General features: G+C 60.1%; 143 protein-coding genes, 1 pseudogene and 2 riboswitches. Of the genes and pseudogenes, 115 read left to right on the top strand and 29 right to left on the bottom strand.

Annotation, left to right across the window (positions count from 1 at the left end; all coding sequences use genetic code 11):
• The 15 genes from IDH44_RS04280 to IDH44_RS04210 all read left to right on the top strand — a co-directional run.
• A partial coding sequence (locus tag IDH44_RS04280; protein ID WP_190915019.1) for a hypothetical protein occupies positions 1-3,612 on the top strand: 3,612 nt, incomplete at its 5' end.
• A 121-nt stretch (positions 3,613-3,733) separates the two neighbouring features.
• Positions 3,734-5,914 carry a helix-turn-helix domain-containing protein gene (locus IDH44_RS04275; protein ID WP_190915017.1) on the top strand — a complete coding sequence of 727 codons (2,181 nt, stop codon included), beginning with the start codon at positions 3,734-3,736 and terminating at the stop codon, positions 5,912-5,914.
• 118 nt (positions 5,915-6,032) lie between these two features.
• Positions 6,033-7,010, top strand: a complete 978-nt coding sequence (locus IDH44_RS04270) for an ABC transporter permease (protein ID WP_317890107.1) — start codon at positions 6,033-6,035, stop codon at positions 7,008-7,010.
• Between the two features lie 67 nt (positions 7,011-7,077).
• Positions 7,078-7,917 carry a carbohydrate ABC transporter permease gene (locus IDH44_RS04265; protein ID WP_223869360.1) on the top strand — a complete coding sequence of 280 codons (840 nt, stop codon included), beginning with the start codon at positions 7,078-7,080 and terminating at the stop codon, positions 7,915-7,917.
• A gap of 36 nt (positions 7,918-7,953) precedes the next feature.
• Positions 7,954-9,606 (top strand): extracellular solute-binding protein, encoded by a 1,653-nt coding sequence (locus tag IDH44_RS04260; RefSeq protein ID WP_190915014.1) that lies wholly within the window; start codon positions 7,954-7,956, stop codon positions 9,604-9,606.
• A 54-nt stretch (positions 9,607-9,660) separates the two neighbouring features.
• On the top strand, positions 9,661-12,708 hold the full coding sequence (locus IDH44_RS04255; protein ID WP_190915012.1) for a right-handed parallel beta-helix repeat-containing protein: 3,048 nt from the start codon (positions 9,661-9,663) through the stop codon (positions 12,706-12,708).
• 50 nt (positions 12,709-12,758) lie between these two features.
• Complete coding sequence (locus IDH44_RS04250; protein WP_190915010.1) at positions 12,759-14,165, top strand: sulfatase family protein; 1,407 nt, start codon at positions 12,759-12,761, stop codon at positions 14,163-14,165.
• Between the two features lie 520 nt (positions 14,166-14,685).
• Positions 14,686-16,674, top strand: a complete 1,989-nt coding sequence (locus IDH44_RS04245; protein ID WP_190915008.1) for an AraC family transcriptional regulator — start codon at positions 14,686-14,688, stop codon at positions 16,672-16,674.
• Positions 16,675-16,748: 74 nt separating this feature from the next.
• A complete protein-coding gene (locus IDH44_RS04240; RefSeq protein WP_190915006.1) occupies positions 16,749-17,774 on the top strand; it encodes a FecCD family ABC transporter permease in 1,026 nt (341 codons plus the stop codon).
• A complete protein-coding gene (locus IDH44_RS04235) occupies positions 17,771-18,784 on the top strand; it encodes a FecCD family ABC transporter permease (protein WP_190915004.1) in 1,014 nt (337 codons plus the stop codon). The genes IDH44_RS04240 and IDH44_RS04235 overlap by 4 nt, the downstream gene beginning before the upstream one ends.
• A 181-nt stretch (positions 18,785-18,965) precedes the next feature.
• Positions 18,966-20,690, top strand: a complete 1,725-nt coding sequence (locus IDH44_RS04230; protein ID WP_190915002.1) for an ABC transporter ATP-binding protein — start codon at positions 18,966-18,968, stop codon at positions 20,688-20,690.
• 87 nt (positions 20,691-20,777) lie between these two features.
• A complete protein-coding gene (locus tag IDH44_RS04225) occupies positions 20,778-21,839 on the top strand; it encodes an NAD(P)/FAD-dependent oxidoreductase (protein ID WP_190915000.1) in 1,062 nt (353 codons plus the stop codon).
• A gap of 369 nt (positions 21,840-22,208) precedes the next feature.
• Complete coding sequence (locus IDH44_RS04220; RefSeq protein WP_190914998.1) at positions 22,209-23,834, top strand: helix-turn-helix domain-containing protein; 1,626 nt, start codon at positions 22,209-22,211, stop codon at positions 23,832-23,834.
• Between the two features lie 116 nt (positions 23,835-23,950).
• Positions 23,951-24,955, top strand: coding sequence for an ABC transporter substrate-binding protein (locus tag IDH44_RS04215; RefSeq protein ID WP_190914997.1), 1,005 nt, complete (start codon positions 23,951-23,953; stop codon positions 24,953-24,955).
• A gap of 15 nt (positions 24,956-24,970) precedes the next feature.
• Positions 24,971-25,993, top strand: a complete 1,023-nt coding sequence (locus tag IDH44_RS04210) for an NAD(P)/FAD-dependent oxidoreductase (RefSeq protein ID WP_190914995.1) — start codon at positions 24,971-24,973, stop codon at positions 25,991-25,993.
• Between the two features lie 94 nt (positions 25,994-26,087).
• Here the strand turns inward: IDH44_RS04210 and IDH44_RS04205 are convergent, their stop codons facing one another.
• Entirely contained in the window at positions 26,088-26,459 is a 372-nt protein-coding gene (locus IDH44_RS04205; RefSeq protein ID WP_397326741.1) for a hypothetical protein, read from the bottom strand.
• 294 nt (positions 26,460-26,753) lie between these two features.
• On the opposite strand from IDH44_RS04205, the gene bcp reads away from it, so the two are divergent.
• Entirely contained in the window at positions 26,754-27,224 is a 471-nt protein-coding gene (gene bcp, locus IDH44_RS04200; protein ID WP_190914993.1) for a thioredoxin-dependent thiol peroxidase, read from the top strand.
• A 109-nt stretch (positions 27,225-27,333) separates the two neighbouring features.
• Positions 27,334-28,188, top strand: coding sequence for an alpha/beta hydrolase (locus IDH44_RS04195; RefSeq protein ID WP_190914991.1), 855 nt, complete (start codon positions 27,334-27,336; stop codon positions 28,186-28,188).
• 16 nt (positions 28,189-28,204) lie between these two features.
• Here the strand turns inward: IDH44_RS04195 and IDH44_RS04190 are convergent, their stop codons facing one another.
• Complete coding sequence (locus IDH44_RS04190; RefSeq protein ID WP_190914990.1) at positions 28,205-29,038, bottom strand: helix-turn-helix domain-containing protein; 834 nt, start codon at positions 29,036-29,038, stop codon at positions 28,205-28,207.
• A 230-nt stretch (positions 29,039-29,268) separates the two neighbouring features.
• Between IDH44_RS04190 and IDH44_RS04185 the strand changes: the two genes are divergently transcribed.
• The 11 genes and pseudogenes from IDH44_RS04185 (at position 29,269) to IDH44_RS04135 (ending at position 46,212) form a co-directional block, all read left to right on the top strand.
• Positions 29,269-30,057, top strand: a complete 789-nt coding sequence (locus IDH44_RS04185) for a phytanoyl-CoA dioxygenase family protein (RefSeq protein ID WP_190914988.1) — start codon at positions 29,269-29,271, stop codon at positions 30,055-30,057.
• A gap of 25 nt (positions 30,058-30,082) precedes the next feature.
• Positions 30,083-30,862: a LamG domain-containing protein gene (locus tag IDH44_RS04180; protein ID WP_223869359.1), complete on the top strand. Its 780-nt coding sequence runs from the start codon at positions 30,083-30,085 to the stop codon at positions 30,860-30,862.
• A 973-nt stretch (positions 30,863-31,835) separates the two neighbouring features.
• Entirely contained in the window at positions 31,836-33,482 is a 1,647-nt protein-coding gene (locus tag IDH44_RS04175) for a polysaccharide deacetylase family protein (RefSeq protein ID WP_223869358.1), read from the top strand.
• Between the two features lie 60 nt (positions 33,483-33,542).
• Positions 33,543-34,859, top strand: coding sequence for a nucleotide sugar dehydrogenase (locus IDH44_RS04170; RefSeq protein ID WP_190914987.1), 1,317 nt, complete (start codon positions 33,543-33,545; stop codon positions 34,857-34,859).
• Between the two features lie 24 nt (positions 34,860-34,883).
• Entirely contained in the window at positions 34,884-36,779 is a 1,896-nt protein-coding gene (locus IDH44_RS04165; RefSeq protein ID WP_397326739.1) for a glycosyltransferase, read from the top strand.
• A gap of 36 nt (positions 36,780-36,815) precedes the next feature.
• Positions 36,816-38,591 (top strand): polysaccharide deacetylase family protein, encoded by a 1,776-nt coding sequence (locus IDH44_RS04160; RefSeq protein ID WP_190914985.1) that lies wholly within the window; start codon positions 36,816-36,818, stop codon positions 38,589-38,591.
• A gap of 18 nt (positions 38,592-38,609) precedes the next feature.
• On the top strand, positions 38,610-39,929 hold the full coding sequence (locus tag IDH44_RS04155; protein WP_190914984.1) for a glycoside hydrolase family 18 protein: 1,320 nt from the start codon (positions 38,610-38,612) through the stop codon (positions 39,927-39,929).
• Between the two features lie 934 nt (positions 39,930-40,863).
• The gene (guaA, locus tag IDH44_RS04150) at positions 40,864-42,402 is read left to right on the top strand and encodes a glutamine-hydrolyzing GMP synthase (protein WP_190914982.1); all 1,539 of its coding nucleotides are present in this window, start codon (positions 40,864-40,866) and stop codon (positions 42,400-42,402) included.
• Between the two features lie 36 nt (positions 42,403-42,438).
• Positions 42,439-42,633, top strand: a pseudogene (locus tag IDH44_RS27330) (type II toxin-antitoxin system RelE/ParE family toxin); the annotation flags it as partial.
• A 227-nt stretch (positions 42,634-42,860) separates the two neighbouring features.
• Positions 42,861-42,961: riboswitch (purine riboswitch) on the top strand.
• 215 nt (positions 42,962-43,176) lie between these two features.
• Positions 43,177-44,571 (top strand): NCS2 family permease, encoded by a 1,395-nt coding sequence (locus IDH44_RS04140; protein WP_190914980.1) that lies wholly within the window; start codon positions 43,177-43,179, stop codon positions 44,569-44,571.
• 213 nt (positions 44,572-44,784) lie between these two features.
• Positions 44,785-46,212, top strand: coding sequence for an alpha-D-ribose 1-methylphosphonate 5-triphosphate diphosphatase (locus tag IDH44_RS04135; protein WP_223869357.1), 1,428 nt, complete (start codon positions 44,785-44,787; stop codon positions 46,210-46,212).
• A gap of 58 nt (positions 46,213-46,270) precedes the next feature.
• On the opposite strand, the gene sspI is transcribed toward IDH44_RS04135, so the two are convergent.
• Entirely contained in the window at positions 46,271-46,492 is a 222-nt protein-coding gene (gene sspI, locus IDH44_RS04130; RefSeq protein WP_190914978.1) for a small acid-soluble spore protein SspI, read from the bottom strand.
• Between the two features lie 111 nt (positions 46,493-46,603).
• Between sspI and IDH44_RS04125 the strand changes: the two genes are divergently transcribed.
• From IDH44_RS04125 to IDH44_RS04100, 6 genes are all read left to right on the top strand, one after another.
• Positions 46,604-47,269 carry a potassium channel family protein gene (locus IDH44_RS04125; RefSeq protein ID WP_190914976.1) on the top strand — a complete coding sequence of 222 codons (666 nt, stop codon included), beginning with the start codon at positions 46,604-46,606 and terminating at the stop codon, positions 47,267-47,269.
• Positions 47,270-47,279: 10 nt separating this feature from the next.
• Complete coding sequence (locus IDH44_RS04120; protein ID WP_190914974.1) at positions 47,280-48,089, top strand: TrmH family RNA methyltransferase; 810 nt, start codon at positions 47,280-47,282, stop codon at positions 48,087-48,089.
• 979 nt (positions 48,090-49,068) lie between these two features.
• A complete protein-coding gene (locus IDH44_RS04115; protein WP_190914972.1) occupies positions 49,069-51,375 on the top strand; it encodes an alpha-amylase family protein in 2,307 nt (768 codons plus the stop codon).
• Between the two features lie 167 nt (positions 51,376-51,542).
• A complete protein-coding gene (locus IDH44_RS04110) occupies positions 51,543-53,150 on the top strand; it encodes an extracellular solute-binding protein (protein ID WP_190914970.1) in 1,608 nt (535 codons plus the stop codon).
• Between the two features lie 36 nt (positions 53,151-53,186).
• Positions 53,187-55,496, top strand: coding sequence for a helix-turn-helix domain-containing protein (locus tag IDH44_RS04105; protein WP_190914968.1), 2,310 nt, complete (start codon positions 53,187-53,189; stop codon positions 55,494-55,496).
• Between the two features lie 120 nt (positions 55,497-55,616).
• Positions 55,617-55,698, top strand: a riboswitch (ZMP/ZTP riboswitch).
• Between the two features lie 71 nt (positions 55,699-55,769).
• A complete protein-coding gene (locus IDH44_RS04100; RefSeq protein ID WP_190914966.1) occupies positions 55,770-56,627 on the top strand; it encodes a bifunctional 5,10-methylenetetrahydrofolate dehydrogenase/5,10-methenyltetrahydrofolate cyclohydrolase in 858 nt (285 codons plus the stop codon).
• Between the two features lie 155 nt (positions 56,628-56,782).
• On the opposite strand, the gene IDH44_RS04095 is transcribed toward IDH44_RS04100, so the two are convergent.
• Positions 56,783-57,256 carry a ribonuclease H-like YkuK family protein gene (locus IDH44_RS04095; RefSeq protein WP_190914964.1) on the bottom strand — a complete coding sequence of 158 codons (474 nt, stop codon included), beginning with the start codon at positions 57,254-57,256 and terminating at the stop codon, positions 56,783-56,785.
• Between the two features lie 460 nt (positions 57,257-57,716).
• Here IDH44_RS04095 and yunB point away from each other — a divergent pair, with 460 nt between their 5' ends.
• The gene (yunB, locus tag IDH44_RS04090; protein WP_223869356.1) at positions 57,717-58,700 is read left to right on the top strand and encodes a sporulation protein YunB; all 984 of its coding nucleotides are present in this window, start codon (positions 57,717-57,719) and stop codon (positions 58,698-58,700) included.
• Between the two features lie 98 nt (positions 58,701-58,798).
• Here yunB and IDH44_RS04085 read toward each other — a convergent pair whose 3' ends face one another.
• The gene (locus IDH44_RS04085) at positions 58,799-59,827 is read right to left on the bottom strand and encodes a M23 family metallopeptidase (protein ID WP_190915035.1); all 1,029 of its coding nucleotides are present in this window, start codon (positions 59,825-59,827) and stop codon (positions 58,799-58,801) included.
• Between the two features lie 232 nt (positions 59,828-60,059).
• On the opposite strand from IDH44_RS04085, the gene lipA reads away from it, so the two are divergent.
• Entirely contained in the window at positions 60,060-60,956 is an 897-nt protein-coding gene (lipA, locus tag IDH44_RS04080) for a lipoyl synthase (protein ID WP_190914962.1), read from the top strand.
• Between the two features lie 49 nt (positions 60,957-61,005).
• Positions 61,006-62,091 (top strand): YutD-like domain-containing protein, encoded by a 1,086-nt coding sequence (locus IDH44_RS26385; protein WP_223869355.1) that lies wholly within the window; start codon positions 61,006-61,008, stop codon positions 62,089-62,091.
• A 133-nt stretch (positions 62,092-62,224) separates the two neighbouring features.
• Here the strand turns inward: IDH44_RS26385 and IDH44_RS04070 are convergent, their stop codons facing one another.
• Both IDH44_RS04070 and ylbJ read right to left on the bottom strand, forming a co-directional pair.
• On the bottom strand, positions 62,225-63,022 hold the full coding sequence (locus IDH44_RS04070; RefSeq protein ID WP_190914960.1) for an NAD kinase: 798 nt from the start codon (positions 63,020-63,022) through the stop codon (positions 62,225-62,227).
• Positions 63,023-63,098: 76 nt separating this feature from the next.
• Positions 63,099-64,160 carry a sporulation integral membrane protein YlbJ gene (ylbJ, locus tag IDH44_RS04065; protein WP_190914958.1) on the bottom strand — a complete coding sequence of 354 codons (1,062 nt, stop codon included), beginning with the start codon at positions 64,158-64,160 and terminating at the stop codon, positions 63,099-63,101.
• Positions 64,161-64,706: 546 nt separating this feature from the next.
• Between ylbJ and IDH44_RS04060 the strand changes: the two genes are divergently transcribed.
• The 17 genes from IDH44_RS04060 to IDH44_RS03980 all read left to right on the top strand — a co-directional run bounded on the left by IDH44_RS04060 (position 64,707) and on the right by IDH44_RS03980 (position 81,009).
• The gene (locus tag IDH44_RS04060) at positions 64,707-65,444 is read left to right on the top strand and encodes a DeoR/GlpR family DNA-binding transcription regulator (protein ID WP_190914956.1); all 738 of its coding nucleotides are present in this window, start codon (positions 64,707-64,709) and stop codon (positions 65,442-65,444) included.
• Positions 65,445-65,653: 209 nt separating this feature from the next.
• The gene (locus IDH44_RS04055; protein ID WP_223869354.1) at positions 65,654-66,712 is read left to right on the top strand and encodes an amidohydrolase family protein; all 1,059 of its coding nucleotides are present in this window, start codon (positions 65,654-65,656) and stop codon (positions 66,710-66,712) included.
• A gap of 31 nt (positions 66,713-66,743) precedes the next feature.
• The gene (locus IDH44_RS04050) at positions 66,744-67,097 is read left to right on the top strand and encodes a Rieske (2Fe-2S) protein (RefSeq protein ID WP_190914952.1); all 354 of its coding nucleotides are present in this window, start codon (positions 66,744-66,746) and stop codon (positions 67,095-67,097) included.
• Between the two features lie 28 nt (positions 67,098-67,125).
• Positions 67,126-67,953, top strand: coding sequence for an ABC transporter ATP-binding protein (locus tag IDH44_RS04045; RefSeq protein ID WP_190914950.1), 828 nt, complete (start codon positions 67,126-67,128; stop codon positions 67,951-67,953).
• Positions 67,950-68,714 (top strand): ABC transporter permease, encoded by a 765-nt coding sequence (locus IDH44_RS04040; protein WP_190914948.1) that lies wholly within the window; start codon positions 67,950-67,952, stop codon positions 68,712-68,714. Before IDH44_RS04045 ends, IDH44_RS04040 begins: the two co-directional genes overlap by 4 nt.
• A gap of 7 nt (positions 68,715-68,721) precedes the next feature.
• Positions 68,722-69,495, top strand: coding sequence for an ABC transporter permease (locus IDH44_RS04035; RefSeq protein WP_190914946.1), 774 nt, complete (start codon positions 68,722-68,724; stop codon positions 69,493-69,495).
• A 32-nt stretch (positions 69,496-69,527) separates the two neighbouring features.
• Entirely contained in the window at positions 69,528-70,589 is a 1,062-nt protein-coding gene (locus IDH44_RS04030) for an ABC transporter substrate-binding protein (RefSeq protein WP_190914944.1), read from the top strand.
• 52 nt (positions 70,590-70,641) lie between these two features.
• Positions 70,642-71,577, top strand: coding sequence for an acetamidase/formamidase family protein (locus IDH44_RS04025; RefSeq protein WP_190914942.1), 936 nt, complete (start codon positions 70,642-70,644; stop codon positions 71,575-71,577).
• A 13-nt stretch (positions 71,578-71,590) separates the two neighbouring features.
• Positions 71,591-72,889 (top strand): Rieske 2Fe-2S domain-containing protein, encoded by a 1,299-nt coding sequence (locus tag IDH44_RS04020; protein WP_190914940.1) that lies wholly within the window; start codon positions 71,591-71,593, stop codon positions 72,887-72,889.
• Positions 72,823-74,496 carry an FGGY-family carbohydrate kinase gene (locus tag IDH44_RS04015; protein WP_317890104.1) on the top strand — a complete coding sequence of 558 codons (1,674 nt, stop codon included), beginning with the start codon at positions 72,823-72,825 and terminating at the stop codon, positions 74,494-74,496. Before IDH44_RS04020 ends, IDH44_RS04015 begins: the two co-directional genes overlap by 67 nt.
• Complete coding sequence (locus tag IDH44_RS04010) at positions 74,493-75,275, top strand: SDR family NAD(P)-dependent oxidoreductase (RefSeq protein WP_190914938.1); 783 nt, start codon at positions 74,493-74,495, stop codon at positions 75,273-75,275. The genes IDH44_RS04015 and IDH44_RS04010 overlap by 4 nt, the downstream gene beginning before the upstream one ends.
• Positions 75,276-75,347: 72 nt before the next feature.
• Positions 75,348-76,985: a gamma-glutamyltransferase family protein gene (locus IDH44_RS04005; protein ID WP_190914936.1), complete on the top strand. Its 1,638-nt coding sequence runs from the start codon at positions 75,348-75,350 to the stop codon at positions 76,983-76,985.
• Between the two features lie 29 nt (positions 76,986-77,014).
• Entirely contained in the window at positions 77,015-77,809 is a 795-nt protein-coding gene (locus tag IDH44_RS04000) for an HAD family hydrolase (protein ID WP_190914934.1), read from the top strand.
• Positions 77,806-78,654: a BtpA/SgcQ family protein gene (locus IDH44_RS03995; RefSeq protein ID WP_190914932.1), complete on the top strand. Its 849-nt coding sequence runs from the start codon at positions 77,806-77,808 to the stop codon at positions 78,652-78,654. Before IDH44_RS04000 ends, IDH44_RS03995 begins: the two co-directional genes overlap by 4 nt.
• The gene (locus IDH44_RS03990; protein WP_190914930.1) at positions 78,651-79,613 is read left to right on the top strand and encodes a VOC family protein; all 963 of its coding nucleotides are present in this window, start codon (positions 78,651-78,653) and stop codon (positions 79,611-79,613) included. Before IDH44_RS03995 ends, IDH44_RS03990 begins: the two co-directional genes overlap by 4 nt.
• Positions 79,614-79,904: 291 nt before the next feature.
• Complete coding sequence (locus tag IDH44_RS03985; protein ID WP_190914928.1) at positions 79,905-80,291, top strand: globin domain-containing protein; 387 nt, start codon at positions 79,905-79,907, stop codon at positions 80,289-80,291.
• A 4-nt stretch (positions 80,292-80,295) separates the two neighbouring features.
• Complete coding sequence (locus IDH44_RS03980; RefSeq protein WP_397326738.1) at positions 80,296-81,009, top strand: DUF2225 domain-containing protein; 714 nt, start codon at positions 80,296-80,298, stop codon at positions 81,007-81,009.
• A 10-nt stretch (positions 81,010-81,019) separates the two neighbouring features.
• Here the strand turns inward: IDH44_RS03980 and IDH44_RS03975 are convergent, their stop codons facing one another.
• Together IDH44_RS03975 and IDH44_RS03970 are read right to left on the bottom strand one after the other, a co-directional pair.
• A complete protein-coding gene (locus IDH44_RS03975) occupies positions 81,020-81,256 on the bottom strand; it encodes a hypothetical protein (RefSeq protein WP_190914924.1) in 237 nt (78 codons plus the stop codon).
• Positions 81,253-81,462, bottom strand: a complete 210-nt coding sequence (locus tag IDH44_RS03970) for a YycC family protein (protein ID WP_190914922.1) — start codon at positions 81,460-81,462, stop codon at positions 81,253-81,255. Before IDH44_RS03970 ends, IDH44_RS03975 begins: the two co-directional genes overlap by 4 nt.
• 130 nt (positions 81,463-81,592) lie before the next feature.
• Between IDH44_RS03970 and IDH44_RS03965 the strand changes: the two genes are divergently transcribed.
• Positions 81,593-83,410: a M3 family oligoendopeptidase gene (locus tag IDH44_RS03965; RefSeq protein ID WP_223869352.1), complete on the top strand. Its 1,818-nt coding sequence runs from the start codon at positions 81,593-81,595 to the stop codon at positions 83,408-83,410.
• 94 nt (positions 83,411-83,504) lie between these two features.
• Here the strand turns inward: IDH44_RS03965 and IDH44_RS03960 are convergent, their stop codons facing one another.
• Complete coding sequence (locus IDH44_RS03960) at positions 83,505-85,127, bottom strand: NAD(P)H-hydrate dehydratase (RefSeq protein WP_190914918.1); 1,623 nt, start codon at positions 85,125-85,127, stop codon at positions 83,505-83,507.
• Between the two features lie 220 nt (positions 85,128-85,347).
• On the opposite strand from IDH44_RS03960, the gene IDH44_RS03955 reads away from it, so the two are divergent.
• From IDH44_RS03955 to IDH44_RS03885, 15 genes are all read left to right on the top strand, one after another.
• Positions 85,348-86,016, top strand: coding sequence for a CBS domain-containing protein (locus tag IDH44_RS03955; RefSeq protein ID WP_190914916.1), 669 nt, complete (start codon positions 85,348-85,350; stop codon positions 86,014-86,016).
• Positions 86,017-86,031: 15 nt separating this feature from the next.
• Positions 86,032-86,898, top strand: coding sequence for a pyruvate, water dikinase regulatory protein (locus tag IDH44_RS03950; protein ID WP_190914914.1), 867 nt, complete (start codon positions 86,032-86,034; stop codon positions 86,896-86,898).
• Positions 86,899-86,911: 13 nt separating this feature from the next.
• Positions 86,912-87,880: a class II fructose-bisphosphatase gene (glpX, locus tag IDH44_RS03945; RefSeq protein WP_190914912.1), complete on the top strand. Its 969-nt coding sequence runs from the start codon at positions 86,912-86,914 to the stop codon at positions 87,878-87,880.
• Positions 87,881-87,895: 15 nt separating this feature from the next.
• Positions 87,896-88,297: a nucleoside-diphosphate kinase gene (gene ndk, locus IDH44_RS03940; protein ID WP_190914910.1), complete on the top strand. Its 402-nt coding sequence runs from the start codon at positions 87,896-87,898 to the stop codon at positions 88,295-88,297.
• 165 nt (positions 88,298-88,462) lie between these two features.
• The gene (locus tag IDH44_RS03935; RefSeq protein ID WP_190914908.1) at positions 88,463-89,644 is read left to right on the top strand and encodes a P-loop NTPase family protein; all 1,182 of its coding nucleotides are present in this window, start codon (positions 88,463-88,465) and stop codon (positions 89,642-89,644) included.
• On the top strand, positions 89,586-90,836 hold the full coding sequence (locus tag IDH44_RS03930) for a CpaF family protein (RefSeq protein ID WP_190914906.1): 1,251 nt from the start codon (positions 89,586-89,588) through the stop codon (positions 90,834-90,836). Before IDH44_RS03935 ends, IDH44_RS03930 begins: the two co-directional genes overlap by 59 nt.
• On the top strand, positions 90,833-91,783 hold the full coding sequence (locus tag IDH44_RS26380; RefSeq protein WP_223869351.1) for a type II secretion system F family protein: 951 nt from the start codon (positions 90,833-90,835) through the stop codon (positions 91,781-91,783). The genes IDH44_RS03930 and IDH44_RS26380 overlap by 4 nt, the downstream gene beginning before the upstream one ends.
• 13 nt (positions 91,784-91,796) lie before the next feature.
• Positions 91,797-92,648: a type II secretion system F family protein gene (locus IDH44_RS03920; protein WP_190914905.1), complete on the top strand. Its 852-nt coding sequence runs from the start codon at positions 91,797-91,799 to the stop codon at positions 92,646-92,648.
• Positions 92,649-92,715: 67 nt separating this feature from the next.
• Entirely contained in the window at positions 92,716-92,940 is a 225-nt protein-coding gene (locus IDH44_RS03915; protein ID WP_190914903.1) for a Flp1 family type IVb pilin, read from the top strand.
• 9 nt (positions 92,941-92,949) lie between these two features.
• Positions 92,950-93,645 carry a TadE/TadG family type IV pilus assembly protein gene (locus IDH44_RS03910; RefSeq protein ID WP_190914901.1) on the top strand — a complete coding sequence of 232 codons (696 nt, stop codon included), beginning with the start codon at positions 92,950-92,952 and terminating at the stop codon, positions 93,643-93,645.
• A 22-nt stretch (positions 93,646-93,667) separates the two neighbouring features.
• Positions 93,668-95,890 carry a TadE/TadG family type IV pilus assembly protein gene (locus IDH44_RS03905; RefSeq protein WP_190914899.1) on the top strand — a complete coding sequence of 741 codons (2,223 nt, stop codon included), beginning with the start codon at positions 93,668-93,670 and terminating at the stop codon, positions 95,888-95,890.
• A complete protein-coding gene (locus tag IDH44_RS03900) occupies positions 95,856-96,818 on the top strand; it encodes a TadE/TadG family type IV pilus assembly protein (protein WP_190914897.1) in 963 nt (320 codons plus the stop codon). Before IDH44_RS03905 ends, IDH44_RS03900 begins: the two co-directional genes overlap by 35 nt.
• A gap of 3 nt (positions 96,819-96,821) precedes the next feature.
• The gene (locus IDH44_RS03895) at positions 96,822-97,430 is read left to right on the top strand and encodes a prepilin peptidase (protein ID WP_190914895.1); all 609 of its coding nucleotides are present in this window, start codon (positions 96,822-96,824) and stop codon (positions 97,428-97,430) included.
• A gap of 30 nt (positions 97,431-97,460) precedes the next feature.
• Positions 97,461-99,281: a DUF6382 domain-containing protein gene (locus IDH44_RS03890; RefSeq protein WP_190914893.1), complete on the top strand. Its 1,821-nt coding sequence runs from the start codon at positions 97,461-97,463 to the stop codon at positions 99,279-99,281.
• Positions 99,282-99,343: 62 nt separating this feature from the next.
• Entirely contained in the window at positions 99,344-100,777 is a 1,434-nt protein-coding gene (locus IDH44_RS03885) for a serine hydrolase (protein ID WP_190914891.1), read from the top strand.
• Positions 100,778-100,879: 102 nt separating this feature from the next.
• Here the strand turns inward: IDH44_RS03885 and IDH44_RS03880 are convergent, their stop codons facing one another.
• Entirely contained in the window at positions 100,880-101,983 is a 1,104-nt protein-coding gene (locus tag IDH44_RS03880; protein WP_190914889.1) for a stalk domain-containing protein, read from the bottom strand.
• Between the two features lie 214 nt (positions 101,984-102,197).
• Between IDH44_RS03880 and IDH44_RS03875 the strand changes: the two genes are divergently transcribed.
• The gene (locus IDH44_RS03875) at positions 102,198-105,317 is read left to right on the top strand and encodes an ATP-binding protein (protein ID WP_190914887.1); all 3,120 of its coding nucleotides are present in this window, start codon (positions 102,198-102,200) and stop codon (positions 105,315-105,317) included.
• 115 nt (positions 105,318-105,432) lie between these two features.
• Here the strand turns inward: IDH44_RS03875 and IDH44_RS27090 are convergent, their stop codons facing one another.
• The 4 genes from IDH44_RS27090 to IDH44_RS03855 all read right to left on the bottom strand — a co-directional run bounded on the left by IDH44_RS27090 (position 105,433) and on the right by IDH44_RS03855 (position 109,446).
• Positions 105,433-106,236 carry a CPBP family intramembrane glutamic endopeptidase gene (locus tag IDH44_RS27090; RefSeq protein ID WP_317890103.1) on the bottom strand — a complete coding sequence of 268 codons (804 nt, stop codon included), beginning with the start codon at positions 106,234-106,236 and terminating at the stop codon, positions 105,433-105,435.
• Positions 106,237-106,513: 277 nt separating this feature from the next.
• Positions 106,514-107,875 (bottom strand): sensor histidine kinase, encoded by a 1,362-nt coding sequence (locus IDH44_RS03865; protein WP_190914883.1) that lies wholly within the window; start codon positions 107,873-107,875, stop codon positions 106,514-106,516.
• Positions 107,872-108,546 carry a response regulator transcription factor gene (locus IDH44_RS03860; protein WP_190914881.1) on the bottom strand — a complete coding sequence of 225 codons (675 nt, stop codon included), beginning with the start codon at positions 108,544-108,546 and terminating at the stop codon, positions 107,872-107,874. Before IDH44_RS03860 ends, IDH44_RS03865 begins: the two co-directional genes overlap by 4 nt.
• Before the next feature lie 222 nt (positions 108,547-108,768).
• Positions 108,769-109,446, bottom strand: a complete 678-nt coding sequence (locus IDH44_RS03855) for an S-layer homology domain-containing protein (protein ID WP_190914879.1) — start codon at positions 109,444-109,446, stop codon at positions 108,769-108,771.
• A gap of 543 nt (positions 109,447-109,989) precedes the next feature.
• On the opposite strand from IDH44_RS03855, the gene IDH44_RS03850 reads away from it, so the two are divergent.
• The gene (locus IDH44_RS03850) at positions 109,990-111,003 is read left to right on the top strand and encodes a phosphotransferase (protein WP_190914877.1); all 1,014 of its coding nucleotides are present in this window, start codon (positions 109,990-109,992) and stop codon (positions 111,001-111,003) included.
• 106 nt (positions 111,004-111,109) lie between these two features.
• Here the strand turns inward: IDH44_RS03850 and IDH44_RS03845 are convergent, their stop codons facing one another.
• Both IDH44_RS03845 and IDH44_RS03840 read right to left on the bottom strand, forming a co-directional pair.
• Positions 111,110-112,150, bottom strand: a complete 1,041-nt coding sequence (locus tag IDH44_RS03845; protein ID WP_190914875.1) for a copper amine oxidase N-terminal domain-containing protein — start codon at positions 112,148-112,150, stop codon at positions 111,110-111,112.
• Between the two features lie 72 nt (positions 112,151-112,222).
• A complete protein-coding gene (locus IDH44_RS03840) occupies positions 112,223-112,933 on the bottom strand; it encodes a helix-turn-helix transcriptional regulator (protein ID WP_190914873.1) in 711 nt (236 codons plus the stop codon).
• Here IDH44_RS03840 and IDH44_RS03835 point away from each other — a divergent pair.
• The 7 genes from IDH44_RS03835 to IDH44_RS03805 all read left to right on the top strand — a co-directional run bounded on the left by IDH44_RS03835 (position 112,898) and on the right by IDH44_RS03805 (position 119,818).
• Complete coding sequence (locus IDH44_RS03835; RefSeq protein ID WP_190914871.1) at positions 112,898-113,632, top strand: type 2 periplasmic-binding domain-containing protein; 735 nt, start codon at positions 112,898-112,900, stop codon at positions 113,630-113,632. The genes IDH44_RS03840 and IDH44_RS03835 overlap by 36 nt on opposite strands.
• Positions 113,633-113,704: 72 nt before the next feature.
• Positions 113,705-114,598, top strand: coding sequence for an ABC transporter permease (locus IDH44_RS03830; protein WP_190915029.1), 894 nt, complete (start codon positions 113,705-113,707; stop codon positions 114,596-114,598).
• Positions 114,592-115,449 carry a carbohydrate ABC transporter permease gene (locus IDH44_RS03825; protein ID WP_190914870.1) on the top strand — a complete coding sequence of 286 codons (858 nt, stop codon included), beginning with the start codon at positions 114,592-114,594 and terminating at the stop codon, positions 115,447-115,449. Before IDH44_RS03830 ends, IDH44_RS03825 begins: the two co-directional genes overlap by 7 nt.
• Positions 115,450-115,478: 29 nt before the next feature.
• Positions 115,479-116,705: a hypothetical protein gene (locus IDH44_RS03820; RefSeq protein WP_190914868.1), complete on the top strand. Its 1,227-nt coding sequence runs from the start codon at positions 115,479-115,481 to the stop codon at positions 116,703-116,705.
• A 53-nt stretch (positions 116,706-116,758) separates the two neighbouring features.
• Entirely contained in the window at positions 116,759-117,787 is a 1,029-nt protein-coding gene (locus IDH44_RS27085) for a Gfo/Idh/MocA family protein (protein ID WP_190914866.1), read from the top strand.
• Positions 117,784-118,761, top strand: a complete 978-nt coding sequence (locus IDH44_RS03810) for a Gfo/Idh/MocA family protein (protein WP_190914864.1) — start codon at positions 117,784-117,786, stop codon at positions 118,759-118,761. The genes IDH44_RS27085 and IDH44_RS03810 overlap by 4 nt, the downstream gene beginning before the upstream one ends.
• 37 nt (positions 118,762-118,798) lie before the next feature.
• Positions 118,799-119,818 (top strand): SGNH/GDSL hydrolase family protein, encoded by a 1,020-nt coding sequence (locus IDH44_RS03805; RefSeq protein ID WP_190914862.1) that lies wholly within the window; start codon positions 118,799-118,801, stop codon positions 119,816-119,818.
• A gap of 84 nt (positions 119,819-119,902) precedes the next feature.
• Here IDH44_RS03805 and IDH44_RS03800 read toward each other — a convergent pair whose 3' ends face one another.
• The 5 genes from IDH44_RS03800 to IDH44_RS03780 all read right to left on the bottom strand — a co-directional run bounded on the left by IDH44_RS03800 (position 119,903) and on the right by IDH44_RS03780 (position 124,996).
• Positions 119,903-120,961 carry a stalk domain-containing protein gene (locus IDH44_RS03800; protein WP_190914860.1) on the bottom strand — a complete coding sequence of 353 codons (1,059 nt, stop codon included), beginning with the start codon at positions 120,959-120,961 and terminating at the stop codon, positions 119,903-119,905.
• Between the two features lie 210 nt (positions 120,962-121,171).
• Positions 121,172-122,761: a hypothetical protein gene (locus tag IDH44_RS03795; RefSeq protein ID WP_190914858.1), complete on the bottom strand. Its 1,590-nt coding sequence runs from the start codon at positions 122,759-122,761 to the stop codon at positions 121,172-121,174.
• 192 nt (positions 122,762-122,953) lie between these two features.
• Positions 122,954-123,853, bottom strand: coding sequence for a TIGR01777 family oxidoreductase (locus IDH44_RS03790; RefSeq protein ID WP_190914856.1), 900 nt, complete (start codon positions 123,851-123,853; stop codon positions 122,954-122,956).
• A gap of 19 nt (positions 123,854-123,872) precedes the next feature.
• Positions 123,873-124,469, bottom strand: a complete 597-nt coding sequence (locus tag IDH44_RS03785) for a hypothetical protein (RefSeq protein WP_190914854.1) — start codon at positions 124,467-124,469, stop codon at positions 123,873-123,875.
• 89 nt (positions 124,470-124,558) lie between these two features.
• Entirely contained in the window at positions 124,559-124,996 is a 438-nt protein-coding gene (locus tag IDH44_RS03780; RefSeq protein ID WP_190914852.1) for a DUF2621 domain-containing protein, read from the bottom strand.
• Positions 124,997-125,138: 142 nt separating this feature from the next.
• On the opposite strand from IDH44_RS03780, the gene IDH44_RS03775 reads away from it, so the two are divergent.
• From IDH44_RS03775 to IDH44_RS03765, 3 genes are all read left to right on the top strand, one after another.
• Positions 125,139-126,266, top strand: coding sequence for a deoxyribonuclease IV (locus IDH44_RS03775; RefSeq protein ID WP_190914850.1), 1,128 nt, complete (start codon positions 125,139-125,141; stop codon positions 126,264-126,266).
• Between the two features lie 243 nt (positions 126,267-126,509).
• Positions 126,510-127,418, top strand: coding sequence for a formyltetrahydrofolate deformylase (gene purU / locus IDH44_RS03770; protein WP_190914848.1), 909 nt, complete (start codon positions 126,510-126,512; stop codon positions 127,416-127,418).
• A 119-nt stretch (positions 127,419-127,537) separates the two neighbouring features.
• Positions 127,538-128,056: a hypothetical protein gene (locus IDH44_RS03765; protein ID WP_190914846.1), complete on the top strand. Its 519-nt coding sequence runs from the start codon at positions 127,538-127,540 to the stop codon at positions 128,054-128,056.
• Between the two features lie 65 nt (positions 128,057-128,121).
• Here the strand turns inward: IDH44_RS03765 and IDH44_RS03760 are convergent, their stop codons facing one another.
• From IDH44_RS03760 to IDH44_RS03750, 3 genes are all read right to left on the bottom strand, one after another.
• Complete coding sequence (locus tag IDH44_RS03760) at positions 128,122-128,877, bottom strand: hypothetical protein (RefSeq protein ID WP_190914844.1); 756 nt, start codon at positions 128,875-128,877, stop codon at positions 128,122-128,124.
• Between the two features lie 879 nt (positions 128,878-129,756).
• Positions 129,757-130,452, bottom strand: coding sequence for an AIM24 family protein (locus IDH44_RS03755; RefSeq protein WP_317890102.1), 696 nt, complete (start codon positions 130,450-130,452; stop codon positions 129,757-129,759).
• 186 nt (positions 130,453-130,638) lie between these two features.
• Positions 130,639-131,184 carry a hypothetical protein gene (locus tag IDH44_RS03750; protein ID WP_190914842.1) on the bottom strand — a complete coding sequence of 182 codons (546 nt, stop codon included), beginning with the start codon at positions 131,182-131,184 and terminating at the stop codon, positions 130,639-130,641.
• A 421-nt stretch (positions 131,185-131,605) separates the two neighbouring features.
• Here IDH44_RS03750 and tkt point away from each other — a divergent pair, with 421 nt between their 5' ends.
• From tkt to IDH44_RS03705, 9 genes are all read left to right on the top strand, one after another.
• Positions 131,606-133,621, top strand: coding sequence for a transketolase (tkt, locus tag IDH44_RS03745; RefSeq protein ID WP_190914840.1), 2,016 nt, complete (start codon positions 131,606-131,608; stop codon positions 133,619-133,621).
• Between the two features lie 103 nt (positions 133,622-133,724).
• A complete protein-coding gene (gene ppnP / locus IDH44_RS03740) occupies positions 133,725-134,042 on the top strand; it encodes a pyrimidine/purine nucleoside phosphorylase (protein ID WP_190914838.1) in 318 nt (105 codons plus the stop codon).
• Positions 134,043-134,249: 207 nt separating this feature from the next.
• Complete coding sequence (locus IDH44_RS03735) at positions 134,250-135,599, top strand: glucose-6-phosphate isomerase (protein ID WP_190914836.1); 1,350 nt, start codon at positions 134,250-134,252, stop codon at positions 135,597-135,599.
• 31 nt (positions 135,600-135,630) lie between these two features.
• Positions 135,631-136,263: a YigZ family protein gene (locus tag IDH44_RS03730; RefSeq protein ID WP_190914834.1), complete on the top strand. Its 633-nt coding sequence runs from the start codon at positions 135,631-135,633 to the stop codon at positions 136,261-136,263.
• A 216-nt stretch (positions 136,264-136,479) separates the two neighbouring features.
• Positions 136,480-136,851: a DUF4383 domain-containing protein gene (locus tag IDH44_RS03725; protein WP_190914832.1), complete on the top strand. Its 372-nt coding sequence runs from the start codon at positions 136,480-136,482 to the stop codon at positions 136,849-136,851.
• Between the two features lie 904 nt (positions 136,852-137,755).
• A complete protein-coding gene (gene cysT / locus IDH44_RS03720) occupies positions 137,756-138,565 on the top strand; it encodes a sulfate ABC transporter permease subunit CysT (RefSeq protein WP_397326740.1) in 810 nt (269 codons plus the stop codon).
• Complete coding sequence (locus tag IDH44_RS03715; protein WP_190914828.1) at positions 138,562-139,356, top strand: sulfate ABC transporter permease subunit; 795 nt, start codon at positions 138,562-138,564, stop codon at positions 139,354-139,356. Before cysT ends, IDH44_RS03715 begins: the two co-directional genes overlap by 4 nt.
• Before the next feature lie 3 nt (positions 139,357-139,359).
• On the top strand, positions 139,360-140,424 hold the full coding sequence (locus tag IDH44_RS03710; RefSeq protein WP_190914826.1) for a sulfate/molybdate ABC transporter ATP-binding protein: 1,065 nt from the start codon (positions 139,360-139,362) through the stop codon (positions 140,422-140,424).
• Positions 140,425-140,452: 28 nt separating this feature from the next.
• A complete protein-coding gene (locus IDH44_RS03705; protein WP_190914824.1) occupies positions 140,453-141,511 on the top strand; it encodes a sulfate ABC transporter substrate-binding protein in 1,059 nt (352 codons plus the stop codon).
• A 388-nt stretch (positions 141,512-141,899) separates the two neighbouring features.
• On the opposite strand, the gene IDH44_RS03700 is transcribed toward IDH44_RS03705, so the two are convergent.
• Positions 141,900-142,712 carry a Cof-type HAD-IIB family hydrolase gene (locus IDH44_RS03700; protein ID WP_190914822.1) on the bottom strand — a complete coding sequence of 271 codons (813 nt, stop codon included), beginning with the start codon at positions 142,710-142,712 and terminating at the stop codon, positions 141,900-141,902.
• Positions 142,713-143,146: 434 nt separating this feature from the next.
• Here IDH44_RS03700 and IDH44_RS03695 point away from each other — a divergent pair, with 434 nt between their 5' ends.
• Positions 143,147-143,761 (top strand): hypothetical protein, encoded by a 615-nt coding sequence (locus tag IDH44_RS03695; RefSeq protein WP_190914820.1) that lies wholly within the window; start codon positions 143,147-143,149, stop codon positions 143,759-143,761.
• A gap of 306 nt (positions 143,762-144,067) precedes the next feature.
• Positions 144,068-145,165 (top strand): ABC transporter substrate-binding protein, encoded by a 1,098-nt coding sequence (locus tag IDH44_RS03690; protein WP_190914818.1) that lies wholly within the window; start codon positions 144,068-144,070, stop codon positions 145,163-145,165.
• 112 nt (positions 145,166-145,277) lie between these two features.
• On the opposite strand, the gene IDH44_RS03685 is transcribed toward IDH44_RS03690, so the two are convergent.
• Positions 145,278-146,294 (bottom strand): Gfo/Idh/MocA family protein, encoded by a 1,017-nt coding sequence (locus tag IDH44_RS03685; RefSeq protein WP_190914816.1) that lies wholly within the window; start codon positions 146,292-146,294, stop codon positions 145,278-145,280.
• Between the two features lie 153 nt (positions 146,295-146,447).
• Between IDH44_RS03685 and IDH44_RS03680 the strand changes: the two genes are divergently transcribed.
• From IDH44_RS03680 to IDH44_RS03640, 9 genes are all read left to right on the top strand, one after another.
• On the top strand, positions 146,448-147,173 hold the full coding sequence (locus tag IDH44_RS03680) for a M50 family metallopeptidase (protein WP_190915025.1): 726 nt from the start codon (positions 146,448-146,450) through the stop codon (positions 147,171-147,173).
• Positions 147,174-147,177: 4 nt separating this feature from the next.
• On the top strand, positions 147,178-148,164 hold the full coding sequence (locus tag IDH44_RS03675) for an ABC transporter ATP-binding protein (protein ID WP_190914814.1): 987 nt from the start codon (positions 147,178-147,180) through the stop codon (positions 148,162-148,164).
• A complete protein-coding gene (locus IDH44_RS03670; RefSeq protein ID WP_190914812.1) occupies positions 148,161-149,252 on the top strand; it encodes an ABC transporter permease in 1,092 nt (363 codons plus the stop codon). Before IDH44_RS03675 ends, IDH44_RS03670 begins: the two co-directional genes overlap by 4 nt.
• Positions 149,253-149,334: 82 nt before the next feature.
• On the top strand, positions 149,335-150,834 hold the full coding sequence (locus IDH44_RS03665; RefSeq protein WP_190914810.1) for a stalk domain-containing protein: 1,500 nt from the start codon (positions 149,335-149,337) through the stop codon (positions 150,832-150,834).
• A 233-nt stretch (positions 150,835-151,067) separates the two neighbouring features.
• Positions 151,068-153,053, top strand: coding sequence for a B12-binding domain-containing radical SAM protein (locus tag IDH44_RS03660; protein ID WP_223869350.1), 1,986 nt, complete (start codon positions 151,068-151,070; stop codon positions 153,051-153,053).
• A 90-nt stretch (positions 153,054-153,143) separates the two neighbouring features.
• The gene (mgrA, locus tag IDH44_RS03655) at positions 153,144-154,139 is read left to right on the top strand and encodes an L-glyceraldehyde 3-phosphate reductase (protein ID WP_190914808.1); all 996 of its coding nucleotides are present in this window, start codon (positions 153,144-153,146) and stop codon (positions 154,137-154,139) included.
• A gap of 256 nt (positions 154,140-154,395) precedes the next feature.
• Positions 154,396-155,208: an ABC transporter ATP-binding protein gene (locus tag IDH44_RS03650; protein WP_190914806.1), complete on the top strand. Its 813-nt coding sequence runs from the start codon at positions 154,396-154,398 to the stop codon at positions 155,206-155,208.
• 16 nt (positions 155,209-155,224) lie between these two features.
• Positions 155,225-156,205: an ABC transporter substrate-binding protein gene (locus IDH44_RS03645; protein WP_190914805.1), complete on the top strand. Its 981-nt coding sequence runs from the start codon at positions 155,225-155,227 to the stop codon at positions 156,203-156,205.
• Positions 156,206-156,209: 4 nt separating this feature from the next.
• The gene (locus IDH44_RS03640; protein ID WP_190914803.1) at positions 156,210-156,971 is read left to right on the top strand and encodes an ABC transporter permease; all 762 of its coding nucleotides are present in this window, start codon (positions 156,210-156,212) and stop codon (positions 156,969-156,971) included.
• A gap of 59 nt (positions 156,972-157,030) precedes the next feature.
• Here IDH44_RS03640 and IDH44_RS03635 read toward each other — a convergent pair whose 3' ends face one another.
• Positions 157,031-157,483 carry a winged helix-turn-helix transcriptional regulator gene (locus tag IDH44_RS03635; RefSeq protein WP_190914801.1) on the bottom strand — a complete coding sequence of 151 codons (453 nt, stop codon included), beginning with the start codon at positions 157,481-157,483 and terminating at the stop codon, positions 157,031-157,033.
• A gap of 127 nt (positions 157,484-157,610) precedes the next feature.
• Between IDH44_RS03635 and IDH44_RS03630 the strand changes: the two genes are divergently transcribed.
• The 12 genes from IDH44_RS03630 (at position 157,611) to IDH44_RS03575 (ending at position 168,202) form a co-directional block, all read left to right on the top strand.
• The gene (locus IDH44_RS03630) at positions 157,611-158,150 is read left to right on the top strand and encodes a DUF4242 domain-containing protein (RefSeq protein WP_190914799.1); all 540 of its coding nucleotides are present in this window, start codon (positions 157,611-157,613) and stop codon (positions 158,148-158,150) included.
• A complete protein-coding gene (locus tag IDH44_RS03625) occupies positions 158,147-159,223 on the top strand; it encodes an acyl-CoA dehydrogenase family protein (protein ID WP_190914797.1) in 1,077 nt (358 codons plus the stop codon). Before IDH44_RS03630 ends, IDH44_RS03625 begins: the two co-directional genes overlap by 4 nt.
• A complete protein-coding gene (locus IDH44_RS03620; RefSeq protein ID WP_317890101.1) occupies positions 159,210-160,220 on the top strand; it encodes a LysR family transcriptional regulator in 1,011 nt (336 codons plus the stop codon). The genes IDH44_RS03625 and IDH44_RS03620 overlap by 14 nt, the downstream gene beginning before the upstream one ends.
• Before the next feature lie 116 nt (positions 160,221-160,336).
• Positions 160,337-161,224, top strand: coding sequence for a transporter substrate-binding domain-containing protein (locus IDH44_RS03615; protein WP_190914795.1), 888 nt, complete (start codon positions 160,337-160,339; stop codon positions 161,222-161,224).
• A 48-nt stretch (positions 161,225-161,272) separates the two neighbouring features.
• The gene (locus IDH44_RS03610) at positions 161,273-162,058 is read left to right on the top strand and encodes an amino acid ABC transporter permease (protein WP_190914793.1); all 786 of its coding nucleotides are present in this window, start codon (positions 161,273-161,275) and stop codon (positions 162,056-162,058) included.
• Entirely contained in the window at positions 162,055-162,768 is a 714-nt protein-coding gene (locus IDH44_RS03605) for an amino acid ABC transporter permease (protein ID WP_190914791.1), read from the top strand. The genes IDH44_RS03610 and IDH44_RS03605 overlap by 4 nt, the downstream gene beginning before the upstream one ends.
• On the top strand, positions 162,765-163,517 hold the full coding sequence (locus IDH44_RS03600; RefSeq protein ID WP_190914789.1) for an amino acid ABC transporter ATP-binding protein: 753 nt from the start codon (positions 162,765-162,767) through the stop codon (positions 163,515-163,517). Before IDH44_RS03605 ends, IDH44_RS03600 begins: the two co-directional genes overlap by 4 nt.
• 23 nt (positions 163,518-163,540) lie before the next feature.
• Complete coding sequence (locus IDH44_RS03595; protein ID WP_190914787.1) at positions 163,541-164,593, top strand: LLM class flavin-dependent oxidoreductase; 1,053 nt, start codon at positions 163,541-163,543, stop codon at positions 164,591-164,593.
• Positions 164,584-165,804 carry an amidohydrolase gene (locus IDH44_RS03590; protein ID WP_317890100.1) on the top strand — a complete coding sequence of 407 codons (1,221 nt, stop codon included), beginning with the start codon at positions 164,584-164,586 and terminating at the stop codon, positions 165,802-165,804. Before IDH44_RS03595 ends, IDH44_RS03590 begins: the two co-directional genes overlap by 10 nt.
• The gene (locus tag IDH44_RS03585) at positions 165,801-166,313 is read left to right on the top strand and encodes a DinB family protein (RefSeq protein WP_190914785.1); all 513 of its coding nucleotides are present in this window, start codon (positions 165,801-165,803) and stop codon (positions 166,311-166,313) included. Before IDH44_RS03590 ends, IDH44_RS03585 begins: the two co-directional genes overlap by 4 nt.
• Positions 166,314-166,316: 3 nt before the next feature.
• Entirely contained in the window at positions 166,317-166,886 is a 570-nt protein-coding gene (locus IDH44_RS03580) for a GNAT family N-acetyltransferase (protein WP_190914783.1), read from the top strand.
• Positions 166,883-168,202: an LLM class flavin-dependent oxidoreductase gene (locus tag IDH44_RS03575; RefSeq protein ID WP_190914781.1), complete on the top strand. Its 1,320-nt coding sequence runs from the start codon at positions 166,883-166,885 to the stop codon at positions 168,200-168,202. Before IDH44_RS03580 ends, IDH44_RS03575 begins: the two co-directional genes overlap by 4 nt.
• Before the next feature lie 246 nt (positions 168,203-168,448).
• Here the strand turns inward: IDH44_RS03575 and IDH44_RS03570 are convergent, their stop codons facing one another.
• Positions 168,449-168,994 (bottom strand): VOC family protein, encoded by a 546-nt coding sequence (locus tag IDH44_RS03570; protein WP_190914779.1) that lies wholly within the window; start codon positions 168,992-168,994, stop codon positions 168,449-168,451.
• A 109-nt stretch (positions 168,995-169,103) separates the two neighbouring features.
• Here IDH44_RS03570 and IDH44_RS03565 point away from each other — a divergent pair, with 109 nt between their 5' ends.
• Entirely contained in the window at positions 169,104-169,325 is a 222-nt protein-coding gene (locus IDH44_RS03565; protein ID WP_190914777.1) for a hypothetical protein, read from the top strand.
• The last annotated feature ends 660 nt before the right edge of the window (positions 169,326-169,985 follow it).

Here is a 169,985-nt window from a genome sequence, read left to right as displayed (position 1 = left end):
GCGGCCAGCACCCCGGCGCCGGCCGCAGCAGCGCCCTCGATGGTGCCGCGCACCGCGACGGCGGCTCGGCTCGAGCTCGTCTGGGACGGGCTCGAGCCGGACCGGCGCTATGCCCGCTATCGGGGCGACGAGGCGGCGCAGGCGTACATCGAGCCGGACGGCATGCTGCCCTTCGCGGTATTGCCCTTCGACAGCTGGCGCTCCTGGCACCGCTGCAAGACCGCCGCGTTCACCGATACGCAGCGCGGTGTGACGGCGGGCGTATTTGCCGCGGATGCGGCGCAGTGGCAGGATGGGGAGTATGCGCTCTGGCGCTCCTCCGACACGCTGGCGCTCCGCTTCCGCTTCCAGGTGCCGACCGCGTCGTCTGCGTCGCAGGCCGAGGCCTTCCCGCCAGCGCTTCAATCGGGCGCACCTGCCCGCTCCGGCGCGACCGGAGACGCCGGAGCGGGCGGCTGGATCGGCGCGACCGGCGATATGGGCGAGGCTATACCGCGGCTGAGCTGGATCTACCCGCTGGCGTCGGGCAGCCGCAGCACGATCGTCGCGCTGTATGCCGAGGCGGATGAGCCGCGCGCATCGGGCGCAGCGCCCGGCGGTCAGCGGGCCGACTTCGAGTCGCGGATCGACGAGCTGTACCTGTGGCACGCCTATCTGCCGCTGGACAAGGTCAAGGACTGGGTGCTCGCCTGGGACGAGCCGCGGGAGGCGTACCCGCGCCTGTTCGATCCAGGGGCGCTGCCGGAGCCGACGCACTGGTGGTATTTCACCCGTCACGGCCGCCCGCAGCCGTCGGATATCGACGCGATGCTGGATGAGCTGTCCTACAGCTTCAACCGGCCGGTCGATTCGGCGCCGGTGTCGAGCCGCGAGTTCGCCTCCTGGCTGCCGATGCTCGACCTGGCCGCCGCGGACATGACGCCTGAGCAATTCCGTCGCGCCCAGGCGGCGAGCGCCATGATGGCCTACATGCGGGAGGATGAGAACCTGATGCCGACGCGCACGATGCTGGCCGGTCATCCGAACTTCCTCGCCGATATCAAGGCGGTGCCCGGCTATATGGCGGCCCTGTTCCCCAATCATCCGCATGCTGCGCGCTGGATCGCGGACGTGGAGCAGTCGTTCGCGCTCAATCTGAAGTATCACACACGCCCGAGCGTCGAGGCTTGGGGCGCCGAAGGCGGACGCTGGACCGAGAATCTCGGCTGCTATGTCTGGGCGGCGCTCGTGCCGCTGGTCCGCACCGCGTGGGTGCTGCGGCGCGCGCATGGCGCGGACGTGCTGCTCCATCCGAATCTCCGGGCGCTCGGCCGCTACTTGCTGGGGACGCTGAGCGCGCCGCTGTCAGGCGGACGCTCGTATCCGCCGCAGGGCGCGCACTCCGGCGTGCACGACGATCCGCAGCATCCGCCGTATGTGCTGCGCGTGCTGGGGGAGCTGCTGTTGCGCTACGATCCGCTGCTGGGCGAGCAGCTGCTGTCGGTGTGCCCGGTGGATTCGAAGGGCTTCGAATCGAGCGGCGGCGACGTATGGCGGCAGATGCTGTCCGGTCCGCAGCGAGACAACACCGGCACGCCGCCGCAGCTGCGCTCGCGCAAGTTCACGGGCTATGGCTATGTGCTGCGCGGCGCGGCGAATACCCCGAGCGAGCTATCGGTCTATCTGCAGCAGATCGACGAGGGGCCCAATTACCGCTGGGGCCGTGCGAGCGACGGCGGCAACGGCAACATTTATTACTACGCCGAAGGCAAGCGCTATTCCTACAATCGTCCCGAGGATGTCGGCGACGACAATATGGGAACCGGCGAGGGCAGCACGTCCTTCGGGGTGCTGTGCGGTCACGAATACCGCGGCATCGGCCGCAACGAGCTGACCGTACCGCTGCAGACGCTCGGATGCGCGCAGTATGCCAAGCTGCTGGCCGGGCCCCAGGGCGGACGAGGCTATCGCTCGCGCAGCGTCATCCTCTCCGGCAACGACTATATCGTCATCTACGACGAAGTGGCGGATATGCGGGTGAAGGGGCGCTTCTCCTGGTTCAACCACAAGGACGATCCGATGCCGGGCATCTATCAGATCAAGCCAGGCGCCCCGGCGGCGGCGGTCGTACCGGCCGCGCCGATCGATCATGCGCCGATGCTGCCGGGCACGTATCGCGGCCGCGGGTCCAATGGCTATCCCGACGGCTCGCGCGGGGTCTACTACGACGGGCAGGGCGACTTCCTGACGATCGTCACCCATCGGGAGCGGTGGCAGCCGCAGGTGATCGACGTGCGGCGGACGTCGTACGGGGCGATCGTGGAGCTGGGCAGCCGCATCGACCACGTGTTCCGCGACGCTTCGCCGATCCGCCATGCCGACCGCGACGGCCTGTGCTTCGACGGGCGTGCGGGCATCGTACGGATGTATGGACAGAGCCGGTTCGAGGCGGCCCTGCTGGAAGGGACGCGGATCGGCGCGGGCGGCGTGATCGCCGAGCTGCTGCCGGCGAGGCTCGACTCCGCTGGCGATTGGTCAGCTGAAGGAGATGCTGCGGCCCAGTCTGGAGCGGTATCGCCGGACGACAGTGTGCAAGCGGCTGTCTCCGAGACCTCGTGGGGTGGAGAGAGGCATGCGGCAGGCATAGAATTGTCGTCGAATCGAGCCGTGCGTGCGGCTTCCACGAAAGCATCGCTGAATCAAGCCGTGTATGCGGCTGGCACGAAGACAGCGCCGGGCGGGTTCGCCTTTGAATGCGCCGGCGGCCGACTGCACGGCCGCAGCAGCTCGCCGAGCCCGCTGCGCGTGAGGCTGACGCTGCCGCCGCTCCTGCGGGACGAGTCGTACCGATTGGTGGCGGACGGCGCCGATGTGCCGTTCGAGCGGAGGAGCGAGCCGGAAGGCGCGGTCGTGTTCGAGCTGCCAGCGGGCGACTGCCGCTGGGCATGGACGGATAGCGCAGCGACGCCTGCTGCGACGAGCTTCGCCGGCAGCGAATCGGCGAGCGGCGCGGTAAGGCTGCACTGGGCAGAGGCCGCGGGCGCGAGTGGCTACGCCGTCGCGCTCAGCCGCGACGGCGGTCGGAGCTGGCAGCCCGCCTGGGAGGGCGGCGGCTGCTCTTGCGAGCTGAGCGGTCTGGCGGACGGCGTCAAGCTCCATGCGCGCGTGCGCGCTGTGCATGGCGATGCCGCGGGCGAGTGGAGCGCGCCGTATCCGGTCTGTCCGACCGCAGACGCTCCGCCTGCCCCGGAGGGGCTCAGGCTGGCTCGCACGGACCGGGGCATTCGCGCCTCCTGGGGCGAGGTGCTCGGCGCCGGCCGCTACCGCTTGTATCGCAGCGTGGACGGGACCGACGGGGAGACGCTCGTCTACGAAGGGACCGCGCGTGCGTATGAGGACAATGATGCTGCCGCGCCCGCGCCCGTCTGCCGCTACCGGATCAGCGCATGCAACGGCAACGGCGAAGGTCCGAGCTCCGCGGCCCGCAATACGGAGCGCGGCGGCGCGATCGATTGGGACCCGCGGCCAGGCGAGGGCTTCCGGCGCTACATTCGCAGCCACGAATACGGCTTCGACGGCTTCGACTACTGGGCCAATGCGGCTCTGGGCGCGCTTCTGCCTTATCCGCGTTGAGATCTGCCCCTGCCTATTTTGATTAGGCAGGGGCTATTTTTATGCTTACGCGGCGGCCAAAAGTATGGGATAATGAAAGAGAAAGCGCTATCTTATAAAACTTTTGAAGGGGCGGTCCGGTTTGAACAAAAGCAGGACACCGACATTTGCGAAATTTTTGGTCTCCTATATGGTTGTTCTCCTGCTGCCCTTTTTGGTCGTCTGGTTTTTTTTGTATGCTCATTTCGAGCGGGTGCAGACCGAGCAGGTGTACGGCTCTGCGTTGAACGATCTGAACCAAATGAAAAATATCATCGAGTCCAACATAAACGAGACCTACAACATGGCTGCCAGAATTGCCGCGGAGGAAGAGCTGAGCCCGCACTATCTGCAAGAGTTTTATCATGTATACCGCTCGCAAAAATTGTTGAATTATACAACGGACAATGAATTTTTTTATAATGTGACCTATTACGTCAGAAATACCGATTATATGTATTCGGCCAGGACGACGTATACGCTGCCGATCTATTATCAGCTGCATGCGTATAAAAACTGGAGCTATTCTGAATTTGCGAGCGATATCAATGAATTGAAGCATCCCGTCCTGCGCCCTTCGGAAGAGGCCGTGATCGACGGAAGGAACGAAAACGTTGTGACGTATCTGGTCCCGATTCCGAATAACAGCGCTTCTCCATACGGCACGGCAGTATTTACGATTCGCGAGCAAAGCGTACGCGAGCTGTTCGCGCCGATGGTAGGGGAGGAAGGCGGCGATGTCGTCATTCTCGATGCCGGAGGGCGAGTCGTCATGTCGATGGCTGATACCTCTTATGTCGCCGAGGGCGTGCCGGAACAGCTGCTGCCCGAGAGTGGCAAGCAATTGGTTCAGCCATGGCAGGACGGAGACCGGAGGCTGATCGTTGCTTCCAATCATTCGGGAGAGACGGGCTGGACATTCATCCGATTCGTGTCGGCAGAGCAATTGATGAGCCCGATCAGTAAATTAAGAGAGCGGTCCACGGTTATTTTCGTTCTTATTTTGGTTCTGGGCAGCGCAATCGTCTATTCAATGATGTATATGAATTACAACCCTGTAAAAGCGTTGAAGCTTCAATTTCAGGATGTAAAGGGAAGACTGGACAAGCAGCGAGAGTTGAATCTGCCGGCGCTGCAGCAGTATTTTGCCAGAGGCTTGTTAAAGGGGAAATTTGACAGTCGGGCGATGTTTAACGCATCCGCGGTGGAAGCGGGTATGACGCTGCGCAGCGCGTCTTATTACGTCATCGTGCTGCAATGGGACCCGGGTGGCGTTAACGAGGCTTTCTTGTCGAGCGATTATGCCAAGCAATGGTTGGCGGTACTGACGGAACAAGAAGAAGGCTATTATGTGGAAATATTCGAGCACTACAAGCTGGCTTTAATCGTCTCAGAGCCGGCAGAGGCGTGTACGAGGGCGGGCTGGGAGTCCCGCCATCTTACGGTGTTTAATCGGACAAACGTTCAGGTTGCCATTGGGCTGGGCAATCCGTATCGGGAGCTGTCCGACATCGGCAAGTCGTACTTCGAGGCGTCTACCGCCTTGCAGCATCGGTGGATCAAAGGCAATCACAGCGTTATTATGTATCGTGAGATCGATCGGGATCAACCGGCGATCACCTGGTATCCGCAGCAGGAGCTCGAGCTGCTAACCGCTTCAATCAAGCAAGGTAGCACAAAAGCGATCCTGTCGTCGGTGGAGGCTTGTCTGGATAACATCAAGCGGAACAGCAGCAGCTTGTTCATGGCCAGATCGCTGTGCTACGAGGTTGTGAATACGTTGCTGAAAACGGTAATCGCCGTGCAGCCGAACCGGCTGCAGTCGGTCGTGCTGCCCGGCGTCTTGTCGCTGACCGATCTGGAAACATTCGACAAGCTGGAACAGACGGTCATGGATATTTCCGAAGAAGTATGCGCACAGTTGTCGGCCGCTATAGAAGACACGCCTTCGCAGGATGCTGACAAGCTGCTGCAGGCAATCTACGAGTATATCGGTCAGCGCTACTGCAGCTATGATTTTTCCGTACAACGAATGGCGGAGCACCTGTCGTTGTCGAGCAAATATGTGAGCAGCTACTTCAAGGAACGGTCGGGACAGACGGTAAGCGAATATGTGAATGAAATGAGACTGGCGAAGGCGAAGGAATTGCTGCGGACGACCAACAAACGAATTCAAGACGTTGTAATGGCGGTCGGCTTCTCGGATTCGTCCAGCTTCATCCGCAAGTTCAAGCAGGAGGTCCGATTGACGCCGGGAGAATACCGCAGGCTGCATGCGCGATAATTGAAGAAAGACGCTAAAATCTCCGGCAGCGCCGGAGATTTTGCATATTCCATATGCGTGGCGCCTGCATATCGTCGGTTCGGGCTTGTCGCATGTCCGCTTCCTGAATCACATATTGATGGCGGGGCGCGCGTGCTGTCATACTCAGAGTGCGATCGCTGCCGTACCGACAACCTGTGTCTACGAACCGAGGGGGAATGAAATGAGACGTAAGCTTACCCGGCAGTACGAGTTGTACGTCTTTCTGCTGCCGACTCTCCTGTACTTTGCTCTGTTTCAATACGGGCCGATGTACGGGATTCAGATTGCTTTTAAAAACTATCAACCGGTCAAAGGTTTCCTGGAAAGTCCATGGGTTGGATGGAGCCATTTTATTCGTTTTTTTCGCTCGTATCAATTCGAGCTCGTTATTAAAAACACACTGGTGATCGGCTTGTATGAATTGCTCCTTTTTCCGATTCCGGTGGCGATGGCAATCCTGATCAACCAGCTGACAAGCTCGAAATTCAAACGGTTTGTGCAAACGGTTACGTACGCGCCGCACTTCATATCACTGGTCGTTGTGGTCGGGATGCTGTACATCTTCCTTTCGCCGCACACCGGACTTCTCAACCATGTCATTGTCGGATTCGGGGGAGAACCCGTTTTTTTTCTGGGGAGTGCGGAATGGTTCAAGCCAATTTTTGTTTTGTCCAGCGTCTGGCAGAACGCAGGATGGGGCGCCATCATCTATTTGGCTGCGCTGGCGGGCATTCATCCCGAATTGCATGAGGCGGCCGTCGTTGACGGTGCGACCAAGCTACAGCGCATACGGCATGTCGACATACCGGGCATCCTGCCTACGGTCGTGATTATGCTTATTTTGAATATGGGACAGTTTATGAACGTCGGATTTGAAAAGGCGTTTTTGATGCAAAACTCGCTCAATGCGGTTTCGTCGGAGGTCATCCAGACGTACGTATACAAATCCGGCTTGCAAAGCGCGCAGTACAGCTACTCGGCAGCCATCGGTTTTTTTAATTCGCTTGTCAATTTTGTTTTGCTTGTCATTGTGAATGCGATTGCAAGACGAACGAGGCAGGCTAGCTTATGGTAGAAGGGAGGGAACCGGGCTGGAACAATGGAGCAGAAGCAGAGCAGACCGCCTCTTCGATATCGTCAATATGTTGATCTTCGTTCTCGTCACATTGATCGTGCTTTACCCGCTTTACTTTATTCTGATCGGGGCCTTCAGCGATCCGAATTTAGTCAGTCGCGGCGAGGTATGGCTCTACCCGAAGGGGTTGAATTTCGACGGCTTCGAGCGCATCTTTTCTAACGGGTATATTTGGACCGGCTATCGCAATACGATTGTGTACGCCGCACTGGGTACCGCGATCAGCGTCGCTTTGACGATTACGGCGGCATACGCTTTGGCGCGCAAGGATTTGATCGGTCGCAACGTCATCATGTTCGCCATTACGTTTACGATGTTTTTCAGCGGCGGCTTAATCCCGACGTACCTCCTTGTGAGAGAGCTCGGGATGGTGAATACGATGTGGGCGCTGGTCCTGCTGCCGGCGGTATCGGTGTATCAATTGATTATTGCCAGGACGTTCATTCAAGCGACGATACCGGAGGAACTGTTCGAGGCGGCTTCAATCGACGGCTGCAATCATACGACGTTTTTCTTCCGGATGGTACTGCCGTTGTCGCAAGCGATTATTGCGGTCATCGTATTGTTTAATGTGGTGTTCCACTGGAATTCATACTTCCCGGCTCTGATTTATTTGCGGGACCGGGAATTGCAACCGCTGCAATTGGTGCTGCGAGAGATCTTGATCCAGAGCCAGTCGTCGGACATGAGCGGGGGATACTTCGAGGATACGGCGGAGCAGCAAAAGTTGGCGGAGTCCATCAAGTACGGCATGGTGATCGTAGCCAGCTTGCCGATGCTGGTCTTGTACCCGTTCCTGCAAAAATATTTCGTAAAAGGCGTCATGATCGGTTCCATTAAAGGGTAGGTCGAGTCGTGCTACAAAATGAAAAGGGGAGTTGGAATGTTGAAAAGAAAGACTGTTCGGACGTTGCTCTTCGTCGTGTTGATTGGCGCCATGCTGATGGCTGCCGCCTGCACGAAGCAGGACGCGTCGCCTTCGTCGTCGGATACGGACAACGTGCAGCCGGAGCCGGCCGATGAGGAGGCGCTGCGCGAGGCGGTGACATTCCCGCTTGAGAAGCCGATTACATTGACCGCTTTTGCCAATCGGCATGCGGATGCCAAGGCGTACAACGAGATGGCCTTCTTTAAAAATGTGGAGGAAAAAACCAATATCCGTATCGAGTGGGATCTGGCGGTGCAAGCCTCCTTGGTAGAAAGACGTAACTTGCTGCTCTCAAGCAATGATTTACCTGATATTTTTTATGGCGCAAGCATCCTCCAAAACGACGATATGTTACGGATGATCAATCAGGGACAATTGATTCCGATTGACGACATGATTGAACTATATGCTCCCAACTTCAACAAGATATTGAAGCAGCGCCCGGACATTCGCAAGGTCATTACAGCAGCCGACGGTCACATCTATACGATTCCACACATCTATGAATCGATGGTCAATACGGCTCCGGACGCGATGTTCATCAATAAAGAATGGCTGGATGCGCTGGGCCTGGCCGTACCGGAGACGACGGAGGAGCTCTACAACGTGCTGCGAGCGTTCAAGACGCAAGATCCGAACGGCAACGGCAAGGCGGATGAGCTCCCGATGAGCTTCCGTTACCAAAATGCGAAAAATCAGAGCGCCATCCAAAGCGCGGCCTCCTTGTCGGGGTCCTTCGGGCCTATCGATCAACAACAACACAAGCATATCGCGATCGAGGACGGCAAGCTGGTCTTCGTGCCGATGACGGAGGGGTATAAGACATACGCGAATTACATGCGAACGTTGTATCAGGAAGGGCTAATTGATCCGGAAGTGTTTACACAAGACAACCAGGTGTACAATGCCAAGATAGAAGCCGAGGAGTCGCTAATCGGCGTCTGGTTCGGCTGGAACGTGACAGGTCGATTCGGGTCGGTGGAGCAATCGCCATATATCCCCGTTGCGCCGCTGAAAGGGCCGGCTGGCCGCCAGGAATGGAATCGGGTGGAGCCGAGGGTGGCCATCGGCAGCTTTGCGATCACAAGGGCCAACTCGCATCCTGAAGCTTCCTTGGCGTGGATGGATCAGATGCTGACGGAAGAGAGCAGCATGGAGGCATTCTGGGGGCCGTTCGGAATCAATCTGGTGAGAAATGAGGATGGCACGATCGACTTCGCTCCGAAGCCGGAGGGGATGACAAATCCGCAGTTCCGGCATTCGGATGCGCCGGGCACGAACGCTGTACCGATTCTGCTAAGCGATATGCTGGAGAAGGTCGTTCCGAATCCGGCGGAGGCGGAGAAGTTCGAGCTCTTAGAGCTGTACCGGCCTTATCAGTCCAAGGAGATCTTACCGGGCATGCTGCTGTCGAACGAAGAGAGCGAGACGCTCGCCTTGATCGAGTCGGACATCGTGAACTATGTGGAAGACAAGCTGGCGCAGTGGATATTCAACGGGAATATCGAGGCTGAATGGAACGCGTATGCGGAGCAATTGAAGCAGATGAATGTGGAAGAATACGTGACGATCTATCAACAGGCGTACGACCGTTATACCAGTCAGTAATCGCTAGAATCCGGGAGGGCCGCTTGAGGGCGGCCCATATAGGAGGAGATACGGATGAGCAAAAATAGGAGAAGCATGTGGCGGACGCTCTTGTTAACAGCAGCGTGCCTGGCGACAATTGCGACGCCGAGTGCGATGGCGGATCATGATCCGCCGCCGGGATTGTATAACAATGACGGTAGCCCGCGCCCCATTCACAGCTTGCCCAAGCCGACGAACACGATCGATATCGTTGCCGACTACGGCGCCGACCCAGCGGACAACGGCAGCGATGACGCGGCGATCATTCGGCAGGCGATCGCCGATGCGCAGCCCGGGGACGAGATCTTCTTTCCCGAGGGCACCTACAACCTGAACACCGCGCATCCGAACGACGCCAAGACTCACCTGCTGATGAAGAGCGGCGTCTACTTGCGGGGAGAGAGCCAGGTTGGGGTGGTGCTCAAGTCCAACTTCGACAATGTGGCGAACTCCGCCGTGATCCGTGGACGAGATGTGTTCGACGTGTTGCTGACGAACTTTACGGTAACCTCCACCTGGGACCGTAATTATCCCGTCGGGACGCAGACGAATCCGGACGCAGGCGGTCCTGATTTCGGCGTGCATTTTTTGTACGGAACGACGAGCACCTACAATATTACCGTTGATCGGCTGATTGTCGAGAAATACAAGAAGCACGGCTTCAGCTTTGCGAATACGCGGGATGTCGTGCTCCAGAATTCCCTGTTCAGAAATGCGACGAACAATGGCGGAGGAGGAATGGGCTACGGCATTAATATCCGCGGGACGATGAAAATCGACAAAAACGGACTGCCGGACGATTCCGCCTATCATGTCGTGCAGAATAATACGTTTCAGGGTCCGCATTTACGACATGGCGTTCTACTGATGAGCTATACCCACAACAATGTCATTCGCAACAATACCATTGCAACTACCAAGCTCGCCGGCATAGACATGCACGGGCAAGACGAGTACTTGAATGAAGTGTACGGCAATACGATCTCCGGTCAACTGGGCCCGGGAGCGGGGGGAGGCGGCATCTCCCTCGGGCATCTCGGGGGTACGCACGATGCGACTGGCCGCAAAAACTACATCCATGACAACGAGATCAGCCAGTTCAATCGAACGAATACCGCCGCCAGACAAGTCGGCATCGATGTAATGTATGGTACGCCGGATACGCTCATTGAGCGCAATACGATCCATACCGCGATTGGCTCTCCAGGGGCGGGCATCTATCTGGGGCACGCGCCGCGCACGATTATTCGCGGCAATGTGGTCACGGGTCTGACGGGCGCGGATGCCTGGGGGATCTACCTGGCCGGCGACGACGGGGTCAACGATTCTCCGCCGGGCAATCCGGACGACTCGGAATTATACAACAATACCATCACGCACAATAGCGGCGGGTTAAAGCTGGAGGCAGGAAGCGGGATCAAGCGGGCGGGCAATACAGTCAGCGACAATGGCGTCAATTATGACTACAGCGTGCCTGTCACTACAATTCCAATCGACAGAGTCGCGCCGGTCGCTCCGACCGGACTTGCCGCAACGTCCGTGACGGATGCACGCGTGCAATTGACTTGGGATGCGGTGCCGGACAGCAGCGTGAACGGATATTTAATCTATAACGGGGCGCAGGTGGTCGGCTCGACGGCCGGACAGACTGACTTCGAGGTGGTCAATCTGCTGCCGGATACGAGCTACGCGTTCACGGTGAGAGCGAAGGATGACGGAGCCCACCTGTCGCCGCCGAGCGCCGTCTTGACGGTCACGACCGATGACGGCGTCGAGCCGGTGAGCGGGATCGAGGTCGCAGCGCCGCTGACGACAGTGGCGACGGGTACCAGCATGCGGCTGCAAGCCCATGTCGAGCCGGCCGCGGCAACGAATCCGTCGGTTACCTGGTCGGTGACGGGGGGCAATGGCGAGGCGACGGAACTGGCGTCGATCGATCCGGACGGCCAGTTGACGCTCCATGCGGCAGGCGAGGTGAGGGCGACGGCCACTGCGAACGACGGCTCGGGCGTGACGGGCAGCATCGCGATTCAAGCCGTGCCGCCGCTCGCCACAGGTGCGCCGGCGCGGGCGGTGCTGAGTGATAACAGCGGTCATGGCACCGGCCTGCGAGACGGCAGCTATTCGTTGACGATGAATATGTGGTGGGGCAATAATGGTAGCGTATACAGGCTGTATGAGGACGGAGCGCTGATCGACACGCGAGTGCTGGCGGACGAATCGCCACATGCCCAAGCGGTGAGCGTGGACATAACGGGCCGGAAAAACGGGACATATACGTATACCTGCGAATTGAGCAACGGCTTCGGAACGACTGTATGCGAGCCCCATCACGTGACCATAACCGACGCCGAGCCGGGCCGACCGGTGTTGGAACACGACAATTGGGACGGAGACCATAGCTACGCCATCGCGATGAATATGTGGTGGGGGACCAACGGCACAATCTATCGGCTGTATGAGGACGACATCCTGATTGATACGCAGGAGCTGGGAGACGATACGCCCACCGGCCAGCAGGCGGTCACGGAGATCTACGGCAAGCCTTCTGGCAGCTTCGAATATCGTGCAGAGCTGGAAAATGCGGCGGGAATCACAGCGAGCGACACGATCACTGTACAAGTGACCGATGGAGCGGCGCAACCGGAGCCGGGCGTCGTGCTTCTGGAGTTCGAGGATATGGTCGTGAGCGGGTCGTGGCCGGAGGGTCAGTATGAAATCGTGCACGATCCGAATCTGAGCGGCGGTGCAGGCGTGCGGCTGTATGGCGAGCAGGTGCAGGATTACATTCAATTCGTGCCGCATATGGAGGCAGGTCCACAGCTGATCGAGCTAGGCGTACGCAAAGGGCCAGATCAGGGGATCGTGCAACTGTGGACGCTCGGAGGCGATCTGGGACAGCCGATCGATCTGTATGCCGCTTCGGAGGGAGCCGCGGTCATCGACGATCTCCCGATGATATCGCCGGGCGTCGCCGGTGACAAGATCCTCCGCTTCACACTGATCGGCCAGCACGAAGAGAGCGCGGGACTGGCGTTGACGATAGACTATATCAAGCTGACTATGCAGCAGCCGGAGTAAGGATGCGGGTGAGGTGTACCCATAATAGTGAGGATGCGGGGGGAATAGCAATGGTGAAGAAAAAGCCGAATATCGTCTTCATTACAACCGACCAACAGCGAGCAGATACGCTGCAGATGAAGCAATGCGGTATCGAAGTTACTCCGAATCTGAATGAACTGGCGAAGGAGAGCTGTGTCTTCAGTCGGGCGTATACGAGCACACCGCTCTGTGTGCCCGCCAGGACAGCGCTCGCGACCGGGAAATATCCGACGCGTACCGGTGTCGTCCTGAATGGGAGAGAGGATAACCCCGGGGAAGATCATAAGCCAATCCATCAGATGTTGTCGGAGGCGGGGTACAGCGTAGGGCACTTCGGCATGAATCATATCCGGGTGCAGCCGGAGCTGAACGAGCGCGTCTCGTTCGAGCGGTATATCGATCAGCGGGATTACACGGACTATGTCGCATGCGGCGGAGCCGCCGTCCGGGAGCATCCGCGCGGCAAGACGAAGGTGGAGGAGCTGTGCGGCGGCGTATACAAGGAGAGACAATACTCCAGCGCTCATGCGCATGTGTGGGAGCATCCGCTGACGTTATTCCGGGACGTATATTATACCGACGAGGCGGTTCGATTCGTCGATGAGTCCGCGGCCCGTGCCGATCAGCCGTTCGCGCTGTTCGTGAATCTGTGGGCGCCCCACCCTCCGCTGGCTGTCCCGGAGCCCTACCATTCCCTATTCGATCCGGATGCGCTGGAGTTGCCCGCGAATGTAGGCGCAGTCGCTGCGGGCGAGCCGGCGAACCGGCGGAGGGGAGCCGCGGCCCGGCTTGCGGAGGGGATCAGCCCTCCGCAATGGCGGCAGACGTGGGCGGCCCACCTGGGTCTGACCCGTCTGGCGGACGATTGCATCGGCAGGCTCCTGGCGGCATTGAAGCGTGCCGGGATCTACGACGACACGATGCTGCTATTCATGTCGGATCACGGGGAACTGCTCGGCCAGCATAATATGTATCAGAAGATGGAAATGTACGAGCCGGCTGTGAAAGTCCCGATGCTCATCAAAGCGCCCTCTTGCCCGCCGCGAACGGTGGACGAACTGGTGTCGCATCTGGACATCGTCCCGACCATACTGGACTGGCTGGGCAGACCCGAGATGCTGCCGGAGGAGGAGGCGGACGGCATCTCGCTGCTACCGGTCTTGCGCGGGGAGGCCCCGCTGCCGGAGCGGTCGATGTTCAGCCAGTATTCCGGCAACCAGCGGATCGGCGACATCCGCCGCGCGGTCATTACGAAGCAGTTCAAATACATCTTCGATCCCCGTGATGAAGAAGAGCTCTATGATCTGTCGCAGGACCCGCTGGAAATGACGAATGTGGCGAGGCTGGAAGCCTATGCCCCGCGCAGGCAGCAGTTAAAGGAACAATTGCTCGCGTGGAGCGCGTCCAGGGGCGATTGGATTCGTCGAGACGAATAACGATGCTCGCCCTATCATACGAGCATCAGTGGCGCTCATGATTCGCCGTTGAGCCAACGGTTTGGGGCTATGCGTCTTCGCTATCCGTATTATTGCAGAAATCAAGTTCCAGTAGCCTTCAAACCGAAAAGTGAGCGAACCCGCTAAACGGGTCTGTCAAGTATTTTGTAAATAAATCAATGGATGAACGATGAACCGGGTTTTGGGTGCAAGGAAACACTGTCTTGGGAGTGAGGCAGATAGAAGTGGGAATTAACCGGGAGATCCGGGCCTATACGGAAAGCTTATTTTTTGGACTGTCCTTGCGGCAGTTTTTTTTTCTGTACGGGCATTTCTTGCGTCTGACGGGTCCTGGTGAGTCGGTATAAACCAAATAGAACGACTGGATTAAATGGCCGGAGGCGTCCAATCGTTCTCCGATCTTTCAAAGTAGTAGTCATTTTCATCTTTATGAGATTGATAATCAAATTCATTTAGATTACGATACAGAGTAAGTGGCTTTGCAAAGGAGTGCTGACAGATGCGAGAAGGGAACAATCAAGTATTCACACCAGAGATGGTCGAAAAAATGGCATATATATGGACACGTTCCTCTATTTCATTCATGGATGTGCGTCACCAAACCATTTATCCGAATCAGCCGCTAAGGCAATATAAAATGCCGAGCAGCACGCTGGTTTATGCTTACGGTGGAAGCGCTCATGTTCAACTAAACGAAACAGCTTTTGCAATGGAGCGGTTTGGTCTATTTCATGGCGGAAAGGGAACGATGCTGAGTATCACTCCTGAAGAAGCGGTACTCAGAAGTTACATGGTGTTGTATAAGGCTGAGACGCCGCACTTCTTCAAGAGGGATTTGCAGCGCTTGCTGGAGCAGGTGAATCCATTTGTGCAGCAGTTTGGATATGCGCCGAGCAATCCGGTGTGGCTGATTCATTTATTTGAACAGATGATGGACAGTTGGAGACGTGCAACAGCGCTTAATCATTTTCACACTAAAAACTTGTTTTACCAATCCATGTATGAAGTTTATGAAGATTTGGAACAAGAACAGGCAATGTTTCTTCAACCAGATCCCGTGATATCGGCTAAACGGTATTTGGATGAACACTATACGCAGCCGATCATGTTTCAGGAAATTGCGGGTATGTTTGCGATTAGTGGAGGGCAATTGACAAGGCTATTCAAAAAAAGAGAAGGCCAAAGCCTGCAGGAGTATTTAACTATGAAGAGGCTGGAAGCCGCTCGACACCAATTGGAGAATACAACTGCAACAATTAGGGAAATTGCCAATGGATGTGGTCTTGTTGATGAAAATACGTTGTTTCGGATGTTCAAAAAGTACTATAAAGTTTCACCGGGGGACTACCGGAAAAAATTAGTGGTCATGATGCAGGGTTATACAATTGATAATGATTATCATCATCTTTACAATGAGATAGGACTAGAAAACCTAGCCAAATCTCAAAGAGACGGGGAGTACACCATGTTTGGACAAGTAAGAAGCAAACAAATGATATTGGCGGCGGCAATGAGTTTGATGCTGTTGCTATCGGCATGTACGTCTGCAACGCCATCAAATACTGGGGGAGCGACAAATCAGGTGCCGACGCCAACCCAACAGGTTCAAACCACCGCCGATTCTGGGTCGAAGGGAGCGGAAGCTGCTGCCCGCACACGAACTGTGAGCACGGTCATGGGGGATGTTGAAGTGCCTGCTGATCCGCAGCGCGTGGTAGTGAATTGGTATGCGGGAGACGTCATAACGTTAGGATTAAATGTAGTGGGATCGACAATCGGTCTTAAAAATGATTCATACAAAAAATTACCTTACGCGGAACAACTAGAGTATATCCCCTTTATTGAAAAGTGGGAGCCTGAAGAGATAATGGCGCTCGATCCCGACTTGATCGTGACCTATCAACAGGAGGACTTCGAGAAGCTGAAGGGGATCGCGCCGGTTCTGGTGATTACAGGGGATGAAAAGTCGGCGTTGGAGCGTCTGCTTTTTTTGGGAGAGGCTACCGGACGTAGCGATAAGGCACTTCAACTGATTGATGAGTTTGAAGCAGAGCTTGCAGACGCCAAAAAATTGATTGCGAGTGAGCGATTTAACGGTAAAACGTTCACGATCAATCAGGACTGGGGGGCTACAGGCGAATGGGCAGGCATTGCATTTGAGACAGAATCACGAGGTGGAACAGTGTTGTATGAATATTTGGGGATGACTCTTCCCGATCAAGTAACGTCATTATTAAAGGGTGATGGGAACATACTTAGTTATGAAGTCGCTCATCAGTATTTCGGCGATTATATAATCTGGATTGAAAATCCTCAGATGGAATCGGAATATCAGAAGACAGCATTTTGGAGCAGTATTCCCGCCGTGTCCAATCAACATGTTGTGACGGTTCCAAAAGAGCAATACGGTTTATTTTTCTTCGCCGATGTAGCGAGCATGACTGCGCAACTATCCTATATAACGGAATTGCTTCGTTCGCTGGATTAAAACATATCCTGAATGTAGATGTCTTCCGCGTATCCATGTTAACTTGAACTTGAACGTATGGAAAGGATATCGTTATGAGAAGCAAGCCTGCACAAAAGCGCCGTGGCGCGGTTACCTTTACAATGTACATGGCGATCGGGCTTGGATTAACGGTTCTAATGTCGGCGGCGTCGATTAGCTTCGGCGCCGCCGACATGCGATTAGCGACTGCATGGGAGGCTATATTCCACTTTGATCCAATGCTCACTGATCATCACATTATTCAAACGCTTCGCCTGCCGCGCACCGTGGCCGATCTTATTGTCGGCTGTTCTCTTGCGGTTTGCGGAGCGATTATGCAAGGCACGACGCGCAACCCACTGGCCGACTCGGGTCTAATGGGCATCAGCTCAGGCGCAGCCTTTGCGATTGCACTTTGCCTGGCGTTTATGCCGGGATACACGTACGGTGAGATGATGCTGTTTGCCTGCCTCGGAGCCGCGCTGGCGACGGGGATGACCTATTTCATTGCTTCACTTGGCAAGCGCGGCATGACTCCACAGCGTCTGGTACTCGCCGGACTGTCGATCTCGATGTTGTTTGGCGCCTTTAGTCAATATTTGGCGATTAACTACAATCTTGGTCGTGCTCTGGCGTTCTGGACCGCGGGCAGTACCGCTGGAGCAAAGTGGGGGGAGCTACTGCTGATTTCACCGTTCTTTGTCGGCGGGGTACTGTTAGCATTGGCATTGTCGCCTTCGGTGACAGTGCTCAGCCTGGGTGAAGAGGTCGCCGGAGGGTTGGGAATTCGTAGCGGGCTCGTCAAGGGACTCTCTACAGTTATTGTGTTGCTGTTGACCGGTCTTGCAGTCGTGGTTGTCGGACCGGTCGGTTTTGTTGGCCTGATCGTGCCTCACATCGTGCGCTACATAGTCGGTGTCGATTACCGTTACATCATTCCGGCAGCAGCGGTCTATGGGGCGTTGCTGACGGTGTCGGCTGATTTGGTTGGACGTTTGATCAACAAGCCTTTTGAGACGCCGATAGGGATTATCTTTTCGATTATCGGGGTGCCGTACTTTCTCTTTTTGGCTCGGAAGCAAAGGAGGGAGTTCGAATGAACAACCAGCGATTTACCGTGCAGCGCGGGATTTTCATCAATGTGCTGCTGTTGGTGTTGATTGCGGTCTTCGCTGTGATCAGTGTGAACGCCGGGAAAATGAATTTATCGCCGATGGAAGTATTCAATGTGCTGCTGGGCAACGGTACGGAGCGGCAGAATCTGATCGTGTTTGACTTTCGTTTGCCACGCATCGTATTAGCGATTTTAGTCGGCATGGGCATGGGAGCAGCGGGTGTAGTGATGCAGAGCTTGCTGCGCAACGATATGGCAAGTCCGGGAACGCTGGGGATTAGCTCAGGTTCTGGTTTGTTCGTGTTGTTCTTTGTGGTCTATATGGCTTCGGCAGGGGCGAGTTCCTTTATTGCGTTGCCCCTGCTGGCATTTGTCGGGGGAATGATGGCGACTGCGCTGATTTTCTTGCTATCGTATCGGCGGGGACGAGAACTCTCGCCGATTGCCCTGATTTTGACCGGTGTAGCGCTGGGGAGTGGCTACGGGGCGCTGACGACCTTCTTAACGCTCAAGCTCGATGACTCACAGATGGATTTCATGCTGCGATGGTTGGCGGGGAGCCTGTGGGGCGATGACTGGCGGTACATTGCGATCCTGGCTCCGTGGATTTTGATATTGCTAGCATATATTTTTTACAAGGCAAGAATTCTCAATACGCTTCATCTGGGGAACCAGACGGCGGAAGGGCTAGGGTTGGCGGTGAAGCCGGAGTTTCTCGGGTTGTCGGTCGCGGCGGTGGCGCTCTCATCGGGAAGTGTGGCGCTCGGCGGCAGTTTCTTCTTTATTGGTCTGATCGCCCCGCATATGGCAAGGAGATTGGTCGGTCCGGATCACAAGTTGCTGATTCCAGCAGCCAGTTTAGCCGGCGGCCTGATCGTCATTTTGGCGGACACGATTACACGGACGATGAGTCTGGGCGGCGATGTACCGACGGGGATTGTGATTACGGTGATTAGTGTGCCGTATTTTCTCTATTTATTAGCCAAAGAGAATTAGTCGAACGCGCTGCATGGCGTATACAGCGCTGATCCTCACGCGAGGTGTCGGGGGTCATCACCTGCATAGAGGCGGATATTATGCACGAGCCCCGCACGGGACGCCCGGTGTATGTGACGTATCAACTGCTGCGTGGGGAGTCTGCACATCGAACTATGCAAAAACAGAAGGTGGTAGCGACATGAAGATTGCATGGCGCGTGTTAAAAAGCGCAAGGCCGTATTGGAAGTATTATGCGTTTGGTTTTCTGGGAATGGGGATCGCAACGGCCGCGGGCTTTTACTTGCCGTGGGCTTTGCGTACGTTAACCCAACTGGCGACCAAAGGCACAGAAAACTTTGCCGCAGAGGCGTTAACGATTGGGTTATTGCTGCTGGGTGCGACCACCTTGCAAGCGGCGGGGTCCTCCTTGTCGGGGTATATGAACCACTACACCGCATTGCATGTGGTGGCGGATTTGCGGAAACAGTTGTACCGCAAGTACCAGCAGATGAGCCTGCGTTATTTCAACCGCAGCCGCACCGGAGATTTGACGGGACGAGCGGTCAATGATGCGATGGAGGCGGAAATTTTCATCGCGCATGCGATCCCGGAGTTTGTCGTCAGTGTGTTGACGTTTTTCGGGGTCGGGGCGCTGCTAATGGCGATCAATTTGAAGCTGGCGTTGATTAGTTTGGTCACGATTCCGATCCTGCTGGCGATTACCGTGTGGCAGAGCAAGTTTTTAGCACCGTTGTGGGGGGAGAACTCGAGGGTGCGCGGGGAGATTTCCGGTAAAGTGCAGGAGAACTTGTCGGGGATGAAGGAGATCCAAATCTTCAACCGTCAGGCAGAAGAACAATGCAAGGTGGACCACTTGGCGATGAAGCATGCGAAGACGTATTTGCGTGCAAGTAAATATTACGAAACGTCTGTTCCAGTGTTGGCATTGGTGACAGCGTTAGGCACGGTGCTGGTTGTAATCTTTGGCGGACGCTTGATCAGCACCAGAGAAGCGACGATTGCGGATATTGTCGGTTTTATCGCGTACTTGGGGATGTTCTACGGTCCGGTGCGTTCGTTCTCGGGATTAGTGGAAATGGCCGGCCGTGCCGCGGCGGGGTTGCGCCGGGTGTATGAGGTGTTAGATGAGGAAGAGGAGGTTCAGGAGAAGCGGAATGCGACCGTGCTTTCGCGTGTGCAAGGCGAGATCGCATTTAGCAACGTATCGTTTTCGTACCAGGACGGCACACAGGTGTTAGAACAAGTGAACTTGACAGTGCGTCCAGGTCAGACGGTAGCTTTGATAGGGACAACGGGAGTCGGGAAGACAACGCTGGCGAGCCTGGTGAATCGGTTCTATGATCCGCAAGGAGGTTCAATTATGGTGGACGGGATCGATATACGGGATGTGACGCTGAACAGCTTGCGCAATAACATCTCGATGGTGCTGCAGGATACGTTCTTGTTTGACGGAACGGTGTACGACAACATCGCATACGGATGGCAAGATGCGAAGCGCGAAGATGTGCTGGCGGCAGCGAAGGCGGCGAAGGCCCATGACTTTGTTGCGCAGATGGAGCAAGGGTACGATACCATCGTCGGAGAACGTGGTGTGCGGCTATCGGGGGGCCAAAAGCAACGGATCTCGATTGCGCGAGCGATCTTGCGCAATACGCCGATTCTTATCTTGGATGAGGCAACCTCGGCGCTGGATACGAAGACGGAGCAGGAGATTCAGCAGGCGCTCGATGAGATATCCAGGGATTGCACGACACTGGTGATTGCCCATCGGTTGTCGACGATCCGACATGCTGATCTGATCGTGGTGTTGGAGGGAACGGGCATCGCGGAGGTCGGTACGCATGAGGAACTGTTACGGCACAGCGGTATTTATGCCCGCTTGTATTCGGCGCAGGCCTCTTAACGATATGAATTGTACAATGTGGACATAGAAAGCGCAAGTATCCAAGTGGCGCCAGATAGATAGATAGATTAAGAGGAGGAAGAGTGTATGAATATGGAATTGGATTTATATGATTTGACGATTATTGGCGGCGGCCCGGCAGGATTATACTCGGCCTTTTATAGCGGAATGCGTGATATGAAGGTGAAGTTAATTGAGGCGAAAGAAGAACTGGGAGGCAGGTTGCTGCTCTACCCCGAGAAAATGATCTGGGATGTGGGCGGTGTGACGCCGATCCGCTGTGAGCAATTGATCCGTCAATTGATCCAGCAGGCGAAGACGTTTGATCCTGCGATTGTCCTCGGGCAAGAGATAAGCTACCTTGAACGCTTGGACGACGGCACGATGATTGTGACAGCAATCAACGGGGAGCGTCATCATACTCGCACGCTCATTCTAGCAATCGGTTATGGCGTATTAAAGCCGGTCAAACTGGACATTGAAGGCGCAGATCGTTACGAGGTGACTAACCTTCATTATACGGTGCAGGAGCTGGATTGTTTCAGAGGGAAAAGGGTGCTTATATCCGGCGGTGGCGATTCCGCTGTCGATTGGGCAAATGAGTTGGGGCCGATAGCGGCTCATGTAACTATCGTTCATCGTCGAGAGCAATTTGGCGGACACGAAAAAAATGTAAAGCGGATGTACGAATCGACGATTGATGTGCGTACTTCCTATGCATTAACTCAATTGCATGGCAACGAGGTCGGTGACGCTATAGCGGCAGTATCGCTTGCTCCTGTTGACGAGGAAGGACAATTGGGAATTGAAAAAGAGCGGCTGGAAGTGGACGAGGTCATTATAAGCCACGGATTTCGCGGCGATTTTGGCCCGATTATCGATTGGGGCATAGAGGTGGGGAAATGGGATATTCCAGTTAACGAGCATATGTCCACGAAGCTTCCTGGAATATTTGTCGCTGGGGATTCCGTTAATTTTTCTGCTAAAGTAAAGTTGATCGCCGGGGCGTTTAACGATGCTGTGCTGGCAGTGAACAGCGCCAAGAAATATATCGATCCGGAGGCCTGGGGGATGGCCCGGGTATCCTCTCACAACAGCATTTTCAAGGAACGAAACAAGTCGCTTGGTGTTGCCGAGGAGGATGCGTGATCAGGGGGATAACCGCCCGCGAATTGCGCTGGCTGCTCGACGGACTTTCGTTGGGCCAACGGCAAGCGCATCCGGCCGTCCAGGCCGAACGTATTCTGTAGCCAGGGATTTCCTTCCTTTTATCGACACATCTGCCGGGAGGGATTGGGCTCGAGGCCCGTCTATCCCTGGAGCTTGGCATCCCCCTCCATTCTGTCGCATGTCATCCTCCAAGCAACGTGATCATACCAAAAAAGCCGCCGGTTTATTGACGACTGTGGGATAACATAAATTGGAATCCGTGCACCGGGAAAAAGCTGCCTTTCTTCAACAGAAAGCCCAATCTGATATACTTGAAGCGAGTTCATCGTAGGAGGAGGCCTCATCAAGATGCAACACAAACCGCGCATCGTTTGGGAATGGCAACTGACGCCTTTTCAAACGGTGCAACAAGCAATCGGCTCCGGCACACAGCTTGATGACAATACCCTGTTCGTCATTACAGGTGGACGTGCAGACTGGCAAGTTAACCGCCGCGTCTGTCATCTCGAACGCGGGAGTCTGCTTGCTGTAGAAGCATACTGTCCGATAGAATCGATCAGCCCGGACAGCCCCGCCTTCCAAGGCTACAAGCTGACCTATGATCTGCTGAATCTTTCAGCCCTACAACAACCTGGTGAAGAAGCGCTTCGCGTCCAGTGGAAAGCCCCCTCCGGCTACGGCTTCAGTACAGCCCTGTTGGATCAAACGGATTTGTGTCAAGTAGAAGCGCAGTTAAGCGAACTTAAGGACTGGCAGCCAGAACGTGATATTTTCCTTCAAGCCGCAGGCAGCACATTATTGGTGCAATTGTACAATGAACAAAACATACAAGAGAAGCAACCGGCGATCGAACGTGCGATGACTCATATCAAACAACATTATCGCTCCACTCTGACACGCGAACAATTAGCCAACCAGGCCGGCATGAGTCCTTGGCATTTTTCGCGTAAATTCAAGGAGCAATCCGGCTATTCGCCGATGGACTACTTGCTGCGCTATCGGATGAATCGGGCACAGGAGCATCTGCTGCAGGGCATGCGTGTACAAGAAGCATCGCGACTCAGCGGATTTGACGACGTCTTCTACTTCAGCAAGCGGTTCAAGGCCACCGTTGGCATTACCCCCGCCCGCTTCGCCGAACACGCTGCAGATCGCAGGATCGCTGCGGGTCTGCCGCGTATAGCCGAAGCGCTCCTTGCGCTGGATATCATCCCTTGCTGTGTGCTGGCCTACCCGCCGCTCATTGCCGAGCATCAGCAACGACTGTTCGATCAGTACAAGGTTCCCGTCATTCCCGTGCCGCAATATGCATTGCCTGCAGGAGCTCTGCTGCCCTATCGCCCGCAATGGATCATCACCCAACGTATCCCCGAAAGCGACAGGGATCGTCTGCGTGATATTGCGCCTACGCTAAGCGTTGTCGATATCGATTCTCGACACTTCATCGCCGATCTGGCACCGCTGCTCGGTCGACAAACGCAAGCCGATGCTTGGCGGCAAAGCTACGATCATTATCTCATGTCAGCTCGGCGGCGATTGGCGCCGCATCTGGATGCCCGCGCGACAGCGCTAATCATTCGAGTCGAAGGCCACGGCTACCGCTATATGAACAGCAAGTCACATATCAGTCCGGCAAGCCTGCTCTATGATGAACTGGCACTGCGTATGCCGGTCGGTCTGGCAGACGCCAGCAATTGGTGCAGCACATTGGATATTGCTCGTTTGGCGGAGGCTGATCCGAATTATGTATTCATCGAAAACCGCGTCTTCGAAGGCGGTTCATCGGATGCCTACATGCAGCGTTTGCTCGAAGATCCACGCTGGCTAGGCCTCAAAGCAGTCCGGCACAAGCGGGTATTCCCGATTACAACGCGCACTTGGATTACAGGTTGCGGCGCATTTGGTTATCAACAAGTTGTCGATCAGATGGTCGATTACTTAATCCAGTCCGAAAGTGGTAACGAATTGTCCTGAGCGCGCACAATCCTCCATCCGCTTGCGCACAGACAAACATGGAGACGGCTCCCCGCATTTGCTATACTCTTAAACGATAACGATTATCATTATTATTAAAGGGGAGAACGACCATTATGTTTCGCAAAATGTCCATTGTGTTAGGAGTCACACTTGCACTGCTGCTAGTAGTAGCGGGCTGCGCTTCCAACGAATCAGTAAATGAACAGACAGAAGCTGCGGATAACGAATCCAAAGTACCCGCAACAACGGATGAACCTCAAACCCGCATCGTCACCGATATGTTCGGAGAAGTGGAAATTCCGACGAACCCCGAGCGTATGATCGTTACGAACACACGCTATGCCGAGTATATGATTGAGTTGGGCATCGTTCCATCCGGCGTACTCTATGTCGCTGATGTTGAACCGGACTATCGCTTGGATTACTTCGCCAATCATGGCGTGGAATTAATCGAATACCCGCAATACGAGCAAAACTATGAACTGCTGTTGACGCTCAACAGTGACATGATCGTGGCCTATGGCGCGACCGTCGGAGACGGCATCTACGAGCAACTGAGTAAGATCTCCCCAACTGTCGCGGTGCCCGGCACGATCTTTATGAGCGATGCCATGCCTGCTTTGGCTGCCATTTTCGAACGTGAGGAACAATTGGAAAGTGTGACCGCCGCTTTTACAGCAAAAGTTGAAGCAGCCAAAGCGCAATTGGCCCCTTACGCTGAAGGAAAAACCGTGCTCGTCTTGCGGGTCGACCCCAATCAGTATCGTTTCCTGGGCAGTAAGAGTCAAGGCGCCAGTGAATTGTTCTATCAACAGTTAGGCCTGCAAATTCCTGAAGTTCTCAAGGACGGAGAAGCTTGGTTCAATCCGTTCTCCCTGGAAATTCTCCCAGAAATCAATCCGGATTACATCTTTATTGAAAAACGTGTGATGGAAGGTGGCGACAGCGACCAGTCATGGGAGGATCTGATGGGGAATTCATTGTGGAAAAACCTTGATGCGGTGAAGAACAATCGCGTATTCCCTGTGGGAACCAAAGATCTTGTACAAGGAGAAGGACCGATCGGCTCCGCATATCTGATCGACTTCATCGTGGAATCGATTATCTCGGTAAAATAAGGAGGAGATGTACGTATGTCTGAAGACATCTACGACTTGACGATCATTGGTGGCGGCCCCGCGGGTATGTACGCTGCGTTCTATAGTGGGATCAGAGCGATGAAAACCAAACTGATTGAGGCCAAGCCACAGTTGGGCGGATTCATGTGGCGCTATCCGGAGAAGATGGTTTGGGACGTCGGAGCAGTCGGTCCGACCCGCTGTGAGTCGCTGATCCATGCATTGGAGAAGCAAGCGCGCACATTCGATCCAACCGTCGTACTCGGTCAGGAGATTAACGATCTGACGCGACGGGAAGACGGCGTACTGATCGTGCGCAGCAATTGCGGAGCTGTTCACTATACCCGCACCGTGCTGCTGTGTGCAGGACGCGGCATCACCGAATTGGAGAAACTACGGCTCGAAGGCGAGCCGCAGCAGGATTGGAACAATCTTTATTACACCGTTAACGATTGCGCTGTCTTCGCCGGCAAACATGTTCTTGTTTCCGGCGGCGGCAATGCTGCCGTGGATTGGGCCAACGATCTGCACGATCATGGCGCTCATGTGACCATCGTTCATCGCCGGACGCAATTTGACGCATTGGAACGCAACATCGAACGACTATACGAGCATGCAGCCATCCTCACCCCATACGCGCTGCATCAATTGCAAGGACAAAACGACGATATTACACATGTGAGCTTGTCCCACAGCGAAAATGGCAGCATGCAGCAATTTACAGTCGATGCCGTACTGATCAATCATGGATACAAGCGCAATTATGACGCCTTGCAGGCATGGGGTCTACATATGGGGGATTACGGCATCATCGTCAATGAAAGTATGCATACCGGCATTCCCGGTGTCTTCGGCGCCGGAGACTGTGTCAGCTATGGCAGCAAGGTTCGCCTGATCGCCGGTGCATTCAATGATGCGGTACTCGGCGTGAATAGCGCTATGCGCTATATCGACCCGAATGCGACTAAAATGGCTGGTGTTTCTTCCCACCATGAACGTTTTCGTGAACGCAACTTGCAACTGCGATCCCTGTCATAGACGCATTGACATACCAAAAAGACATGGCTGTCCAAAAGTCAGTAAAAACTGACGATTTGAGCAGCCTCGTTCCAATGAATATACATATACATTTTTATCGTGATCGCTCAGATTCACGATGCTTTTCCGGTTCAAAGTCAATCCCGCTGATTGCATGTTCGTATAAAAACTGCTTGATTTCGCTCATATCGTTCGTCGTATAGTAGGCTGACAACAATTCGTTGAACCGCTCCATATTTTTCTCTGTAATGGTTAGCATACCATGTCCATTGCCGACAAGAAGCTTGTTTGCGAGCAGAAGAGAGGTTCGCTTGTTTCCATCCCAAAACATTTGCCGCCGCGCTCCCCACAGGAAAGAAGTGATGGCTTTCTCCGTTAGGGTCATGTCCGTAGCCAGCAAGTCCGCCAATTCTTGTTCGATCTCGCTCTTCACCGGGAGCGGCGGCGCATAATCCGTGCCTGAAATTCCGACACGCCCGGCTTTTAAAACGCCCCATTCCAGCGCTTCATTCTTATCCTGAATACAGGCCGTTAAGCCGGCAACTCGATGCTATGACTGAAAAATGGAGAAACGAACTCCACGCTTGCTAAACGCTCAATAATATTTCTACCATTTGTCTCTCTTTTGGCCGTGAGGTAAAATGAGGAGCGAATCCCAAGCGCTGCAACAAGCCTTCGTCTTGTAGCAACTGTATCCTTTCAGCGAGCAGCTGTACCAATTGAACCAGTCGATATCATTAGACAACAAGGAGGAAAAACAATGGCGGAACTGACAGTCGGGCGGGTCGTCCCGGATTTCAAGCTGCCCGCTTCGAGCGGCGAGGAGGTGGCGATTCGCGATTTTCGCGGCCGCAATGTCGTGCTGTATTTCTACCCGAAGGACAATACGCCTACCTGTACGCAACAGTCGTGCGCCTTCCGCGACACGACCGACGATTTTGCAGCGTCCGATACGGTCATCGTCGGCATCAGCACGGACGATATCGCTTCGCACCAGAAATTCATCGCCAAGCACAACTTGCCGTTCGTGCTGCTCGCCGATACCGAGCACAAGGTATGCGGGAAGTACGGGGTGTGGCAACTCAAGAAAAACTACGGCCGCGAGTACATGGGCATCGTGCGCTCGACGTTCCTGATTGACAAGAAGGGCAAGCTCGTCCAGGAATGGCGCGGCGTCCGGCTGAAGGGCCATATCGAGGCAGTGCTGGAGGCGGCCAGCGAGCTGAAGTAGCACACGAACGCGGGGATGAAAGGCAACTCCTATCCTAATGCAAAGACAAGCGTAACTGAACAAGCTGGCAGGGGAGCCAGTAATGATCTGGCAGGGGGAGCGATCAACGATGGAAAAAGAGACAGAAAAACGAATCTACAAGCGGGTCGGCGCGCATGAACTGGAGCTGCTCGTAACGAAGCCGGAGGGCTGGCGCGCGGACGCCGGCCTCCCGGCGATCGTCTGGATTCACGGGGGCGGCTGGAAGTCCGGCTACCCGGAGCGGTTCGTGCCGCACAGCGTCCGCTTCGCTGCGCGCGGCGCGGTCTGCTTCAGCGTGCGCTACCGGCTCGTCGGGCAGCCGCTCGGTGCGGATGCGGACGGGGAGACGGCGACCGTCGAGCATTGCGTCGCCGATTGCCGCTCGGCGGTTCGCTACATCCGCATGCATGCCGTCGAGCTTGGCATCGATCCGACGCGCATCGCGGCCTGCGGCGATTCGGCAGGCGGCCATCTGGCGTCCTGCCTCGCCACGCTGAATGAATTCGACGAGCCGGGCGAAGACACGTCGGTGCCGGCGCTGGGCGACGCGGTGATCAACATGAACGGGGTCGTGGACCTGACGCGCGCCTTTCTCGATCTGCCGATGCAGTCCGACCGCGACGCGAGCGGCGACGAGGTGGCGCGGTACTTGCGCCGCGATGCGCAGGCGAAGCGGCTGTCGCCGGTGTTCCACAGTCGGCCGGGCGGTCCGCCGATGCTGCAGCTGCACGGCCTGCTGGATACGGTGGTCTTACCGGATCATGCGGTGCGCATGCACGAGGCGCATCTGGCGGCGGGCAATCATTCGGAGCTCGTGCTGTACCCGGATGCGAAGCACGCTTTTGTCCTGTACGACTATACCGCCACCGAGGCGCAGGTCGAGCGCGCAGTTGCCGACATCGACGCCTTCCTGACGAGGCTGGGCTGGCTGGACGAAGCCTAGCCCCGCGCCAACCGGGCTACACCCGATTCGCACGACGATACGCCGACGGACTCGCGCCCGTATGGGCGGAGAAGACGCGACTGAAATAAAAGCCGTTCTGGTAGCCGCAGCGCACGGCGATCGCCTCCACCGTCAGATCGCTCTCGAGCAGCAGTGTGCGGGCACGCTGCAGCCGCAGCTGCGTCAGATAGACGATCGGCGAGATGCCGACCGCGGCCTGGAAGCGCCGGGTGAACTGAGATTGGCTCAGTCCGGCCGCGGCCGCGATGGCGCGCATCGAGCAGTCCTCCCCGCAGCGGCGCTCGAGCTCGGCCAGCGCACTGCGGACGAGCGGGTCGGCGACGACGCGCGCCGAGGCGGCGTCGCGCTCGTAGCGATGGAGTCGCAGCAGGTCGAGCACCAGATGCGCGGCGTAGGCCCGGGCGGCCGGCGAGAGGCCGTCGGGCGCGCTCTGCACGCCCTCGAGCAGCTGCAGCGTCGACCGCGCCCGCGCGGCATGACGGAAGACGAGCTTGCCGTCAGGCGCCGGCGTCCGCGCCGCCGCGACGGGCGCGCCGCCGATCTGCCAATCGAACTCGATAAAGTGAAACAGCAGCGGCCGCGCCGCGCGCCGATGCAGCGTCGTCTGCGGCGGACAGAGCACGAGCTCACCGGGCTGCGCTTCCTTCCAATGCGGCTCATCCGCGTCCATTGCGTCCGCCCCCAGCGCATACGCGATGGGCTGCTCCTCCGAATAGAGCAACGCCCAGAAGGCATACGTGTCCTGCGGCAGCATATGCTTGCGCCGCTCCCCGCTCTGATGGTGATGGCGAATGATCCGCACCGTTTCTGACATCTCGTTCTTTTCCAAGCCTTCTTTCTCCAAGGCTTTCTTATCGGATGCCTTTCTTTCCATCGCCTCTTCATTCCGCATCGCCTGCGCCCTCCCGTACTTGGTATCTTCACGTCCCGACTGCTATCCGACTGGAATACAAAAAAGTATATGTATTATAGTAAGCAACTGCATGGCCTTTGTAAACTCGGTATACTAAAATGAATTAAGATTCATCATTCGCAAAAAAGTGAAGGGAGACGAAGGGGATGCAGGAAAAACAAGCGCTGCGCATGCTTGATAATGCGCAGATGGAGCAGTATAATCGGGATGGCTATCTGGTGCTTCGCGGCGTGTTTACAAAATCGGAGATGGAGGTCGTTCAGGCTGAATGCTCGCGTTTTCTGACGCTCGAGGACTATCTCGACCCGCTGAATATGCGCGTCGGCTATCGCAAGCTGGAGGACGAAAGTCGGGTGGTCGAACGCTTTGACCCTGTGCACGATATCTCGCCGGTATTCGCCGCCTTGACGCAGGATGAGCGCTTGTTGACGCCTCTGCGTGACATCTATCTCGACGAGCCGCAACTCTTCAAGGACAAGCTGATCTTCAAGTTGCCGGGCGTGAGCGGATACACGATGCATCAGGACGCGCCGTATTGGCAGGGCTTCCCTTACGAGCAGCTGATCTCGGCGATGGTCGCGATCGATGGCGCCAGTGCCGCCAACGGCGGACTGGAGCTGTTCAGCGGCTACCACGACCGCTTCCGCACGACGCCGGGCGAGCTGCGCAATATGAATGAGGCCGAGATCGCCGAGATCGATCCGCAGCGCGGCACGATCGTCGAGACGGAACCGGGCGACGTCATCCTGTTCCATTCGCTGACCCCGCATCAGAGCGGGCCCAATACGGCCGAGGTGAGCCGCAGGCAGCTCTATCTGACCTATGCTCCGGCTGCGGCGGGGCAGTTGTACCGCGCGCATTATCAGCACTATCAGCGCTACAGTCTCGGCTTCCGCGCAGGCGGGGACCGGGCACAGGGCCATTATTTCAAATAAAGATTGGTCGGGAGGATGCGACAAAATGAGCATGAAAGTTAAGCAGGCAAGGCAAGCGGCAATGGAGGTCCCCGGACTGATCAGCCTGTGGGAGATGCAGGAGCAGAGCGGTCCACGCGAGTCGAGCGGTCCCGGCCGCTACCGCCTGCGCGAAATGGCCGGCACGGTCGGCAGCGCCGAGGAGGGCGTCTTCGGTCCGCGGGCTGCGCGCTTCGTGTACGGCGATTGGCTGGCAGTGCCGCGCAGCGAGTGTCCGGCGCTGGACTTCCACGGGAACGCAGCCTTCACGCTTGCGGCGTGGATCAAGCGCGGCGAGGAGAAGGGCGAGTGCCAGGCTGTCGCGGGCATGTGGAACGAGACCGGCCGCAGCCGCCAATACTGCATGTTCCTCGATCTGAGGATCTGGGAGAGTGCCAATCAGGTGTGCGGGCACGTGTCCGCCGAGGGCGGTCCCACACCCGGCTACAAGTATTGTATGAGCGCGGCGATCGGCGCGACGCCGGTGACGAGCGGACGCTGGCAGCTGGCGGTCTTTACCTACGATGGCCAGAATGCGCGCGTGTATCTCGACGGCCGGCTCGACGTGCGGGAGGGCTTCAATCCATACCCGTATCCGGAAGGGCTGCATGACGGCGGTAGCGGCGGATCGGATTTTACGGTCGGCGGCGTAGATCGCTCGGGCACGCCGGGCAACTTTTACGAAGGCTTGCTGGGCGGCCTGGCCGTATACGACCGGGCGCTCGGGGACGAGGAGATTGCGCGGCTTTACCGCGACACGATCCCGACGCCTTTGCAGGATGCGTAAGCCACTATACACGACCATACACGAGGCTGTGCCTATAATTCATTAAAACCGCCCTTCTCAGGGCGGTTTTTTTGCATTCGCGTGGAACGCCAATTGGCTTGGAAGAGAGCGGCAGAACGGCTGGGCACGTTGCGGAGCGAGCGGGTCGCGGGATGGCGAGCTCAGACGGCAAGTGACAGACGTGACAGACGGCTGGCAAGCGACAAGCGACCGGTGGCAAGTGGCGAGGCGACATGCGGCAGGGGCAAGCGGTAGGCGGCAAGCAGGTAGCAATCGGTAAGTAGCGAGTGGCAGGCGGCAGATAGCCAGCGGTAAGTGACAGGTGGGGAGCATCAGGCGATAAGCCACAGGTTGGGGGTGGCAGATGGCAAGCGGCAAGTGAAAGGTAGCTATTCTAATGGACACCAGCGAAGCTTAGCGGTCATTTCCGCCCCATCTCCCCCGCTAAGTGTCGCTCATGACCGTTACAGCAGACAGCCACGTGTCGCGGAACCGCGAATGGAGCGAATGGAGGCAGTCCTCACGGATTCGCCCAGGTCATGCATTTCGATGTGCTAATTTGACGTGCTAACGGAAATAAATGGATAATAATTACATTCATCATATTACAACAAATATTTTTATACTTTCGACAAAACGATTCGAATTTCCATCCATTATCTCTTGTTTCGACACGTTTATTTTGACACAATAGGTAGCATAAATGCTGTATAATCGCAAGATATCATTTTTTATGGTCCAGAATTACGTTGAGTACGTTGTATATAGGTGATTGATACGATTTATATAGGTATAGAGAACGATAGCTGAGAACGATAGCGGTTTTGCCTCATATTTGACACGCTGCGGTGTTTAGATATTGTACAGATGGCTTCGCTACACTGAAAGCAAAGTCGCGGCCAGCAAGCGAGAAAATCGCCGGTCGTATGGTCGACTTCATACCAATTGCGGAGATAAGGGAGAAGCGAAAATCATGCTGCAAATGAAGCAAAAAGACCGCATGCGTTCGGAGCCGGTACGATCCCGCAGACCGCTAGCCGACGCTAGTCTTGCAATGGCGCGATTCCGCACACGGCCGGGTGTCGCTGGTCTTGCGATGGCGCGATTCCGCAGGCAGCTAGCCGACGCTCTGCTTGCAAGGATGCGATCCCGCGCGACACCTGGCGCCTCGGTGCGCAGGGCGGCACGATCCGGTGCGCATGCGCTGCCGGCCGTCGCTATGCTCGCGGCATTGTTCATGCTGGCCGGCTGCGGCTGGTTCGAGGGCGGCAGCGGCCCGGCTGCAGGGGGGACGGGGCCGGAAGCGGCGCCCGTGCTGTACACGGGCGAGCCGAGTCCGGCGATCCAGTCGGTCTATACGTCGTCGAGACAGCTCAGTCTGACCTTCAACGGGCTGGCCGATGCCCAGACGATGCACGCGCTGCTTGACGAGCTCGACCGGCTCGAGCTGCGGGCGACTTTTTTCGTGCCGGGCATGCGCGTGGCGGAGGAGCCGGACCTCGCCCGCCTGATCGTCGAGCGCGGGCACGAGCTGGAGAACAATACGCTGAGCAGTGTCAATCTCAGCGAGCTCGATTACGCGCAAGTGCATCGGGAGATCGCGCTCAGCCAAGAGGTGATCGAGCGGGAGACGGGCGTCGTGCCGAGCTATGTACGCTCCAGGTCCGGGGATATCACGGCGAACATGCAGCTGGCGGCGGCGGACCTCGGACTCGACGCTGTCGTCGGATATTCGATTAATCCCCGCGATACCGATATGCAGAGCGCCGAGGAGATCGGGGCGTATGTGGAGCGCTACTTGTCGCGCGGCGGGATCGTCCTGCTGCATACCGACTACAACCCGGAGATCGTGTCGGCCATCCGCTATATCGCCGAGGCCGCGCACGAGCTGCGCTATGAGCTGGTGACCTTGCGCGAGCTCGTCTCCGGTGGGGAGACGCGGCTGGCGCCGCAGGAGATCCCGGGCTACGATGCCGTCAGGCTCAATCCGGACTACGCCGATCAGGACTACGAGCTGATCTACCAGTTCGAGACCGAGGAGCGGGAAGTCGCGCTTACGATAAATAACTGGGCGAGCGATCAGACGATGACCGCCATTCTGGATATATTGGACGAATACGACGTCAAGGCGACCTTTTTCCTTCGGATGAAGGGCGTGGAGGCCAATCCGAATATGGCGCGCGCACTCGTCGATGCGGGCCACGAGGTGGCCAATCATTCATACAATCACGAGGTCGTGACGACGCTCACGCCCGAGCAGCTCCAGGCGGACGTCGTCAAGGCGCATCAGGTGCTGACCGAAGCGATCCAGGAGCAGCCGCTCATGCTGTATCGGCCGCCGACCGGTGCGATCAGCGAGGAGTCGGCGCGCATCATCGCGGCGACCGGCTATCACCGGATCGCGATGTACGATGTGACGACGATGGATTGGGATGTGGCCAACGACGCCGAGACGATCGTCTCCCGCATCATGGCGAAGACCAAGAGCGGCAGCATCATCCTGCTCCACGCCTTGGACGGGACGCATGTGCTGGAGGCGCTCCCCGAGGCGATCCGGCTGCTCCGGCAAGAGGGGTACCGGTTCGTGCTCATGTCCGAGGCGCTGGGCCTGGAGCCATGACTCGACGGGCGGCAAGCGGAATTTTGTATACATGGATTCGTATAGATTGCGAGGTATGAGATGGAACACTTATGGAATGAACTGCGAGCCCGCCGCGCCAAGGTGGCGGTGATCGGCATGGGCTATGTCGGCTTGCGTCTGGCGGTCGCTTTTGCCGAGCACCTGGAGGTCGTCGGCTTCGACGTCAACGCAGCCAAGATCGAGGCGTACAAGCAGGGCAACGACGTCACCGGCGACATCGGCGACGACGCGGTCGCGCGCAGCGGCGTCGCCTTCACGGCGGATCCGGCCGAGCTGGACGGCGTCGAGGTGTTCGTCGTCGCCGTGCCGACCCCGGTCGGCCGGGGCAATGTGCCGGACCTCGAACCGGTGCGCAGCGCCAGCCGGCTCGTCGCGGCCAAGCTGACGCCGGGAGCGGTCGTGTTCTACGAATCGACGGTCTATCCGGGCGTGACCGAGGAGGAGTGTCTGCCGCTGCTGGAGCGGGGCTCGGGTCTGCGCTGCGGCGCCGATTTCAAGATCGGCTACTCCCCCGAGCGCATCAATCCGGGCGATCGCGAGCATTTGCTTGCCAACATCGTCAAGGTCGTCTCCGGCATGGACGAGGAGACGCTGGAGTTTGCAGCGAGGCTGTACGGGCTCGTCGTGGAGGCGGGCGTGCACCGCGCGCCGAGTATCAAGGTCGCGGAGGCGGCCAAGGTCGTGGAGAACGCGCAGCGCGACATGAACATTGCCTTTATGAACGAGCTTGCGGTGCTCTTTGACCGCATGGAGCTCGATACCCGTTCCGTGCTGGCGGCGGCGGGCACGAAGTGGAATTTCATGCCCTTCTCGCCCGGACTGGTCGGCGGGCATTGCATCAGCGTCGATCCGTACTATCTGACGTACCGCGCGGCAGCGCTGGGCGTTCCCCTGCGGCTGATCAACACGGCCCGCGAAGTGAACGAGGAGATGGGCGGCTATGCGGCGCGTCAGGTGATCAAGCGGCTGGCGCGCGGCGGCGCCGCGCTGCGGGAGGCCCGGGTCGCGGTGCTGGGCTTCACCTACAAGCCGGACTGTGCGGATACGCGCAACACCAAGGTGCAGCACCTGCTGCTGGAGCTGGCCGAGTACGGAATCCGGCCGCTGGTGGCCGATCCGCATGCCGATCCCGCGCAGGTCAGCGCAGCGTACGGCGTGGAGCTCGTCGATCCGGACGCGCTGACCGAGCTGGACGCCGTCATCCTGGCCGTGCCGCACGCGGCGTACCTCGCGCATGCGTCCTCGCACTACGCCGGACTGCTGCGTCAGTCGGGCGCACGCGTAGTGGCGGACCTGAAGGGCGCCCTCGACAAGGCGGAGCTGGTAAGGCTGGACGTAGACTACTGGCGCTTGTAATGTTATGCGATAGGAGACGCTGCTGTGATCAAACGTAAAAAGCGAGTCGGCAAAAAGCTGCTGCGATGGCGGCAACGTCCACAATCGAATGAGGAAAAGCTGACCCTGCCCCGGGAGGATCGGCGCGCGCTGTCGCATGTGCCCGATCCGGAGCACATCCGCGTGCAGTCGGACCGCAGGGGGCAGCACCTGGAGCACCGCGAGGTCGGGCATATCCCGGATATGACGGAGCTTAACAAGCAGCGGATGCTGAGCTTGCGCTACATGGCGAGTTTTCGCGTCGAAGTGGCCATGCCCGGACAAGGCTTCAAGCAGCGCTGGCGCGGACGCGCGATCGACGTTTCCGCCACCGGCATTCTCCTGAAGCTGGACGTCACCCACTGTCCGCTGCAGGTCGGCGATCAAGCGCAGATGCGTTTCAAAATTCCGCCGGGCACGATGCCGGAGGGGTTTGAGTCCTATGTCAATACGACCGCAAAGTTGGTGCGCATTTTTACAGTCGAGGAGGACCCCGAGGGGGTGCAGCGGTATGCGTTCGAATTCGACCGTCCGCTGACCAGCTATTTTCAAAAAAAGCGCTGGGGCTATTCGGTCTATACCGCGAGCTTGCTGCTATTCATCGCTGTCGGGCTGATCATGCTGCTGCGGGTGGAGAGCATCATCTACTTCAAGTTTCATTTTTGGCTGTATTTGTACAGCATGATTGCCGCCACCTTCCTGCTGTCGCGGTATTTCTTCGGCGCCCTGTACCGACCCGTGCCGGTTGATCCGGAATATACGCCCGGGGTGTCGCTCATTATTCCTTGCTTCAATGAGGAGCAGTGGATCCAGCGCACGATCATCAGCTGCATCAATCAGGACTACCCGGTCGACAAGCTCGAGGTGATCGTCGTCGACGACTGCTCGACGGACCATTCGCCCGCGCGCATCCGCGAGGTCGTGGCGAACATTCACAAGGAAGTCGAACGCTTCGGGACGCGCGAGCGCGTGAGCTTCATTCTGATGGAGGAGAACGGCGGCAAGCGCGAAGCGCTCATGCGCGGCGTCGCGCGCGCCAAGCACGATCTGGTCGTATTCGTCGATTCGGACAGCTTTCTCGAGCCGTCGGCGATCCGCAATCTGGTGCAGCCGTTTCGCGATCCGGCGATGGGCGGCGTGGCGGGCCGCACCGATGTGGAGAACAAGTACACCAATAATGTAACGAAGCTGCAGACGGTGCGCTATTACATCTCGTTTCGCATCATGAAGGCCGCCGAATCGTGGTTCGACAGCGTCACCTGCCTCTCCGGCCCGCTTTCCTGTTACAAGAAGAGTCTGGTCGTCAAGCATGGCGCGGCCTGGCTGGATCAGAAGTTTCTGGGACAGCCGGCGACCTTCGGAGACGACCGCAGCATGACCAATTTTATTCTCAAGACACATCGCACCGCCTATCAGGATACGGCGATTTGTTCGACTATCGTGCCGTCGAGCCTGAAGGTGTTTTTCAAGCAGCAGATGCGCTGGAAGCGCTCCTGGCTGCGCGAGTCGCTGCGTGCCGGGGCCTTTATTTGGCGCAAGGAGCCGATGATGGCGCTCTTCTTTTACGTCGGGCTGATCGTGCCGATCGCGGCCCCTGCGGTCGTGACGTACAATCTCGTTTACGTGCCGCTTGTGCACCAGGTTTTTCCGAGCACCTTCCTGCTCGGTCTGCTGCTGATGGCGCTGCTGATGAGCTGCGCCCATCTGATGTTCAGACGCAGCAAGCTCTGGGTGTTCGGTCTGATCTTCTGTGTCTTCTATTCCTTCGTGCTCGTGTGGCAGATGCCGATCGCGATGGTGACGTTCTGGAAGTCCTCGTGGGGGACGCGCGAGACGCCGCAGGATATCGAGGAGCGCAACCGCAAGGCGATGCGGCGCAAGCGCACAGGCTTGCCGTTCTGATGGCATTTCATTCAGGTTGGAAGGTGATGGTTGAGCATGCGGGTTCGTAGAGATCGTATTCATACCGGGCACAAGGCGCTCAGCCGCAAGGATCGCTTCAAAATTTTCAAGACGATCGTGCAGGCGATCGTCCTGCTCGGCGCGCTGCTGCTGCTGATCAACGCGATCGTGGATATTCGCAGCTACCGGGAGCCGGACCGGGCGCAGTGGTCGAGCGACCGCGGCTTTGTCGCGCTCTCTTATTTTGGCGTCGGGCGCAGCGGCACCGCCAAGCTGATCGCGCGGCGCGAGCTGGAGCGCCAGCTCGGCGCGCTGCATGAACAAGGATATCGCACGATCAGCCAGGCGGATATTGTGCGCTACTACCGCGACGGACAACCGCTGCCGGACAAGGCGCTGTTCCTTGCCTTCGAGGACGGGCGCAACGACTCCGCTCTGTTCGCCCAGTCGCTGCTGGAGAAGTACAACTTCAAGGCGACTATGCTGTCCTACGCCGACAAGATGGGCGACGGCCAGCGCAAGTTCCTGCAGCCGCGCGACTTGACCGGGATGAAGAAGACAGGATACTGGGAGCTCGGCAGCGGCGGTTACCGGCTCAGCTACATCAACGTGTTCGACCGGGAGGGCCGATTCGTCGGCGAGGTCAATGAGGTGGACAGCAACAAGCAGGAGATGGCCTATTACAACCATTATCTGATGGACTTCGTCCGCGACGCGAACATGATTCCGACGGAGGACAAGGAGGAGATGGAGGCGCGCATCGGCGCTGACTACGAGGCGATGCGCAGCATCTACACCGGCCGCTTCGGCGAGGTGCCGGGCTTGTATATGATCATGCATGCCAATGCGCTCTACGAAGGCATGAATCCGCTCGTCGGAGCGGCCAACGACGAGGCGATCCGGGAGCTGTTCGAGATGCACTTCAACCGCGAGGGCGAGGCGTACAACGGGCCCGAAGGCGAGCTGTACGATCTGACCCGGCTGCAGGTCTCGCCGTATTGGAGCACCAATCACCTGCTGATGAAGATCCGCAAGGATAGCGGGCAAGCTGTCGCCTTCGTCACTGGAGACGAGGCGCAGGCGCAGGCGTGGCGCACGCTCGCGGGCGCGGCGGAATACGGCGCGCAGCGGCTCGTGCTGACCGCTCCGCCCGGCGCGGAGGGGCGGCTGGTGCTGGCGGACGGCGCAGAGGCCCGCGATGTGCGCATTCGCGCGGAGCTCCGCGGCAATGTCGTCGGCCGGCAATCCGTATACGTGCGACTGGACGAGGCGCAGCAGCGCTACGCGCGGCTGACGCTGGACAACAACGTGCTGCTGCTGGAGACGCGCGACGGCCCGGACGATGAGCTGCAGGCGGCTCTGGAGGTCATGCTGGACGAGGTGAAGTGGAAGGAAGAGGACATCACCTACGACAGAGCCTCGGTCTATTCGCTGGAGCAGGCGCTCGGGGGCAAGACGGAGGACGAAGGCTACCCGCCCAATATCGCCGACACGCGTCAATTGGATATTCGCCTGACCGGCGACCGGCTGTCGGTGCGCGTGGACGGCGACCTGCTCATCGCCGATCATCCGCTCGCGTCCGACCTGCCTGCCGGGATCGGACTTGGCGCCGAGGCGAGCGAGCTGCATCCGGACGACGACATCTACGACGGCGTATTTGCCGACGTGCGTATCGAAGCGCTCACGGACGAGCAGGGGGGCGAAGGCGTCCGGCCGCTTTTCACCCAGCGCCGCTCGGGGCTGGCAGGCGTGGGCGCCGCGGTGCGCAAGGCGTACAATGCAGTCATTGATTGGTCGATCGAGACTTTTTAGGACGAGGAGCGGGCGTACTTGGGACGAAGGCGAAAAAACAAGCGCGGCTATTCCGCCGCAATCGCTGTGCTGGCGACGGCAGCGATCGTGCTCGCGGCGACGGCGATCGTGCTCGTCGTGCTGCTGATGCGCAGCGCCCCGGACGAGCCGGACGACGCGCACGCTGGCGGCGATCCGGGTGCGGGCGGAGCGCCCGAGCTGTCGGCCTGGCTGGCCGATTGGGACCAGGACGAGGGGCTGACCGACGCCGAGCCGCTGCTGGACGCCCTGACGAGCGTGCAACTGTTTGCGGCCTACTTCGGACCGGATGACGAGCTGTACTTTACGGATGCCTTCCCGGCGATGCTGACCCGAATGAACGAGGCCGCGCAGCGGCAGGAGTCTTCGGAGCAGGCGGAGCGGGGGCAGTCGGAGACAACGGGGCGGTCGGCGCAGGCGGAGCGGGGGCGGTCGGAGACAACGGGTCAGCCAGCAGGGCAGGATAGAGAGCAGGCGGAGCCAGCTGGGCGGTCAGAGCAGCAGGAGCGGGGGCAGTCGAAGTCAGCGGAGCGGTCAGAGCAGCAGGAGCGGGGGCAGCCGTCGACAAGGCTCGACCTGACGGTGGTCAACGACCGCTATGCCGCAGACGGAACTGCCGTCCAAAAGGACCCCGAGTTGCTCTCGCGTCTGGTCGCGAGCGCAGAGAGCCGGTCCCGGCATACCGACGCGATCGCGGAGGCTGCGTTGTCCCGCGGCTTCGGCGGCGTGGAGATCGACTACGAGCGTGTCAAAGACGAGGACTGGCCGTCGATGTGCCTGTTCTACGCCGAGCTGTACGAGCGGCTGCAGGCGGTCGGGCTGGAGCTGCGGGTCGTGCTGGAGCCGCGCGCTCCGGTGGAGCGGCTGGATCTGCCGGAGGGCCCGGTGTACGTCATGATGGCGTACAATCTGTACGGCACGCACAGCGGACCCGGACCGAAGGCCGATCACGCCTTCGTCGCCGAGCTGGCAGAGCGGCTCGCCCATGTGCCGGGCCAGCCTTACATGGCGCTGGCGACGGGCGGCTTCGTCTGGCAGGCGGGCGGACAGGCTGCGGCGCTGACCGAACGCGAGGCGGCATCGCTCGCAGCCGAGGCGGAGACGACGCCGCAGCGCGACGAAGCGAGCGGGGCACTGCACTTCGCATATACGGACGCGGAAGACGGGCAGCCGCGTACCGTCTGGTATGCGGACGGACGCACCTTGACCGGCTGGGCGGAGACTGCCAGCCGCGCCGGCGTGCCGCGCATCGCGTTATGGCGCCTGGGCGGCCTGGAGCCCGACACGCTTGCACAGCTGCGCGGCCTGGCAGGGCCGTGAGCCCCTGGAGGCGACGAGATCCGGGAGGCGCGGCGGGAATCCGAGAGGCGTGCCGGGGATCCGGGGTGGCGTGACGGGAATCCCGGAGGCGTGACGAGGAGCCGCGGGGGGCATGACGGGAATTCGGGGAAGCGTGCCGGGAATCCGGGGTGGCGTGACGATGAGGCTGGCTAGGGACGGACGGCGAGAATGTGCTATAGCATGCCAGCCATCCACCGTAGCCAGCGGTAGTGAGGAGCAGTCAAATGCCGAATGCCAAATGCCATTTGCTAAATTTCAATCGTCAAATGTAAATGTGCAGTTCGTTTTGTGCGCGCCTCCTGGTACATCGTGCTGAACTGTAAAAGTACAGTTAAATAGGCTCGTTTTCGCGAATATCCCGAAATTCGCTGATTTAAACTGCACTTTTACAGTTCAAAGGCTAAAAATGCTTTATTCGCCTTCAAACAACTGCACTTTTACAGTTCGCAAGCCTTGCGGATAAAAGCAGCAACTGTGAATTAGGCAGCCGGGGCAGGCGAGTCGCCAGACCACCCGCGAATCGAGCAGTCGTGGCAGACGGCGGGGCGCCAGAGCGCCCACGAATCAGGCAGCCGTGTCCAGCAGCGAGTCGCCAGAGCACCTGGGAATTGAGCAGCCGGGGAGACAAGGCGCCAGAGCAGCTACTCTTCTAATGTAGCCGGGCAGGAGCCTTGGCCGTGTGTTGCGGGCGCAGGCGTCCCCCGAAAGATCCGATTGGCCGGAGCTCGACGAACGCTTCCTAGTCCCACTGCTGCGGATGGATTCTGGTCTGTGTGCCGGAGGACGGCCTTGCCGGTGCCGGCATTGGCGGATGTCAGGCCGTTATTGGGCGACTCCCTCCTCTCAAACGTTGCTTGACTCGCTTAAATCCCGTTAGCTATAATTAGCGTTATGAATTGAGGGAGGCACGGGAATGAACATTACGAATGAACAGATCGTCGTCCTGGACTTCGGAGGACAATACAACCAGCTGATCGCTAGACGAATCCGCGATCTGGGCGTCTACAGCGAGCTGCTGCCGTACAATACGCCGGTCGAGCGCATCCGCGAGCTGCAGCCCAAGGGCATCGTCTTCTCCGGCGGTCCGGCCAGCGTCTACGCCGACGCGTCGCCGCTCGTCGATCCGGCGGTATACGAGCTCGGCATCCCGATCCTCGGCATCTGCTACGGCATGCAGATGATGTCGCATCAGCTCCAGGGCAAGGTGCAGCGCGCCGGCAAGCGCGAGTACGGACGCGCCGATGTGGAGTTCCGCGAGGATTGTCCGCTGATCGAAGGCCTGGACAAGCGCCAGATGGTGTGGATGAGCCACAGCGACCTCGTCGTCGAGCCGCCGGCAGGCTTTGGCATCGATGCGAGCAGTGGACACGCGCCGATCGCGGCGATGAGCGATCCGGAGCGCCGTTTTTACGCGGTGCAATTCCATCCCGAGGTGCGCCATTCGGCCTACGGCAACGACATGATTCGCAACTTCCTGTACGGTATCTGCGGCTGCGCGGGCGAGTGGAGCATGGAGACATTCGTGGAGGATACCGTGCGCGAGATTCGCGAGCAGGTGGGCGACAGCAAGGTGCTCTGCGCGCTCTCCGGCGGCGTCGATTCGTCCGTCGTGGCGGCGCTGATTCACAGGGCGATCGGCGATCAGCTGACGTGCATGTTCATCGATCACGGGCTGCTGCGCAAGGGCGAGGCGGACAGCGTCATGGAGACGTTCGTCGGCAAGTTCGACATGAAGGTCGTCAAGATCGACGCGCGCGAGCGCTTCATGGACAAGCTGCACGGCGTCTCCGATCCGGAGATCAAGCGCAAAAACATCGGCAACGAGTTCATTCGCGTCTTCGAAGAGGAAGCGGCCAGGTTCGACGACTTCGAATATCTGGCGCAAGGCACGCTCTACACCGATATCGTCGAGAGCGGCACGGCGACCGCGCAGACGATCAAGTCGCATCACAATGTCGGCGGCCTGCCGGAGGATATGAAGTTCAAGCTGGTCGAGCCGCTCAAGGCGCTGTTCAAGGACGAGGTCCGCAAGGTCGGCGAGGAATGCGGCCTGCCCGAGGCGATCGTCTGGCGTCAGCCGTTCCCGGGACCGGGACTGGCGATCCGCGTGCTCGGCGAGGTGACGGAGGACAAGCTGGAGATCGTGCGGGAGTCCGACCAGATTCTGCGCGACGAGATCGCGGCGGCCGGACTGGATCGCGACATCTGGCAATACTTCACCGCCCTGCCGGGCATGCGCAGCGTCGGCGTCATGGGCGACGCACGCACCTACTCCTACACCGTCGGCATCCGCGCCGTGACATCGATTGACGGCATGACGGCGGACTGGGCCCGCATCCCGTGGGAGGTGCTGGAGAAGATCTCCAACCGCATCGTCAACGAGGTCGACAACGTCAACCGCGTGGTGTACGACATCACGTCGAAGCCGCCGGCGACGATTGAGTGGGAATAGAATTTGCAACTCTAGGCCCGCAATGGATTTGCTGGATGCTTCGATGAATCCATATCCAGGCTCGCGCAGTTTCCTTATTCATGCAAAGTATATCAACCGTCCAGGGATTTCGAGAATCAATACAGGATTTTACCCGTCAAGAACTATCTTGTCTTTTATGTGGTGAAGGAACAGATTGTGGAAGTTCACCGCATACTGTATGCTAAAATGGATCTAACAAAGCAACTTTGATCATCGTGATATTTGATCATAGTGATATATGGGAAATCAGGCGTGCTGAGCAGGCGCTTGGCTTAACCCACTGACTTCTAGTCGGTGGGTTTTCACTTGTACTTGTCTAAATAACTAGGTGTGTTTCGCGAGTTAAAGCTTTGGCACTGCCTGTCGGTTGTAAGATCACAAGGCGATCAGAGAAAATATCATTGACAACCCGGCGGGCCTGTCATTAGAATAAGTGTGACAAACAATCGAATATGTGTCGTATAATCCCGGGAATCGGCCCGGGAGTCTCTACGAGATCACCGTAAATGATCTGGCTACGAACGATGGAACCCTGCAGCATGAAGCCGGCGTGCAGGGGGCCATCCGCGTTTCGCGGCCGCCCTGCAGTGCAAAAAAGGGCGGCCGTTTTTGAGTCGATCGCACATAGGCGAGTTCGCCTATCATGCGCTCGACTTCGGGAACGAAACGAACTGACGCATCCAAAGGATGACGCAGCACGCTTCCCTTGACGCGCAAACTCGATTTCATTTTGATGAGAGGGGTTATGTAGCAATGGATCGTTTTTTTCGTTTGAAGGAAAACGGCACCAATGTCCGCACGGAGATCATGGCCGGGCTGACGACATTCATGACGATGGCGTACATTCTCGCCGTCAACCCGAGCATTCTGAGTCCCGCGGGATTAAGCTGGGATTCGGTGTTCCTCGCCACGGCGCTGGCCGCCGGCATCTTCACGATCGCGATGGGACTGTTCGTCAATTTTCCGGTCGCGCTGGCGCCCGGAATGGGGCTCAATGCGTACTTCGCAGCGACGGTGCTCGCCTCGCAGGCGACCGGCACGCCGATCTCGCCTGCGATGGCGCTGACGGCGGTCTTTATCTCGGGGATTATCTTCCTCATCCTGACGGTCACGCAGGTGCGGCAGATGCTGATCGTCGCCGTGCCGGATAGCCTGAAGCACGCGATCACGGTCGGCATCGGCCTGTTCATCACGATCATCGGGCTGAAGAATAGCGGTCTGCTCGCCGTGTCCGTAGAGACGCTCAATCCGGTCGAGAGCGGCACGTACACGACGCTATTGGGCTTCGAGACGGTGTTCCACATGGGCGATCTGCGTACGATGGACGTCTGGCTGACGGTGCTCGGCATCTTGCTGATCGCGGTCATGATGGTGCTGCGCGTGCCGGGCGCCATTCTGTTCGGCATTCTTGCGACGACGGTGGTGGCCATTATCGCGGGCGGCGTAGACGTCGGCGCTACGCTGAGCGGACAGACGTGGGTGCCGGATTTCGGTGAGTTGAATTTCTGGGCGTTCGACTTCGCCGGGGTCATCGAGGTCGGCCTGATCACGGTCATCCTGACGTTCACCTTCGTCGAGCTGTTCGATACGTTCGGCACGCTGGTGGGCACGGCGACGCGGGCCGGCTTCATGAAGGACAAGGACAAGGGCAAGAAGAAGGTCGGCAAGGCGATGCTCGTCGACGCGATCGGCGTCAGCGGCGGCGCCATGCTCGGCACGAGTACGGTGACGGCCTATGTCGAGAGCTCCTCGGGCATCGCCCAGGGCGGACGGACCGGCCTGACCGCGGTAACGACCGGCGTCTGCTTCCTGCTGGCGCTGTTCCTGGCGCCGCTGATCGCGCTCATCCCGGGCTCGGCTACGGCGGCGGCGCTCATTATCGTCGGCGTGCTGATGATGCAGTCGGTCAAGGAGATCGACTTCGGCGACATGGTGTACGCGATTCCGTCGTTCCTGACGATTGCCCTGATGCCGTTCACCTACAACATCGCCAACGGCATCTCGTTCGGCATCGTCTTCTACGTCGTCCTCGCCGTCGTGGCGAACCTCACGGGCAAGGCGGACAAGGCGAAGTATCCCGTGCATCCGCTCATGTGGATTCTGGCGATTCTGATCGTGGCGCGTTATTTGTTCATGGAGGGGCACTGACAGCGGAGGATTCGCAGCCCATTCTACACTCTGCATAGGTCTCTGACTCAAAGAGCGGGAGCAGTGCCGGCCGGACCGGTGCGGCTCCCGCTTTTGCGCGTTGTGCAGCGGCTGGAGGAAGGCTACAATAAGAGCATGGATTACAGATCGGTAGATGGTCAAGCTTAGATTACAGCGTGTATATACGGGATTGAAGAGGGGGAGTCTGACAAAATGGCATACTTGATCATCTGGGACGGCCGGCTCGTGCTGCCAGAACGGGTAGCGGAGGCCGATCTGGTGGTGCGGGGCGATACGATTGTGCGAATTGTCGAAGGCAAGGAAGAGCGAGCGGCGCTGCGCAGCGATCCGGCTCGCGTGCTCGGGCAGTGGATGGAGCCGGAAGCGGCGCGCACCGATATCGAATCGACAAAAGCGGCAGCGCCCGCGGGGGTAACGTCCAGCGTCGCAGTCCGAGCAGTCTTGGCAGCGTCGCCTGAGTTGTCGTCAGAGCCTCAGCCAGCTGTGCTACCGGAGTCATCCGAATCGCCAGAGCCCCAATCGCCCGAGTTGTCGAAGTCATCCGAGTCGCTCAAGTCACCCAAATCCTCCGCGATTCGCGAGATCGAAGCGCGCGGGCGATTCGTGTTGCCCGGTCTGATCGATATTCACTGCGATGCGATCGAGAAGGAGATTCAACCGCGCCCGAATACGCTGCTTCCGCTGGAGATGGCCTTGCTCGAATTCGAGCGCAAGCTGCCGGTGCACGGCATCACGACGATGTATCATTCCGTGTCGCTCGGAGTCGGCATCAGCCTGCGGGGCGATCATCTGCTCACCGGCATCATCGAGCTGATCCACCGCTACAGGAGCCGTCGGGCGATGGTGCGGCACGGCGTGCATCTGCGCTACGAGGTGTCGCATCTGGACGGGCTGCCGATCGTCGAGCGCTATATCGCGGATCGCAAGATCGACTATTTGTCGTACATGGACCATTCGCCGGGACAAGGCCAGTATCGCGAGCCGGGCTCATTCGAGCGCTATGTCATGAAAAACCAGGGCGTCGACGTCGTCGAGGTGCGGGGCATCGTGGACGACCTGCTGACACGCCAAAAACGCGTCGACTGGACGCAGCTGCGCAGTCTGGCCAGACTGGCGGCGCAGCAGGGCATCGCGGTCGCCTCGCATGATGACGATACGCCGCAGCGCGTCGACCAATTTGCATCCTACGGCGTGAGCGTCTCGGAATTCCCCATCAATCTCGAGACGGCGCATCATGCGCGCCGCAGCGGGATGCGCGTCTGCGTCGGTGCGCCCAATGTGGTGCGCGGCGCCTCGCACGACCGCAATCTGCGCGCGGTCGATGCGATCGCAGACGGTGCGGCGTCGATCATCTGCTCGGATTATTACCCGGGCGCCCTGCTGCCGGCCGCCTTCAAGCTGGCTGATGAGCAGGTTGTCCCGCTGCCTGCGGCGGTGCGCATGGTCACGCTGCATCCGGCGGAGGCGCTCGGCGTAGGCGCAGTGCGCGGATCGATCGAGCCAGGCAAGCAGGCGGACCTGATCATCGTCGACTGCTTCGACGGCTACCCCGGGGCCACGCACACGATCGTTGACGGCGTCGTGGTCTATGAGAGCGGAATGTATTGGTCGGCGCCCTGAAGTGCGGCGAAAAAAGTGCGGGAGTGGTCGAAATGCACAACACTTCAAGCCTTCATCGTTATCTGGCGCCGGCGCCGCTCAGCTGCTGATGGAGCGTGGCGACCATGGATTGGCGTGCTGCAGCGTCGCTGCCTTGCCAGATGAGCTCGAACAGCACGCCGAGACCGGGCAGGGCGCGCTCGTCGCTGTCGATCGAGTCCTCGATCACTTCGGTCAGCTCATTGCCGGGCTTGTTGTGTACGCGTTGCTTGATCGCTTGCCGCAGATCCAGATTGTCCAATTCGATCCCTCCGTATGTTGTGGTGTCGCCTTACTATTCCCGCGGCTTGGCCTTTTCATCCGACGTTGCTATACTTAAGGACAGATCAATGCACAGAGGGGAAGGGCACTTATGGCCAAAAAGCAATACGCGGTCATCGGCATGGGCCGGTTCGGGACCAGCGTAGCCAGCGAACTGACAGAAATGGGCTTTGAGGTGCTCGCGATCGACGAAGACGAGGACCGCATTCAGGATGTTGTTGCCCGCGTCACCCACGCGGTGACCGCCGATTCCACCGACGAGGAGGCGCTGCGCTCATTGGGCATCCGCAACTTCGACGTCGTCGTCGTGGCGATTGGCCAGGACATCCAGGCGAGCATTCTGACCACCCTGATCCTCAAGGACCTGGGCGTGCCGACGATCATCGTCAAGGCGCAGAACGAGCTGCATGGCAAGGTGCTGGAGAAGACGGGCGCGGACAAGGTCGTCTACCCGGAGCGGGACATGGGCTTGCGCGTCGCGCACAACCTCGTCTCGCCGAATATTCTCGACTTCATCGAGCTGTCCGACGATTACAGCATTGCCGAGATCAAGGCGCCCTCGGCGATGATCGGACTGAATCTGCTGCAGCTCAATATTCGCGCCAAATACCGCTGCAACGTCATGGCCATCAAGACGAACAACAAAATGAACATCTCGCCGTACGCCGAGGATGTCATCAAGGAAGGCGACATCCTGATCGTCGTCGGCAAAAATACCGATCTGACGGGCCTGGAGCTCGCCTACTCCGAGGAGTGACGATATCGACATGGCAGGCGAACATGCGCAAGCGCAATTAACCTCTGTACATAATCCACGCGTCAAGCAGTGGGCTGCCCTGCTGGACAAAAAAGGCCGGGCCAAGCAGGGCCAATTCCTCGCCGAGGGCGTGCATCTCGTGCAAGAAGCGCTGCTCTCGGGCGCGGCCGTGGACTGTGTCGTCTATGATGCCGAGCGCGGCGTGCCGCACGAGCTGGAGCCGCTGCAGGCGGGCTCGTCCGCGCAATGGATCGCCGCGACGGAGCCGATCCTGGCCAAGTGCACAGGTACCGATACCCCGCCGCGGGTATTCGCCGTCGTGGCGATGCCGCATCTGCGTCCGGAGCAGCTCTACGGCGCGGAACGGCCGGTCGTGGTGCTCGATGCGGTGGCCGATCCGGGCAATGTCGGCACGATCATTCGCGCCGCCGACGCCGCGGGCGCGGCGGGCGTCGTGCTCGGCAGCGGGTGCGCCGATCCGTACAATCCCAAGACCGTCCGCTCCACGATGGGCTCGCTGCTGCATCTGCCGGTGATCAAGGCGCCGCTCCCCGAGCTGCTGGGGGAGGCGCGCCGCCGGGGCGCCCGGCTCGTCGGTACGGCGCTGGACGCCGAACGCGACTGCTATGCCGCAGACTGGACGGGCCCGGTGTGGCTCGTGCTCGGCAGCGAGTCGCGCGGCATGTCGCCAGAGGTGCGCGAACTGGTGGACGAGAGCGTGCTGATCCCGATCGAGGGGCGGGCCGAATCGCTCAATGTGGCGATGGCAGGGACGATCCTGCTATACGAGGCGCTACGGCAGCGGACAAGGACGCTATGAGCCCCTTGTCCGCTGCGCCAGTCCTCGGGGGCGCTGCAATCGCCGCTTAGTTGCTGCGATCGAGGCGTAGACGCTCCGCTAGTCGCGGGATTAGACGCCGCGCTATTTGCTGTGCAGTCGCTGCGCCAGTCGCCGGGCTACGAGCCGCTTAGTCCCCGCGGTCGCGGCGTAGACGCAGTGCAATTACGGGATTAGTCGCCGTGTTATCGCCGCTGTCTCGGCATAGACGCCGACGCCGCGAAGTCGCTGGGCTGGACGCCGTGCAGTCGCGGAGCTAGTCGGCCCCCCCGCGGAGCTATAGCGTAATGAACCATGTTGCTAGCTGGGCTAAGTGTCCATTACAGAATAACCTGGTGCGATTGAAACCGTCCTTATCCCTTCACCATCGACCAACGAACCTAACGGTTGCCACAGCGGCTATTGCGCCCAAAAAAGCGCCGATTGAATTGTAACGGTTGCCACAGGTCTTATTTTCTTGAAATCCATTGAAAAGACGCGATTGAGGCCAAATAAGCGCTGTGGCAACCGCTAGCCTGGAAATCGCCTGAAATCGATCGAAATAAGCGCGCTGGCAACCGTTAGCTGAGGTGAGGTGCGTCCGTTTGCCCACCTGGTGGATGAGCTGTCTTTGGTTATTTCGAGAAAGATCCTAAAGCCTCAAGAAGATGGCACGAGCCAAAATCGTCAAGCCAAAGTCGTCAAGCCATAATCGCATGGCAACATTGACACTGGCGGAGACAGCGGCATATCCGCCTGACGCTTGAGCTAGCGGTAGGAAGCCGCAATTAATTTGGCATGGGGCGCAGCAGCGCCGCATACGCACCGCATATGCACCGCAGGAGGGAGCGCGCTCCCTGCTGTGGTTTTTTCTGTCTCTGGCAGCGATCGCAGCGCTGTACAAGAAATGTCCGTAGGAGGCCGGCGTCGTTTTCTTTACAATGAGAAAGGAGAAAAGGGACAAAGGAGGACACGGGTAACGATGAGCGAACCGATATGGCCGAGTGAAACGCAGGCCCGCACGGGCTCCGAACGAAATGGTCAAAAAGAGGCGTCGTTCTGGAGCCGGCCGTTCCGCCTGCTGCAGCCGAATCTGCGCAGCATCGACGCGCGCGGGCTGGACGTGAAGGCACTGGTGCGGGAGACGGCCGCTTATGGCGCCAATGCGATCCTGGTCAACGGTGGCGGCATTCTCGCATGGTATCCGACGAGCCATCCGTACCAGAGCGTCAATGCGGAGATGAAGGGCGATTATCTCGGCGAGGTCATCGCCGCTGCACATGCGCAAGGCCTGAAGGTGCTGGTGCGCATGGACGTGAGCAAGAGCTTCCCGCATGTGCTGGAGCGGCATCCCGACTGGTTCCGCCGCGATGCGAAGGGCGAGGTGAAGCGGCATTGGGAGATGCTGATGACGTGTCCGACCGGGCCGTATTGGGAGCAGTACAATTTCGAGGTGGTCGGCGAGCTGCTGCGGCGCTATCCGGCGGACGGCCTCTTCTTCAATGCGTTCAATTACTTGCAGTGCCATTGCGAGCGCTGCCGGGGATTGTTCCGCGAGACGACGGGGCTGGCGCTGCCCGAGGAGGAGGACTGGGACGATCCGGCCTGGCAGGCGTACGTACGCTACCGCTACGAGCGCTTCGCGGATTACAATCGTCGTCTGGCCGCGTATATCGAGCGGATTGCGCCGGGCACGGTGCTGACGATCGATACGAATCTGACCTCGGACACGTACCGCGGCATTCGCGAGAGCGGCTGGTACGCGCCGCAGTTCGCGCAGGGCAGCGCCTGCATCACGAGCGAGGCGTTCAACTTCTACGACCGCCCGGCGCCGAGATGGCCCTACTGGGCGGGAGAGGAGACGATGCTGGGCAGTCATATCAAGCACACCTGCATCATCCTGAGCTACAGCAAAACGATCTACAGCCGCCGGTCCGCCCAGCCGGCCGCCCAGCTCGGCTACGATCTGATGCAGATCGCGGCCTGCGGCGGCTCGCCCGCCGTGGCGCTGAGCGGCCAGTTCGATCAGGACGATCGGCAGGGCCTGCCGATCGTTCGCCGGCTGTTCACCTATCTGCAGCGGCACGAGCGCGAATACGCCGAGCTCTCGCCCTGCGCGGAAGTCGCGATCCTGTATTCGCAGCGGACTGCCGACGTCTATGGCCGCGACGACCCGGCCGGTCGCTGGCAGAGCCACTACCGCGGCATGTACGAGATGCTGGCGGAATGCCATCTGCCGTTCACGGTGCTGCACGAGGGCAGTCTGACGGCGGAGCGGCTACAGCGCTATCGCTGCCTGCTGCTGCCCAATATTGCCGTGCTGACGGAGGACGAGGCGCGGTTGATCGACGACTATGTGGCCGCCGGCGGCCATGTCATCGCGACGCATGAGACCGGCCGCTACGACGCGAGCGGCCGGCTGCGCGACACGCTGGCGCTGCGTTGTCTGGACCGGCGCGTGCCGGACGAACCGCCCGTCGCCTGTACGTACCTGCAACTCGGCGACGCGCGGCTGCGGGCGGCGCTGGGGGGCGAGATCGATCTGCTGATGGCCGAGGGAGGTCTGCTGCGTACCGTGCCATTGTCGGAGAGGCCCGCCTCGCATGAGGCGCTGCGCACAGGCAAGGGGCTCCAGCGAGCGGATCGATCCGGAGCTCCGGAAGGGGCCGGGGCGGCAGCTCCGCAGCCGGCACGTCCCGAGAGGTCGGAGGCACTGGACAGGCTGGAAGAACTCGATGCTCTCGATGAGCGGGATGAGCGGGATGAGCGCGATGAGCTGCATGATCTGCAGGACCTGTACGGCATCCCCGCCGTGCGCAATACGACCCCGGAGTTCGCCTATTGGACGGATACGACCGACGTGCCCGGACTGATTCGCCGGCGCTGGGGCGCGGGGACGAGCACGTATTTGCCTTGGGCAATCGATCGGCTGTATCATACGAGCGGTGTGCCCGAATACCGAGCGCTCATCGGCCACCTGGTGCGGTCGGTCACGGGGACGCCGCTGCTGCGGACGGACGCCCCGGCAGGCGTGCAGGGTCTGATCGGCAAGCGCGCTGCGGGCGGCTATCTCGTCCATCTGCTCAACGGCGTTGGCACGCCGGGCAAGCCGCTCACCGAGACGGTGCCGCTGGGCGAGCTGACGGTGGAGGTGCGGGGCGAGGCGGCGAAGGCCCGCTCGCTTTTGCACGGAACGGCGTACCGCGTGGAGCGAAGCGCCGCTTACAGTCGCATTCGCGTGCCGGCCTTGGAGCTGTTCGACGCCATAGTAGTAGAGCCTGCACAATAATCGCATGCCCCAGGGCGGCGCGGCGGGGACAATTATTGACCACGAGCGGCAAGGCCCCGAGGCGTCAACGATTGTCTCTAGTGCGCCCCGGTGCGGGGCGCCTACGATGAAGAGGAAGCGGCACGGCAAGCTGTATCCGCTTACACCTATTAGATGGAGCGTGAAGCATGATGAACAAGAGAGGGCCTGCACGCAAGCACTGGATCGTATTGCTCTGCCTGACGCTGCTGCTCGGCACGGCGGCGGCTTGCTCGAGCGGATCGGACGCAGGCGGCAATAGCGGCATCGGAGGCAATGGCGCAGGGGGATCCGGCGGGGCCGGCACGAACAACGGCAATGGCGGGAACGGCGGCGACGACGGTCAGGATTCGTCCGCAGCGGACGAGCCGCTGCATATTCAGATGTTCGCCGGGCTGTACAACGAGCTGCCGCGCATGGACAATGCGTACTGGACCGAGTGGCAGGAACGTACGAATACGGTGCTGGACATCGAATGGGTGCCGTCCGGGGATCTCGATACGAAGATGGATCTCGTGCTCGCCTCGGGCGATCTGCCGGAGGTGCTGTCCTCGCCGAATATGCGGCCGCCGCTCATCAGCGCGATTAAGAACGGCGCATTCTGGGACCTGACGCCGCTGCTGGGCGACTTCAGCGATTATCCCAATCTGGCGAACAACCTGGCGCCCAACTGGGAGAAGTACGTCTCCGTAGACGGCAAAATCTACGGCCTGCCGCGCTCGCGCTCGCGCATGGACATCGGCATCAAGATGCGCAAGGACTGGCTCGACCAGCTCGGCCTGCCGGTGCCGAAGACGCTGGACGAATACAAGGACGCGCTCAAGGCGATCGTCGAAGCCGACCCGTCCGGCATGGGCACCTTTGGCCTGATCGGCCACGGCGTCATCGTCGACGACGGCGACGATGCGTTCGCCGGCGCCTTCGGCGCGCTCGACCCGTACTTCAACGAAGCTGGCGGCTACGTCCCCAAGGAGCTGACGCCGATGTACGGCGACATGGTGGAGTGGTTCCGCGGACTGTACAGCGAGGGGCTGTTGGCACAGGAATTCTCGGTCATGAAGAAGACGCAGGCGGAAGAACTGTATAAGTCGGGCCGGGCCGCTTCGTATCCGCGCAGCATCTGGTGGGACAAGGAATACGAGGATGCGATCTCCAAGACACAAGCCGATCCAGAGATCGTCAATCTCGCGCTCGAGGGTCCGGGCGGCGTCAGCGTCAATCTGGCGACCGGCGTATCCGGCGGCTACTTCATCTCCAAGAAGGTGCCCGAGGCCAAGGTGAAGCAGATCCTGGATTATCTCGAGCTGACCGCGTCCGAGGAGCTGACGGAGCTGGCGTACTATGGGCTCGAGGGCGTGCATCACGAGGTCATCGACGGGCAGAAGGTGCTCAACGACCTGGGCCGCGAGGAGATCAACACGACGTCCAAGGGCGCTGGCGTGCTCGCCTACGCGAAGTGGGGCAAGGTCGAGAGCGCCTCGGGCAGCAAGGAATATAACGACGCGAAGAAGGAGTCGGTGGCGCATTTCGACGAAGTCGGCAAAATCGAGCCGAAAACCGGCCTGAATTCCGACAAGTGGCTGACCGAGTGGGCGAAGCATTCGAGCGAATGGCAGGCGATGGTGACGCGCGCCATCGTCGGTCAGATTCCGATGGAGGAGTACCGCGCCTACGTCGAGGAGCTCAACGAGCTGCCCGCGATGCAGGCCGCCTTTGACGAGCTGGCCGAGGAGTACGAAGCCTTTCACGCCGATTAACCCGCTCGCCGCATCAATGGCAAGGAGGAGATGAACATGAAGCTGCGCCGCCGCTTGTTCGGCGTCCCGGCGAATCGCTCGGGCTATTTTCGCAAGCTGATCTGGCTCGTCTGCCTGCTGATCTATATCCCGATCCTGCTGGCGGGCATCGCTTACTACCAGCTCTCCGTGCCCCGGCTCACCGAGGAACTGAAGGCGCGGCAGCTGGCCGGTCTGGGCGATCTGATGGCCCGGATGGAGGACCAGCTGGCGGCGGTGGAGTACGGCTCGCTGCAGTTTTCCAGCAGCGCGCTCGTGCGCGACTCGTTTTTGAGGCCGGATTTTGACCGCGATTATCTCTACCACGGCGACATGCTGGACAGCATGACGATTCGCAAAAATACGCACGCCGCCGTGCACGAGCTGATCTATTACAATGCGGCGTCGGATCTGGTCCTCTCCAACGAATACGGCTACGTGCCGGGCGAGCGCTATCCGCTACGCGGCGATCTCGCGGCGATCATGGCGGGCGGCCGCCCGGCCGGATGGACATACTTGCCCGAGGCGGGCAAGCAGGGTCTCGTCTCGTTCGTGCGGCTGCTGCCGGTGCATCGCACCGGCGCGGCCGAGGGCGCCGTGATCATTCAGATCAAGGAGGCGGACATGGCCCGCGAGCTGCGCGGCCAGTCGGTGCTGCAGGAGCAGGCGCGCTACCTGATCGCGGACGCGGCCCGCAAGGTGCTGTTTCATTCGAGCGACAAGTCGCTGCCGGGCACCGATCTGAGCGGCGACCCGGTCTTCGCCCGGATTGCCGGGACGCCGGGCAGCGCCGGGCTGATTCATGCGCAGGACGCGTCAGGCGAGGAGACGCTGGTTTTCTTTCGGCGTACGGTGCAGGACCGGCTCTACGTCGCGATGGTGCCGGAGGCGGTCATCGCCGCCCAGCTCGGCTGGGTCAAGACGATGATCGGCTATACGACGGCGATCGTGCTGTTGCTCGGCGGGCTGCTCTCGTACATCGGCTCCCGGGTCGTATACAATCCGGTCGAGCGTCTCATCCGCCAGGGCCGCACCGTATTCGCGCGTCGCGATGCCGAGGTCGGCGGCAATGAATTCGATTATCTCTCCGAATGCCTCAGCTACATGCATGAGCAATCCGAATCGCTGCGGCGCCATCTGCACAAGCTGGAGCCGACGCTGCGCGAGCAGTTCCTGGCGCGGCTGGTGAAGGGGCGGATCCCGCAGGCGCGCGACATCGAGCGGGAGCGGGAGCGGCTTGGGCTGATCGGGCGCGCCCGCTATCTCGCGCTGGTCGTCATGCCGGAGAAGCTGTACAAGGAGACGCGCTTCCTGCCGGAGGAGGCGCCGGTCGTCGCCTTCGCCATCGCCAACGTGGCCAAGGAGCTGCTGGCCAAGCATCAGCTGCAGGGCGAGGTCATCGTCGGCGACGAGGCGGAGTCGATCGTGCTGCTGCACGACGACGACCTGGCCGAGCGCGACGCGCAGGCGGCGGCCATTCACCGCTATGCCGAGGCGGTGTGCGAGGCGTTGGAGCAATACATGTCCTTCTCCGTGTCGATCGGGGCGGGCGGCTGGAAGGAGGGGCTGCTGCAGGTGCCCGCCTCTTATCGCGAGGCGCTGCTGGCGTTGCAGTGCCGGCTGTTCCGCAGCGGCAATTCGGTCAATTACTACGACGGCGATTCGCCCAAAAAGCAGCCGCTCTTCGCTTATCCGCGCGAGCTCGAGGGCGAGCTCCTGGACCGGCTGCTGCGCGGCGACGGGGAGGGCGCGCGGGCGGCGATGCACGCTTTTGCCGAGGCGATCCGCGTCACCGAGTCGTACAATCTCATACACCAGAGCTGTCACGTGCTGCTCTCCTCGATCATCCGCTCGCTGGAGGCGCAGGGGATCGGCCTGCTGGACATCATGGAGAACAACTGGTTCGAGCAGCTCAAGAGCCGCCAGACGATGGACGAGATCGTCGACTGGTTCCTCGACGTGCTGTTCCCGCTCTACGGCGATATTCTCGCCCAGAGCCGCAAGCTGAGCGGCCGCGCCGCCGTACAGAAGGTATGGCAGCATGTCAAGGACAACATCGGCGAGACGGTGTCGCTGACCGAATGCGCCGAGCTCGTCGGCATGAGTCCGTCCTACCTGAGCCGCCAGTTCCGCAAGGAGGCGGGCATCGCCTTCGTCGACTTCGTCATGTCCTGCAAGGTGGAGGAGGCGAAGCGGCTGCTGCGCGACACCGAGCGCAGCGTCCAGGACATCGCCCAGGAGGTGGGCTATTCCGAGCGCAATCTGAATCGCGTCTTTCAGCGGCTGGCCAGCATGTCGCCGGGCCAATTCCGGGCGAGCGAGCGCTGACGCGGGGAATGGCGTAACGAAGGCGATCCGGCGCAGCGGCCGTATCTCGAGGTTCGGCTGGCGCAGATGCCGTAGACCGTAGACATTGCGGCAGGATTTTGCTACCATAGGGGCATCAGTACCGCGGCACGCGACTGGCGGAGCATGGGCGACCATGGGGGAGCGTGCGCAGCGTCATATGCCGTACGCCTGGGCGAGAGGTAAGGGAGCGTGACTCCTTTGCCTCTTTTTGTGTATACGTACACTTCCAAAGTGCAGAGAGGATGGATGGGAATGAACAAGAACGAGACGCCGACGATTCTGGATGGAACGGCCCTGGCCGCCGAGTTGCGGCAGCGTGTGCAAGAGCGGGCGGAGGCGCTGGCCTCGACAGGGACCGTGCCGACGCTGGCGACGATCCTCGTCGGCGACGACCCGGCCTCGGCCACCTATGTACGGATGAAGGCGAATGCCTGCCGCAAGGCGGCAATGGCCTCGCGCATCGTGCGGCTGGACGCGCAGACGACGACGGAGGAGCTGCTGGCGTGCATCGCGCAGTTGAACCGTGACCCGCAGGTGCACGGCATCTTGCTGCAGCATCCGGTGCCGCCGCAGATCGACGAGCGCCGCGCGTTCGACGCGATCGCCCCGCTCAAGGACGTGGACGGCGTCACGACGCTCGGCTTCGGCCAGACGGCCTTCGGATTCGCCCGCTACCCTTCGTGCACGCCTGCGGCGATCATGGCCCTGCTGGAGCATTATCGCATTGACCTGCGGGGCCGCCACGCCGTCGTCATCGGGCGCAGTCCGATCCTCGGCAAGCCGGCCGCCATGCTGCTGCTGGAGCGCAATGCCACGGTCACCGTCTGCCACTCGCATACGTCCGAACTGGAGCGGCACGTGGGCATGGCCGACATCGTCGTCGCTGCGGTCGGCCGGCCGCGCTTCGTGCAGGGGAGCTGGATCAAGCCCGGCGCGGCCGTGCTCGACGCCGGCTACAATCCCGGCAATGTCGGCGACGTCGACTATGCCGCCTGCGCGGCGCGCGCAGGCGCGATCACGCCCGTGCCCGGGGGCGTCGGTCCGGTCACGATCGCCAAGCTGCTGGAGCATACGGTGGCTGCGGCAGAGGCGCAGGTTGCAGAGACGTAGGTGACAGAGGCGATGGTCTACAGAGGCGCAGAAGGCGCGCGCAGAGCGCGGCCCTCATCCGGACCGCTGAGCAGGTGCGCAGGCGACAAAAAGTCCCTCAGTCCGCAGCGGCGTGAACGCCGCCCGGACTGAAGGACAGGAAAAACTGAAGACCATTATTCCGCAAAGCGGTCCGCCACCGAGCTGGCGCCGTACGACAGCGGCTTGATGCGCGCCTCGTAACCGACCGAGGTGACCCAGCCCATGATTTCGTTGATCAGCACCTTCGTATCGCCCTGCTGGCCGATGTCGATGTGGATCTCGAGCGGCAATTTTTCGGTCAGGGCGTTGAGGCCGCGTTTGTTGAGCGCGTCGACGAGCTCCAGGCTGAGCTCGGTCTCGCGGTAGATGCGCTGGCGCAGATCCATCAGCGGCCGATTGCGCGTCTTGCGATAGAAGAAGCGGGCGCCTTGGCCGATGCGGTGCACGAGGATGACCGAGACCATCATCGTGTAGGTGCGTGTAGTATGCGAATCGGTGCCGATGACCAGCTTATATTGATTGTCGGGCGCCTGTTTGACATACTGATGTAATTCGGTTACCACCTGTTCCATCGACAGGTTGCCTTGCGTCGGGCTCACAAAGTTCATCTTTCGACTTCCTTTCATGCTCCGCCGTTCCCTTAACCTTATACGACGGGGCGATTGCGCGCAAGCAGCAGTTGCCCCCTTTTTGCGTAAGCCTTTGTAAAGGCTTGAAATATAGAAAGTAGATGACCGTTTTAAAGGCGTAACGGTTGTCACAGCGGCTAATCCGCCTCAAAATGTGCGATTTCACTTTTAACGGTTATGACGGTGCTTATTTCATTGAATTCGTCTGAAAAAGCGGGTTTTTGGCGAAATAAGCTTAATGATAACCGTTAGCTTCCATATGGGCCGATTTTGGCCCAATTAAGCGCGCTGGCAACCGTTAGCGCTTTGTCGAGTCAGCCGTTGGATTGGGCTTGGTGTCTGAGCAAGTCAGCCGCACGGTCGGCCCCTTTCCTTCTTTTTGCGGACTTGCCCGCATATGCTGAATAACAAACGCGGCTACGGGCAAGGAGGGACCACGATGGCAGGATGGAAGCAACGGCGCTGGCGCAAGCCGCTGCAGCTCAGGCTGCCGCGACTGCGTCTGTCCGCAGTGCAACGCCCGCGCCGCATGCGCGTGCAAGCGCCTCATAGCCGCCCTCGAATGCGTAAGCACTCGCCCCAGCGCCGCCCCCGGATGTGGCTCAGCCGGCCCCAGGCGAGGTCCGGGCCGCGTCTGCGCAGCCGCAAGCCGCCGCGGCAGCCGCGCATGTCCTCCCGTCGCAAACTGCTGCTTGTTACCCTGCTGGGGCTGGCACTGGGCACGGTCCTGTTTTTTGCCTTCGTGGAGCGCAATCTGCGCGAGCCGCTCATGCATATCGCCCAGCTGCGGGTCAAGCAGATCGCCACGGAGGCAATCAATCGCTCCATTAGCGAGCAAGTCGCGCAAAAATCCGACGCCGAGGCGCTGATCAATTGGAAGATGGACAACGCAGGCAAGGTGTCCGGCTTCATGATCGACTACAATGAGCATATGCGGATCACGTCGCAGACGATCCAGACCGTGCAAGGCACGATGAACGAAATTAATCATGTGCCGGAGCATGTGCCGATCGGGCAGGCGCTGGACAGCGCGATTCTGGCCTCATTCGGTCCTCGTGTCCCGGTGCGCTTCGAGATGATCGGCGCGGCGCAGGTCGACCTCAATACGCGTCAAAAAGCGGTCGGCATCAACAACATGCTGATCGAGGTCTATATTCGCATCCGGGCCGAGGTGGCCGTCTACATCCCCTTCGACACCCGGCCGCAGCTCGTGGAGACCGAGATTCCGATCTCCTATCTGCTCGTCGTGGGCGATGTGCCGATGTACTATTACGACAACAAGGGCAATCCGGTCGGCGACAGCGCCGGCGGCGCGCCCAGCATCGCGCTCCCGCTCCCCGATGGCGGTTCGCAGCAGGACAGTAACGCTGAGGGAGCGGCAGGGGGTTCGCCGGATGAAGCGCTCCCTGCGCCCGCGAACTGATCCGGCCGGCATTCGCTACGATCCCGATTATGGCGCCGGATGCAGCGGCCGCCGGGTCCGCGAGCTCATGCCACTCACGGCGACCGTTCGGCGGCCGTTCAGCGGCTGCTTTTGCGCGCTCGGCGCTCGGCCTGCTCCCATTGATGCAGCATCGGATAGGGGTCGAAGGCCCACTCGGTCAAGCCGCGGTCGCGGTAGACGCCGTAATGCAGATGCGGCGGAAATTTGCCCTGCGTGCCGGGCTTGCCGTAGCCGGAGCTGCCGACCCAGCCGACGATCTGGCCGGGCTTCACGACCTCGCCGATCTCCAGCGTCTTGTCATACCCGGACAAGTGCGCGTAGTAATGATAGATATTATCCAGATCGCGAATGCCGATCCGCCAGCCGCCGTAGCGGTTCCAGCCCTTGATCTCGACGATGCCGTAGCAGGTGCTGCGCACCGGCAAGCCGTATGGCGCAAAAATATCGGTTCCCTCGTGAATCCGGTATCCGCCCCAGCTGCGCGCCGTCCCCCACGTGCTGCGATAGGAATAGTTGCTGCCTACCGGGACCGGGAAGGCATGCTCCGACAGCTCCAGCCTGTCATAGGTCGCATAGATGGCGGCGAATTGCCGGACGCGCTGTACCGCCCGCGTGTTGTGGTAGTACTCCCACAGGCCGATGGCAAAGTCCTGCTCCGACGTGCCGTGCTTCAGCAGGTGACGGGCGACGGTATAGAGCAGATCGGCGTCGCTCGCGCGATCCGCCAGCCCGTCGCCGTTGCCGTCCCTGCCGATGCCGCCGAATAGACGCAGCGAGGCCGTCTCCTTGTCCTCCGGATCGGGATTCAGCGGTCCGGCCCAGCGCTCCGGGGCGATGGCGATGGCGATGGCGCCCTGCGGCGCCGGCCTGGTTTTGGAATTGGCTCGCGTCAAGGTGCGCTCGTACTGATCAATCGCGGCCAGATAATGCCACGGGATGCCGGTCAGAGCGCTCATTTCCTCAAAAAGCCCGCGCCGCTGGCGCATCAAGGCTTGCGGGTCGGGGGCAGATTGCGCTGCAAGCGAGGTTCGGGGCGCATGAGTCGCTTGCGCCGCCTGCGCCCCTTGCAGAGGCGATTCGTATGCTGCGGCTGCATCCGGCAGCATCAGGAGCAGCAGCAATAAGGCCGCCGCGGCCCGCCTGATCGGTCGTCCGTTTTTCACGCGACCTCTCCCTCCTTATCAATGGACATGGTTGGACATGCATCACATTTTGTTCCCGTGTCGTTATCATTCGCAGATCATTGGAATTTATCCGATTCATGTTATAATGATACCAATGATGATGAGGCAGACGGGCACGAGGGTCTGTTTTATGAAGAAAGCAGGGATGCCTTCCATGGGAACGAAGCAAGCGTCGCAGCAGCCGAAACCGGACTGGCTTCGCATCAAGCTGACGACGGACGGCCATTATAAGGAAATCAAAGACATGATGCGCTCCAAGACGCTGCACACCGTGTGCGAAGAGGCGCGCTGTCCGAATATTTACGAATGCTGGGCCAATCGTACCGCTACTTTTATGATTCTCGGCGATATTTGCACCCGCGCCTGCCGCTTCTGCGCGGTGAACACGGGCATGCCGACGGAGCTCGATCTGCAGGAGCCGCAGCGCGTGGCCGAGGCGGCCGAGCAGATGGGGCTTAATCATTGTGTCGTGACGTCGGTGGCGCGCGACGATCTGCAGGATGGCGGGGCCATGATTTTTGCCGAGACGGTCAAGGCCATTCGCGCCAAGCTGCCGCTGTGCAGCGTCGAGGTGCTGATTCCCGACTTCATGGGCAATCGCGATGCGCTCCAGATCGTCATGGATGCCAAGCCGGATATTCTCAATCACAATATCGAGACCGTCGAGCGCCTCTCTGACCGGGTGAGGGCCAAGGCGAAGTATGCACGCTCGCTGGAGCTGCTGCGCCGGGCCAAGGAGATGCAGCCGCGCATTCCGACCAAGTCGAGCATGATGCTCGGCGTCGGCGAGACGCGCGAGGAGATCCTCGCGGCGATGGACGATCTGCGTGCAGTCGATTGCAATATTCTGACGCTGGGACAGTACCTGCAGCCGACACCGAATCATCTGGCGATCGAGCGCTATGTGCACCCCGACGAATTCGCGTCGCTCAAGGAAGAAGGGCTGCGACGCGGCTTCAGCCACGTCGAATCGGGCCCGCTCGTGCGCAGCTCGTATCACGCCCACGAGCAGACGAAGTCTGCCGCCCAGGCGCAAGCGGCGACGAACTAACGCAAGCGCGGCGAATGAACAGGGTGTGTTCCAAAAAGGAGTGGGTAGCTTGATTCAGATCGGCGGCAGAAGCTATGAGCTCGTGCACGAGCATCGCAACGGATGGAACGTCGAGGTGTTTCGCAGCCGCTACAGCGATATACTGGACAAGTACGACTATATCGTCGGGGACTGGGGTTACAGCCAGCTTCGGCTCAAAGGTTTTTTTCGTGAAAATCATCCGAAGGCGAATAAGGATACCATGTACACCAGTATGGCGGATTACATCAATGAATACTGTAACTTCGGCTGCGCTTATTTCGTCCTGCACAAACAGCTCGGCAAAAAAAGCGACGGCGAGCAGACTAACGATGCGCCGGTGCGGGAGGAAGGGGCGGTAGCCGGCGAGCTCTCGGAGCGCGGCGAGCAGTCGACCGGGGCAAGGGGCGTAGAACAGGCAGCGCGCGAAGCGGGTCCGGAACGTCAAGCGCATAGCGAACGCACCGGGCGCCTCGAGCATCGGGAGCGCGGCGACTCGCTGGATGGGGATGGCTCGGATCAGTCGGAACGTCACCAGCGTCCGGTCCGCTCCGACCGCCAGGGGCGCAGCGAACGTCCGGATCGATCCGGACGGCAAGAGCGTACTGAGCGCTCTGATCGCAATGGCCGGCAGGATCGCGCCGACCGCCCGGGACGCGGCGAGCGCAATGGCCGCTCCGAACGTGGAGAACGTGCCGAACGGCTCGATCGCCCCGAGCGTGAAGAGCGCTCCCATAGCCGGACACCGACGGACAATTCGCACCGCGATCCAGCCGGCAGAGGCGACTCGCCTGCATCCGGGACGGATCGTCAAGAGCGGGCGGACAAGCCGCAACTCCATCCGGAGCGTCAGGAACGCGCGGAGCGCCATCCGCGGGAGCGACAGGGACGTCCGGACAAGCCGTCGCGCAGCGAACGCGGAGCGCGTCCGGGAACGGATCGGGGATCGCGCCCGAGCGCGGACCATGGGGCGCGCCCGGACAGGGCTTCAGCACAAGCAAACAGACCGTCGGCGGACGGGCGGACAGATAAATCGCAAGTGGACAAGTCCAGAACGCATGCACGAGACGCGCGCGAGCCCGTGTCCGCGAATCGCGCGCAAGGAAAAGACGAGTAGTCAGGCGTAAGGCCACAACTTGCAAATTATGTCGAATCGAGATGCAGTAATTATGAGGCGAATGAGCCACCGCCTGCGCTTTCAAGTGCAGGCGGTGGCTTTTTTGATTGGGAAGGTAGAGCGGCATGAGCAGCTATTTCACATCGTAGCCGAGGAACGCCTCGCGCACGCGCGTCCAGAACGGGAATGAGCGGTAGCGGGCGAAGCACACGCGCAAATCCGATACGCTGCAGCGGATGGCGCGAATATCGTCGCGCTCGATGTTGACGTGATCGATCGTCAGCAGCAGCTTCTGCTCCTTGCGGGAGAGGATATCGCAATGGTGATGCTCCGGCAGCAGCACCGAGGAGCCGAGCGTTCGGTATACACGATTGTTGATCGACGCGATCTCGGCGATCTGCAGCGACGGGATCGAGGGGTGAATGATGGCGCCGCCCAAGCTTTTATTGTAGGCCGTGCTGCCGGTCGGCGTCGAAATGACGATGCCGTCGCCGCGGAACATCTCGAACATCTCGTCGTTGATGTTGATCTGGGCCACCAGCGTACCGTTCACGCCCTTGAGTGCGAATTCGTTGAGCGCCAGATAGGTCGATACGCCCTCCGCGGTGTCCAGGTCGATCTGTGCGAGCGGATAGCGGACGCGCTGCGGCTCGTGCTTGGTCATCAGCTCGGCGAGCTCCTCCAGCTCCTCGGCCTGCCAGTCGGCATAGAATCCGAGGTGTCCGGTATGCACGCCGACGAAGGCGACGTCGTGCATCCGGTTCATATAGAGATGGAAGGCCTGCAGCAAGGTGCCGTCTCCTCCGATCGAGACGACGATTTCGGGCGATTGATCGTCTTGCACCAAGCCTTTATTGCTGACTAGGGTATGGAATTGTTCGGCCAGCTTCTTGGAAAGCGGGTCTCCGCGGTCGATTACAGCATATTTCAAGCAGGCTAGCTCCTTCCGGGTCGTGGTTGACGTGAGTCTACGTAGATGATATCGAAAAAAGCCGCCGCTGACAATGTTAACCCGCCGGTCCCATCCACCACCAGAGCGTATATACGAGCAAGACCGCCAGCACGCAGTGCACCGTTCTGGCGAGCACGAACGGGCGATAGCGCAGTGGCGTGCGGCCCAGCAGGCTGGCGACCTGCGCATGCACCGACAAGCCGCCCCACGAGAGGACGGCCGCCGCCGCCGCCGCCTGATGCACGAGGCCGCCGCCTTCGGCCGCGGCCTTGGCGCCGAGCGTCACCTCGAAGAGGCCGTTCACGATCGCGCCGGACAGCTGCTCGGGCAGTTGCATGGCGCCGAGCAGCTCTTGCAGCAGCAGGACGAGCACGCGCAGGATGCCGGCATGGGTGAGGACCTCCATGAGTACGGAAAAAAACACCACAAGTCCGCCTACGACCATCATGAGCCGCAGCGCCGAGCCGATCGCGTCCTCGATCAGTCGTCCGAGCGTTCGTCCGTCGGCCAGACGCGCGGCGTGCATCGCATGGAGCGCTCGCCCGGCGCGCGTGCGGCCGGGAGGTTGCGCTTCGACCTTGGAAGCGGTCATTGGCGCCTTGCGGTCATGGAAGCGCATCAGCAGCCCAATGGCCATTGCGCTGCCATAGTGCGCGGCGGCGAGCAGCGGCGCCAGTGCCGCATTATGGAAGAAGCCGACTGACACTGCGCCGATCAAAAAAATCGGATCGGACGAGGTGGTAAAGGCGACGAGCCGTTCACCCTCGGCGCGGCCGATCAGCTTTTGCTCCCATAGCTGCGCGGTCAGCCTCGCACCAACCGGGTAGCCGGACACAAAGCCCATCGTCACGACGAAGCCGCCGATGCCGGGAATGCGAAAAAGCGGCCGCATCAGCGGGTCGAGCAGCGTGCCGAAAAAATGGACGATGCCAAAGCCCAGTAACAGCTCCGAAAGAACAAAAAAGGGGAACAAGGCCGGAAACAGCACCTCCCACCAGATTGAGACACCGCGCAGCGCCGCGTCGAGCACGGCGGTGGGAAATACTGCGAGCAGCAGCGAAAGCGCAAGCAGGGAGCTCGCAGCAAGCAGCAGCGGGTGAATGCGTTTATGCGCCATGGTCCATGCCTCCCGTTCAACCACTCTTATTTATTCAGATGTATGCGGCAGGCTGGACAATCATCCCACCGCACACGCTTTTTAAAAAAAGTTATTCAGAAAGCGCTTGCAGAAGGGACTGATTTTCGGTTCGGGGTATGATACACTATATCTATACTGAGATGGGCAACCATCAGGGAGTGATGAGGATGAGCTTTGTCAGTATTGTCGCCGGTTTTCTGGCCGTTCTGTTCGTCTATGTCATCCGTCAATCTTTGACTGCGCCTGGCGAAGAGGACTGGAGCAGCTACTGAGCTACGAGTTGCACGCGCGCCAAGACCCGAGGTACGGGATGTGGCGTTTTTCATAGCAGCGTTCAAAATACAAAGCGGCCCCGCTGCCATCAGGCGGTGAGGCCGTTTTTGTGCGTCTTTCTGTTCGGAACGCATCCTTTCTTGCATACCGACTTGCTATTTTTGATCATTATATGATCAAAAATAGTTATTTTGATCACAAAATATGGTACAATAGATAACATTCAAATCTAACGAAGGGAGAAGGAGGATATTGCTGAGAGAGCAAAAAATATTGACGCTGTTGCAGGAAAAATCTCCGCTCACGATTGAGGAGCTCGCAGAGCGGTTGCTTGTCTCAGAGCCGACTGTTCGACGGGATCTGTCCGCGATGGAGGAAAAGGGCTTGATTCTCCGTCCCAGAGGCGCTGCGTCGTTGCCGGGCCTGGGGTTTGAGCCGTTGTTTGACCAGCGGCAGAAGCACAATCGTGAAAACAAAAAAAAGATCGCACGATATGCCGCGAGCTTGATTTCGGAAGGCGAGGTCATTGCCCTTGATGCCGGTACAACCAACGCCGAGCTCGCCAAGGAACTGCTTAAAGTCTCGAATCTAACAATTTTCACCTATTCGCTCCAGATTGCTTTCATATTGTCCCGCAGCAAGCATAATGTGTACGTTATAGGTGGGCAATTGCGTAAATCGGAGCAATCTATGGTTGGTTCCATTGCCAAGGATACGATTCGACAGTTTAATTTCGACCGTTTTTTTATGGGGTTGGCCGGCTTTAACAAGGAGCAGGGCGTGACGGATATTATTTTGGAAGAAGTGGAAATTAAGCGATGGATAATCGAGCGTTCCCAAAAAACATATGCGCTGGCCGATCACTCCAAATACGAATCCTCGTCCCTGGTGAAAATTTGCGATTATGAAGCGATTACTGAATTGATTACCAACCCGATTCCGATTTCGGCGGAGGAATTGGGGATGAAAGGAAGACTTACGTTTGTGTAAAGAAAACTAACGTTTCAGTATAAAATAAACACTTCCCCTTTGATTTCCAATGGGAGAGTGTTTATTTTTTTGATCAATAATGATTGAAATGTGAATAAAAACAATAATTTTATGATCTATATTGACTTAAAGGGATTGGATGCTATAATCAAACGTAACCGGTTATTATTGTGTTAGATAAAATAACATATAGGTAGGGGGAATTGAATTTGGGCTCTTCAACTGAGGGTAAGCACACAACGTTTCCGCTCATCGATACGGATGTTCACGAGCGCTTCGCTTCAATCGAACAGTTGTTGCCCTATATGAAGGAGCCGTTCCGGAGCTATATGAGCAACTGGACAGGCTGGGGGGAATTGAAGTACACCCATCCGATCGGTGGTTCGCGGCTGGATGCGCTGTTGCCTAACGGCGCGGTGCCTGGATCGGACTACGATGTGCTGCGGGAGCAGCTCCTGGATCGCTACGACATGAAGTATGCGATGCTGACGGGGTTATTCTACCCGGCGACAATGGAGGCGCAGTTCGAGCTGGCTGCCGCGCTCGCAAGTGCGTACAATGACTGGATGATCGAGCACTGGCTCGAGCGTGACGAGCGCTTCCTCGGTTCGATCCATGTGGCGCCGCAGATGGTCGAGACGGCTGTGCGCGAGATTGAACGGCTCGCCGATCACCCGCGCATTGTACAGGTGCTGCTGCCGATTGGCACCGCGCCTTATGGCGATCCGCACTATCATCCGATCTTCGAGGCGGCCGAGCGGCATAATCTGGTCGTGGCGATGCATCAGGGCAATTCGGTTCAGAGTCCGTTCGGCACACCGCGATATTATATCGAATGGCATATTGTTCTCTCGCAAGCCTTCATGTCCATGGCTGTCAATCTGATTATGAATGGCGTCTTCGATAAGTATCCGCGCACACGAATCGCGATGCTGGAGGGGGGCTTCTCGTGGGTGCCTTCCTTGATGTGGCGTATGGATCAGAACTACAAGTCCTTGCGAATGGAAGTTCCATGGGTGAAGCGTATGCCCAGCGACTACATCAAGACACACTTTCGCTTCGCGACACAGCCGATCGAGGACCCGAGTCCTGCCGATATGCTCAAGATGGTTGAGCTGATGGGCAGCGACGAGTTGCTGCTATTTTCTACCGATTATCCGCACTGGGACTTTGATTCGCCGGAGCGCTCACTGCCTACTTCGTTCCCAGATTCGCTGAAACGCAAAATTTTCTACGAAAATGCCCGCGACTTCTATCAATTGACGTAAGGAATGCCCGATGACGAGGAGGCCGGATACCGTGAAGCATGTCGTATGCAAAGTGGAGGAAATGGAGCCGGGCAGCAAGCGCAGCATCCGCATCGGAAGCCGCGAGGTCGTGCTGGTCATGACCGGGAGCGGTGAATACTGCGCGATGCGCAACGTATGCCCGCATCAGGGGGCCAGGTTGTCAGATGGCGAATTGACCGGGACGACTCTGCCCTCCTGCGCAGGCGAATATACGTATGGCAAAGAAGGCGGCGTGTTGCGCTGTCCATGGCATCGTTGGGAATTTGACGTGTCGAACGGCCAGTCGCTGTTCCCCGATCCGAGATCACGCGTGAAATCATATGAAGTGACGGTGGAAGACGGACATATCGTATTGCACGACTAACCCAATCGTTCAAAGGAGAGATGATGCGATGACGGCCATGGCTTCACCTAGTCTGAGCGCTGCTTCCGAAGAGCAGGAAATCGCACTGGAATGCCGCAATGTCGGGAAGGACTATTTCCGTCACAACGGAGAACGGGTTCGGGTCGTAAGGGAAGTGGATCTCAAGCTGCGCAAGGGCGGCTTCCTGTGCGTGCTCGGGCCGAGTGGCTGCGGCAAAACGACACTGCTTAACATGGTCGCGGGATTTGAGCAAACAACCGAGGGTGACATTCTGGTTGGCGGCAAGCCAGTAAACGGACCGGGGCCCGAACGCGGCGTCGTCTTTCAAAGCGATACGGCATTGTTCCCATGGCTAACGGTGCGAGAGAACATTGAATACGGACTGCGCATCAAAGGGATTAGCAAGGCTGAGCGGCGTAAACGTGCCGACGAGTGGATCGAGCAGGTTGGGTTGACGCAACATACGTCCAAATTCCCCGGGGAGCTATCCGGCGGGATGAAGCAACGCGTGCAGATTGCTCGGGTATTGGCCAGCGACCCGGAGATCCTGCTCATGGACGAGCCGTTCGCCGCACTGGATGCCCAGACGCGTAACTACCTGCAACAGGAGCTGTCCGAGCTATGCCGCAAGAGTGGCAAGACGGTGCTGTTCATCACGCACGATATTCAAGAGGCGCTCATGCTGGCAGATCATATCATCGTCATGGCGCGCGCCCCCGAGAAGAACATCAAGGCCGAGCTTCACGTGCAAATGCCTTACCCGCGTCAGCGTATGAACGAGACATTCGCCAAGCTCTACAATCGTCTGATGGACGAGATTGACAATCCGTTCAAAGGCAGCGTCCGTTCGCTATGAAGACCCGAAAGGTTACGCGCTGGAAGCCGGCCGCGCTATTGGGGAGTCTTGCTTTTGCGGTGCTGTGGCAGCTCGCCGCCTGGATATCGGGTCCTGCCTTCTTGCCCGGGCCTGTAGCGGTTATCAAGCTGTTTTTTGTACAGCTCACGACACCGGGCTATCTTGGAACCGTGCTGGCCAGCTATCAACGCGTGCTGGTTGGTTGGGGGATCGGCAGTCTGGTCGGTATGGTCGGGGGAATCTTGATGGGGCGGTACGCGTCGCTGGGCCAATTTTTGTACTCGCCAATTCAGTTCTTCCGCGTCATTCCGGCTATTGCCATCGTTCCGATTCTGGTGATCTGGCTCGGGGTGGGCGAGACGATCAAGTACGTGATTATCGGCTATGGCGTCGCATTGGTCGTCGCCGTCAACATTGCCGATGCCGTGCAGCGTGTCGCACAGGTGAGGCTGCAAGCAGCGCGTTCGATGGGCGCTGGACCGATCCGCATCTTCTGGGGGGTGCTCGTGCCCTCGGTGATGCCCGAGGTGCTCAAGGGGGTGCGCGGCTCACTTGCATTCGCCTTCATGAGCATCGTGGGCATCGAGACGCTGGCAGCACAGGACGGGGTCGGCAAGATGATCTGGAATGCGCGTGTGCTGCATCAGACGGATGTGGCGATTCTGGGGATCGTCACGCTCGGACTGATGGGCGTGCTCGCAGATCTGTTGGTGCAAGCGTTGTTCCGTCTATTCGGGTATCGATTCATGATGAGGAGGTGAGTAGACGATGAGTCCCAGAAGGCCGATCGTTCGCGCCGGGATTGTGCTCGTGCCGTTCATCATTGCCATCATAGTCTGGTGGGTACTGGCGGCGATGAGGCTCGTGCCGGAGTTGTTCCTGCCATCGCCGCTTCGCGTGTGGGACAGTGCGATGCAGATGCTGCGCAGCGGATTGCTGCTTGAGAGCATTGGTGTCAGCCTGCTGCGGCTTGGCTCCGGCTGGGTGCTTGGGGTGCTGCTGGCCACTCTGGCCGGCTGGGCGCTCGGCATGGTGGATTGGCTGCGGCGCGGGGTGCAGCCACTGCTCTTCCCGCTGCGGTTCGTCGAGCCTGTGGCATGGCTGAGCCTGATCATTCTGTGGTTCGGAACCGGCGAGAGCTCGAAGCTGATTCTGCTGACCTATGCCTCTTTCTTTGGTTCGTTCCTCTACATTCTGACCGGGGTGGCGGGGATCGACGAGACGAAGCTCAGGGCGGCGCAAGCGCTGGGAGCGAGCCGTTGGCAGTTGTTCAGCACGGTCATCGTGCCGAGTACGGTGCCGAGCATTATCTCAGGTGCACGAATCGGCATGAGCTATAGCTTCCTTACGATTGTGACGGCAGAGATGATGGATGCCTCTTCGGGCGTCGGCTATATTATCAAGTATGGCAGTGTGTATATGCGGATGGATCAGATTTTTGTCGGCACCATTCTTGTTGGTCTGTTGGGCATCGGGATTGACTATGCGTTCAGGCAAGCCGCGAAGCGTTTGGGGCGTCGTTATTTCTTTGATCACATCTGATAATTATTCAAAGAGAGAGTGGGGAGAAAAATATGGGAGAGCAAAGCAAGCGTATGGGCAATTGGGCATGGATTGCAGGTGTGGTGCTGCTGGTCTTGTTGACGGCATGTGGAGGCAACAAGGATACGTCGAATGGCGGTAATGCGGGCGCCGGCAATAGCGAGGCAGCTAACGGGACAGAGGCAGGCCAGGCTGAAGAACAGACACCAAGCGCTTCGCTGCGCATCTCCCGGGAGTCGGGTCCGTCGTCGGGACTGCTGTTCATTGCAGATGCGAAGGGCTTCCTCGACGAGCAGGGGCTGGATTACGAGATCGTCTCGTTCGCGAACGGAGCTGAGGCGGTGGATGCTCTGCAGGCGAGACAGATTCAGGTGGCATTCGGAGCGGCGGACACGTTCCCGATTCGCGGGAACGACAGCGGCCTGCTCGCGCTCACTGCCGTCAGCCAGCAGCCGTCGGCCGTCAGCATCGTGGCGGCGTCGGATGTGAATGCACCGGAGGATCTCAAGGGGCGGGCGATTGGGGTTGTACCGAATACAGTCAGCCAGTTCGTGCTGGAGAATATGTACCTGGTCGACGGGGGACTGGGCACAGACGACTACACCGCCACGGCGACCGGTCCGGCCGAGATGATCGCGTTGATGGCGCGCGGCGATATCGATGCCTTCGCGCTGTGGGATCCGTTCCCGGCACAGGCAGTCGAGGCGCTCGGAGACAAGGTCAAGGTGATAGCGACCTCCGGAGAGCTCGGGATTCCCAATACGACCTTCCTGCTCGTGAATAAGTCCTCGATGGAAGATGAAGCGTACGTGAGGGCCTACCAGGAATTGCTGCGCGGGCTGCAGCAGGCCCAGGCATACCTTGAGGCGAATCCCGAAGAATCAGCGACGATTATCGGCGAGGCGACGCAGCTCACGCAGGAGGATGTGCTGGCTCGTTTCGAAGACATTCGCCTGGAGGTGTTCATGGACGAATCGGCAGTGGGAGAGATCGAGAACTATAACCAGATCCTGACCTCAACCGGCACGGTGGAGCAAGCGGCAGATCTGGAGGTAATGGTCGACCAGGAATTCCTGGGCACGGTAGATCAATAACGCGTAGCGATTCATATTACAGGCGCAATGCCGCAAATGAGGAGGTGTAGCCATGACCCGTATTCACCGCTTGGACGCCGGGCCCGGTACCGTGCAGTGGGGCTATGTCGGCGGCGCTGGCGAGGCCGTGCTGGAGCTCGATTCCGGCGACACGCTGGTGCTGCGCTCCGTCTCCGGCTCGCCGGATGATCCAGTCCCTGCGGGCTGGATTCCGGAGACGCTGCGACGCATTCACGAGCAGGTGCTGGATCGCGGCCCGGGCGTCCATATCCTGACCGGACCGGTCGCGGTCCGGGGCGCCGTCCCCGGCGATACGCTGGCCGTGCATATTGAACGTGTGCGCATCGATGCGCCATACGGATTCAATTATATTGGTCCTATGTCCGGCCTGTTGTTCAATGAATACGACGAGCCGGACGTCGCGATCCTGACATATGATGAGGAGCGGCGCTATGCGAGCTATGGGCGCATGAGGATCAAGACGGCGCCGTTCTTCGGCATTATGGGTGTCGCCCCGCCGCTCGCATGGGGGCGTCAGAGCAGCATTGTGCCCGGTCGCTTCGGCGGCAATATGGACAACCGGCAGCTGACACCGGGGACTACGCTCTACCTGCCAGTCATGCGGGAGGGCGCCCACTTCTATGCCGGTGACGGTCACGGCGCCCAGGGGGACGGCGAGATTGATGTGACTGCAATCGAGACGTCTCTGGAGGGCGAATTTCGACTGGAGCTGCTGCGGGGCACAGATCAACAGTGGCCGTATGCCAGACGCGGCAGCCTGCTGATCAGCATGGGCTTCGACGAGAGTCTGCAAGCGGCGCTGACCATGGCGGCGCGGCAGATGATCGGGTTGCTGGAGACGGAGCACGGTCTGTCGGCGAAGGAGGCCTACCGACTGTGCAGCATCGCCGCGGATTATCATATCACTCAGGCGGTCAATGGCGTCAAGGGCGTGCACGGCATGCTGGATACCGCAATACTAATCTGAGGAGGGAGACGCTATGCTGTCGCACAAGGATAATGAGCGCGTAACGCGCGTCGGGGAAGGCACGCCGATGGGCAAGCTTTTCCGGAGCTACTGGCTGCCGGCCTTCCTGTCGGAGGAAGTGGAGGCGGGAGGCGCGCCACTGCCAGTGAAGCTGCTAGGCGAACGATTGGTAGCATACCGCAATCAGGAGGGCAAGGTCGGACTGCTCGGCGAATTCTGCCCGCATCGCGGCACCTCGCTGACGCTCGGACGCAATGACGAATGCGGCCTGGCCTGCATCTATCACGGCTGGGCATTCGACACGGACGGCGCGTGCACGAGCATGCCCTCCGAGCCGGATCATAGCCGCTTCAGGGACAAGATCAAGCAAAAGAGTTACCCCGTACATGAGGCAGGCGGATTGGTCTGGACGTATATGGGGGAGCCGGAGCGAATGCCGGCCCCGCCGAATCTCATCTGGACGTCGCTGCCCGAGACGCATCGTATGGTCGCCAAGGTCTACCAGGAATGCAACTATCTGCAGATCTGGGAGAACGAAATCGACTACATGCATGCAGCGTTCGCGCATCTGGCGCTGAACGAACAGGAGATGAAGGAAGGCGCGCTGAGCACCGAGCTCGGCATCAATCCGTCGCATCCGCTCGTGACCTCGCACAATCCGTTGCTCACGGTGCAGGAGACGACTTACGGCTTCCGCAATATGTTCGTCGGTCAAGCGGATGCGGATAACGCGTTTATCCTGGAGGCGCCGATCCTGATGCCGAGCTTTGCGTATACGCCGCGCGTGGCGGAGGAGGATCATCTGTTCCACGCTTATGTGCCGATCGACGATTACACGACCTGGTCCTATGATGTGCACTTCACACTGGATCGTCCGCTTCATCACGAGACGCAGCGCGAGCGTCGCGGACTCTGGGTCGATGAGCAGCATCGCAAGATCTACAACAAGAGCAACAATTACAAGCAGGATCGCGAATTGATGAAGAACGGGAATTTCTCCGGGATCATCGGCATCAGTAACCAGGATCATGCCGTGACCGAGAGCATGGGCGCGATCGTCGATCGCTCCCGCGAGCATCTGGGGACGAGCGATGTCGGTGTGATTGCGCTGCGGCGTATGGTGCTCAAGGGCATCAAGCGTGTGGAGGAGGGCGAGCTGCCGCAAGGCCTCGATCCCGACATCCCGACCGAGCGCATCTACAGCGAAGGCGTCATCGCACCCAAGGAGATCCCCTGGAAAGAAGCGTGTCCGCTCAAGCCGGAGTTCGTCCCGCACAAGGCGAAGCGATCCGGCGCCGTCGAGACGAGGTGAGGACGCTGGATACACATCAGAGCATCCGGACGGGGCAAGAGGCTCCGCGCGCCGCTTATACATTGGGGATCGACATCGGGACGACCGCCGTCAAGGCGATCTTGCTCTCCGAGCGCGATATCGTGCATCAGTCGAGCGCGACGCACTCGCTGCGTTCGCCGCAGGTCGGATGGGCCGAGGAGGACGCAGAGCAGTGGTGGGCCAATACGCTGCGCGTCGTGCGCGAGACGCTCGAGGCGGCGCCGGAGGCAGCCGGTCAGATCGCCGCAATCGGCGTGAGCGGGATGGTGCCGGCACTTGTCCTGCTGGATGGGGATGGCCGCCCGCTGCGGGCGACCATCCAGCAGAATGATGCCCGTGCCGTGCAGGAGCTGGAGGAGGTCAGGGACGCCCTCGACCAGGAGCGCCTGTTCGCGCGGACGGGCGGCTATTCGAATCTGCAGCATGTGCTGCCGCGGCTATTGTGGGTGCGGCGTCACGAGCCGGAGATATGGGCGCGGACCCGCACAGTGCTGGGCTCATACGACTATATCAATTATGCGTTGACAGGCGTTCGTGCGCTGGAGATGAATTGGGCCGTCGAGAGCGGCATGTACGACATCCGCACGGGAGAGTGGCTGGACGACTCGCTTGCGCTGCTGGGCGCGGACCCGGAGCTGCTGCCGCCGGTTCGCCCTTCGGGCGAAATCATAGGCGCGGTGACAGAGGCGGCTGCCGCGCAGACCGGGCTGACGGCTGGCATTCCCGTCATCGCCGGCAGCGCCGATCATGTCGCATCGACGCTGGCTGCGGGCATCACGGAGCCGGGCGAGCTGCTGATCAAGTTCGGGGGCGCCGGCGATCTGTTGTATTGCATGGACGAGATCCGTCCCGACCCGCAGTTGTTCTTCGATTGTCATGTCTTCCCGGATGCGTATCTGCTCAATGGCTGCATGGCCTCGAGCGGATCGCTCGTCAAGTGGTATGCGGAGCAGATGCTGCAGGACAACTCGCCCGATCTGTTCCGCAGACTGGACGAGGAGGCTGCCCGCGTCGCGCCGGGAGCGGACGGTCTGATTATCCTGCCGTACTTCCTGGGCGAGAAGACGCCGATCTTCGATCCTCAGGCGCGGGGCGTCCTGATGGGCTTGACACTGTCGCATACGCGGGGCCACATCTTCCGCGCCGTGCTGGAGGCAGTCATCTACGGCTTCCGTCATCATATCGAGGTGCTGGAGGGGATCGGGTGCCGGGCGACACGCGTCCTCGCGACCAATGGCGGCGCCAAGAGCCGATTCTGGTGTCAGATTGCGGCTGATGTACTGGGGACCGAGATTCGCGCATATCCCGGTCACCCTGGCTCGGCGCTGGGCGTTGCATTCCTCGCGGGCAAGACGGCGGGGCTCTATCGGGACTGGAAGGATATCGAACGCTTCCTGACCGAATACGCGGATTATCGGCCGATCCCGGCACACACTGCAATCTATGACGAGGCCTATGCGGTCTACCGCGAGCTGTATCCGCTGTTGAAGCCGCAGTTCGAGCGTGTGAATGCACTGTATCGCGACCGCACCGAGGCGGCGCAGCCGCCAGGGGCATCTACGACGAAGGGGGAGCATGCATCATGAAGGAGCTGACTGGACAAGTCGCGATCGTAACCGGGGCGGGCGGCGGCATCGGTCGCAGCATCGCCCGGCGCCTGGCGGCTGGCGGCGCGTCCGTCGCTGTCGTCGATCTGAACGAGGCGGCGGCGCGCGAGACGTCGGAGCTGCTGGCCGTCTCCGAGGGCCAGCAGCACGGCGCTTACGAGCTGGATGTGACCGACGGCGCGTCGGCGCGGAGCGTCTTCGCGACGATTCGCGAGCGCTTCGGCCGTATCGATATATTGATCAACAATGCCGGCGTCTCGACGATGAATCGGATCGCGGAGCTGAGCGAGCGCGAGTGGGATTTCAATTTCAATGTGAACAGCAAGGGCGTGTTCCTGTGCACGCAGGCGGCGTTGCCGTATCTGCGGGAGCGGCGCGGCGCGCGTATTGTCAATACCGCCTCGATGGCGGGCAAGCGCGGTGTGCCGCTGCTGGCGCATTATGCAGCCTCGAAGTGGGCGGTGATCGGCTTCACGAAGAGCGCGGCCATTGAGCTGGCGGCGGACGGCATCACCGTCAACTGTGTCTGTCCCGGGTATGTCAATACCGGGATGCAGAGCCGCGAGCTGAGCTGGGAGGCCGAGCTGCGGGGGATGACGCCGGAGGGCGTACGCGAGGAATATATTCGCATGACGCCGCTGGGACGACTGGAGGAGCCGGAGGATGTGGCCGATGCGGTCTGGTTCCTGACCACACCGGCGGCGGGCTTCATCACCGGAGAGGCGCTGGATGTCACCGGCGGAGCGGATCTGCTGTAGCAGGGACATGTGAGGCCCGGGCGACTGTGACGCTCGGGCGGCATGAATTACGATAGAAGGACGGGATGCCCGATGACGCACTACGATACGCAATATTACCCGTACCCGTCCCGGCGTACGGCGGTCTATGCCAAGCGCGGCATGGTGGCGACCTCGCAGCATCTCGCGGCGCAGGCGGGACTCGAGATGCTGAAGCAAGGGGGCAATGCCGTCGATGCGGCGATCGCGACGGCTGCATGCCTGACAGTAGTGGAGCCCTCGTCCAACGGCATCGGCGGCGACGCCTTCGCGCTCGTGTGGATGAAGGATCGGCTGCACGGGCTCAATAGCAGCGGACCGGCCCCACAAGGGCTCTCGCTCGAGGCGCTGCGGGAGCAAGGCTTGACCGAGATGCCGATGTACGGCTGGACGCCGGTGACCGTGCCGGGCGCGCCTGCGGCGTGGGCGGAACTGGCACGCCGGTTCGCACGGTTGCCATTGACGACGCTGCTGGCGCCGGCCATCGCTTATGCTGAGGAGGGCTATGCCGTATCGCCGACGACGAGCCGTTCGTGGCAGACGGCCTTCGCAGAATATCGTGCGGCGGTGCAAGGGGAGCAGTACCAATCTTGGTTCGAGACCTTCGCACCGCAGGGCAGAGCGCCAGCGCCGGGCGAATGGTGGCGTTCTCCCGGTCATGCGGCGACGCTGCGCAGCATCGCCGAGACGGGAGGCGAGTCGTTCTACCGGGGAGAGCTAGCGGGGCGAATCGACGCCTATTCCCGTCAGTATGGCGGCTATCTGCGGGCTGAGGACCTCGCGGCTTATACGCCGGAGTGGGTGGATCCTGTGAGCGGCAGCTATCGCGGCTACGACGTCTGGGAGCTGCCTCCCAACGGCCAGGGCATTGTCACGCTGATGGCGCTTAACATCCTGCAGCAGCGTGAAGACGGAGGCGGGAATTCGGGGCTGGAGGACGAATTGGTAGACGCGCGGACGCATCGCGAGCTGGAGGCGATCAAGCTTGCCTTCGAAGACGGGCTGTGGAGCATTACTGATCCGCGGCATATGGACGAAGCGCGTGTGGCAGAGTTGCTCTCGGCAGCCTATGCGAGTCGCCAGGCGGCGCGTATCGGCGATCAAGCCTTGTTGCCGCATACGGGCAAGCCGCCCGGCGGAGGCACGGTGTATCTGGCGACGGCGGACGGAGAAGGCAATATGGTGTCCTATATCCAGAGCAATTATATGGAATTCGGATCCGGACTTGTCGTGCCGGGTACCGGGATCGGTCTGCACAATCGGGGGCATACGTTCTCCCTCGATCCGAATCATCCGAACGCGCTGGCACCGGGCAAGCGGACGTACCATACGATCATTCCCGGGTTCCTCTCGCGCGGAGGTCGTGCGATCGGACCGTTCGGAGTCATGGGCGCATTCATGCAGCCACAGGGCCATCTGCAAGTGCTGCGGCAGATGCTGGATTACGGGCTCAATCCCCAAGCGGCGCTCGATGCGCCGCGCTGGAAGTGGGAGCAGGGCCGCAAGGTGCTGATTGAACCGAGCTTCCCGGAGCAACTGGCCCAGGCGCTGCGCGATCGCGGCCATGAGCTCGAGGTGGCGCATAATTCCGGTCTGTTCGGCCGGGGACAGATCATCTGGCGCGATGAAGACAGCGGCGTGCTGTGTGCGGGCACCGACCCGCGCTGCGACGGCGTCGCTGCATCCTGGTGACGCGTCAACCAAGAGGAGGCGGCTAAGCGATGACTGATATTCGCATCGGCGATCGACATTTCGAGGTCGAGCTGGTCGTATTCGACAAGGACGGGCTGTTATTCGATGCCCAATATTTCTGGAAATGTCTGGCCCAGATCCGGATTGCGGCACTGCGTGAGGCGTTGCCCTCGGAGGGGGTGCGCGCCTGGTGTCGTCGATTCGGCGTGCGGGAGACCGGTGGAGCAGTGACGGACGTGGAGCCGGGCGGGATATTCGCGCTGGCGCCTCCGCAGGAGGAGATCATCGTCACTGCGGCGGTACTGGCCGAATGGAGCGACGCGGATTGGGGGGTGTGCCGGGAACGTGCAGCGGAGCTGTTCGCAGTCTCGGACCGGCAATTCGATCTGCTGCAATCGCTGCAGCCGAGGCCGGGGTTCCCGGCGATCTTCGACCGTCTGGAGGCGGCGGGTGTGCCCTTCGGCATCGCGACCTCGGACGATGACGACCGCACGCGACGATCAATTGCCCGCTATGCGCGGGTAGAGGCCCTGCAGTTCGTGGTGACGCCCGTCGATGTCGAGCGCGGCAAGCCGCATCCGGATATGCTGGAGCTAATCGCGCGTCGTACGGGCATTCGTCCGGAGCGGATCATGATGATTGGCGATTCATTCGTCGATGTTCGGATGGCCCGTGCAGCCGGATGTATCGGCGTCGGCATCCCGGACCACCCGGAGATGGCGGAGCGGATGCGGCCATGGGCTGATGCGATGGCGGATTCGCTTGAGGAATTGGAGATTGAATGCACGACGACTACTATACCGAAAGGGAGAGATGGCATATGACTTGGCTTAAGGAGATTATCGGCACGGAGAAGGCCATTATTGCGATGTGTCATTTGCAGCCATTGCCGGGGGATCCGCATTACGATGCGGACAAGGGGATGGCGTATGTGCTCGAAGCAGCCCGCGCGGACTTGCTGGCGCTGCAGCGCGGCGGCGTGGATGCTGTTATGTTCTCCAACGAATTCAGCTTGCCGTACCTCACGGATGTACGGACCGAGACGGTGGCGGCGATGGCGCGCATCATCGGCGAGCTGATGGGGGAGATTCGCGTGCCGTTCGGCGTCAACGTGTTGTGGGATGCCAAAAAATCGCTGGATCTGGCTGCGGCGACAGGCGCAAGCTTCGTGCGCGAGATATTCAGCGGCGTGTATGCCAGCGACTTCGGACTGTGGAATACGAATGTCGGAGAGACGATTCGCCATCAGCGGCAGATCGGGGCTTCGCATGTGAAGCTGCTGTACAACATTGTGCCGGAAGCGGCGCAGTATCTCGCGGACAGGGATATCGAGAGTGTCGCGCGCTCGACCGTGTTCAATAATCGACCGGACGCATTGTGTGTCTCCGGCCTGATCGCTGGCGCAGAGACGGACGGCCAATTGCTGAAGCGGGTGAAGGCGCAAGTGCCGGATACGGTTGTGCTGGCTAATACGGGCATGCGGATCGACAACATCGAACGGCAACTCTCCGTAGCTGATGGCGCGGTCGTCGGCACGACGTTCAAGGTGGACGGGCGATTCGAGAATGCGGTGGACGAGGCGCGGGTACGGGCATTCATGGACAAGGTCAAAGCATTTCGCGCGCAGGCGGAGCCGACAGGGGTGAAGGCAGCCGTCAAGCTGTCATGAGCGGCGACGGCGGCAAGGTGAGTCGCACCACGCGCGTGGGAGCGGCGTTGGAGCAACGCGGGGCGGGACCGGCAGCGGGAGCAGTTCCGCACCCGGTCCGCTCCGCGCATGCCGGCACGGAGATGGGGGCGGTTCATCTCCGCGTGGCGAGTGCCGAACGCGCGGAGCGCTTCTACTGCGAGATCGTCGGATTGCGCGTGTTGAATCGCTACGGAGGGGCCGTGCGGCTGACCGCGGACGGGATCCATCCGCTGCTCGTGCTGGAGGAGCGCCCCGGTGCGAAGAGGGCGCCGCAGCAGCGCTGCAGCGGCTTGTACCACTTCGCGCTGCTTGTGCCGGAGCGACGCGACCTGGCGCTCGTGCTGCGTCACTTGCTGCAGGCGGGCGTCGGCGTCGGCTCTGCGGACCACGATGTGAGCGAGGCGCTCTACTTGAGCGATCCCGACGGCAACGGGATCGAGATTTATTGGGATTATCCGCGCGAGCACTGGCGGCGACTGCCCGACGGCAGCATCTATATGGATGCCGATCCACTCGACTCACACGGCCTGCTGCAGCTCGCGGAGCAAGACACGTGGAGCGGGCTGCCGCAGGGCACGGTGATCGGGCATGTCCATCTCCATGTGAAGCGGCTGGACGAGGCAGAGGCTTTCTACTGCGGGGTGCTCGGATTTCGGCCGACGCTGCGCTACGGCGCCGGCGCGTTGTTCATTGCGGCAGGCGGCTATCATCACCATATCGGTCTCAACATCTGGGCGGGCGTCGACGCGCCGTCACCCCCGGCGGACGCGGCCGGGCTCTTGCACTATACGATTGTCTGCCCTGATCCGCAGCGGATCGAAGCGATCCTCGCCTGGCTGGATGCGCGAGGCGAGCGTTATGAGACGCGTGGCGACGGCTGGTATTTTTGCGATCCGAGCGGCATTGGCATCCGACTGACGACTTGCCCTGTGCTGTAACGACGACATTGCTTCGGTATACGACGAGCCCGCCGTGCTGCGGCATGAGGTGGATCGGACACCGGCTCGGGAGGGGGGCAGGTCTATCGACAACGCGTTGACGGCAGGTCGTCGCTCCGTGCGAGCGTGTCAACAAGCTGTGCCAAGGGATAGAGAATCCCTTGGCACAGCTTGTTTGACGTCCCGGAAAAAATGCGCCGCGGCAATGCGATGTGGTATACTGGACCTGCCAAAGCGAGCCGTGCAGGCGAGCGACAACCCGAATATGGAAGCGATGGTGTGGGGATTGCAATGAAATCTTATGCAACGATTTACGAGGCAATCGGCGGCGAGGCCGCCATTGCCCGAATTGTGGAAGCCTTTTATCCCAAGGTGCAGGCGGACCCGCTGCTGGGTCCTCTCTTTCCTGCGGACGTCACCCCGGTCATGGAAAAGCAAGCGCTTTTTTTAACGCAGTTTTTCGGAGGGCCGACGCGCTATTCGGATGCGTACGGCCATCCGATGATGCGAGCTCGTCACCTGCCGTTCCCGATCACGCGCGCGCACGCGGACGCGTGGCTGGCTTGCATGCGGCGGTCACTGGCCGAGGCCGAGCTGGCGCCGGAGCTGCAGGAGCTGGTGCTGGAGCGGCTGTCGGGGCCGGCCTATCATTTCATCAATACGGATGAGGAGGCGTAGCGACGTGGTAGAGCCGTTGTATCAGACGACAATCACCTGCCCGTGCTGCGAGCAGGCCTACAAAACATCCCGCGTGCGCCCGAGCTTCAAGGTCGCGGTGCGGCGCGACGCCGATTTTTGCACGTATTACAAAAGCGGCGCGGTCAATCCGGAATATTACGTCGTGCGGGTCTGCCCGCGCTGCGGATTCGCTTCGACCGAGAATGCCGTGCAGCAGCTCTCCGAGCGTCAGAAGGCCAGCTACGCCGCGCGGATCGGCAGCAGCTGGCAGATGCGCGATTACGGCGGCGAGCGCTCCTGGCAGCAGGCGCTGGATTGCTACAAGCTGGCGCTCATCTGCGCGCAGACGATCGGCGACAAGGACCGGATTATCGCCGGTCTGCTGCATCATATTGCCTGGCTGTACCGCGAGCACGGCGACCAGGAGCAGGAGCTGCGGTTTTTGCGCTTCGCGCTGGATGCGTATGTGCGCGTGTACGAATTGGAGGGGTCGCCGGACAATCAGGCCCGCCTGATGTATCTGATGGGCGAACTGCACCGCCGGCTTGACGAGCCGTACGAGGCGGTCAAGTGGTTCGGGCGGGTCATTAATGACAAAAAAATTATGGACGCTGCCATGATTCGCGCCTCGCGCGAGCAGTGGCAGGTGCTGCGGGAGGACATGCTGCAAAAGCGGCTGGAGCTCCCGGAGGAATTGGAAAATCCCGGCCGCGCTTAGCGTCCGGGATTCACAGGCTGCGCACCTGCTGGGTGGTAAGCAGATAGTCGGAATCGGTATCGACGATCGTCACCCTGCTATGACAGCAAGGAAAGACGAGCAGCTTTTTTTTGCCGTCCCGAATCAGCGCCAGCTCCTGCGGCAGCAGCGGCAGCAAGACGTTGTCCGCTCCGCAGAACGGGCATTCGTTGACGTAAATATCATTCATGAGCTTGTCGTAGGGCAGGCAGTTTTCAAGCGGGATCATGCCTGATCGCCGCCCTGGGCGCCGGGTTCGTTTTTGTTCCCGGACGATGGGGGACGCGAGGCGTCGGCGTCCGGTCCGGATGAGAGCTCGGCCAGCTTTTGCAGCAGAATGTGCCGCGGCATATGCATGAGATGCTCGAGCGGCACGCCGAGCTGTTCGGCCAGCTTGACGGCGGTATCGGGCGAGATTTGAAGCGGTCTGGACATGGTGGCGGTCGCCTCCTTGTTGTATAGCGTTAATTGTAGTTATACACGGATTTCGTCAATTGCGCAAATGCGACAAAGCCAAATGAATGGAATATGGAATAAGGGAGCGTGCCGTATGGAGAATTTGCCGATGAGCTGGAATTTGGAGTCCTTGTATGCGGGCGGGGCGCAGTCGGCGGCCTATTGCGCCGAGCTGGACGGCCTGGAGCGGTCGATCGGCGAGCTGGACGAGGCGCTGCGCGCGGCGTCGACGGTTGCGCCCGCAGCGGACGTGTCTGCGGCGGTGCAGCCGCAACAAGCGGAGGCCCTGCTGCGACTGCCGGAATGGACGGAGCGGCTGCAAGCGATCCTGCTGCGGCTGCGTCAGGCGGAATCGTTCGTCTCGTGCCTGCTGGCGCAGAATATGAAGGACGACGCGGCGGCGGCGTGTCACGACCGGGTGCAGACGCTGGCGGCGGCGTATCAGGCGATGCTGACGCGCTACGATGCAGCCCTGGCGCAGCTGAGCGACCAGTCGTGGCGGGCGCTCCTGGCGCGGCCGGAGCTGGCCGCGGTCGCCTTCGGGCTCGAGGAGCGGCGCCTGCAAGCGCGCGAACGGCTCGCGCCCGAGCTCGAAGCGCTGGCGGGCGAGCTCGCCGTCGACGGCTATCACGCGTGGGGCGAGCTGTACAATACGATCGTCGCCCAGGCTCGCTTTCGTAGCCCGGATGCATCGGATGATCAGGAAGAATGGCTGTCGGCGGGACAAATGCACAATCGACTATCGGGCGGCGATCGCGCGCTGCGCGAGCGGGCCTACGACGAATGGGAGCGGGTCTGGGAGGCGCAAGCGCCGCTGTGTGCGGATGCGCTCAATCGCATCGCGGGCTTCCGGCTCAAGCTGTATGCGCGCAGAGGCTGGGAGAGTGTGCTCAAGGAGCCGCTGCAGCTGAACCGCATGTCGGAGGCGACGCTGACGGCGATGTGGTCGGCGGTCGAGGCGGGCAAGGCGGAGCTGACGCGTTATCTGGGGCGCAAAGCGGAGCTGCTCGGCGTGGAACGGCTGGACTGGCACGATGTCGAGGCGCCGCTGGGCGCCGCGGCCAAGACGATGCCCTACGACGAGGCCGGCGCCTTTATTGTGGAACGCTTTCGCGCCTTCAGTCCGGCGATGGCAGACTTTGCGGCCCGTGCGCTGCAGGAGGGCTGGGTGGAGGCCGAGGACCGGCCCGGCAAGCGGCCGGGCGGCTTCTGCACGGCTTTCCCGGTCAGTCGCCAGACCCGTATCTTCATGACCTATTCCGGTACGCCCTCCAACGTTGCGACGCTGGCGCACGAACTCGGGCATGCCTACCATCAGCATCTGATGGACGATCTGCCGCCGCTCGCCCAGGAATATGCGATGAACGTCGCCGAGACGGCCTCGACCTTTGCCGAAATGCTCGTCGCCGACTCGGCGCTGCAGCTCGCGTCCGATCCGCAGGAGCGGCTGGGGCTGCTCGAGGACAAGCTCGGCCGAGCGGTTGCTTTTTTCATGAATATTCATGCCCGCTTTCAGTTTGAGACGGCCTTCTACGAGCGGCGTCGCAGCGGCCTCGTGTCGGCGCAGGAGATCGGCGCGCTCATGACGGAGGCGCAGACGGAGGCGTTCGCCGGGACGCTGGGCCGGCCGCATCCGCATTTTTGGGCGTCCAAGCTGCACTTCTATCTGACCGACGTGCCGTTCTACAATTTCCCTTACACGTTCGGGTATCTGTTCAGCAGCGGCATCTATGCCCGGGCGCTGGCGGAAGGGCCGGCTTTTGCGGCGCGCTACGACGCCCTGCTGCGGGATACCGGGCGCATGTCCGTCGAGGAGCTGGCGCAGCGCCATCTGGGCGTGAGGCTCGACGAGCCGCAATTCTGGCGCGAGGCGGTGCGGCTGGCGACGAGCGACGTCGAGGCGTTCATGGAGCTGACCGCCCGATAGCGCGCTGGTCCGGACTGCTACCGCTGTCGCCTCCGCTCGGGCAGAGCGGGGGCGACTGGTGTGCGCCGAGCGAGGCTATCGTCTATGCCAGGAGCTACAGCGCCTCGATCACGTCCGAGGCGATGAGCGAGCCGGGCGTGCGGCGACGTGCGGCGGCACGGTCCCCCGCAGCGCCGTGCAGGTAGACGCCGAGCGCCGCCGCGGCCGGGCCCTCCAGCCCGCCTGCGAGCAATGCGGCTACGATGCCGGAGAGGACGTCGCCCGTGCCGCCGGTCGCCATGCCGGGATTGCCGGTCGGGTTGACATAGGCGCGTCCCCCGGGAGCCGCGATGACGGTGCGCGCGCCCTTGAGCACGAGCGTGACGGCGTGGTCTCGCGCATAGCGCATGGCGCATGCGATGCGGTCGCGCTGCACCTCGGCGGTGCCCGTACGCGTCAGACGTCCCATCTCGCCCGGATGGGGAGTCAGCACGACGGCGCCGCTGCGGCGCGGCCACTGGGCGAAATCATCGGCCTCGGCCAGCGCGCCCAGCGCATCCGCATCGAGCACGAGCGGCAGCTCCGCCGGCAGGGCCTCCCACAGACGGCGCAGCCAGGCCGCGTCTCCCTGTGGGAAGCGTCCCAGCCCGGGCCCCAGTACGAGCGCGTCGCGCTGCCCGGCCAGCTCGGCCAGGGCGACGGGGTCGACCTGGGCCCAGTCGCCGCGCCCGCCGTCGGGCAGCGGCGCGAGCATCAGCTCCGGGCGCAGCCCGGCGAGCGCCGGGGCGAGCGTCTCCGGGACGGCCCAGGTCACGAGACCGGCGCCGGCGCGCAGGGCGGCGGTGCTGCACAGCAGACCGGCGCCGCTCATCGCGGCGCTACCGGCGGCGGCCAGCACATGGCCGTAGGTGCCCTTGTGCGAGTCGCTGGCTCTCGCGTGCTCCGGGTCGGCGCCCAGCGACTGGCGCAGCACCTCCGCGGTGAGCGCCTGCACCGGAATGCGCTCGTCCTCCACCAGCGCGCCGGGGATGCCGATTGGCGCGACGGCGACCTCTCCGGCCAGCGCGGCGCCCGGATGCTGCAGCAGGCCCCGCTGGGGCAGCGCGAAGGCTACGGTCGCTCTGGCCGCGATGCATGGCGCATACGCCTCGCCGGTGTCGGCATCCAATCCGCTCGGCAGGTCGGCGGCGACGATCGGCAGACCGCTCGCATTGGCTTCGCGGATGAGCGCATCGTAGGGCGCGCGCGGCGCGCCCTTCGTCCCGGTGCCCAGCAGCGCGTCGACGAGGCCGGCGCAGCCTTTCCATGCGAGTCTGCCGGGCTCGTATACCTCCCACGGAATGCCCAGACGCACCGCAATATCGCGCTGCAGCGCAGCCTCGCCGCGCAGCGTATCCGGCGAATGCGCGTAGACGATGCACACGGGGATGCCGGCTTCCTGCAGATGGCGCGCCGCCACGAGCCCGTCGCCGCCGTTGTTGCCCTTGCCCACGAGCAGCGCCCATGGTCGTCCGCATGAGGCGGTGTCCGCTGCCGACTCCCCGGGACGCCGGCCGCGTCCGAAGCCCTCGGGCACACGCATGCCGCCCTCCGCCAGTGATTGCCCGCGATCCAGACATTGCACTGCGCACGCCAGCTGGCGACCCGCATTTTCCATCAATATTGCGGCCGGAATGCCTATCTCCGTGATCGTCCGCGCATCCAGACGCCGCATTTCCTCCGAGGTTGCTGCATACATCGTATATCCGCTCCTTTTCCGCCCATTCATTTTGCATCTGATACAATGCTCTTATATTACCCGCTCCAGATCATTGTGAACATTTTAGAGATCAGAGCGCAAGGCCACTTTTAATTGTCGGGAAATCTCTGTATTCGAACGTCACAATTTGAAATTTTATGATGATTTATTGTACATAAAATTGATATATGATACATTAAATTCAGATTTGTTACCATTCATGACGAAAATAAAGCGTTGGGAGGGGCGGCGCATCATCGAACTATCTGCGCGTCAGTTGGAAATCATGCGTCTAGTCAAGCAGCACGCGCCGATTATTGGCGATCAGTTGGCCGAGTTGCTCGGCGTCAGCCGTCCGACGCTGCGGTCCGATCTGTCGCTGCTGGTGATGCTCGGCCTACTCGATGCCAAGCCGAAGGTCGGCTATTTCCTGGGCAATGCCTATCAGCAGGATAACGCGGCGCTCCAGCGTCTGCGGGCGCTGACGGTGCAGCAGGTGCAGGGTGCGCCGGTGAGCGTGCCCGATACGCTCTCGGTGCACGATGCGGTCGTGGCGCTCTTTACCGAAGATGCGGACACGCTGCTCGTCGTCAACGGACAGATGCGGTTCGCCGGCATCGTGACGCCCAAGGATTTGCTCAAGGTGACCCTCGGCCATGCCAATGCAGCCGGCATTCCCGTCAGTATGGTCATGACCCGCTATCCGAATATCGTGACTGTCTCCCCGAGCGATCCGGTCACCGAAGCGGTGCGCAAGATGACTGCGCATCAGCTTGATTGTCTGCCGGTGGTCGTAGACGCCGACGAAGGCGGGGTCGAGGTCGTCGGGTCGGTCACAAAAACAAACGTCGTCAATCTGCTCAAGGATATCGTGACCGCAGCGGAATAGGGGGAAGCCACAACAATGAATGCAAGCGATACAACGCATGCCAGCCGCACCGAAGACGAGCGCAAGATCATCTATGTCTGCTCCGATGCCGTCGGCGAGACGGCGGAAGCGGTGGCGCGGGCTACGATCCGTCAATTCCGGGATGAAGAGATGCGCATCCGGCGCTACGGCCAGCTGCGCCGCGAGGAGGAGATCGTCGCGATCGTGCGCGAGGCACAGTCGACGGGCGGCTTCATTGCCTTCACGCTCGTCCAGCCGGAGCTGCGGGAGATGATGAAGGAGGAGGCGCAGCGGCGCGGCGTCCGCATCGTCGATGTGATGGGTCCGATGATGCAGGCCTATATCGATACGATGGGCGGCTTGCCGAGCCGCAAGCCGGGACTGATGCATGCGATGGACGAGGCCTACTATCGCCGCATCGAGGCGATCGAGTTTGCAGTGCAGTTCGACGACGGCAAGGATGCGCGAGGCCTCGCCGCAGCCGAGGTCGTGCTGCTCGGCGTGTCGCGTACGTCCAAGACGCCGCTCAGCATCTTTTTGGCGCACAAGGGCATCAAGGTCGCCAATTTCCCGCTTGTGCCGGAGGTCCATGCGCCGCAGGAGCTGGCAGCTCCCGTGCCAGGCCGCTTGCTCGTCGGCTTGACGATTCAGCCGGAGCATCTGGTCAAGATCCGCGAGGAGCGGCTGCGCGCGATGGGGCTGCCTCCGTTGTCCCGCTATGCGGCGATGGGCCGCATCCGCGAGGAGCTGGACGATGCGGCCGGGGTGATGGACAGGCTGGGCTGCCGCATGATCGACGTCACCGATCGCGCCATCGAGGAGTCGGCGAGTATCATCGCCGCCTGGTTGAATGAAAAAAATCCGCAAGGGCTACACAGGTAGAGGAGGGGTCAGAATGGAACGAGAGCTCGCGCTGGAGTTGGTGCGCGTGACCGAGCTGGCGGCGCTGGCCGCGGCGCCGTGGATGGGCCGTGGGGACAAGAACAGCGCCGACGGCGCGGCGACCGAGGCGATGCGCCGCATGTTCGACACGGTCTCGATCCGCGGGACCGTCGTCATCGGCGAAGGCGAGATGGACGAAGCGCCGATGCTGTATATCGGCGAAGAGGTAGGGAGCACGCAGGGGCCGGCGGTCGATGTCGCCGTCGATCCGCTGGAGGGCACCGAGATCGTGGCCCGCGGATTGAATAACGCGATGTCGGTGCTGGCGGTGGCGCCGTCCGGCCAGCTGCTGCACGCGCCGGACATGTACATGGAGAAGCTGGCGGTCGGCCCAGCGCTGGCCGGCAAGCTGAGTCTGCTCGATCCGATCCGCACGACCGTCGAGAAGGCCGCGCTGGCGCTGAGCAAGCCAATCTCCGAATTGACGGTCACGATCCTTGACCGATCGCGCCATGCCGAGCTCGTGCGGGATCTGCGCGAGACCGGCGTGCGCATCAAGCTGCTCTCCGACGGCGATGTGGCCGGCGCGATGGCGCCCGCGTTTCCGGAGGCGGGCATCGACTTGTACGTCGGCTCCGGCGGCGCGCCGGAGGGGGTGCTGGCGGCGGCCGCGCTGAAGTGCCTCGGAGGCGAGATTCAGGGCCGGCTGATGCCCGAGGACGAGGCCCAGCGCGAGCGCTGCGTGGCGATGGGGATCGCGGACCCGCGCGAGCTGCTGACGATGGACGCGATGATCGGCGACGGCGACGTTATTTTTTCCGCGACCGGGATCACGCCGGGTGAATTCCTCGGCGGTGTGCGCTATCTGCCGGACCAGCGCGCCGAGACGCAGTCGGTCGTCATGCGCGCCAAGACGCGCACCATTCGCTACATACGCTCGTTGCACTATTTACCGAACAAGCCGCTCGTTCAAAAACGATAAGGGGGTCATTTTTTTATGGAGCAAACGTTTGTGATGGTGAAGCCGGACGGCGTGGCCAAGGGGATCATCGGAGAGATCGTGAGCCGGTTCGAGAAAAAAGGCTTCACGCTGGCGCAGGGCAAGGTAATGACAATCCCGACGGAGCTGGCCGAGCGGCACTACGGCGAGCACAGGGAGCGGCCGTTCTTCGGCGAGCTGGTCGAATTCATCACATCGGGACCGGTATTCGCGATGGTATGGGAGGGGGCGGATGCGGTGAAGAACGCGCGCGCGCTCATCGGCAAGACGAATCCGTCCGAGGCCGCACCCGGTACGATTCGCGGCGATTATGCGCTGGACGTGGCCAGCAATATCGTGCACGGCTCGGATTCGCCGGAGAGCGCGCAGCGCGAAATCGCTCTGTTTTTTGGAGCCTGACGCCGGCGGGACGCATTGGTGTTGACGAACGCATGTGTCCATGGTATATTATTTCCAATCGAAGATGAATAGCGACAGGTCATGCGGAAGCACCGCGAACCTTCGCACCTGCTACAGGTGCGTGGTTTGCGGTGCTTCTTTGCGTGCTGGGAAGGGGGAACGTGCGTGTATGCGTTGATTATCGCAGCTAAGGAACAGGAATATGTCAGGCGCGTGGCGGACTATATCCGCGATTCGCCGCATGCCCGCAGCTGGCGGCTGACGGCTTTTACGCACCCGCCGGCGCTGCGTCAATATCTGCGCAGCGGCTATCCTGCGGATATGCTCGTGCTGCAGCCGGAATTTGCGGAGGATGCCCGCGACGCGCTGCCGGAGCATGTGCCGCTGGCGATACTGGCGCAAGGTCCGCCGCGCAACGGGGCAGCGCAGGAGGGGCCGGCGATTGCGCAGTATCAGCCGTTGCCGGCGCTGCTGCGCGAGATCGATGCGGTCTTCGCGGGAGCGAGCGGACGGTCTGCGGCTCCGGCGGCCGGCAGCGGCGGCACGGTCGTGGTCGCCGTGCATGCGGCGACCGGAAGAGCGGGACGCACGACGCTGGCGCTTAATCTTGTCCGGGAGGCCGGGGAGTCCGGTCGGCGCGTCTTTTATCTCAATCTGGAGCTGTGGAACGCCGTCGACCGTCTGACCGGGGACGGCCCCGGCTGGGAGGGCGACGAGCTGCCGCGCATGCTGTATGCGCTCCAGTCGAGGCCTGAGGAAGCCCAGGCGCAGTTGGCCGCGCTGCGCAGCGCGCATCCGGTGCTGCAGGCCGATTGCTTCCGGCCGCCGCCCGGGCCGGACGAGCGCCTGGCCCTGCAGCCGGAGCTGGTGGGCGCGCTGATCGAGGCAATCGTGGGAGCAGGCGAATACGATTTGCTGGTGGTGGACGCCGATTTTGGCATGGACGAGCTCTACCTGCAGATGCTGCGCAGCTGCGATCTCATGCTGTGGCTCTGCCCCGGCGATGCCGTAGCGCGGCGCAAGGGCGAGCTGGCCAGGAGCTACGCCCGGCGCAAGTGGGGCGAGGCGTATGCCGAGCTCGAGCGCCGCATCCGGATATGCGAGATCGAGGATGCGCGCGGGTCGCGGCTGACGCGGAGCAGCGAGGCGCGGGAGGCGCTCTGCCTGCCCTTCATCGCCGACTGGGCGAGCGCCGAGGAGCCGATGCGGCTGCTATCATCGCCGGCCTACCGCGGCGCGGTGCTGGGACTGATGAAGCGCTGGATCTGGCCGGAAGGAGGGGGAGCCGATGAAGCCGAGCGAGGACGTCGTCCTGCAGCTGCGGGAGCAGGTGCGCCGCCGGCTTGACCTGAGCGGGTCGGTGACGGACGAGGCGCTGACGGGCATGGTGGAGGAGGCGGTCTTCGCGTGGTGCGCCGGGCGCACGGTCACCTCCGGCGACAAGCTCGCGCTCGTGAGGCGCTTGTTCCACGCCTTCCGCGGGCTCGATGCGCTGCAGCCGCTGATCGACGATCCGAGCGTGACGGAGATCATGATCAATGCGCACGACGAGGTGTTCATCGAGCGGGCCGGCCGCATGAGCCGCTACCCGGTCGCCTTCGAGAGCCGCGAGCGGCTCGAGGACATCATTCAGAGCGTCGTCGCGGGGGTCAATCGCGTCGTCAACGAGTCGACGCCGATCGTCGATGCCCGGCTGACCGACGGCTCCCGGGTGCATGTCGTGCTGCCGCCGATCGCGCTCAAGGGACCGACGATGACGATCCGCAAGTTTCCCGAGCGTCCGCTGCTGATGCAGGACCTGCTCCGTCTGCAGGCGTTGTCCGAGGAGGCGGCCGCGCTGCTGCAGACGTTCGTGCGGGCCCGCTACAATCTGTTCGTCAGCGGGGGGACCGGCTCGGGCAAGACGACCTTCCTCAATGCGCTGTCGCAATACATCCCGGCGGACGAGCGAATCGTGACGATCGAGGATTCGGCCGAGCTGCAGCTGCGCTCGATTCCGAATCTGGTCGCGCTGGAGACGCGCAACGCCAACACCGAGGGCAAGGGTGAGATCGCGATGCGCGATCTGATTCGGGCTTCGCTGCGGATGCGGCCGAGCCGCATCATCGTCGGCGAGGTCCGGGGCGCAGAGGCCCTTGATATGCTGCAGGCGATGAATACCGGACATGACGGCAGCCTTTCTACAGGGCATAGCAACGGCGCGCGCGACATGATGGCGCGGCTGGAGACGATGGTGCTCAGCGGCGCGGATCTGCCGGTAGCGGTCGTGCGCCAGCAGATCGCGTCGGCGATTGACATCGTCGTGCACCTGGCGCGGCTGCGCGACCGCACGCGCCGGGTGACAGAGATCGCCGAGGTGATCGGCCTCGCGGACGGCGAGATCGCACTCAATCCGCTCTACCGCTTCGAGGAGGAGGGCGAGGCGGACGGTCGGGTCATCGGCGGCCTGCGTCCGACGGGACAGCCGCTCCAGGCGGTGCACAAGCTGCGCATGGCCGGCCTCGCCCTGGAAGGCATCGCGCCGGGAGGCTCGGCATGATGCGTCGACCGCATCCCGGCAAGGGCGTCGACCGCGGCGGTCCGGGGACGACTGCGCCTCGTGCCGGGAAATGGACGAGGCTGCGACCGGCGCGCAAGCGGGCACCGGAGGGTGCTGCACGTCCCGGCTCTGCGAGGCAGCCGAGGACCGCCGCCAAGCACGGCCGGCCTCCTGCTTCCGAGGGGAAGGAGCCGACCGCGTCCAGCCTGACGCTCTATACCGCAATTGTCCTGACCCGGGCGCAGCACGTCGTCGCCACGCTGGCGGGCGGGGCGGCGGCCGCGGCGGCGGTCTACCTGTTCTATCACTCGCTCGTGCTCGCGCTGCTGGCGACTCCGGCCGGGCTGCTCGCTCCGCGCATGTACCGCGCCATGCGGCTTGCCAAGCGGCGCGAGCTGCTGCGCCTGCAATTCCGCGAGGCGCTCTCTTCACTCACCTCCTCGCTGGCCGCCGGACGCTCGGTCGAGAGCGCGATTCGCAACGTGCCGGAGGACCTGCGGATCATCTATCCGAGCGCGGACACCGATATTGTGCGCGAATTCGACATTATTGGCTACCGGCTGGAGAACGGCGAGCCGGTCGAACCGGCGCTGCAGGATTTTGCGGATCGGGCGCAGGTGGACGATATCTCGCATTTCGTGGACGTGTTTTGCACCGGCAAGCGCACCGGCGGCGATCTGGTCGAGGTGATCCGGCAGACGTCGCAGATTATCGGGGAGAAGCTGGAGGTGCAGCTGGAGATCGGCGTCATGGTCGCGAAAAAAAAGTTCGAGAGCCGCATCATGATGGGCGTGCCCTTTGTCTTCATGGCATTCCTCTCCTATGCCGCCCCGGACTATATGGCGCCGCTCTACAGCGGCATGGGGTACGTCCTGCTGACAGTCGCCTTGCTCGTGCTGGCGGGCTGCTGCTGGTTTGTTGTCCGAATTATGAATATTCGAATGTGAGGAGGCTGATGCGATGCTTGCCTTTGCGGCATTGCTGCTGGCAGCGCTATGGGGCGCCGGCACCCTGTGGGCGAGAGGGGATCCGAGGCTGCGCAGGCTGCCAGCCAAAGAGCTGCTGCTCGCCGGACCCTTCCTTCGCCTGTTCGAGCGGACGAATCTGTGGGGCAAGGCGCAGGACCAATTGGCGGGCTTGCATCGCAAGCTGGTGATTCTGCACGGCACCGGGCATATGCCTGCGGCCACGCAGCGCTTCCTCGCCGAGCAGATCGGTCTGGGCTACGCCGCGCTGAGCGGCGCAGCGCTCATCGCCTGGCTGGCGGGAGAGACGCCGGTGCTTGCGCTGGGGGCGGTACTCGGCGCGTTGCTGCCCGCGGTGCGGCTGCGCGACGTGCATCGCAGCTTCGAGCGGCGGCGCCAGGATATGCTGCTGGCGCTGCCGGAGCTGCTGAGCAAGCTGATCCTGCTCGTCGGCGCCGGCGAGACGGTGACGCGCGCGCTGGTGCGCTGCGCTTCCGCTGTATCCGCCGCCGAACGCGACCACCCGCTATATCGGGAGCTGCGCCGGATGTGCAACGAGCTGCACAACGGCGCCGCCTTCCAGCTCGCGCTGGAAGGCTTCGGCAAGCGCTGCGCGGTGCAGGAGGTGAGCATCTTCACCACGACCGTGCTACTGAATTACCGGCGCGGCGGCGAGCGCTTCACGCTGTCGCTGCGCGAGCTGTCCTATACGCTGTGGGAGAAGCGCAAGGCGGTGGCGCGCGGCCGCGGCGAGGAAGCCTCGGCCAAGCTGATTTTTCCGATGACGGTCATTTTTTTCATGTTGATGGTGCTGGTCGCCGCTCCGGCGATGCTGATGATCGGTTGACCGGCCCGGCCGACCGGCACAGGAATTGGACGAATGGACTTTTATAATGAGAAAGGAAGTGTGTGAAATGACACGAGTAAAGGGTGCGCTGCGCCGGTTCTGGCGCGACGAGGACGGCATTGGGACGCTGGAGATCATTTTGATTATTGCGGTTATTATTTTATTGGCGCTGGTATTCAGGAAGTGGATCATGAGACTGGTACAAAGCTTGCTTACAGATGCAGATGCCTCGGCAAAAGAAATAATGAACAATGAAAACTATCTAAAAGATGACTTTATACCAAGTAAATAAGGAATAGACATGGTAAATTATCGTTCAGTTCATTGGAAATTTCTTCGCGACGAACGCGGCAGCTACTCGCTGGAGGCTTCGCTGGTGCTGCCGTTCGTGTTCGTCGCGGTGCTGATCATGCTGCTGTTCGCCATGTATATGTACCAGCGTGTGACGCTCTACTACGTGGCTTCCACGGCGGCGGAGCGAACGGCGTACGGCTGGGACAACAGCAAGCGCTCGCCGCTGACCGGACTGCCGCAGCCGGGCGAATCGGACGGGCTGTATTGGCGAATCGGCAGCGATGCGATGCTGGACTCGCTGTTCGGCCTGGGCAGCGGCGGCGCCAGAGAGGCGCTGGACCTCCCGCTCCATGCGCAGCAGGACGGCGCCTCGCTGCCGGCACGCAAGCTGCAACCCGCGGCTTCCTGGATCCCGGCCTCGTACGAGGGCGACGTCGCTTACGAGCGCGGCGTGCTGCAGCGCACCATTCATGTTCGGCTGCGGCAGCCGTTGCGAATTGCGCCGCTCGAGCTTATGCTCGGCCATTCCGATCCGCAGGCGCAGGCGTTCAGCACGGTCGTCGACCCGGTGGAGCTCATTCGCAGCGTCGATCTGGTGCGGTATTACACGGCCAAGTTTTCCGGCAGCGACAGCAAGAGCGCACGCGAGGAAGCGGCAACGATTCTGAAGCGCAAGCGTTCCAGCCCTGGAACCGGATCATGAGGAATGGGAAGGGGGAATCGCCATGAAACGCCGTCCAGGCGGCCGCTGGCGCCAGCTGGCGCACGGCGAGCGCGGCGCGGTGTCGGTCTATTTTATCATCATTACGGCGGGCATCTTCTTGTTCCATGCCGTGATGATCGATTACGCCCGGCTGGCGGCGATGAATCACAAGCTCGAGTCGGCGGCCCGCGTCGGGGTACGGTCCGTCATGTCCGCTTATGACGATCAGCTCTATGCCCGGTACGGCCTGTTCGCACGCGGGGGCACGCCGTCAGACGACATTTTCAAGGCGTCGCTAGCGGGCAGTCTGGGCGATGCCGGCGACGAGCTCTTCCATCTTCTGGATCTGCAGCTAGGCGAGGCGCATGTCAATTCTGCGGGAGCAATCGGCTACCACCCGATCTTCCGCTCCCAGGTCATGGAGGAGATGAAATACAAGGCGCCGATCGACTTCACCATCGAGATGGTGAATCGCTTCCGGCCGATGTCCGGCGCGCTGCAGGAGGCGACGGCGACCGTCGATCTGCTGGAGCAGTTGCAAAAGCTGTACGAATCAAGAGAGCGCGTGTTGGCGGATGCGCTCGGCCTGCAGCGCACAATGGCGCAGCAAGCCAAGGATTCGGACTTGCCCGAGCTGATCCCGCACGGCCAGAGCCCGTCGGCAGCGATGAAGCCCTCCACGGCTGCAGGAGTGGCCGCCGGCCATGGCGAGTATGTCGGCTGGATCGAAAGCGACCGCTTGCGTGAGGAAGGGGAGCTGCCGCAGCATACCGGTCAGATCGCCCGGTATCGCAGTGCTGCGCGCTTGACCGCAAGCGGCCTCAGCAAGGCAGGGCGCGAGACGGCCGCTCGGCACGAGACGCTAAGCCGGCAAGCGACTGCGAAGATCGCGCAGGCTGCGGCGATCAACGAGCAGATGCGCACAATTGTGAAGCAATCCAGGAGCGCGCCTCCGCCCTCCGGTTACGGCGAGCTGCCAAGCGACGCCAGCGGCGGAGCGACCCAGGGAGGTACGGATGAGCTGAAGGCCATTCGAGACAAAGTCGACGAACTGCTGCTGGAGCCGCAATGGTTCAACGCATTCGAGAATGACGTGCGGCGTCAGCTCAGCGCCGCCCAGGCCATCTCGGGCGCAGCGGCCGAATTCCAGGCGGCAGTCTCCAGCGCGCTCGGCTCGACTGCTCAATCCTCGCGATTAAACGGCGCCTTCGCTGATCTCGAGAACACCTACGCCGACTATCACAGGAAGTACGTCATGCCGGGCTCGGTCATTCAGGATCGTGTGCTGGAGCTGCAGCAGATGGGCGCTGATGAAGAACGCAAACAACAGAAGAAGGAAGCCGAGGCCAAGCTTGGCGATGCCAAGCGCATGCTCTCCCGCATTTCCGGATTGCAGCAGACAGAGGAGCAGATCGCGGCGTTTGAGCGTCTGGAGGCGCTGTACGCCAGCAACAAAGCGGCGAATGAAGCGGCCAGCGGGGCGGCGGAAGCGGCACAGTCCGGAACGGCCGCGCTCGGCGATGATCCGACGGGCGAAGCGAAGCGCTCGCTTATCGGTACAGGCGGCATTTTCGGCGGGCTCGGGAGCATGCTGGAGGGCGTGCCGGAGCGGCTGTATTTGAACGAATATGCTGTCGATCGCTTCGTTTCCTTCAACCCGCAGCGCTTGCTCGAGGCCGTCCAGGGAGGCGCGACCGAGCTGGCCGCGGATGCGCTCGAGGTGAATCAGCAGGAGCTGGAATATATTTTGTACGGCTTCCACGCGCCGACTGCCAATGTGGCCGCCGCGTTCGGTGAAATTTTTGCATTGCGGCTATCGATTCGAACGATGGAGGGGCTTGTCAAAAACAGCAAGCTCGGCCATCCGCTCGTCGTGCTGGGGGCGGCGGTCATTCACGGCCTCGTCACGGCGACCGCGGATATGCTCAAGCTGGTGCTGGACGGCAAAACCGAGCTATCGGATATGCTCAAGGTGGACGTGTACTATGTCGATTATCTGCGGCTGTTCCTGCTGATGCATGGCAGTACGGCGCAAAAAATGAGCCGGATGATTGCTTTGATTGAATATTCGACCGGCTATCGCTTGCTCGCCATGGACGCAGCGGTGACGGCGGAGGCGACCGGCTCGGTCAAGCTCTGGTTCCTTCCTGGCGCGATGCGGATGCTCTCGGCCGGTCGGATTCTGGAGGGAAAGGTTGTCGGAGGCCGCTATGAAACGACAAAAAAAATCGGCTGGTCCTATTAGACGGCTGACTTCCAATGCTACGGGCAGCATCGCGCTGGAGGCGGCGATCGTGGCGCCGATGTTCCTGTTCGTGATGCTCTTCCTGATCACGATGATCCGGATTGCCGCCGTCCAGATGGCGCTGCACGACACCGCGGCGCAGGCGGCTCGGCAGACGGCCGCCAATATTCATCCGGTCGCGCTGGCGGCGGAGAGTCTCGCGGATCTTATTCCTGATCCGCCGCCGGGCATGCCGGAGCTGCCGGGCGCCGCCGAGGTCGCTGGTCTGCTAGGCGAATGGGTGCCCGATCCGGCAGGCTCGCTGCTGCGCGCGGTCGGGGAAGGGGACTGGCGCGCGATTCGCGACCAGGCCTTGACCGTCGTCGGCCGTCCGCTGATCGAGCCGTTGCTGCGCGATTATGCCGAGGGGCTGCCGCTCGATGCCGGGCGAATCGGGCTGCATGCGCTCAGTCTGCCGGACCTGAGCGGCGGGGAAGAACCGTATCTGACCGTGACGGTGGAGTACGAGCTGCCGCTGAACTTCCCCTTCACGGCCCGCACGCTCACGCTGCGCGAGCAAGTGCGCGAGCGCGTATGGATACCCGACAGCCGCGCAGCCGACATAGCCGTCGACGCGGCCGACCGGGAGCAAGCGGCGTTGCAGATCGTCTCGGTGACGCAGCCGGTCATGCGGGGCAGCAAGGCGTCCGTGGTCGCGCTCACCGATCCCGGCCTCACAGTGGAGCTAAGCGTGCACTTCAAGTCCGGGGACAGCGTCTCCAGGCATGTCGGGCCGGCGACGGCCGATGCCAACGGCATCGTGACCTGGACCTGGCTCGTCTCCGGCAACACGACGCCGGGCATGTGGGAGCTGACGGTAGAGGCCGGCGACGGCACAGCGGTCAGCAGCCATTTTGTCGTATTGGCCAAGTCGCAAAGGGAGGAATAAAGCATGGTATACAGTCATTATGCAGCAGCGGCGCTGCTGGCAGTCGCCTTGTGGTGCGATATCCGGGCGATGACCATTCCTAACAAGCTGACTGTGCCGGCTGTGCTGGCCGCTTGGGCGTTCGGGCTGCTCTGGTCCGGACTGGGCGGCCTGGGCGCCGCCTTGGCGGGCACGGCTGCCGGCTTGACGCCGATGCTGCTGCTCTACCTGCTCAAGGGCATCGGCGCCGGGGATGTGAAGCTCTTTGCGGCCTTGGGCGGCTGGATTGGCGCTTTCCTGGTCTGGCAGGTCATGATCTACTCTATTCTGCTGGCGGGCGGGATCGGTGTGCTGGTGCTTCTCTTTAACCGTCCATTCGGTCGCCGGGTGGCAGCCTTGCTGCAGCGCATGCTCCCTGACATGCTGTTAATCGGATGGGCGGCAGCGCGCCAGCGTCTGACGAAGGCGGGCAATAACGGTGGAGCAGACGGCAATGGAACTGTGGACACCGTAGCAGCAGCGCTCGCGACGGACGATTCCGACGGCGAGGCGGCGCAAGCCGGACAACGGCTGCGTTTTCCGTTCATGCTGGCGGTGGCGCCGGGCGCGGTCCTTGCCTGGATGATGCTCTAAAAAGTAATGGGAGACAAGGAGGGGGGAGAGATGGAGCCCTATCAGATTGACTTTGCCATGAATCGCGGACACGAAATGGTGCTGCGCCGCGAGCCCGGCATCGCCCGCGACGAACTGATCGACGTGGAGCTGCACATGCTGACGGCGGAGCAGCCGCCCGGACTGCTGCCGGTCGAGTGGATGGAGCTCGACGGCGAGCTGACCTTTCACTACAGGCTGTCGGGCAAGCGAATGCTGACGCACTGGCTGCGGCTGCGACCGCTGGCCATGCGCGATTACTATACCTTGCTGCTCGCCGTTGTGGAGGCCCTGGAAGCCTGCCGGGATTACATGCTGCGGCAGGAGGGCGTATTGCTGCACGAGAATTGCATCTTCGTCGGCGATCGGCCGGAGCAGATCGGGCTGGTCTACGTGCCCGCTCGGTCGACAGCCGAAGCTCGCTCGGCGCGTACCGCCTTGCTCGGACTAGCGGTACGCTGGACTGCTCATGTCGAGCAGGTGGACGGCGACGGCTTGCAGCGGCTGCTGCAGGCGATCGACCGCGAGGAAGCGACGCTGCGGGAGCTGAAGGTGCTGCTGCTGGAGTTGCTTGCCCCGCCACTTCCGGCTGCCGCCAAGCATGGCGCGCCCGGGGCTGCAGCCGAGCGTGCGGGAAGCGGGCGAGGCGGGCGGCGCGAGCAGGGCGGCGAAGGCCAGGGCCGCGGTGAGAGTCATGGTCGCCGGTCCGTGCCGGAGAAGAGCCCGGGGGAGCCGTTGTCCCCAGAGCTGGGACGAGCGGCGGTCTGGTCGAACGATGCGGAAGGGGCGCGAGAGACAGCGCGACGAGCGTCCGACATGCAGGAGGCGACGAGCATCGCTTCCAGCAGGCGCATACCGGAAGAGACGGGTCAGCCGCTGCGGGCGCCTGCTCTGGAACAGTCTTCGGCGGAATGGATGGAATGGGAAGAGGGAGAAGGGGCTCCGGGCATGGATCCGACGCGTCTGAAGTGGATATTGGGCGCAGGGTTCATTGTCGTATCCGCCGTGATCTGGCGCTATCTCTACCTGGAATCACCAGGCATGACCTCGGCGCTGCTGGCGGCGGCGGGTACGCTCGTGGCCGCGGGGGGGTGCGTCGTCGTCTGGCGCCGCCTCCTGCCGCCGGATGCCGACGCCACCGATGCGGATCTGGAGGAAGAGGGCGAGCCCGATCCGGAAAGGATGCCGCGCTGGGGCGGATGGATGGATGCATCGGCGGACGAAACAGACGAGGAGGACGAAGCCTTCCCGGCCAAACGAAATTCATCGACGCAAGGTGCGGCACATCGGAATCGACGCGACTATGGCGCAGACGATCAGGAAGGGCATGCCCAGGCGGCGCGCGAAGCGGCAGCGTCGCTGGAGCAGCCGGCGTCCTCGGTGCAGCCCCGTTCAGAGGCTGCCCGACAGACCCGACCGGCTCCGGTCGCTGCCGCCTCCCAAGGCCACGGCGACATCGCGCCGACCGCCCGCTTGGGTCCGGACGAAGCGACTGTGCTGCTGGGCGGCGAGGAAGCGGTCGGAGCGGCGGGGATACGCATGGAACGAAGCGACGGCGGCCGCGTGGAATCGTTGTCCTGGCCGGAGGGGACGACCATCATCGGACGCTCCTCCGAGAGCGCCGACCACGTCGATGCGGGCTCGGGCATCTCGCGCGCGCATCTGGAGGTGGAGGTCAGCGCAGAGCGCTGTATCGTCAAGGACCTCGGCTCGCGCAACGGCAGCCTGCTCAACGGCGAGATGATGATTCCGTACAAGGCCTACACGCTGCAAGCGGGAGACCGGGTACGGCTGGCGGGGATGAGCGGTCCCGAATATCGGTTGCTCGCTTGACCACAGCGCCCAAGTCCGCAATAATGAAGCCAAGTGATGCGGATACGGAGTGTGATAAAGCAATGATGAAGATTTTTGGACGTACCATGCGCCGGGGCATGCCCCCGGCTTTTTTGCTGGCATTGGGGCTGCTGCTGGCTGCACCCTCCGGCGCGGGCGCAGCCGCGAGCGCGACAGGCACGACACGGACCATTGCCGAGGTGACAATCGACGGCGCCCGCATCGCGTGGAGCGCGCCGCCCTATGTCTCGGGCGGCGTGACGATGGTGCCGCTGCGCGAAGCGGCGGAGGCGCTGGGCGCGCATGTCCGCTGGGATGCGGAGCTGCGGGCGGCTGTGATGGAGCGTGACGGGGATCGCATCGTGCACCGCGGCGGCACGGCTGTCTTCGCGCACAACAAGGCGGAGCTCACGGCACAGGCTGCATCGCGAATCGAGCATGGCGTCATGATGGTCCCGCTGCGCGGGCTCGCGGATGCGCTCAAGGCGACTCTGTCCGTGTCCCGCAGCGCCGCGCCAGGGGAGGGCTACGTTATCGACGCCCAGCCCGACGAAGTGTCGGTGCTGGCGACGGAGCTGCAGGCGGCCGACGCTTATCTGATCGGGCAAGACTATAGCGGACTTGCTCTGGTCGCCGTCGGCGGCGATACGCTGCTGCGCAAGGGCTACGGACTGGCGCGCGACGGCGTGCTGAATCGCCCGGACATGCGCTCGCGCATCGCCTCGATTAGCAAGTCGTTCACGGCGGCGGCGGTGCTGCAGCTCGTCCAGAGCGGCAAGCTGGCGCTGACGGATTCGATCGAGCGCTACGTACCGGGCCTGCCGGGAGGCGAGGCAATTACGATTCACATGCTGCTGTCCCACACCTCGGGGCTACCGTCCAACTTCACGCGCGAGGCCGGTCGGCCGCTCGCGGAGACGGTGGACGAGATTCGGACCAAGACGCTGGCCTTCGAGCCGGGGAGCGACTTCAAGTACAGCAACAACGGGTATGTGGTGCTCGCCTATCTGATCGAGCGACTGAGTGGCATGAGCTACGGCGACTTCGTGGCGCAGCGGCTGACCGGGCCGGCGGGCTTGATGGGTACGGCGGAGGCCACGCCCGAGACGCCGGTCATCGCGGGCCATATTCCTGCGGCGGACGGCGGCTGGGAGGAGGCGGCCTACTATGTGTCGCAATCCGGGACAGGCACCTTGTATTCCACGGTGGACGACCTGCTGCGTTGGGATGCGGCGCTGCTAGCGCACGAGCTGCTGGACGAGACGCTGACGGAAGCGATGTACACGCCATATTCGGCCAAAAGCTACGGCTACGGCTGGATGATCGGCGAGCTGGCGGACGAGACGCGGACGCTGTTCCACAACGGCAGCGGCACCGGTTACTCAACCGGTATTCTGCGTATTCCCGAGCAGGAGCTGACGATTATTCTGCTGGGCAACCGTGCCGGCCTTGACACGCTGGCTTTGATGGAGGGCGTGCGGCAAGCGATGCCTTGATCATGTATAGCAAATAACCCGCCCCGGGCTGACGGCCCAGAGACGGGTTATTTCCTTTGTTTATTCGTGTGGGAATTTGCCGCCGCATCTTACCTCGCTTGCTTAGTCTTCGAATGGCATCTGAATGCCCAGGTCGCCGAACGGGACGTAGAACTCGGGGAAGCCTGCGGCATAAGCAGTATACTCATATGGCGCGAAATACATGACGATGCCGTCGCGTTTCAGGTAGAATTGCGGGTCCTCATCGAAGCCGGCGAATTCGCCCAAGTACATGTCCATCTCGGTCAATCCGGTCCGAGCGACGTCCTCCAGCGCCTGCAGATAATCGGTGTTGGCGCCGACGACGTCTTGTAGCGAGAGCTGTTTGCCGCTCTCGAGGTCGAAGACCAGGCTCGTGCGCGATTGGATGCCATGCGCGCCGCCGACGTAATTATAATCCTGAGTCAGCACGTTCAATACGCCGTTTTGGTTATACGTGACGATGAAGTCATGCATGAATTCATAGTTGCGCACATCGTCCGGTCGTTCCTCGGCGGTCTCCGTCACGCCCTGCAAGTACTTCTCCGCCTGGGCCTGAATCGTCTCGTTGATGCGCTGCGTCGGCATGCTGTCTCCCTCAACCTGCGGATAGCGAATCGAAATCTCGGAGCCGTTTACGCTCTCGTTCATCGTCTCGGTTGCCAGCGTGATGGCATTCGCCTGCTCGTCCTGCACGATATTCAGCGTCTTGGTCGAATTGTCCCATGCGCCGTGCAGACCGAGGAAGTCGCTCAGCACGCGGTACGACACGTACAGCCGGCTCTCGACATTGATCGGATCGTAGTCGCCCAGATAGATGTTATTCACCGTCATGGACGGGCCGTAGCTGCCGTTGGTGAGCTGCAACTGATTGACGCCGGATCCGATCGTATAGATCTGTTCTTCGCTATCATAGGAGATTGAGAAATCAAGCGCCTCGCTCAGCGCCCGCAACGGAATCATCGTGCGACCGGCCGACAGCAGCCCCTGCATGTCCAGCGTCTGCCCGTTTACCTGCAGACGGACGGTGTCGTAGGCTTGCAATTGGTGTGCTGTTGGCGTCGCGGCTTCGGTCGGAGTGACGGGAATCGTCGAACCGCCGACGATCAGGCCCGCAGCGAGAACGATCGGCGTTATTTCTCGCCGTAAAAGACGGCTTGTCCGATTTGCCTTGGTGTGCTTTTGCATGAGAATCATCCTTTCTATCCTGTGCAAGGGTTCCACTTCGTCAAGAGCTCGCGTAGTTATGAGCGCCGCATGTTCGTTCATTACCCGAAGTTCGCCCGTCTGACCCGAACCAGTACTCGACAAAAATCAACTTCTGTGGTGGAATTAATTTTACCTATAGATCAGATCGAGCCGGCGTGATCGGCAGGATGCACAATAAAGAAGGAAGGGTCATATGTGGCAGGATAACAAGCGCAGCGCGAGTGTAATCGGCATGCTTTTCATTGTCGTCTTGGCGATATCCAGTGTGGTCTTACTGCCGGGCTTCATCAAGCAAAAGGATCAGCAGGCCCCGCACGTTGAAAATGGCGTAATGGATTTGACACAATGGGACTTTCAAAGCGCAGGGAAAATCAAGCTTGTCGGAACATGGGCGTTTTATTGGAAGCGTCTCTTGACATCCGATGATTTCAAACGGCAGGACTGGGAGCATATTGCGGATTATGTGAACGTGCCAAGTGTTTGGAATACGTATCAATGGGAAGGAAGACCATTGCCCGGACAAGGGTATGCGACATACCGACTGCGCGTGAAGACCGATGGCAGGCCGGATGCTTTATCCTTGAACATTCCTACGGTGTCCACCGCCTACACGGTCATGATTGATGGAAAGATCGTGGCCGAAGGCGGGAAGGTGGCGACAGAGAAGGAGCGGGCTGTTGCTGCCTATTCGCCGCAAATCATTAGGTTTCAGCCAGATGCAAGAGAATTTGAAATTGTCGTGCAAGTATCCAACTACCTGTATGCCCGCGGCGGGATATGGAATGCAATGAATCTAGGGACTGTCGAACAAATCGAGAACTCCGCTCTAGTGGAATTTGCAATCAATATGATCATTCTGGGAAGCACGCTGATTATGGGAATCTACCATATTGTTGTTTTTATTCAGCGCAGAACCAATCGATCAGCGCTCTATTTTGGACTGATTTGCTTACTGGTTGTGATCCGGATGCTGTCGATGAAGGAGATCTTCATTCAGCATTTACTTCCGGGTATCGACATACGCCTGCTCATTTTTAATGAATACATCGCCTATTATGGTGGTATCACGCTGACTACAATGTTTCTTCGGGAGCTTTATCCGGATGAATTCGCCAAGAAAATGATAAGACCGCTTGTAGGGATCGGCTGCGTGTTCATTCTGACGGTCATCTTTCTTCCTGCTGAGCTATATACGCAATGGACGAGTGGCTTTCATCTTTTTGTGCTGTTATGCTGCTCCTATTACTTATTCGGATTTATCCAGGCGATCCGGAGAAAACGAAGCGGTGCCGGTCTCCAGATCACCGGGGCGGTTATATTGATGGTGACGATGGTTCACGATATTCTGCTCTTGCAAGACCCGTCGGGTTCGATGATTCAATTCTCCGCAGATACGCAGTTATTTCCGTTTGGAATGTTCGCTTTGATTCTTATCGAAGCGACGGAACTGGCAAGGCGTTTTTCAAACGCATTCCGAACGATTGAGTCAATGTCGGAGCGCCTGCTTTCCCTTGATCGTTTGAAGGATGAATTTCTCGCCAATACGTCGCATGAGCTGAAGACTCCGGTTCACGGCATCTTGAATCTTTCCCAGTCTGTACTGGAAGGTGCATCTGCGCGGCTGAGCGAACTTGAAAAGGGAAATATGCATGCAATCGTATCGATCTGCCGGAGATTAGTGAATCTGATCAATGACATCCTCGATTTATCCCAATTAAAAAATGGCGAGCTTGTTCTGAAACGGGGCACGGTGGATGTCCGTTCTATACTAAATGTAGTGTTGGACATGTTCCGGCATCTGGCAGGCGACAAGCAGGTGACGTTCGTTAACGAACTGCCCGTCGACGTTCCGCATGTGGTTGCCGACGAAGACAGACTGCACCAGGTCCTATACAATCTGATCGGCAACGCGCTCAAGTTCACAAATGAGGGTGAAATACGCGTCACAACTCGAGAGCGAGACAACTGGTTGGAAATCGCTGTTCACGATACAGGAATCGGTATTCCGGAAAATCGTTTGGATACGATTTTTGAGTCTTACGAACAGGCAGATCAAACGATTGCGCTTGAATATGGCGGCACAGGATTAGGCCTGAATATCACCAAGCGATTAGTGGAGCTCCATGGCGGGACAATTGGCGTGACGTCCGAAGCAGGAAAAGGCTCTATCTTTACATTCACACTTCCGGTAGCAAACGAAGTAAACAGTCCGACTGCGGATCAAGCTGTGTTGGATGAACTGCCGCACGGACTCACGGTAGGACTCACGGTATTAACTGCAGAAGCAGGGGATCCGATGGGGGAGAGATTACAATCCAATGCGGATCGAACATTTACGATTCTCATAGCGGATGACGACCCGATCAATCGGCAAGTGCTGACTACGCTCTTGTCTTCGGACAATTACGCGGTTATCGGAGTTTCAAACGGCACGAAAGCATTGGAGGAGCTGGAACGTCAACGCGTGGACTTGGCTGTGATTGATTTGATGATGCCGGGCCTGTCGGGTTACGAAGTGTGTCGCAGCATCCGAGAGCGATATACGTTGTCCGAGCTCCCCGTGCTGTTGTTGACCGCAAGAAACCGCTCGGAGGACATCATAGCGGCCTTTGAAGCAGGGGTTAACGATTTTGTAAGCAAACCGGTTGAGGCCGGAGAACTCAGGGCGCGCATCCGGACCTTGTTGAACTTGAAAGCTTCCGTCGGTGAGCTGATCAACTCCGAGATGGCCTTTCTGCAGGCGCAGATCAAGCCTCATTTTCTGTTTAATGCGATTACAACGATTATCTTGGTCACCTATACCGATGTCGACAAAGCGCAGGCGTTACTCGTGAATCTGAGTCATTATTTGCGAGGGAGCTTCGATTTTCAGAATCGGGAGCAACTCGTACCGATCAGCAAAGAAGTCGAATTGGTGCATGCTTACTTAAAGATCGAGAAGGCGCGTTTTGGCGAACGATTGCAAGTCAAGCTTGACGTGGATGAGCATATCCAACGCGACATCCCGCCGCTTATCATTCAACCGATTGTAGAAAATGCGGTCAGGCATGGCGCGATGCGTCAAACCGATACAGGCAGCATCCATATTTCAATCCAGGCAGACGAAGAGGGCGTTGTCATTCGTGTAACAGATGACGGGCCCGGCATGCCGGAAGCGGTATTGACGATGCTGAAAGAGAAGAAACACGGTCGTAGAGGCGTGGGGCTGATCAATATTGAACGCCGCTTGCAGCATTCATTCGGGTCAGGATTGGAAATCGACGCTGCGTATGGACGAGGGACCAAGGTAACGATACGAATACCTGCGAGGTGATGCGAACAAAACCGGCCGAACCTGTGCCTATTAGTCGGCTAGACAAGGCGTATCGAATGGAATGGCCGGCGGGTCGGGTAGCGCCATCTCTCCGACTCGCCGCCTGCCAAAGGCCCTATTGCTTGGTCCGATTGCGCCGCTCGCGCAGCCAGACGAACAGGACCATCCCGATATTGACGGCTGCAAGGATGAGCAAGGACGCGTCGCCGGAATCGGTGGACCGATCGAGGGGAAAGGCCTCGCCATCCGCCATCAATGTGTTGACGGTCGTCGCCAGGACGTTGTTGGCGAGGTGAAAGGCGACCGGCGCCTCGATGCCGCGGCTGATGATCATCATTAGTCCGGTGCAAATGCCAAACACGGTATAGTAACCGAATAGCCAAGGATCGCTTGAACCGTGCAGCAGGGCGAAGGCGATCCCGGATACGATAATTCCGACAGCCAGGGCCGGGCGAACCGCTCGCACCCAGGATGCGGCGGCGGGCAGCACGGCTCCTCGGAACAGTAATTCCTCGCCGGTAGTCTGGAGCGGAGTCGTCAGGACGGTCACCGCTAACATGAGGATCGTCGTGGATGAGATGCCAAAGGCAGTCCAGCCCGGTGCGTCCGGTGCAACCAAGGCTACGACACCAAGCCCGGCGCCTACCAGCAGCGCAGCTCCGACGAGGTACTGTACCAAGCGGCGCGTATCGAATCCTCGCGATGAGCGGATCAGACTGCGCCACGGCACCTTGGCCATCCAAGCCAGGAGTAGAATTGCCAGCACACCCGCGATACCGGTGCTCAGATTGACGGCCATGAACTTCAACGGTGTGAACGCGGCCGACATCGGGTCGTCGCTGCCCTCGATAATGCCGACGATCTGGTAGAGTAGAATCTGCAGGATCAGTATCGATAACGAAGATCCGATTATCACCACAAGCGGTTTCCACCAGCTCATGCGAAGATGAGCGCCAAAGGGCCGAGAGTTGTCGATAGATCTCATGTTTCATCATCCTTCCCTAGTTCATTTGTTCCATTCGGATTATCGTGCGCTCAAATCCAGCTTAAACGAGCAATATGTCGCAGTCGTGACCCCAATATGAACGGAATATGAACAGGCAAGGCCGAAAAAAAGCTTCGCAGACAATCGGTGAATACCGGTTGCATGCGAAGCATGATGCGGCTCGGATCAGTGGAGTTGGCAAGCGGGGCGATTACACCGGCGCAGTGATCGGCAATGTGATGATGAACGTCGTGCCCTGTCCGGGAACGCTTTCGACGTTTATGTTGCCATGATGCAGCGATACGATTTGTTTCACGATGGAGAGCCCCAGACCGTTGCCGGCTATTTTGCGGTTGCGCGAGCGATCGGCTTTAAAAAATCGCTCGAAAATGCGAGCCTGGTCCTCCTCCGAAATGCCAATGCCAGAATCAGAAACGAGAACGCTCACTTCTTTAATCCCATTTTTGATGGTGATGCGCATCGTGCTGCCTTCCGGGGAAAATTTGATTCCGTTGTTAATGATATTCGTCCAAACGAGCTCAAGTTGGTCGGGGTCGGCTGTAATCATGGTGTGCGGCAAATCAAGCTCGAAGCGAATGTCCCGCGCCGCCCACAAGGGCTGGTTCGCCACAATGATGCGTCGGAGCTGCTCGTCGAGCCGATAAGGGACCGTTTGCATCGACACGTTCTCGGATTCCAGCATGGTGAGCTTGAGCAGATTATCGCTCATGGCCGATACACGACCGGATTCGGCGATGATGATGTCCAAGTAGCGCCGCCTTTCCTGTTCGGACAGTTCAAGGCTTTGCAGGGCTTGGGCATAGCCGGCAATGGACGTGAGCGGGGACTGGATCTCGTGCGAGACGTTGGATACGAATTGTTGACGCATCGACTCCAATTGACGAAGTCCTTGCGTCATTTCGTTGAAGCTGCGAGCCAGTGTGCCGAGTTCATCCTTACGCTTCATATTCAATTTGACTGAAAAATCTCCGCCGGCCAGACGCTTCGTCGCCTTTGTCAATTGGTTGATCGGACGGACGAGAAACAGGGTAGCAATGACAATGAACACGCTCCCGGCTCCGAGCGAATTCGCAAGCGTCGTCATGATCCATAAGAGCGCTACGTTGACCGACGTATAGTTCGACTGCGTGAACAATGCCATCGACCCTTGGCTGGTAGGGAGCGGCACGCCGACCACGATCGAGGATTGACTGGAATCCGGATTTTTAAATTCTTGTCCGCTCAAGACATGGCTGAGCATGTCAGACGAGATACGAGAAGGGGCGATTCCGGCGGAATTGCCGAATTCTTGCATGACGCCCGATTCGTCGTAAATACGAACGTAAAAGGATTGCAATTGCTCCATGCTGTCAACGATTGTCTTCGCTTGCTCGTATGGCAGTGTCTCATAGATGAGCGCGATATCCCGGCTGATCGCCAATGAGGTGTCAATTAACGTGTCATTCATCTGCCCCTCGAAAATAATCGTCGCTACAAGCGCAGCTACGATCATTCCTCCGATAGCGGATCCGAGAAAGGTTAGTACGACGCGCACATAGAGCGAACGTATCATACGTTCGTCTCCAATCGGTAGCCAAGTCCGCGCACGGTCTCGATGCGGAATTCAGATGTATCAGCGAACCGCTCGCGCAAACGTTTGATATGGACATCGACCGTACGGTCATCGCCGGCATAATCAAAGCCCCATACGTGGTCGATTAACTGCTCGCGCGTGAAAATCTGTCCCGGCGAGCTGGCGAGCTTGTAGAGCAGATCGAATTCCTTCGGCGGCAGAGAGATTGATTCCATGCCATTCGTCACTTTATACGTTTGTCGATTGATCTTTACCTCGCCCACATTTACCGTTTGCTCCACATCAATCCGATACCGCTTGAGCAGTGCTTTGACGCGATAGGTCAGCTCGAGCGGATCAAACGGTTTGGTCAAATAATCGTCCGTACCGAGCTGGAACCCTTTTACTTTTTCCCATGTTTCGCTTTTGGCGGTCAACATGAGCAGGGGCAAATCGGGGTTAGCGCTTCGAAGTTCCTTGCATAATGTCCAGCCGTCCATGACGGGCATCATCACATCAAGTACAACGAGATCAACGGGCGTCCCGGTAAACGCGCTTAGCGCCTCCTTGCCGTCGACTGCTTCGATCGTCCTGTGTCCATCATTGCGCAAGAACAAACAGACAAGCTCGCGAATGTTCGCATCGTCGTCCGCTACGAGTATGGTAGGCATCTTTCTATACCCCTTTTATTTCGATTATTTTTTAAAAACAACGATCCATAAATTTTAACATGGGCTGAACGGAACTTTAAGGTTTAAGGATATCATGAATTTTGCTTGATCGGATTATTTTTCATGTTTCGATTTTCAAAGCCTGTCTGATTGCACATAAACAAAAAAGAAGAAATCCGGGCAAGGATTCCTTCCGTGTATATCAAACCTATATTTCGAAGCTTAATCGATGAATCCAATCGTGCGAAGCAAGCGGTCAACCATGGCGGCTGCTTCCGCTCTGGTTGTATTTTTTTTCGGTACTAATTGATTTCGTTCATTACCCAGAATAAGTCCAGCCTGCACGGCCTCGGCCATATCGTTCTTCGCCCAAGAAGAGATCATCTCGGTATCCTGATAAACAGATAGGTCTGCGCCTACTTTCTGAATCGACTGGACCTTTGCGTAACGCATCGCCGAAACCATCATGACCACCGCTTCTTCCCGGCTGATGTGCTCCTCGGGGCGGAACTTGCCGGTACCGTCTCCCTGCACCAGCCCCTCCCTTACGGCCGCAGCCACTATGCTTGAGTACCAGCTTTGCGGGCGGACATCACTAAAGTCGGCTCGTTCATCCTTCTTCGCCTGCAAACCAAGCGATCGAACCAACATCGCTGTCATTTCCGCTCGCGTTACCGGAGTGTCCGAAACGAAATGCGTTTCATCCTTACCGTATACAATCAGCTTTGAGCCCAACCGATTGGCGATTTCTTCGAACCATGTGCCCTCCACATCCTCAAAAGTTTTTGAGCGGACCAACACGGTTGTAATGCCGCCTGAACGGCTCTGTAATGTTGCCGCATCCCCCTCAAATTGGGACGGCACGAATTGGAACGTTCGTTCCGACAGATTATAATGCACCCCGGTCTGCAGATCCGGATCCCCAGCATCTTTCATGGTTAGGGTATGGGAGACGTACTGTGAGCTCCGTCTCAACCGGAACTGCCGCCGTGGAGGAGAACGAGATCCGATCGCTCAATCCCTATGCCTGGAAAGGCCCGATGCGCTATGGCAGCGGGCATTAGCCAAGGAAGTTTTTCTTGATTTCCTACAAAGGGGTATGTTTAACTAGAGATGTGAAGTTGGATTTCTACTTTTTTCCTGCGAAAGGAGAGGTTTGCGAATGATTGCTTATCAGGTATTGGTGGTTCTAACCTAACCGAATATGTTGTAAACCGTAACCTTTCGTGAATACTGCTGTTAACGGGACTGATCGCTGCCTTTGGCAACCACTCGTCCGTGCAACGGGATACGATGAGAGTCGTATCCCTTTTTGATGATAAGCCGACTTTTTGGCTTGTTGCCGCGAAACAGCAGCTTCTTAGGAGGCTGCTTGTTCGCGGTATTTTTGTGCGCAAAAACAACTTATCTGGCACATAAACGGAAAAACGGAGGACACCAGAAATGATAAACGACGAGGGCATTTACGTAAATCCTGCGACACTGAGGTCTATGTTGAGTATAATGCTCGGTAAGACCATAAGCCGCGCAAGTTATCAAACCAGGCAACTGCAAGGCGGAACATTAGGGGAGGTTCGGCTAGTAACGGGCATGGCTGAGGCCTCCGACGGTGAGCGTCTGCCCTATAAGGTCGTTTGGAAAACACAGAAAAAATGGGAACGTCACGGCGACCAGGATTCATGGCGAAGGGAATACGACCTCTACACATCGGATTCCAACCAGTTTTTCACGAATTCGCTTCGCTGGCCAGCATGCTATCATGCGGAGAGGAACGGCGAGGAGATCCAGCTATGGCTGGAATATATCGAGGGGGAGTCAGGCTTAAAGCTGACCTCTGAAATGGTTGAACATGCAGCCGAGGAATTGGGGCGGTTGCAAGGCAAACTGTATACGGAGCAACCGGATGTCTTGCAAAAACTGAGCAATTTGAGCAAGGTTGACTTCGTTAAAACCGCCTATTTGCGCTCTCGGTCGTGGAGCGTATTGTATGATTACATTCGCTCTGACGACTGCGAAATTCCGAAGCACCTCTGTCACATGCTCACAGACTTTGATCATCACGCGGACGAAATCTTCCTCCGCATTGAAAAGCTGCCGGTTGTGCTTTGCCACAGAGATTTGTGGGTGGCAAACTTATTTTACTCGGATAGGAAAATCGTGCTCATCGACTGGGATACCGCTGGATGGGGGTACCTGGGCGAGGACATCGCGAGCCTGATCGCGGATGAAGCGAATATCTGTCATATGGTGGATTACTACCAACAATGTATTCCGGCCTATTACAGGGGCTTCGCGGAATATGCGGATGTGTCCCGCATCTCGGATCCTTGTATCCACGAACTGATCCTTGCCAAGTTCGGATACAGGCTTGTGGAGGGGTACAAGTTCGCGGAGACGCCCGAAGATCAATCCCTGCATCTGGACACCTTGCAAAAAATCTATGAAATGAAAGGATAGACGACCGCGCATCATTCGAAATGGCCGTGCCGGACATCTGGACACGATGTCCGGCACGGATGCTGAGTAGGAGCGAGCTGAGCTGCTCCACTTCAGTTGGTCAATATTATCGAGACTGCGAGGCCAGCGTCAAGCCGATCTCGCCGCTCGCTCCTTCCCAGGAGACCTCGAAGCCGAGCGCTTCGCCGATGAAGCGGAAGGGCAGCATCGTGCGCCCGTGCGAGATGTAGGGGGCGCCAAGCAGCTCATGTTCCTGTCCGTTCACAAGGGCCGTCTTGTCACCGATCGTCAGCTCTATCGCGACATGCGCGGTCTGCACCGACACGCGCCGGGTGGCGGCTTCCCAGCGGATGTCGCCGCCGACGGCCTCCGTCAGGAACCGAACCGGCAAGTAGGCGCGGCCGTCGATCAGGGCAGGCGCGGTGCCGTAGCCGGGGTCGAGCTCGAAGGTTTCGCCGTTTAGCGCGAACTGGCTTTCTCCAATGTGCAGGGCCAGCCGGCTTTCTTCGGCGAACGGGTTGATCACGCGCTTATCGCTGTACGTGACCATATAATCGATGATGATCTCGGCGGCTTCGGGCCGCATATCCATCTCCAGGTCCGAATCGAAGGCCACGTCCGCGATCGTTTGCCACACCTCAGGCCAAGGGGCGGAGGTCATCTCCTCCTGCGCCTGGACCAGGGCAAGGATCAGCGCCGCGGTGAAGCTATCCGGCAACTCTTGCCTCGCATCCGCCAGCCACTGCTCCGCCTCGCGCGTATCCAGGTAATCGTCCATCGCCCGCAAGTACCCGATCACGAAGCGTTCGTCGCCGCGCAGCTCGGATGGCGCAAGCTCGCTTAGCGACTGGCCATATGCCTGTTGCGCATAGTCTTCCGCGCGTTCGGTCGGCTCGTTCTCCCAGCCCATCGCATTGATGACGGCGGCGCGCAGCGCGAGCGGCGACGCCTCATCGGCCAAGTAGGCCGCCAGCTCCGCCGTCATGCCGCCGGCTTTGAGAGCGGTCTGGACGATCGGTTCATCCGCATAGGCTTCGTAAAAGTGGGTCGAGGTGACGGGTGAATCCGCATAGGCGGACCGGAACGGCGTCAGCGCGAGCAGCAGCATCGCCGTGGCGCACACTAAAATGAAAGAACGCTTTTTCATAGAGCTATTCCCTTCCTTCTCCTTTTTTTATGATTAGCCGGAAGCGGGCTCTTCGAATCACGGCCTTTCCCGTTATTCCGCATGCGATCTTCTATACTCGCTTGGGGTATGTCCGGTTGTTTTTTTGAACATCCGCATAAACGGCGTCAAGCTTCTGTAGCCGACCTGATCGGCAATGTCTTGAATTTTCAAATTCGTGTGAAGCAGGAGATGCTCGGCCTGCTTCATTCGGATGGCGTTCAAATATTGTTTAAAATTGACGCCTATTTTATTTTTGAATAAGCCGGATAGATAACTCGAGGTAATTTTTAATTTGCTTGCGAGAAGATCGAGCGAAAGATCATCCGCGTAATGCTGTTCCATATAGTTCACGATGAACGCCATGGTCGAGTCGGTCAGGTTTTTTTTGGCCTGGACTGCGTTAAGCGCCATTTGGACATATTCCTCGGTCCATTCGACCAGTGACGTGTAGGTCGCGCAATAATGCGAATGAACGGGCAAAGGATCGAGCGCTTCTTCCGGGATTTGCAAAGAATGCAATGACTTTTGGGTTTGATTGATAATCTCTTCACACAATTGATAGTGATGATAGGCATAGGCGTCCCGATCATGAAGCTGTTTAAATTTTTTCTGAATCCAATGCAGGGTTTCCTGGACGTCCGCAGCTAAAAAATAATTATAAAATTGCTGGGATTGCTGAGGCGTAATCATGAAGACCGGCGGTTCATCAAACAAGACTTCAAATACTTGAGATTGATCAAGCAGTCGACGCTGCTTGATCAAGGAGACCGCTTCATCGTAGCTCGCGACCAAGTCTTCAAGGACCCGGTATTCCGAACTGATTCCATCGACTATGTCGGCCGAATCGAGTCGCTAAGCAAAGCGATCGGAGATGGAAGCGAAAAAGTGTTCTCCATTATGCAGCCGCCTGCAGGGCCGGGTGGAGAGAGCCTTATTATAGACGGTGGGTATATGCTGGGTGGGTTCGCTGTATCTGCCAATGCAGAAAATCTGGACGCTGCCCTTCATCTCATCGACTACTTGTATTCGGATGAAGGCATGGAAGTGACGAGCTGGGGCAGAGAAGGCGTATCGTACACGACCGAAAACGGAAAACGGAAGCTGATTGGCAAGGACCATATGTCCATCCGAGGCACACACGGCATCCTTAGCTTCGGTTCATACGGAAGGTTCGACACGTCCGCTGCGTTGACCCTGGTCGAGGATCAATATTTTGAGGATTACGAGCTGTCGACGCAGCATCTTTATCCCGCAATCTTCAATCCGTCGTTCAACTCGGAAGAGCAAAATATTTTATCTGTTACGTTGAATGAAATCAACACGATCGTAGATTCGAATCTGGCCAGATTTATATTGGGTGATCGACCCTTAAGCGAGTGGGATACTTATGTGAAAGAAATCCAGAATACAGGGCTGCAGCAAGTCTTGGACATTTACGAGACGGCTTGGGATCGTCAATAGGGGGGAGAGGACGTGCAGTTCCAATCCGAATGGACCAGTTCACAACAAAGAAGAGGGACTTTTTTGCGCGGGATGCAAAAGCTAAAGCGAGATAAAATCTTCTTGCTTTTGCTTTTACCCACCATTTTATATTATGTCATTTTTAAGTATATGCCGATGTTTGGCATTGTCATTTCCTTCAAACAATACGAGGTGTTTAAGGGGATTTGGGAAAGCGACTGGGTCGGGTTGAAGCATTATATCACTTTTTTTCAAAGCCCAAGCGCATGGAACCTCATTCGAAATACATTTCTAATCGGCTTTTACAGTCTGATTTTTGGTTTTCCGGCTCCCATCATCCTGGCCCTATTGTTAAATGAATTACGGCAAAATGGGTTGAAGCGCGTTTTCCAGTCGCTCAGTTACTTGCCCCATTTTATTTCGATTGTGGTCGTCACCAGTATGGCCACGATGTTTCTATCTCCAACCAACGGGATCGTCAACGAATTGCTCGGTTTTTTGGGAATCGATCCGATCCCCTTTATGCAGAAGGCGTCGTGGTTTCGGACCATTTACGTCAGTACCGGCATTTGGCAAGAGGTAGGGTGGGGCTCGATTATTTATTTGGCTGCGCTGACGACGATCGACCCCCAGCTCTATGATGCGGCCGAGATGGATGGGGCTTCACGCGGCAAGAAGATGTGGCATATTACGATCCCGGGCATTATGCCGGCCATCGTCATCTTGCTCATTCTCCGCGTCGGCAACATTATTGATATCGGCTTTGAGAAGGTGTATCTACTCTACAATCCGGCCACGTATGAAACGGCCGATATTTTATCGACCTATGTGTATCGAACGGGTCTGGTGGCAGGTAATTTCAGTTATGGCGCGGCAATTGATGTGTTTTCGGGCGTGATCGGATTGATCTTTGTCGTAACCGTCAACCATATTGCCCGCAAGGTAGGTGAAAACAGTCTATGGTAAAACGGCTCCAGCCTTTTGATGTGTTCAATATCCTCCTTTTGCTTTTGTTCTCGGCTACGGTGTTGTATCCGTTCATTTACATGATCTCGGTCTCGCTCAGCTCCAGCGCCTATATTATGCGCGGCGAAGTGACCCTCCTGCCCAAAGGCTTCACGACGCATGTGTACGAGACGATCTTCAACAGTTCCCGCATTGTAACGGGGTATAAAAACACGATAATGTATGTTGTCTTCGGTACGACAATTTCGCTGGTGCTGACGACGATGGCGGCCTACTCGTTAGCTCGCAAAACCCTCGTCATGCGCAAGCAGATTACGTTTTTCATTATTTTCACCATGCTGTTTAACGGCGGCATGATTCCGACCTTTTTGGTGGTGCGTTCTATCGGGTTGCTGGACACGATCTGGGCCATGGTCCTGCCTACGGCGATCAGCGCATGGAATCTGTTTGTGATGCGCACCTTCTTTCAAGGCATGCCGGTCGAGCTGGAAGAGTCTGGGAATATGGATGGACTGGGTGATATCGGGGTTCTGACCAGAATCATTTTGCCGCTATCCAAGCCTGTCCTGGCGACCATCGGCCTTTTTTACGGGGTGGCGATTTGGAATAACTTTTTCAGCGCGTTGCTCTATCTGAGAGATTCCGAGCTGTTCCCGCTGCAGGTCGTGATCCGTCAGCTCGTCATGATGGGCATCATCACAACCGAGGGGCAGAACAGCGATGAGATGGAAGTGGATCAAGCTGTGAAGTTCGCGACGATCATTATTGGGACGCTGCCTATCATCATGACATACCCGTTTTTACAGAAGTACTTTGTGAAAGGCGTGTTGATCGGCTCAGTGAAAGGATAACGCTTTCTATTATATGGAGGTGTACGGTCATGAAAGTTAGCCAGACGAAACGCTCCTTCGGCAAGGTTGTCGTTACGCTTGGACTCGTAATGGCGCTCTTGGTGGCGAGCGCATCCTTGACTCATCACAATGTATCCGCATCATCCGATGCGTACGATCTGCTGCGCGAGGCGTGGAAGGAGCGACTGACAGGCGGCGCCGGGTACAACGCGTCGGACCCCGACATTGCCCAGGTCATTGCGGCGCAGGATGATTTAGCGGACGATTATTACACTTCTTATCATGCGCCGACCCCGTCGGAGTCTTATTTGTGGGCGGATCAATCGGACGGGACGATATTCGAGGCCGAAGCGTCTTACCGGCGCTTGCTTACAATGGCTCACGCCTATGCCAATCCGTATTCCTCCATCTCCGCTACGACCAAGGCCGCGATGCAAGATGCCATCGTGGAGGGGATGGAATTCCTGATAGACGAATGGTACAACGCCTCCGTCTCCCAAAACGAGCAATGGTTCAAATTCGAAATCGGCGTGCCGAAAGCGATCATCAGCTTGAGCGTGTTGATGTACGATAATTTGATTCAACTGGGAAAATCGGCGCTGATTGAAGATCATATGGACGCAATCCTTCACTTCTCGCCGGACCCTGCCGATTCCCGCAGCGCCACCAGAACGCCTCGTCCGGGCTATATGACCGGCGCCAATCTGATGGACAAATGCCTGAATCACATTTTGGTCGGCGTTTTGCTCAAGGACGGGAGTCTCATTGACGTCGCCAATGATCGGATCGTGGACATTTTCGACTATACGACCAGCGGCGACGGCTTTTATAAGGACGGTTCGTTTATTCAGCATAACGCCGTGCCGTACACCGGGACGTATGGACTGGTCCTGATGAGTGCGCTGCCCGCTTATTTAAGTCTCTTGGACGGCACCGAGTGGGAGTTGAACGATCCGAATGCCGATCATTTATACGACTGGGTGTACGATTCATACGAGCCGGTATTGGTTCGCGGGGCGATCATGGATTACGTAAGGGGAAGGGCGATCTCCCGCATGAAAAGTCAAAATCTGCACAGCGGTCGAGCGCTGCTTCAGGCATTGGTTGAAATTTCGACGTTTGCTCCGCCGGCGGATGCCGCTTATTTCAAAGGCATTGTGAAGCGCTGGGCGAATACCGACATTTACGATGATTTTTACAGCAAAGAAAGCAGCTTCGCACAGCCGAGCCTGATTGTGCGAGGGACACTCGACTAACTTGCTGTCAGGAACAAAGGGCGATATGGAAAAAAAGATGGAGTGATATAGACGTGAGTAAGACGTTAAACTTCGGTATTATTGGAGCAGGAACGATCGCGAGCTCACATGCCAAAGCGATCGCGGGTAATCCGCGTGCCGAATTGTATGCGGTCTGTGATATCATTGAAGAAAATGCGCGCAACTTTGCGGAGGAGTTCGAGGTCCAACACGTATTCACAAGTTTAGACGCCATGCTCCAGGTAAAGGAACTGGATGTTGTCAACGTTTGCTTGCCCAGCGGCGCGCATGAATGGGCGGTTACGGCGGCGGCCCGTGCAGGCAAGCATATCTTATGTGAGAAGCCGATCGATATCCACTTGGATAAAATCGACAACATGATTGCGGCGGTCAGGGAAAATCAAGTGAAGCTCGGCTGTGTGTATCAGCGCCGAACGATGCCGGAGGCCATTGCGGCCCGTGATGCCGTGCAATCGGGCAAGCTTGGCCGAATGGTGCTCGGGGATGCGTATTTGAAATATTACCGTAGTGCCGAGTATTACCGGAGCGCCGGTTGGCGCGGCACCTGGGAGCATGACGGCGGCGGGGCGTTGATGAATCAAGGCGTGCACGGCATTGATTTGATACAATGGATGATGGGGGACATCGAATCGGTGTTTGCCCATACCGCGGCCTTGGTCAGAGACATCGAAGTCGAGGATACCGCAGTGGTGGCGGTAAAATTCAAGAGCGGCGCGCTTGGCGTCATTCAGGGCGCGACTTCGGTGTATCCGGGTCAAGAGACGCGCTTTGAGCTGCATGGCGAGAATGGCTCCTTCATATTTGGCGATAAGGGAATTCAATTGTGGGAGGCGCGGGAAGGGGAGCTGAAGCAACCGGTTGTCGGGGATGCCGGCACCCCTGGCGCCGATCCGCGAAGCATCGCACTTGAAGGGCATCAAGCGCTGGTCGAAGATCTGATCGAAGCCATTACGGTAGACAGGGAGCCGCTCATCAATGGCGAAGAAGCGCGCAAAGCCGTCGCGGTCATCATGGCCATCTATGAATCTTCCCTTACAGGGAAAGAGGTCTTCCTGTCATGAAAGCACAGTGGCGAACGGCCGTTCTGGGGGCCGGGGCGATCGCGGAGCATCACCTGAACGCCATACGGCTGACGGAAGGCTTCACGGCGTGCGCGATTGCGGATATCGACGTCGGCCGGGCGAAGCTCATCGCGGCAAAATACGGGATCGCGGGGTATACGGATTATCGCGAGCTGATCGATCGTGAAAAACCGGACGTCGTCACGATCGCGCTCCCGCACTTCCTGCATGCGGAGGCCGCCGTGCATGCCGCTGAACGCGGCTGCCACCTCATGCTGGAGAAGCCTATGGCATTGTCGACAGCGGAGTGCGACCGCATTCTGGTGGCGGGACGCAAGCAGGGCGTCCGGATCGTGGTCGGACACACGCAGCATTACATGAAGGAGAATCTGGCGGCCAAGCGCATCTTGCAAAGCGGTGAGTTGGGCGAGCTGGTCATGATCCATGATGTGCGGCACGCCGATTATTTTCACGAATCGCGTCCGCGCTGGTTCCTCGATCGCGCCTCCTCCGGCGGCGGCATCCTGGCCAATCTCGGCTCCCACTCGATCGACAAGATCCAGTGGTTGACCGAGCGGGCGGTGCGACAAGTGAAGGCGTCCGTCAGTCATCACACCGCCTACAACGTGGAAGGGAGCGGCGCCGTCTACCTGGAGCTGGAGGGCGGGATCCCCGCGATGATCGTCCAATCCGGCTATCGCGGTGCCCGTCGGAACGAGACGGAGATTATAGGTACGCAAGGCATGCTGCGGCTGCGAACCGGCGATTCGCTCTGGAAGAGCGTCGGCGGGCCCTATGAACGGGTCGACATTCCGAATGAGAGCGATCCGTTCCTGCTGCAGTATGCCGAATTAAGCGAGGCGATTCTAGCCGACGACGAGTCGATGGCTTCGCCTCTGTATGGCCGAAGTATTGTCGCCGTACTCGAGGCCATCTATCGCGCCGCGCGCGAGGGGCGCGAGGTGCGGGTATGATCAGGGTCCAAGCAGCATGAGGAAAGGAATGGGGATTGTGAAGGATTCGAAGATGGATAGTCTTGATGCGAAGTGGGTGCGAACGGCGCTGCTTCACCACACTTTGGGCGGCGTGGAGCGGGAAGGGGGATGGAGTCCGCAGCGCTTCACCGAGCGGCAACTGGACGTGTATGCCGCGCAAGAGGCGCAAGGCAAACGATCGCGCTGTTCCGCCGGTGTCGTCATGAAGCTGCGCACGGATGCCGAACGCCTGAAGCTATCGGTCGTCTTTCAGGGGGCGGCCAGAGATTATGCGGCATTTGATCTGTATGTGAATGGTAGAGGCATCGTCTCGGAAGGAATCGAGTCCTTCGAGGGCCAGTCGGCGGTTCGCGTCGAGCTTTCCTTTGCGATCCCGCTCCTGCCCGGCGAGCGAGGGAAGCGGAATGCGCTTCGCATCGTATTCCCGCAAAATGTCGAGACCCTCCTGCTGGGCGTCGAGGTCAGTGCCGGGGCAGTCGTCGAACCGGTCGCCAAACACCCGCGCAGACTGCTCAGTCTCGGGGATTCCATCACGCAAGGGATGGACGGACGTCATGCGGCCTACTCGTATCCGGTGCAGGTGGCTGATTTCCTCGAAATGGACCTCTTGAATCAAGGGGTCGGCGGGTATGTCTTTGACCCGGACAGTCTCGATCCGGCGCTCGCGGAGCACTATCCCGCCGATCTCATTACTGTAGCGTATGGCACCAATGATTGGAACCGCGGTTACGAACGAAGGGAGTTCGAATCGATCGTGTCGAATTATCTCGATAAGCTGATATCGATCTATCCGAATGTGCCGATCTACGTCATTACCCCGATCTGGAGAAGGGTTGCAGAGGAACAGCGCAGTCTCGGCAATCTTCATGATGTCGCAGCGATTATCGCCGCTGTGGCGGCGCGCTGCGCGCAAGTGAAGGTGATCGACGGCTACGGCCTGGTGCCCGGGGATGAGCGTGTATTCGCAGACGGCACCCATCCCAATGACGAGGGGTATACCCATTATGCCCTGCAGCTTTTGAAGGCGTTGCGCTAGCAGCGCCAAATTTGAGAAAGCTGCCCGATAAATAAGCTCCGCCAAGGTCTTGCGACCTTGGCGGAGCTTATTTCATTCCTATATTCAATTCACGTCCGGCTCGCCGAACGTGACGTAAAACTCCGGAAAGCCCTCGGCGTAGGCGGTGTATTCGTAAGGCTCGAAGTAGAGGACAAGGCCGTCACGCTTCAGGTAGAATTGCGGCTCATCGTCCAGGCCCTCAAAGCCGCCGAGATAGCCGCCCGACTCGGTCAGGCCGGCCCGTGCGATATTGTCCAGCTCCGCCATGTAATTGGAATTGGCCCCAAGGACGTCCTGCAGCGTCAACTGCTCGCCGGTCTGGAGATCGAAGAGCAGGCTGGTGCGCGACTGGATGCCGTGCGCGCCGCCGACGTAGCTGTCACCTTGGACGAGCACGTTCAACATACCATGCTGATTGTAGGTGACGATGAAGTCCTGCATAAATTCATAGCTGCGCACATCCCCCGGCCGTTCCTGCGCCGTCTCCGTGGAGGCTTGCATGAACTTGTCGGCCTGCGCCTGGAGCGTCTCGTTGATGCGCCGGGTAGCCTCGCTGTCGCCTTCGAGCTGCAAGGTGCGAATCGCAATCTCGGAGTCGTTCACGCTGTCGTTCATGGCTTCGGCTGTCAAGGTCATCTCGTTGACCTGATTCGCCTGGACGATATTCAGCGTCTTGGTCTGGTTGTCCCACGCGCCGTGCAGGCCGAGGAAGTCGCTCAGGACGCGATACGGCACATAGAGCCGGCTCTCCACATTGAGCGGATCGTAATCGCCGAGATAGAGGTGATTGATCGTCATGCTCGGTCCGTAGCTGCCGGTCGTGAGCTGCAGCTGATTGATGCCGGAGCCGATGGTATAGGTAGAGGTCTCACTGTCGTAGGAGATCGAGAAATCAAGCGCCTCGCTCAGCGCCCGCAACGGAATCATGGTGCGTCCTTCGGACAAGAGGCCTTGCATCTGCAGGGCTTCGCCATTCACCTGCAAGCGCACGGTATCGTAGGCCTGACGCTGCTGCGCGGTCGGCGTCGCGGCGTCGGTTAGCGTGACGGGGATGGTCGAACCACCGACGACGAGCCCCGCGGCCAGAAAGACGGGCGTTATTTTTTGAGTGTGCTTTTTCATGCGAATCATCCTTTCTCTTTCGATGAAGCGAATGAGTAGTGTAGCGCTTTTTAAGTAGGTGCGCCTTGCTGCTTTTTACCCGCAGTCAGGCGTTCTGACCCGAATATGAGGATATCCTTTCTATACGTTCAAAAAAAGGGCCAAGGATGCGTCGTACAGACGCATCCTTGGCCCGCTTGGCGGTGCCGCAGCAGGAAGGGGGAAGGGAAATTAGTCCCCGTCCACCTCATTTTTGAGCTTGCCGTAATAACTGCCGCCTTCGTAACCATTGTTCTCTGCCGCGAGCGCTTCGGCGGTGATGTCGTTCCATTCGCCGGGCGCGAGCAGCTTATTATCGCTCTGCAGCTTTTGCAGATGCGTTTGCAGCTTGTCGAGCCGCTCCATCAAGGCCCCGATTTCGGCCGGGTTGAGCAGGTCTTGCATGACCAGGCCAAGATCCTCGGCGTTGAGCGCCAGGATGCGCTGCGCCAGTTCCTTGTCGACGAATTTGCTGAGCGACGGATATTCCTGCCGCCGGACGTCGATTTTGGTCCGGGTGCCGAAGGACATGTCATTGTCGATGCCGGTGACGCTCACGACATTGCCGCGGTCGTCATAGTCGATAAAGTAGTTGCCCTGATGACGGTCGGCCTGCATGGCCAGCGTGTCGATCAGCTGCAGTCGCGACATCAGCCGTTGCAGATTCGGATCGTTGACGTTGACCGTGTCGTTCGCGCCGTCGCTCGTCATTTCGCCGCTCTTGCCGAGCGCGCCGGCGGTTTTGCCGTCGGCCTTGTCCATGAAGGAGCCGCTCACCGGCCCGCCGCCCGATTCGTAGATGGCGAGCTGCGCCTTGGCGATCACATTGGCGCCGAGCATCTGGTTGAGCCGGGAGAGCGCCACGTCGCGCTTCGACAGCCGGGCATCCTGCTTGTCGATGCCGAAGTCGTCCGCAATGCCGCTCTCCTTGGCCTCCGGCGAGTTGATATCCACATCCGGCGCCATCATATCGACATCCGCCAGCGTATCCTTATTGGCTTTGAAGGCTCCCTCGGTACGGCCGTGCCGGAAAAACTTCACCTCGTTGATGCCGCCTTGAATCGTCTGATTGGTCGACATCCGGTCATTCAGCACCATCGTGCCTGCGGTCCGGGCCGCATGTACCGACCACATCGTGCGTTCGGCCGGCGGCTCATGCATCAGCCGGTGGCCGTTGACGATCGTCTCCGCCCGCTCTGTGGGCAGCTGCGCGAGCAGATTCTGGAAGTAAGCTGCTTTGGCTCCGCCTTCCTTGGAGGCTTCATATTGCTGCAGCGCCGTCTCGACCGAGCGGTAATGCGCTTTGATCTGATCGAGCTGCTGCTCCACGGCTTGCTGGGTATCGCCCACTGCCGTCGTCGTAATGTACGTGTTGAACAGATCCAGCTTGTCGAGAATGCTGCGATAGCGGGAGCTGTTGTTCTTGAGATTCTCGTTGACCCGCAGCTTTTTGCCGAGCCACTTGCCGGCGAGCGGATTTTTGACATGCTCCTTGGGCGGGCCGAGCTGCCGCACTACCTGGTCTCGTGTGGGCATGCGCTGGATGGCGTCGCCTTGCGTCGCTCCGTGATGCGCTTGTTGCAGGGCAGCCGAATTTCCGGCAGTCTGCTGCAGCTGCAGCAGGCTGTTGGCAGGCGAGGGGGCAGCGCCCGAACGCGCGCTTGGCTGAGCGTTTTTCCATGCGGACGCAGACGAGGGGGCCGTTCGTTTGGTGCTGGGCGTGTCGCGCAATACGTTCACCTGCTTTGCTTGAAGGTCGGTCGTGTGGTCGGAGGTATGCATGTCCGAGCATACGCGTGTTGTCCCTATTATATGATGGGAACTTGTCACGCGCAAGCTGGGGCGAGCCGCGCAGGATGTAGGAAGCGGAGGAGTATGCAGGCAAAGGGACTGGTGGAAAGGGGCGTGCGGACAGACGGAGGCCCGGGCTCCGATTGTTCGGAGGCCCGGGCCGCGATTGCCACCGGCGCCGACTTAGCCGCCGACCAGCTCTTGCATGGCTGTGTCGATGTCAGGGTAGCGGAAGGCGAAGCCCGCGTCCAGCGCCCGGCGCGGCACCGCATGCTGACCGTCCAGCAGCACGACCGACATCTCGCCGAACAGCGCCTTCATGAGGAAGGCCGGCACGGGGAACCAGTGCGGCCGCCTCATGGCGCGCGCGATCGCCCGTCCGAAGCGGTCGTTGGTGACCGGCTCCGGCGCAGAAGCGTTGACCGGACCTTCGATGGCAGGATTGTCGATGCAGAACAGGATCAGCCGCACGATATCCTCCAGGTGGATCCACGGCAGCCACTGCCGTCCGCTGCCGACCGGGCCGCCGCCGAAGAGGCGATAGGGCATAGCCATCTTCGGGAAGGCGCCGCCCTCGCTGTCCAGCACGACGCCGACCCGCAGCTTGACCAGACGCGGCACGGGGATCTCCTCGGCGGCTTTTTCCCACTTGTCCACGACGGAGGAGAGGAAGTCGGTGATGCGCTGCGGGCTCGACTCGTCGAAGCGCGCGGTCTCCGAGGTGCCGTAATAGGAGATGCCCGATGCATTGACGACGACTTCGGGGCCGCGCTGCAAGGCGCGCACCAGACGCGCGACGCGATCGGCCGCGTCCGTGCGCGACTTGACGATCCGCTCCTTGGACTCGGAGGTCCAGCGCTGGTCGATTGACTCGCCCGCCAGATTGACCACCGCCTGCACGCCTTCGAGCCGCTCGGGCTTGGCCGCCATGTCCTCCCACGTAATGACATGCAGCTTGGGATCGCTGCGCTCGACATGTCCGGTCGAACGCGTCACGATCCAGACCTCGTCGCCGCGCGCCAGCAATGCGCTGACGAGCGCGCCGCCGACGAAGCCGGAGCCGCCGGTTACCGCTACTCGCATAGGTTCACCTCGTATCGGTTTATTCCGTCTTTTCGATCGCGGTCAGCCAGAGCTGCGTGACGGTTTCGTCCCCGGCTTGCACTTCTTTTTCGGTATAGGTGATGGCCACGGGATCGTCCTGCGCCAGCTCGCCGAGCGTGTCGGCGAGCTCGTCGCCGTATTGAAAGGCAGTCGGCCCCTCAGGCGTCACGATCTCGACGGTATGGCCGTCCACCAGCCCGCTGTAGGTGCCGGCAGCGATGATCGGCGTGCCATCCGTCTCCGAAGGCGTGCCTTCGCCAGGTGATTCGCCGTCTCCGTTGGTCGGCTCCTCGCCGCCGCCAGTCTCGCCGGACTGATCGTCGCTTGGACCGGCGTCGCCGTTTTGGCCTGCGCCGTTCTCGTTGTTCGCGCCCGAATCCGGCTCCGGCGTGTTGGTTGGCGCGTCGTTGCCGCTGCCTTCGCCGTTGGCCGGATTCGTTATATTCGTATCGTTGCCGCCCGTTTGCGGCGCCGTTTCGTTTCCGTCGTTGGCACATGCGGTCATCGATGCGGTGACGGCGAGCGCGAGCGCGAGGGCGGCTGCACAGGATTTGACTTTGGCTTTGGATGACTTGGACTGGGTTGATAGGGTCATATTCGACCACCTCCTGCACGGTATAACGAAACTATACCCCCGAAGGTTTCAGTCGAATCCGATCTTGGCGCTCGCGCCGACGCCTGCGTTCAGCGATTGAGCAGATGCTTATACGGCGTATAATCGATCTGTTTTTTCTCCAGGAAGCTGACCAAGCTGCGATAATCGCGCCGCGGTGTCGCACGGATATACCCCTCGATGCAGTGCGCGCGCGTCACGTGCGGCTCTCCGCTTTCGACGGCGATTTCGCCGATTTTGGCGGCGATCGTGTGCTTGGCGATGTCGCGGAAGGCGCCGGGGACGGGAGAGACGAGCTCGTCGAGCAAGGCCTTGCTCTCTTCGGTCCACATCGGACGGCTCCGCTCGACCCAGTAATTTTGCCAGTCGAGCTTGGATTTGCCGTCGCGTTTGGGCAGCACCTTCAGGAATTTGCGGAACATAAAAAACCCGCCGATCGCCATCAAGCCGACCAACACAATCCCCCAGAATATAATGAAAAACATAAACTCGTCCGATGCAGCTTTCATTTTCGTTCACCTCACTATGAATTATAGCGCATTCGTAGATTTATTTCGATATTCCCTGTAGAATAGAAGGCAAGTATGCCCGCATGGCGAGACCGCAATTCATGACGGGTCCCGTAATTATGGAGAGGAGCGATTGCAGCTCATGCTAAAAATCGGTTCGCACGTATCATTTTCGAATAAAGGCCTGTTGACAGCCACGCAGGAGGCGCGGTCCTACGGCTCCAGCTCATTCATGATCTATACCGGCGCCCCGCAGAACACGCGGCGCAAGCCGATCGAGGAGTTATATATCGAAGAAGGCAAGGAGGCCATGGGCGTCGCGGGCATCGACGAGATCGTCGTGCACGCGCCGTATATTATCAATCTGGGCTCCTACAAGGACAATACGTACGACCTGGCAGTGCGCTTCCTGCAGGACGAGATCCGGCGTACGCACGCGATCGGCGTGCGCAATATCGTGCTGCATCCCGGCGCCTATACCGACAAGGATGCCGAATACGGCATCGCCCGCATCGCCGAAGGGCTGAACGAGGTGCTGAGCGGAACGAGCGAGACCGAGGTCAACATCGCGCTGGAGACGATGGCCGGCAAGGGCACGGAGATCGGGCGCAGCTTTGAGGAGCTGGCGGCGATCATCGACAAGGTGCAGGAAAACGACCGCCTGACGATCTGCATGGATACGTGCCATATGCATGACGCGGGCTACGATCTGGCGGGCGATCTCGACGGCGTACTGGAGCAGTTCGACCGTATCGTCGGGCTGGACCGGGTCGCGGTCGTCCATCTCAACGACACCAAGAACCCGCGCGGCGCGGGCAAGGACCGTCACACGCCGGTCGGCTCCGGCTATCTCGGCTACGAGGCGATCAAGCGCGTCGTCGATCACGAGGGGCTCGCCGGCCGGCCGTTCATCCTGGAGACACCGTGGATCGGCAAGGACAGCAAGCAATCCCGGCCGATGTATGAGGTCGAGATCGCGCTGCTGCGCGGCGACGCGATGGAGCGCTTGGGCGAAGGCTTCTTCGACCACCTGGAGCGCCTGCATCACTTCTATAGCAAGCATGAGCTCGACCCGCGCACGTACGTGCTCGGCACGTGGGAGACGCTCAAGACCGACGCCAAGGCCAAAAAGGCCGATCCGCGCGAGCCGATGGAGCGGCTCTACGATCTGGCGGTGGAGCACCAGGCGCTGCCCGATCTGACGGAGGAGGAGCTCAATCAGCGTATCACCGGCTGGCTGGCCGGCAAGCAACTGCTGGTGAATGCTTAGAAGAGTGGTGAAAAAGTGCCAGAGTGGCCAAAATTGCGTTGGAGAAAAGCATAGCTTCCGAAGTACGTTCTTACAGAACGTTTGAGCGTCCGCCATCTTGCTTCCCGATTTCTTCCTTTGAGAAAACTCAATATCAAGAAATCGGGAAGGAACGGCGGTCGGAAACGCATTTTGGACCGGCGGCTCTACTTTTTCACTACACTTCTAGGAACACAACACTATGGGGAAGGAAGTACATTCGCAATGACGCAATCCGAGTCGTACCAGCATCATCCCAGACAGGCCCCACCCGGGGAGAAAAAAAATCGCGCCCGCATGCTGATCTCATGCCCGGACCGCTCCGGCATCGTCGCCGCAGTGTCGCACTTCCTGCATGAGCACGGCGCCAACATCGTGCAGTCCGATCAGTATACGATGGACCCGGTCGGCGGCATGTTTTTCATTCGCTTCGAATTCGACCTGACCGATCTGGAGCGCGAGCTGCCGGTGCTGCAGGAGGATTTCAATCGCGTGGCCGATCGCTTCGACATGAAGTGGAGCACCTTTCGCGCCAGCCGTCGCAAGCGGCTCGCGATCTTCGTCTCCAAGGAGGACCATTGTCTGCTGGAGCTGCTGTGGCAGTGGCAGGCGGGCGACCTCGACGCGGAGATCGCGATGGTCGTCAGCAATCATGAGGCGATGCGGCCGCTGGTGGAATCGTTCGGCATCCCTTATTATCATGTCCCGGTGACGCCGGAGACCAAGGCCGAGGCCCAGAGGAAGCACATGGAGCTCGTCGCGGACAAAGCCGATCTGATCGTGCTGGCGCGCTATATGCAGATTATTCCGCCGGCCTTCATCGAGCATTATCCGAACCGGATCATCAACATCCATCATTCGTTCCTGCCGGCGTTCGTCGGCGGCAAGCCGTACGCCCAGGCCTACACGCGCGGCGTCAAGATCATCGGCGCCACGGCGCACTATGTCACCGAGGAGCTCGACGGCGGACCGATCATCGAGCAGGACGTGCAGCGCGTCAGCCATCGCGACGACGTCGACAGCCTCAAGCGGATCGGGCGCACGATCGAGCGCGTCGTGCTGGCGCGTGCCGTCAAGTGGCATATCGAGGACCGCGTGCTCGTGCACCGCAACAAGACGGTCGTCTTCAACTAAATTGTGCGTGTGATGTGCTCGCGTGGTGCGTGTGATGTGCTCGCGCGCATGAGATGCGCGGATAGCCGGGCGTATCAGGTGCGCGGAGCAGGCATGAGGATGGAGGAAGAGCCATGCGGATGACAAGCAAGATAGTTAAACGGTCCGCCATGGCGCTGATCGTGACGCTGCTGCTCGCGGGGGCGGCCGCAGCGCCGACGGCCTACGCGCTGGACTGCGCGCCGCCGCCTGCGCCGGAGCGCGAGCTCGGGTATGCCGAGCTCGTCTTCAAGGGGACGGTGACGAAGCAGGATGCGGACCGTGTGCACTTCGACGTCGCCCGCTTGTGGAAGGGCACCGCCGGGCGGGTCGTGACCTTGTCGGCCAGCGACTGGGTGATGTTCGACACGGGCGGCGAGTACCTGGTCTTCGCGAGCAATATGGACGGGCGCACCGAGCCGCTGCTCTGCGGCAATACCGGACTGGCGAGCCTCGAGGCCGAGCAGGCGCTCGGCGAGCCGATCCCGCTCAGCACCGCGCCCGAGCGCGCTGCCGGGATCGGCATCGTCGTCGGCGCGGTGCTCGTGCTCGGCGTCGTGCTGGTCGCGGCCGTGCTGGTCGTGCTGCGTTATCGGCGAGTGGCGCGGCGCAGCGATTGAGGCAACGCGTACGAATAGGCGGAGGCGCGGAGGTGCGGGGCGCAGAGGTGATCGGAATGGGGGCTTCATGCAGTGGGCGGATCGCTGCACGATGAAGCCCCTGTTTTTGTTGCATTGCCGGCACTAGGCGATGGCAGGGCACGCCGGGTGGTGCCCCGTTGGCCTGCGGCGGCGGCGAGGGACATGGGGGCGACCAACTGAAATAAGCCGGGGGCGGACGGAGGAACTGCGGTGTTGCCCCCGGCCAATCGCTCGCCTCCGCCCACCTGCGTGTCTGCAGCCGCCAAAATGGCGGTTACAGGCTCGCCATTGCCCACCTGCGTGTCTGCAACCGCCAAAATGGCGGCTACAGGCCTGCCTTTGCCCACCTGCGTGTCTGCAGCCGCCAAAATGGCGGTTACAGGCTCGCCATTGCCCACCTGCGTGTCTGCAACCGCCAAAATGTCGGCTGCAGGCTCGCCATTGCCCACCTGCGTGTCTGCAACCGCCAAAATGGCGGCTGCAGGCTCGCCATTGCCCACCTGTGTGTCTGCAGCCGCCAAAATGGCGGTTACAGGGCCGCCATTGCCCACCTGCACGTCTGCAACCGCCAAAATGGCGGTTACAGGCCTGCCATTGCCCCCCTGCGTGTCTGCAGCCGCCAAAATGTCGGCTACAGGCCTGCCATTGCCCGCCTGTGTGCCTGCAGCCGCCAAAATGACGGCTGCAGGCCCGCCATTGCCCCCCTGCGTGTCTGCAGCCGCCAAAATGTCGGTTACAGGCTCGCCATTGCCCGCCTGTGTGGCCTGCAGCCGCCAAAATGTCGGCTGCAGGCCTGCCATTGCCCGCCTGTGTGCCTGCAGCCGCCAAAATGTCGGTTACAGGCTCGCCATTGCCCACCTGCGTGTCTGCAGCCGCCAAAATGTCGGTTACAGGCTCGCCATTGCCCGCCTGCGTGTCTGCAGCCGCCAAAATGTCGGCTACAGGCCTGCCATTGCCCGCCTGTGTGCCTGCAACCGCCAAAATGTCGGTTACAGGCTCGCCATTGCCCACCTGTGTGTCTGCAACCGCCAAAATGTCGGCTGCAGACACGCCATTGCCCCCCTGTGTGTCTGCAGCCGCCAAAATGGCGGTTACAGGGCCGCCATTGCCCACCTGCACGTCTGCAACCGCCAAAATGGCGGTTACAGGCCTGCCATTGCCCACCTGCGTGTCTGCAGCCGCCAAAATGTCGGCTGCAGGCCTGCCATTGCCCGCCTGTGTGCCTGCAGCCGCCAAAATGTCGGCTACAGGCCTGCCATTGCCCCCTGCGTGTCTGCAACCGCCAAAATGGCGGTTCCAGGCCTGCCATTGCCCCCCTGCGTGTCTGCAGCCGCCAAAATGTCGGCTGCAGGCTCGCCATTGCCCCCCTGCGTGTCTGCAGCCGCCATCGCCTTACCATACTTGCTCTGCCAACTGTACAGAGGACCTTCAGGGAAAGCCCCGAAGGTCCTCTGTACGGAAGATGATGTCCTACGCCTATAACTCTCTACATCCAAACATCAAGTTCCTGCCAGAACTGCGCGATTGAACCGGTGTATTTTACTTTGATGGTTGAGCACAAGCCAACAAGCCATCACGCCAGCACGACAGTTCGTCCGAACGGCAGGTTGCGAGCCTGCGATGGATGGCCTAGTAGTTGGGAGTGAGCTTGATGGCAGAGTGTCGCTTGACAGTGCACCTTACTTGATGAATACCCCGCCGAACGGCAGCACCTCGCGCAGGGTGCGGCGGAGCAGGCCATCCTGCCGCACCTGGCTCTCGAGCTGGGCATCGGCCGAGCCGGTCTGGACAAGCACCGGGCCGCTGCCGATCAGCTCCCATTGCACGCGCATATGCTGGCTGGCCAGCGAATTGCCGTAGACGCTGAGCTTGATGGCGGCGTTCTCGGGATAGGCGATCAGCGCAGTAGCGTCGACGAACAGCGGAATCGACGGATCGAGCTCCAGAGCGGTCATCTCGCCGGTCGTGACGATGCCGAGCTGGCCCGGTCCGGCGAAGCGCATGCGCACGAGCTCTTTAGTAATGACGGCGTTTTTGAACGATTGGAGCCGGTTCTTCATCGTCATCCCGTCGGTAAAAAACAGCACGTTGCGCAGATCGAACAGCAGGTCGCTCTGCGCTTCGAGCTGCAGCGTATGCAGGCGGCAGCCGGGCGGCATGCCGAGCAGCAGCTCGGCCGGGCCGGCAATGCGCGAACGGATCCATTTGCGCTTGCGGTACATGCCGGCGATGTCCATGAAGCGGTCCTCGCGGCCGGACGGCTTGCCCTTGTAGGCGATGATCTGTCCGGGATGCAGCACGTGCAGCTTGTCCGCATCCTCCAGCGTGGCTCTGACGCAGCCGTTCTGCGGTTGTGGGTCATGGTCGATGCGCACGGCGCCGCCTCCTCTTAGAGTGTAACGCTCGGAAAATGGTGTAAGGCTCGGATACCCTGCAGGCGAGATAGAGGCGAACGTGGCCCCTCACACACGCGATGAGAACGCAGGCCTCTTCGCAAGCGATGGAGTGTGTACGATCAGATCTCTTATGCGCCAGTAGCAGGTAAGCTCGAAATAAACGCCTCAGATCCTCCGCTCGCGCCGCCAGATCGTGATGCGGAGCACCCGCATCGCGATGAAGTACAGCAGGATTACGCCGATGATCGCAGCGCCGACCGTCAGGGCCTTGCGCAGCAGAGCATTGCGCTCCTGACGCTCCTGCTCGAGCAGCTCGAGGCGCGCGGTCAGCTCGCGGTTGCGCTCGGCGAGCAGCGCATTCTGATCCTGATACGACTGGCTGGCAGTCTCCCATTGCCGCTGCTGCTCCTCGTACGCGCGCTGCTGCTCCTCGAAGCGGGCGGCGGCGTCGAGCGCGTTCTGCTGCGTCTGCTGCAGCTTCTCGTTCTGCTCCTGCAGCGTCTCGGTCAGGCTATCGTATTCTTCGCGGACCTCGTCGAGCTTGTCCGGTGCGGTATAGATGTCCTTCATACGGTCGAACAAGCCGGCATGCGCTCGCTCCGCCGCGCCGCCCGCCGCAATGGCGGCCGTCAGCAGCAGCGCCAAGCCTAGGCGGACGCATGCATGCGCGTGCATGCGGCGACGCTTGTACGGCGTGGATTGGCTGGGCATCGGTCATCCCCCCTGGGCTTATGCGAAGCGCCGAAAGCATCCAGGCTTGTCCGGCGATCGCGCAAGCGCGTTGTTATGGTTTATTTTACCCTTTTTTTCGCGGTCCTTCTACCGCTTTTTCACGAGCCCCTGTCGAGCCGAGGCAAAGGATGGACGCGCGGGTGTCAATTGCAGTCGAGCTAAGCAGTATTACGCGTGCCTGGGCGCTGCGTTGCGCCAGGATTGTACATTTTGTATGGAAATGCGGGAACGCTAATGGTACAATATTTCAAAGCCACTTGCGAAGGCGTTGGCGTCAATCTGCGAAAGCATGCGCGCCAATCTGAACCAGTGCGGTCAACGATACAGACAAATCGACCGCAAGCTCGAGATAGAGAAGGGTTTCGTTTTACGAAAAGAGGAATGGGAGGATGTACACGTTATGACAGTCACACAAAAATCCGTCGATCAGCTCTCGATCGACACCATCCGGACGCTGGCGATCGATGCGATCGAAAAAGCGAAATCCGGCCATCCCGGCATGCCTATGGGCGCCGCTCCGATGGGCTACCAACTGTTCGCCAAAGCGATGAACCATAATCCGTCGAACCCGTCGTGGATCAACCGCGACCGCTTCGTGCTCTCCGCGGGACACGGCTCGATGCTGCTCTACAGCCTGCTGCATCTGTCCGGCTACGATCTGCCGCTGGAGGAGCTCAAAAACTTCCGTCAGTGGGGCTCGCTGACGCCGGGCCATCCCGAATTCGGCCACACGGCAGGGGTCGACGCGACGACCGGCCCGCTCGGTCAGGGCTTCGGCATGGCGGTGGGCATGGCGATGGCAGAGGCGCATCTGGGCGCAACATACAATAAAGAGAACTATTCCATCATCGATCATTATACGTACTCGATCTGCGGCGACGGCGACTTGATGGAGGGCATCTCCAGCGAGGCGGCTTCGCTGGCCGGTCATCTCAAGCTGGGTAAGCTGATCCTGCTGTACGATTCCAATGACATCTCGCTCGACGGCGAGCTGAACCTGTCGTTCTCGGAGAATGTGCAAAAGCGCTTTGAGGGCTACAATTGGCAGGTGCTGCGCGTGGAGGACGGCAACGATCTGAAGGCGCTGGCCGCGGCAATCGCCGAAGCGCAGCAGAATACGGATCGCCCGACGCTGATCGAGGTCAAGACGGTCATCGGCTACGGCAGCCCGAACAAGGGCGGCAAGGGCGGCCACGCCGGACCGCACGGCTCCCCGCTCGGCGAGGAAGAAGCGAAGCTGACCAAGGAATTCTACAAGTGGGAAGAAGAGGCGTTCTTCGTGCCGGACGAGGTGCGCGCGCACTTCGCTGACGTCAAGTCGGCGGGCGAGGCTGCCAATGCCAAGTGGGACGAGCTGGTCACCGCGTATACGAAGGACTATCCGGAGCTGGGCGCGCAATTCGCGGCCGCTGTCGCAGGCGAGTTGCCCGAGGGCTGGGACCGCGATCTGCCGGTCTACAAGCCGGAGGACAAGGCGCTCTCCACGCGTGTCGCATCGGGCAACGCGCTGAACGGACTGGCGCCGAACCTGCCGACGCTGCTCGGCGGCTCGGCCGACCTGGAGAGCTCGACGATGACCCATCTCAAGGACCTGCCGCAGCTGACGTCCAAGGACTACAGCGGCCGCAACCTCTACTTCGGCGTGCGCGAGTTCGGCATGGCGGCGGCGATGAACGGCATCATGCTGCACGGCGGTCTGCGCGTCTATGGCGGCACGTTCTTCGTCTTCACGGACTATCTGCGTCCGGCAGTGCGGCTGTCGGCGATCCAGAAGCTTCCGGTCGTCTACGTGCTGACCCATGACAGCATCGCGGTCGGCGAAGACGGCCCGACGCATGAGCCGATCGAGCAGCTCGCGTCGATCCGCGTCATTCCGGACCTGACGGTCATCCGCCCCGCCGACGCCAACGAGACGTCCGCGGCCTGGGCGTATGCAATTGCGAATAAGAGCAATCCGGTGGCGCTCGTGCTGACGCGGCAGAATCTGCCGGTGCTCGCGGGCACGGCTGAGCGGGCGCGTGAAGGCATCGCACGCGGCGCGTACGTCGTGGCTGACGCCGAGGGCGGCAAGCCGCAAGCGCAGATCCTCGCGACGGGCTCCGAGGTGCAGCTGGCAGTGGCGGCGCAGCAAGAGCTGGCCAAGGAAGGCATCGCGGTGCGTGTCATCAGCATGCCGAGCTGGGATCTGTTCGAGCGCCAGTCCAAGGACTACAAAGACTCCGTCCTCCTGCCGGACGTCAAGGCGCGTCTGGCGGTGGAGATGGCTTCGCCGTTCGGCTGGGAGCGCTACGTCGGCGACCAAGGCGACATTCTCGGCATCTCCACGTTCGGCGCGTCGGCCAAGGGCGACCGCGTCGTTGCGGAGTATGGCTTCACGGTGGAGAACGTCGTCAGCAAGGTGAAGGCGCTGCTCTAAGAGCGGCTGCCTGCAGCCCCATTGCGCCGGCCAACGGGACGAAGCCCGTTGGCCGGTTTTTCATGGAGCGGCGCCCCTACAATCGAGAGGAGATCAAGTGTTTATGGGACAATTCGACAATGTGACGGTACTGCGCGAGGCGAATGTTTATTTTGACGGCAAAGTGACGAGCCGGGTCGTCGTATTCGGCGACGGCACGCGCAAGACGCTCGGCATCATGCTGCCGGGGGAGTACGAATTCGGCACGGATACGAAGGAGCTGATGGAGATTCAGTCCGGCGTGCTGGAGGTGCTGCTGCCCGGCGAATCGGAGTGGCTGGCGATCTCGGGCAAGGGCGAATTCATCGTGCCGGCGAACGTTAAGTTCAAGCTCAAGGTGACGACTGTCACGGATTACTGCTGCTCGTATCTGAGCGAATAAGGGCTATGACGCGATCCTCGTCCGGTGCGGGCGGGGATCGCTTGTTTCAAATTCTCGGCACGCTGCGCGCTGCGCCGCCAAAGGACGGCTTGCCGTGTCGCGTTGTCCGGCTCGTCTGCCGGACAACGCCTCAATTCCTTGTGTTCGAGTAGGAAATCCATTATTCTTATTCTAGTGCACGTGTACAACTTAAGGAGGCTGATTCATTTGAGCAAGACGGTAACATTCGACTACAGCAAGGCGCTCCCGTTCGTCGGGCAGCAGGAGCTGGACTACCTGGAAGCGGCGGTCGCACTCGCACACGACCAGTTACATAACGGCAGCGGCGCCGGCTCGGACTATCTCGGCTGGATCGATCTGCCCACCCATTACGACAAGGAGGAGTTCGCCCGCATCAAGCAAGCGGCGGACAAAATCAAATCCGACTCGGACGCGCTGATCGTCATCGGGATCGGCGGCTCGTACCTGGGCGCGCGCGCCGCGATCGAGATGCTGACCCATTCCTTCTATAATGTACTGCCCGGCGAGCAGCGCAAGACGCCGCAAATTTTCTTTGCCGGCAACAACATCAGCTCGACCTATGTGACCCATCTGCTGCAGGCGCTCGAAGGCAAAAACTGGTCGATCAACGTCATCTCCAAATCCGGCACGACGACGGAACCGGCGATCGCCTTCCGCATCTTCCGCGAGGCGCTGGAGAAAAAATACGGCAAGGAAGAGGCGCGCAGCCGCATCTATGCCACGACCGACCGCGAGAAGGGCGCGCTCAAGAAGCTGGCGACCGAGGAAGGCTATGAATCGTTCATCATCCCCGACGACGTAGGCGGACGCTACTCGGTCCTGACCGCTGTCGGCCTGCTGCCGATCGCCGCCGCCGGCGTCGACATCGATGCGATCATGCAAGGCGCGGCCGACGCAGCCGAGGCCTACAGCAATCCGAAGCTGTCGGAGAACGAGAGCTATCAGTACGCCGCCGTGCGAAACGCGCTCTACCGCAAGGGCAAGGCGACCGAAATCCTCGTCAATTACGAGCCGTCGCTGCATTTTGTCTCGGAGTGGTGGAAACAACTGTACGGCGAGAGCGAAGGCAAGGACAACAAAGGCATCTACCCGGCGGCCGTCGACTTCTCAACCGACTTGCACTCGATGGGCCAATTCATCCAGGAGGGCACGCGCAACCTGTTCGAGACGGTCATTCAGGTCGGCGAGGTGACCGAGCAGATCACGATCGGCACCGACGCGGACAATCTGGACGGGCTCAACTTCCTCTCCGGCAAGACGATGGACTTCGTCAACAAGAAGGCGTTCGAGGGGACGCTGCTGGCGCATACGGACGGCAACGTGCCGAACCTGATCGTCAACATCGCCGACCTGACGCCGTATACGTTCGGCTATATGGTCTACTTCTTCGAGAAGGCGTGCGGCATCAGCGGCTACCTGCTGGGCGTCAACCCGTTCGACCAGCCGGGCGTCGAGGCGTACAAGAAGAACATGTTCGCGCTGCTGGGCAAGCCGGGCTTCGAGAAGGAGAAGGCGGAGCTGGAAGCGCGCCTGTAGGGCGGCGTCCGCACCGTATCCAGGCATCGCCATGCTGGAGCGCTACACGACGATACGCGGCCCGGGCCATCAGGAGATCGTCATCCGCAAGTCCCGCTTCATCGGCTACGCCCAGCCGGTGCAGTCGGAGGAGGAGGCGGCGGCCTTCGTCGAGACGATCAAAAAGAAGCACTGGGACGCGACGCATAACTGCTCGGCGTATCTGATCGGCGAGCGGGACGAGATCCAGAAGCAGTCCGACGACGGCGAGCCGAGCGGCACGGCGGGCAAGCCGATCCTCGAGGTGATGAAGAATCGCGGGCTGAAGAACGCGGCCATCGTCGTGACCCGCTACTTCGGCGGCATCATGCTCGGCGCCGGCGGGCTGATCCGCGCCTATACGGACGGCGCGGTCGCGGCGATCGAGGCGGGCGAGGAGATCGTGCAGGTGCTGCACCGCGAGGTGATCGTGGAGACGGACTATCACTGGTACGGCAAGCTGGAGCATGAGCTGCGCAGCCGCGGCGTGCGGCTCGGCGACACTGCCTTCTCGGACAAGGTGCGAGTGGTCTGCCTGCCCGAGGCGCCGGACGCGGAGCGCTTTGCGGCCTGGATCACCGACCTGACGCAGGGACAGGCGACCGTGGAGACGGGCGAAGCGCGATACTGCACCGCCGGCGAATAAGCATGTTTGCCCTTTTTTTTGCATAGGGTGTAGCAAGGCGGAAGCGGACCTGGCATCGGTTGAGGCCAACCGGGCTCGCTTCGGAGCGGACAGGAAGCGCGCCTCTTGGCGGGCGTCTCCCCGCCGCAGGCAAAACGACGCAGGGGCCGCTGGCCAGCGTCCTGCCTGCGGCGATTGTCCGTATCACGTGCGCACTTATGCGGAGGGGGTACGGCTATGGCGGCAAGGCGGTTCGCGGCGCTCGTCGGCATCGTGTTTTTGTTTCTCGGCATTCTCGGTTTCTTTTATTCAAATCTGTTCGGACTGTTTCACCTGAATACGCCCCAAAATGTGATTCACCTCGTGGCGGGCGTGCTCGGTCTGCTTGCCTCTTCGTACGTGGGCTACGCCTACCGGTTCGCTCAGGTGCTCGGCATCGTCTTCCTGACGCTGGCCGTGCTGGGCGTGCTGACCAGGGATACGCTAGGGCTGATGCCGGCGGGGCTGGCCGAGAATGTGCTGCATTTTGCCGTCGGCGCGATTGCGCTGTATGTCGGTTATGTGGTGATCGAGTCCGGCGGCCCGTCTCGTTCGTCGAGGGCGGTATAGCTTCGGGCGTCTTGCTTGGACGACGTACTGCTTCAGGGTAGCCTTGCTTGAAGGGCATATCGCCTTGCTTTAGCCTCCTGCAACGAGCCGCGCACCTTTGCGCGAGCTTGAGACGGGAGGCTTGTTTGCCTTGTAGGCCGGGTCACTGTGCACGTTCTCTTATGCTCCAGGCTCTAACGGTCATCAGCGCCGCTTAGCGTCTCGGAACGAACCGATTAAAATTGTAACGGACACCAGCGACGCTTAGCGCACGAAAGCAGCGGAATTGTGCTGCTTTTATGCTTCTAAGCGTCGCTCATGACCGTTACGTTGGGCGAATGGACGAAATCTGCCTCTAAGCGCCTCTGGTGTCCGTTAGAGCCCGAGTCATGGCGCCGCCCCTTGAGTACCGTGATTCGCTCGCGCTCATCGTGCACCAGGCCGATTTTTCGCCTTATGGCCGCAACCGCGCAAGAGGCGTCGCCACGCCGCCCCTCCTGCCCACGCAATAACGATACTATCTCGTTCTAATGCCGCCACACGCGTCTACCTTCTCCCATGCCGTATCCCTTCGATTTCATCCTGGATTCACAAGCCTAAAATTGACTCGGGCGGCGCTTTCGCCGTGCACAGGACAAGCCCGCTTCACATTTATTAGTAAAAGAAATGGAAGTCATCAAAAATGTTGATGAGAAGGGATTGACGGAAACGCGGCACATCTGCTAAAGTGTTAAAAGCCAAGTAAATAAATAGGAATTATAAAAATTGAGCAAAAAGTAGAAGGGTAGGCAGTCAGAATTAGTGGTCAGTTAGATTACAAGACCGTTAGAATGGTTAGCCAGTTTGGTTATTAGATTATTTTATTATGTCGTTTGTATCTTGCAGGCTGATCGGATAACCGAAGGCGGGAGGGTTTGTATTGAACATGAGGTTGCGCAGCCGCTGGTGGAGCTTCGGTTTCCGAAGCGCCGTCATGCTGTATTTTGTCGTACTCATCCTGTTGCCGATGCTCGGCATTTACACGCAGGCCTTCTCGCGGGGATGGTCCTTTTTTTGGACCAGCATCATCGATCCGCTCGCCTGGCAGGCGGTGCTGCTGACGCTGAAGCTAGCGGTGTTCGCCACGCTCATCAATGTGCTGCTCGGCACGATGATCGGCTGGGTGCTCATTCGCTACCGCTTCCCCGGCAGGCGGCTGCTCAACAGTCTCGTCGATCTGCCGTTCGCGCTGCCGACCGCAGTCGGCGGGCTGATGATCCTGCTGCTGCTCGGTCCGGGCAGCCTGGTCGGCGAGGCGGCGGCGTCGATCGGAGTGGAGATTTTGTTCCATGAGCCGGCGATCGTGCTGGCGATGATGTTCGTCACGTTCCCGTTCGTCATTCGGGCGGTCCAGCCGCTGCTGGAGGAGCTGGACGCCTCCGAGGAGGAGGCTGCGTATACGCTGGGCGCTTCCAAGGCGAGGACCTTCCTGCAGGTCGTTCTCCCCTCCATGCTGCCCGGCATCATCGGCGGGGCGATGCTGGCCTTCTCGCGCGCGCTGGCGGAGTTCGGCGCGGTCGTGCTGATCGCGGGCAATATCCCCGGACGGACGCTCGTCGCCTCCGTCTACATCTTCGGCGAGGTGGAGAGCGACAATCCGCAGGGCGCGGCCGCTGTCTCCGTGCTGCTGCTGACGCTCTCGCTGCTCATCCTGTGGACTGTCAATGCTGTCACGTCAAGGAGGCGGCGCCTGTGAGGAGATTGTGGATCGGATTGACATATGCGGTCTTCGGCCTCTTGATCGTCATCCCGCTGGCCCGGATTGCTGTCGGCGCCTGGGCCGAGGGCTGGGGCGGTCTGAGCGCGGCGATCTTGCGCCCGCATGCGCTGCATGCGCTCGGCATGACCGGTCTGATCGTGCTGATCGTCACGGTGCTCAATACCCTGTTCGGCGTCATGCTGGCGATCTATCTCGCGCGCGCGAGCTGGCTCGGCGATCGGCTCAGGCGGCTGGTCAACAGCTTGGTCGATCTGCCGTTCGCCGTATCGCCGGTCATCGGCGGCTTGATGATCGTGCTGCTGCTCGGCCCGCAGAGCGTGCTCGGCGCTTTTTTCGGCAGTCTCGGCATCGAGATCGTCTACGCCTTGCCCGCGATGGTATTGGCGACGCTGTTCATCACCTTCCCGCTGATGGTGCGCGAGGTGCTGCCCGTGCTGCAGGAGTTGGGCACCCAGCAGGAAGAAGCGGCTTCGACGCTCGGCGCCTACTCGTGGTACACCTTCTGGCAGGTGACCTGGCCGTCGATTCGTTGGGGCGTAATCTATGGCGTCGTGCTGACAGTGGCCCGCTCGATGGGCGAATTCGGCGCGGTGCTGATCGTCTCCGGCAACATCATGAACAAGACGCAGACGGCGACGACGCTGGTGTATCAGGATGTGGAGAATTTTAATTTATTGGCCGCGAATGCGGTGGCGCTCGTGCTGGCGGCAGTATCCATTGCGCTGCTGTTGTTGATGGAATGGGCCAAGACGCGAAGGGGGCATTAGGCGATGCATATTGAGGTAACCGGATTGAACAAGCACTACGGCGACTTTCACGCGGTGCGCGACATCAGCTTCGGCATTGCCAAAGGCCGGCTGATCGGGCTGCTCGGTCCGAGCGGCGGCGGCAAGACCTCGATCCTGCGCATGCTGGCCGGTCTTGAGACGCCGAGCTCGGGCGAGATTGTCTTCCACGGGCGCAAGGTGGTCGGGCTGCCGCCACAGGAGCGGGGGATCGGCTTCGTGTTTCAGAATTATGCGCTCTTCAAGCATATGACCGTCTACGACAATATCGCCTTCGGCCTCAAGGTGATGAAGCAGTCCAAGGCGCTGATTCGCGAGCGTGTGCTGTCGCTGGTCGCGCTGACGGGGCTGGCGGGCTTCGAGCATCGCTATCCGCATCAGCTCTCCGGCGGCCAGCGGCAGCGCGTCGCCTTTGCCCGGGCGCTGGCTCCCGAGCCGCAGCTGCTGCTGCTCGACGAGCCGTTCGCGGCCATCGACGCCAAGATCCGGCAGGAGCTGCGCAGCTGGCTCAAGGAGACGATAGCCCGGCTCGGCATTACGTCGATCTTCGTCACGCACGATCAGGACGAGGCGATCGAAGTGGCAGACGAGATCATGATTATCAACAAAGGGCGGCTGGAGCAGAAGGGAACGCCGTGGGACATCTACAAGCATCCGCAGACGCCGTTCGTCGCGAGCTTCGTCGGCGAATCGACGATCGTCGAGCAGGTGGCGCGCCTCAAGGGCTTCGAATCGGCCGACGCGCGCATCGGCACGCGGGCGCTCATTCGCCCCGAGTACATCGAGATCGGCAAGCCGGGCGAATTCCGCCTCGCTTCAGCGACGGAGCCGGCGGTGGTGAAGCAGCTGCACTTCCGCGGCAGTGCGTGGATGGTGGAAGCGCAGGTGGGCGAGCTGACGCTGATTACCTACCGTTCGCTGGAGAAGGAGACGCTGCATCCGGGCGAAGAGGTGCGGGTGCTCGTCCATCGAGCCTATCTCTTCAACGAAGGCGAGAGCTGGATCATGGAGAACGGGCTCAAGGAAGATCCGATGCCCGTGCATATCTAAAAGCGTCAGGACGAAGGAAGGTGAGGCTGTGAGGAGGACTGGCAGGCTGCGGCGGGGCGCGCTCATCGCAGCGGGGGCATGGCTGGCGTTGCTGCTCGGTTGCAGCTCGAATGGCGGCGAGCCGGGGGGAGCGACGCCAGGTGAGGCCGATGCGACACTGGTGATCGGCGCCTATTCGGTCGTCAAGGATGCGCTCGGCGAGCTGCTGCCGCTATTCGCTTCCGAGTGGGAGGCCCAGACCGGGCAGACGGTCGTCTTCCAGCAGTCGTACGAGGCGTCCGGCACGCAGGCGCGCTCGATCGCGGGCGGCTTCGAAGCGGATGTGACGCTGCTGGCGATGGAGGGCGACATCGACAAGATCGAGGAAGCCGGGCTGATCACGCATGATTGGCGCCAAGGGCCGGGTGAAGGGATGCTCACTCGCTCCATCGTCGTGCTCGGCACGCGCGAGGGCAATCCGCTCGGCATCCGCGATTGGGAGGACCTGACCGCGCCGGGCGTCGGCGTCATGTATCCCAATCCGAAGACGTCAGGCGGCGCGCAATGGGACATCAACGCGATGTATGGCGCGGGCCTGCTGGAGGCCGAGGAGCGAACGGGGACCCCGGATCCCGCCGCGGCCAAGCGCCTGCTCGCGCGCATTCACCGCAATGTCGTCTCCCTGGACAAGAGCGGTCGCGCCTCGATGGCTGCCTTTGAATATGGGGTCGGAGACGTTATCGTCACCTACGAGAACGAGCTGCTCGCGCGCGTGCGGCAGGGCGTACCCTACGAGATCGTGCGCCCCCGGCGGACGATTCTGATCGAGAATCCTGCGGCGCTCGTCGATGTCAATGTCGATCGGCACGGCACGCGGGACGTTGCCGAGGCGCTGCTGGACTTCCTGCAAGAGGAGCGGGCGCAGCGGCTGCTCGCCGAGCACGGCTTCCGTCCGGTGCACGCAGGCGTCGCCGCCGAGACCGCCGATCGCTTCCCGACCCCTTCGAGGCTGTTCGACATCGAGGATATCGGCGGCTGGGAGCAGGTGCGCCAGACACTGTACGCGCCGCGCGGCATCTGGTACGAGGTGCTGGCGGGGCTGGAGTAGCGGCACGCTGGGCATCGCGAGCATTCCGTGCGAGCATTCCGTATACGCGCGCGCCGGCCGATTTTGCAGGCTATGGACTGCATAAATGCAGTTCATATGATGCGATACGAGCTCAGTCACATCCTGAACTGCATAAGTGCAGTTAAAATCCCGCAAATGCTCGATTTTCCAGTCGTTTGGCCAAAAACAACTGCACTTTTACAGTTCATTTTGAATTTCCACCCGGATCGAGACCAATAAACTGTACTTTTACAGTACACGTTCTACAAGGCGAAACGACGAGGCCGTCCATTTATGGCCGAGTCCGTTTCGTTCCGAGAAATTAAGAAAAGTATAGGCGAAATCATATGTTTTCTATAATTTTAAAAAAAACGCCGGGGGCTTAGGCTTAGCCCACCGGCGTTTTGAGGATGAATTGCTCGATGACATGCCGTACGCCTTCGTCGTTGTTGGAGCGCGTGACGTAGTCGGCGACCGCCTTAAGTGCGGGAATCGCATTGTCCATGGCGACGCCCAGACCCGCGACCTCCAACATTTCGTGATCGTTCCACGAATCGCCGATTGCGATGACCTCATCCATCGTGCAGCCGACGTGGCTCGCCATGAAGGCGACGGCGTGCCCTTTCGTACCCTCCTTGTGCAAAAACTCCAAATAATGCGGCTTCGACTTGGTAATATGCACGTCTTCGAACTGCGGGCGCAGCCGCTCGGCCAGCGCGTCGAGCTTGGCCGGCTCGTCGATAATCAGCATCTTGGCCAATGGCCGATCGATCAGCCGCTCGTAATCCGGCTCGATAACGAACGGAATATTGGTAAGCTTGGAATAGTCCCGGACCTTCTCGTTATCCTCCTGGGCATAGAGCACATCGTCGACATACAACTGCAGATGCCAGCCCTCCGCGCGGCACAGCTCGTAGATCCGCCGAGCCGTCGGCTGCGGCACGTAGCGCGCGTACAGGATCTCTTCGTCGATCAGCGTCTTTACGAGCGAGCCCTGGTAGGTGATGATCGGAACGTTGAGCTCGACCTGCAGGGCGATTTTTTTGGCGGACGGGAACATCCGGCCGGTCGCCAATGTGACGGTGACCCCCTGGGCGACGGCGGCGGCGAGTGCCTTTTTCGTGCCCTCGCTGATTGCGAGCTCGTCGTTGAGCAGCGTGTCGTCCACGTCGATGGCGATTAATTTGTACGGTGTAGACATGTTGGTCTCTCCTCCTGTCGATCCTGCTAGTGTACCGGAAATGCGCGAGCCCGACAAGCGTATCGCTTCAATCCGTTCCGTTTCGCATTTTCAGCAACCTAAACGGAGGCAAATTCGTTATAATAGGATGGGAATATATTGCTAAGCTTGCTCGTCCGGGCAACCCGACTCAGGTCTAGGTAAAATCCCGCCATCAGACGGATTTTTCCGAATCAGCTTTCGGCTATCATAGAATAAACAAAGCGAAACGGCTGACATGCAAGATGCAGCGGCTGACATGCAAGTCGAAACGGCTGACGCGCAGGGCGAAACGACTGCCGCAGTCCGTTGGTTGCGAGACCAGGATCGTTCAGAGATTGATAGACAAGGGTAAGCCCAATTATATACTTGCTTATTTTTAGAAAGAAATCCATTGTATCAGGTGGGGACAGGGCATGAAAGAGAAAAAAATCTATGTGTTGTTGTCGGATACGGGCACGTGGTTCACCCGTATGATTCGGATGTATACGAAGGCTGAGCTGAATCACGCCTCGATCGCCTTTGACCCGGAGTTGAAGGAGGTCTACAGCTTTGGCCGCAAAAATCCGGGCAACCCCTTCATCGGCGGCTTCGTCAAGGAGGATCTGTCCGGCGAGCTGTTCAAGACGGCGACTTGCGCGATCTACAGCTGCACCGTAAGCGAACGCAGATACCGAAAAATCCGGGCTTACGTGCAGGGCTTCGACGAGCAGCGCAACCGGTACCGCTACAATCTGATCGGCCTCATTGCCATTATGTTCAACATCAAGTTCAAGCGGGAGAATGCCTTTTTTTGCTCGCAGTTCGTGGCCTCCGTTTTTGAGTACGGCGGCTCGCCGCTGGTAGCCAAATGCGCCTCCCTGACGACACCGAGCGATCTCGAAAAATCGGCGGCGCTGCAGTTAATGTTCCGCGGCGCGCTCTCGGAGTTCGTGACGGCGCACGGCGCGGCGAAGGGGGAAAAGGCCTACACTGCCACTTATGCAGCCGGCTCCGAAGGCCGGGCTTCGGGATGTCTCGAAGCCATCTGAACGCTCGGGCTGCGGAAATAACCGGCTCGCACCACAACCCGATGCGGTCATCTCTCGAAATGCGCCGCATCACCTGCATCACCCGCACCGCCAAAGGACGCCGCAAGGCGTTTTTCTTTGTTTGTAGTATGGATTGAGGGTGTGCGGATTGCGTGCGCACGGATCTAATGGCGCGCGGAAAGAGCGAAAAGAGATTGACTTTTTACTTGAGAATAATTATCATTATTATCAGTGTCGCGACGCGGTCCAAGCATCTGCTGACGAGCAGCGTCGAAATTTGGGACAAGAGGAAGCTGGAGGAATAACATGTCTAACGAACTTAAACAACGCGCGCGCAAAGGCGGATGGGCCGCCCTGTGCCTGGTGCTGTGCGTGCTGCTGCTGGCTGCGTGCGGCGGACAGGACGAGTCGACGAATGCCAATACGGAAAGCGCGACAGGGGCAAACAACGAAGCGGGAGCGAGCGAGCAGGGCGAAGGTGCGGATCGCGACAGCGCTGCGGGTGAAAATGGGGCCAACGGTGCAAACGGCGCAGGAGACGAGACAGACGCGGCGCAAGGCCCCCGCACCGTCACGGACGGCATGGGGCACGAGGTCGTAATCCCTGCGGAGCCGCAGGCCATCATTGCGCCCTATCTGGAGGATCACCTGCTGACGCTCGGCATCGAGCCTGTGGCGCAGTGGTCGGTCTCAGGAGGCACGAGCGTGCTGGATTATCTGCAGGATCGGCTCGGCGACGTGCCGACCATCGACTACGCCCTGCCGCCCGAGGCGGTGACCAGCTTCGGCCCGGATCTGATCATCGTCAGCTCGGAGACGCTCGTCCAGAACGGGCTGTACGAGCAGTACACGAAGATCGCGCCGACCTATGTGCTCGGCGACGCGGTCACCGGCGACTGGCGCGAGGCGCTGCGCGTGCTGGGCGCGGTGCTGGACCGCGAGCAGCAGGCGGCAGACGCGCTGGCGGCCTATGAGGCCAAGGCCGAGGAAGCGCGGCAGCAGCTGGAGCAGGAGCTGGCTGGCGAGACGGTCGAGATGCTCTGGCTCGCCGGCAAGCAATTCTATCTCGTCGATCAGACGCAGGCGAGCGGGGCCGTCGTCTACGGCGATCTCGGCCTGCAGCCCTCGAGCCTGTCGGCGAATGTCCCGAACGAGTCGAGCGCAGTCTGGCGTCCGGTCTCTCTCGAGCTGCTGGGCGAGCTCGACGCCGATCACATCTTCCTGGTCAACAGCGACAAGGACGGCTTCGAGCAGACGACCGAATCCGCCCTCTGGCAGAGTCTGCCGGCTGTGAAGGCCGGTCAGGTGTACGAAATGCCGTCCACCTCGAGCTGGCTCTATACCGGCGCGATCGCCAATGCACGCACCATCGACGACGTGCTCGCCGCGCTCGGCGAACAGTGAGGATGTAATCAAAAAAAGAGCGTGCTGCCCACAGGGCAGCGCGCTTTTTTTTTGAAAATCAAGCTGCCGATCAGCCGAAGGGCATGCCGGCCCGTCAGCCGGATGGCTTCGTTCAGCCGGACAGATCGGCGTCGTGGCGGGCGCCGATCCGGTCGGCCTCGTAGACGAGTCCGATCTGGCGCCGCGCCTCGTCCATGATCTCCATCGTCGTCAAGGCGAGCTGATGCGTATTGATGGCGGACTCGCGACGCCCCTCGCCCATCAGGCGCAGGAATTCCCGCACCTCGTAGCGCATCGTCTGCTCCTCCTGCTCCCGGTCGATCCGCCGCGCATCGCCGCCGCGCGGGCGCAGCTCGACCTGGCGCGGCTCGCTGATCGCATCGAGCACGATGCTGCCGTCCTCGCCGAGAATCTCCGAGGGCAGCACCGATTGCGTAATCTTCGAATACGTCACAACAGCGTCCTTGTCCGGATAGCGCAGCAGCAGCGCGCCCTCTCCGTCCACGCCCGAATCGAGCATGACCGCAGTCGCCTTGATCTCGTCGGGCGCGCCGAACAGCAGGACGGCCGGATAGATGCAATAGATCCCCAGGTCCATCAGCGCTCCGTTGGAATAAGCGGGGTCGAATGCATTGAGCACCGTGCCGCGCTTGTATGCGTCGTAGCGGGACGAATACTGGCAGTAGTTGGCGGTGAATCGCCGGACCGTGCCGAGCTCGGGCAGATGCTCGCGCACTGCCGCATAATTGGGCAGCAGCGTCGACTTCATGGCTTCCATCAGCAAGACATCGTTGCGTCGGGCGGCATCGATCATGCGCCGCAGCTCGAAGGCGTTGGACGCGATCGGCTTCTCGCACAGCACATGCTTGCCGCCGTCCATGCAGCGGATCGCCTGATCCGCATGGAAGGCATTGGGGCTGGCGATATAGACGGCATCGACGGCATCGCTTTCTGCCAGTGCGCTCAGATCGGTGTAGCAGCGCTCGGCGCCATGGCGCGCCGCGAATTCGCGGGCTCGTTCTTCGGTGCGCGAATAGACGGCCGCGAGCTTGAAGTCCGGCTCCTCCTGGGCAGCGCGCAGGAAGGCTTCGGTAATCCAGTTGGTGCCGATGACGGCAAATCGTTTCATGAGCGTTCCCGCCCTCCCTTCGTAGATAGACAGAAGAAGTGTACCATATTATTGAGCGCCATACAGCGCCCGGAGGAACTCGCAATGGGGCGCAGGGCATGGTAGACTGAAGAAGATTGCGTGCCCGAGTGGAAAGGAGCCACGATTGATGTGATGCAAAACACCTTGCTGCGCTGGTTGTTGACGGCACTGATTCTGGTGGCGATGCTGCTGCTGACGCGGCTGCTGCCGTTTTCGTATTTTTTTCGCACGCTCGATACGATGATTCACGAGTTCGGCCATGCGGCGGCTACGCTGGTGCTCTCCGGCAGCGTGCTGGCAATCGAGCTCAACGCCAATCACAGCGGGGTCACGTATTCGTTGATCGAGCCGGGCTGGCGCTCCCTGCTTGTGACGCTGACCGGTTATTTTACGGCCTCGTTGTTCGCGGTGCTGTTGTTTTGGCTGTTCGCACGGCGCCGGGAGCGATCGGGACTGATCGGCATGACCGTGCTGGCGGTGCTGATGCTTTTGTTGTTCGTGCACGAGGGCTACGGATTGGTATGGCTGATCGGCTTCAGCGTGGTCAATCTGGCGGTGCTGCTGCTCGGCCGCTTTGTCCGCAGCTTCTATTTTCTGCTGCTTGCCTTTATTACGCTTGAGGAGTCGGTGCTCGCGCCGCTGTCGCTGCTCTTGCTCGCCTGGACCGATCCCGCGCGGGCGGGGGATGCGTCCAGTCTGGCGCGCATGACGTGGCTGCCGGCCTGGCTGTGGGCGCTGTTCTTTTTGTTGGGCGCGCTCGTCTGCGCGCGCTACGCGCTGCGATACTTCATGCAGCGGCTGACGACGCGCTCGCGCGAATCGGCTTATCCGACGTACTACGAAAGAGGAGGGGTATGAAGGAATGACGACGAATCAACCGGATACGCTCATTGAGGTATCGGGTCTTGTCAAGCGCTACGGCGCGTTCACCGCGGTGAACGGCGTCAGCTTCGAGGTGCGCCGCGGCGAGGTGTTCGGTCTGCTCGGACCGAACGGCGCCGGCAAGACGACGACGATGGAGATGATGGAAGGTCTGCGGCAGCCGGACGAGGGCTACGCCAAGGTGGCGGGGTACGACACGCGCACGCAGCTGTCCAAGGTGAAGGAGGTCATCGGCGTCCAGCTGCAGTCGACCTCGCTGTTCGATCTGCTGACCGTGCGCGAGATCACGGAGATGTACGCGAGCTTCTACAAGGTGCCGACGCTGCCGATCGGACCGCTGCTGGAGAGCGTCATGCTGGAGGAGAAGCTGCGCGGCCGCGTCAAGCATCTGTCCGGCGGACAAAAGCAGCGTCTGGCGATCGCGCTGGCGCTGGTCAACGATCCGCAGGTCGTCTTCCTGGACGAGCCGACGACCGGCCTCGATCCGCAGGCGCGCCGCATGCTGTGGGATATTATCCTGCGGCTGCGCGACCAGGGCAAGACGATCGTCCTGAGTACGCATTACATGGACGAGGCCGAGCTGCTCTCCGACCGCATCTGTCTGATGGACAGCGGCCGCGTCGTGGCGCTCGACACGCCGCGCGAGCTGATCCGCAGTCTCGGTACGGAGAGCACGATCGAATTCCGTATTGCAGCTGCGGCTGTCGCGGCTGCGGCCGGCGAAGCGCCGCCGTCCGGTCCGGCGGAGGAGCTGACGGACGAGCTGCGCGCGCTGGAGGGCGTCCGCGACACCGCCCTGCGCAAGGACAGCTGGGTGCTCTACAGCGACGCCCCGCAGGCGACGCTGACTGCGCTCATCGCATGGGCGGAGCACCGCGCACTTGATCTCGCCGAGCTGCGAACGCGTACGGGCACGCTCGAAGACGTCTTCATCCACATGACGGGAAGGAGCCTGAGAGAAGAATGAAAGCCTATGTGCAATTAACGCTGGCGCAGCTGCGGCTGTTCGCGCGCAACCGGCAGGTGCTGTTCTGGACGCTTTTCTTCCCGGTCTTCTTCATGATCCTGCTCGGCTCGTTCCTCGGCGGCGACAATGCGATCACGCTCGAGGGGCTCGTCGTCAACGAGGATCGCAGCGCAGGCGCATCGGAGCTGGAGCGCCAGTTGCTCGCCAATCCGGTGCTGCTATCGGAGCTGGCGGACGATCGCGACAGCGCGCTGCAGCAGCTGCAGGACGGGGATACGCAATACGTCGTCGTGCTGCCGGCCGGACTGGGCGACGCCATCGAGGCGGGCGCCGGGGAAGCGGTAGTGCGGCTGTATACCGACGATACCAATCGCACCGTATCGGAGGTCGTCACCGCCGCCGTCTCGGCCCAGGTCGATCAGATCTCCAAGAGCCGGACCGGCTACGAGCCGATCGTCACGGTCGAGGCCGAGGGCGTGCAGGCGCTCAATCTGCGCTATATCGACTTCCTCGTGCCGGGGATCGTGGCGATGATGATCATGTCGAATAATCTCAACGGCGTCGCCGGCCAGATCGCCTCCTGGCGCGAGCGCGGCATTCTGCGGCGGATGCAGAGCACGCCGCTGCACGCGGCTTCGTTCATCGGCGCGCAGATTACGGCGCGGCTGCTGCTCAACGGCCTGCAGGCGGTGATCGTCGTGCTGATCGGGCAGCTCGCCTTCGGCACGCAGGTCAACGGCTCCTGGCTGCTGCTGCTCGGCCTGATCGTGATGGGCACGCTGGCGTTCATGTCGATCGGCTTCATTATCGCCGGGCTGGCCAAGACGCCGGAGAGCGCAGGGCCGATTGCCGGCTTCGTCTCGTTCCCGCTGCTGTTTTTGGGCGGGGTCTTCTTCCCGATCGCCAATATGCCGGACTTCCTGCAGCCGATTGTCGAGCTGCTGCCGATCTCGCATCTGGCGACGGGGATGCGCCAGGTGATGAACGTCGGCGCGTCGCTGGGTGACATCTGGTACGACGCGGCCTTGCTGGGCGGATGGCTGATCGCGGCCTTCGTCATCGCCAGCTTCACATTCAAGTGGGAGTAAATATAGACAAATCCTCGCAAGCGGTGGTACGATTGGCGGGTATGGCAAAATCATGCAACTGCTTGGAGGAAGCGAAATCGAAATGAAGAAAGCTACGTATTGGTTGTCCTTATCCCTGCTCGCGACGCTGCTGGCCCTCTCCCCGTTAACGGGGTACGGCGCACAGACGGCGGCCGCCGCTTCGTCCACGGCCCAAAGCGCCATCACGGTGTATCTCGACGAAGAACCGCTGGCGCTCGATCCCGCGCCCGTGCTGCGCGCGAATACGACGCTCGTGCCGATGCGGCCGATCTTCGAGGCGCTGGGCGCCGGCATTACCTGGGTACAGCAGACGCAGACTGTCATCGCCGGCAAGGACGGCCGAATCATCTCGATCAAGGTCGGGGCGGGTCAGGCGGTCGTAGACGGTCAATCCGTCGAGCTCGTCACACCGGCGATTCTGATCGACGGCGCGACGATGGTGCCCCTGCGCTTCGTCGCGACCGTGCTCGGCGCCGAGGTCCGCTTCGCGAAGGAGAGCGGCGAGGTCCACATCACCTCGGCGGACGCGCAGTGGGAGGAGGAGTATGGCGAGTGGGAAGCGCCGATGGCGCTGACGGCCTCGGACATCGTCGCCTACAATGACGACAAGGTCGTCATGATCGAGACCGACCGCGCCCAGGGCAGCGGGGTCGTCATCGACGAGGATCTGATCCTGACGAACTACCATGTCATGGCCGACGCGGCCAGCGGCACCGTCTATCTGTGGGACGGCACCGCCATCGAGATCGCGGGCATCACTGCGTACAATGAAGCGACCGACATTGCGTTCGTCCGGACCGCGGAGCCGCTTGAGCTCGAGCCGGTGACGGTCGGCACGACATACGAGCTGTACAAGGGCGATTCGATCGTCGCGATCGGCAGCCCGCTCGGCTTGCAGAATACGGTATCGCAAGGACTCATCAGCAATTTTTACTACGATGAAGAGATCGAGTATTTGCAATTCAATGCGCCGATTGATCACGGCAGCTCCGGCGGCGCACTGTTCGACGAGAACGGCTTTTTGGTCGGCATCACGACCTCCAAGATCGAGGGAACGAGCGCGGCCATCAACTTTGCTGTATCCTCGCTAAGCTTTTGGGAGGACCTGGAGATGCTGGACGAGCCGAGCTTTATCGCCTCGGATCTGCCCGATTCGCTGGCGGAGGCCGAGCTGGATGAGATCGAGGAGCTGATGGCCGCTCATTTCGGCACGATCTACTCGAGCGACGGCGCGGCCGAGCTCGGCGAATGGGCGGCGTCGCGAGAAGGCGGCTGGCTGGTCCTTCGGGCCGAGCTCGACCCGTGGTTCTATACGGTGTATGCCGAGTCGTCGGCATCCGATATGCGCCTGTGGGCGCTGGACACGCTGAGCGAGCTGCAGCGCATGCTGCCCGATCAGCCGATCCGGCTGCTGGTCGACTATGCGGAGACGTTCGACGAGCGGCCGCAAGGGCTCGATGCCGACGAGGCGTCGCTCGACGGAGGCAAGTGGCAGGTGCGCTACCCGGTGATCGACGCCCAGGCGATCGGCGACAAGCTGCATATCGATCTGCGAGGCTGACCTGCGGGAGTCTAGCAGGGATCAGGCCCAGCGCGCTTGCCGGATTGACCTGCGGCGCAGACGGTTCTGCGGCAGGCTTGCCGCGCTGATCTGCAGCAGCCTGCGGTTCTGACTTGCGGCGGGAACGCCCGCGCTACTTTGTCCGAAGGAGCGCGGGCGTTTTTCTTTTGCGTCCGGGCGCGGGATTCGGTACAATGAGAGCACGACTTTGCTAGTGGAAGAAGTGGAATGCAATGAAGGTAGTCTTGGCAACGCTTAACGCAAAATACATCCATACGTCGCTCGCCCTGCGCTGTCTCAAGGCCTATGCCGAGCGGGACTTCGACGATATCGATATCGCCGAGTACACGATCAAGGACCCGGCGATGAACATCGTCAGCGATCTGTTCGCCCGCCGTCCGGACGTGGTCGGCTTCTCCTGCTACATCTGGAACATCGAAGAGACGATCACGGTGGTGGGCATGCTGCGCAAGATCATGCCGGAGCTGAAGATCGTGCTGGGCGGGCCCGAGGTCAGCTACGATATGCCGTACTGGCTCGAGCGGGTGCCGGAGATCGACTTCATCGTCGTCGGCGAAGGCGAGGAGACGTTCCATCACCTGCTCACCGAGCTCGCGGGCGCCCGCAAGTATCACCTGGTGTTCGGCCTCGCCTACCGGCGCACGAAGGACGGGGTCACCGAGACGATCGTGACGCCGCCGCGGCCCAAGCTCGACCTGGCGGCGCTGCCGTCGCCACATCGCTTCGCGGAGGACGCAGACCAGTTGGCCAGTCGCGTCGTCTACTTCGAGACGAGCCGGGGCTGCCCGTTCAGCTGCCAATTCTGCCTCTCCAGCATCGAGGTCGGGGTGCGCTACTTCGACATCGAGCGGACCAAGGCGGACATCCTGTATCTGATCGCCTCCGGGGCGAAGCTGATCAAGTTCGTCGACCGCACGTTCAACATCAAGCGCGATTACGCGCTGGAGATGTTCCGCTTCCTGATCGCGCATCACCAGGGCTGCATCTTCCAGTTCGAGATTACCGCGGACATCATGCGCCCGGAGGTGCTGGAATACCTGGCCGAGCATGCGCCGCCGGGCATCTTCCGCTTCGAGATCGGCGTGCAATCGACCAACGACCCGACCAACGAAGCGGTGCAGCGCCGGCAGAACTTCCGCAAGCTGACCCGCACGGTCACGATGATCAAGGAGAGCGGCAAGATCGATCAGCATCTCGATCTGATCGCCGGGCTGCCGCACGAGGACTACGCGACGTTCCGCAAGACGTTCAACGACGTGTTCGCGCTCGGACCCGAGGAGCTGCAGCTCGGCTTCCTCAAGATGCTGCGCGGCACCGGCATGCGCCTGGACGCGGCCAAGCACGGCTACGTGTATATGGATCGCGCGCCGTACGAGATTCTCGGCAATGCGCTGCTGCCGTTCGCCGACATCGTGCGCATCAAGCGCGTCGAGGACGTGCTGGAGAAGTACTGGAACGCGCATCGCATGGACCGGACCGTGCTGTATCTGATCGAGCGGGCCTTCGACTCGCCGTTCGATTTTTTCCAGCAGTTCGGCGATTATTGGGAGGCGCAGGGCTGGCAGAAGATCGGCCATCAGCTCGAGGATCTGTTCATGCGGCTGCAAGCATTCCTGCAAGACCGCGTGCTGACGCAGGAGACGGGGCCGGCGCGCAGCGGCGCGGTCGGCATCCAAGACGGTGCTGCGGGTTCCGGCGCTGCGGCGGATGATGCGGCGGATGATGCGGCGGATGATGCGTCGCAGCCTGACGCGCACGAATCAGCGCTGCAGACAGTCGGCGGGGCGACCGGGCTCGATCCCGAGGTGGCACTGGGCCTGATGAAGCTCGATTATTTTACGAACCACAAGTACAAGCCGCGCAAGATCTGGTGGAACGTCGCGATGGACAAGCGCGAGCTGGGCGAGTGGATGCGGCGCCTCGCCGAGCGCCCGGAGGACGTGTCCGGCGATTTTGCCGCCCTCGGCCTCGGCGAGCGCGAGCTGCACAAGCATGTCATGCTGGAACGGCTGCCGTTCGATCTGAAGACTTACCTGCGCGAGGGCACGGTGGATCGGGCTCGCGCTTCGCTGCTGGTGATGGTGTACCGGCCGGAGGGCGGCCGGGCGGCCCAGCCGCCGGAGGTGTACAGTATGCCCGTGCCGCTCGCCGAGCAGGACGTACGGCGGACGCAGCGACATCCGGCGGGGACGCATTAGCGAGAAGCCTCGTGCATTCGCGATACCTTGCGTACATATGCGTTACACTGGAGTCCATTCATACGATAGACTATGGGGAGCGTGACAAGATTGGTATATACCGCACACGAGCAGCGTTACGAGACGATGGTGTACAACCGCAGCGGCCGTTCCGGCCTCAAGCTGCCGGCGATCTCGCTGGGCCTGTGGCACAATTTCGGCGGGGTGGACAAGGAAGACAACGGACGGGCCATGCTGCGCCGCGCCTTTGACCTAGGCATCACGCACTTCGACCTGGCCAACAATTACGGCCCGCCGGCCGGCTCGGCCGAGGAGATGTTCGGACGGATGATGAAGGCCGACTTCGCCCCGTACCGCGACGAGATGATCATCTCCAGCAAGGCCGGCTACTACATGTGGCCCGGACCGTACGGGGAATGGGGCTCGAAAAAAAATCTGATGGCCAGCCTCGACCAGAGTCTGCAGCGGATGGGGCTGGACTATGTCGACATCTTCTATTCGCATCGTCCCGATCCGGATACCCCGCTCGAGGAGACGATGGGCGCGCTCGATCTGATGGTGCGTCAAGGCAAGGCGCTCTACGTCGGCATCTCCAGCTACAGCGCCGAGCAGACCGAGGAAGCGGTGCGCATTCTGAACCGGCTCGGCACGCCGCTGGTCATTCATCAGCCGTCCTACAGCATGCTGAATCGCTGGATCGAGGACGGTCTGCAGGATGTGCTGGACGCGAGCGGCGTCGGCAGCATCGCCTTCTGCCCGCTCGCGCAGGGGCTGCTCACGAGCAAGTACCTGGACGGCGGCATCCCGGCCGATTCGCGGGCGGCGAGCGCCACCGGCTTCCTCAAGGAGAGCGCGGTGACGCCGGAGACGGTCGCGCGGCTGCAGCGGTTGAACGAGGTCGCGCAGCAGCGCGGCCAGTCCCTGGCGCAGCTGGCGCTGGCCTGGGTGCTGCGCGGCGGCCGCGTCACCTCCGCCTTGATCGGCGCCAGTCGCGTCAGTCAGATCGAGGACAACGTCAAGGCGCTGGACAATCTGGCGTTCACGGCGGAAGAGCTCGAGACGATCGAGGGCATTCTGCGGAGCTGATAGCGCCGAGCGTGTAGGCATGCTCGTGTACGCATGCTAAGGAACGCCAAAAGCCCCCGGCCGTGCTGATTTCAGCGCGGCCGGGGGCTTTTGGCGTTCCCATAGTCTGAAAAATTAAGGTTGAAAAAATAAACAAAGTATATTAATATAACCTAATATCCGATAAAAGTAATTGGATTAGTTGTGATTAGCGGCTGACGAGACCGCTCGAAGCGCATAGAAAAAAGGATATGTCGCAGTAGAAGGGAGGAGAACGATGGACGCGACAGGAAGGAAGTCGACGGTAGCGCACAAGACACTATTGGAAGGGAGCGGGCTCTGGAAGACGTATTCCGGCAACGAGGGGGCAGAACCGGTGCTCAGCAATGTTTCGCTGCAGGTGGAGCGAGGCGAATTCGTCTCGCTCGTCGGACCGAGCGGCTGCGGGAAGAGCACGCTGCTGCATGTGCTGGGCGGTTTCGCCAGACCGGATCGCGGCGAGGTACGACTGGGGGGGGCTCCTTTGGCTGGACCGGCCAGTCGCGCGGTGATGCTGTTCCAGGAGTACGGCCTGCTGCCATGGAGATCGGCGCTTGGCAATGTGGAGCTTGGGCTGGAGCCGCTGGGCATGTCCGTATCCGATCGACGGGAGCGGGCGCGGTATTATTTGCAGCTTGTGCAGCTGGATGACAAACGCGCGCTGCTGCCGCATCAGCTATCGGGAGGGATGAAGCAGCGGGTGGCGTTAGCGCGAGCATTGGCTGTGCGACCGGAGCTGCTGCTCATGGATGAGCCCTTCGCCGCACTCGATACCTTTACACGCTATCATTTGCAGGATCAGTTGCTGGAATTGCAGCGCAAGGAAGCGTTGACGGTCGTATTGGTCACGCACGATATCGACGAAGCGGTGTATCTCTCGGACAGGGTGCTGCTGATGGAGGGCGGTCCAGGGCGCATACATACTGAGCTGGCGATCGCCCTGGCGAAGCCGCGCGACCGCGGACAGCGCGATTTCCAGGCGTACCGCAAACGCATTTTGGAGGCGTTTCGACTTACAGGCAACGGTCCCGAGGAAGAATTTACAATATGAGAGGAGCGCATATACAATGCGAGCAAAACTGCAGTACGCGGTGCACGCCGCGCTCTGGCTGCTCGTAATCGGAGCAGTGGCTGGATGTGCCGGCGCGGGCATAGGTTCGGACGACTCCGGCGAAGCCAAGCGTACAATCAAGCTCGGCTATTTGCCGATTACACATGCCGCGCCGCTGTATATCGAGGAGGAAATGAGCAAAGAAGGCTTTGACAGCTTTGATCTTGAGCTGGTCAAATTCGGTTCTTGGCCGGATTTGATGGATGCGCTCAACACCGGCAATATCGACGGGGCCTCGGTGCTGATTGAGCTTGCGATGCGGGCCAAGGAGCAAGGCATAGACCTGAAGGCGGTTGCGCTTGGTCACAAGGATGGCAATGTCGTCGTTGTCGATCCGTCGGTCAATTCGCCGTCCGATCTGAAGGGCAAGCCGTTTGCCATTCCGCACAAGTATTCGACGCATAATATCTTGTTGTATCAGATGCTAAAGGAAGCGGGCATGGCCTATGAGGACGTCCAGGTGATTGAGCTGCCGCCGCCGGAGATGCCCGCCGCACTGGCCGAGAGACGGATTGCCGGCTATGTCGTGGCCGAGCCATTCGGGGCCAAAGCGGTCGCCATCGGCAAGGGCAAGGTACTGCTCCAGTCGCATGAGCTGTGGCCGGACTCGGTGGACTGCGCGCTCGTACTGCGCGGCGAGCTGATCGACGGGGAGCGGGAGATTGCGCAAGAGCTGGTGGATCAGTATCTGGCGGCCGGCGCGCGCGCGGAGCACAAAAGCGAGGAGAGCAAGTCCATTCTGAAAAATTATATGGATGTCGACGACGAGGTGCTGGATCTGTCACTGCAGTGGATCAAATACGACGAGCTGAAGCTGGAGCGGGAGGCATACGATATGTTGCGCGAATATCTGATTGAGATGGGGCTGTCCCCCAATCCCCCGAGCTTCGAGGCGTTCGTGGACAACTCGCTGATCGAGCAAGCTGACGAGGGGTAGCGTCATGCGCATCCTGGACAAGTTCGGCTTCGCGGCGATCGCAGTCTTCCTGCTGCTGGCGGTGTGGCAACTCGCAGTGCTCGTCGGCGATTACGAAGCCTCGCTACTGCCTGCTCCCGCCGACGTCGGCGGGGCCATTGCGGAGCTGCTGCAAAGCGGAGCGCTCTGGACGCATCTGCGGGTTAGCCTGTTACGCTTCGCTGCGGGGTATGTCGCAGCCGCCCTGGCGGGTGTCGGGCTCGGCCTATTGTTCTCTCGCGTGCCCTGGCTATGGCGGATCGCCGACCCCCTCGTGCAGGTGATCAGGCCGGTTTCCCCGATCGCCTGGTCGCCATTCATCGTGCTATGGTTCGGCATCGGCAACGCTCCCGCAATCGTTATTATTTTTCTGGCGGGCTTCTTCCCGGTGCTACTCTCCACCGTTGCGGGCGTGCGCGGGGTCGATCCGATTTATCTGAAAGTCGCCGGTAATTTCGGGATTGCAGGCCACGCTCTGCTGACGCGAATTATATTGCCCGCGGCGTTTCCGTCGATCACGGCCGGTATGCGGATCGCGATCGGCACGGCCTGGATCTTCCTTGTCTCGGGCGAGATGGTCGGCTCGCAATCGGGACTAGGCTACCTGATTGTCGACAGCCGCAATACGATTCGGCTCGACCTGGTGATGGCCGGCATCGTCTTCATTGGTCTTTGCGGTCTGGCGCTTGATCGGGCGGTGCTGCTGTTCGAGCGGCGTGTGCGGCGCAGATGGGGGGCGTCGGGATAGCCGCCTGCCGGGAATCGCCAGCGACGACAGCGCCGAAGCGGCGCATGCGGCGCACGGGCTCAGCGGGAAGGCTGCTCCTCCGGAGCGAGCGTGACGACGTTCACATTCTTCCGTTCCACCTCGCGTGCGCAGTGCTCGCAGTGGTACGATATGCGCACCTCGTGGCCGCAGGAAGTATGTGTGAGCTTTTTATAACACTTCCGAAGATTGCGCTTGCCCCAGACGACCAGCGCATGGAACACGTCCTCGAGGTCTCGGCCGCCGTCGGTCAGGGCGTACCGGTAGCGGGGCGGATGGGCGCTGTACAGCTCGGCCTCGACGAGCCCTTCCCGCTCCAAATATTTGAGCCGCTCCGACAATAGCTTGGAGGAGAGGCCGGCGAGTCCCTTTTTAATTTCGTTGAAGGTAGCATGGCCAATCATAATTTCGTGTATGATCAGCAGCGTCCAGCGGTCGCCGATTACATTGAGCGACTGTGCGATATTACAGGGCAGATTGTATTTTTCTCGCATTGTCAAAACCTCCGTTTCAAATGCACATTAAGTTAACTTTTGATACTAAGTAAATTATAGTCCCAACCGGCTGCGCTGTCCATGCGGCAGGTCAGCCGGCTGCGAGGCGAAAAGGAGAGCATAAATAATGGCACTGTATCTCATTGAAGCAATCGTGGAGGAATCCGCTCGCAGCAAACAGGCGGTGCAGGAGAAGCTGGAAAAATTCCGTGCCGCACTGAACGTGCGCGACGGCGATTTGATCGAGGCACAGGTGCCGAGCGATCGTGCAAAGTTGTTCGTGATCGCCGATGTCAAGGGGGAGCACGAGGCCTATCATGCGCTTTCGGACGCGGATTTGGCAGTGCAACTGGTCAAGCCGGTGCGGCTCGTTGGCCGTGAGCTCGAGTCGATCAAGGCGGGGGCGCACGACGTCAATTATCTGGTCGAATGGAATTTGCCGGCGGACCTCACGATGGATCGGTATTTGGCACGCAAAAAAGCCAACGCGCCGAATTACGCAAAGGTGCCGGAGGTCGCTTTTTCTCGCACGTATGTATGCGAGGACATGACGAAATGTCTGTGCTTTTATAAGGCGCCCGACGAAGCCGCAGTCAAGCGTGCTCGGGAAGCGGTTGATACGCCGATCGATACGATTACCGAGCTGGATGAGTCCGGGGAACGATGAGCGGGGCGGAACTGAAAGCTGCCGAGCAGGCGGCAAAGGATTTGCTGCAGCCCTTTGTTCGCAGCATTGATGCCGATGCCTATTATGCCAAGCCTTATCTGATCGCGCTCGGCGCATCCGGTCTGCTGGATTCACGTGGCCGCGAGGATGCGGCTGTGCGCGAGCGCGGCGTGAGGCTTGGACTCCTGACGTCGCGGATCTGCATGACGACCGGGTTTAATTTATGGTGCCATTTGGCCGCGCTCACGTATGCGCGCCATAGCGTCAACGGCTGGCTGCACGAGCGCTTGCTGCCTCAGCTGGAACGGGGAAAGCGGCTCGGCGGCACAGGCTTGTCCAATCCGATGAAGCATTACGCGGGCATGGAGGAGCTGCGGCTGCGAGCCGAGCGGACAGAGGATGGACGAATGCTGCACGGCCTGTTGCCCACGGTGTCCAACCTGGGCGACGAGCACTGGTTCGGCGTCGTTGCAGGAGCGGCGACGCCGTCGAATCCGTACACGAAGCCGGTCATGCTGTTCGTCCCCTGCGACGTCGAACGCTTGGCACTGAGCGAGCGCACAGGCTACCTCGGAATAAACGGCAGTGCGACCTATGCTTGCCGCTTTGACGGGGTGCGCGTCCCGGACGAATGGATAATTGACGAGGATGCCGACGCGTTTGTGAGCCGGATCCGTGCGACCTTCGTGTTGTATCAGATTCCGCTCGGCCTGGGCGTACTGCAGAGCGCAGTGCAGGCGGTGCGACGGCAGCGCGAGACGCAGGGCGGTGCCAGCCTGCATTTGCCGGTCGGAGCGGAGCAGTTGGGCGAGCAAGCGAAGCGGTTGGAGATGCGTTTGCTGGATCTTGCCGCAGCACCGGACCTGGATGCACGCTGGCGCGAGGTGCTGCAGTTGCGGCTGGATACGGCGTATGCTGCGTTACAGGGCGTTCAGTCGGAGATGCTGCATCGCGGCGGCTCGGCATACACGCTGCATTGTTCCTCTTCCCGAAGGCTGCGCGAAGCCTACTTCTTTGCTGCGCTTACGCCGACTGTCAAGCATTTGGAGCAGCTTCTGAATGTTCCGACGTGAGCAGGCCAGTAGCGCTGGCATCTTTACTCTTGCCTTAATCCGAGTTATTCTATGTGTTAAATATAATTTGGAGAGAGGTGCGGCGATGAACATTGAAAACATCGAAGCATTTGTATTCGTCGTTCACTTCGGCAGCTTTAACAAAGCTGCCGAAGCGCTTTATTTATCCCAGCCATCGGTGACAGCCAGAATCCAGTCGCTGGAACGCGAACTGGACGCCAAGCTGTTCGACCGCGCCGGCAAGCAAGTCCGAATCTCCGAGGCTGGCGAGCGCTTCCTCCCCTACGCCCGCCAGATTCTCGTCACCTACGAAAGCAGTAAACGCCATGTCAACCCCAAAACGCCAAGTCCAGACGAACTGCGCATCGGCTGCACCTTATCGGTGGCCAACTACATTGTCCCCGATTTGTTGCCGCATTTAACCGCGCGCTTCCCTAACACCCGCTTTCGCATCGTAACCGCTACATCCGACGACATCGCCGCGCGGGTCGCTGACAACGAAGTCGATCTTGGCTTTACCCGCAGCTTGACTCACCCCCAGTTGCAGTCCGTCAAGTTTTACGAGGATTTGATTCAATTGCACGTCTATCCGGATCATCCGCTTCTGAATTGTCTTGAGCCTCCCAGTGTGGGCCGCATTGCCCAGGAGAAGCTGATTTTTTTCGAATGCGGCGCACTCGACTGGCTTCGCATCCATCGGCTCTTTGAGGGTCTCAAGCAGCCGCCCGACATCTGCTTCCATACGGACAATTCGGAGATGGCCAAAAAACTGGTCATGCGCCGAGCCGGCATCGCTTTTTTACCTGCGCTCAGCGCGCGGCAAGAGGTGAAGGATGGCCTGCTGCTCGCAGTGCCGGTACCGGAGGCGGCCGGCATCTCGCTGCAGACGAATCTGATATATACGCATGGCGTGCACGCCGAGCTGGTGGAGGCGATTTTGGCCTTTGGCAAAGTGCTTCATGAAAAATTCGATTGTCATATCGATTTTCTCTATTAGCTGTTGTATTGACGTCTGGAGAAGCCGGGTGTAAAGTAAAAGCCAACTATAATTCATACTTTTCGGGTAGGTATTATAAGTTTAAAATTGCCTTGAAACTGGGAGGGATTCACATCATGAAAAAAATCGGATGCTTAAGCGTATTGGCGGGCCTGTTGGCAGTGACGACGGCATGCGGCGGCGAGGAGCCGGCGGAGACGGATGCAGGTACACAGACAGGCACCGGCTCGGAGACGAGCACGGAATCAAAGGCGGGGAGCGGCGCCGCATCCGGTTCGGAAAACGATCGCGCGTCGGCGCCCGAGCAGATTATCGTCGGTACCGGGACACAATTTCCCAAAGTCGCCTTTCTTGACGAAGACGGCACACTGACCGGCTTTGACGTTGAATTGGTGCGAGAGATCGACGAGCGACTGGACGAATACGAATTCGAGCTTCGCACATTCGAGTTCACCAATCTTTTGCTAAGTCTGGAGACAGAAAAAATTGACTTTGCTGCGCATCAATTCGAAAAAAACGAGGAACGTCAAGCCAAATATTTATTTAATAAAGAACCTTACGCACACTGGAAGAACTTTATCATCGTTGATCAAAATAACGATTCGATCCAGACGCTGGACGACCTGCAGGGCAAGAAAGTGCTGACCTCCGCAACAAGCGCGCAGGCGCAAATTCTCGAAAATTACAATGCCGAGCATGATGCCAAGATCGATATTGTCTATAACAACGGCGGCGCCAACGATACGGTTAGCCAGATCACGACCGGACGGGTGGACGCGACGCTCGCAGCGGACTTTACACTGCCATTAATCGATCCCAACGGGAAGCTGAAGACGACGGGCGAGGCGCTCAGCTCCGCCGACATCCTGTTTCTTTTTCGCAAGGACGATCCCGCCTCGCAAAAGCTGGCGGATGCAATCGACGAGGCGCTGGTCGCCATTAAGGAAGACGGCACCCTCAGCGAGCTGAGCACGACCTGGCTGGGCGATGATTTTACCAAGTAGCGCGCCCGGGTATCGGGAGCGACTGCCGCAGGAAGGAGGGCGCGTACAATGGGCGAGCAGGCATTCGAGTTTGGGCTGATCGGCGTTTACTTTATGAAGTTGCTCCCGACGCTGCGCCTCACGTTGCTGATCGTAGTCGGATCGATTGCGGTCGGACTGATTGCGGGTACGCTGGCGGCGCTGCCTCGTCTATACCGTGTGCCGATTCTGCAGCGGGTATCGCAGGTGTATGTTTCGTTTTTTCGCGGCACGCCGATTCTGATTCAGCTGTTCTTGTTCTACTATGGGCTGCCCGAGCTGGTCGAGCCGCTCGGTCTCGATCTCTCCCGCACGCCGGCGCTTGCTTTCGTCGTCCTGGCGTATGGCCTGCACAGCGGGGCGTTCATCTCCGAGGCGATCCGCGCCGCGGTGACGGCAGTCGATCGCGGCCAGGTGGAGGCAGCCTACGCCGTTGGCATGAGCGGTCCGCAAGCGCTGCGGCGCATCGTGCTGCCCCAGGCGCTTGTCATCGCCGTGCCGGTGCTGGGCAATCTGGTGATTGCCAATCTGAAGGACACTTCCCTGGCCTTCACACTGGGCGTGATGGAGCTGACGGGCAAGGCGCAGACGCTCGGCTTGCTGGCGCAGCATTTCCTGGAGGCGTACCTCTCGCTGGCGGCGCTGTATTTCATCATTAGCTGGGGGCTGGAGCGGCTGTTCCTGTGGTGGGAGCGCAGTCTGCTCCGCAAGCAGGGCGTAGCCGCGCTACCGCGACTCGGCCGACTCGGACGTCAGGCGCTGATGCGCCGCTTCGCCCAGGAGGCGCGACTCGGCAGAGAGGGGGCGAGCGGATGAATCTGGATCCGGGCTTCATTTGGACTGCATTGCGCAGTCTGCTGCAGGCGGTGCCGACGACGCTTGCGATCACGGCGGTCTCCTCCTTGTGCGGCTTGCTGCTTGGCACGGTGACCGCGCTGCTGCGCATCTATCGGGTGCCGCTGCTGGGGCAAGCGTCCTCGGCATATGTCACCTTTATCCGCGGCACGCCGATGCTGACCCACCTGCTGCTGATTTATTTCGGCCTGCCGCTGCTGATCGACGGTCCGCTGGCCGGAGCCGGTCTGCCAGTGCGCTCGGCGATGATTCCGATGATTGGCTTCGCCTATATCGCCTTCTCCATCACAGCGGGCGCCTATCTCTCCGAGGTGGTGCGCGCGGGCATACAGGCAGTCGATCGGGGCCAGATGGAGGCGGGCCTAGCGGTCGGCATGACGACCGGTCAGGCGCTGCGGCGGATCGTACTGCCGCAGGCGATGGCGGCCAGTGTGCCCAATTTGTCGAACAGCGTCATCGGCATGCTGCACGCTTCATCGCTCGCTTTTACCGTCTCCGTCGTCGATATCAATGCCCAGGCGCAGATCGTCGCCTCCACCAACTGGCGATACTTCGAGGCCTATCTGGCGGCGGCGATCCTGTACTGGGGCATGACGCTGGCGCTGGAGCGGCTGGCGGCGCTGGTCGAGCGGCGCATTAGTCTGTACAACCGGGGAGGGGTGTCGTCGTGATCAAGCTGAGCGGAATTCGCAAAAAATATGGTCATCATGAGGTGCTGCAAGGAATTGATGCCACGGTGCAAAAAGGCGAGGTCGTCGCAATACTAGGCCCTAGCGGCTCGGGCAAGACGACGTTGCTGCGCTGTGTCAATTTTTTGGAACGACCGAACGAGGGAGAGCTGACCATTGGCGATTTCACCATCCAGTGCAAGCGCGCCAGGAAGCAGGACATCTATACGTTGCGCCGCAAGACGGCTATGGTCTTCCAGCAATACAATCTGTTCCGCCACAAGACTGCGCTCGAAAATGTCATGGAAGGGTTGCTGGTGGTCCAGAAAATGCCGCGCGATCAGGCGCGCGAGCGCAGTGCACAACTGCTGGACAAGGTCGGATTGGGAAAAAAGCTGGACGCCTATCCGAGCGCGCTCTCGGGCGGCCAGCAGCAGCGTGTCGGCATCGCCCGGGCGCTGGCGGGCAACCCCGAGGTTATTCTGTTCGATGAGCCGACCTCGGCGCTCGATCCCGAGCTGGTCGGGGAGGTGCTGGCCGTCATCCGTACGATCGCTAGAGAAGGCATCACGATGATGATTGTCACCCATGAAATGAGCTTCGCTCAGGATGTCGCCACCCAGGTCCTGTTCATGGACGAGGGCGTCGTTGTCGAGCGGGGCACGCCACGCGAGATGTTCAGCGATCCCAAGGAGGAACGCACGCGCCGCTTCCTGAAGCGTATCGCGCCGGAACCGATCTATCATATCTGACAAGGAAGAATGGAGGGATCGCGATGACCCTGACGATGGGCATCCTCGATCAAAGCATTGTCTTCCCCGGCCAGACACCGGGCGAAGCGCTGCGCAATACCGTACGGCTGGCACGACTGGCCGATCGGCTCGGTTATGCCCGATACTGGGTAGCCGAGCACCATGACGGGACGCAGACGGCCGGCTCGGCGCCGGAGGTGCTGATCGGCCATCTGCTGGCTTCGACGGAGCGGATCAAGATCGGCTCGGGAGGCGTCATGCTGCAGCATTACAGCGCCTACAAGGTGGCTGAGTGCTTCAATGTACTCGCCACGCTGGCGCCGGGGCGTGTCGAGCTCGGCATCGGCCGGGCGCCGGGCGGACTGCCGCGTTCGACGCAGGCGCTGCGCAGCGGCAAGAGCGCGCCGCCTCCGCTGGCGGAACAAGTCGACGATCTGCGGCGCTACTTGCACGGGCCTGCGGAGCCGGGCCATCCCTTGGCCGGGTTGCAGGCTGCGCCGCTGACGGAACAGCCGGCCGAGCTGTATATGCTCGGCACAAGCGTGGCTAGCGCCCGGCTGGCGGCGGACAAGGGACTGCCTTACGTCTTCGCGCGATTTATCAACAGCGACCATGAGACGGCGCGCGAGGCAATCGATACGTACCGGTCGCACTTCCTGCGCACTCACGGACGTCCGCCTCGTCCCATGCTCGCCCTGGCGGTCATCATTACCGAGGATGAGGAAGAGGCGGAGAGCCTCAAGGGACAGCATCAGAGCGTACGCGTCACACTCGCCGGCGGCCAGACGGTCAACGTCGGCTCGCTCGAACAGGCGGAAGAATATGCGCGCCAGGCCGGCGAAGCGTATACGACCGAGGTGCGCGACGCGGACGTGACGATCGGCACGGAAGAGCGCGTGCGCGCCAGATTGCTGGAGCTGCAGCGGGAATTCGGCGTGGACGAGATGCTGTTCACCGCAATCATCGGCGATTACGCCAAGCGAGAGCGTTCATTTACGCGGCTGATTCGTTTGTTCGACACGGCTGACATGGCAGGCAAGCAGGCGGCTGGAGAGGAGGGGCAGACGTGTGGGTGACGAAGGATTTCCCGGCCGCTTGGACGGAGCGACTCATCGCCGTGCGGCGGCATCTCCATGCCCATCCCGAGCTGTCGAATGAGGAGCATGAGACGACGGCCTACTTGCGTGAGCAACTCGCTGAGGCGGGCATCCGCGAGCTCGATCTGGGCCTGTCGACGGGTCTTGTTGCCGAGATCGGCAGCGCCGTCGATGGTCCGATTGTGGCGGTGCGGGCAGACATTGACGCGCTCCCGGTGCAAGAGGAGACCGGGCTCGACTACGCCTCGCGTGTACCCGGCCGGATGCATGCGTGCGGGCACGACTTTCACGCTGCGGCGCTGCTCGGCGCGGCGCTGCGGCTCAAGGCGCGGGAGGCGGATCTGCCGGGTCGTGTGCGCTTGCTGTTCCAGCCGGCGGAGGAGAAGGCCAAGGGCGCAGTCCAGCTCATCCGCAGCGGCGCGCTGGAGGGCGTGCAGGCGATCTTCGGCCTGCACAACAAGCCCGATCTTCGAGTCGGCGCGATCGGCGTCAAGTCCGGCCCGCTGATGGCGGCCGCTGACGGCTTTGCAGTAGACGTGCGGGGCCGAGGCAGCCATGCCGCCGTTCCGGAGGTAGCGGTCGATCCGATCGTCGTAGCGGCGCATATCGTGACCGCTCTGCAATCGATTGTCAGTCGCAATGTTGGACCGCTCGACAGCGCGGTCGTCAGCGTGACGCGTCTGAATGCCGGGACGTCCTGGAATGTGATTCCCGAGCATGCGGTGTTCGACGGCACGCTGCGTACCTTTGACCCTGTGATCCGCGAGCATGTCCGCAAGCGCTTTGCCGCGCTGGTGTCCGGCATCGCTGCTTCCTTTGAGTCCGAGGCGTCGATTCGCTGGATTGACGGGCCGCCTGCTGTGGTCAACGACGAAGCTTGGACGCGTCATGCCGCCGCTACAGCGGAGCGGATCGGCCTGCAGACCGTTGTGCCACGGCCGTCGCCGGCCGGCGAGGATTTTGCTTTTTATTTGCAGCAAATCCCCGGCGCATTTGTCTTTGTCGGCACGTCGGGCGAATACGAATGGCATCATCCCAAATTTGATCTGGACGAGAAGGCATTGCCGCAGACAGCCGAATATCTGGCTGCGCTGGCAGGCGGCGCGCTGGAGCGGCTGCAAGCAGCCCGCGGGCTCGCGCGACATGGAGTCGAGTCGGGCGTGCATCAAAAAGGAGGAGAACTAGCATGACGGAGCATTTGCATTTGGACGCCTATCGGCAGTCGTTCGCGCTACTGGAGCAGGCCGTCGCCGGCCTGACCCGTGAAGAACTCGGCTACAAGCCGTCTCCGGTCAAGTGGAGCGTCACAGAGGTGCTGGCGCATTTGACCGACCACTACCTTGTCGTGTCATTCCGTATTCGCGAAGTGTTATCGCGGTCCGCGGTGCGACTGCCCGCATTTCGCCAGGATGAGTGGGTCGAGGGACAGCATGCCGCAGATGGGGACGCGACCGACTATTTGGCGCTGTTTGGCGCGCTGCATGCTTTCCACACGCGGCTATTCGAGCGGCTTGCCCCTGAAGCGTGGACGCTGGACGGCATCAATGCCAAAGGCGAGCGCGTCTCGCTTGAAGCCATAATCGCCGCCTTCTCGGCGCATCTGAAGCTTCATCTGGCGCAGATCGGGCGAACGCGAGAGCTTGCAAGGGCGGCGCTCGCGGCGACATCAGGGCAGACCGCCGCGAGAGGAGGAGGCTGAGCGATGGCGACAAAAGCGCGATTAATCGTTCGTGAAGCCGCGCGCACTGACGACGCGGCGATCGAGCGCGTGCTGCTGGATGCGTATCGGCAATACGAGCAGAGCTTGCCGCTTGAGCGGTGGGTGCAGTACAAGCATAATATCGTATCCAGTGTCATCTCCGATACCGTCAAATATCGGCTGGTCGCCGAACTGGACGGAGAGCTGGCAGGCAGCGTGTTCCTGTTCGCTTCGTCCAGGGAAGCGTATGGGACGGAGGGCCCCCACATCGACACTCCAATTCTGCGTCTGCTGGCTGTTGCACCAGCGGCACGCGGCAAGGGGGTGGCGACAGAGCTGCTTCGTACGAGCGCACAAGTCGCCGAGGGGTGGGGAGCCCAGGCGCTGCACCTGCACACGACGGAGTTGATGGGATCGGCGGTCAGGCTGTACGAGAGGCTAGGTTTTGCGCGCGCCGTCGACAAGGACATCTACAACGGCGAACTGTTGGTGAGGAGTTATCGGATAGCATTGCCCTGGCGGGTGCCCGAAGAGGCTGACCGCCCCCGGAAGAAGAAGGAGGACGTGGGATGAGCAGAAAATTAAAACTGGGCGTATTGATTCACGGAGTAGGCGGCCACGTAGGCGCTTGGCGGCACCCGGAGGTGCCCGTTGACGCGAGCGTCAATTTTGATTTTTACAAAACGCAGGCGCAACTGGCCGAACGGGGCAAGTTCGATCTGGCTTTTATCGCGGACGGCTTGTATATTACGGAACAGTCGATTCCGCATTTCCTGAACCGCTTCGAGCCGGTGACGATTTTGTCCGCGCTGGCAGCGGCGACCTCCAAGATCGGGCTGGTCGGCACGCTGTCCACGTCGTATAGCGAACCGTTCACGGTCGCGCGTCAATTCGGCTCGCTCGACCATATCAGCGGCGGACGCGCCGGCTGGAATGTGGTGACGTCGCCGCTGGAAGGCTCCGCTCGCAATTACGGCCGCGACAAGCATCCCAGCCATGACGAGCGATATGCCATTGCCGAAGAGTACTTGCAGGTCGTGCGCGGGCTTTGGGATTCGTGGGAGGACGACGCATTTGTAGGCGACAAGGCAGGCGGCGTCTTTTTCGATCCGCGCAAAATGCACCGGTTGTCTCACAAGGGCCGCCATTTCAGCGTGGAAGGCCCCCTGAACATTGCCCGCTCCAGGCAAGGCCATCCGGTCGTCTTCCAAGCAGGTTCATCGGAGAGCGGCAAGCGACTGGCGGCGATATCCGCCGACGCTGTCTTTACCGGCCATGATTCGCTGCACGAGGCACAGCAGTTTTATCGCGAGGTCAAGGAGCGGACCGTCGCGGCGGGGCGGACGGCCGACGATATCGTCATTTTGCCAGGCATTTCGCCCATTGTCGGCCGCACAGCTCAAGAGGCGGAGGACAAGTACGAGGCCCTTGCGCAACTGGTCGGTATCGAACAAGCGCTTGCGTATTTGGGTCGTTTTTTTGAGCATCATGATTTTGGACAATATCCGCTTGACGCACCGTTTCCCGAGCTGGGCGAGCTGGGCAGCAACAGCTTTCGCAGCGGTACCGACAAAATTAAAAAAACGGCTCGCGAGGAGCGGCTGACGCTTCGGCAGGTGGCATTGAGAGCGGCTACGCCGCGCAGCCCGTTTACCGGGACGCCCGAGGCCGTAGCCGACTTGCTGACACAGTGGCATGCCGAGCGGGGGGCGGACGGCTTCATCGTCCACACGGCTCTCCCGGGTCAGCTCGGCGATTTTGTCGACCAGGTCGTACCCATTCTGCAGGAGCGCGGCCTTTACCGCAGCGAGTACGAAGCCGACACGCTGCGCGGCAATCTGGGTCTGCCGGTACCGGTGAACCGCTACGCCGCCTCGACCGTCGGCTGAGCAAGCGCGACACCTTTTATGGCCGCGCCTCCTGGAGTAGAGCGCTGACAGTGAGTTACCCCTATTCAATTCGACGGTCGGCCCGTGCGCATGCGCACGGGCCTTGTCTCCTTTACATCGCTCGGCGCGCAACTCCCGACGTGCAAGTTGCGGCAGGACGTCGGCGGTCGCACGCCCACTTGCTTGTCTCCGCTCAAACGGCGGGCGAAGGAGCCGCTCTACGCGGATACAGACGAAGCGGCTGCTCTACTCGGATACAATGGTGAAATTGACGCCGTACTTGTCCTTCACCATGCCGAAAGCTGGACTGAATGAGGTCTCGGTCAGCGCGTGCGTCACCTCGCCCCCTTCAGCCAGCGCATCGAAGCAGCGACGAGCCGTCGCGATGTCATCGGCGGTGAGACTAATCATGACCTGATTGCCGCGCGCGATGGGATTGCCTGGATAATTGTCGCACAGGAGCAGATGCGTCTGGCCGAACGAGATATCCGCATGCACGATCAGGTTGGCAAACTCCGGCTTCGTCGGCCGTGCTGACCCGTCCGCAGGTACGTCGCCATATGTCGTCATCGACTGTACCTTCCCCTCCAGCGCGCGCTCGTAGAAGGCAATCCCCGCTCTTGCGTTTTTTTTAAGGACGAGGTAAGGGCTTAAATGGACGCCCATAAAAATTTTCTTTCTCTTTGCAGGACTGCAGAAATCGTTCGTCAAATATGGACTTCTTGGTTGAGCGCTCGATAATACTGCATCGTAATTGTAGCATAGGCCGCCGTCAAGATTCAGCTCGCTCATGTTTCGGACATTCACAATCGGGTAAAAAAACGTATGGACATATATCGTGATGCGATATATAATGGGAAGACACAAAGTTGTAACAAAACAAAGAGGAGATGACACGTGTATGACGATCGGTAAGCTGGCTCGCAATGTGACGGTTGGATTTGTAATTGGCCTTTTGGCGCTGGGCTTGCTGCCCTTCTTGCTCATCTACAACTTCGCCGAGTTAGTCAACGGGGTTGAGCTGGACGCGACACCGCTGTTCCTGCTGATGCGCAAGTGGCTCGGGGACGGACCGAGCGAAGCGGCAAAAGCGGACGCCGCCGCCAGCGACGACGCTTCCTGACGAGGTCTCCATAAGCTTGCGCACTTGTTCGGCTCGCCATTCGGCGGGTCGTTTTTTGTGCGCTTGGCAGCGCATCGTACTAACGGGTGAGAGACCCGAGCGTGCCGCGAGGTGGCGGAAGCGCATAGCCGACTGGTAGTGCGTTGGCCGTGAGGCAGCGTGCGGAGGATCAGAAGGCAAACCTCGGAACAGGCGGCGAACCAGGTTGGCTGGCGAAGTCGGATAACCCTGCAAAAGAAGGGGACGTCCCATACCACCATAGACTTCGCAAGTTAAGAGGACTGGATTCGAGGGAAAGACGATGACGTGACCCAAGGAGAGCTTATCGCGCCTGCGAAGTCAGCAGTAACCCCTGTACAAGTCCGCGAAGGATAAGACAGGGCTAAGGGTGGTGAGCAGTCATACGAAGGGATAGTAGCGAAGAAGCCTGCAGGAAAAGCCGCAATAGCAGGTGAACCCGTGCGTAGATGCGGGTGCGAACCCTGACCCAAAAGGCAGGAGAATCGTGCGAAGCCCGGAACCGTGGAAGAGAAGCGACGAACGTAGAGGAAATGCAGGTGTGCAGAAGGAAATCGGGGAGCCAGGAAGTGCGAAGAACCGACGCCGAACAAAAGGGTAGGCGAGCTGAGGGAGTACACGAAGGAAGGGACTGACTGCCGT

Origin of the sequence: Paenibacillus sabuli (assembly GCF_014705605.1) — a bacterium.
Taxonomy (GTDB): domain Bacteria; phylum Bacillota; class Bacilli; order Paenibacillales; family Paenibacillaceae; genus Paenibacillus_D; species Paenibacillus_D sabuli.
Note: the sequence above shows the minus strand (reverse complement) of the source record. Positions and strands in the feature narration are given on the sequence as shown.

Coding starts and splice junctions, on each gene's coding strand:
- IDH44_RS04035 (WP_190914946.1), top strand. CDS start 68,722: ATGAGTCCCAGAAGGCCGATCGTTCGCGCCGGGATTGTGCTCGTGCCG.
- IDH44_RS04095 (WP_190914964.1), bottom strand. CDS start 57,256: ATGAACTTTGTGAGCCCGACGCAAGGCAACCTGTCGATGGAACAGGTG.
- IDH44_RS03700 (WP_190914822.1), bottom strand. CDS start 142,712: ATGTCTACACCGTACAAATTAATCGCCATCGACGTGGACGACACGCTG.
- ylbJ (WP_190914958.1), bottom strand. CDS start 64,160: ATGGCGCATAAACGCATTCACCCGCTGCTGCTTGCTGCGAGCTCCCTG.
- IDH44_RS03685 (WP_190914816.1), bottom strand. CDS start 146,294: ATGAAACGATTTGCCGTCATCGGCACCAACTGGATTACCGAAGCCTTC.
- IDH44_RS03785 (WP_190914854.1), bottom strand. CDS start 124,469: ATGACCCTATCAACCCAGTCCAAGTCATCCAAAGCCAAAGTCAAATCC.
- IDH44_RS03750 (WP_190914842.1), bottom strand. CDS start 131,184: ATGCCCAGCCAATCCACGCCGTACAAGCGTCGCCGCATGCACGCGCAT.
- IDH44_RS03615 (WP_190914795.1), top strand. CDS start 160,337: ATGAAAAAAATCGGATGCTTAAGCGTATTGGCGGGCCTGTTGGCAGTG.
- guaA (WP_190914982.1), top strand. CDS start 40,864: ATGAACATTACGAATGAACAGATCGTCGTCCTGGACTTCGGAGGACAA.
- IDH44_RS03660 (WP_223869350.1), top strand. CDS start 151,068: ATGAAGGTAGTCTTGGCAACGCTTAACGCAAAATACATCCATACGTCG.
- IDH44_RS04210 (WP_190914995.1), top strand. CDS start 24,971: ATGTCTGAAGACATCTACGACTTGACGATCATTGGTGGCGGCCCCGCG.
- IDH44_RS26380 (WP_223869351.1), top strand. CDS start 90,833: ATGATGCGTCGACCGCATCCCGGCAAGGGCGTCGACCGCGGCGGTCCG.
- IDH44_RS03985 (WP_190914928.1), top strand. CDS start 79,905: ATGAAATCTTATGCAACGATTTACGAGGCAATCGGCGGCGAGGCCGCC.
- IDH44_RS03570 (WP_190914779.1), bottom strand. CDS start 168,994: ATGAGCGAGCTGAATCTTGACGGCGGCCTATGCTACAATTACGATGCA.
- ndk (WP_190914910.1), top strand. CDS start 87,896: ATGGAGCAAACGTTTGTGATGGTGAAGCCGGACGGCGTGGCCAAGGGG.
- IDH44_RS03915 (WP_190914903.1), top strand. CDS start 92,716: ATGACACGAGTAAAGGGTGCGCTGCGCCGGTTCTGGCGCGACGAGGAC.
- IDH44_RS03975 (WP_190914924.1), bottom strand. CDS start 81,256: ATGATCCCGCTTGAAAACTGCCTGCCCTACGACAAGCTCATGAATGAT.
- IDH44_RS04025 (WP_190914942.1), top strand. CDS start 70,642: ATGACCCGTATTCACCGCTTGGACGCCGGGCCCGGTACCGTGCAGTGG.
- IDH44_RS04135 (WP_223869357.1), top strand. CDS start 44,785: ATGGCATACTTGATCATCTGGGACGGCCGGCTCGTGCTGCCAGAACGG.
- IDH44_RS04140 (WP_190914980.1), top strand. CDS start 43,177: ATGGATCGTTTTTTTCGTTTGAAGGAAAACGGCACCAATGTCCGCACG.
- IDH44_RS03575 (WP_190914781.1), top strand. CDS start 166,883: ATGAGCAGAAAATTAAAACTGGGCGTATTGATTCACGGAGTAGGCGGC.
- IDH44_RS03875 (WP_190914887.1), top strand. CDS start 102,198: ATGTGGCAGGATAACAAGCGCAGCGCGAGTGTAATCGGCATGCTTTTC.
- IDH44_RS04045 (WP_190914950.1), top strand. CDS start 67,126: ATGACGGCCATGGCTTCACCTAGTCTGAGCGCTGCTTCCGAAGAGCAG.
- IDH44_RS03895 (WP_190914895.1), top strand. CDS start 96,822: ATGGTATACAGTCATTATGCAGCAGCGGCGCTGCTGGCAGTCGCCTTG.
- IDH44_RS04105 (WP_190914968.1), top strand. CDS start 53,187: ATGAAGCTGCGCCGCCGCTTGTTCGGCGTCCCGGCGAATCGCTCGGGC.
- IDH44_RS03585 (WP_190914785.1), top strand. CDS start 165,801: ATGACGGAGCATTTGCATTTGGACGCCTATCGGCAGTCGTTCGCGCTA.
- IDH44_RS04245 (WP_190915008.1), top strand. CDS start 14,686: ATGCGAGAAGGGAACAATCAAGTATTCACACCAGAGATGGTCGAAAAA.
- IDH44_RS03760 (WP_190914844.1), bottom strand. CDS start 128,877: ATGGCAGGCCTGCAGCCGACATTTTGGCGGCTGCAGGCCACACAGGCG.
- bcp (WP_190914993.1), top strand. CDS start 26,754: ATGGCGGAACTGACAGTCGGGCGGGTCGTCCCGGATTTCAAGCTGCCC.
- IDH44_RS03690 (WP_190914818.1), top strand. CDS start 144,068: ATGTCTAACGAACTTAAACAACGCGCGCGCAAAGGCGGATGGGCCGCC.
- IDH44_RS03730 (WP_190914834.1), top strand. CDS start 135,631: ATGCTGGAGCGCTACACGACGATACGCGGCCCGGGCCATCAGGAGATC.
- IDH44_RS04000 (WP_190914934.1), top strand. CDS start 77,015: ATGACTGATATTCGCATCGGCGATCGACATTTCGAGGTCGAGCTGGTC.
- IDH44_RS04270 (WP_317890107.1), top strand. CDS start 6,033: ATGGCGGGGCGCGCGTGCTGTCATACTCAGAGTGCGATCGCTGCCGTA.
- IDH44_RS03650 (WP_190914806.1), top strand. CDS start 154,396: ATGGACGCGACAGGAAGGAAGTCGACGGTAGCGCACAAGACACTATTG.
- IDH44_RS03845 (WP_190914875.1), bottom strand. CDS start 112,150: ATGAAAAAGCGTTCTTTCATTTTAGTGTGCGCCACGGCGATGCTGCTG.
- IDH44_RS04110 (WP_190914970.1), top strand. CDS start 51,543: ATGATGAACAAGAGAGGGCCTGCACGCAAGCACTGGATCGTATTGCTC.
- IDH44_RS04005 (WP_190914936.1), top strand. CDS start 75,348: ATGACGCACTACGATACGCAATATTACCCGTACCCGTCCCGGCGTACG.
- IDH44_RS03995 (WP_190914932.1), top strand. CDS start 77,806: ATGACTTGGCTTAAGGAGATTATCGGCACGGAGAAGGCCATTATTGCG.
- IDH44_RS03955 (WP_190914916.1), top strand. CDS start 85,348: ATGACGAAAATAAAGCGTTGGGAGGGGCGGCGCATCATCGAACTATCT.
- IDH44_RS04265 (WP_223869360.1), top strand. CDS start 7,078: ATGTTGATCTTCGTTCTCGTCACATTGATCGTGCTTTACCCGCTTTAC.
- IDH44_RS03710 (WP_190914826.1), top strand. CDS start 139,360: ATGCATATTGAGGTAACCGGATTGAACAAGCACTACGGCGACTTTCAC.
- IDH44_RS03665 (WP_190914810.1), top strand. CDS start 149,335: ATGAAGAAAGCTACGTATTGGTTGTCCTTATCCCTGCTCGCGACGCTG.
- IDH44_RS03610 (WP_190914793.1), top strand. CDS start 161,273: ATGGGCGAGCAGGCATTCGAGTTTGGGCTGATCGGCGTTTACTTTATG.
- IDH44_RS04230 (WP_190915002.1), top strand. CDS start 18,966: ATGAAGATTGCATGGCGCGTGTTAAAAAGCGCAAGGCCGTATTGGAAG.
- IDH44_RS03820 (WP_190914868.1), top strand. CDS start 115,479: ATGAAAGTTAGCCAGACGAAACGCTCCTTCGGCAAGGTTGTCGTTACG.
- IDH44_RS04010 (WP_190914938.1), top strand. CDS start 74,493: ATGAAGGAGCTGACTGGACAAGTCGCGATCGTAACCGGGGCGGGCGGC.
- IDH44_RS03950 (WP_190914914.1), top strand. CDS start 86,032: ATGAATGCAAGCGATACAACGCATGCCAGCCGCACCGAAGACGAGCGC.
- IDH44_RS04170 (WP_190914987.1), top strand. CDS start 33,543: ATGGAACACTTATGGAATGAACTGCGAGCCCGCCGCGCCAAGGTGGCG.
- IDH44_RS03765 (WP_190914846.1), top strand. CDS start 127,538: ATGACAAGCAAGATAGTTAAACGGTCCGCCATGGCGCTGATCGTGACG.
- IDH44_RS03850 (WP_190914877.1), top strand. CDS start 109,990: ATGATAAACGACGAGGGCATTTACGTAAATCCTGCGACACTGAGGTCT.
- IDH44_RS03630 (WP_190914799.1), top strand. CDS start 157,611: ATGGCACTGTATCTCATTGAAGCAATCGTGGAGGAATCCGCTCGCAGC.
- IDH44_RS03900 (WP_190914897.1), top strand. CDS start 95,856: ATGAAACGACAAAAAAAATCGGCTGGTCCTATTAGACGGCTGACTTCC.
- IDH44_RS03990 (WP_190914930.1), top strand. CDS start 78,651: ATGAGCGGCGACGGCGGCAAGGTGAGTCGCACCACGCGCGTGGGAGCG.
- IDH44_RS03670 (WP_190914812.1), top strand. CDS start 148,161: ATGAAAGCCTATGTGCAATTAACGCTGGCGCAGCTGCGGCTGTTCGCG.
- IDH44_RS03930 (WP_190914906.1), top strand. CDS start 89,586: ATGAAGCCGAGCGAGGACGTCGTCCTGCAGCTGCGGGAGCAGGTGCGC.
- purU (WP_190914848.1), top strand. CDS start 126,510: ATGACGCAATCCGAGTCGTACCAGCATCATCCCAGACAGGCCCCACCC.
- IDH44_RS03920 (WP_190914905.1), top strand. CDS start 91,797: ATGCTTGCCTTTGCGGCATTGCTGCTGGCAGCGCTATGGGGCGCCGGC.
- IDH44_RS03680 (WP_190915025.1), top strand. CDS start 146,448: ATGCAAAACACCTTGCTGCGCTGGTTGTTGACGGCACTGATTCTGGTG.
- ppnP (WP_190914838.1), top strand. CDS start 133,725: ATGGGACAATTCGACAATGTGACGGTACTGCGCGAGGCGAATGTTTAT.
- IDH44_RS03860 (WP_190914881.1), bottom strand. CDS start 108,546: ATGCCTACCATACTCGTAGCGGACGACGATGCGAACATTCGCGAGCTT.
- IDH44_RS03865 (WP_190914883.1), bottom strand. CDS start 107,875: ATGATACGTTCGCTCTATGTGCGCGTCGTACTAACCTTTCTCGGATCC.
- IDH44_RS03970 (WP_190914922.1), bottom strand. CDS start 81,462: ATGTCCAGACCGCTTCAAATCTCGCCCGATACCGCCGTCAAGCTGGCC.
- IDH44_RS04100 (WP_190914966.1), top strand. CDS start 55,770: ATGAACAAGAACGAGACGCCGACGATTCTGGATGGAACGGCCCTGGCC.
- IDH44_RS03800 (WP_190914860.1), bottom strand. CDS start 120,961: ATGAAAAAGCACACTCAAAAAATAACGCCCGTCTTTCTGGCCGCGGGG.
- IDH44_RS04235 (WP_190915004.1), top strand. CDS start 17,771: ATGAACAACCAGCGATTTACCGTGCAGCGCGGGATTTTCATCAATGTG.
- IDH44_RS03775 (WP_190914850.1), top strand. CDS start 125,139: ATGCTAAAAATCGGTTCGCACGTATCATTTTCGAATAAAGGCCTGTTG.
- IDH44_RS03790 (WP_190914856.1), bottom strand. CDS start 123,853: ATGCGAGTAGCGGTAACCGGCGGCTCCGGCTTCGTCGGCGGCGCGCTC.
- IDH44_RS04240 (WP_190915006.1), top strand. CDS start 16,749: ATGAGAAGCAAGCCTGCACAAAAGCGCCGTGGCGCGGTTACCTTTACA.
- IDH44_RS03675 (WP_190914814.1), top strand. CDS start 147,178: ATGACGACGAATCAACCGGATACGCTCATTGAGGTATCGGGTCTTGTC.
- IDH44_RS03885 (WP_190914891.1), top strand. CDS start 99,344: ATGATGAAGATTTTTGGACGTACCATGCGCCGGGGCATGCCCCCGGCT.
- IDH44_RS04260 (WP_190915014.1), top strand. CDS start 7,954: ATGTTGAAAAGAAAGACTGTTCGGACGTTGCTCTTCGTCGTGTTGATT.
- cysT (WP_397326740.1), top strand. CDS start 137,756: ATGAGGTTGCGCAGCCGCTGGTGGAGCTTCGGTTTCCGAAGCGCCGTC.
- IDH44_RS04020 (WP_190914940.1), top strand. CDS start 71,591: ATGCTGTCGCACAAGGATAATGAGCGCGTAACGCGCGTCGGGGAAGGC.
- IDH44_RS03645 (WP_190914805.1), top strand. CDS start 155,225: ATGCGAGCAAAACTGCAGTACGCGGTGCACGCCGCGCTCTGGCTGCTC.
- IDH44_RS04040 (WP_190914948.1), top strand. CDS start 67,950: ATGAAGACCCGAAAGGTTACGCGCTGGAAGCCGGCCGCGCTATTGGGG.
- IDH44_RS04125 (WP_190914976.1), top strand. CDS start 46,604: ATGGCCAAAAAGCAATACGCGGTCATCGGCATGGGCCGGTTCGGGACC.
- IDH44_RS04250 (WP_190915010.1), top strand. CDS start 12,759: ATGGTGAAGAAAAAGCCGAATATCGTCTTCATTACAACCGACCAACAG.
- IDH44_RS03605 (WP_190914791.1), top strand. CDS start 162,055: ATGAATCTGGATCCGGGCTTCATTTGGACTGCATTGCGCAGTCTGCTG.
- IDH44_RS03620 (WP_317890101.1), top strand. CDS start 159,210: ATGTTCCGACGTGAGCAGGCCAGTAGCGCTGGCATCTTTACTCTTGCC.
- IDH44_RS03905 (WP_190914899.1), top strand. CDS start 93,668: ATGAAACGCCGTCCAGGCGGCCGCTGGCGCCAGCTGGCGCACGGCGAG.
- IDH44_RS04175 (WP_223869358.1), top strand. CDS start 31,836: ATGCTGCAAATGAAGCAAAAAGACCGCATGCGTTCGGAGCCGGTACGA.
- IDH44_RS04225 (WP_190915000.1), top strand. CDS start 20,778: ATGAATATGGAATTGGATTTATATGATTTGACGATTATTGGCGGCGGC.
- IDH44_RS03825 (WP_190914870.1), top strand. CDS start 114,592: ATGGTAAAACGGCTCCAGCCTTTTGATGTGTTCAATATCCTCCTTTTG.
- IDH44_RS03635 (WP_190914801.1), bottom strand. CDS start 157,483: ATGCGAGAAAAATACAATCTGCCCTGTAATATCGCACAGTCGCTCAAT.
- IDH44_RS03625 (WP_190914797.1), top strand. CDS start 158,147: ATGAGCGGGGCGGAACTGAAAGCTGCCGAGCAGGCGGCAAAGGATTTG.
- IDH44_RS03640 (WP_190914803.1), top strand. CDS start 156,210: ATGCGCATCCTGGACAAGTTCGGCTTCGCGGCGATCGCAGTCTTCCTG.
- yunB (WP_223869356.1), top strand. CDS start 57,717: ATGGCAGGATGGAAGCAACGGCGCTGGCGCAAGCCGCTGCAGCTCAGG.
- IDH44_RS03880 (WP_190914889.1), bottom strand. CDS start 101,983: ATGCAAAAGCACACCAAGGCAAATCGGACAAGCCGTCTTTTACGGCGA.
- IDH44_RS03780 (WP_190914852.1), bottom strand. CDS start 124,996: ATGAAAGCTGCATCGGACGAGTTTATGTTTTTCATTATATTCTGGGGG.
- IDH44_RS04185 (WP_190914988.1), top strand. CDS start 29,269: ATGCAGGAAAAACAAGCGCTGCGCATGCTTGATAATGCGCAGATGGAG.
- IDH44_RS04120 (WP_190914974.1), top strand. CDS start 47,280: ATGGCAGGCGAACATGCGCAAGCGCAATTAACCTCTGTACATAATCCA.
- lipA (WP_190914962.1), top strand. CDS start 60,060: ATGGGAACGAAGCAAGCGTCGCAGCAGCCGAAACCGGACTGGCTTCGC.
- IDH44_RS04215 (WP_190914997.1), top strand. CDS start 23,951: ATGTTTCGCAAAATGTCCATTGTGTTAGGAGTCACACTTGCACTGCTG.
- IDH44_RS04220 (WP_190914998.1), top strand. CDS start 22,209: ATGCAACACAAACCGCGCATCGTTTGGGAATGGCAACTGACGCCTTTT.
- IDH44_RS03965 (WP_223869352.1), top strand. CDS start 81,593: ATGAGCTGGAATTTGGAGTCCTTGTATGCGGGCGGGGCGCAGTCGGCG.
- IDH44_RS04030 (WP_190914944.1), top strand. CDS start 69,528: ATGGGAGAGCAAAGCAAGCGTATGGGCAATTGGGCATGGATTGCAGGT.
- IDH44_RS03580 (WP_190914783.1), top strand. CDS start 166,317: ATGGCGACAAAAGCGCGATTAATCGTTCGTGAAGCCGCGCGCACTGAC.
- IDH44_RS03830 (WP_190915029.1), top strand. CDS start 113,705: ATGCAAAAGCTAAAGCGAGATAAAATCTTCTTGCTTTTGCTTTTACCC.
- IDH44_RS04115 (WP_190914972.1), top strand. CDS start 49,069: ATGAGCGAACCGATATGGCCGAGTGAAACGCAGGCCCGCACGGGCTCC.
- IDH44_RS04085 (WP_190915035.1), bottom strand. CDS start 59,827: ATGCTGCCGGATGCAGCCGCAGCATACGAATCGCCTCTGCAAGGGGCG.
- IDH44_RS03695 (WP_190914820.1), top strand. CDS start 143,147: ATGAAAGAGAAAAAAATCTATGTGTTGTTGTCGGATACGGGCACGTGG.
- IDH44_RS03565 (WP_190914777.1), top strand. CDS start 169,104: ATGACGATCGGTAAGCTGGCTCGCAATGTGACGGTTGGATTTGTAATT.
- IDH44_RS03795 (WP_190914858.1), bottom strand. CDS start 122,761: ATGCATACCTCCGACCACACGACCGACCTTCAAGCAAAGCAGGTGAAC.
- glpX (WP_190914912.1), top strand. CDS start 86,912: ATGGAACGAGAGCTCGCGCTGGAGTTGGTGCGCGTGACCGAGCTGGCG.
- IDH44_RS04195 (WP_190914991.1), top strand. CDS start 27,334: ATGGAAAAAGAGACAGAAAAACGAATCTACAAGCGGGTCGGCGCGCAT.
- IDH44_RS04160 (WP_190914985.1), top strand. CDS start 36,816: ATGCGGGTTCGTAGAGATCGTATTCATACCGGGCACAAGGCGCTCAGC.
- tkt (WP_190914840.1), top strand. CDS start 131,606: ATGACAGTCACACAAAAATCCGTCGATCAGCTCTCGATCGACACCATC.
- IDH44_RS03725 (WP_190914832.1), top strand. CDS start 136,480: ATGGCGGCAAGGCGGTTCGCGGCGCTCGTCGGCATCGTGTTTTTGTTT.
- IDH44_RS04180 (WP_223869359.1), top strand. CDS start 30,083: ATGAGCATGAAAGTTAAGCAGGCAAGGCAAGCGGCAATGGAGGTCCCC.
- IDH44_RS03910 (WP_190914901.1), top strand. CDS start 92,950: ATGGTAAATTATCGTTCAGTTCATTGGAAATTTCTTCGCGACGAACGC.
- IDH44_RS03810 (WP_190914864.1), top strand. CDS start 117,784: ATGAAAGCACAGTGGCGAACGGCCGTTCTGGGGGCCGGGGCGATCGCG.
- IDH44_RS03890 (WP_190914893.1), top strand. CDS start 97,461: ATGGAGCCCTATCAGATTGACTTTGCCATGAATCGCGGACACGAAATG.
- IDH44_RS03960 (WP_190914918.1), bottom strand. CDS start 85,127: ATGTATGCAGCAACCTCGGAGGAAATGCGGCGTCTGGATGCGCGGACG.
- IDH44_RS04255 (WP_190915012.1), top strand. CDS start 9,661: ATGAGCAAAAATAGGAGAAGCATGTGGCGGACGCTCTTGTTAACAGCA.
- IDH44_RS03595 (WP_190914787.1), top strand. CDS start 163,541: ATGACCCTGACGATGGGCATCCTCGATCAAAGCATTGTCTTCCCCGGC.